Below are 191,388 nucleotides of genomic sequence, written 5' to 3' on the forward strand. Positions count from 1 at the left end.
GGAGCTCAGATCGACGTCCGTGATCGAGTTTTCCGACCAGAACCCGTAACTCCGTTCTCGGCAAAGCACTCCTCGTCCGCAACCGATCTCGGGATTCCCCCGGCACAGCGGGGGACGAGACGGGGCGAGCGCGCCGAAGCATAGACGCGATCTGCGCGACACCTTCGTGGCACGACTTCACTTGCCTCTCTCGTAAACCCGGCTACGTTGCTGATCGGAGCGGTAGGGACAAGCGTAGCGAATGAAGATCGGGTAGCGATGCGGTTGATGTGGAGAGGAGGCCGGGCGTCCTTGCCCGAGGTTTATCCAATTAGGAGCTTAAGCCGCCGCGCTCAAAGCCCGACAACGCCGCCGTCCTCGCGGGTGATGACGATGGTTGCCGAGCGGGGGCGTCGGCCGGTAGGATTCGGCGTTACGAAGGGATCGTTCGGATGCCGGTAGACGGCGCCGCTGTCCGGCCAGTTGCTGGTGAAGCTACCGACGCCGGAGCGGTCGCCCGGGTGCTGGAAGTTCACGAACAAGTTCTTGCCGTCGGGTGTCGACACCACGCCGGTCGTCTCCTGATTGAATGGCCCCGCCAGGAAGCGCTTGATCTCGCCGGTGATCGGGTTGGCGGCCAACATCTGGTTCTCGCCGAAGGGTCCGGTGCCTTGCTGTGATCCACTCATGTCGGTCTGGATCCACAGAATACCGTGCTGGTCGATCCAGACACCGTCCGGGCTGGCGAAGATATTGTCTTCGTCCAGCGCCTGGCCGCACTCCTCGGGCAGGACCTGACTGTTGTCTGCATCGCCCGCCAACACGAAGATGTCCCACTCGAACCGTGTTGCGGAGGCTCGGTACCCCTGCTCGCGCCAGCGGATGATGTGACCGGTCCGGTTGTCCGGACGCGGGTTGGCCGCGTCGGTGTTGTCGGCCGTCCGCGATGAGTTGTTGGTCAAAGTCATGTAGACCTCGCGCGTCCGCGGATGCGCGGCGCCCCATTCCGGGCGGTCCATCTTGGTCGCGCCGACGACATCGGCCGCCAAGCGAGTGTTGACCAGCACGTCGGCCTGATCCCGGAACTCCACGCCTGCCGCTGCAGCCGCCGCGAGAAAGTCCGGATCCTCGATGTCGAGCGCCAGCCAGTCGCCGCTGCCGTCTTCGTTGAACCGGGCGGCGTACAGGGTGCCCTCGTCAAGCACATCGCCTTTGAGGCCCTTCCTATAACGCGCCTTGGTGACGAACTTATAGATATACTCGTTCTGCGCGTCGTCACCCATGTAGAACGCCAAGGGTTGTAGGGGCAGCGGCGGGGCGAAGATGCAGCCTTCGTGACCCATGCGTCCCATCGCGGTTCGCTTCTTAGGGGTACTGGTCGGGTCGAACGGATCGATCTCCACCACCCAGCCCATCGTGTTGGGCTCGTTATGGTAGTCTTCGGTCGCGGCGCCCTTGATGGAGGCATCGAAGCGAACATACTCGTCGGCGCCGTTGTCGGCGGTCTCCCACCCGTAGCGGCTCGAAGTCGTGCGTACACCGTAACGGCTCTGCTCGCGCGGCACCTCGATCTCGATGTTGTTGGCTGCCAGCAGGTCGTCAAGCGTGCCGAGGAACGTACGATTCGCGTCGAATGTGTCGCCGGTCTGCGTGAAGACGTTGCTGGTGACCTTCTGGTCGACCGTCTCGTCGATGACGCCGATAATCTCATTCCTGCTGGAGTCGTAGCGGGCGTAATAGTCGCCCTGTGGGCCAGAGGTGCCCACGAAGCCGAGCGCATCGAACAAGGCATCGATCCGCGTCAACTGGACCTTGTTGACGAAATAGCCTGCCCAGTTCTCCTCGCAGGTCAGGTAGGTGCCCCACGGGGTGTAGCCGTTAGCACAGTTGTTGATGGTTCCCCGGGTCATGGTGCCCATTGGGCTGTACTTGGTCTTCACCAAGTCACTGCCGCGCACCGGGCCCTTGATCTCCATCGGTGTGCCGGCGGTAATGCGGCGGTTGTAGGTGCCGGGCACGATATCCCAGACGCCGTCGGTCTTCTTGATCTCCACGACGCTGACACCGTGGGCCGCGATCTCCTTGCGAACTTCGTCTTCGGGGCGAGGCCCATTCGGCGAGTTGGTCGGGCCGGCGACGTGCAGCACGCGCTGATCGACGTATTCGTGGTTCACGCACAGCAGCCCGTGTCCGTTCGGGTCATCGGCCATCGGAAAATAATGCATGCCGTCGTGGTGTGAGCCGACCTGAAGCTCTTGTTCCGCACCGCTGTTGCCGTTGACTCCATCGTATGCCGGGGTGCTGCCGTTGATCGGCGTTCCCCAAGGAACCAGGGCTTGAACCTTGTAGCCGTAAGGAACCGTTGCATTGTCGGAACGCGTCACCGGGATCGCATCGAAGCCGAGCTTCGGGTTCAGGCCAAACGGCGGCCTGTCTTTCGCGGCCGGAGTTGAACACTCCGGACCAGCCGCGTTCGCCATGGTTGCAGCGCCCGCTGCGCCGAATACACCGGCGATCGCTGCACTCAGACTGCCGGTAAGAACCTGCCTCCGAGAGAGCCGTTTGTCGAGAATCGTCGAAAAATGAGGGTTATTCGAATGATTGCTCATCGGCTCGTCGCCGGAGTCCACTTCATTCGTGGGGTCTATGCGATCGTTCATGTGCCGGTTATCCTGATGGTAGGGATTCTGGAAGCCCGAACTATAGGAGGTACGGATTAAGAAGCGATGACGTCTTTATGAATGATCGATGACGTTGATATCCGGTAAAAGCGGAGGGCTTATCCGAATTGACGTGCCGATTACGAAGAGTTATAGCATTGCTCTCAGTGCGTGATTAAGAGAAGATTTTAGTCACGTTGACGTTCAATGACTCGCGTCTCGCGGTCAGGCTTCGCTCGCTGAGTTCGGCTTCCCAACCCTTCAGGGCGCGTGACACCGGTTCCGGGTTGTCACGCAGGCTCCCTCCGCGCTCTGACCACGTGCAGGTTTGGCCGAGGTTACAAGCGAGGCCCGCGATCCCGCTCGCCGCTCTACCCGGAGCTGCGCGTGTCCATGGAGCGGTACCTGCGCGTATGAATGCCGCTGCGGCTGCAGGCGAGGAATAAGATCTTGCAATCGCGGAATACGGCGCTAGGGGGCCGAGAAGCCCATGTCCCCGACGTGGCGTCGGGGGCTGACTGAAGGAACGTCGATATCTATTGGTCCGATCTGCAATCGGTAGCCTGCCTCATCACCTGGCCTCGCGTGTCGAAATGAATGGTGACGACATCGTCGTAGACCCGACGCTCAGTGTCAGTGACATTGTAGTCCTCGTCCATCATCGGGAATACGTAGACAGGGGTCAGAGTCATTTCGGCGCCGCATCGCGTCCTCGTCAAATCCATCTGAAGGTGTCCGTAGTGCAGTCCTCCGTCGATCAATCGCGGGTTGCCGTTTGTATCCGGAGCCCAGGTTTCCGGCGCCTCCGCGCTGGCTGACCATTCCGAACGTGTATTGAACCGAATCGGCGCGTAGGAGCCATCCGGCTGCAGCGCAAGCTGCTCGCCGCGCAGTCCATCGGCGGCTACGCCGACATCATAGGACTGGAAGCCGACTCCGTCGCCATCCTCGTCGATATAGGAGCGCTCGAACATCTCGTCATGACCGCTGAGGACGGCAGCCACGCCGTAAGCCTCGAACATCGGCGTATAGGCACGCATCGCAACGCCGGATTGATTATCCGGGTACTCATGGTTCGGGGGCGTGCCATGCACCCCGTTCGAGTAGGCTGCGTGATGGAACTGAACCAGAATAATCCGGCCTTCCGCGCGAGCGCTGGCCAACTGCTCCTCGGCCCAGTTCCACTGAGCGGAGCCGGGATTGAAGCTTGGAAGATCAGGCACGCCGCCGAAGAGAAGATCGAAGGCAGCGGCATACTCGTCGGCCTTGAACTCGCCCTGGGTATCCGTGGAAAGGTTGGCCTGCGTTAGGCTGCTGTCGTCGCCGGAGAAGATCGGGTTCGACAACTCGCCGGTCTTCGTATCCTCGTCCGGTATGCCGTTGGTCGAGTCCAGGGTGATGACGGTCACCGGACCGAAATCGACTCGGTAGTAGGAGTCCTTGAAATGAGGGTTATCGGAATCGCCGAAGGTGTCGAAGTAGGCGTGATACTTGTTCCGTGAGGTGACGACTGGGCTGCGGTCGGTCGCAGAACCGTAGCCGCCGTTGAGGGCTGCATAAGTCTCCCAATTGCCGAGCGCCGGCAACACCGGGATGCGTCCGGCGAGGCTTCCATGCTCGCCGGCAAAGTAGCGAAACCACTCATCCCAAGCCGGTTGGTAACCGGCGCCCTGGACCAGGTCACCGGCGACCAACATCAGATCCGGTCGAGCCCCCTCGATGATGGACATGTTCGCCTTGAGCGCCGCATCCTGGGTCATCGGATAGCGGAGCGTGAACTCGCCATAGCGTGTGGTCGAGCCGTGTTGCGCAGCGTATAGTGACCCCTCGCCCGGTCGTTTGATCGACTCCTCGGTATAGCCTGTGATCGGATGCAGCTCCCACTCGCGTTTCTCGATGCGTCCTCTCGGTTCCGTTTCGGTATCGGAAAAGGCGATGATGCGTAGGTGCTTCCACTCATCCGCGCTCGGCGCCGCATTGAACTTACCGCGGAACACTTTGCCGTCTTGCTGGACGAAATAGCGATAGGTTCGGCCGGCATGCAGACCATCGATGGTCACCGAGTGCTTGTAATTGCTGTTCGACTTTAACCAGGATCCCTGTTCGAGGCCGGCGATCTCCTGGGTGAGCTCCAACTCGGTATACTCGAGTAGGTCAAGATACCGTGGGGACGACCGGTACAAGGCTTTGACGCCTGGCCCGATCATGACCAAGGCGCCCGCCGATGGGGTCTCGGAAATCCAGCTAATCGTCATCTGGTCGGACGCCGGTTTCTCGAGGAAGGGCAGGACCCTGAAGCCAGGGCTTGGATCCGGTGCGGAATCGACGGCGACGGCGGGAAAACCAATGGTCGCAAGGCATAGGACGACGGTGAGCGCCGAAGCTTTGGAGCGATCTTCGTAAGTCATGAGGGCAAAGTCCTGAAGAAGCGACGTGACCTAGTCTTTGTCGCGTCGGGTTGGTGGAAAGCTGGCGGGAGAGGTCCGAGCAAACTAGCAGGCCATTGCGACGTGTCCGTTAAGGTTTATGGAACAGGGTAAGTCGACGGCTCGGATTCACGGCTCTCCAGTTAGTTCGGACGCGACTTTGGGGTGCGCTCTCTGACGTCGCCAGCCCGGTAGCTCAGCTCATGTGCCCGCAGCCTCTCGTTCTCATTGTTGATCGGGGCGCCGCTTGGAATGTCTGTTCAGCGGTCTCGTCTTCTTACGGTCATCTTTTTCCGATAACGTAGGCGCGCTCGAAGCCGTCGCACACCGCGGCGGGGTTGACAGCGAATGGGGCAAGCGGCCGGCAGGCGACGCTTTACATTTAGACCGTGACGATTGGAGCACAGCCTGGTGGATACCTCGAGACGTCGTTTTCTAGCCACGACCATTGCAAGCGCAGCGGGCCTAGCTGCTCCCGGACCATTGCGAGCCGCGGTCACGGATAGCGACGATGTGCCGACCAATCCGACGCAGCAGTCACGCGATCACTTTCCGCAGTCGGTCGCCTCGGGCGATCCGCGCGCAACGAGTGTCGTCCTCTGGACGCGTGCCATCGATCCCGAAAGGGCCTCGCAGGATCTCGGTATTCGACTGCAGGTGTCCGCCGACCCTCGGTTCTCGGCTCCCTTATTAATCGATTTCCCGGTGACGGCGCTCGTCGAGCACGATCATTGCGTGCGGGTCAAGGTGACTGACCTCGAGCCGGCACAGCATTATTTCTTTCGTTTTCTGCTGCGGGAGCGTGCAGGTCACTGGCTGCAGAGCCCGGTTGGCCGGACCCGCACGGCGCCGTTACCGGAAACCGATATCCCAATCAAGGTCGCCTTCATCAACTGTCAGGATTATGTCGGCCGCTACTACAACACCCTGCTTCCTCTGCTGAGCGAAGCGCACGACGACATCGACGTGCTGATACACCTAGGCGATGCGATCTACGAGACGGCCGGTGGAGACTTCCGCAGCACCGACGGTCTTGATCCCTCGCGGACCTACGATCTGACCTCGCCCGGCTTCTGGCGCACGGGCGTTCGGCTTGAACAACAGCAGCAGGTGCCGCGCGAGGACGGCGACGGTTTCTACGCATCGAAGTCGGCCAACACGCTCGACGATTATCGCTATACCCACCAAGTGTATCGTTCCGACGAGATCTGGCAGGCGGTTTTGGAACGCTTTCCGATGATCGCGATCTGGGATGATCATGAGTACACGGACGATTGCTGGGGAGCCAACACCACTTACGACGACGGGGTGCTGTTGGAGAAGGGAGACCCCGAGCTGCCGGGGAACTCGGATGATTGGGGGCCGACGAACGACGGCGTGGCGACCGGCGAGGGCTCGGTGCGGATCCAGCGACGCCTCGACGCCGAGCGGGCCTGGTTCGAGTACATGCCGATCGACGATCGTCGCGGGAGCGGGCCTGCCGACAGTCCGATTCGCTTTGACCGCGATGGGCAGGGTCGGACGGTCGAGAACAATCTGTCCGACTTTGATTCCGAAGGGCGCGCAAGCGCGCGGGGTGGCGTCAAGATTTGGGGCAGCTTCCGGTTCGGACGTCACCTTGAGCTCTTCATGACCGATTATCGGACCTTCCGCCCGGACCATCCGATCGACGAAGCGGCGTGGCCCGGGGTCGGCCTCGTGCTGAGGGAGGAGCTGGCCGACGACGAGCTCTATGACGCGTACGAGCGGCTTGACGAGACCCGGGCAGACCTCGCCCTATCCGTCCCGGGCTTCACCTATCCAAGTCAGAAAGCGCGCCTGGTCAACCTCGCGTCGGAAGAGCAGGCACAGCCGGGATTGACGACAGCGATGCTGGCGCAACTTGCGCTGGATTACTCGGCGCGCTACTACGCCGAGATGGGCTATGCCGATGACGACGACGGAGCGGATATCAGTGTAGGCGCGATGAGGAAGGCGAAGCGTGCCCTGCTGGACGATGAGCATGGCGACCCCTTGTTGCCGCCGGACCACTTCCGCGTCGATGCCGACAGCGCCAATGCATTGATCAATAAGCTCAACAGCTCCCGTCCTCGGAATCGACGTTTCGCCCTGCTTCCGGTCGGCGCTCCGGCGAAGGACGGCTTGTCGTATCGCAGTCTCGGGAAGCTGGGACTTGGCGGTACCTTTGGCGGATTCCTCGGCGGACGCTATCTATGCGTGAAACCGGCGATCGATCTCTGGTCGGAGCACCTGCTGCGCATCGGGTCGAGGCGGGTCGATGTGCTCGGCGACGAGCAAGAAGCCTTTCTTCGGGAGGCGATTCCCGCCTCGAACGCGAGTTGGAAGGTGATTGGAAGCTCGGTGTCCTTCAGCTCGCTGGTGATTAACCTGGCGCGCGACTTCGCGACCATCGATCCACGAGACCCGACGATCAGGACCTTGATCACGCGCTTGGCGTCACTCGGCGAGGAGGCGGGTGATTTGGGCCGACAGGCCGCGGCCCTGCTTGCGTTCCCCGAGCGCGCCGGCAGCGAAACGCCCGCCTTGGTGGAGAAACTCATCGCCCTCCTGCTGCCGAATGAGTATTACCTCAATTGCGACCATTGGGACGGCTTCGCCGCAAAGAAGGTACAGCTGCTTCGCGAGCTTTTCATCCCCAACAACTGCATTCTGATCGCCGGCGACATTCACTCGAACTACGTCAGCGAATTCACTTCGGCGACCGATCCCGGCGCCAAGGCTATTTGCTTGACCGTAGCGGGGGTATCGTCCGAGACCTTTCAGTCTTTCGTCGCGTCGGCATTGGGTAATCTTCCTCCCATCATCGGCTTGCTCAACGCCAAGCTGAACCTGCTACTCGAGTCAGGCGTCAGTGGTTCCGAGCGCTCGCTCGAAGATCGATGCGTGACGGGTGTCGACTCATTCATGCTGCAGGGCGTCAGCGAGAAGATGCCTTTGGCGCGCGCCGATGAGCATGGCGTCGTCATCATGCGCATCGATCGCAAGGGTGTCGACGCGGCCTATTACAGCACGCCGCCGGATCGTCCTGAACTGCCCGATAATCCGAACAGCCAGGCCGATCCGAAGAAAAACAACGCAGTTGGTCTGGCTTATTACCATCCAGCTCAGGCCAGATCCTTCGTTCGCGCCGTGGAAGCGACCAGGCACCGGGTTGAGATACGCGCTACGGGGTCGGTGACCGTCGTCAAGGGTACGCCGGACTCAACGGCGCCATTAGCCGACATCGATACGAATTGCTGATCTGCGAGTCTGCCGAGGTTACGCAATCGTCGAGGCTTCGGTGCCGTGGCCGGGTCACGGCCACGGCACGAGTCGCCGGACGACCGGAATCCATGGCGCCTCGCGACGCACCGTGCGCCCGCACTGGGCCAAGTGTGTCTTCATGCTCTGCGCTGAAGCCGCGCGCTTGCGTGTGCGTTGCGGCGGCCGCCCCGGAAATATCTCATCTCGCCAGCCGCGCGCGGAGGTGCGCAGCATCCAGCGGGTCAGGCGCAGGTTCAGCCGACACAGGAGAATGGGAGCTTCGGGCTTGCGGGGCGGTACGCGAACGGGCGTTCGCCGCCGCGACGCAAGGCGGTCGCGCGAGCGCGCCAGATTGACGACCGTCGTGGTCCAATCTGCCAGAGCGCGTCGTACCCGAGACCACGCGCGCTGGAATGCACGCTCGATCGGAGGCGTGTGCGACGCCGTCACCGACGCGGCCGGATTCAAGAGGGCATGGACACGCTCTTGGATCGCCGGGGCGTCAAGTTTCTCTACCTCGTAATGAACGACCAGGCTCGCGCAGGCCGGATTCGCCCGGACCGTCAAGATACCGGCTTGTCCACGGAGCGCCAATTCGATGCGGTCCGCAACACCTCGATCCTGATGCAGGGCCGAAATGCGCAACCGCAAGCGCCCGCTCGTCTGATGGCATACCTTCATCACGGTTCCGTCCCGATCGACTCGGCTCTGATAAACACAGGCGCGATATTAAGAAGAATCATTCTTGATAACAAGTTTCCCGGTGATCGGGCCGTCAGCGACGCCGCCGGGTTGCTGGCCCCTTCGCATCGCCCGGAAACCTCCTTCCACCGCAGGCTGAGCAGCGATCCGGCCAGCCCGGCAAGTCCGAGCAGGAAGATGGTGCCCTCGACCCAGCCGATCGCGGCCAGACAGAGGTCCTGGGTGACCCCGCCCCAGATCCAGACCCACTTGCGGATGGCCTGCCGCCGGACAATCTCGCCGATCAGGATCCGCGGCAGTTTCAAGAATGCTCTCACGGAGACACGGAGGCACGGAGAGCGACGAGAAAGAGCTCCCGTGTTCTCCGTGTCTCCGTGAGAGATCTTTTAGGAACCGATCCGTCGCAAGCCGCCACCTCGGGCGCCATGGGCGCCTTGCGGAGGAGGGGCTCGGGAGCTACGCTCCCGGCCACCCGTCGCGAGCGGGTTCGGCTGTCCGCCGAGAACGCGGGATGCCGAGTGCGCGAGCCCCGGCGGCCCCCGGATTCCTTGCCACACGGGCCCTTCCAGACGAATCGCCCCACCGACCCGGAGAATCATACATGGACATCGAGGCACTGAACGCCGAGCACGGCATCGACGGCATCCTGCGTTTCACCGAAGGCCGCGGCGGCCTGACCATCATCGAGATCGCCAACGCGCAGGCGACGGCCCTGATCTCGCCCTACGCCGGACAGGTCTTGGCCTATCGACCGGCCGATGGGGCGGATGATCTGCTCTTCGTGAGCGAACGGGCCTATTTTGCCGAGGGCAAGGCGATCAAGGGGGGTATCCCGATCTGCTGGCCCTGGTTCGGCGCGGATCCCGAGGCGAAGGGGCGACCCGCTCACGGGTTCGTACGGGCCTGGCCCTGGCAGGTGCTCGCGACCGAATCGCTTGGCGATGGTGCCACGCGGGTGCAGCTCGGGATCGCCGACGACGCTGCCACCCGCGCCATCTGGCCCCAATACTTCAATCTCTTGATCGACATCCATGTTGGCGCGACCCTGTCGGTTGCCTTGAGCACGCTGAATGCCGGCGACCGGCCATTCCACATCACGCAGGGTTTCCACACCTATTTTAAGGTCGGCGATGCCACGCAAGTCGCGGTCGAGGGCTTAGACGGCTGTCGCTATATCGACAAGGCCGCCGACGGCGGCGATGTCGTGATCCGCCAGGATGGGCAGGTTAGGTTCGAGCGCGAGGTCAATCGTATCTATGAAGATGTACCCTCTGTGCTGACCATCGTCGACCCGACCTTGGATCGGCGCATCCGCATCGAATCCGAGCACAGCTGTACCGCCGTGGTCTGGAACCCCTGGGTCGAGACCGCGAAGGCGATGGGCGATCTCGACGATCAGGACTACCGGCGCTTCGTCTGCGTCGAGACGCTCAACACCGCCTCGGAGGTGATCGAGATCCCGCCCGGCGAGACCTATCGTCTCGCGGCGCGCTATGCCATCGAGCCGCTCTGATCGAGCCTCCATGGATCATTTTCGCAATCTCGACCCGGCGACCGAGGCACACTGGCAGACCTGGCTCGACTGGGCCGCAGAGCGGGGCCTCGACCTGCCGGATGATCCCGCGTTCGCCGAGGCGCGGGCGCGCGTCTGGGAGGCCAGCGACTATGTCGCCGTCTCGGTCGCCCGTCATCCGGAGGTACTGGCCGACCTGATCGCGAGCGGCGAGCTGGAGCAGGCCCATGATGCCGAAGCGCTGACGCGCGGCTTCGAGAGCGCGCTGGCGCCGGTCACGGACGAGCCCGGTTTGCATCAAGCCCTGCGTCGTTTTCGCCGGCGCGAGATGATCCGCATCATCTGGCGCGACATCGCCGGTTGGGCCGAGCTTTCGGAAACGCTTGAACATCTCACGGCGCTGGCCGACCTCTGCATCCAGGGCGCTCTGGATCGCATCCACGCCTGGACCTGCGCCGAGCTCGGCACGCCGCACGACGAGACGGATCGCCCGCTGCAAATGGCCGTGTTGGGCATGGGCAAGCTCGGTGCCCGCGAGCTCAACCTGAGCTCGGACATCGACCTCATCTTTGCCTTTGCCGCCAACGGAGAGACCGAGGGTGGTCCCCGCAAGCTCGCCAACGCGCAGTTCTTCACCAAACTGGGCCAACGCTTGGCGCAGGCGCTGGGCAGCCAGACGGTCGACGGCTTTGTCTTTCGCGTCGATACGCGCCTGCGACCCTTCGGCGAGTCCGGGCCGCTGGCCATGAGCTTCAACGCGCTGGAGGACTACTATCAGACGCAGGCGCGCGAGTGGGAACGCTACGCCATGATCAAGGCGCGCGTCGTGGCCGGCGACCCGGACGACGCGCGCGAGCTGATGGCGATGCTGCGTCCCTTTGTCTATCGGCGCTATCTCGATTTCGGTGCGATCGAGTCCTTGCGCGATCTGAAGCGGCTGATCGCCAAAGAGCTGTATCGCCGCGGCATGGACGCCAACATCAAGCTGGGTCCGGGCGGCATCCGCGAGGTCGAGTTCATCGGTCAGGCGTTCCAGCTCATCCGCGGCGGTCACGACGCAGATCTGCAGATCCGTCCGATTCGCGAGGTGCTGGCACTCTTGGCGCAGAAGCAGTTGATGCCCGAGTCTGCCGTGCAGGGGCTGGACGACGCCTACTGTTTTCTCCGTTTGGTCGAGAATCGCATCCAGGCGTATCGCGACAAACAGACCCATCTGCTGCCGGCCGACGAGCCGGGTCAAGCACGTCTGGCGCGTTCGATGGAGTTTGCCGATTGGCCGGCCTTCGAGACGGTCCTGGAAGCGCATCGCCGTCATGTCCAAGGCCAGTTCGACGAGGTGTTCGCCGCACCCGAGACGGAAGAGGTGCCGCACGAGCTGGATTCGGTCGCGCTCTGGCACGGCGAGGGCGATGCGGCCCATGAGGTCTCGGCGTTGAGCGAGGCGGGCTTTGCCGAGCCCGAGGCGATTCAGTCTCGGTTGATCCGGTTTCGCGATTCGATCGCGCGCAAAGGACTGAGTCGACGCGGTCACGAACGCATGGAACGGCTTATGCCGATGGTCTTGCGCGAGAGCGCCGCGAGCGCGCAGCCCGACATCGCCCTAGAGCGCGTGCTCAAGGTGCTCGAGGCCGTCGCGCGCAGGACGTCCTATCTGGCGATGCTGAGCGAGCACCCGGTGATCCTCGCGCAGCTCGCCCGTCTGGCGAGCATGAGCCCCTGGTTCACCGATCGGATCGCGCGTCATCCGTTGCTCTTGGACGAGATGATCGACACGCGTCGACTCTATGCCCCGTTGCGGCGGGCGGATCTGGAGGCCGAGCTCGATGCACTCCTGCTGCACGTCGACGCGGATGACTTGGAGCAGCAGATGGAGCGACTGCGCCAGTTCGCGCAGGGCAACATGCTGCGTGTTGCGGCGGCCGATCTGACCGAGGTCATCCCGCTCATGGTGGTGAGCGACTATCTGACGGAGATCGCCGAGGTGTCGATTCGTCGTGTGTGGCGGTTGGCGTTCGAGCATCTCGCGCAGCGCCACGGCCGCCCGACCGAGATCATCGGGGAGGAGACTGGTTTTCTCGTGCTGGGCTACGGCAAGCTCGGCGGGATCGAGCTGGGCTATGGGTCGGATCTGGATCTCGTCTTCATCCACGGTACCGAGTCGCAAAGCGCGATGACCGACGGGGCGAAGGAGATCAGCAACGAGCAGTTTTTTGCGCGTCTCGGCCAACGCATCATCCATGTGATGACCACCCAAACCCCCTCGGGGGTCCTCTACGAGATCGACATGCGTTTGCGACCGGACGGCAACCGCGGGTTGCTGGTGCGCTCGTTTGCGGCCTTCGACGCCTATCAGTCGAACGATGCCTGGACCTGGGAGCATCAGGCCCTGATCCGCGCCCGCCCGGTCGCCGGCGATCCGCAGTTGGCCTCCCGTTTCAGCGTGCTGCGGCGCGCGATCATCTGCCGCGAGCGTGAGCCCGAGCAGTTGCGCAAGGATGTGCGAGAGATGCGCGCGAAGATGCGCGCGAATCTCGACAAGAGCGGCGGCGGTCGGTTCGATCTCAAGCAAGGCCCAGGCGGTATTGCGGATATCGAGTTTATGGTTCAATACGCGGTCTTACGCTGGGCGTCGGAGTATCCGGCGCTGGCCGACTGGACGGACAACATCCGCTTGCTCGAAACACTCGGACGGCTCGATTTGCTGCCCGGGCGAGCGGCCGAAGACCTGACTGCCGCTTACAAGGCGCTGCGTGCGGCCTATCACCGCAGCGCCCTGCAGGAGCAGCCCAAGACGGTCGCGGACGCGGATCTGCTGCCCGAGCGCGAGCGCGTCCAGTCCTTGTGGCGCGCCTTGATGGACGAGCCTGCGTCCTGAGGGCAGTCTCTCGAATCGAAACGGGAGCTTGATCCCGATGCAACCGGAGTGAGTCGACGATGGCAACGATGGAAGACCGTGATGGCCTGATCTGGCACAACGGCGAGATGGTGCCCTGGCGGGAGGCCAAGACGCATGTCCTGACTCACACCTTCCATTACGGCATGGGTGTCTTCGAAGGCGTGCGCGCCTACCGCACCGAGCAGGGCCCGGCGATCTTTCGTCTGCGCGACCATACCGATCGCCTCTTCGATTCCGCGCATATCCTCGGCATGAAGGCGCCGTTCGACCGCGAGACCATCGACGAGGCCCAGCGGATCGCCGTGCGCGAAAACAATCTCGACTCGGCCTACATCCGTCCGATGTTCTTCTATGGGCCGGAGGGCATGGGTCTGCGTGCCGACAACCTCAAGGTGCATTGCATCGTCGCCGCCTGGGAGTGGGGCTCCTATCTCGGCGAAGAGAACATGACCAAAGGCATTCGGATTCGGGTCTCGTCCTATACGCGGCATCACGTCAACATCACCATGTGCCGCGCCAAGGCCAACGGCAATTACATGAATTCCATGATGGCCTTGCAGGAGGCCCTGCGTGACGGCTACGACGAGGCCCTCTTGCTGGACGCCTCCGGTTACGTGATGGAAGGCAGCGGCGAGAACGTCTTCATCGTGCGCAAGGGAGTTCTCTACACGCCGGATCTGACCTCCGCACTCGACGGCGTCACGCGGCGCACCGTCATGACGCTGGCGCGCGACCTCGGAATCGAGGTGGTGGAGAAACGGATCACGCGCGACGAGGTCTATATCGCCGACGAGGCCTTCTTCACCGGCACCGCCGCCGAAGTGACGCCGATCCGGGAGGTCGACGGCCGCGCCATCGGCAACGGCGGGCGCGGTCCTATCACCGAGCGGCTCCAGGGCCTCTACTTCGATCTGGTGCACGGGCGTCTTCCTGCCTATCCGGAATGGCTCACCCTCGTTTAAAGCGCGCCTGGGGTGGTGGTTCGGCCCGGCTCCATTCGGGTTGATGCCGGAGTATTTCGTCACAGTCGGAGCTGACGCGATTTAAAGTGAAAGAACGACAAGAGGGGACCTCATCCGGTCTTTGCGGCACGGACCCGCTCACGTTCGGTGATGTCCCGAAAAGAACGACCACGCTGGAGGGGCGGCTGTAGGGGCGGCTGTAGGGGCGACTTCAGTCGCCCTCTACAACATTTGCAACCATGCGCAGTCGGAATACCGAATTCCCGGAAATCGATTTATCCGATGGAGACTTTGCCGATGTCCAACGCCGCCGTCGAGACGCCAAGCGAGCATGCGCTGATCGAGGTCAGCCGCAAGGATCTGCCGCTGTCCTGTCCCCTGCCGAGTGCACCTGTGTGGAACATGCACCCACGGGTCTATCTGCCGATCGAAGACGAGCCCAACCAGGAGGCGACCTGTCCCTATTGCGGGACGCGCTATCGGCTTGTTTGAAACCGTGTTCATTGGGGTTCGGGGTTCGGGGTTCAGGATCCTGGTCTAGGGGGCGCGTTGCGCCATATCCGGATGCGGTTGACATGACTGAAGGTCACAGTATTTGCATCACCCGGCCGGATGACTGGCATCTGCATCTGCGTGATGGCGAGGTCTTGGCCGATGCGCTGACCCATACCGCGCGCTGCTTCGCTCGGGCGATCGTCATGCCGAATCTGCGGCCGCCGGTCGTGGATACGGCTCAGGCATTAGCTTACCGTGCGCGTATCCTGGATGTGCTGCCGCCCGGCAGCGATTTTCAGCCCTTGATGACGCTCTATCTCACGGACGCGACGAGTCCCGCCGAGATCGGCACGGCCAAGGCGAGCGGGCAGGTCTTGGGCTGCAAGCTCTATCCGGCCGGTGCGACCACCAACTCGGAGAACGGGGTCACGGACCTGCTCGGACGCTATCCGGTCTTCGAGGCGATGCAGCGCGCCGGTCTGCCGCTCCTGGTGCACGGAGAGGTCACGGACGATCAGGTCGACATTTTCGACCGCGAGCAGCGCTTCATCGAGGAGCGCCTGGAGCCGATCGTTCGCGCTTTCCCCGGGCTCAAGGTCGTCTTCGAGCATGTGACGACCGCCGAGGCGGTCGATTTCGTGCGCGACGGGCCGCCGAACCTTGCCGCGACCATCACGCCCCATCACCTGCTCTACAACCGTAACGCCATGCTGGCTGGCGGAATTCGACCGCATCTCTACTGCCTGCCGATCCTCAAGCGCGAGCGTCATCGTCTCGCGCTGGTCTCGGCCGCAACCGGCGGTCATTCGAGGTTCTTCCTCGGCACCGACAGCGCGCCGCATGCGCTTGAGGGCAAAGAGGCGGCCTGCGGCTGCGCCGGGGTCTTTAGTGCGCACGCCGCCATCGAGCTCTATGCCGAGGTGTTCGAGCAGGCGGGTGCCTTGAAGCGTCTGGAGGGATTCGCGAGTCACCAGGGCGCGGATTTCTACGGCTTGCCCCGCAACACGGCCACCATTCGTCTGCGCCGCGAGCCTTGGACCGTTCCGGCGTCCTATTCCTTCGGACCCAACCGGGTGGTGCCTCTCCGTGCGGGAGAAGCCGTCGCTTGGCGTCTGGTGGCGTGACGGCCGGGGCGACGGGCCTTGCCCATCAACCCTGCCACGTCGCAGATCGAAGAGTAGGGGCAGGCGCAGCGCCGGCTCGCGCTGGTCCACCCGACCGGCCGGCCTCATGAGCAGGGGCCGCCGACGGCTTCGGTGGGTTCCCAAGTCCGGAACGCGCAGCGTGCGGGTGAACAATCAAACGTCGGCGCAAGTTGTGCTTCCTAGCGTCAGCACGGTTTCCTGCTATCTTCAGTGATGATACGCCCGCAGGACCAGAGACCGATCGATAGGGCATACTGAACGGCCTTCGAGATGCAACCAACGATGCCTTCGTCTTGGGCAAAGAACAGATTCAACAACAGATCGCGACGATGGTCGTGGCACACTTGGGCTGAGACTTCCGGTTGATCGCGGAACGAGCTGGCCGACACCGATCGGCTCAATCTGCGGATATCGCTAAAAAGTAGTGGTCTGTCCCTGGTATTTGCCTGGTATTCGCTGGTATTTTTCTGTCCCTGGCATTTGTTCCTCGTCCCCTATTGCTCGTTTCGAATTGCCGGTCAGTGCGACCCGACTGTCGACTGAATTTACGTCGCTGGATATCGAGATCCTCTGCATCCCGTGGGGAAACTGCTAAACTCGTCGAGCGTACGGAACCGGTTACGACGCCCTCCGGTCGCCTCGGATAGGCCCCGAGACATGTCCAGTGTCGCGCAGGCTTCCAACGATTAAAGACTGCGTGCGTCGTTGATCAACCTTAAGCTTGTCGAGCTGAGGCAGACTCTCATGGGATCACATTCAGGGACTTTGGCGCCAACCCGAGACTCCAATCCACCGGTACATCCGAAAGCCCGCATCGGACGACTACTTCCGACCTTACTGGGCTTAGTTCTTCTCGGGCTGTCCCCCACTGCCCTACATGCTGCCGAGTCGGCAGCATGTCCGGACAACGACAACGACGGATATGCCGTGTGTTCGGATGAATGCGATCCTTCGGGCAAACCGTGCGGCGATTGCAACGACGGCAACGCCGGCATCAATCCCGGCGCACTCGAGCGCTGTAACGGCGTCGACGACAACTGCAACGGCCTGATCGACGGTGCTGATCCGACCTTTCCCGCATTCGATCCGGTCGAGGCCGACGGTATTCCTGTCGACGACGATGGTGACGGCGTCGCCGATGAAGGCTACGGATTCTGTGTCTTCCACGAAAGCCCCGGACTGGAAGGTGTCTGCAAGACCGGCGGAATCCTGGTCTGCAAAAACCCGGCTGGCCCGGTCACCTATGAAGCATCGCCGGGCGACAATCTTGACGCTCTGATCGGTCGCGGCGTCTTTACCTGCGAGAATACCCCCAGCGCCATCATTGAATATGCCGAGGAATCGCTCGCCGCAGGCAACTGTTTCGACGGGGTCGACAACGACTGCGACGGCAGGATCGACGTCCTCGATGAGCCCGCGTGTCAGGAGCCGGAGAAGTGCGACGGCTTGGACAACGACGGCGACGGCGTCATCGACAACGATTTTGACGTCGGCACGATCTGTACGGTCGGCGTCGGAATCTGTCAACGCAACGGGGTACAGTTCTGCAACGCGGCCGGGGAACGCACGGAATGCTCCGCCGAACCCGGTGCGCCGAAGCAGGAAGGTACGATCCATGGCCTGAGCTGCGCCAACGGTGTCGATGACGACTGCGACGGACTCGTCGATCTCGCCGATCCGGATTGTGCCGGTTTCGGTCAACCCGAGCTATGCGGAAACGGGATCGACGACGATGGCGACGGGGTCACGGATGAAGGCTTCCCGATCTTGGGACTCGAATGCGCCGCGGGGGTCGGGGCGTGTCGGCAGATCGGTGCCTTCCAATGCACCGCAGACCGCCTCGACACCGAATGCGGAGCCGTCGCGCTGGACCCGCCGGAGCCCGGCGTCGAGCTGAGCTGCAACGATTTCATCGACAACGACTGCGACGGCTTCACCGATGCCGAAGACGTCGACTGCGCGGGTGCCTTCGCCGATTTGGGCGTGACCTGTTCCCTCCCCTATCGGGTCGGCCGGCGCCCGGCCGATTGTCTTGCGACCCACTTCATCGAGCTCGATGGCGGTCAGGCGACCGAAATCCAGGCCGATCTCGTCTCCATCGACGCGAATGGCGAGCTGTTGGCCATCATCGAGGATGTTCGGGACGGCGATATCGCCTATCTCGGCAGCCGGATCGATCCGCGATTCTGGCGGGTCACGACCTCGCCGGCGGGCAACTACCACACGATGTTCCACAAGAACCCCGTATTGCGGGTGGTCGGCAAGAAAGGCGCCCTCCAGGACGTCGCCTACTGCGGAATCGTGCCCTTCATTCAAGTGACGAGTCCGCGTGATCAGACGCTTTCCCTGCCCGACGACGATCGCGTCGAGTTGAGCGCCTTTCTGCCGCTCGTGGACGCGGACACGCTCAAAATTGAGCTGAACGGCGTCGACATTCTTGCCGAGATCGGTGTCGACCCCGCCACACAGCTCCCGACACCCGGCGGCGTACTCTGCAACGCACCCGGGGAGTGCCGATTCCAGATGCAGGCCGGTTGCGGTATCGATAGCCCTGTGGATGTCGACGTCGAGTGGCTCGCCATCGAGGCGCTGGATCGGCAAGCTGCATCGGATACCAACACGGGAATCGCCGTCCCGCTCCAGACCAACACCCTTCAAGTGCGACTGAGCGGACTGCCGCCTGGCGGCCATCTCTTTAGAGTCTCCGGTCAACCATTACCGCGCACTCCGCTCAATCGGAGCTGCTACCGCGACGATCTGGCCGATATCGGAAAGGCATCCGCCTTCGCCATCACGGTCGATTCCCCCGCGGATCAAGAGATCGTGCTGACAGCGCCCGTCAAGGTCTCCGGGAGCGTCTGCGCGGGCAAGGAGATCAGCTCCCTTGCCGTCAACGGACTGTCATTGGATGTCGGGATTCCCGACCGCCAGATCTGCGCCGGGGACGACCAAACCACTCCTCGGGAATGTCTGGTCAAATTCGACGCGTCGCTTCCCGAACATTCCTTCGCGGATGCGACCGCGGGCACGGCGCCGCTCGGTAGCTTCCTGCGGGGATCCAACCGGGTGATCGTCGATGCCGCCACAAGCGACGGCTTGCGCACCTTCAACACCGATGTCGTCTTCGCCCTCGGTGCCGTCCAAAGGCCGCTCGATGCCGAGTTCTCGCAGATCCTTGCCGGTTCCGAGAGCACGCGCCAGTCGTTGTTGCGCCCCGACGAAGAGCTCGATTCAAGTGTGCTCGATCGCCTGCGCGACGAGATGCCGGCACGCATCCAACGCTTTATCGACGATGACCTGAGTCCGCAGCTGCGCGACCTCTTGTGGAACCTAGACGGCCGCCTCCGCGGGGAGATCGCCGAAGCCATGAGCGCCGCGTCGGTCGACGGCGCCTTCCTGATCGGCTTGGAAAAGGCGGCCGCTCAAAGCTTCTTCAACGCGACCTGTATAAAGGCCGTCGACACCTTCACGGACGATCTTAAAGCCAACCTAAGCGGCAAGACCTTCGGTACCTTCGATATCAAGCCGGACTGCTCATGCAATTTGACTAACATTCCACTGGTGCTCAGAGAGCTCGACTTTACGACCTGGGCGTCGGAGCACCCCAGCGGCGATCCTCCAACCTGCCAGGTCGATCTCGTCGAGGGCGCACTCGGACTCACGGTTCGCCTTCCGACGGTGCACCTCAGGGTCGGCGCCAGCGATTCTTGCACGATCCGAGATCCCATCTTCGACACGTGCATTGCACGCACCAAGGTCGATGTCGAAGCGGCGGTCGACATCGCGGACATCCGCTTCGACGTCACCATCTCGGAACAGCAGATCGAGACGAAAACGCCGGACAAGGACGCGTTCACCTTTTCCTTCGATATCCGTGATTCCGATGGCACACCGCTCTATGTGCAAGCCGGGACCTGCGCGAACCCCGGCGGATTGGAGTGCTTGAGAGACAGCGCCTGTTGGCCGTTGACGAGCGGCGGCGCCTCGGGCACATGCGCGAAAGGGCCGGCTGAAGGTGCCGCTTGTACGACGGATTTGAACTGCCCATTGGACCCATCGGGGCGGGGGAACAAATGTACCGGCGGCGAAAATCAAGGCAAGTCCTGCAAAACGAGCGCCGACTGCCCCGGTGGCGCCTGTTATGCCAAATGTGTCGGAACCTGCAACGACGTTGTCATTAACCGCGGGTTTGATCCCTTGACCCGAGGCTCGTTCCCCATCCAGTGTTGGGGTGGGGCACTCTGTTTTGTTTTTGATACGCTCGGCCGCGCCGTCGGCGGTGCCTTAGCGTTCGTGTTCACCGGATTTGACTTCGCTGTTGGTGAGTTCATCTTCCAGCAGTTCGGAGTGGGCGAATTCGAGTTCGAGCAGTCATTCTTGGATGACCTGCAACTCGGCGAGCCCGACGCAATGGGCCTCAACGATGCAGGCGTCAATCCTGATGCCTTTGCACAGGACTCAGAGAGCTCGCTCTTCACGCCAGGCCCGATCAAGGCCGACATCACCGAGGACGCACTGCTCATCTCGGTTGGCGCGGAATTCGAGAGCACCTGCGAAGAAGCCGCCGTCGACGCATCTCCGGGTGCCGCCCTGACGCCCGCACGGTTGCCGACTCAAGCCGAGGTCGCTGCAGTCGGTGCGGATATCAGCGTGCTGATCGCCGATGATGTCTTTAATCAGATCTTCGCCAGCATGACACAGTGCGGAGATCTTCAGTCATTCTGCACCAGCGCGGGCGAGGACCTGGACACGGTCGGCGATCTACTCCCCGAGGATTGCTCGACACTGCCCCTACCCGGCCTGCGCGGTCAGTGCAGTGCGATTCGTGGAGCCGATTGCACGACCCTGATCGGCTCCATCGAGCGCGGGGTCTGCCATGGGTTCAAAGGCGAGGATTGTTTGACCTTGCCTGTCAGCGACCTTAACCTCGTTGAACGTCAGCGGGTCAAGAGCAACTGCCAACAAACCGTCGCAAAAGACATCAGTCAGGACGACAGCATCCTGCTCTGCGGCCGAGTCGATATGCCTCCGGAAATCGGCATCAAAGACGAGGACGCCAACGACAAATTCGTCGGGGTCGATCTCGCGTTGAAGCAGGTCAACGTGGTTTTCGTGCTGGACCGCTCGCAGGACAACTACACGGATGATCTCGACGATTTGAAGGGCTGTTTCTCGGCTCAGGGGAACGCTGCACCTGATTGCCAACTCTTCGCAGCCTGCCTGGATCTTGCCTTCAGCACCGAGATGGGCATCGACAATAGTCTTTGTGCAGCGAACGAGCTTGGCTTCGTGCCGAAGGTCAAGGGCATCATTCCGTCCAACACCGGCTTCGGTGCCATGTGCAACGTTTCCGGGACCTCCGACGACCAAAACATCCTGGAACGCGCCTTCGAGAGCGTCGTTATCGAAAAAGTTGCTGAGAACGCCGAAAAGTTCACACCTCCGATGTGCATCGAAGGCATGAGTCTCGAAGGCGTAATAAACATCGACTTCGACGAGGCAAAGCTGTTCGGTATCACGACCGACGGTCTCACACCGGGTTATGCGGATTACCTAGGTATCACCGTGCGTCTGAAACCCGAACCTTAGCGCGAGACCCTTCAGGTCCCGGCATCGCCGGGACTTTTCACCGTGACTAGGTGCTGTATTCCCGGTTCACCCACGAGGAAGTCATCATCGTGCGCGTGGTGCACGGTGCACGCGATGTTCGGGCGCTAAGCTTCGGGGAAGGCACTCACCTCCGTGCTCAATTGTCCGAAGCCAGTTTCGTAAAATGTCTCCGATATCCGCCTGTAGACTTCTTGAGTGAGTATCCAAAATTTTTCGTCTAAGCGATAAGTAATGCATAAGCTATCGTGGTTCGTCCCCGATTCTTCCCGAAAACCGTGGTCTGTCCCTGGTATTCCTGCGGGCGTTCCCACCCGGGCTGAATCCATCCGACCTCGTCGATACCTGTCCTCCTTCGCTTGAGCACCCTCGCAACGACAAGGTCTTGCGCAGCTTGCGCTGCATCCCCCGGATGGTTGACCTGCGAGGATTCTCGTAATCCCGTAGTCATCGCATGGTCGTTTTACCCGAGGGCACCGACCGATCCGGAGCCATTCGGCTCCATCCCGACCGGTGCCGCCACCGGATGCACCGGATCCTCCGTCGTCGAGGGACATCCCGTTGAAAATACTTCCCAAGCACTCGCTCAAGGCGTGGGTCGAACGCCGGCGTGCCACCCACCGCGTCGTGGCGCCCCGAGAGACCTACGGTCAGTACATCTTCGAGGAGATCGAGAACGCGGACGATCTGGTTCTCGACTACCACAGCAGCGTCCTCCCGCCGAAAAAGTACCTCCTGCCGCCGCGCGAGGACCTCTTCGCCTTCAACGCGAAGACGATGGAGATGTCCCCGCTCATCGAAGAGATCCAGCCCACGGTGATCATGGCCCTGCACACCTGCGACCTGCACGCCATCACGCTGCTGGACAAGATCCAGGCCACCGGCCACACCGACCAGCATTATCAAGCACGTCGGCGCAAGACGACCCTGGTCAGCATCGAATGCCTGAAACCTTGCATGGACCACGCCTTCTGCAAGAGCATGGGCACGCTGGCCGTGCCGGAGGGCTTCGACGTTCACCTCACCGATCTGGGCGACCGGTATGCGGTCGAGATCGGCTCCGAGCAGGGCGAGCAGTTGATCGAGGGCTTGAGTCTGTTCTGGGAGCCCGTCGAGGCCGACTACGACCGCGCGAACCAGGTGATGGCCGGGAAGTGGCCGAACTTCGACTATCGCCTGGACTGCGACGTAACGGATCTTCCGGATCTGCTTGCGGCCAGTCAGGACAGTGCGCTTTGGGACGAGGTCGGCGACACCTGTCTCGCCTGCGGTCAATGTACGAAGGTCTGTCCGACCTGTTACTGCTTCGATGTGTTGGACGAGATCGATCTGAAGCTCGAGCACGGCAAACGCGTCCGTGTCTGGGATTCCTGCTTGATCGAGAAATTCGCCGTGGTCGCGGGTGGACACAACTTCCGCAGCTCCCAAGCGCGGCGGCTGCGCCATCGCTTCCTGCGCAAAGGCAAATATCAATACGAGTCCTACGGTCTGCTCGGATGCGTCGGCTGCGGACGCTGCGCACTCTCCTGTCCGGCCCACATTACGCCGATCGGCCTGCTCAACACCTTGGCCCAGCGGCGTCGGCCCGCCACCGAGGAGGCATCGTCGCGGTCATGACCACTCTCCTGCGCGAAACGCTCACCAATTCCTCCATCTACATGCCGACCCCGGCGCGCATCGTCGAGGTCGAGCAATTCACCGAGGTGGAGAAGTGGTTCCATCTCGAGCTGCCGAGCGGCTTCACCATCGACCACAAGCCGGGGCAGTTCGTCGAGGTCTCGATCCTGGGGATCGGCGAGGCGCCCATCAGCATCTGCTCCTCGCCCGCGCGCAGCAACGGCTCCTTCGAGCTGTGCGTGCGTCGGGTCGGGAAGCTGACCGATGCGCTGCATCGCCTGGACGTCGGCAGCATGATCGCGGTCCGCGGACCCTTCGGGCATGGCTTCCCGATCGACCGCTTCCACGGCAAGGACATCATCTTCATCGCCGGCGGGCTCGGGCTCGCGCCCCTGCGCTCGCTCATCACCGACGTGCTGGACGAGCGCGGCAAGTACGGGCGCGTCGCCCTGCTCTACGGGGCGCGCACGCCGAACGACTTTCTGTTTCCGGCCGACCTCGCGGCTTGGGCGAACCGCGAGGATGTCGAGTATCAAACCATGCAAATGGAAGGAGCGACGCCGGCATGAGCACTCTGAAGGTCGATGTGCATCATGTCACGCGCGTCGAAGGTCACGGCAACATCGTCGTGGATGTCGAGAACGGCGAGCTGACCCAATGCGATCTGCAGATCGTCAAAACGCCGCGCTTCTTCGAGGCGATGCTGCGCGGTCGCGCCTACGACGAGGCATCGCACATCACCTCGCGCATCTGCGGGATCTGCGCGGTCGGGCACGCGACCGCCTCCCTGCGCGCGACCGAGCAGGCACTCGGGGTCATCCCCAGCCTGCAGACCACCCTGCTGCGCAAGCTGAACTTTCACGGCGAGATCCTCGACAGCCACGTCCTGCATATCTACATGCTGGTGGCACCCGACTATCTCGGCCTCGGCAGCGTGATCCCGCTGGCCAAGAGCGCGCCGGATATCGTCCTGCGCGCATTGCGCATGAAGCAGCTTGCCGGGGATCTCTGCGCGACCCTCTGCGGGCGCCATACCCAACCCATCTCCATGACGGTCGGCGGCTTCACGCAGTTCCCCAAGCCCGCGGATCTACGCGCCCTGCGCGAGCGCTTGGTCGCCTCGCGTGCGGACTGCGACGCGACCATCCAGCTCCTGCATGGCCTGGAGTTCCCGGCATTCGAGCGCGACACCGAATACGTCGCCATGCATCGGGACGACGAGTACTGCTTCATCGACGGGTCCATCGCCAGCAGCGATGGCGGGATCCGGCCGCTCGCCGATTATCGCGAGGTGACCAACGAGTCCATCGTCGCGCATTCATCCGCCAAGCACACCCGCCATCGGCGCGAGTCCTACATGCTGAACCGCGTCTTGCCGAGGGTCCAGGGAATTCCCAGCCTCTCGACCTGCTCGTGACACCGCTCCTGCGGTGTCACGCAGCTCCCGGCGCTCCGCGCCAAGCGCCGGCTTGGTCGCAATGATGACCAAAACCCCTATGACCACGCTGGTCTTGGCGTTAGGCAATCCCTTGCGCGGAGACGACGGGGTCGGCGCGGCCGTCTTGAACGCCCTGCCCGCCTTGCCCCCGGGCGTGACGGGGCTGGATGGCGGCACACCCGGGCTGGGTTTGGTCCTGAGCCTGCAAGGGTACGATCGCGCCATCATCGTCGATGCGGCCGAGATGGGAGAGATGCCCGGAACTTGGCGATGCTTCACCCCGGACTGCCTGCGAACCCCGGACTTGGACCTGCGCGGAACCCTGCACGATGCCGGTCTGGCCGAGGCCCTGTTGCTGGGCGAGGTGCTCGGGATACTCCCGTCCGAGATCATCGTCTTCGGGATCCAGCCGGGCGAGGTCGGTTGGTCGCCCGGCTTGACACCCGCCGTTGCCGCGGCGATTCCCGGCCTCTGCGAGGCCATCATGAGCCTCTTGGGGATCGAGCCGCGTCGCGAATGATCGATACCGAGCGCAAACCCGGGACAGACCACGGTTTCCTGCTATCCCCAGTGATGATGCGCCCGCAGGACAACGACCGATCGATAGGACATGCCGAACGGCCTTCGAGGTGCGACCAACAATGCCTTCATCTTGGGCAATGAACAGTTTCAAAAACAGATCGCGACGATGGTCGGGCGCACTTGGGCCGAGACTTCCGGTGGATCGCGGAAAGATCTGGCCGACACGGATCCGCTCGATCCGCCGATAGAGTCAAAAACCGTGGTCTGTCCCTGGTATTGCCCCCACGCTCCGGGTTCGTGCGGATCGGGCAGGTCGGCACATCTCCGGCCTTCGACCGCTCGGGTGCGACCTGCGAGCTTGACCCGATACCGGGGCGCTAGCCCGATGGACAGCGAGATTTCAGAAGCAAGGTGGAGTGGGCTTGGCGGGGACAGTGTTATAGACCGGCAAGAATAGTGGAATATGCTAATATTATTTTATGTTCATGCCCATTGAGGAGGTTTCGGTGATGTCTATGCGATACGGCCTGTCTGTTTCCTTCGTCTGTCTGTTCCTACTGCTGGCCGGCTGCTCCATGGGCTCGATGTTCATACATGAGCAGCGCAGCCCGTACGACTTCGATACCACGGTGGCGAGCGTTGTGCAGAACGCGCAAGCGCGAGGTTGGATCGTTCCCCAAACATTCGACTTTCAGAAATCTCTGGTGGCCCATCATCAGCAGGACCCCGGACGGATGACGGTCATCAAGCTCTGCTCGCCCGAGCTGGCGTCACGGATGTTTGCCGATGACGACTCGAAGTTCGTATCGGTGATGGCGCCCTGCTCGATTTCGGTGTACGAGAAGTCCGATGGTCAGACCTATCTCGCGGCCATGGATATGGCCCTGATGTCGAAACTCATCGGCGGCAGCGTCGGGCCGGTGCTTGCGGACATCGCGGCTGAAGACGCTGCGATCATCGGTTTCGCCTCGGTCGATCGATGAGACGCTCCTGGATGCGCGGCCACCGGGGGATGTTCTCCGTACCGCGCATCGAAATCACGCTGGTGTCGAGTGCAAATGAAGGGTGTGGTTCGGGCCAGTCCGTCGCCTCGTCGTGGGTCGTTTGAGATGCTGCGGCATCTGCTGGAGCCGGTGCGGTTTCCGACTACGCTGTTTGCAAGGTCCGTCGACCACACCGGGCCGTGAGTCCTTATCGAGCCTGCTCCAGCGTGTCGGTCCAAGCGGCGGGTGTCGCCTCCATCTCCGCCATCCGCGCCGTCAGGATGTCGAGCAGCCGAGGATGGCCGCCGACCAGCGCGGACGGGTGGACGCGAAAGCCCGGATGGTCGCGTTCGACCGTCGCACAGATCTCGGCGATATCGCCGCCCGGGCCGGCATGTCGTCCGGGCGAGAGAAACAACATGGAGAGGATGACCGGGGTCGTGACGTCATCCGCCGCGAGCGTGCGCAGCCGATCCTCCAAAAGTTCTCCGTTGAAGTCGTATTCCGCGCCGGAGCGTCTTTCCATCACCGCCTCGCCGAGCTCGACCTGAGGACCGGAGTCGTCGGCGAGCCGTTGCGTCAACTGCCGCGCAAGCCAACGCCGCACCTCGGTGACTTCGGGTACGGGCGAGCCGTGGTCGACCAATAGGATTCGGCGCGGCGCGATGACCTGAGCCGAGGCGATCTCATGAATCCGCTCCAGAAGGATCTCGATCAGCGTGGGCTCGCCCTCCGGCAGTGGGCAGAGTGCTCGCGCAATCCGGACCTCGAACGAACCTAAATCCTCTTGTAGGGCTTCGAGGCGCTCCGGTACATAGTCGCTGATGGCCCGGCTCGGGCCGAAGAAGAGCGGGAGGATCAAAAAACGCCGGGTGTCCTCCTTCAGGCGACGACGCAGAAAAGACTCGAAGGTGTCGGCGGGCTGTCCGTGGAGTGCGCTCGGCGGGATTCGGTCCGAGTGCAGCAGGGAGACGGGGTGGACGGTCTCGCCGAGACGCTCGGCGAGACCGCTTGCGATCCGTCTCAGGCTCAGCGTGGCATCGGCCCTCTTGGAGCCGTTGTCGATCAGCAGAATGTCGCGCACGTTATCCTCGTGTCCGATGGGATCCAGGTCCCGGTAGGCCAGAGGTGGGGTGGGTAGCCCTTCGACGCAAATGCGCGGGTGCGCGCAGCATCGGCGCCGACGACCGCAGCCGTGCCGCCAAGGATGCCGAGATCTGCGCTGCGCCGTTACGGAGCGACGCGCGAGAATTGATAAGGGCCGAGCGAGCCCGAGCCCGGGGTTAGGCGATCTCGGCAAACTTCCATACCCGTAGGTTGTGCTGACGATAGGAAGCACAACTTGCGCCGACGGTTGGTTGTGCCTCGCACGGCTCGGCACAACCTACGCCCTTGGCATGAAGGTTTCCGGAAATCTCCTTAGAGAGCGCGCGTCGGTTCCTTATGAAGGCGATTCTGAATGGTCACGCGTGCGAGTGTCAGATCGGCAAGGTTTTTGGCCTGCATCTTCTTCATGAGGCTCGCGCGGTGAAACTCCGCGGTACGCACGCTGATGCCGAGTGCGTCGCCGATCATCCGATTCGTTTGTCCCGCGGTGAGTGCGTGAAATACCTGCTGCTCGCGGGGTGTCAAGGCGCGATAGCGCCGCAGCGTCGCATCCACGTCGGCGTCCGGTCCGAGCGCAGCGCCTGCGTTGTGCAGGGTGTTCTGTACCAGCTCCAGGAACGCCTGAGCGTTCAACGGCTTGGTGATGAAGTCCACGGCGCCGAGCTTCATGGCACGCACCGCCATCGGGATATCCCCGTAGCCGGTGATCACGATCGTCGGGATCTCGATCCCCGCATCGCGCAGCCGTTCCAGCAATGTCATTCCGCTGAAGCCGGGCATACGCACGTCTGCGAGCAGACAGGCGGGTGCGAAGCGTGCGGCGCGTCTCCCTTGACCCCTCCATCATGGAGCTCGGAATCGCCGTGCGGGCTCGGGTCGTCGATCGCCGGGTTCGCGGTGCTGCGAAGCGTCTCGCGCAAGCGCTCCATGATGGTCCCTGCAAGCCTGATCTGTTGGTCGACGCCGCTCAGCGCGTCGCGTAGGCGAGCCGTATCGGCGCCGGATGCTGCGGCGAGGGCTCGCGCCGCCAAGGCATAGCACCCGGCGGAGCTCAGCGGCTGGGCCAGGTCGTGGATGAGGGGCGCGGCCCGCGCCTCGATCGTAGCGGGATCCGGGTGCGGAGGATGCGCTTGCCGGTCGTGATTGCGCAGATCACGCAAAACCGCATCGAGTGCGTCGAAGGAGATCGGTTTGACCAAGTGCCGATCGAAGCCGGCATCGAGCGAGCGTTGCCGATCCGCCTGCTCGCCCAATCCCGTCATCGCGATCAACGCGATTTGGCGATACTCGGGGCGGGCACGGATCCGGCGGGCCAACTCCAGGCCGTTCATGCCGGGCATGCCGATGTCGAGGATCACTGCGTCCGGTGGGTGCTGCTCCAAGGCCGCCAAAGCCGAGGGTCCGTCGTAGCTGACCTGAATCTCAGCGCCTTTGAGCTCAAGCAGCATCGCCAGACTCTTCGCGGCGTCCCGGTTGTCGTCGACGACAAGGATGCGGGAGGTCTCTGCCGCAGCTGCAGCGGTGTTGGCGACGCGATGCTCGGCCGGCGGAGCCGCGCCTTCTCGAGCGCGCAAGGGCAGAAACACCATCAACTCGCTACCCCGACCCGGCCCGGCACTGAATGCCTCGACGTGACCGCCGTGCAGCTCGACGAGCTTCTGCACCAGCGACAGACCGATCCCCAGGCCGCTCGGGCCAATCGAGGGCGTCAGGTGGCCCCGGGCGAACATGTCGAAGACGCGGGGCAGAAGCTCGGCGGGGATGCCGACCCCGTTATCCTGTACCGAGATCAAGACACCGCCGTCGACCGCCCTCGCCTCGACGCGGATCTCCTGCCCGGCTTCCGAGTATTTCGCGGCGTTGTTCAGGAGGTTGCCGAAGATCTGCGACAGGCGGGTCGGATCGCCCTCCAGCCAGAGCGCCTCTGCCGGAAGGTTGATGACGAGACATTGGCCGGCCGCGTCGATCAGCGGCCTGACGGTCTCGACGGCGCTGTCGATCACGCTTGCCAGTGCGATCGGCTCCCTGCGCAGCTCGATCTTGCCGTGCGTGATGCGCGACACCTCCAGGAGGTCGTCGACCAGCCGCACCAGGTGGGCGAGCTGACGGTCCATCAGCTCCCGAGCTTCGAGGGCCGCCGGTGCGGCGACATCCTTCAAGCGCAGGATCTCGAGGGCGTTGCTGATGGGTGCAAGCGGGTTGCGCAGCTCATGGGCCAGCACGGCGAGAAAGGCGTCCTTGCGACGGTCGCTCTCGCGCAGTTCATGGGCGGCCTGTGCCGCCTGCTCGCGCGCGGTCAAGGCTTGTGCCATCAGGTCGAGTGCCTCGGCGCGCGACGCGCTGAGGGCCTGCTGCTGCTCCTCGAGCTGGGCGACGAGCGCCCGATCGGCCTCCAGGCGGCTGAGATCGGTGCCGACCAGGCAGATGATCGCACCCGCCGGGCGGTCAAGCCGGCTCGCCCAGAGATGCATGGGTACGGCCGCACCGTCCGCGGCAAGGAAGACCACGCGATCATCGGCGATGCCCTGCCTGGATGCCTCCAAGAGGTTTCGCAAGCGCTCGCTGTCGTGCGGGGCGGCAAGCTCCAGGATCGGGTGGCCCAAGAGCTGGCTGCGTCCCCGGTTCAGCAGGGCGCTCGCCCGGTCGTTGGCGTAGAGCAGGAGTCCATCCGGCGAGATCGCCAGGCCCGCCTCGTTCATGGTCTCGACCATGAGTCGGTGGAGGTTCTCGGTCTCCATGAGCGAGAACACGCGGTCGCCCTGACTGCCGCTGACGATGACGGCATCGACTTCGCCCTCGCGAATGGCACGCAAGGCGTCTTCCGCCTCTTCGAGGCGGGCTCGCAGCTCGAGGTTCTCCTCCGTGAGCCGGTCGATGACGACGTTCGGGGTCCGCTCGCAACCCTCGCTCCGATGGGGCGGCATTCGATCAGTCCAGGGGGCCGGGGTTTCAGCCAGCCTCGTCCTTGGGCCGCAGGTCAAGGCCCACCAGGACGCGATGCTCGTCGGCCATATCGCCGATCAGGCGGCGCAGCGGCAGCGGAAGCTTCTTGATGAGGGTCGGGGCGGCCACAATCTGCTCGCTCCTGGCCAAGGTCGGGTGCTCGTAGATATCGATCACCTCCAGATCGTAGCGGCCTTGCAGATGCCTCTCGCAGACATCTTTGACCGAGCGGATCGCCGCGACCGAACGTGGCGTCAGGCTCGCGACATAGAGGGTCAGGACGTGACCGCCGCCTGCCTTTGTCCGAGCTGCGGGGTCGACAGGGGTCAACTCCGGTTGGATGGAAACCGCGTCCGCTGAATCGAGCCCGCAGGCCGGGTGACGTGTGGCGGTCATGGCGATCCTCTGCTCAACGGGTTGAGGGGTCTTGTTCATCACTCCGGCCACTTCGGCAGTGATCCGGTCGCCGACCGCGAACGCTCGGGCATGTGGCCCGAGTCTCGCGTCCGATCGGGGGGGCCCAAGAGGCCTGAACGAAAGGATGACCAAGGCCGTACGCGCACCACAGGCCGGGATATCGATCAAGGCCGGCTCGCTCTCAACCAGGCGTGATGCCGAGATGGCATGGTTGAAGCCTTCATGCAGATCCACGGGTACGCGGCAAGTCGAGCGGGCGAACACAAAAAGTCGTCCCTGCGGTTCTGGGACCGACTTCACACTTCCGTGATCGGTCGGGGTTCGGGCCTACTTGTCGACCGGCCCTGCATTACACTTCCCGGTATGCGGCTGCGGCGAGGCGAGCGCGGACGGGTCTCTCCGGGGGTGCGCTGCACGGCCGTCCCGAGCCTTATTTCATCGCAGGGAGGATCGATTCGTTGGGACCGTCCGCGATCTCTGATCAACAGGGCGAAAAAGGCCGTAGCCGACGCTGGTTGCCCGCGTCGACCGTGGCTGGCGGCGTTGCGGTGGTCGTCTATCTCGCCATCCTGCTCGTCACCACCTGGGTTGCGCAGGACCGCCTGAGTCATTCCACCGCGGCTCGGCAAGCCCTGGATGCGCAGCTTCACGCCAACGCGTTGAGCTATTTCTACGCCGAGCGTCTCGGCGATCTGGCGAACCTGCGTCGTGATCAGGCGGTTGTGTCCTTCTTTGTGAATCGCGACCTCGGCATGTCGATGAAGTACGGCTTAGAAGCCAGTCTGGTCTCGATCCGAGGAGTCCTGATCGAGCGTGTCGGCGAGAAACGTGTTGATTCAGGGCCGTTCTTTGATCGAATTGCCCTGTTCGATGCCGACGGGACAATCCTGGTCGATACGGCTGCCGATCCGCCGGCGGCTGAACGTTGGACGCCTCTGGAGCCTGGTGTCCCGACCCATGTTCGGCTGGTCGTGGACGCGCCTCGGCACCCGGATGCCATCCTGGTGGAGGCGCCGATCGTGATGGCGGAACGCGGGCGCGGGACATTGGTCGCCTGGGTCAACGAGCGGACCGCCTTGGCCGCGCTCGTCGGGCTCGATCCCGGGGGCAGCGGATTCGCTCGTCACCGACTGCTGCGTTCGGCGCAAGAGCTTGCAGCCCTGGAAGGTGCGGTCGGAGCACCGGTCGAGGTGTCCGGAACACCCTTCTTCTTGGTCGACCGCGAGCGGGCATCACTTGACGAGCGCCTCCTGACATCACGTTGGTTCTTGTTCGCTCTCGTCCTGTTGGCCGTCGCACTCTTGGTCGGCGGTTGGATGCTCCTCGCGGCGCAGCGGCAGAACCTGGTGTTGCAGACGCGGATGGACGTCGCGCGCGTCCAGCGGCGCAAGCTCAGCGAGCACAACGAGCGCTTGCGCGAAGAGATCAAGAAGCGGAAGGACTACGAGCGTCGTTTAATCTACCAGGCCAGTTACGATGCCCTGACCGGTCTTCCGAATCGCGCCTTGGCCATGGATCGGCTCGAGCAGAGCCTGATGATTGCCGCACGCGAGGGGCATCGGGTGTTGGTCTTCTATCTGGATCTCGACCACTTCAAGCGGGTCAACGACAGTTTGGGTCACGCCGCCGGCGACAAGGTTCTGACGCAGGCGGCCGAACGGGTAGGCGCCCTCGTCTCGGCGGGTGATACCCTGGCGCGTCTGGCAGCCGACGAGTTCCTCGTCATCTATCCGGACCTTCGCGATCCCGTCGGTGCAGACGAGCGTGCGCAGGCGCTTCTCGGCCTTTTTGCTGCGCCCTTCTCGATCGAGGGTCGAGAGCTCTTCCTCACGGCGACCCTGGGTATCGCGATCAGTCCATCCGACGGGAACAACGCGGAGGATCTGCTCAAGAATGCGGACTTGGCGATGAAGGAGGCCAAGGACAGCGGGCGGGCCCGGTACAGTTTCTATGTCCAGGGGCTTGACGTCCAGATCCGCGAGCGGCTGTCGATGGCGAACCTCCTACGGCACGCCGCCGAGCGCGGGGAGCTCGCCCTCGTGTACCAGCCCTTGATCGATTTGCGTACCGGGCGCGTCGTTGCCGCGGAGGCGCTGCTACGCTGGAACAGCGATGAGCTCGGCGCCGTTGCCCCGGCTCTTCTCGTCCCGGTGGCCGAAGACGCGGGATTGATTCCCCAAATCGGCGGGTGGGTCCTCGAGCGTGCCTGCGCGGCCGCGGCGCGATGGCAGTCGATCGCGCCGTGCCGGGTTGCCGTGAACGTGTCGTCCTTGCAGCTCCAAGCGCCGGACGCCTTTTCGGCGCAAGTGGATCTGGCGCTGAGCCGCTCGGGTTTGCATGCGGGACTCCTGGAGCTGGAGATCACCGAAGGGGTGTTGCTGCGCGACCGCCCCACCATCGGTGCCTTACTGGCCGACCTGGATCGCCGCGGAATTCGCTTGTCGCTCGACGATTTCGGGACCGGCTACTCGGCCTTGAGCTATCTGCGGCGGTTTCCGTTCCATGTCCTCAAGATCGATCGGAGCTTCATCGCGGGCATACCCGACAACCAAGAGGATACGGAGCTGACACGTGCCATCATCGCGATGGCCCAAGCGCTTGACCTGAGTGTGCTTGCGGAGGGTGTGGAACAACCCGAGCAGCGCGATTTCCTCGTCGCGCAGGGCTGCGACCTCGCGCAGGGTTATCTGTTCAGCCGCCCGGTCGACGCCGATGCGCTCGGTGCAATGCTGGGTCGTTGACGGAGAGTTGATTCGGTCCTGAGCACCGGGGGCGGGCAGGTCCCCTCCGGCGCGTTAGTGGCCTCGTAGGAGGAATCGGTCGAAGAATGCGGTATCGATTGCGGCGGCGAGCTGTGCGAGCGGTATTGCGGGCGGGGGGAGGAGAGGATCCAGGGCGTTTCGAGTCTCGCAGGCCTGAACGGCATATCGGCGCACGCCCTTTTGCGCGAGCGCCGCGGCGAGCGTCTCGAGATCGCGTGCAGTCCAGTGCGGCATGACAGTGGTGCGGACCTCGAACGAAACACCGGACGCCTGGATCAGCGACAAGCTCTCCCAGGCCGCCTCGCCGGATCGCGCGCTGCCTGTAATGGCGGGATAGTCCTCGGGCAACGCCTTGATGTCCAGAGCCACCCAATCCAGCAAGGGTAAGAGCAGCGCCAAGCGTCTCGGCGCGGACCCCGCAGTGTGCAGACCGACCTTGAACCCGAGATCCCGAACCTCGGTCATGGCCGAGGCGAGCGCCGACTGGAGGGTCGGCTCCCCGCCGCTGAAGACAACCGCATCGAGCAGTCCGCGGCGACGCTCGAGGAATCTGCGGATCTCCGACCAGGCCATGACCGGCGTAGCGTTCGGGTCGATCAAGGGGCCGTTCTGGCAGTAGCGACAACGCCACGTGCAGCCTTGCAGGAAGATCACCGCGGCGAGCTCGCCCGGGTAGTCGATCGTCGTCAGCGGAACGAAGCCGCCGATCCGCAAGTACTCCACGTCCCCCGAGCTCGCCGGGTCCGCGGTGGTCTGACGATCGACGTCGTTTGGGCAGGGGGTTAGTCGAGACATGGGTGTGTTGGGTCGAACGGCTCGATTCGGCTTGAATGCCTAGGCGGCGGCACGGCGCTCTTGGCGGATCGCCGATCCGTTGGGCGTCTCGGTGAAGTAGCAGCGCTCGGCGTGCTCGGCGCGCTTGCCGGCATTGAAGGCCGAAACCGGGCGATGGTAGCCCATGACGCGGGTCCAGACCTCGCAACGGGTGCGTTCATCGGTCTTCAGCTCGATGGTTGGATTGGCCATGGTCTCGCTCCTGATGTCGTTTCGGATGACTGTGTGTTGGTCGTTGCTCTGGCGAGCGGTCGGGCGTTCGGTGTGTATGGATCGACCTAGGCCGCTGTCTCTGCGAATGCCGCGGTCTTGCGTGCGATCAGCTCGCGGTCGCAGACCGGACAGAATTCGTGCTCGCCCGCGATGTAGCCGTGTTTGGGGCAGATCGAGAACACCGGCGTCACCGTGATGTAGGGCTGACGGAAATTCTCCAGCGCTCGACGCACCAGCCGTTTGCAGGCGTCGGTCGTCGAGATCTGCTCGTTCATGTAGAGGTGCAGCACCGTCCCGCCCGTGTATTTGGTTTGCAGTGCCTCCTGCATGGCGAGCGCCTCGAAAGGGTCGTCCGTATAGCCCACCGGCAGTTGCGAGCTGTTGGTGTAATAGGGCGTTTCGGACGTGCCGGCTTGGAGGATGTCCGGAAAGCGCTTCTTGTCCTCGCGGGCGAAGCGGTAGGTCGTGCCTTCAGCCGGTGTGGCCTCCAGGTTGTACATGTTGCCGGTCGATTCCTGAAACTCGACCATCCGAGTGCGAACATGATCCAGGATCCGGCAGGCCATGGAGTGACCCCATGCCGTCGTGATGTCCTCGTCATCGTCGGTGAAGTTGCGGATCAGCTCGTTGATCCCGTTCACGCCGATGGTCGAGAAATGGTTGCGCAATGTGCCGAGATACCGCTTGGTGTAGGGGAAGAGTCCGGCATCCATGTGACGCTGGATGACCTTGCGTTTGATCTCGAGACTGTTGCGCGAGAGGTCCAGGAGCCTGTCGAGCCGGGCCAGCAGCCCGGCCTCGTCGCCCCGGTGGGTAAAGCCGAGCCGCGCACAGTTGATGGTCACGACGCCGAGCGAGCCGGTCTGCTCGGCCGAGCCGAAGAGCCCATTGCCGCGCTTCAGAAGCTCGCGCAGATCCAACTGGAGCCGGCAGCACATGGACCGCACCATGTTCGGTGTCAGCTCGGAGTTCAGGAAATTCTGGAAGTAGGGCAGGCCATACTTCGCCGTCATCTCGAACAGATGCTCCGCGTTCTCGCTGTCCCACGGGAAATCGGTGGTGATGTTGTAGGTCGGGATCGGGAAGGTGAAGATCCGCCCCTTGGCATCGCCCTCGGTCATCACCTCGATATAGGCCCGATTGATCAGGTCCATCTCGGCCTGGAGATCGCCGTAAGTGAAAGCCTGCTCCACACCGGCGATCACCGGCACCTGCTCGCGCAGATCCTCGGGGCAGACCCAGTCGAAGGTCAGATTGGTGAAAGGCGTGTTGCCGGTGACGAAGGTCTTGCCGCGACGGCGTGCGACAAAGGTGCCGTTCCGGGTGGTCGGGCACCAGACCAGGCCCTTGTAAGGCTTGCGCTCGATGAGCTGGATATAGGTGTCGCGGTTGCGGATGATGTTGAGGACATGCACGCCGGAGTCTTTGCGCGTATCGACCGTGCTGCCGTAGCCGGCCAATGCGCACAACTCCTGCAGGGCATCGAGATTCTCCCGGTCGTTGGTGTAGATCCGGACGCGTCCGCTCTCCTCGACGCTGCCGTCGCCCTTCACGTAGGTGTCCAGGAAGAGTCGGATCTGCCGGACCGACAGGGTGCGGATGAATCCGGGAACACACTTGCGCTCGAGATACCCGAGCACGAAGTCGCTCGCGTCCCGGTTCAGACGATAGCGGCAGACGGGGACATTGGCGTAGGTCCCGGTGTGCTCGTAGCGATGCCAGCTCAGATCGAGCTCATGCAACAGCCACTCGATCTCGGCGGCGTCTTCGGGATTTCCAGTCGACTGATAGAGGGCCACCCGGCGGCGACCGTCGCTGAAGTCGAAATTGCCCTCGGCGACCACCCAGGCCATCAGCATCACGAGCTTGTCGTCGACCTCAAGCGTCGACGTGGTCTCCCAGGCATTGGGAACGATCACCGGGGACTTCAGCTCCGCAACGGTTTCGATGTCTTCCAGCACCCAGCGGTCGTCGCTGTTGAAGACCTTGCGCAGGATCTTGTGCCGTGGCGTGACCCATTGCTCCTGCGTGCGGTTGCGCAGGACGTACATGTCGCCGTCGAAGTCGTAGGCGGTAATCGCCAGCGGCTCCAGGTATTCAAGCTGATTGGTGCGCCAGTCGATTGTGGCGATCTTCTCGCCCGGGGCAATTTGGTCGTGTCGCTTCCAGCCGTTCTCGGTCAGGCACTCGGTCTCTTCGTCGACACACTGACAACCCCAGCGCGACGGCACATTCAGGTTGTAGATCAGCTCCTGGATCGCCTGCTTGACGTGCGGGTAATCCAGCCCGTCGACGCGCACGAAGGGCGCCATGTAGGTGTCGAAGCTGGAAAACGCCTGTGCGCCGGCCCACTCGTTCTGCAGCGTGCCGAGAAAGTTGACGATCTGCCCGATCGCCGAGGACATGTGCTTGGGGGGCCCCGCCTCGACCTTGCCCGGAACCCCGTTCAGCCCCTCGTTGAGCAGGGTGCGCAGCGACCAGCCGGCGCAGTAGCCGGAGAGCATGTCCAGATCATGGATATGGATGTCGCCGTCGCGATGGGCCTGGCCGATCTCGGGCGGGTACACGTGGCTCAACCAGTAGTTGGCGATCATCTTGCCCGAGGTGTTGAGGATCAGGCCGCCGAGCGAGTAGCCCTGATTGGCATTGGCCGCGACGCGCCAATCCGAGCGGTCGAGATACTCGTTGATGGAGCCGCCGACATCGACCAGTGTGCGATGCTCGTCGCGCAGCTTCTTGTGCTGCTCGCGATAGACGATGTAGCTGCGGGCGGTTTCGAAATGGTTGGCGCTGATCAGCGTCTGCTCGACGACATCCTGGATGCCTTCGATGTCGGGCAGGCGGTCGGCCCCGTAGCGATGCGCCAGCACCTTGACCACCTGCGCGGTCAGCAGACTCGCCTCGGGCGCACCGAACTCGCCGCTCGCCTGCCCCGCACGTTGGATTGCCGACTCGATCTTGGCAGCATCGAAACGCACCTCGACACCGTCGCGCTTGCGCACCCGCAAGGGCAGGGTCGACAGGTTGCTGTGCTGGTGTCCCATGGAGGCGTCTCTTGTCCGTTGCCACTATATCTTGTGGTGTGGACTATAACGCCAACTAGATGCTGTGTTGGAGAGTTTGAGGGGAAGTTGACCGGCGTCAACCCGGATGCATTCTCCGATTGCGCTCCGGGTCCCTCGGGCGCGCGCGTGCAGAACGATCGGCGTGCTTGACACCCGGTCACCGAAGCCCGAGGATCCCGATCTGAACGGTCGGGTCGCTCGACGGCCGGGGGTTGTCGATTGTTTCTCCTCACCCCATCAACTAGCCTAATGCGCGATCGCGCCCCTCTTCGTTCTCATGCCCTCGATGCCCCGCAAGCTTTTCATACAGACCCACGGCTGCCAGATGAACGAGTACGACTCCGCCCGCATGGCGGACGTCCTGCACGCGTCTTCGGGTCTCGAGCTGACGGAGCGCGCGGAAGACGCCGATGTCCTGCTGCTCAACACCTGCTCGATCCGCGAGAAGGCGCAGGAGAAGGTCTTCTCGCAGCTCGGGCGTTGGCGGGCATTGAAGCTCCAGAACCCCGACCTGGTGATCGGTGTCGGCGGTTGCGTGGCGAGCCAGGAGGGCGAGGCCATCCGTGCGCGTGCGCCCTATGTCGATATCGTGTTCGGACCCCAGACGCTGCACCGGTTGCCCGAGATGCTCAAAAATCTCGGTGAGCGACACGCCCCCCAAGTGGATGTGTCCTTCCCCGAGATCGAGAAATTCGATTGCCTGCCGACACCCCGAGCCGAAGGACCGACCGCCTTCGTCTCCGTGATGGAGGGCTGCTCCAAATACTGTACCTACTGCGTCGTGCCCTACACGCGCGGCGAGGAGATCAGCCGGCCCTTCGACGACGTGATCGCGGAGGTTGCCGCCCTGGCCGAGCAGGGCGTGCGCGAGGTTACCCTGCTAGGGCAAAACGTCAATGCCTATCGCGGCGCTTTGACCGACGAGGCGGGCGAGGGTGACGTCGCGGATCTTGCACTGCTGATCCGTTATGTCGCCGCGATCGATGGGATCGACCGTATCCGCTTCACCACCAGCCACCCGGTGGAGTTTTCGGACAGCTTGATCGATGTCTATGCGGATGTGCCGGAGCTCGTCGGCTTTGTGCACCTGCCGGTGCAGTCAGGCTCGGATCGGATCCTCGCCGCCATGAAGCGCGGGCACACGGCGCTGGAGTATCGCTCCAAGATCCGCCGGCTCCGGCAGGCCCGACCGGGGATCGGCATCTCCACCGACGTCATCGTCGGCTTTCCCGGCGAGACCGAGAGCGACTTTGCGGCGACCATGGATCTGGTCGAGGAGATCGGTTTCGATCAGAGCTTCAGCTTCATCTACAGCCGACGCCCCGGTACGCCTGCGGCCGACTACCCGGACGAGGTGCCGCTTGCCGATAAAAAGGCTCGCCTGGAACGGCTTCAGGCGCGCATCAACGACAATGCCCGACATTACAGCCAGGCGATGGTCGGCACCCTTCAGCGCGTCTTGGTCGAGCGGCCGTCGCGCAAGGATCCGTTGCAGCTTGCCGGTCGGACCGAAAACAACCGCGTGGTCAACTTCACAGGTGCGCCTGCGCTGATCGGCGATTTCGTCGATATCGAGATCACCGAGGCGCTCCCCAACTCGCTGCGCGGTCGTCTTGTCACCACCGCAGCGGTTCGGACGGCGATGAGCGGAATCGACGCTTGACTAATACCACTGCCGTGTCCACCCAACCGCACACACTGGACTTGGAGCTCGAGCCTGCCGACAACGTGCGGCTCGCCAATCTCTGCGGCCAGCTCGATCAGCACCTGCGTCAGTTGGAGCGCCGACTCGGCATCGAGATCAGCAATCGCGGCGTCAACTTCCGTCTGATCGGCGATCCCGAAGGGGTGCGCCTCGGCGAGCAGCTGCTCCGGGATCTCTATGTCGAGACCGCCGCCGAGATCCTCACGCCCGAGACGATTCATCTCTGGCTCCAGGAATCCGGGGCCGACGCGCTCTTGGAGTCGGCCGAGGATCGTCTGCCGGATGTCGTCATCAAGACCAAGCGCGGTCTGATAAGGGCGCGCGGACCCAACCAGCAGAGCTATCTCCACGCGATTCTCAAGCACGACATCAACTTCGGTGTTGGCCCTGCCGGCACCGGCAAGACCTATCTTGCAGTGGCCTGCGCCGTCGAGGCGCTCGAATCCGACAGCGTGCGCCGGCTCTTGCTGGTGCGACCGGCGGTTGAGGCGGGCGAGCGCCTGGGATTCCTGCCCGGCGATCTGGCCCAAAAGATCGATCCCTATCTGCGTCCGCTCTACGATGCACTCTTCGAGATGCTCGGCTTCGAGAAGGTCACCAAGCTGCTTGAGCGCAACGTCATCGAGGTCGCCCCGCTGGCCTACATGCGCGGGCGTACGCTCAACGACTCCTTCATCATCCTCGACGAGGCCCAAAACACGACGCCCGAGCAGATGAAGATGTTTCTGACGCGCATCGGCTTCGGCTCCACCGCGGTGATCACGGGCGACGTGACCCAGGTCGATCTGCCGCGCGGGCAGCCCTCGGGTCTGCGTCAGGCGGTCGAGATCCTGAAGGACGTCGAGGGCATCAGCTTTACCTTTTTCAATGCACGCGACGTGGTGCGCCATGCACTGGTTCAGCGCATCGTCACTGCCTACGACGCCTTCGAGCAGCCGGTTCCCTTGAGGGGACGAGCGCCGAAGGCATGATCGGCGATCGGCCCGTAACGCTGGATCTGGATCTCCAAATCGCCTGCGAGGCGACGGATCTCCCGGCCCCGGCCGATTTCGAGCGCTGGGCGTCCGCCGCCTTGGCCGGTCGGCGACAGCGTGCGGTACTGACGATCCGTTTGGTGGGCGCCGAGGAGGGCGCGGCCCTGAACGCAACCTATCGCGGGCGTGAAGGGCCGACCAATGTCCTTTCCTTTCCGTTCGACCTGCCGCCCGAGCTGGGGACCGGCCTGGATCCGCAGGATCCGATCGTCGACCTGCTTGGCGATCTCGTGATTTGCGCCGATGTGGTGCAGCGCGAAGCGCACGAACAGTGCAAGACCGCGCCGGCCCACTGGGCCCACATGGTGGTGCATGGCGTCCTGCATCTGCTTGATTACGATCACCTTACAGAGAACGATGCCGAAGAGATGGAAACCTTGGAATCAGGTATCCTCGGCGCCTTGGGATTTCCTTCACCTTACGAGGATCAAACAGCACACGATGACCACGACGACCAGCGATCGATCTAGCGAGGGCTCGCGTTCACGCAACTGGTTCGAACGGATTGGCCAGATGCTCGGGGGCGAGCCACAAGACAGGGAGCAGCTCTTGGAGGTGCTCAAAGATGCGAAGGAGCGCGAGCTCCTCGATACCGACGCCTTAAGCATGATCGAAGGCGTGTTGCAGGTCTCCGATCTGCGCGTGCGCGACATCATGATTCCACGCGCCGAGATGGTCTCTCTCAAGCGCGACGACCCGCTGGAAAAGATCCTTGAGATCGCCGTCAAGTCGGCGCATTCCCGTTTCCCCGTTACGGGCGACGACAAAGGAGAGGTCGTCGGCATCCTCCTCGCCAAGGACCTGCTGTCCTTCTGCCGAGAACACGTCGGACGCGCCTTCAACATCCGCGATCTGTTGCGTTCCGCGGTCTTCGTGCCCGAGAGCAAGCGCCTCAATGTTCTGCTCAAGGAGTTTCGTTCCAGCCGCAATCACATGGCGATCGTGATCGACGAGTACGGCAGCGCCGGCGGACTCGTGACCATCGAGGACGTGCTTGAGCAAATCGTCGGGGAGATCGACGACGAGCACGACTACGACGAAGGCCCCGGGATCTTCCGACGCGGCAAAAACGAGTTCAGTGCCAAGGCGCGCACGACCATCGAAGACTTCAACGCGTATTTCGGCAGCGACTTCTCGGACGAGGAGTTCGACACCATCGGGGGTCTGGTTGTCAACGCACTGGGCCATCTGCCCAAGAAAGGCGAGTCGGTCGAGCTCGGCCGGTTCCGCTTCACCGTAATGCGTGCGGACAGCCGGCGTGTTCACCTTATGAGTATCGAGGCGTTGGATTTCGCCGAAGACGCGCCTGATGTCTCGGAGGACGCCGCGCGACTATCCTCAAGCTGACGGCTGACGGCTGACGGCTGACGGCTGACGGCTGACGGCTGACGGCAGGAGGCAGGAGGCAGGAGGCAGGAGGCACGAGTGGCCAGGCAGGAACCAATGATGCCGAATCCCCCACGTCTGCGCAGATTTGTGCTGTCGGTGCTCGCGCTGCTGTGGTCGGCTGCACCCTCCGCCGAGCGCCTGGATGCCGTTCTGACCGCCGAGCAACCTTGCCCTGCGACGGTCTCGACCAAGCGCCCCGACAACCTGGGTCCAATCCATCTCGTCCCCGGCCAAGACTATGTGGTCGTCGGGACCAATCGAGCGGATCCGAGCCACTATCGACTCAGGTTCGAGAACGCGAACCCGAAGGAGCGCTGGGTCGAGATCCGATGCGGTCGTCTTGCCGACACCCCTGCGACCACTGCGGGCGAGGGCGCGCGCCAGTCGTCCGCCCCGCCGCCCCCGGCGTCATCGCGTGCGGGCTCGATGGAGCTCCAGCTCGTGCTTGCTGCCAGTTGGCAGCCCGCCTTCTGCGAGTTGCGCGGGACGCGTCCGGAATGCCGGGACCAGACGCCTGAGCGTGCGGATGCGCGGCGCTTCTCGCTGCATGGTCTCTGGCCTCAGCCCATCGGCAACAGCTATTGCGGTGTCGGCGAGCGCGAGCGGACACTCTCGAAATCAGGTCGGTGGCGCCTTCTGCCTGCGCTCGATCTGGATGCGACGACCCGCGTGCGCCTGGACGCGGTGATGCCGGGAACCCGGTCCGATCTGCAACGGCACCAGTGGGTCAAGCACGGGACCTGTTACGGGACGGATGCGGACACCTATTTCAACCATTCCATGCTGCTGCTCGAGCAGCTCAACGCCTCCGGCGTCCGTGCGCTGTTCGAGGAGAACATCGGCAAGCGTCTGACTGCGACCGGGGTGCGCGCCGCGTTCGACGATGCCTTCGGCAAGGGGGCCGGCGAGCGTGTCCGCCTGAGCTGTTCCGAGGGGCTGATCGAGGAGCTGCGGATCGGTCTGAAGGGCGTCGTCGAGGATACCGCCGACCTAGGCGCGTTGATCCTCGCCGCGCCTAAGCGCAGCCCGGACTGCCGCGGCGGATGGGTCGATCAGGTCGGCATCCAGGGCGCGCGCTCACGCTGATCGCTGAGGCAGCCAAGTAACGTGCCAAGGATAAGGCAGACACCGAATCCTTGTCCTTGTCCTTGTCGTAATCGTAATCGTAATCGTAATCGAGAACGACAACGACAACCCTGGAAAATGGTATTATCTCGTTGAATTATCAGGCGATTTCCGCAAAATTCCATAACCGTAGGTTGTGCTGACGATAGGAAGCACAACTTGCGCTGACGGTTGGTTGTGCCTCGCACGGCTCGGCACAACCTACGCCCTGTCGATCGTCCATGGAGGCACCGACCGGCCGGTCGCCTCCATCGCGAGCACCTCGGCGAGTCGCGGGAGCAGGTGCGCGAGCCGCTCTTCCAGGCGCCACGGCGGGTTGAGGATCAGCATCCCGGAGCCGTGCATTCCAAAGTCGTCGACCTGTCGCCGCACCCTCAGCTCGCACAGAAGTGCGTCCGGGACGGATCGCCGGATGCGCCCGATCAGGTCAGCGGAACGATCGCGTTGCAGCCCCAGACGCGGGAACCAGAGTGCGAAGACCCCGGTCGGCCAGCGTGGATATGCGGCGACGAGTGCATCTGCGACACGCCCGTACTCGGAGATCTGCTCGTATGCCGGGTCGATCAGAACCAGCCCCCGGGCGGGCTTCGGCGGCAAGAGTGCGGTCAGTCCTTCGAGACCGTCGCGACGGTGGATGCCGATCCGCGGGTCGCCGCCGAGATGACGACGTAGCGTCTGCGACTCGGTCGGATGAAGCTCCATCAGGATCAGTCGATCCTCGGCGCGCAGGAGATGCGCGGCGAGGGCGGGTGAGCCCGGATAGACCGAGAATCCGCCGTCCGGATTTAGTGCGGAGAATGCTCCGAAATAGGCCGAAAGCTCCGGAAAGGCATCACGCCGGTCCCAGAGTGGCTCGATCCCGTGCCGATACTCCGCGGTCTTGAGTGCCTGCTCGGCCCCGAGGTCGTAACGACCGGCCCCGGCGTGCGATTCGACGTAGACCAGCGGTTTGGGCTTGGTCAGGAGTGCCTCGAGCACGAGGGCGAGAACCGCATGCTTGAAGACATCCGCGTGATTGCCGGCGTGGAAGCCGTGAAGGTAGCTTAACAGGCCGGCGCTCCTCTCGGATCTATCACCTTTGATGCGGCGATCGCAAACCAAAAAACGTGCCTTGTATACGCCGACGGGTTGCCTCGCGGCCGGAGGCCACCCGCGAGGCACCTGGTTGCAGCGCGATCAGACCCTGCGAGAGTCCATCATGCGCTCGATGATGGGTTGCAGGACGACCTCCATCGCCATCCCCATCTTGCCGCCCGGCACGACCATGGTGTTGCGCCGCGACATGAAGGAGTCGTGAATCATCGAGAGGATGTAGGGGAAATCGATCTGGAGCCGCTCGGGATCCTTGAAGCGGATGATCACGAAGCTCTCGTCCGGCGTCGGAATGTCGCGGGCGATGAAGGGATTGGAGGTATCGACCGTCGCCACACGCTGGAAGTTGATGTCGGTCAGCGAGAACTGCGGCGTGACATGGCGGATGTAGTCCGGCATGCGGCGCATGATGGTGTCGACGATCGCCTCGGCCGAATAGCCGCGCTCGGCGTTGTCGCGGAAGATCTTCTGGATCCACTCCAGGTTGATGATCGGAACCACGCCGACGCCGAGATCGACGTGTTGGGCGACATTGTCTTCCTCCGTCACGACCAATCCGTGGAGTCCTTCGTAGAAGAGCACGTCGGTGCCCTCGGGAAGATCCTCCCACGGCGTGAACTGGCCGGCTTTGAGCTGGGTCCCGATGCGGGCATTGTGGTGATCGGCCTCCGAGTCGCTATGGATGTAGTAGCGCTGTTTGCCGGTACCGCTCTCGCCGTAATTGCGAAAGAGCTCCTCGAGGAGGTCGAACCGATTGGCCTCGGGACCGAAATGGCTGAGGTTGCGGTGGGTCTCCGCGGCACGCGCCATCTCGGCCTTCATCTCGACGCGGTCGTAGCGGTGGAAGCTGTCGCCCTCGATCACGGCGGCCTTGATGCCGTCGCGATAAAAGATGTGCTCGAAGGCGCGCTTGACGGTGGTCGTGCCGGCACCCGAGGAACCGGTTACCGCAACGATCGGATGCTTCTTGGACATAGTCTTCTCCTCGTTCTCTTGGGCTGAGGGCCTCGTCGCGGCCTGCGTTGATCGGGCTGCAATCGGGCTTGCGATCGGTCCGGGGGTCGGATCGGGGATCGAACCCGGAATCGGGATGGATGCGCGCGGGCCGGTCAATCTCGTTTCGCGGCTCGGGACGGGGGACGTGCCGAAATGCGCGAAACGGTTCGCTAATATACCATGATCGATCCGCGCGGCAGCGATCGCGGAAACGCGCCTCGGGCGTTCAAGCTCGGGCGTTCAAACGCAGGCTCGGAGGGAAGGGAATGAATGGATTGATCAGGCGTTTCGGTGTGACGGATGCGTTGGCGGGGAACCCCGAGTTTCAATCGGCCTTGGTGCGGATTACCGCCTGTCTGCTGGGCGCGCTCTATATCGCCCTCGGCGCCTCGACGCAGTACTACCGGGTCGACGTTCCTTACTATCTCACGCTCTTTGCCATCTATCTGGCATCGAACGTCGGGTTTCTGATTAGCATCGCCCTGCGCCCGGAGTGGCCGGCGCGGGTCTACCTCGGGATCTGTCTGGACGTCGTCGCCATCAGCCTGGCGATCTTCATCACCCGCGAGGCGATCAGTCCCTTTTACCTGCTCTATATCCTGGTCTTCATCTCCGCCGGGACGCGATTCGGCAAGCCCCATCTCCTGGTGGCCTCGCTGGCTGCAGTCTTCGGCTACAACATCGTTCTGATCGCGCTCGACGAGTGGCGTCTTCACACCTTCGAGGCGACCTTTTTCCTTGCGCTCTTGGTGTTGTTGCCCTTGTATCAATACTCCTTGCTGCGCAAGCTCCAGGATGCACGCGCCGAGGCCGAAAGGGCCAATCAAGCGAGGGGCGATTTTCTGGCCTTCATGACGCACGAGCTGCGTACCCCCTTGACCGGAGTCGTCGGCATGACCGAGCTGTTGCGCGGGACACAACTAGATGACGAGCAGCGCGATTGTGTCCATGCCATTGCCAACTCGGCGGAGATCCTCGGCGCGCTGATCGGCGACATTCTCGACCTGTCGAAGATCGATGCACGTCGGATCGTCCTCGAGCGGATCCCCTTCGATCCGCGTAGTCTTGTGCGCGAGGTCTCGGAGGCAGTTGCGATGCGTGCGCATTCGGCCGGACTTGAGCTCATCGCCGACGTGGATCCCGACGTCCCGCTTCGGTTGATCGGCGATCCGCTGCGGTTGCGCCAGATCCTCTTCAACCTGATCGGGAATGCCGTGAAATTCACGCCGGCGGGGGAGGTCCGGGTGCGTCTGAGCGTCCGGCCGCCCGAGGCCGAGCAGAACCGCCGGCACCTGCTCTTCGAGGTCGTCGACACCGGAATCGGCATCCCGCCGGACAAGCTGCCGCGACTCTTCGAGCGTTTTCGTCAAGCCGACGAGTCGACCACGCGCCGCTTCGGCGGGACCGGCCTCGGGACGACCATTGCGCGCGAGCTAACCCTCTTGATGGGCGGGGCGATCGGTGTCGAGAGCGAGGAGGGACGGGGCAGTCGCTTCTGGATTCGTCTGCCCTTGATCGAGGATGTCGCGGCGGTGCCGAGCGCGCCGGGTGGACGGCTCCGTGGTGCGAGGATCCTGATTCTGGAGCCGAATGCGACCTGCCGCGCGTTTGCTTCTGCCGCCTTCGGCCGCGAGGGCGCGGTCTGCGAGACGACTGCCGAGCCTGCCGATGTCGGCTCGGTGCTGATCCGAGGTCAGCGTTTCGATCTCCTCGTCATCGCCGATCATCCGCAGGGACGGGATCTGAATACGGCCCGAGCGGAGGTCGAAACGGCCCTCGGCGAGGCGGTGCCTTGCCTCTATCTGGTTTACCCCGGTCGGCGTCCCGCGCTCGATGGGATCAGGGGTTCCTGTCTGGCGAAGCCCTATCTGTCGGAGGATCTCATCGCTGCGGCCGAGTCGCTCTTGGGGCGCGCCGCCATACCGGCCGATGGACCGCTGCAAGGCGGGCTGTCTACGCCGTCGCTCGGTTTGGAGCCGATCGCCGATGCGGCGCGGATGCGTGTCCTGGTCGCCGAGGACAACGAGATCGCGGCCAAGGTGATCACCCGCTTTCTGGGTAAGATGGGCTTCGAGCTTACCCGCGTCGCCGACGGGGAGGCGGCCTTGGCCGAAGCGCTGAGCGGCGCCTACGGGATCGCGATCGTCGATCTGCGGATGCCCAAGCTCGACGGGATCGGCTTCGCCCGACGCTACCGCGAGCAGGCGCCGGATCGACCGATCCCGATCGTTGCACTGACTGCGAACGCCTCCGAGGACGTCAAGCGAGACTGTTTATCGGCGGGGATGGATGACTTTCTTTCGAAACCGGTCAAGCCCCACGAGCTGCGGCGCGCGCTGGAAGCGGCGCTTCGCGAGCTTCCAGCCGCCGGTACAGTCGGTTGATCCGCTTGACGTCGCTGACGCCTGTCACCAATCCTGCGGCTGACGGCTGACGGCTGACGGCTGACGGCTGACGGCTGACGGCTGACGGCTGGCCGACCGCCTCCTCAACCCGCCACCGGCGCCGCCACGCCCCCTGAGGATTGCGGCGCTGGTGCGGCCTTGGCCGCCCGCACAGCCGCACGCCGCTTGACGCGCTTGTCGATCACGTTTTTGAGCGCGATCAAGAGGCCGAGGCCGATAAAGGCGCCGGGCGGGAGGATAGCAATCAGCGCGCCCTGGAACCCATCGCCCAGGCTGACGCTGAGGCCGGACGCGGCCTGTCCCAGCAGAAGATTGGCCTGGTAGAAGAGGGTGCCCTGACCAAGGAACTCGCGCACGCCTCCCAGCACGACCAGCACCAGCGTATAGCCGAGCCCCATCGCGATCGCATCGAGCAGTGCGCGGTCGACGCGATTCTTGGAGGCGAATGCCTCGGCCCGGCCGATGATGGCGCAGTTGGTCACGATCAGCGGAATGAAGAGCCCCAGGACTAGGTAGAGCTCGTAGAAATAGGCTTGGATACTCAACTCGACCGCCGTGACGAAGGCGGCAATCACCAGTACGAAGACGGGCAATCGGACCTCGGGACGTACCAGGTCGCGGATCAGCGAGACAGTCACGTTGGAAAGGATGAGTACGGCCGTCGTGGCCAGGCCCATGCCCAGACCATTCGTCGCGCTCGTGGTGGTCGCGAGCAAGGGACAGAGACCCAGCAGCGCGACGAGGGCTTGGTTGTTGTTCCAAAATCCGTCGCCGATGATGCTGCCGTAGGGTTGCGGTGCCGCCATCAGCCGGCCCCCTTCGCCGCTGTCGTAACGCCTTCGGAGGGCTCGAAGAGCGCGTCGCCCTGTTGTTGGACGTAGATGAGCGTGTTCTTCACTGCATGGACGATGGCGCGCGGCGTGATGGTCGCGCCGGTGAACTGATCGAACTCGCCGCCGTCGCGCTTCACCTCCCAGCGCTCGGGTGTCGGATTGGTGAGTGACTTGCCGTCGAAGCTCAACACCCAGTCGGACTTGCGTTCCTCGATCTTGTCGCCCAGGCCGGGCGTCTCGTGATGGTAGAGCACCCGCACGCCGCCGACGCTGCCGTCGCGCAGGACGGAGACCAAGAGTTGAATCGGACCGGCATAACCATCCGGGACGACCGGGTCGAGAATGACCGCGGTGGGTTCGCCGGCCTTGCGGACACGATAGACCCGCGTGTTCTCGGCGCCGAGGAGGTCGCGCGCACTGACCTGGATCAGATCGTCGAGCGGTTCGTTGTCGAACTGTCCGTCCGGGATGATGGACTCGAGCTTGCTCAGCATCGCGACCCGTTGGTTCTCGGCAATGCGCCCGTCCATCAGATGGTGGGTGACGGCGACGAGTGCGACGCCGGTGACGGAGAAGGCGCTCAACACGACGGCGGCGAGAATGATCGGTGCTTTCTTCATGGTTTGGCTCGGTTTCCGGTGTGCCCGAAGACCCTGGGCTGGGTGTAATGGTCAATCGTCGGGGCGGCGATGTTCATCAGCAAGACCGCGAAGGCGACGGCGTCCGGGTAGCCGCCCCAGGTGCGGATCACGAAGACCACCAGCCCGATCGAGGCCCCGAAGATGAGCTGGCCGGTCTTGGTCGTACAAGCGCTGACCGGATCGGTTGCGATGAAGAAGGCCCCCACGATGGCCGCCCCGCTGAACAGATGGAAGGCCGGGAAGGGGTGGGTCGTCGGGTCGAGCAGCCAGAAGGCGCCTGCCGCGACGGCCAGCGCCGCCAGCATCGAGACCGGGATGTGCCAGGTGATGATGCGCCGCCACAGGAGGTAGACCCCGCCGAGCAGGAATCCGTTCGCAACCCATTCCCAGCCGCGTCCGCCGAAGTCGCCCCACAGAGGACTGAGGCGGATCTCCGCGATGGGCACGCCTTGATCGAGCTTGCCGCGCATCGCGTCGAGCGGGGTCGCGGCGGAGATGGCGTCCCACTCGACACCGCTCGGCAAGGCGCCCGCGAAGATGAGTCGCAGCGATTCCGTGAAGGAGACCGCGTGCTCGGCCAGCATGTCGGGCGCCAGCCAGGTGGTCATGGCAACCGGGTACGACACGAGCAGAAAGACGTAGGCGGCCATCGCCGGGTTGAAGGGGTTGTAGCCGATGCCTCCGTACAACTGCTTGACCAGCACGATGGCGAAGAGCATGCCGAGCAGGGTCATCCACCAAGGCAGCGTCGGCGGGACCGAGATGGCGAAGAGCACGGCCGTGACGACGGCGCTGTAGTCGCCGATTGCCGGCCTGATCGGGCGTCGGCGCAAGCCCATGACCGCCGCCTCGGCGGCCACGGCGACGGCGATGGCGATCGCGATGTTGATGAGCACACCCCAGCCGAAAAACCAGATCATCGCCAGGACGCCGGGCACCAGCGCGATCAGGACCTCCTGCATGACTCGGTCGACCCGGTTCGGTCGAGACCCGTGGGGCGAGGAGACGAGCGTCGCGCTCATGCCTGCCCCTGCCGCGCTGTTCCGGCGTTGGCCGAGCTCACCGCCGAACCTGCGGGCAAGCCGGGCCGCTTGGTTTCGGGCGTGGTCTCGCGGCTGGTGTGCCGGCTTGTCTCAAGCGCCATCGGTCTCCTCCGCCTTGGTGGCCGCAGCCTTCTTGGCCGCCGCGCGTTGCTTGGCCGCCTCGATAGCGGCCTTCTTCGCGTCATGATCGGTTTGGCTCTTTCCGGGGCTCGCCTCGAGCGACTCCTTCTTCTGGCGAAGGCGGGCCTTGCGCTCGCGCTCTTGGCGCTCGAGCCGCGCCTGCTTGGCCTCATGGCGCATACGCGCCAGCTCGGCCTTGCGCTTCTCTTCCTCGCGCGCCCAGACCTCGTTTTTGGCGTACCTGTAGTACTGAACCAGCGGGATGTGGCTCGGACAGACCTGTGCGCAGCATCCGCATTCGATGCAGTCGAAGAGGTTGTAGTCCTGAACCCGGTCGAGATCCTTCGCGCGCGCATGCCAGTAAAGCTGTTGCGGCAGGAGCTTGGCCGGGCAGACCTCGGCACAGCGCCCGCAGCGGATACAGGCGAGTGCGTGCCCGGGGTCGGGTGCCTCCGCCTCTGTCAGGGCGAGCACGCAGTTGGCCGGCTTGGTGATCGGGATCTCGGCATGCGCGATCTCGAAGCCCATCATGGGCCCGCCGCAGACGACCTTCCTCGGGCGCTCGCGATAGCCGCCGCAGTGTGCGATCAGGTCCGAGACGGGCGTGCCGATGCGCACCTCGAGGTTGCGCGGCTCGGCAATCGCCCGTCCGGTGACGGTGACGATGCGCGAGATCAGCGGGCGACCCTCGAGAACGGCCTCGGCGACCGCGGCCGCAGAACCGACGTTCTGGCAGACGATGCCGATCCGGGCCGGAATGGCATGCGTCGGCACCTCTTCACCGGTGAGGATGCGGATGAGCTGCTTCTCCCCGCCGCTCGGGTAAAGGGTCGGGATCGAGCGGATCTCCGTATAGCCGCGCATGTCCGTCTCGGCGAGGCCGAAGCGCATGGCTTCGAACGCCTCGGGCTTGTTGGCCTCGATCCCGATCAGGATCCGCGGACGGCCGAGCAGGTGATGCATGATCCGCGCACCTGCCAGGATGTCGCCGGCGCGCTCGCGCATCAGCAGATCATCGCAGGTGATGTAGGGCTCGCATTCCGCGCCGTTGATGATCAGTGTGCGAATGCGCTGATCCGGGCCGGGGTTGAGCTTGACGCTGGTCGGAAACGAGGCGCCGCCGAGTCCGACCACGCCGGCCCAGCGGATGCGCTCGCGGATCTCGGCCACGTCCAACTGCGCGTAATGCGTCATCGGCTCCGGCAAATCGGCCCAAGTGTCCTCGCCGTCGGTCTCGATGACGGCGCAGAGCGCGGAGAGGCCCGACGGATGCGGCACCGGATGCGGCTCGATCGCGACCAGGGTTCCCGAGCTCGAGGCATGAATGCAGGCGCTGACATAGCCCTCGGCCTGTGCCAACAGCTGGCCCTTGAGGACGCGTTCGCCGACGTTGACGACCGGCCGCGCCGTCGCCCCGATGTGCTGCTGCAGCGGGATCACGAGTCGCTTGGGCAGCGGCATGGCATCTACCGCGCGGCCGTTCGAGAGCGCCTTCTCGTCGGGCACATGGATCCCGCCGTGGAACGTCCACAGCCGCTTGCGGCGCAGTCGTGAAAGGATGGCTGCCATAGCGGGGCTCCGGTCAGGCCGCCTCGGTCTCTCGCTTGGGCGATACCGTGCGGGGGGCGGGCTCGCTGGATGGGTAGGGCCAGCGCCAATGGGGGATATCAGTGGGGATCGGCACCATCCGGATGCACTCGACCGGGCAGGGCGGCAGACAGAGCTCGCAGCCCGTGCACTCAGCGGCGATGATGCCATGGAGCTGCTTGGCTGCGCCGACAATGGCGTCGACCGGGCAGGCTTGCAGGCAGAGGGTGCAGCCGATGCAGGTCTCGGCGTCGATCACGGCGATCGAAGGCCGTTTTTCCTCGACCTCAAGTGCCGCAGGCTCGCGCCCGAGTAGATCCGCCAAGGCGAGCAGGGTTGCTTCCCCGCCGGGGACGCACTTGTTGATCTCATCCTCGCCGCGGGCCAGGGCCTCGGCATAAGGACGGCATCCGGGGTGGCCGCATTGGCCGCACTGGGTTTGCGGAAGGAGCGCATCGATCTGATCGGCGATCGGGTTGCCTTCCACGCGAAAGCGGATGGCCGAATACCCGAGCAGGAGTCCGAGGACGGCGGACAGTGCGGTCATGGCGAGGATGGCGGTCAACATACCGATCGTCCGCTCAGCTCGACACGAGCCCGGCGAAGCCCATGAAGGCCAGGGACATCAGGCCCGCGGTGATTAAGGCGATGGCGCTGCCCTGGAAAGGTTCCGGGACATCGCCGACCGCAACGCGCTCGCGCACCGCGGCGAATAGCGTGAGCACGAGCGAGAAGCCGACTGCGGCACCGAAGCCGTAAAGCGTCGCCTCGACCAGGCTGCGCTCGGCCTGCAGGTTCAGCAAGGCGACACCGAGCACGGCGCAGTTGGTGGTGATGAGCGGCAAAAAGATCCCCAGCACCTGATAGAGCAGCGGGCTGGTCTTGCGCATGATCGTTTCGGTGAACTGCACCACGGCCGCGATGACCACGATGAAGGCGATGATGCGCAGATACTCGATGCCGAGCGGCACCAGCATGAGCTCGTTCACCAGCCAGGAGGTCACGGAGGAGAGCGTCATCACGAAGGTCGTCGCCAGACCCATGCCCGCGGCCGTCTCAAGCTTCTTCGAGACACCCATGAAGGGGCAGAGTCCGAGGAACTTCACCAGCACGAAGTTGTTGACCAACACGGTGCCGATCAGGATGAGCGCGTAATCAGTCATGCTCTCTTTGGCTTCGGGGCGTGCGACGGGCGCTTGCCGGGCTCTCAAGTCGCGAAACGGGTCGCGGAATGCTGCAAGCGCGAAATCGCCAAAGAATACGCCTCGGGGGCCGTTGGCTACAACACCGGAACTGAAGGGTTATGGGATGACGGCGCCAACCGCAACCGTAGGTTGTGCCGAGCCATGCGAGGCACAACGAGCCCTCGGCGCAAGTTGTGCCTCCTATCGTCAGCACAACCAACCGTCGGCGCAAGTTGTGCCTCCTATCGTTGGCACAACCGACGGGGAGCACCGAGCCGCCAGCGCCGATACCTGCTCTATTTCACACGCATCCCCGGCTCCGCTCCGTCGTCGGGGCTGAGGATGAAGATGTCTTTGCCGCCGGGACCGGCGGCCAGCACCATGCCCTCGGAGACGCCGAAGCGCATCTTGCGCGGGGCGAGGTTGGCGACCATGACCGTCAACCGGCCTTCCAGGTCGCTCGGGCCATAGGCCGAGCGGATCCCGGCGAAGACGGTGCGGGTCTCGCCGCCCAGGTCCAGTTCGAGCTTCAGGAGCTTGTCGGCGCCATCGACGAGAGCGGCCGAGCGGATGCGGGCGATGCGCAGATCGAGCTTGCCGAAGGTCTCGATGTCGATCGTCTCGGCGATGGGGTGTCCGCTCAGGTGCTTGCTCGATTCACCCGCGGCGGCAGGCGGGGGTGCCGTGGTGCTCAGGTCTTCCTTGGACGCCTCCAGCATGGCCTCGATATGGGCGGGCTCGACACGCGTCATCAGCGGCTTGAAGTGGGCGATTTCATGGTCGAGCAAGGGCTCGGCGATCGTGGCCCAGGTGAGCGGCTCGATCCGCATGAAGGCTTCCGAATCGGCGGCGGTGCCGGGCAGGATCGGGCGCAGATAGCCGATCAGGATCCGGAAGAGGTTGATCCCCATCGAGCAGACCGTCTGAAGGTCGGCCTCTCGAGCCGGGTCTTTGGCGATGACCCAAGGCGCCTGCTCGTCGATGTATTGGTTGGCGCGATCGGCCAGCGCCATGATCTCGCGCACGGCGCGGCTGAGCTCGCGTCGTTCGTAGGCGACAGCGATGGATTCTCCGGCCTGCACGAAGTCGGCATGGAGTTGCGGATTGGCCAGGCTCGCCGAGAGTCTGCCCGCGAAACGTTTCGCGATGAATCCGGCGCTGCGGCTGGCGATGTTCACGACCTTGCCGACCAGATCCGAGTTCACGCGTGCGGTGAAGTCCTGGAGATTCAGATCGATGTCATCGACGCCCGGCCCCAGCTTGGCCGCGAAGTAGTAGCGCAGATATTCGGGATTGAGATGATTCAGATAGGTGCGGGCCTTGATGAAGGTCCCGCGCGACTTGGACATCTTCTGTCCGTCGACCGTCAGGAATCCATGTGCGAAGACCGCGGACGGCGTGCGGAAGTCCGCGCCGTGCAACATCGCCGGCCAGAACAGGGCATGGAAATAGATGATGTCCTTGCCGATGAAGTGATACAGCTCGGCGGACGCGTCCCGGCCCCAGAACCGATCGAAATCCAATCCGGCGTCGCGCCCGCGGGGACTGTCGCAAAGACTCAGGAAGCTCGCCATGTAGCCGATCGGGGCATCGAGCCAGACGTAGAAGAACTTGCCCGGATGATCCGGGATCTCGAAGCCGAAGTAGGGCGCGTCGCGCGAGATGTCCCACTCCTGCAGGCCGGCATCGAACCACTCGTCGAGCTTGTTCGCGACCTGGGCCTGCAGACCGCCGCCGCGGGTCCAGTCGCGCAGCATCGGCTCGAAGTCGCCGAGGCGGAAGAAATAGTGGTCGGATTCGCGCTGCTCGGGCACGGCGCCCGAGACCGCCGAGCGCGGGTTCTTCAGCTCGTTCGGCGAGTAGCTCGCCCCGCAGACCTCGCAGTTGTCGCCGTACTGGTCGGGCGCGCCGCACTTGGGGCACTCACCCTTGATGAAGCGATCGGGCAAGAACATCTGCTCGACCGGGTCGTAGGCTTGGGTGATGGTGCGCTTGCTGATGTGGCCTTTGTCGCGGTTGCGTTCGTAGATGAGATTGGCGAAGTGGCGGTTTTCGTCGGAGTGCGTCGAGTGATAGTTGTCGAAGCCCACCCGGAAGGCCGCGAAATCCGCCGTGTGCTCTTCGGCGACCCGCGCGATCAGTGCCTCGGGCGTGATGCCTTCCTGGCGAGCGCGCAACATGATGGGCGTGCCGTGGGCGTCGTCCGCGCAAACGTACCAGCAGGCATGCCCGCGCATCTTCTGGAAACGCACCCAGATATCGGTCTGGATATATTCGACCAGATGGCCAATGTGGATCGGCCCGTTGGCATAGGGTAGTGCGCTGGTGACCAGAATCTCTCGGGGGCTGCCGCCCGGGATGTCGCGGGTTTGACTCATGGGGGGCTCAAGTGAATCGGCTTTAGGGTCTCGAACGATGTCCCAGTATCTCACGGCCCGTCCCGGTCCGGACAGCGCCGCCCCTGCCGGCGGGTTTCATGTCGAGACTTGATTTACGGCATCGCCACACCAAATTTTTTACGGAACTTTTCCGACCTCGGGCGCATCATGCCGGCCCACAGAAAAGCACTTCCTTTACGTGCCCCGGCAGCGCCGGGCGCAACCATCTAGCCTGGAGTACCTCATGTCCGAACCCACGAAAGAAGCCGTTGAAGTCGCCATCAAGGGCTACAAAGAACCCCATCTCGGGCGCGATCTGGTGGCGGCACATTCGATCAAGGGCATCGAGATCGAGGGCGGTCAGGTCCGCATCAAGGTTGTCTTGGGGTTCCCGGCCAAGACCATCTGCGCGGACATCGCCAAGGCGCTCGAAGAGGCCGTCCTTAAGGTTGATGGCGTCGAGATGGTGCAGGTCGACGTGACCTGGGAGATCAAGTCCCACTCGGTTCAAAAGTCGCTTAAACCGATCGACAACATCAAGAACATTATCGCGGTGGCCTCGGGTAAGGGCGGCGTCGGCAAGTCCACGACGGCGGTGAATCTTGCGCTGGCCCTGTCGGCCGAGGGCGCGAGTGTCGGCATCCTGGACGCCGATATCTACGGCCCGTCCCAGCCGCGCATGCTCGGGATCTCAGGCAAGCCCGATTCCAAGGACGGCACCAGCCTGGAGCCGATGAACGCCTACCACCTCCAAGCCATGTCCATCGGCTTCCTGATCGACGAAGAGACGCCGATGATCTGGCGCGGCCCGATGGTCACCCAGGCGCTCGAGCAGCTCCTGAACGACACCAACTGGTCCGATCTCGATTACCTGGTCATCGACCTGCCGCCGGGTACGGGCGACACGCAGCTGACTCTCGCGCAAAAGGTACCGGTCTCGGGCGCCATCATCGTCACCACGCCCCAGGACATCGCCCTGCTCGACGCGCGTAAGGGCCTCAAGATGTTCCAGAAGGTCGAGGTACCGGTGCTGGGTATCGTCGAGAACATGAGCACCCACATCTGCTCGGCCTGCGGTCATGAGGAGCACATTTTCGGCGAGGGCGGCGGGCAAAAGATGTCCGAGCAGTACGGGATCGATCTCCTCGGCTCGCTTCCGCTGAACGGCCACATCCGCGAGGAGACCGACAACGGCAAACCGACCGTGGTCGCCCAGCCGGACTCGCGCGTCGCCGAGATCTATCGCGAGATCGCCCGCAGGACCGCTGCGAAGCTGTCGCTGCAAGCCAAGGATTATGCTTCGAAATTTCCTCGGATCGTCATCCAGAATAACTAAACTGCGCCTTTTGGGGGTGTGCGAGGTTCGGGGGTGTCTCGGTCTCGCATGCTTTTTTAAGCGCTTGTGCCGGGCGAAGTTTCGGATTTTTCGCGCCTTGATTTCCGCGAGCTGTTCCGGTGCGGTTCACCTCAAACTTGAAAAGACGCGGAATACCCGGAGAAGCAGATGTCTCTTCTCCGTGCGCTCCGTGTCTCCGTGAGCGATACCGAACGCTGATGCGGCACCGAGGAGCAGGGTCGCTTCGGCTTGTTGCACTCGGCTGCGCGGTGTAGCCTTCCCGGCTGTCCGCGCAAACCGAGATTCCCAAGATGGCCATCAAGTCCGACCGTTGGATCCGCCGTATGGCCGAAGAAGGCGGCATGATCGATCCGTTCGAGCCTGTGCAGGTGCGCGAGGGCGAGCAGGGGCGGGTCATCTCTTACGGGACTTCGAGCTACGGCTACGACGTGCGCTGCGCGGACGAGTTCAAGATCTTCACCAACATCAACTCGGCCATCGTCGATCCCAAGAACTTCGACTCGAACGGCTTTGTCGATCTCAAGTCCGACGTCTGCATCATTCCGCCGAACTCGTTTGCATTGGCCCGGACCGTCGAATATCTCCGGATTCCCCGCAACGTCCTCACGATTTGCCTCGGAAAAAGCACATATGCGCGTTGCGGCATCATCGTCAACGTCACCCCGTTGGAGCCCGAGTGGGAGGGCCATGTGACCCTGGAGTTCTCCAACACCACGCCGTTGCCGGCGAAGATCTACGCGAACGAGGGCGTGGCTCAGATCCTCTTCTTCGAGTCGGACGAGGTCTGCGAGACCTCTTACAAGGACCGCGGCGGCAAGTATCAAGGCCAGCGCGGGGTGACCTTGCCGAAGTCTTGATGTCCGCTAAACCGCGTCCGGAGCGGAATACTGACTTTTGAGTGAGCTCGACGTTTGGTGCATCCACGACCCTTTAGCGGGGGCGCGGTTTAAAATAATCTGTTTTTCAATATCCTAAACCGCGCCGGCTCCAGCGGTCGTCAAGTCTGCCGGAGCCGATCCCATCCAACAACATTTCATACCGCGCCGGGCGCGGTTTAGCCGATGTCGTCGGTCTTCGGGGTTGGATCGACCCCCCGTTCCGCCGCACGATCATAGTCCCGCCGCTCGACGACCTTCCCGTAGAAATCCAGCATCCGCTCCGCGAGGACGGGCGCCGACCATGATCCGGCGTGTTCGACTGCCTCGACGGAGAGGCGCGCACGCAACGCGGGATCCGTGAGTAGCCGCACCGTCTTGTCGGCAAAGTCCCTCTCGTCGTCCTGCGCGATCAGCGATCCGCCGCCACCCGCCAGCACCTCCTTGGTCCCCATCACGGCGGTGGAGACCACCGGCACGCCCAGCGCCATCGCCTCCAGGAGCACGAGTCCTTGGGTCTCGGTCTTGGAGGCGAAGACGAAGGCGTTGCCCGCGCAGTAGCAGTCCTCGAGTGGGCCGTCGCGCTCCAGATATCCCGTGAACAAGGTGTTGTCGGTCAGCCCGAGATGGTTCACCAGGTTCTGAAGTCGGCGGTGTGCCGGACCCTCCCCGGCGATGACCAGGAGCACATCCGGGACCTGCGTCTTCACGCGCGCGAGCACCCGCAGGATGAAGTCGATGTTCTTCTCGAAGGCGAGGCGGCTGACGTTGATCAGAACGGGTCGCATGGGCGCGATGCCATGAGCCTTTCGGAAACGAGCGCCGTCGCCATGGCTGAACTGAACCAGCTCGATGCCCGTCGGGATGACCGTCGCGGGCGTCTTCACCCCGTAGCCTTTCAGGACCTCGAGCATGGCGTACGAGGGCACCGCCAGCGCATCGACATCGTTGCACTGGGCGGTGGAGAAGTCGCGAGCGAGCCACTGCATCCAGGCGGTCGGGACGAAGGGGACATAGTGATGGAGATACTGCTCGAAGAAGGTGTGGTAGCTCTCCACCACCGGCACATCCAGGCGCTTGGCGATCCCCAGGCCCAGATAGTGCGCGAAGAAGGGCGTCTGGATGTGCACCAGATCGTATCCGCGGCTCGCCAGCATGTGATCGTGTCGACGGATCTCGCGGGGACGCAGCATGCGATCTTCGGGGTCGATCACCAGATAGCGCGACGGGATGCGCAGGACCTCGAAGGGCTCGAGGGCGGACTCGCCCCCGGCCACCGAGTAGTCCGGCGCGATCAGGGTAACCTCGTGTCCTTGGGCGACGAACTCCCGCGCAAACGTCTGAATCGACGTCGATACGCCCGTGATGCGAGGGAAGTAGACGTCGGAGATCATCAGGATGCGCATGACGGTGGACTTGCGGGCTGTCGGCAAATCGGCGAATCATACCTGCAGTCGATCACTAAGCCCATCCAATGAAGGATTCATGACATGACTGATCTCTCGAGCCGGCGGTCGTCTCGCGGACCGATTTTTTCGATGCTCCTCGGCGCTGTACTGGCCGTCGGGACGCTCGGGAGCGCCTTTGCCGCGGGGGCGCCTGTGCTGTGGGGCGCGGGCGTCAAGCCCTGCTCCGATTTTCTGGCCACAGCACCGGCCGACCCGACCGCGCAGGCGATCGCCGGGGAGGGTTATCGGCGCTACCGGGAGTGGCTGTCGGGCCTCGTCACCGGGTTGAATCTGGCCACCGGGCGCGACGTGCTGAAGGGTGCCGAGCTCGATGCCGCCATGATCCGTATTCGGGCCAATTGCGAACGTTATCCGAACGACGACTTCTTCAATGCCTCCATGCGGTTAGTCCGGTCGCTGGACGAACCGAACAAGAATTGATCGCGCACGTTGTCATCGAAACGTCACATGGACTTCATACAATCGGCATCTTGCAAGGGCACAATTCGGGCTCGCCTATCAACGCCCTTTCGGAGGTCTCATCATGAACAAAACGATCCTCGCCGCAGCGGTCACGCTCGCCGCAGCCTCGCTTTCGACTCAGGCCATGGCCCGCGATTCCATCTGGATCGCCGGCTCCTCCACCGTCTTCCCCTTCTCCACCGCGGTCGCCGAGACCTTCGGGCGCGAGTCCTCCTTCCCCACGCCCAAGGTCGAGTCTCTGGGCACCGGCGGTGGCTTCAAGCTCTTCTGCTCCGGCGTCGGTGTCGACAAGTCCGACATCAGTAACGCCTCGCGTGCGATCAAGAAGTCCGAGTTCGATCAGTGTCAGGCCAACGGCGTGACCGAGATCACGGAGGTGAAGATCGGTTACGACGGCATCGCCATCGCGAATGCGAAGTCCGGTCCAAACCACAATATGACCCTCGGCGAGCTCTGGCTGGCTCTGGCCAAGGACGTCCCGAACGAGGATGGCAAGCTGGTCCCGAACCCCTACAAGAAGTGGAGCGACATCAACAAGGATCTGCCCGACGACGCGATCGAGGTCCTGGGTCCGCCGCCCACCTCCGGCACCCGCGACGCCTTCGTGGAGCTGGCGATGGAAGGCGGTTGCGACAGCTTCGATTCCGTGAAGGCGCTCAAGAAGACGGACAAGGACATGCACAAGGCGGTCTGTCACGGCATCCGTGAAGACGGCGCCTTCATCGAGGCCGGCGAGAACGACAACCTGATCGTCCAGAAGCTGATCGCCAACCCGAAAGCCGTCGGAATCTTTGGCTTCAGCTTCCTCGACCAGAACGCCGACACGCTGAAAGGGGCCAAGATCGGCGGCGTCGAGCCCACCTACGAGAACATCGGCGACGGTTCCTACCCGATCTCGCGCTCGATCTACTTCTACGTCAAGAACGCCCATGTCGGCACCATTCCGGGCATTCAGGAATACGTGGCCGAATTCACCAACGACAAGGCGTGGGGCCCCGACGGCTATCTGGCCGACAAGGGTCTGATTGCGCTGCCTGACGACATGCGCGCCAGCGTGGCCAAGCAGGCCAAGGCGCTCACGCCGATGGCCGCTCCGGCCAAGTAAGACCGGGAGGACCCGTTGCTCGGGTCCGAAGCTCCCGATCGGTCAGCGGCCCCCTGGGCCGCTGACCCGTTTTCCGTATTTGCGCAGTCCTGGTTATGCATACAACGACCCTTTTGATGATCGTGCTCGGCTTGATGTCGCTGGCCTATTATGTCGGGCGTAGGCGTGCCATCGTGACTGCCGGCGGCGCGGGTCGGATCAGCACACTCCATTCACTCCCGACCTACTACGGTCTCTATGCGGCACTTTGGGCCGGGATTCCGGCGATTCTGCTGATGGCGCTCTGGACGGCCTTCCAGGACGAGATCTTGGTCGCTTTGGTGAAGGCCGAGCTGCCCGGGTCGATGCTCGAGGGGCTGTCGCCCGGAGCCGTCGGGCTCTTGGTGAACGACATCAAGAACCTGGCCTCGGGTGCGATCGTTTCGCGTGTGGCGACTCCCGAGATGCAGGCCGCCGCAGATCGCTTCACACTCTTCAATCAGATCGCGGTCTGGGCGATGTGGCTCGGCGTGCTGGCGTTTGCCATCGGCGGCATGGCGTTCGCCTTGGCCAGGACCAAGCCGCAGATGCGAGCACGCAACCGCGTCGAATCCATCTTCATGGTCATCTTGGTGGTTTTTTCCTCGATCGCCATCTTGACCACCCTCGGGATCGTGCTCTCGGTCTTGTTCGAGTCCTTGCGGTTCTTCCAGGAGATCTCTCCGCTCGACTTCTTCTTCGGCACCCTCTGGAGCCCGCAGACGGCCCTGCGCGCCGATCAGGTCGGCGCCACGGGTGCCTTCGGGGCGGTGCCGCTCTTCACGGGGACCCTGATGGTGTCGGCCATCGCCATGCTGGTAGCGGTCCCGATCGGCCTGATGTCGGCGATCTATCTCTCGGAGTATGCGCCGCGGCAAGTGCGGTCTTGGGCCAAGCCGACACTCGAGGTCTTGGCCGGGGTGCCGACCGTGGTCTACGGCTTCTTCGCCGCCCTGACCGTTGCACCCTTCATTCGCGAGCTCGGCATGTCCATGGGTCTGAACGTCGCCTCCGAGAGCGCGTTGGCCGCGGGTCTGGTCATGGGGATCATGATCATCCCCTTCGTCTCATCCTTGTCCGAGGACGTGATCAATGCCGTTCCCCAGGCGATGCGCGACGGCTCCTATGCGCTCGGCGCGACCCAGTCGGAGACGATTCGCCGCGTGATCATCCCGGCCGCCTTGCCCGGGATCGTCGGCGGCGTCCTCTTGGCCGTCTCCCGTGCGATCGGCGAGACCATGATCGTGGTGATGGCGGCGGGGCTCGCCGCCAATCTGACCGCGAACCCGCTCGACAGCGTCACCACGGTGACCGTTCAGATCGTAACCCTGCTTACCGGGGACCAGGAGTTCGACAGCGCCAAGACCATGGCGGCCTTCGCCTTGGGTCTGACCCTCTTCGCGGTGACCTTGGCACTCAACGTGATCGCCCTGCACATCGTGCGCAAGTATCGAGAACAGTATGAGTAACAGCCACGCGGTCGGTGCGCCGCCGAAACGCATCATCGACGTCGTGAATGCGAGCCTGAAGCGGCGCTATGCCCAGGAGCGGCGATTCCGGCTGTTCGGTCTCGTCGCGGTGATCCTGGGGCTGAGCTTCGTGGGCTTGCTGTTCGCGGACATCATCGCGAAAGGACACACGGCCTTTGTCCAGACCTACATCCAGCTCCCGGTGACCTTCGACGCGGAGACCCTCGATCCCACGGGCACGCGCGACCCAGAGACCCTGGCAGGCGCCAATTACCAGTCCGTCATTCGGGATGCGCTGCGCAGCGAGTTCCCGGATGTGACCGATCGGCGCGCGACCCGAGCGCTTGGGCACATGATCAGCGTCGGGGCGCCCTCGCATCTACGAGACATGGTCTTGTCGAATCCGGATCTGGTCGGCACCACCCGAGAGGTCTGGCTGCTTGCCGATGACGACATCGACATGCTGATCAAGGGGCACATCGATCGTGACCTTCCCGAGAGCGAGCGCCGCGTGAAGGATCAGACGGTCGGATGGGTCGAGCAGCTCGAGGCTCAGGGACGCATCGAGAAACGCTTCAATACCATCTTCTTCACGACCGGGACCTCGCGCGAGCCCGAGCTGGCGGGCATCGCAGGGGCCCTGATGGGTTCCTTCTACACCCTGGTCTTGACCCTCCTCATCTCCTTCCCGATCGGTGTCGGGGCAGCCCTCTATCTTGAGGAGTTTGCGCCCAAGAATCGCTGGACCGATCTGATCGAGGTCAACATCAACAACCTGGCGGCGGTCCCCTCGATCGTCTTCGGGCTGCTCGGGCTCGCCGTCTTCATCGCCATCTTCGGCGTGCCGCGCTCGACACCCTTGGTCGCGGCGCTCGTACTGTCGCTGATGACCCTTCCGACCATCATCATCGCCAGCCGGGCGGCACTCAAGTCGGTTCCTCCCTCGATCCGGGAGGCGGCCTTGGGGGTCGGGGCCTCGCCGTTGCAGACGCAGATGCATCATGTGGTGCCGCTGGCGATGCCCGGCATGCTGACCGGCACCATCATCGGGATGGCTCAGGCGCTGGGCGAAACGGCGCCGCTGCTGATGATCGGCATGATTGCCTTCATCGTGGACATTCCGAGCGGATTCACCTCGCCGACCACGGTCCTGCCGGTTCAGATCTTCCTATGGGCGGACAGTCCGGAACGCGCCTTCGTCGAGCGCACCTCGGCGGCGATCATGGTGCTGCTTGCCTTCCTGATCCTGATGAACCTGGGCGCTGTCTTGCTGCGGCGCCGGTTCGAGCGGCGCTGGTGAGCGCGTTTCCGAACATTATTTGATCCCACCGTCCATGGGCGTTGGGGATACACTTGAGGTCAGTCATGAGCACCACGGTTGATGACACGGTTGATGAGATGGGTCGACGCACCGGCGCAATGAGCTCCGCGGAGTTGGCCGGGAATCGTGAGTCACGTGAGACGGTCGGCGATGTCACGGTTGCGAACCCGCGCATGGTTTGCCGCGACGTCGATGTCTGGTACGGCGACAAACAAGCCATCAAAGGCGTAAGCCTGGATATCGGCAAGAACGAGGTCGTTTCCATGATCGGTCCGTCGGGCTGCGGGAAATCGACCTTCCTGCGCTGCCTGAATCGGATGAACGACACCATTGACGGCTGTCGCGTCACCGGGTCCATCGAGCTCGATGGTCAGGACATCTACGACAAGGGGCTCGACCCGGTGCCGCTGCGCGCGCAGGTCGGGATGGTGTTCCAGAAGCCCAACCCCTTCCCCAAGTCGATCTACGAGAACGTCGCCTACGGGCCTCGGATCCACGGTCTCACCAATTCCAAAGCGGAGCTTGACGCATTGGTCGAGGAGAGCCTGCAAAAGGCCGGCCTCTGGAACGAGGTGAAAGACCGACTCGACGAGCCCGGCACGGGTTTGTCGGGAGGTCAGCAGCAACGTCTCTGCATTGCCAGAACCATCGCGGTCTCCCCCGAGGTGATCCTGATGGACGAGCCTTGCTCGGCGCTGGATCCGATTGCGACCGCCATCATCGAGGAGCTGATCGACGAGCTGCGGGCCAACTACAGCATCGCCATCGTCACCCACTCGATGCAGCAGGCCGCGCGCGTCTCGCAACGCACCGCTTATTTCCATCTCGGGGACCTGATCGAGGTCGGCGAGACGAATCAGGTCTTCACCAACCCCAAGCACAGGTTGACCGAGGACTATATTACCGGTCGGTTCGGCTGATGGTCGGGGACAACAAGGCCGCGCGTGCAGGCGACATCGCGGGCGGTCACACGGTCCGCCGTTACGACCAAGAGCTCGCGAAGTTGCGTGGGATCATCCTCGACATGGGGCAACGGGTGATCGAGCAGACCCAAGCCGCCGTCGCCGCTGTGCTCGACGGCGAGGAGACCCAGGCCTACCGTGTGCTCGATCGCGAGCCCCAGATCGACTACCTCTCGCTTGACGCGGACGAGGAGATCTTCCGGGTCATCGCCCGTCGTCAGCCAACCGCCGTGGATCTGCGCATCGTGCTCGCGCTCTCCCGGATCGCCGGCGACGTCGAGCGGGCCGGCGACAAGGCGGTGCGCATCGCCCGTCAATCCTTGGCCCTGCGCGAAAGCGGCATCGGCCAAGGCGGCATCTCGTCCGACGCGCTCAAGGACTTGCTCCGTAAGCTCGACGACCAGGCCTGTTGTATGTTCGAGCGCAGTATCCAGGCCGTCGCCGGCTTCGACGTGGAGCTTGCGCTCGGTGTCTTCGAAGACGAAGGGCGACTCTTCGACGCCTCCGACGCGGCACGCGACTTGCTGGGCCAAGAGGACCTTGCCGGATTTACACCGCGCCAGATCGTCTGTCTCTTGACCAGCACGCATGCCCTGGAGCGCATCGGCAACCACGCCTCCAACATCGCCGAGCAGGTCATCTACGTGGCCGTCGGCAAGGACATCCGCTACCGCAATCGGGAGATCCTGATCGAGACCCTGCGCCGCGACCCCAAATCCTCCGCTTGATCGATTCGCTCGCCCGCATCAGTTACCGGACGCAAGTGCCGGCGCTTTCCATATACTGAGACTGTTCGCCTGCGGCCGGTACGGCCGGCAGACTGTGCATCCGGCGCGGTAGCTGTCCAGTCGGGCGGTTGGCGCCTTCACGCGGGACGACACGCTATCCCGACGCGACGGACCCCCGTGCCGCTTTGATTCGGCGCTTTCCGCGCCGGATGTCTGATGATCGGGAGCGGGCTCGCCCGCTCCGATGTGGGTCCGCCCTCAGCGCCGAGTTGTGGCCACGAATCGTTCGAGATCGTCGGCCAGATCTGGGCTTGCCGAGTCTTGCAGTGCTGTCGCGAAGCCGATCATGGCGCCCTGCTCACGCCGATTCAGTACCAAATCGCCTCCGACGACGGCGGTTTCCAGGGCCGGGCGTAGGTCTTGAAGCAAAGCCAAGGCATCAGCGCGCAATCGCCGATCGCCCGCGAGGATCCGCGTCACCTCGGCGGCATGGCGATAATAGCGCTCGCGCATCCAGGCGCCGTCCGACAGTGTGGGCAGGACATGGTCGCGCACGCCGCGTAGGAGGCCCAGCCAAGTCGAGGCGCCCGAGTGATCGGCGACAAGCACCTCGGATGGACAGGGATCGGGGTCGCTGCCCGGATCCAGCCATTCCGCGACTTGGGAAAAGTAGTTGGCGAAGGCCCCATCGACCGTTGCGTTGCTCGCGGAATCACAGACATCGCCCAGGTTAGTTCCACATTTCCCGAAGAGTTGACCGACGACCTGTCCCTGCTGATTCATCACGGGCGAACCGCTACTTCCCCCCTCGGCTGCCCCGACTTGATCGCGGCTGTAGATGAAGGCGCCGCGCGGGAGTCCGCGGCAGGTGCCGGCGGTTGTGCTGACAGCATGGGTCGAGTATGCCTGAGGCGATCCCTTCGGATGACTCAGTCGATAGAGGGCCGACTCCGAGGTATTCGCAACGGGGCTGGTCGACCAGCCTAGGAAGGCCGCGCCCGCGAGGGGATCTTGATTCAAACGAAGCAGTGTGTGATCGTCTGTCGTCGAGGTGTGCAGGAGGGTTGCGCCAAGCGTCGTCGGGGTGTTGGGCCACACGCAGGCGCCGCCGCAGGCGGCGGTTTGGTAATTGAAACGGGTCTCGACGGTCGAGGCAACAGCCTGAGTGGAAATACAATGGTTCGCGGTCAGAAAATAGGGAATCTGGTTCGATGTATCCGTATCGTTTAAGAGCCCGCCCGTGCAGATATAGCCGCTTCCACCTTGGATGAAGAGCATGTTGGCGATGGCCTTACGCGCAACATCGATCATGGCCCAATCGCTCGTGTCGTAGCAGGAACCGTCTTGGACGCAGCTTGCGTTGATCGGGCAAAATGCCAGCGCTTGGGTATCGATCAGCAGGGCCTCCGCGATGCGAAACCGGATCGACCGGATGCCCGCATCCCGGGCTCGTGGGGCTTCAATCTGTAGAAAGATCGCGTCGCCGTCGATCGAGTGCGTCCAGAGCGACTCGGCCACGCCCTAGTAGGGTCCACGCACGTCGCCGTTCGCGTTGTAGAGTGTGAGGCTGACCCCCGCCGGAAGACGCAGATTCTCGAGATGCAGGCGCGCGCCGCCGGAATCGCCGGTATCGAGACGCATTGCCCACACCAGGCCGCCGGCTTCCGTGCGTCTGACAAATCCGCCCGAGAAAGGATTGACGTCGTCGGTCAGAGCCGCCGCGTGCAGGGCGCCGAAGCCAACCTCAAGGGCGACGGGTCGCACGACCCCTACCTGATATGGCTTGCCGGGGCCGCCCTCGGCATTGGACCTGACGATCTGCCGGCGGTCATCTGCCGTCAGTTCCAAAATCACGCCGGGCGTGTGCGGCAGGTCGCCGATGGATGCACGCAGGGCCTTGAAGCGAGCCGCTTGGTCCTGTCTCCAAGTATCCAGATCCTGGCCCCCCGACTTGAATTCCGGATCGACCGCGACGTCGGCCGCCGCCAACGAAGCGCCGACGAGTAAGCCCAAGGCCAGGAAACCAACCAGTAGGTTGAAACGAGAAATGCTCATGCGATTCGGGACCTCTCGGTGCGTTGGGATGAAGGACGACTCCGCGCGCGCAGTCGGTCCCTTTAGGCACTCGGCGGGTCGGCTCCCCTATCACTTCGGCAGCTTTTCAAGCTGCCGGGATAGCCTTCGCAGAGCTGTACCGTCTTGCTGCGGCGCGGACATCCATCCTGACTCCGGGGAACACTGCCGCCACGCAGGTGGAAGTTTATAACGCGTACACCGTGCTTTCGCAAACGCGTGCGCGCGGCGTATCTTCGTCCGCAACCTAAAGATCGGAGGGCGAGCGAAGCCGTGGTGCCGGAAGACTCGCCCGCTGCCCTTGAGCAAAGGAATCCGGGCTATGTTGCCAAGTGTTCATAGCGGGCGTCATCGTCGTCGAGGCGGAACGATAAGGTGACGACGGGGCAGCGGCGATGACGAAGTCTGGGCTCGCCCGGCCTTTATTGGTTCCCGCCGGCGCGGCAGTATTCCACGGTGAGGCCCGGCGACGACGCCTTCGGGTCGGTGTCCTCGCTACCGCAGCCCACGGCTGGCACCATCGACGCCGCCGGCGTGGATGACGAGTGCGTTCATCTCTCGTTCAGCTCACCTTCGCTAGGATTGTGTCCAGGATCGATCAAGGCGAAGGACGAGACAGCCGGTCCGAGTCCAACGATCCCCGGTGTGAGCAGGAAATCAGCGGTCGAGCCGAGCTCCTCGAACGCTCACAGGCAGTGCCGTCCCTGGTCCAAGGCGGGTCATCCTGACCCTAGAGAGAAAAACCATTAGCGAAATCGCTCTGTTCGCCAGCGTACGGAACTTGCGCAAACTTCCGCCTATTCTGGCATCTGGAAGCGATGAGTCAGGTCGGCACGACAGTCACGGACGTCAAGCAGACGTCACCTTCCCTGTACCCAGTGCAGAACGACTGAGGATACGCAAATGAGCAATCAACGACACATGATGAGACACCTTCCTTCTTGTTGCGGTACGGAGAGTCCCATGAGTAAATCCAGCAAGCTTACCCGCGCGATCGTCGGCGCCATCGCATTGGTCGCCCTGAGCACCAACGTCCAGGCGGATCGGGACGGCAGTGGAACCTGGTCGACCGATCGAGGCGCTTCCGGAACCTACTCGGGCCAGTCGGAGCGCTCCGGCAACAGCATCAGACGTAATCAATCCGTTACCACTGAGGGTGGCAGAACCTTCTCGCGCTCAAGTGAAACCGAGCTCGACCGCCAGACCGGCGAGGTGAAGAGCACGGTGACCGGCCCCGACGGACGGACGCGGACCTCGACCGGCACCATTGATCGAGAGGAAGGGACACTGAATCGAACCATCACGGGTCAAGGTGGCCGTTCAGTCAATGCTACGACATCCGTCGACCGGGATAACAAGTCGATCGGAACCACCTATAGTACCGAGAGCGGTAAATCGGTTTCGACAGACACAAGCCGCAACGAGGGTGGCGGTCGGTCCACCACGGTGACCGGTCCCGGTGGCAATCAGCGGACGATCCAGAGCACGGGAAGCTTCGATCAGGACGCTGGCACCGCGACCCGCACCATAACCGGTCCAGGCGGCCGCAGCGGCTCGGTGACGATCAACCCCGACAACTGATAAAGTGAAGGTGGTATTGGTGTCGATCAAAGACTTGGCTTAGGTTGACGTCAATCATCCCGGCCCCCGGAGCTCTCGTCGGGGGCCGGGTTTCTAGCGTTATAGCCGAGCGGGCGGACAGCACCGATGATCCGAAGGACGACCGGCTGCGTTCAAATGGAATCTCCTTGCGGCTATTGCAGGCGGCGAGCTGAGCCCCCGCTGTTTTCCCGGATATGCTCGGAGGAAAAACTCCATGCATGGCTTCTGCTACTTTCTGTTCATCCTGGGGCTGTCCATCCTTGGCCCCGATGTCGCTGCAAATGAGCCGAACCCTGTCGATATCGCGCGTGGATCCCGTCTGACTCAATCGGGCGATCGAATCGATTATCTGCTCGTCACTCCGAACGCGGACGGGCAACCGGTGAGTCTGCCCCTACCCGCGCTCGTCCTCACGCACGGCTTCGCGCGCGATTACGGGCGTCATCTCGACTCGGCGATCGCCTATGCCTCTGCGGGGATCATCATCTTGGTACCCAATCTCGTCGCGTCGGATGAGCGCCCCATCGTGGGACGCCGCGAGGTCGAGAACACGGCCGATCATGTACGCTGGCTTATCGCTCGGGCCGAGGATCCCGCCGATGCTTTGTACGGGATACTGGATCCGGACCGCATCGCGTTGGCCGGTCACAGCGCGGGAGGCGCCATCAGTTTCGAGGCAACCATCACGCTTCAGAGCTCAGGCATCTTCCCGGCCGCACTCGTCATGCTCGATGCGGTGCCCTATCCGCGCACACTTCGCGCGGCCGCACGCCTAAGGCCGCTGCCACTTTTGAGTCTGCGTTCGGAACCGAGCGGCTGCAACGCGAATGGATCGGTCGCGCAACTGGAATCCGTTCTCAACTTTTCGATCGAATCGGTCCTGATCAGCGCAGCGACCCATTGCGACCCGGAATCGCCGACTGACGTGGTTTGCGAGCTCGCCTGCGGGGGTGGCTCCGAGCCCGCCCGCGCCACCTATCGCGAGCAAACCGAAACCTTCCTCCGCGACAGCTTCGGGCTCAGTCCACGGGATGATTGAGGCGAAGATGGCCGGTCATGAGCTCGTCGAAACGTGCCTGAGCCTCGTCGTTCACGAGCGCCCCTCCGGGCGAGATCTGAATCAGATTTGCCGAGGGATTCAACGCGAGAAAGACCTCGCCTTCGCTTGGCGGGGTGAAGGCATTCTCGACGCCCCAGATCAGGAGGGCGGGAGCTTGCAGGTCGGCGAATTCATCGCGCACGTCGAGCCCGAGATTGCTTGTCAGGAAGGAGGCGGCGGCATAGATCGAATCCGGGTTTCGTGTGTATTGCAGGTAGTCGTCGATCGTCTCGGTATCGCAAAACGACGGATCAACATAGAGGGAGGTGCGGCAGAAGGACCGGATGGAAAGCCTGGAGCCTAAGGCTGCGTAGGCGGTTTGTCCTGCTTTCCCGGAGACGACACGCTCCCAGAGAGCTTCGGTGAACGGGCCCGGCTCGGTCGTGAAGCTCTCCGCTCCGACGGGTGCATTCAGCACCAGTGCCGTGACTTGCTCGGGGTAGTCGGCCGCCACGGCGATCGCGTAGGTCCCGCCCAGAGAATGTCCCACGAGTGCCGCGGGCTCGACTACGACCTCCGTCAGGAAGGCGCCGAGCATGTCGACATAGTTGGCGCCGGTGAAGCGGCGCTGGGGTCCGATCGACCGTCCCCAGCCGGTCAGGTCGATCGAATAGACGCGATAGCCTGATTGGACGAGCGCGTCGATCTGATAGCGTGTCTGTGCGGAGGAGGCGCCTGCGCCGATCCCGTGGATTTGGACCACGGGCGGACCGGCGCCATCGACGCGATAGGCGACCGCTTCGGTCTCGAAATCCCAGGACTTCCACTCGGCGTCTCCGGCTGGAAGGACGCCGGCCCAGGGCCCCAAAATTATTATCATCAGAAGTTTCTGAAGCGTTTTCATGTGCTTGACTCCATCGTTGGCAAGCTCTCTAAAACTCGGGCGTCGCCAACGCTGCCGGCGGGCGCTCGTGGATAAGGTCGAATCATAATGGAACCTTCTCGAGTCGAAAGATACAGTCGCCGAGATGGTCTTGAAACCTGCTACTTGACTTGTGGCGGGTCTTTCTAAAAATTGCGAAGCTGTTGCGAGCCGGTCTCAAGCGATCTTGGCCTATACTGCAGAATGTGCTGAACACGCTTGCACGATCTTGATTGCCGGTCCATGCTGAGCTTGGGAAACGTTTGTTCAGGGCGCCAGTCCTGATTTTCCCGAAACGGCAATAAACGGCAGGCCGTCTTTCGGCCGATTTTCGTGAATTGACGGGCGACTTCAGTGGTGTTGTTGGACCATCGGTGTCCGGAGCCGGGCTAACCGCCTCACCGAGTGGATCGAAGTGACAATCGCAGAGTCTCGCTAGATTGGTTGAATCGAATTATCTGCGTCCACTCGGCTAACCGTTTTTGCCCATCCGGCGTTTATTCGATTCTTCAGATCGAGGAAATATAACTATGATCACAATATCGAGTCTACGCGCGCGATCGGTTGCTCTCTGTAGCTCCTCGCCGCCCACTTCGCGCCACAGAGCTGAAGGTCGGTTCTTAGGTGCTCTGTTAATGACTGCAATTTGTCTAGGGCAGGCTCAGGCATCGACGAGTCCCGATGAGATTGAGTATCGGAACGCAGCGGGTCGATGGATCATTCAGGGCGGCGACTTGGGCGTTTTCGAGAGCAGCGATAACGGAACAAGCTGGTTCCGACCGGCTGGTGCCGGGCTTAATCTGGCAGTCGTGAAGGAATGCGACGAGGAGACGACTGCGGGTAGTGTGGTCGCCTGCTGGATGATGCCCGTCAATCTTAACACCATAGAGCCCGCTAACCTCGGCATATTGACGGATCTGTTGCCACGCGATACGGTTTTTGTGGATGCTTTTCCGGAGCCCGGCTTTGTGAGCGGCGAAGGCGATCGAGCGAGGTGGAGTGCGCTCTCGCTCGCTCCGGGTTTCAATTCGGACTGCTACTACGAATACCTCAACTGGAAGGTCGATCCCTTTGCCGGCCCGTTCAATCCGCAGACGAATCCAGTTTGTTCCGGAGACTTTCCTGGGTTCGAGCAAGCAACGATCTTTTATCTTAGTTATCGCGTCAATGTGCCTGTTCAGGCCGGCGCGAAACTGGTCAATACAGCGCGATTTAGCGCGGACGTTCCAGGTTTTTCGTTGGAGCAGGTCACCGCCGACTATGTCACCTCGGTTCGAGGCGGTGCTGTCGCACTGGGATTGACCATCAGCGACAGCCCGGATCCTGCGGTTCCCGGGGAACAGGTGCTTTTCGATGTTTCCTACGCCCATCTCAGCGAAAGCTCCGAGCCGCTTGCGAATGCCTGTATCTTGTCGCTGAACTATCCGGAGGGCTGGGGCGATCCGCAAATTTTTGACTTGGGCGATCTCGGACGGGGGCAAAATGGTCAAGTCCAGGGGGCTGCTACTGTGCCGCTCGCGGCTTTACCCGGTTTCCGTGGCACGACGATCGCGAGCCTAGAGTGCCTGCAGGGTGGAGTGAGTGCGTCTAATCAGACCCTTGTGAAGTCCGTCGACAACAACCCTCCGATTGCGGTTCCGGATAGGGTGACGCTCATGGTCGGAACGATAACCCCGATCGATGTGTTGGCGAACGATTCAGATGTTGATGAGGATTCGCTCGCTGTCGTCGCCATTACCCAGCCCCAAAAAGGCACGGTATCGCTTCAAGCCGGAGGTCTCGGCGTTTTCTATCAATCGAAAGCCGATGCGGAAGGGGTCGATAGCTTCACCTACAGTATCTCGGACGGGCGAGGTGGATTATCGACTGCGAACGTGTCGGTTACCGTCATCGGTTCAACGGGCGTTAAGCCACTTAGTTTAACTGCTCGACCGATTTCACGACTCGGAATCCGTAATCTGTTTGCCGTCAGCGACGCCGTGCCGGAACGCAAGGTCACTTTCTGGTGGAGTAGAGTGCCTCAGTACCCGCCTGCCATTACGAGTTGCGGGCAACTGGCCTCCTTAGTCAATCCGAATATCAAGAGAGCTGACGTGATAGCCTCGGATTCGGGTACCGCAGAGTCGGTAAAGTCGATCCTTAAGAAACCGATCTGGATACTCGCGACTCAGGAGCTAGATAACGGAACCTGTGGTATTTCCAACATGGTTCAATTGTTCTGAAACCTGCTCGCCTCGTGCTCTTAGGTGATTTCCGGGAAAGGATCTACCGGCGTGTAGGGGCGAATTAATTCGCCCCTACAGTCCCTACAGGTCTTACTGGCATGCGCAGACGGGATGCCAATTCTCGGAGATCGCCTCAAGAACATTAGATTCCGGGGGTTCTCCTCGGAATCGACTTAGGCGAATGCAGGCATGGATCGTAATTTCGGCCAGTGTGGCGCGCGGCGGGCAACATAGGGCGTTGAATGTTTGGGTTTCCCTGCTCTTTTGGTCATCCAGTTTTCGTGTCTGGGATCGGGTAATGAGTGGGCGTCGCCGCAAGGCCGGCGTCGCGTTACTCAGATGGGTCATGACCCGGCGCTTGATATCCAGCGCGCGCGCCCGATTGAGGAACTCGCATCAAGGCCGACTTCAAGTCGGTGAGCAAGGCGGAGATGTTCGGCACGAGTTTACCGATCTCCTTGAACGGTCTGCGGTCGGTGAGGGTTTTGTAGCGGCCGAACACCGATAGAAGGAAGGCCTGACGGTTTGCCGCAAGGTGCTTAAGGACTTCGTGCAGTGGTCCGGAAATGCACCCAGTGCACATCCCCGCTCAACTTGGCACTCAGCAAGCAATACGTGCTTGCCCACCCCCACTCAACGAGATGATCGGATCGATGACGTAGATCCAGTCCGCACGCTGCGTGGGTGGACGCTGGAACAGCGCCAAGCCCGAGCGGTAGAGCCAGTTGCTCAGCTGATTACTGACCACCATGACCGGATGATCGCCAGTTGCGCCGGCTCGGGTTGGGTGGCCTTGCGCACATGCAGGGCACGCCCGTCGGGACGGCGGAAGGTGGCGGTGACCCGGCATTGGCCGGCGAGGATCGCGCGCAGGCTGGACCACCGGTCGGTGATGCCGTGCGCCTGCAGGCGCCGCCGGATGATCTGGACGAACTGATAGGCCAGCACGGTGATGAACAGGTGTCCCTCGGCCCGCTCCGCGGTCTGGTGATAGACCGGGCGCAGACCCAACTCCGATTTTAAGGAGCGGAACACCGCTTCCAGGTCGGTGAGCATGACGTACGTGCGCCACAGCTGCTCCGACTCCCAGGTCAGCTCGTTGGTGCGCAGGCAATAGACCCCGGGGTGCGTGACCAAGGTGCCGTCGACCGGTCGGCGCTCTCAGCGGATGGCTTGGGCGTTGACCCCGCCGGCATCCGGCTCGACGGTGATGCTGTAGTGCTGCCCGACGCCGTGACTCGTCTCCTTCAACCGCCCGATGCGCTGGGCCTCGCGCTCCACCGCGGGCGAGAGCACCCCCTCCAGCAGCACGCCCTGCCCGCCGAGCAACTCCTCCAAGCGTACGCACAGCGTCGGCCACTCGGCCGGCGGCACCGCGAAATGGCGCCCGAGGTTCAGGAGGGTGATCTGCCGGACCTTGCCGCCGACCCGCGCGGAGCGCACCAGGCGGTGGGTGCGGTAGTGCTCGCCGGTGGTGCTGTTGTGGGTGCGCGTGCGACGGATGTACATGCCCGTACGCTAGCTCATGCGCTGCCCGGCGCCTAGGGATAGGCCAAAATAATATGGCACTACGCGCTAGGTTTTGAGAGGCGTGTAATTATGAATCAATGGCATGATATTGACGGCAGGGGCGAATTCCCCCCGCCACGTTAAAGATGGGCTAAGGCGCCCAAGGTGCGGCAGCCGCGATAGTGCCGGCAGGATTGAGATCTCTCAGGTTGCGAATTCCGGGTTTCGCCCCGGCTAGTCTCGAAGTTCTGCATAGCCGCGTTGAACAGGGAGAGACCTTGGTCACGTCCCGGCGATTCCGGGACGTGACGGGTCTTGAGCTAAGGTCCGGGTTTCAGACCCACGGTGACACCTAGGTAATCCGCATAACCTGGTGTGAGACCGTCGGTCGTGATACCGAATAGCTTTGCCTCGTCGAAGTCAATGTCTACGACGCCTTCGAGACTCATGCCTTCGATGCACATCGGAGGTGTGAACTTCTCGGCGTTCTCAGCAACTTTTTCGATAACGACGCTCTCGAAGGCGCGTTCCAGGATGTTTTGGTCGTCGGAAGTCCCGGAAACGTTGCACATGGCACCAAAGCTGGTGTTGGATGGAATGACGCCCTTGAACTTTGGCACGAAGCCGAGCTCGTTCGCCTCACAAACACTATTGTCGATGCCCATCTCCGTGCTGAAGGCGAGATCAAGGCAGGCTGCGAAGAGTTGACAATCAGGTGCAGCGTTCCCCTGAGCCGAGAAACAGCCCTTCAAATCGTCGAGATCATCCGTGTAGTTGTCCTGCGAGCGGTCCAGCACGAAAACCACGTTGACCTGCTTCAACGCGAGATCGACCCCGACGAATTTGTCGTTGGCGTCCTCGTCTTTGACTCCGATTTCCGGAGGCATATCGACTCGGCCGCAGAGCAGGATGCTGTCGTCCTGACTGATGTCTTTTGCGACGGTTTGTTGGCAGTTGCTCTTGACCCGCTGACGTTCAACGAGGTTTAGGTCGCTGACAGGTAGCGTCAGACAATCCTCGCCTTTGAACCCATGACAGACTCCGCGCTCGATCGAGCCGTTCAGGGTCGTGCAATCGGTTCCCCGGATCGCGTTGCACTGACCGCGTGAGGCGGGTAGGGGCAGTGTCGAGCAATCCTCGGGGAGTAGATCGCCGACCGTGTCCAGGTCCTCGCCCGCGCTGGTGCAGAATGACTGAAGATCTCCGCACTGTGTCATGCTTGCGAAGATCTGATTAAAGACATCATCGGCGATCAGCACGCTGATGTCCGCACCGACTGCAGCGACCTCCGCGGGAGTCGGCAAACGTGCGGGCGTCAGGGCAGCGCCCGGAGATGCGTCGACGGCGGCTTCATCGCAGGTGCTCTCGAATTCCGCGCCAATCGAGACGAGCAGTCCGTCCGCGGTGATGTCGGTCTTGATCGGGCCTGGCTTGAAGAGTGAGCTCTTTGAGTCCTGTGCAAAGGCATCAGGATTGACACCGGCATCGTTGAGGCCCATTGCGTCGGGCTCGCCGAGTTGCAAATCACTCAAGAATGACTGCTCGAACTCGAATCCGCCGACCCCGAACTGCTCAAAAATGAAGCCTTTAACATCAAAGTCACCTCCGGTGAACACGAACGCAAAGGCACCGCCGATGGCGCGGGCGACGGTATCGAAAACAAAACAGATCGATGCGCCCCAACACTCAAGGCCGAAATCTTGTTTTGTGAGCGGATCGAAACCGGAGTCTTTGTCGTTCTTCACGACGCCGTTGCAGGTTCCGACACATTTGGCATAACAGGCGCCACCGGGGCAGTCGGTGCTCGTCTCGCAGGACTTGCCTTGATTCTCGCCGCCGGTACATTTATTCCCCGACCCCGATGGGTCGGATGGGCAGCTCAAATCCGTCATACAAGCGGCACCTTCAGCCGGTCCTTTAGCGCATGTGCCCGCGCCGCCGCTCGTCAACGGCCAACAGGCGTTGTCGTTCAAGCACTCCAATCCGCTGGGGTTCGCGCAGGCCCCGGCTTGCGCATAGAGCGGTGTGCCGTCGGGATCACGGACGTCGTAGGAAAAGGTGAACGCGTCCTTGTCCGGTGTTTTCGTCTCGATCTGCTGCTCCGAGATGGTGACGTCGAATCGGATGTCCGCGATGTCGATCGCCGCTTCGACGTCGACCTTGGTGCGTGCAATGCACTCGCCGAAGAGTCCTCGGGTCGTGCAAGACCGCTCGGCGCCGACCCTGAGGTTCACCGTCGGAAGGCGAACAGTCAGTTGGAGCGCGCCGTCGATGAAATCGACCTGGCAGGTTGGTGGATCGCCGCTGGGGTGCTGCGACGCCCAGGTCGTAAAGTCGAGTTCTCTGAGCACCAGTGGAATGTTAGTCAAGTCGCATGAGCAGTCCGGCTCAAAATCGAAAGTACCGAAGGTCTTGCCGCTCAGGTTGCCTGAAAGGTCGGCCATGAAGGTGTCGATGGCCTCCGTACAGGTCGCGTTGAAGAAGCTTTGTACGGCCGCCTCTTCCAAACCGATCAGGAAGGCGCCGTCGACCGACGCAGCGGTCATGGCTTCGGCGATCTCCCCGCGGAGGCGGCCGTCCAGGTTCCACAAGAGGTCGCGCAGCTGCGGGCTCAGGTCATCGTCGATAAAGCGTTGGATGCGTGCCGGCATGTCGTCGCGCAAGCGATCGAGCACACTTGAATCGAGCTCGTCGTCGGGGCGCAACAACGACTGGCGCGTGCTCTCGGAACCGGCAAGGATCTGCGAGAACTCGGCATCGAGCGGCCTTTGGACGGCACCGAGGGCGAAGACGACATCGGTGTTGAAGGTGCGCAAGCCGTCGCTTGTGGCGGCATCGACGATCACCCGGTTGGATCCCCGCAGGAAGCTACCGAGCGGCGCCGTGCCGGCGGTCGCATCCGCGAAGGAATGTTCGGGAAGCGACGCGTCGAACTTGACCAGACATTCTCGAGGGGTGGTTTGGTCGTCCCCGGCGCAGATCTGGCGGTCGGGAATCCCGACATCCAATGACAGTCCGTTGACGGCAAGGGAGCTGATCTCCTTGCCCGCGCAGACGCTCCCGGAGACCTTGACGGGCGCTGTCAGCACGATCTCTTGATCCGCGGGGGAATCGACCGTGATGGCGAAGGCGGATGCCTTTCCGATATCGGCCAGATCGTCGCGGTAGCAGCTCCGATTGAGCGGAGTGCGCGGTAATGGTTGACCGGAGACTCTAAAGAGATGGCCGCCAGGCGGCAGTCCGCTCAGTCGCAATTGAAGGGTGTTGGTCTGGAGCGGGACGGCGATTCCCGTGTTGGTATCCGATGCAGCTTGCCGATCCAGCGCCTCGATGGCGAGCCACTCGACGTCGACATCCACAGGGCTATCGATACCGCAACCGGCCTGGATCTGGAAGCGGCACTCCCCGGGTGTGATGCAGATCGAGCCGCCGGGCGTCGGGAGCTGTGTGGCGGGGTCGACACCGATCTCGGCAAGAATGTCGACACCGTTCAGCTCGATTTTGAGCGTGTCGACGTCCACGAGCGGTAGAAAGGCGCTCAACTCGACACTATCGTCGTCGGGCAGGGAAAGCGTCTGATCACGCGGACTCGAGACTTGAATGAAGGGCACGATTCCGCAGTAGGCGACGTCCTGGAGGGCGCCTTTCTTGCCGACTACCCGCAGGACGGGGTTTTTGTGGAACATCGTGTGGTAGTTGCCCGCCGGCGAGGTCGTGACCCGCCAGAATCGCGGATCGATCCGGCTGCCGAGATAGGCGATATCGCCATCCCGAACATCCTCGATGATGGCCAACAGATCGCCATTCGCGTCGATGGAGACGAGATCGGCCTGGATTTCGGTCGCCTGACCGCCGTCGAACTCGATGAAGTGGGTCGCGAGACAATCGGCCGGGCGCCGGCCGACCCGATAGGGGAGGGAACAGGTCACGCCCAAATCGGCGAAGGCACCCGCGCAGTCGACGTCTTCGGCATCGGTGAAGCCGTCGCAGTCGTTGTCGATGAAATCGTTGCAGCTCAGCTCGACGCCGGGCTCCGGCGGGTCCAGCGCGACGGCTCCGCATTCGGTGTCGAGGCGGTCTGCGGTGCATTGGAAGGCACCGATCTGCCGACACGCCCCGACCCCCGCGGCGCATTCGAGTCCCAAGATCGGGAAGCCTTCATCCGTGACCCCGTCGCCATCGTCGTCGATCCCGTTTCCGCATAGCTCGGGTTGACCGAAACCGGCACAATCCGGATCGGCGAGATCGACGAGTCCGTCGCAGTCGTCATCGACACCGTTGGCGCAGCTCAGGCCATGGATCGTACCTTCCTGCTTCGGCGCACCGGGTTCGGCGGAGCATTCCGTGCCGTTCCCCGCCGCGTTGCAGAATCGAATCCCGTTGCGTTGACAGATTCCGACGCCGACCGTACAGATCGAGCTGACGCCAAAACCGTTGTCGATGACGCCGTCGCCGTCGTTGTCCAAGCCGTCGCACTTCTCCGGCTCCTGACACGCGGGCTCATCGAGGACGTCGATCTTGTCGTCGCAGTCGTTGTCGACCCCATCGAAACAGTGGCCTGCGGCGAGCGATTCCTCGGCATATTCAATGATGGCGCTGGGCGTATTCTCGCAGGTAAAGACGCCGCGACCGAGCAGGCCGTAAGGATCGTCGCCCGCAGTTGCTTCATAGGTGACCGAGCCGGGCGGTACTTTGCAGACCAGGATTCCGCCGGTCTTGCAGACACCTTCCGGTCCGGGGCTTTCGTGGAAGACACAGAATCCGTAGCCTTCATCGGCGACGCCGTCACCATCGTCGTCGACGGGAATACCGTCGGCCTCGACCGGATCGAATGCGGGAAAGGTCGGATCAGCACCGTCGATCTTGCCGTCGCAGTTGTCGTCGACGCCGTTACAGCGCTCGAGTGCGCCGGGATTGATGCCGGCGTTGCCGTCGTTGCAATCGCCGCACAGTTTGCCCGTAGAATCGCATCCACCTGAACACACGGCGTATCCGTCGTTGTCGTTATCCGGGCATGCTGCCGAGAGGGCAGTAGGGGACAACCCGACAAGCGCTAGGCCCAGTAAGGTCGGAAGTAGTCGTCCGAAGCGGGCTTTCGGATGTGCCGGTGGCTTGGAGTCTAGGGTGGGCGCCAAAATCTCTGAATGCGATCCCATAAGGGTATGCCTCCGCTCGAAAAGCAAAGGTTGAGGAACGACGGATGCAATCGTCGAAGGTTGTATAAGTCTGCACGACGTGGACGTGCTTCAGGGCGAAGTCAACAGCTCCCTGAACGGATCCTCGGCTAAAACCAGTCTAGCAGTTTTCACGCGGGATACAGGAAATTCGATGAACAACGACGCATTTCAAATTGAAAGGTGGGTCGGGCTGTCCGGCAACGCGAAATGTTTCGCGAAGACTCCGGACGTTTCTCATGGAGCGCGAAAGTGCTACGTGGCGGCCGGCGAGGGGTTGTCTTTTACAGGGTGGCGGCCGACAATCCCGGCGTGTCGCGCGTAGCGCGCCCAGACCATAATGAACCCAGCAACCGGAGACGTCGCATGGCGAACGAGGGCTACCACGAGCCGACCGAAGAACTGTCCGACGAAACCCGAGACATGCACCGGGCCATCATCTCGTTGATGGAGGAGCTCGAAGCGGTCGACTGGTACAACCAGCGGGTCGACGTCTGCAAGGACGAAGATCTGAAGGCGATCTTGGCGCACAATCGCGACGAGGAAAAGGAGCATGCGGCGATGGTGCTGGAATGGATCCGCCGCAAGGATCCGTCCTTCGACAAGGAGTTGAAGGACTATCTCTTCACCGAAAAAGAGATTGCCCATCACTAACCTAAACCGCGTCCGAGGGTCCTTGCGGGGCAGCGTGTTTCTTGCGTTCGAGGCTACCACGAACCTTGGCGCTGACGCGGTTTAGGTGGGAATGAAGGGCATTTTTAAGATGGATGTTCTCAATCTCTTGAACCGCGCCCGCTCAAACTTTTGGGGATTCATGTGAAGAGCGACAGATCCTCGAACTGTCCATATCCTGCCCGGGGCGGTTCAACATGAGTCGCGCCAAGCTCGATGCAGAGTCGATCGTGATGGCGCTCGCGGAGCTCAATGTCTCTGCTGCGTCACCCTGGAGTTTGGCCGACAGTAAGCTGCATAAGGAATTCCGTTTCAAGGACTTCGTTGATGCCTTCGGCTTTATGAGTCGGGTCGCGCTGGTGGCCGAGTCGATGGATCATCACCCCGAGTGGAGCAACGTTTTCAATCGTGTCGTGGTCGCTCTCTCGACCCACGACGCAGGCGGGATCACGGAACTGGATTTCGCGCTGGCGAGCCGAATCGAAGGCTTGAGCGGTTAGGCGCCCCGCGGACCCGTGCCCATACTGAGCCTCGCTTGGAAGAGCCTCCTCAATCGCCGCGGTACGGCATTGCTCACGGTCATCTCGATCGGTTTGAGCGTCGCGCTGCTTGTTGGCGTGGAGCGTCTGCGCACCGAGACCCGTGCGAGCTTCGCCAACACCATCTCGGACACCGACCTGATCGTCGGGGCGCGGACCGGACCGGTTCAGCTGCTGCTGTACGCTGTCTTTCGAATCGGTCACGCCACCAACAACATCTCCTGGGATTCCTACTTGGACATCGCGGCTCACCCCCGTGTCGCCTGGTCCATCCCGATCTCTCTGGGTGACTCGCACCGCGGATACCCGGTCCTCGGCACCAACTCGGCCTACTTCGAGCACTATCGCTACGGTCGCGGTCGCGCGCTCCTCCTGGCAGAGGGTACGCCCTTCTCCGACCTCTACGACGCGGTGCTCGGGGCGGATGTGGCGAAGGGGCTGGGTTACGGCTTGGGCGATTCCATCGTGATTGCACACGGCGCGTCGGATGTCGCCTTCGCGCGTCACGACGCCCATCCATTTCGGGTCTCCGGCATCCTCGAGCCGACGGGCACCCCGGTCGATCGCACGGTTCACGTGAGCCTCGAGGGTATCGAGGCGATCCATGTCGGCTGGGAGGGCGGGGCGCCCTTGCCGGGCCGGGTCGTCGATGCCGATGCCGCGCGTGCCATGGACCTTGCACCCAAAGCCATCACTGCGGCCTTGGTGGGCCTGACCTCGCGGATCTCGACCTTCCAGGTGCAACGCTTCGTCAACGACTACCGACAGGAACCCCTAATGGCCATCCTGCCAGGCGTAGCGCTTGCCGAGCTGTGGGGTCTGATTGCGGTCGGCGAGCAGGCCCTGCTGTTGGTCTCCGGATTCGTGGTCGTCGTGGGTCTTTTCGGTCTTTTGACGGCGTTGCTGACGAGTCTCGGCGAGCGCAGGCGCGAGATGGCGATCCTGCGCTCGGTCGGCGCCCGTCCGGCCCATGTCTTTGCGCTGATCCTGGGCGAGGCGCTCGCACTGATCCTGCTCGGCATCCTGGTCGGCCTGGGTCTTCTTTACGGGGCGCTGCTGGTGGCCCAGCCGCTAATCCTTTCGGCGATGGGGATCTTCGTCGCTGTCGGAATCCTGTCGGCTCATGAGATGATGTTGCTGGCGCTGGTCCTGGCAGCCGGCTTCCTGGTCGGCCTGATCCCCGCTTATCGTGCGTATCGGCTGTCTTTGGCTGATGGGCTGTCGATTCGGGTGTGAGTGATTAAACCGCGCCCGATGCGGTATGCGTCGTTTCTTGGATTGGCTTGGCCGCGCCGGCTCCGACAACTGTCGGAGCCGGCGCGGTTTAAGGTATTAAAACCTATTAAATTTTAAACCGCGTCTCCACAAAGGTCGGAAAAGTCCTTGAGCCCGACACAACATGAAAATGACGCATTTCACTCTGGACGCGGTTTAACTCATCACCCGACAGGCGGTCGTTGGGGCGACCTCAGGCGGTTTCCGTAGAAGTAGGTGCCGTAGGTTGAGCTGACGATAGGACGCACGACTTCCGTCAGCGGTTGGTCGTGCAGGTCGAAGGCTCTGTTTATTGTCGAGTTCGTGTTCGTGTTCGTCCGGAATCCGATTACGACAACGAAAAATTCTGCGACGGTTTGTTCAAGACTTGCGGTTTAAGGGGCGAATCTTTGAGAATCAAGACGATGAGAATGCTTGCACGGCTGTTCCCGGTGATTCTCGCCCTGTGGCTTGTGGGTTGCGGCGAGGAACCGTCCGAACCCGACTCAGCGATTTCAGGCGCGATGCAGGCCGAGGAGATCGATTGGGATCGCTTGATCCCGGTCGAGTGGCAGCCCGAGACCCTGCTCGAAGACTTCGACCTCGACGCGCTCGATGAGATGGACGACGACGATCCGCGTGCGAAGGAGCTGATGGACAAGCTCATGGCGCTCTGGGCCGATGCCCCGGTCGTGGAAGAGCTGGACGGGCTCCGGGTCCGACTGCCCGGCTTCGTCGTGCCCTTGGAGCTGGATGCGCGCAAGATGACCGAGTTCCTCTTGGTGCCTTATTACGGCGCCTGCATCCATGTTCCGCCGCCGCCCGCGAATCAGACGATTCATGTCGTTGCGCCCGAGGGCCGCGAGTATGTCGGCGAGCTGTTCGATACCGTCTGGGTCACGGGGACGCTTCGGGTGATCCGCACCAGCAGCGACCTTGCCGAAGCAGGCTATCGGATCGACGTGACCGAGATCGAGCCCTACGACGGCGAGGTGGAGCCCCTTTAAACCGCGCCTCCGCACGACATGCACGGTTATGCCTTGAAGCGGTCTCGCAGGAATCAACGGCCCATGCAGCCGGCGCGGTTTAAGGCGAATTCCGGAAACCTTCAGGCCGAGGGCGTAGGTTGTGCCGAGCCGTGCGAGGCACAGCCAACCGTAGGCGCAAGTTGTGCTTCCTATCGTCAGCACAACCTACGGGTAGGGAAGTTTGCAGAAATCGCCTAAGTCTTTTTTCTCTGAACCGCGTCGACTCCAACGTTGTTGGTGTCCTTGAAAGGGCGAGTGGACTCGAGCATCACCGTGCACCGCGGACGCGGTTCAGCTTGGATTCGGCCGAGTGACCCCACATCCACCAAAGCGTCGGTCAGGTGCGGCGATCGAACGCACCCTTCACCGACAGGTGCTCCGGGCTCGGTGCACTGAGCCGCACCGGAGACGACCTTGGATACCGACATCCTGACCCGTATCGAGATCAGCAAGGAGTATCTGAATTTCAGCGCCGGCCATTTCACCATCTTCTCCGCGACCGAGCGGGAGAACCTCCATGGCCACAACTTTCGGATTCGCTGCAATGTCACGGCGCCGGTCGGCGCGGACGGTATGGCGTTCGATTACGTCATGCTCAAGCGGGTGCTCAAGTCGCTTTGCGACGAGTTCGACGAGCGCCTGCTGCTGCCCGAGCGATCGCCGCATCTGAGGATCGAGTATGGCGGCGGGATGGTGATCGCTTGTTTCGGCGAGGAGCGTCTGACCTTCCTGGAGCGCGACGTGCTGGTCCTGCCCATTCGAAACGTGACCATCGAAGAGCTGGCCGAGCTGCTGCTTGGGCGGCTGCGCGCGCGATCCGAGCTGGTCGGTCGGGATCTGTACGCCATCGAGCTGGGTGTCTCGTCGGGCGACGGACAATGGGCCTTTTCGTCTTGGAGGACACCGTGAATCTACTTGTTGTCACAGGTGCGAGTACGGGGATCGGTCGCGCCATCGCGACCCGCTTTCTGTTGGAGGGCAGCGTTGTCGTCAATCTCTCTCGCCGTCCCTGCACGGAGCGAGGCGTGGAGAATCTGGCGTGCGATCTTGCGCAGCCCGACGCGATCGATCGGATCGCCGCTCCCCTCGGGACCTGGTTGGTCGATGCCGAGCGCATCTGTCTGGTCCACAACGCCTCGGTCATGCGTCGCGACAGTATCGACGCCTTGCCGAGCGAGGACCTGCGTGCCGTGCTCGAGCTTAATCTGGTGGCCGCCAACGGTCTTAACCAGTTGGTTCTGCCACACATGAGCGCCGGCTCCAGCATCATCTATATCGGCTCGACCCTGGCGGAGAAGGCGGTGCCCGGCGTGGCAAGCTACGTGATCGCCAAGCATGCCCTGGCCGGGATGATGCGTTCGACCTGCCAAGATCTTGCCGGGCGCGGGATCCACACCTGCATGATCTGCCCCGGTTTCACGGATACCGAGCAGATCCGAACCATGATCGGCGGCGATCCGGACACGCTTGCCGCCCTAGCGGGGATGTCGGCGTTCGATCGGCTGATCGAGCCGGAAGAGATCGCCGAGACCGTGGCCTTTGCGGCCCATGCCCCGGTGCTGAACGGGGCGCTCATCCATGCCAACCTCGGGCAACGCGAGCGATGACCGACGCGGCGCAGCGCATCGTCTGTATCAGCGGCGGGACATCCGGGATCGGGGCGGGGCTTGTCGCCGCCTTCATCGAGGCCGGCGATCGCGTCGTGACCTTCGGGCGGGATCCGGATAAGGTCGCCGCGCTCGCGCAGCAGTGGGGTCATGCCGTTGGCTGCGGGAGCTTGCGTCTGCTGGTGGGCGACGTGACGCACGCAGACTTCCGCGATCGCCTCGTCGCAGAGATTCGGGACGCGGACGGCCGTCTGGATGTCTTGGTGAACAATGCCGGCGTGATCTTGAGCCAAGGCGATCTCGAGGAGACGGTCGAGGCCTGGCGGGCGACCCTGGAGGTCAACCTGATCGCGCCCTTTGCACTGACCCAGGTCTTTCTCGGTCTGCTCGAGCAAAGCGCCGCCCCGGTCGTCATCAACATGTCGTCGGCTTGTGCACAGCACCCCTTCGAGACCTGCACATCGACAAGCTATTCCGCCAGCAAGGCGGGTCTGGAGATGTTGACGAAGCGACTGGCGATGGCGCTGGGGGCACGCGGCATTCGGGTGAACGCTGTGGCCCCCGGCGTGGTGGAATCCCCGATGTGGGGCGGGGCGACCGATCTGATCGCCTCGACCGTGAAGCGCCGTCACCGCTTACGCCAAGATGCCGTCGAGCCGAGCGACGTGGCGCGTGCCGTCGTCTTTCTCGCGTCTGAGGACGCGCGCCGGATTACCGGCGCGTGCCTCAACGTCGATGCAGGTTATGCACTCGGTTGAACCGAAAAAGGCAGTCATCAAGCCAAGACGGCAAGCGCAGGTTTCAGCCGAGCTCGTCGGTCGGGATCTGCTGCATGAGCCCGAAGCTCTTCACGAAGGGGTTAGCCATGCGCGGATCCTTCAGCATCGCCTTGTAGTCACCCTCTTTGAACTTGAGCTTGCCCGTCATGAAGGCGGCTCCCATGCCGGTCATGCCGATGCCTTTCTCGACCCACTTGAGCCAGTCCTTGAGGTCTGCACGCATGTCCCAGTTGGCGGGCGGGTCGTTCTCCGACCAAGCGCCGGCCCGGACGCAGACGCCCTTTTCGACGACAAAGACGCCGCGCGGGTTCTCTTCGTCCTTGAATCCACAATAGATCACCGAGTTGAAGTCGATCTCGGCGAGCTTGTCCGTGACCTCCGGCTCACCGTTCCATCCGTCCTTGAGATGATTCATCCATTCCGCTGAAAAGAGTGCGGCCATTGTTGTTGTCCTCCGGGTTGGCAGTGCTGAAAAATCGCGCGCGTTGCCGCGGCGGTCGGTGTGTCTGGTTGCGGGACCGGCAGAAACGCGGCCCGGCTGCACCCGTGATTTTACCAGGATGAGGAAAAAAGGATATGGGCCGGGGCCGTGAGCTTGGCACCGAACAGTCTCCGAAATCGCTCGCGGAGCCACGGAGAGACCGAGCGCACGCTGGAAAGATTTCGGACCCTCCGCGCCCTCCGCGTCTCCGTGAGAGGCCTTTCGAGCTGGAACCAGGGTGCCGGCATCAACTGATTCGTTGGCAAGGGCCGCGAGCGGTTCAGCCGAATCCGAGTCGGATCCCCGCGGGGGCCAAGCGTTCCGCCTCCTCTTCCAGCTCCAAGCGTGTCAAGGGGTGGTCCGCGAGCCAGTCGCCGGGGAAGCCGAGGACGATGCTGTCCCCGTCCGCCGTCAGGATCGGATTCGGTTTGCTCTCCGAGGAGCGTCCGCGGTGCAGGAGCACGGCCAGCCGCAGGACGACGCAGAGCCGGCGCGCCGTCTCCCGCATCCCCTGCGGTAGGGACGCCAGATCCTGCACGGGAAACTTGCGCCGATGGCCGAGCACCAGCACGGCGAGCAGCATCTGCTCGGGCCGGGTGAATCCGGCGAGATCCGCGTTTCGTAACAGATAGGCGCCATGCTTCTGATACTGGCTATGGGCGACCATGACGCCGATCTCGTGCAGCCGTGCCGCCCAAGCCAACATCAGCCCTTGGTTGGGATCTTGCAGGCTCCAGGCTGCCGCGAGGCGGCGCAAGAGAACCAAGGCCGTCGCGCGAACCCGTTGTGCGTGGTCTTGGTCGATCTGGAAGTGTCGGCAAAGCGTGTCGACGGTCCGCTCGCGAACATCCTCATGCTTGCCGCGGCCCATCATCTCGTAGATCACGCCTTCGCGCAGGGCGTACTCCGAGACATGGATCTGCTGGATCCCGAGTGTTTCGAAGACCGATCGCAGGACCGCTACGCCGCCTGCAAACACGGGCTTGCGCTCCTCCGCCAGGCCTTTCAGGGTCACCGCCGAGATACGGCCGGTTTCGACGAGGGCGTCACGAAGACGCAGCAGGGATGCCGCGGAGATTCCGTCCTCGCACCAACCTTCGGCCGCCACGACCGACGCGATCGATCTGATGGTCCCCGAGCTGCCGACCGCCGTCTGCCAGCCGGCCCGGCGAAACAGCTCGCGCACGGGCCGTACCTCGAGCGCCCCCGTGAGCTCGGCCTTCTCCATGGCTCGGGCGGTGATGCGCCCGTCGGCGAAATGACGGCGCGACATGCTCACGCAGCCCATGTACAGGCTCTCGCGCAAGCGTGCTGAAAAACCGAGTCCGACGATGATCTCCGTGCTTCCGCCGCCGATGTCGACGACTAAGCGGCGCTCGGTCCCTGCGGCCAGATCATGTGCAACGCCGAGGTAGATCAGGCGGGCCTCTTCGCGGCCCGCGATGACCTCGATCGGGTGGCCGAGCTTGGCTTCGGCAAGGGGAAGGAAATCGCTGTCGGGTGCAAGCTGACGCAGTGTGTTGGTTCCGACCGCCCGCACGCTGCCGGGAGGGAATCCACGGAGCCTCTGGCCGAATCGCTCCAGACACGCCAATGCTCGCTCGGCGACCTGCGGGTCGAGCCGCCTGTCCTCGCCCAAGCCCTCGCCGAGCCGGACCATCTCCTTGATGCGATCGGTGACCTGCATGTGGCCGTTGCCGATGCGGGCCACGATCATGTGAAAGCTGTTGGATCCGAGATCGACGGCTGCGACGACCTCTGGCAGCATGGTCTCGACGGGGTCCTGAACGGGCTCTTCAATCATGGCAGGGTCCAACGCTGAACGGCGCGTTAATGGTACCAGAAGCCGGCTCGATCGCGGGTGTCGGCTGTCGATGCTGCTCGCGATAATGGCTCCATGAGGGTCGGCAATCGAGTTGTACACGAATGGCTTATAATGTGTGTCGCAACCGATGCCGGTGCGAACGTACGGAGCGACAGGATGAACGAGACGCCACTTCAAGTCCTCAACCGCGTCTTTGGCTACGACAGTTTTCGCGGCGCCCAGGCCGAGATCATCGACCGGGTGATCGGCGGCGGAGACGCCCTGGTCCTGATGCCGACGGGCGGCGGCAAGTCGCTCTGTTATCAGATCCCGGCGCTCCTGCGGCCGGGGGTCGGCGTGGTGGTCTCGCCGCTGATCGCCTTGATGCAGGATCAGGTCGATGCACTGCAACAACTCGGCGTGCGGGCCGCCTTCCTGAACTCATCGCTGACACCGCAGGCGGCCCGCGCGGTCGAGGAGAAGATGATCTCCGGTGATCTGGATCTGGTCTATGTCGCTCCGGAGCGCCTGCTGACAGATCGCTTCCTCGCGCTGCTGGATCGCGTCCCGGTTGCCCTGTTCGCGATCGACGAGGCCCACTGCGTCTCCCAATGGGGGCACGATTTTCGCCCCGAATACATCCAGCTCCACCAGCTGCACGAGCGCTGGCCGCACGTTCCCCGCGTGGCCCTCACGGCGACCGCCGATGCGCCGACCCGTGCCGAGATCCTGACCCGCCTGGGTCTGGAGCAGGCCGGGCAATTCGTTTCCAGCTTCGACCGACCGAATATCCGCTATCGCATCGTCGAGAAGGCCAACCCGCGTCAGCAGCTCATCGCCTTCCTGCGCAATGAGCATCCCGGCGATGCCGGCATCGTCTACTGTCTGTCGCGCCGCAAGGTCGAGGAGACGGCGGCCTATCTCGCGACCCAGGGCATGATCGCGCTGCCCTATCACGCCGGGCTTTCGGCCGAGACCCGCCGCACGCACCAAGCGCGGTTCCTGCGCGAGGAGGGTGTGGTCATCGTCGCGACCATCGCCTTCGGGATGGGGATCGACAAGCCGGATGTTCGCTTCGTCGCACACCTGGATCTGCCCAAAAGTCTGGAGGCCTATTACCAGGAGACCGGGCGCGGCGGTCGGGACGGTGAGGCGGCGGACGCCTGGATGACCTACGGGCTGGGCGACGTGGTGATGCTGCGTCGCATGATCGAGGACTCCGAGGCCGAGGAGCGCTTCAAGCGCGTGGAGATGCAGAAGCTCGACAGCATGCTCGGCTTCTGCGAGACCACCGAATGTCGGCGCCAGGTTCTGCTCAACTATTTCGGTGAGCCTCAACCCAAGCCCTGCGGCAACTGCGATACCTGCCTGGAGCCGGTCGCCACCTGGGACGGGACGCAGGCGGCGCAGAAGGCGCTCTCCTGCATTTATCGCACGGGCCAACGCTTCGGCAGCAGCTATCTGGTGGATGTCCTGCTCGGCAAGAACAACGAGCGCATCCGCCGCTTCGGGCATGACCGGGTGACAACCTTCGGTATCGGACAGGAGTTGTCCGCAGATCAATGGAGGTCGGTCTATCGCCAGCTCGTCGCGGCCGGGTTCATCAGGGTCGACTTCGAAGGGCACGGCGCACTGTGCCTGACCGAGCAGAGCCGCCCCTTGTTGCGGGGCGAACGTACGCTGCACCTGCGTCGGGACCCGGACCGCAAACGCACGAGCTCCGCCGCGCGCCGCCCCGCCATGGCACCGCCGACCGACCCGGAGGCGCTTGCGCTCTGGGAGGCCTTGCGCGACTACCGGCGTCAGCTCGCCTCGGAGCAGGATGTGCCGGCTTACCACATCTTCAACGATGTCACGCTCAACGAGATGTTGACCTATCGTCCGCGTGATCGCGACGAGCTGTCTCGTATCAATGGTGTCGGTCAGGTGAAGCTCGAGCGCTTCGGCTCGGGCTTCCTGCGGCTGCTCGCCCTGCATGAAGCGGAGCACGGCCGACCGGACCGGGTGCCGCGCTTGCCGGAGGCCAGAGCGGCTGCGAGCGAGGCCCGCGCCGGCGTGATCGAGCTGAACGACTCGGCTCGCGAGACGCTGACACTGCTGCGCACGGGACTCTCCGTGGAGGCGATCGCCGATCGCCGCGCGCTGAAGCCCAGCACCATCTATACGCATCTGTCGCGCTGTATCGAGGCCGGCGAGCTCTCGGTCGGGGAGGTCGTCGACCTCGATCGGGATAGCCTCCGGGCCATCGAATTCGCCATCGAGCAACTGCCCGAGAATGCGCTTATGAGCTTGAAACCGATCTATGAAGCCTTCGAAGGCCGCTACAGTTATGGCCTCTTGACCTGTGTGCGGGCAGGAATGGGGATCTCGGCCGGGGAATGATTCACATCTGGCTCGGTCTATAATCGACCCTGTGCGCGATCCACTGGAGCCCGCCATGAGCTTGACCCAGCAAGACATCGATTTCATCAAGACCAACATGGCCGTTTGGCTCGCCGAGCAGAGCCTCGGCAAGCCGCCGGCCGTCTACGAGATCGAGCTGCGCGAGCGCATGGTGCGCGTCGAAGAAGAGCTCAAACATCAGCGTGAGCTGATGCGGCAGGGCTTCGAGCAGATGGACAAGCGCTTCGAGCAGGTCGAGAGACGCTTCGAGCAGATCGACAAGCGTTTCGAGCAGGTTGAAAAACGCTTCGAGCAGATCGACAAGCGCTTCGAGCAGGTCGACAAGCGCTTCGACGAGATGATCCGTCGCCACGATCGCCACTTCTTGTGGCTGATCGGTTTCATCACTACGGTCGGCGGCCTGGTCATTGCGGCTGGCAAGTTATGGTAGCGCGCCTTCCGCCGAACGCTCTTACCGTGTCCGATATTGACGGCGGCCAGCACGGAGCTTGATCAGCGTACTCTTATTTTTATTTTAAACCGCGCCGACTCCAACGCTAATCAAGTCTGCCGCGGCCGATCCCATCCAAAAACATCGCATACCGTGCCGGGCGCGGTTTAATCCGCCTCGTACGCCAAATTCGGCGCCAGCCAGCGCTCGATCTCGGGCAGCGGCATCCCCTTGCGCTCGGCGTAGTCCGCAACCTGATCGCGGGCCAGCTTGCCGACGGAAAAGTACCGGCTGTCGGGGTGCGAGAAATAGAGACCGCTGACCGCTGCCGTCGGCACCATGGCCTTGGATTCGGTCAGCCAGATGCCGGTGTTGCGTTCTGCATCCAGGGCCTGCCAGAGCAGATCCTTTTCGGTGTGGTCGGGGGCGGCCGGATAACCCATGGCAGGGCGAATGCCCTGGTAACGCTCCTCGATTAGGTCTTCGTTGCTCAGGCCCTCGTCGCTGGCATAACGCCAGTGGCGGGTGCGTACCCGCGCGTGCAGCATCTCGGCCAGTGCCTCGGCGAGACGGTCGGCGATCGCCTTGAGCATGATGGCGGAGTAGTCGTCGTGGTCGGCCTCGAAGGCGGCGACCCGTTCATCAATCCCGATTCCGGTGGTGCAGGCGAAGCCGCCGACATAGTCGGGGATGCCGGTCTCCGCCGGAGCGATGTAGTCGGCCAGACACTCGTTGTACTTACCCGGCGGCTGTTTGCCCTGCTTGCGCAGACAGTGGAAGGTCAGCAGAGTCTCGCCACGGTCCTCGTCGGCGTAGACCGCGATATCGTCCCCGACGGCGTTGGCGGGGAAGAGGCCGATGACCGCAGCAGCCCCGAGCCACTTCTCGGTGATGATCGTGTGCAGCATCGCCTTGGCGTCGTCGAATAGCTTGCGGGCCTCGACGCCCTTCTCGGCATCGTCGAGGATCTGCGGGAAGCGCCCGCGCAGCTCCCAGGCGTGGAAGAAGAAGGTCCAATCGATGTAGGCTGCGATCTCCTCGAGCGGGATGTCGCGGAAGGTCTGCACTCCGGGTTCGGCGGGGACCGGCGGTTGATAGTGCTCCCAATCGATCGGTGTGCGGTTGGCTTGGGCCTTGGTCAGAGGCACCAGATCGCGGGCCTCGTCGCGAGAGGCGCGACGCTCGCGGATCTGCACGTATTCGGCCCGCACACCGGCGACATACTTCTCCTTCATCTCCTTCGACAGCAGACTTCCCGCCACGCCGACCGCGCGCGAGGCGTCCTTTACATGGATGACCGGATGCGCGTACTGGGGCTCGATCTTGACCGCGGTGTGCAGCTTCGAGGTCGTCGCACCGCCGATCAGCAGCGGGATGGTAAAGCCCTGGCGCTGCATCTCCTTGGCGACGTGGACCATCTCGTCCAGCGAGGGGGTAATCAGGCCGGATAGTCCGATGATGTCGGCGTTCACCTCGCGCGCTTTCGCGAGGATCCGGTCAGCCGGGACCATGACGCCCATGTCGATGACTTCGTAGCTGTTGCACTGAAGTACCACCCCGACGATGTTCTTGCCGATGTCGTGCACGTCGCCCTTGACTGTGGCCATGAGGATGCGGCCCTGGGTGTCGCCCTCGCACTTCTCGGCCTCCAGAAAAGGCTCCAGATAGGCGACGGACTTCTTCATGACGCGCGCGGATTTGACCACCTGCGGCAGGAACATCTTGCCCTCGCCGAAGAGGTCGCCGACCACGTTCATGCCGTCCATCAGTGGGCCTTCGATGACGTTGATTGGCGCGCCGAGCTTCTGGCGTGCCTCCTCGGTGTCCTCGACGATGAAATCGGTGATGCCCTTGATGAGCGCATGCTCGATGCGCTTCTCGACCGTCGTGTCGCGCCAGGAGAGATCCTGCTTGTTCTCGATACCCGAGCCGTCGCCCTTGTATTTAGGCGCGAGATCGAGCAGCCGCTCGGTGGCATCCGGGCGACGGTTGAGGATGACGTCTTCGACCGCCTCGCGCAGCTCCGCCGGAAGATCGTCGTAGATGGCGAGCTGGCCGGCGTTGACGATGCCCATGTCCATGCCGGCGCGGATGGCGTGATAGAGGAAGACCGAGTGGATCGCCTCGCGCACCGGGTCGTTGCCGCGGAAGGAGAAGCTGACGTTGGAGACGCCGCCCGAGACCTTGGCGTAGGGCAGCTCGCGCTTGATGCGACGGGTCGCCTCGATGAAGTCGACCGCGTAGTTGTTGTGCTCTTCGATGCCGGTGGCGACGGCGAAGATGTTGGGGTCGAAGATGATGTCCTCGGGCGCGAAGCCGATCTCCTCGACCAGGATGCGATAGGCGCGGGCGCAGATCTCGAACTTGCGGTCCTGTGTATCGGCCTGACCGACCTCGTCGAAGGCCATCACCACGGCCGCCGCGCCGTAGCGCTTGACCTTTTTGGCCTGCTCGCGGAAGGCGGCCTCGCCTTCCTTCATGCTGATCGAGTTGACGATGCACTTGCCCTGGACACACTTGAGCCCGGCCTCGATTACCGACCATTTCGACGAGTCGATCATGATGGGCACGCGCGCGATGTCCGGCTCCGCGGCGATCAAATTCAGGAAGCGCACCATGGCCGCCTGCGAGTCCAGCATCGCCTCGTCCATGTTGATGTCGATGATTTGGGCACCGTTCTCCACCTGCTGACGCGCGACATCGAGTGCCGCGTCGAAGTTGCCGTCGAGGATGAGTCGCTTGAACTTGGCGGAGCCGGTGACGTTGGTGCGTTCGCCGATGTTGATGAAACTGGCTTGTGGGGTCATGGAATCGGTTCGCTGTGGCGGAGATCGCGTTGCGGCGGTTGCCCGACGGACAATTACGGTCGATCAGGCGGGATTCTACGACGAACCCATGCCGTCACGCTCCGCTCGCGGGAGCGCGGCCGGTCGACGCCGCGCCGACGGAAGGATTGGTGTCTCCAGGCGGCCGCCTAGGGTGAGCCGTCCGCCGAGAGGTCGCGTCCAACCCAGTCGGGCCATGCGTCGATACCATTGGCGACCCACATGTGCCGCCGATCGGAGATGCGATCTGTCTATTCTGTCCAGACTATAGGGTTGGGGATGAGACGGGGCAAGGCCGTCAGGCCTGAGGTCTCGTTGATTCATCGGCGACATCCAAAAAAATTCAAGCAGCTTCCAACCACGGTGACGTCACGCAGGTTGTTCAGCCCGGAAAAGATGCTCACCTTGCTGAGCCTCCTGACCCCGGTGAGGACGGCGAAGCGGATGTGGGCTTCCGCCCCCTTGATCATCGAATAGAGGTCACGCAGTCCGTCGCGCAACGGATCTCGCGGAAAGTATGAATCCCGATCGGCAGTTTGCAGCGGTGCATGGGGGCAGGTCTCGTCCCGATCAAAGAAGCTTCACCAGCGCCGCGATCAGGGCAGCCTGTGCGAGCAACAGGCCGGCAAGCCATTTGATCAGATCGGCCTTCGCGGCTACGAGTCGCGCGTCCAGAAAGTCCCTGGAAACCAATTCCTCGCTGGTCGCCTCACGAAAGGCATCAGCGACGGCCTCGGCTTGGGCCGCCGAAAAGCCGGCAGCTTCCAGTTTCTTGGCGAGCTTCAGCGTGTCGAACGTGATGGCGGTCATGGGCAGCGGGCCCTTTGAGCTTGAAATCGTCCTCACAGAATCCAAACCTAGGGATCGACGTGGGTATCGTCAAGCGCCCGGCCAAGGGGGCCAGGGGACTGGGGCTATAAGTAGGCCGGGCACACCCCGCGGCCGGCGGGGCGGCGTTTGTGATCTCTGTTACCGCCTGGTTTCCTGGCAGGTCCACATGTTCCGGCCCGTAATCCGAGTTGCGCTCTGGAGGATCAAGGAAGGGTACGAAATAAATCCGTCCCCTTTTTGGCTTTTTGGCTTCCGCTGGTCGCATTGCCGGCCGGGCTAGTCTCTGCGACGCGCCGTCGTCCGCGCCTTGATCTTGTCCGCCAGCTGGCCGATCAGGACCCCGCCGGCGCCGATCAACATCCACAGCGGGAGCCCGATCCCGCCTCCCAGGGTCACGATACCGGCGCCCCCGTTCTCGGCCGCGACAAACGTTGCAATGACGGACCCCACGCCCAGTCGCACCGTCCAGGAACGCGCGTCCCAGAGAATGTGCTTCACGGCCAATGAGAGCATCTTGAGGAGCGGCCATGCGGCCTTTTGATCGCGGGTGAGTGCGAGTATGGCCGCCGCCTTCTTAAGGCCGCGCAGGGTCCCGTAACGAATCTCACCCAGACCACGCGACCAACCCAGAAGCCGTTGTTGCTCGGCCGGGGGAAGACGCAGTACGGCTTGTACGATGGCGGGTTGAGCCGCGGTTTCTTGCACGTCGGACACTGATCTCTCCTGCTCAAGGCGCTGAATCCGACCAGACCGATGAGGTGCCGCGGTCACGGTCTTGGGGCTGCGCGGATTCTAGTCCGATTGCGCTCGCCGTTCACGCCGCACCAGGGTCGAGCGTTTGCTCGAGGATACGCCCCAGCTCGGGCAGGCAGGACCCGCAATTGGTACCGGCTTGCAGGCAGGCGCCGATGGCATCGGCGGACCGCAGGCCTTCGCCGCGGATCGCCTGCTCGATACGTGTGCGGCCAACGTTGAAGCAGGCGCAGACGGTCTCACCAGCGTCGACTTGGCCGCGTGGAGGTCGGCCGGCGAGCAGGCCGGTGCGGGCCTGGGTGTCGAGCTGCGCCGCGCCGAAGAGCTCGCCGAGCCAGCGGCTGCTCGGCAGGTTCGGGGTCGGGGCGATAAAGAGACAGGCGGCGAGGCGTCCGTCGAGGATGCGGGCGCCGCGGTAGCGGCCATGCGAGACGTCGGCAAAATCGAGCCATTCCCCGTCGGCTCCGAAGACATGTCGCGCCCAGGCGGCCCAATCCGTGACAGGCTCGCGGCCGGCGATCTCGGTGCGCCAGAAGGATTGGTCCCGGATGGTGACGCAGTAGTCAAGCTGCGAGCCGGCGGTATCTTGCGCCTCGCCCTCCGGGATGGGAAGCCGCTCGCGACTCAGTGCAATGCCGTACCAGGCCGCTCGAAAGAGGCGCACCTGCACCGGCGTGTGCTTGAACTCGGGCTGGCCGGAGACAGGATCGGTGACCGGATTGACCAGTGCATCGGCGCGCGCCTGGCGGGCCAGCATGTCGCTCCAGTGCATGGGGACAAAGACCGAGCCGGGGCGCTGATCGGCATCCACCTCGATGCGCGCCAGCATCCGACCCCATCGGCTGGTCAGCTCGGCGATGCCGCCTCTATTGAGTCCGTGCGCGGCGGCGTCGACCGGATGGATCTGCACGAAGGGCTCGGCGATGTGGCTACTCAGGCGTGGCACCAGGCCGGTGCGGGTCATGGTGTGCCACTGGTCGCGGATGCGGCCGGTGTTGAGCACGAGCGGATAGTCTTCGTCCGTTGCGGTCGCTGGCGGACGCGGTGCGATGGCGATGAAGCGAGCCTTGCCGGTCGGGGTGTAGAAGCGGCCGTTGGCGAACAGACGTGCGGCTTCGCGTCCTGCCGGGAGCGGCCACTGGACCGGGGCGAGTCGGTCGTAGTTGGTCGCCGAGAGATCCGCGAGGGCGCCGATGTCGAAATCGCGTCGTCCGTCGTTTTCGAAGGCGGAGAGGGCGGCGTGCTCGCGAAACACCTCGGCCGCCGAGCGATACGGGAAGGCATCGGAGAACCCCATGCGGCGCGCCACCTCGGCGAGGATCCACCAGTCCGGGCGTGCCTCGCCGGGCGGATCGAGAAAGGCGCGCTGACGCGAGATGCACCGCTCCGAGTTGGTCACGGTCCCTTCCTTCTCGCCCCAGCCCGCGGCGGGCAGGAGCACGTCGGCACACCGGGCGGTGTCGGTGTCGGCGAAGAGGTCCGAGCAGATGACGAGCTCGCAGGCCCGCAGCGCGGCACGCACCCGATCGGCGTCGGGCATGCTCACGGCCGGATTGGTCGCCATCACCCAGATCGCCTTGATTTTCCCTTCACCCACCGCGCGCAGCATCTCGACCGCCTTCAGACCCGGCGCGCGGGCGATGCGGTCGGCGTGCCAAAAGCGCCCGACACGATCGATGTCCTCGGGTGCGAAGTCCATGTGCGCGGCGAGCTGATTGGCCAAGCCGCCGACCTCGCGTCCGCCCATGGCGTTGGGTTGTCCGGTGATGGAAAACGGCCCCATGCCGGGTCGACCGATGCGTCCGGTCGCCAGATGGCAGTTGATGATGGCGTTGACCTTGTCGGTGCCGAACGACCATTGATTGACGCCCTGGCTGTAGAGCGTCACCACCCGTTCGGTGCGGGCAAAGCGCCGGTAGAAATCGGCGAGGTCGGATTCGGGGACACCGCAGGCCGCGGCGACGCGCGGCACGGAGCCGGCCGACCCGCGTGCCGCCGTGAAGGCGGCCGCGAAGCCCTCGGTGTGCGACTCCAAAAAGGTCCAGTCAAGCGCGTCCTCGCGTCTAAGCCAGTTGAGTAGACCGCTGAAGAGGAGGGTATCCGTCCCCGGCGCGATCGGCAGGTGCAGGTCGGCGATCTCGCAGGTCGCCGTGCGCCGCGGGTCGATCACGACGATCTGCCGGTCCGGATGGGCCTGCTTGGCCTGTTTGATCCGTTGGTACACGACCGGGTGACACCAAGCGGTGTTGGAGCCGACCAGGACGATCAGCTCGGCGGATTCCAGATCGGCATAATCGCAGGGCACGGTGTCTGCCCCGAGAGCACGCTTGTAGCCGGCGACGCTCGATGCCATGCAGAGCCGCGAGTTGGTATCGATGTTCGCGCCGCCGATGAAGCCCTTCATCAGCTTGTTGGCGACATAGTAGTCCTCGGTCAGGAGTTGACCCGAGACATAGAAGGCGACCGCTCCCGGTCCGTGGGCGGCGACGATCTCCCCGAACCGACTGGCGACCTGATCGAGCGCCACATCCCAGCTCACCCGCTCGCCCGAAACCATCGGATGGAGCAGTCGCCCCGCTGTCCCGAGCGTCTCGCCCAAGGCAGCGCCCTTCGAGCAGAGACGACCCAGGTTCGCCGGGTGATCCGGATCACCGCGAACAGAGACCGTTCCGTCGTCCTGCGGCGTGACAAGCACCCCGCAGCCCACGCCGCAATAGGGACAGGTTGTTTTGGTCGGTTCGGTCATCGTCCTGTCTCCGCGATCGTCGCGGCTCCGCGAGCGCTTCGATAGGGCGAATTCCGGTAACCCTGTTGCCAAGCTGCGCACCGGAGCACTCCACACCAAGGGGGCCGTAGGTTGTGCCGAGCCATGCGAGGCACAACCAACCGTCTGTGGAAGTTGTGCGTCCTATCGTCAGCACAACCTACGCGCCGTAATGCCGGTGCGGGTTGGGCACCCTGCGCTTTGTTCACCATACGGGCGATCGCGTTCACGCAATGGGTTCCGCGCAGACGAAGATCCGCCCTGCCTCGATTCGTGTCGCATAGGCGGGCGCACAGCCCTCGTCCGGCCCCTTCGCTTCTCCGCTCGCCAGGTCGAGACACCAGTTGTGCAGGGGGCAGACGATGTTTCGCCCGTAAAGGATCCCCTCCGATAAGGGCCCCCCGCGATGCGGACAACGATTGAGCAAGGCGAACACCTCGTCCGCCGCGGTCCTGAACACGGCAATATCACCCCCTTCGCGCTTGAGCACCCGCGCACCCTGGCGAGGGATCTCATCGAGCGTGCCTACTTCGAGCCAAGTCATGTCGTCGACGACTGCGGTCATTGTGTTGCCTCATGTTTTTGCGGTGTTTGGGAGGAGCGTCGTGCCTCCAGCTCTCAGCTCTCAACTCTCAACTCTCAACCTTCAGCCGCCTTCCCTCACTCCTCACTCCTCACTTCTCACCCACTCACCTGCTTCAACGCCTTAAACTCATGCGCTTCCGCGCCGGCCGCGCGTTCCTTCCAGGGATCGACCTGGGCCTGCTTTTGGGACTCCAGGAAGCGTTTGTAGAAGGCGCGGCGACCGATCTCGTCCTCGACGATGCGCTTCTTGATGTAGGCCAAGCCAACCCGCTCGACCCAGGGTGCGGTGCGCTCCAGATAGCGTGCCTCTTCGCGATAGACCTGCATGAAGGCGCCGCAATACTCCTTGACCTGCTCGGGTGCGGTGACCCGGCAGAGGACATCGGTCGCGCGGACCTTCACCCCGCCGTTGCCGCCGATGTGCAGTTCCCAGCCGGATTCGATGGCGACGACGCCGAAGTCCTTGATGGTCGCCTCCGCACAGTTGCGCGGGCAGCCCGAGACGGCGAGCTTGAACTTGTGCGGGGTCCAGGAGCCCCAGGTCAGCTCCTCGAGCTCGATGCCCATCTTGGTCGAGTCCTGCACGCCGAAGCGGCACCATTGGGACCCCACACAGGTTTTGACCGTGCGCATCGATTTGCCGTAGGCGTGGCCCGAGACGAAACCGGCGTCGGTCAGATCCTTCCAGATGTGCGGCAACTGTTCTTTGGTCAGACCCAGCAGATCGATCCGTTGGCCGCCCGTGATCTTGACCGAGCGCACGGCATACTTTTCGGCCGCCTCGGCGATGGCGCGCAGCTGGGCGGGCGAGGTCTCGCCGCCGAAGATGCGCGGGATGACCGAATAGGTCCCGTCCTTCTGGATGTTGGCGTGGACACGCTCGTTGACGAAGCGCGACTGGCTGTCGTCGATCGCCTCGGCCGGCCAGGTGGAGATGAGGTAGTAATTGAGCGCGGGTCGGCAGACGTGACAGCCGTCGGGCCGGCGCCAGTCCAGCTTCTCGAAGCAGTCGCTCAGGCTCGTGAGGTGTTGCTCGCGGATGGCCGCGCGGACCTGATCGTGGCTGTAGTCGGTGCATGTGCAGACGGGTTTGGCCTCGGGGGTGGCGTAGTCGCTCCCGAGCGTGCTCGCCAGGATCTGCTCCACCAGGCCGGTGCAGGACCCGCATGAGGCCGCCGCCTTGGTGTGCAGCTTGACGTCTTCGAGCGTGAAGAGACCCTTGCTCGTGATCGCCTTGACGATCTCGCCCTTGCACACGCCGTTGCAGTCGCAGACCTGCATCGCGTCGGTCATGAGGGCTGCCTGGGTTTGACCGCCGTGGCCGGAGTCCCCGAGATGGGCCTGCCCGAACAGCAGATCCTCGCGCATTGCGGAGATGTCGGTCCCTTCGCGCATCAACTGGAAGAACCAGGCCCCGTCGATCGTGTCCCCGTAGAGCACGGCGCCGGCGAGTCGGTTCTCTCGGATCACCAGCTTCTTGTAGATGCCCGCGCCCGGATCCTGGAAGAGGATCTCTTCGCAGCCGTCCCCGCCCTGATACTGACCGGCGGAGAAGAGATCGATGCCGGTCACCTTGAGCTTGGTCGAGGTGACGGAGCCCTGGTAGCGACCATAACCGAGCTTGGCGAGATGATTGGCGCAGACCTTGGCCTGCTCGAAGAGCGGCGCGACCAGCCCGTAGCACTGACCGCGGTGCTGCACGCACTCGCCGATCGCGTAGATGCGGGCGTCGTAGGTCAGCATGGTGTCGTCGACCACGATCCCGCGCTCGCAATGGATCCCGGCGCTTTGGGCAAGCGCCATGTTCGGACGGATGCCGACCGCCATCACCACCAGATCGGTCGCGATCTCGCTGCCGTCGGCGAAGCGGACCGACTCGACCCGGTCGCGCCCTTGGATCGCCGCGGTCTGGGCCTCCATCACAAAGGTCAGGCCGCGCTTCTCCAACGACGCTTTGAGGAGCGCCGCGGCGGGTTTGTCGAGCTGTCGCTCCATCAGGGTGTCGAGCAGGTGGACGACGGTCACGTCCATGCCCTGCTGCTGTAGACCGTAGGCGGCCTCCAGCCCGAGCAGTCCGCCGCCGATGACGATGGCGCGCTTGAAGCCCCGTGCGGTCTCGATCATCGCCTCGACATCCGCGATGTCGCGGTAGCCGAGCACGCCGGGCAGATCCGCCCCCGGTACCGGGATGATGAAGGGGTTGGATCCGGTGGCCAGGACCAGCCGGTCGTACGTCACCTCCAGACCGAAGCGGCTGCGCACCAGTCGCTTGCGTCGGTCGATGTGCTCGACCGGATCGCCGGTGTGCAGCCTAATCCCATGCTCCGCGTACCAGTCGCGGCTGTTTAAGATGATCTCGTCGATCGTCTTCTCCCCGGAGAGCACAGGCGAGAGGAGGATGCGGTTGTAGTTCGGATGCGGCTCGGCGCCGAAGACCGTGATCTCGTAGAGGTCCGGCTCGAGCTTCAGCAGCTCCTCGATGGTGCGCATCCCGGCCATGCCGTTGCCCACCAAGACCAAGCGTTCTTTGTTCATCTTGTTTGGTTCTCTGCGTTCGGAATGCGTGTGTTGGGTGCGTAGCCGTCGGTCTCAGACCGTCGCCGTCTTGGCTCGCCCGCCGTTGGCCGCCGCCAGCGCCTCCAGCGAGCAGGACCGCCGCTGGACATCGAAACCGGCGATGTACCCGACCGGATCGGCGGGATCGAAGGTCGATCCGTCGAAGAAGCGATCCGGCCCCATCGCCAGCGGGATGGTGGCCTCTTCGAGCATCCAGCCGCGGGCATGCAGGCCCTCGCGCTTGTGATCGAGCGCGGGCGAGGCGAGACCTAGGGCATCGGCCGCCTCCCGATAGATGTCCGGCCGATAGACCTCGGCGGCGATGGCGGCCAGATCGATCGGCTTCTCGATCTGGCCCCAACGCACCATCTGGGTCAGAAACCAGAGCGCGTGGGAGCGCCAGGGATAGGTCGCCGCGAAGCGGAAGAAGACGTTGAAATCGGGCATCGCGACCGGCGGCTCGTCGAGCGCATAGCGGAAGGTGCCGGTCATGGACTGACGCACGATCTCGACCGGGGCATTGATGTAGCGGCTCGGCGCGATCAGCTCGGCGACGCTCGGGCGATTCTCGGGCGCGTCGGTCCAGCGCGCCGCGTCCAACAGCGCCATGAGGAGGGCGCGGTGTGTATTGGGATACTGCTCGGCCCACTCCAAATTGACCCCGAAGACCTTCTCGGGGTTGTTGTTCCAGAGCTCGTAGTTGGTGATGAGGACACGCCCCAGACCCTCGGCGACGGCGACCGAATTCCAAGGCTCGCCGACACAGAAGCCGTCGATGTTGCCGGCGCGCAGTTGGGTCACCATCTGCGGCGGCGGGACCACCAGCAGCCGCACGTCGGTATCCGGATCGATCCCCGCGGCGCCCATCCAATAGCGCAGCTCGTAGGCGTGGGTCGAGACCGGGAAGACCACCGCGAAGGTCAGCGGCTTGCCGCCTTGCGCGCGCCGCTCCTCGATCACCTGTCTCAAGGCCACCGCGGAGTAGGGCCGATGGTTCATGGCGCCCGGATCCAGCTCGCGCATCCGCTCGTAGAGTGCCTGCGAGACCGTGATGGCGTTGCCGTTCAGATCCAGGCTCAGCGCCGTCACGGTCGGCTTCTCGACCGGCCCGATGCCGAGCGTGCTCGCGATCGGCATGGGCGCGAGCATGTGTGCGCCATCCAGGATGCCGATGCTGACCTTGTCGCGAACGTTGGCCCAGGAGGTCTCCTTGGAGAGCTCCACGTCCAGGCCGTACTTCTCGAAGAAGGCGCGCTCTTTGGCGATGACCAGCGGCGCACAGTCCGTCAGCGGGATAAAGCCGAGTGTGAGGCGCGTCTTTTCCAGTCCGTCGTGTCCGCCGGCGTGGGCACTGCGTCGGAGCCAGTTGGGGATGATGCTCATGTGGTCGCTCCGGTTCGGGGTTCGGGGTTCAGCCGAGGCTGCCGAATGGATTGAGCCTTATGAACCTAAAAAGAGCAGTTAAAACGCAAAGGCGCAAAGGCGCAAAGGCGCAAAGAACGCAAAGGCGTTCAGTGCCTTGCTTCAATGACGCCATTCACCAAAAGGTGAATGTCGTTCGCATTGGAGTTTCTTGTTCTCCTTTGCGTCCTCTGCGCCTTTGCGTTTCCAAATGCCGGGTTTAGGTTGAAGGTCCCGATCGGCGGCTAGCCTGCAAGGCTTCGTTACCCAGTCGGAACGAAGGCGCTGACGGCTGAAAGCTGATGGCTGACAGCTCATGGCTGAAAACTCTCAACTGAAACCATGTCGTCTACCCCCTAACCATTCGCCGCAAGACGCAGCGTTGGGCGTTCGCGTATCGGCTGGGCGGCCTGCGCGACGGCGGGCGGGTGGGGTTCGTGGAGGAATTTCACGACCTCGGCGCGGTAGTGGTGATAGGTCGGATCCTCGGCGAGCGCGAGTCGATCGCGAGGGCGCAGCAGGTCGACATCCAGGATCCGCCCGACGGTCGCGGAGGGTCCGTTGGTCATCATCACGATCCGGTCGGAAAGCAGCACGGCCTCGTCGACGTCGTGCGTGATCAGGATGACGGTGTTGTTGAGCCGGGACTGGATCTCCAGCAGCGAGTCCTGCATGTGTGTGCGGGTGAGCGAATCGAGCGCGCCAAAGGGTTCGTCCATCAGGAGGACCTTGGGCTCCATGGCCAGGGCGCGGGCGATCCCGACGCGTTGTTTCATCCCGCCCGAGATCTCTGAAGGGCGGCGCTCCAACGCGTGGCCCATATGCACCAGATCCAGGTTGTGCAGGGTCCACTCATGCCGCTCCTTGCGAGTCTTGCGGCGGCCGAAGACCTGGTCGACCGCCAGCCGGACGTTGTCGTAGACGCTCAGCCAAGGCAGCAGAGAGTGCTGCTGAAAGACCACTGCGCGGTCCGGTCCCGGCGATTTGACCTCGCGCTCTTCAAGCAGCACGCCGCCAGTGCTCGCTTCGAGCAGCCCGGCGACGATGTTCAGCACGGTCGATTTGCCACAGCCCGAATGGCCGATGAGCGAGACGACCTCGCCCTGGGCGATGTCGAGCTTGATGTCCTTCAGGACCTCGAGCGGCCCCTTCGGTGTCGGGAAGGTGATCCCGACCCGATCGATGCTCAGATAGGCAGACATGTTTTGGATCCTCGTGCGACGGTCAGGGGGTCGGAGCACTCGACAGGGCGCGTCATCTCAGCACCGCCGTCTTGTCCCAGGAGACGCTGCGCTGGAGCATGAGCATGGCGCGGTCGAGCGCGAAGCCGATGAAGCCGATCACGAACACGGCGACCATGATCCGCGCCAGCGAGTTGGAGCTGCCGTTCTGGAACTCGTCCCAGACGAATTTCCCGAGACCGGGGTTCTGGGCCAGCATCTCCGCGGCGATCAGCACCATCCAGCCAATCCCGAGACTCAGCCGCAGACCCGTGAAGATCATCGGCAAGGCCGAAGGCAGGATGATTTTGACCGTCTGCTTGAACCAGGACAGGCGCAGGACGCGGCTGACGTTCATCAGGTCACGATCGACCGTTGCGACCCCGACGGTCGTGTTGATCACCGTGGGCCAGAGACAGCAGAGGGTGACCGTCATCGCCGAGATGATGAATGACTTGGCCAGGAGCGGATCCTCGCTCACATAGACCGCACTGACGATGATGGTCACCAGCGGCAGCCAGGCGAGCGGCGAAACCGGTTTGAAGATCTGGATCAAAGGGTTCATTGCCGCATAGACGGCCGCGCTCATCCCGCACAGGATGCCGAGCGGGATGGCAATCAAGGACGCAAGCAGGAAGCCGACCATGACCGTCACCAGGCTGGTCCAGATCTGGCTGACGAAGGTTGGCGCACCCGTGTAGCCACGGGCGCGGATCTTGGCGATCTCCTCGGCAGAGGCGCCGCTTGCCACGGCACGCTCGACGCGCTGCTCGATGCGTTCGTTGAAGGCGGCCTCGCGGGCGCGCTCCTCGCGGTGCTCCCCCCAGAGCGCCACGGATTGGAACCAGACCTGGGTCGGTCCGGGCAACTGTCCGAGCGAGGTCTGGATCTGGGAGGCCGCCGCACCCCAAAGCATCAGAAAGAGGCCGATCCCGACCAAGGGCAGCAACAGGTGTCGAATCAAGCCGCCGGCGGCGCGCTCGGCGCCGTCTCCGGCGAGCCAATCCATGGTTTGCGCCAACCAGGGCAGGTCGTAGGTCTTTGCGGTGACGTCGATGTTCGACATGGGTTTCTCCGGAGTCGATGGGTTCGCGTCCGGCTCGGGGCTCCCCGACGCCGGACGCTTCAGGCCGTGCTTTACAACTGCGTGTCGCCCTTCAGACCGATCGAGAACTGCTCCAGATAGGCGTTTGGCCGGCTGCCGTCGTAGTCGATGCCGTCGATGAATCCGGTTTGCGTCGGTTTAAATCCGGTCTCCGCGTCGAAGTCCGGGAAGTCGGACGCCTCCATCAGGCCGTCGGCGATCAGCGACTCGGCCGCCCGGCGGTAGAGATCGGGCCGATAGACCTGCTTGGCCGTCGCCATGTACCAGTCGTCGGACTTGGGCTCGGCAATCTGGCCCCAACGGCGCATCTGGGTGAGATACCAAACGGCATCCGAGTAATAGGGGTAACTCGCGTTGTGGCGGAAGAAGACGTTGAAGTCCGGAACCTCGCGGCTGTCGCCTTTCTCGTACTCGAAGGTGCCGGTCATGGACGCGGCGATGACCGCCTCGTCCGCGCCGACATAGTTCGGCCGCGACAGAATCTTGACCGCCTCGGCCCGGTTGGCGTTGTCGTTCTCGTCGAGCCATTTGGCTGCCCGCAGCATTGCTTTGACGATCCGCACGGAGGTATTGGGATTGGCCTCGACGAACCCGGCGGTCATGCCGAAGACCTTCTCCGGGTTGTACGGCCAGATCTCGTGGTCCGTGATCACGGGGACGCCGATGCCCATAAAGACCGCCTGCTGGTTCCAAGGCTCGCCGACGCAGTAGCCGTCGATCGTTCCGGACTCCATGGTGGCGGGCATCTGCGGGGGCGGAGTGACCGAAAGCAGAACATCCGCATCGATCTGCCCGTCGGTGTTGTTCTTATGGGGTGCGTAGTAGCCGGGGTGCAGTCCGCCGGCGGCGAGCCAGTAGCGCAGCTCGTAGTTGTGCGTCGAGACCGGGAAAACCATGCCCATCTTGAAGGGCTTGCCCGCGGCCTTGAAGCTCTCCACGACGGGCTTGAGCGCATCGGCCTTGATCGGATGCTCGGGACGGCCGTCGGCCATCTTCGGGACGTGCGGCTTCATCTGCTCCCACACCGCGTTCGAGACGGTGACGGCGTTCCCGTTCAGGTCCATGCTGAGCGGGGTGACGATCGCCGCTTCGGTCCCGAAGCCGATGGTTGCGGCCAAGGGCTGGCCGGCAAGCATGTGGGCGCCGTCGAGCTGGCCGTCGATGACGCGATCGAGCAGTACCTTCCAATTGGCCTGAGCCTCCAAGGTGACAAAGAGATCTTCGTCCTCGAAGAAGCCTTTCTCGTAGGCGATGGCGAGCGGTGCCATATCGGTGAGCTTGATGAAGCCGAGCTTGAGGTCCTCCTTCTCGGGCGGGCCGAGCGGCTCGGCGGATGCGCCGGCCGCCAGGCTCAGCACGAGCGCAGCGATGCCGGCTGCGGCAAGGCGTGTCGGCAGGGCGCCGCAGGTCGGTCGGTCGAGTCTGTCTTGATCGCGCATGTTGACCTCTGTCGATAGCAGTACATGAAACGGAAACCTGAAAACGAAAACCCACAACGAAAAAAGGCGTCCACCAGGCAACGCTGCGCGTTGCACGATGGACGCCTTTGTCCGTTGACATGGCCGCCATGACCATGCCGAAACTGCTCTTTGATTCGACGATCGGGCGGATTCGACGACCGGTCGTTGCGACCACACATGGGTCGACCTGGTCTGATTATTAGAGGCGCCGCTCTTGCCTACAGGCTCGGAGGGGCGTCGTCCAATTGGATCACAATCATTGGGGCCACGATCTTCCGATCAGCCCGCCGTTGGGTGATCGACGAGGGCTAGTAAGCATAATCGATGCCATAAAGCCAGAGAGCGGTCGCACTCATCAAGCCGCAAGAGCTACATCATTGATTAATCTGTGGAGTTTTGCCGATATTCGAGAACACTGTCGTCGGCGCAGGCGATCCGGCGCACTCGCGTGGCCGTTCCGCCCCGCTCTTCCTTGGTGCGCATCGACCTGCCACGCACCAAGACGAACGGCTCAAAGGGCGTCTCTTAGGAACGATTCAAGATCAACATGGACAGGTCAATTGAACAAAGCGCAGCGTGACCAACCTCTTTCTGTGATGCCGGCGCGGGTCGGGCACACTGCGCTTTGTCCAACCTACGACCTATGCATTGCGTATAGATTCCTTATTTAATCAATGACCTAAACCGAGTAATGCCGACGTATCAAGTACCCGCATCGCCGCAACCAAACCCCGAAGCAACCCGACACGTGCTGAACGCGGTTTAAGGCGCAAAGAGCTCGGACGCCGAAATCACACTCTCGGCAATCTCAGCCAGTTTCTTGTTCTTACGCATCGCCAGCCGCCGCATCGCCTGGAAAGCCGCGTCCTCGGACAGTCCCTGCTGTGCCATGATGATCCCTTTGGCGCGCTCGATGAGCTTGCGCTCGGCCAGCTTGCTGCGAGTCTCCAGAAGCTCCTTCTCCAACGCCTGAAACTGGCTGAACCGCGCCATTGCCGCCTCGACGATCGGCCGAACACGCCGCCGCTCGATCCCGTCGACGACATAGGCGCTTACACCGGCCTCGATCGCCCGACGGATGCTCTCGTTGGCGTCGTCCTGCGTGAACATCACCATGGGGCGTGGCTGATGCGCCTGAACGGTGCGCAGGTTCTCCAGGGTATCCCGGCTCGGCGAGTCGATATCGATCAGCACCACGTCAGGTGCATAACGCGCCACGGCGCTCAAAAGTCCCTCGTCCGGATCCACACAGGCCACCACGTCGAACCCCTCCGCGCTCAAGGCCGGCCCGAGCACCTCGCGTCGGTCCGGACGCGCGTCCACAAGCATGATTCGGATGGACATCGGGGACTGCTCCGAGAGAAAACCAACAATCGGCTCAGCAGATCACCTACGCAAACAGCGCGCCAGAGTCGCCCCGGCTGTGCATGCCGGTGTGGATCGTCGAGCCCGAGGAGGATGTGCCGAGACGTCCTTCGCTTGAGATGCTTCGACGGCTTTTTGGAAGATTCAGGTTATTCGCTTGCGACTCTGGAGAAGGATCAAACACCATCAAGCCAGTGGGATGTTCCGCAGATCAAGGCGAATCTGCTGGTCGAAAACGACTTTGACGCGCCTTGACCGAACCCAGGCGTGCTTCGCCGATGGCGCACATCCCGATCCGACGCGCTAAACTGATGGGGCTTCATCCGCATCCGCAGCTGCTGTGCTCGCGGACGATGACTGCACACTGTCCTTCGTGTCGGAGAGAAACGGGAGATTGGTCGATGAATCAGATGGATCGGGCGGCATTGGTGCGCAGCTCGGTGCTCGGCACCGAGCTCGACGAGAAGGAAGCGTCGATTCTGGCGGAGTGCATGGGTCTCGTCAGGCTGACCAACGGCGAGTTGCTGGTTTCCGAGGACGAGCAGCGGCGCACCCTGTTTCTGCTGGCGGAGGGGCGTCTGTGCGTCTGCAAGACGGTCGGTGGGGTCGAGGAGTCTCTCTATCGGATGCGTCCGGGCGAGTGCGCCGGGACCCGTGCCTTCGTCGACGGCTCCGCGCGCAAGGCGGCCTTGCGCTCGGAGGATGACAGCAGCGTGCTGACACTGGAGCCCGATGATTTCGAGGCACTGGTCGAGCCCCATCCGCGCCTGGTCTACAAGGTTATGCGTGCGATCTTCCGTGTCACCCACACGAACCTAATGCGTGTCAACCGCGAGCGCACCGAGCTCGCGAACTACATGCACAAGACGGGCGGGCGCTATTGATTCGGGGATTGCGGCAACCATCCGGTCTTGGGTTGATGCCGAGTGACATGACGGCGTCGAGAGTGCGCCGAAGGGTGCAGTGCTCGATGTGCTTGATCCCCTTGCGCGCGGACTCCTTCCACTCAATCCGGTCGGAGGCCATCGCGTTCTAGCTCATCCATGACTGCCTCGCGGGAAAGGGTTGGCTCACCGGGGCGCTCGGCGACGATGGCCAAGTCCGCGAGATCCTCGATCAGCGACCCGTATTTTTCGATCGGCAACACGACGACCTTGTGATGTCCGTTGGCGTCCGTGATGGACTCGGGATGAAAGGCGTGCTTGGCGGTCACGAGAGGCTCCGGGAAACCGTAGGAGGTGGCAAACATAGCCCATGGCAGGTACCGAGACAACGAGGCGTGTTATGGGTTGGTCCCGGGGAGCACAAGGGTGTTGAGTCGGCCGGCACTCCAAGGCTCAACATTCCTAGCGGATCCACAAGGTCTTGGTGTTGACGAACTCATGGATGCCGAGCGCGCCGAGCTCGCGTCCGTAGCCCGACTCCTTGATCCCGCCGAAGGGCAGGCGCGGGTCGCTCTTGACCAGACCGTTGACGAAGGCGCATCCGCAGGCCATCCGGCGTGCAAAACACTCGCCGCGCGCGCTGTCGCGTGTCCAGACGCTGCCGCCGAGCCCGAACCGGGTGTCGTTGGCGATCTCAAGCGCCTCGCCCTCGTCGGCCGTGCGCAGGACGGCCGCGACGGGACCGAACAGCTCGTCGTCGTAGGCCGGCATGCCGGGTCCGACGGCATCGAGCAAGGTCGCCGCGTAGAACCAGCCGGGGCGGTCCAATGGCTGTCCGCCGAGGATTAGGCGTGCCCCGGCGTCGAGGCTCGCCACCACTTGCTCATGGAGTGTGTCGCGAAGATCCGCACGTGCGAGCGGTGCCAAGGTCGTCTTCGGGTCCAGGGGATCACCCGGAACCAGCGCCTCGATTGCGGTGCGCAGCTGCGCGACGAACGTCTCCGCGATCGCGTCGACGACGATGAAGCGCTTGGCCGCGATACAGCTCTGGCCGGCGTTCATGAAACGCGAGCGCACGGCGGTCGCGACAGCCTCGTCGAGGTCGGCGTCTTCCAGCACCACGAAGGCGTCGGAGCCGCCGAGCTCGAGTACCGTCCGCTTGAGGTTCTCGCCGGCGATGGACGCGACCCGTCGGCCCGCCGCGTCGCTGCCCGTGAGGCTCACGCCGCGCACGCGCGGGTCGGCGACGACACCTTCCGCGCGGCGGGCATTGATCAGCAGCGTGCGGAAGACCCCGTCCGGGGCGCCCGCGTCCTCGAACAGCCGATCGATCTCCAAGGCGCAGCGCGGGACGTTCGAGGCATGCTTGAGCAGAACCGGATTAACCGCCGCGATTGCGGGTGCGGCGCAGCGAAACACCTGCCAGAACGGGAAGTTCCAGGGCATCACGGCGAGCACGGGTCCCAGCGGCTGATGGACGACCATGCTGCACGAGGCATCGGAGGCGATCGGCTCGTCGGCGAGCAGTCGTTCGGCGTTCTCGGCGTAGTAGTCGCAAACCAGCGCGCACTTGCCGATCTCGGCCTCGGCCTCGCCGATCAGCTTGCCCATCTCCAAGGTCATCCATCGGGCCAAATCACGCGTTCGGGTGCGGAGGAGCTCGGCGACCTCATGCAGCAGACGCGCGCGCTCGGCGACGGGCCGGTCGCCCCAGGCGGATGCGGCCCGTGCCGCCGCGTCGAGCGCGGCCTCCAGCGCGGTCTCGTCGATCGTCTCGATCTGCTCCAGGGACGCGCCGGTGTACGGGTTGATCGATTGTAACGGCATCGGGGTGTCTCCTCCGTTTCGGTCGGCCGGGTCCGAGAATGGACCCTTTCCGGTTTGAACCGCAACGACGCAGAGTGTGCACGGGCGCGTTGCAGCCGGCCGACGTGTCCGTCGGCAGCCGGATCGTCCTCGGCAAGGTGCCTCGGCGATGGCGGTCGGCGCGGGTGTGGGGCTCTATGCGCGGATCGAGCGGCTCGGGTGACCGCGATGCAGCGGCGTTCGGCGACATCCGCGAGCGCTTCGATTCTCCTGTACGATAGTCTCCTTCCGATAGCAAACCGACCGTCCGGCATTACCGTTGCCTACGCCTTCGGGTATGCATTTGTGTGCGGCAAACCCGGATCGAACCGAGTGAATGACTCATGTCGATGGTCCTGATCGTCTTCTTCGTGGTCTATCTGGGGATGATGCTCGGTCACCTGCCGTGGCTGAAGGTCGACCGTGCGTCCATCGCCTTGGGCGGCGCCATCGCCCTGCTCGCCACTGCCGAGCTGACCCAGAGCCAAGCCCTCGCGAGCATCGATTTCAGCACACTCGGTATGCTCTTCGGCCTCATGCTGATCTCGATCCAGCTCGAGCTGTCCGGGTTCTATGGGTCGCTGTCCGCAGCGGTGACTCGAATCCAGGCCAGTCCGCCCGTCTTGCTTGCGTCGCTGACGGCAGTGGTCGGGGTGATGTCGGCATTCCTCACCAACGACGTGGTGGCCGTCGCCATGACCCCGGTCGTGTTGTCGATCAGTCTGCAGCGGCGTATGAACCCGGTCCCCTTCCTGTTGGCCATCGCCTTTGCCGCCAATGCCGGGTCGGTGGCCACGCTCATCGGCAGCCCCCAGAACATGCTCATCGGCGAACGGCTCCACCTGTCCTTTGCCGGCTTTATGGGGTATGCGGCGATACCCGCTGTCCTCTCTCTGGTCGTTGTTTGGCTTGTTCTGGTCGTGGCCTACCGCGGACGCTGGCAGCTCGATCGACTGGATGCGGCGCAACGCGTCGACACTGCCGAGTCAACCGGCGAAACGCCTCGATTCGACGGCTGGGAGACCCTGAAGGGGCTGTTGGTCCTGGGCTTTATCCTCTACGCCTTCATCTTTACGGATTGGAATCGCGGGCTGGTGGCAGCCAGCGCGGGCGCCTTCATGCTGTTCAACGCCCGCTTCGTCTCGCGCACGATGCTGCACCGTGTCGATTGGGATCTGCTGATCCTGTTCATCGGCCTGTTCGTCGTCAACGGCGCCATCCAGGACAGCGGGTTGCCGCAACAATTGGTCGGCGATCTGAAGGCGGCAGGGTTCGATCTGCAGCACAGCGGCGTGCTTTATGCGTTGACCGCAGTGCTGAGCGACATCGTCTCGAACGTGCCGACGGTCATGCTGCTCCTGCCCTATGCCGGCGATCCGCAGGCCGGACCCTTGATCGCCTTGGCCAGCGGGCTCTCCAGCAACCTCATCATCATCGGCAGCCTGGCCAACATCATCGTGGTCGATGCGGCAAACGCGAAAGGGTTCAACATCTCGTTCTGGGAGTTTGCCAAGGCGGGCATCCCGATCGCGCTGACCACGTTGCTCATCGCCTGGGTCTGGGTGCGCTATCTGATGGATCTCGTGACGACGTAGATCGGCGTCTCGAGAGCCGGACGTGAGCGCCCGCCGGGCCGAGCGCCTTCGGCGCGCGCCTCGCGTGCAGGCTGGCTTGACACCGGTCTTCGTTGCATCCCTGCGGCTCGTCGACGAGACCAAGACGCCGCCGCCGAGCCCCGCTACCCCTTGCCGCCCGCATTCTCCTTGCTCTGCGCCGCGTGGTATTCGCGCCGGATCCGGTCGAGATCGACCGTGGGCTTGGGGTATTCGAGGTGCAACGCGTCCAGGGTGTCGGCGATGATGCCGGCGACGGCCAGGTTGCGGAACCACTTGTGGTCGCAGGGGATGGTGAACCAGGGTGCGTGCGGTGTCGAGGTGCGCTCCAGGGCCTCGTTGAAGGCGGCCAGATAGTCGTCGAAGAATTCGCGCTCCCGGTAATCGGAATCGCTGATCTTCCACTGACGGTCGGGATCCTCCAGCCGCTCCGCGAAGCGCTTGAGCTGCTCCTCTTTGGAGACGACCAGGCAAAACTTGAGGATGGTCGTGCCGTTCTCGATGTGAAGCAGGCGCTCCCACTCGTTGATCAGGTCGTAACGCCGCTCCCAGACCTTGCGCGGTACCAGGTTATGCACCCGGGTGACCAGCACGTCCTCGTAGTGCGAGCGGTTGAAGACCGCCACCTCGCCCTTGGCCGGTGCATGCGGGTGAATGCGCCACAGGAAGTCGTGCGCTGCCTCCACGGCCGTGGGCGCCTTGAATCCCTGGACCCTGCAGCCCTGAGGATCCATGCCGGAGATCACGTGCCAGCACACGCCGTCCTTGCCTGCGGCATCCAGGCCCTGGAGCACGATGAGAAGTGAATGCGCGTTGTCCCCGTACATCTTGCGCTGCAATGCACCGATCCTGGCCTTAACCGATTCCAACGCACGTGCGCGATCGGTGTGCGCGATCTCCTGCCCCGGTTCGCCTGTGTAGGCCGGATCGAATTGCTCGAGATGCACCTTTGCACCCGGTTCGACGATCAGCGTCTTGATGTCGTTCACGCTTGTACCCCTGTGATTGGCTGGCTCAGCCTCAGTCCTGCGGCCTCGCGCTGGTCCTGGATGCGGTAGTAGATCAGCTTCACGACGTCGGTCACGACCATCCAGATCAGGACGTAGACCCAGACGATGCCGATCAGACTCCAAGGCAGTTGCGGTACCAGGATCCCGTAGGCGCACATCAAGGCCGCGACCGCCTGGGTTGCGACGATCGCCACGAAGAGCGGTGCACTCGGGTAGGGCGGCACGAAGATCGAGCGCCGGGTCCGCACGACGAAGAGCAGCAAGTGACCGCCGGCCGCGAGCTGCAGGAACAACATGGTCTGCAGGTGCTGATGATCGAGTGCGAAGCGGGCCATCAAGGCCGGATCGCTCATCCACTCCATGCCCGCCAGGACCAGGCCGAAGCTCTGCGCGATGGCGAGCAGGCCCATCAGCGAGGAGAACACCAGGATGCGCTGCATGTGCCAACGCACCGGCCGCGGCGAGGTCTCGACCTTGTCGTAGGCGATGGTCATGATCGGGATGTCGTCCAGCAGGGCCAGAACGACGATCATGATGGCGGTCAGCGGCTGAAAGCCGAAGAAGACATAGGCCATGACGACGACGAACATGATGTCGAGCGTCATGGCGATCCGGTAGTAGACGTAGCTGCGGATGCGCTCGAAGATCTTGCGCGCCTCGATGATGGCATTGACGATGGTCGACAGACCCGGTGCCGTCAGTACGAGCGCGGCCGCACTGCGGGCCGCATCGGTGGCACCGCTCACGGCCACGCCGCAGTCGGCCTCCTTGAGGGCCGGAGCATCGTTGACCCCGTCGCCGGTCATCGCGACCAGATGCCCCAGCTCCTGGAGACTCTTGACGATCTCGTACTTGTGCTGCGGGAAGACCCGCCCGAAGCCGTCGGCGCGCTCCACCGCTCGGGCAGCGGACATGGGGATCCGATCGGGGTCCGTGCCCTCCTTGAACACGTCGCTCGCCACCAGCAGGTGCCCGCCCATGCCGAGCTGCTTGGCGATCTCGCTGCCGATGGCGACATCGTCTCCTGTCACCATCTTCACGGCGAGTCCGAGCTTCTCGGTCTCGGCGATCGTCGACTTCGCATCCGGCCGCGGCGGGTCCATCAGCGACAGTAGGCCCACCAAGACCCAGGTCGTGCCGTCGTCTCCGGACTGGGCGACACCGAGCGCCCGGTAGCCGCGGCCCGCCAGCGCGTTGACCTCCCCGTCGTACTTCCCGCGGGTCACCGGATCGAGCTTGCAGAGCTCGGCGATGGCCTGCGGGGCGCCCTTGGCATACTGAAAGGTGCGGCCTTGCGCGTCGGTGACGGTGGCGACCGTCTTCTTGTTAACCGGATCGAAGGGGACGAATTTGGTCCGGGTGACGGTATCCAGCGACTTGGGGTCGGCCAGCGCCTGCAAAACCGCCTGGTCGATCGCATCCTCGCTGCCTGTCTGGCTCGCAAGCGCGGCGGCGAAGACCACATCCTGCGCCTGGGCGCTCCCATAGGGGATCGGGGTATCCAGCTTGAGCTGGTTCAGCGTCAGGGTGCCGGTCTTGTCGCTGCACAGGACGTCGACGCCCGCCAATTCCTCGATCGCCGAGAGCCGCGAGACGATCGCCTTCTCCTTCGATAACGCCAAGGCACCCAGGGCCATGGTCACGGACATCACCGCAGGCATGGCCACCGGCACCGAGGCGATCAGGAGCACCAAGACGAACTGGGCGATTGCGCCGATCGTGTCCCAACCCCAGACGTCTGCGACCACGACGTCCCGGTACACCTGGAAGCCGACCAGCACGACGGCCAAGGCGGCGGCCAGCAGGATCAGGAAGTCGCCGATCTGGAGCACCGCCTGCTCGGAATGGGATTTGGAGCCGGCTGACGCGACCAGCTTGGCCGTGCGCCCGAAGAAGGTCTGGTTGCCGGTGGCCGTCACGGCGGCCGTCATCGTGCCCTGTTTGGCGATGCTTCCCGAATAGGCGCTGTCGCCCACACGCTTGGAGACCGGCAAGGACTCGCCCGTGAGGGCGGACTGATCCACGCTCAGATATTCGCCCTCGATCAGCAGACAGTCGGCCGGCACGATCTCGCCGGCGGCAACCATGACGACATCACCGGGCACCAGATCGGCCGCATCCACCGAGAGCCATTGACCGCCGCGCAGCGCCCGAGCCTTGAGTGCCAACCCCTTTTTCAGAGCGGCTAAGGCGTTGGCCGCCTTGTTGTCCTGCCAGAAGCCGACCGCGGCGTTGTACAGCAAGAGCCCGGTCACGACGGCGAAGTCCGGCCAGTCCCGGCGCACGAGCGAGATCAACGCGGCCGCCTCGATCATCCAGGGGATTGGTCCCCAGAAGTATCCGAGCAGCTTGCTCCAGCGGTTCTCCTCCCGGGCGATGATGGCGTTCGGCCCGACCTTCTCCAGCCGGCCTTTGGCCTCGTCGGGACTCAAACCTTTCGGCGAGGTCGCCAATTTGCCGAGCTCGGCTGCGATGGCGGCCGGGCCCAGGGTGGTCGGGGCCGCCGTGCCGGCCGGCGCGCCGCTTGTCGCCGTGAGGGTTGATGCGGGGTTGTCGGGTGTATCGAGCGCAGCAGGTGGTTCAACGGCAGGGAGTGTGGTCATGATGTCTCCGAAAAGCTGCGGGTCGGGACCGCGTTCCTTGTCCGGCTGCCGCCTTTGGCCAAGGCGGCCCCGACGGTCCGCATTGCCAAGCCCCTCGGCAGTTTTCGTTATCCAGGTCCGGGACCATCTGCGTCTGATGATAGACCCTGTGACGGATCTTGATAGCCTCGGGGATCGATCGTCCTAAACCGCACCCGGTGCGGTATGCCTCATTCGTTGGAGTGGATCGGCCGCGCCGGCTCCGATGACTGTCGGAGCTGGCGCGGTTTAGGAGCCGGCACGATCGCCCGTTGCCGGAGGTGCGGAGCTGATCTCGACCGCGACGACGATCGCTTCACAGACTGTCGTCCAGGAAAGGGTTCTGCGTCGATGTGGGTCGTTGGCGTCCACTCGGGGGCGTCTTGTTCGCAGGCCCGGCCGTGTCATGACTGAACGGCGCCCTGTCGTGTGTCGCGGCGGTCGAAGAGGGTTCGGTACCGGGGTGATCCTCGGCATCGGTCTGCGCCGCGTCGAGATCCCGTAGCCGCGTCTTGCCGGGTCTGTAGGCGGCAAAACGGGCAGGTGCATCGAGGATATCGAAATGCCTTCGCCCGTTCTGCAGCTCCATAGTGCCGGTGAGATTGTGCCATCGCAGGAGCAACATGCCCTCGCGGGCGGTCGGGGCGGAACGCCCCTTGGCGTGGATGCCGAGCTCGGGCGCGCCGAGCATGGCGTCTTCGATGACCGCGGTGTCGGCGTCTACGGCCAGCCGCACATGACCGGCCAGATTCTCCAGCGTGAGGAGGTTATCGATCCAGTCGTGTTTACCGCGCACGCCGTCGAGCAGCTCGACGAAGGGCCGGGTGTCCTTGACGGTGACATAGGCTTGCATGTCCAGATGCATCGGCTTGTGCCAGCGGACCTGCGTCTCGTCGAGCTGGAGCCGGGCATTCCAATCATTCGGTGCCGAGGCCGAGTCGCCCGCTCCTGCCACCCGAAAACCCTCGAGCAAGACCGACGAGCCGGTGATGTCGAAGCGCAGATCCTTCGCGGAGCCATCGCGGACCAGGAGCTCGAGCTTCAGATCTCCGGACAACTCCTGCCGGTCCAATTTCACGCGAATGTCCTCTCCCGCCAGAAGCAGCTGTCCCACGGCGCGATCCGGCTTCAGGCTCAGATCGCCCACCAGGGTCGCTTCGCCCGAGACCAGCGACAGGGGTGTGTTCGGAGGGAGATAGGCGTTGTAGCTGCTCATGTTCCGAACGCGCGCTGAATGCAGCTTCAGGTTGATGTCCGCCGAGGCACCGCCATGCGCATTGGCGTCGGTCATCAGGATCTCGGCGTCCAGGCGCACCTCGCCGATGCTTGGCTCGGGCTCGTCGCGCCGGTGCAAGCGCGCATCGTCCAGCGCAACGTTCAGGCGAAACCGAGATCGCTCGCCACCCTGCTCCATGCGCAGGTGGGCCGTCCCCATGCCATCCACCCGATGTTCCAGGATGCCGAGTGAGAGCGGCTCGCGGGGCATCGCCAGGGTCGTGCCCTTGTCGGCCCGGCCGTTGGTTAGGACGATCTCGGTGTCGAGCTCGCCGGCGCCGGCCAGGCTCAGGCCCAGCGGGCGCTCCAGCAGCTCGGCGATCCAATCCAGCCGAGAGACGCTCAAGACCGCAGAGACGCGACCGTCGGCCCCGGCCAGCACGGCCCCGAAGCCCTCGTCCTGCAGCGTTTCAGCGATTGCCGGGATGGGGCCGGCATCGGCATGACCGGCGGACACGGGCAGGCCCAAGGCGCTCTCCGAGATTTTGAGATGCGCCCGCCAAGGCTCGGAGGAGGTGTGCCGCTCCGACGCCTGTCGCTTTTTTGCGTCGCCGTGTGTGACGGCAAGCCGTGCATCCTCGATGCGCAGCTCGGTGCCGTCCAGGCGGAGGTTGGCTGTCGAGCTGTCATCGATCCGCGCCCGCAGGCGGAGCAGCAGGTCGGCGGTGGCGTGATAGTCGCGATAGCGCAGATCCGCGTCGTCGGAGGCAAGGTCCAGCTTAAGCGCCAGGCGGTCCGCCGAGACCTCCAAAGCGCCGGCCACGGTGCCGGTGCCGCCCAGCAAGTCCAGATCCCACTTCTCCGGGAACAGGCGGCTGTAGACGGCGAGATCCGGCACCTGCATGGAGGGAATATCCAACTTGAATCCTAACTCGACTTCGGAGGCCAGCTCCTCGACCTGCTCCGCGGTGGATGTGGTGGTCGGATCGACCTCGGCGGCATGGAGCTGTGCGGTAAGTCCGCGACCCGTGAACAGCACCTGCGGACGCTTCGATCCGGCGGAATCGTCCGGCTCCAGCTCGGCCCGGACCTGCTCGAAGCGCACCAGCAGGTCGGCCTGCGCCTCGTCTTGCGGATCCACCTTCAGCTCGATCGTGCCGTCGCCGCTGAAGTCGTAGCGTCCGAGATCCATCGCCAGCTCATGCGCCTCGACCACCAGATCGGTCCCGCCCAACATCTCGCCGGCCGACAGTGCGAGCCGGCCGCGCAGGCGCCCGCGGCCGCTCAACCTGATCTCGTCGAAAACCGGCATCAGCAGGGCCAGGAAATCCAGGCTTTGCACCGGTAGATCGATGCGGGCATCCAGCTCCGGCACGCGCATCATTTCGAGCCCCTTCGTCTCGGATACGATGAACGGCGGGATGTCGATCGTTCCCGCGATGGCCGCGGCGTCGGTCACCGCCTGACTCGGTCCGACCGTCAATGATGTCAGTGCAAGGTCAAGCGCACCGCCCGCCAAGGCCAGCCGACCGGTGGCGGTCTCCATGCGAAAGCTGCCGCGGACCGCGCCGGGTGTGCTGCCGCGGACATGGGACACCCAGAAGCTGTGCTCGCCCCGGACCTGGATGTCGTCGATCTGGAGCACCAGTGTTCCGCTCGTGTCTTCCGGCGCCGCCTCCGAGGCTGCATCGGGATCGCGGTCTCGAATTACGGGAAAGAATTCGGCGATGGCGTCTCGGGAGCCGTCGGCGGGAGGGCGCGGCCGCAGGCGCAGGTCGATGTCCTCCAGATTCAGGTCGTGTATCCGGATCTCTCCCTTCAGCAGCGGCAGCAGCGACACCGACGCCGCCGCGCGCCGCGCATCGACCTGCCATTGCTCGGTGGGCGTTTGACCATCGGCGACGACGCCGTCCAGCTCGATGCGCAGCGGATAGAGGCTCCACGCGCGCTGCCAGGTGATCCTGAAGTGCTCCGGCTGAAGCGCGTCGAGAAAGGCGCGCGTCGCCGGCAGGGTCAGCATGATGTTGATGCAAACCAGGTAGAGTGCCGCCAAGATCAGCAGCGAGCCGATCGATCGGGATAGGAGCTTCTTCATCACCACCTCAGGATCGTCCATTTGACGCCGATCGCAATACCTTGACCAGGGAGCGTGTCGACTCGAAGCAGACCGTCGCAAACCTTGATGTCGATACCCTACACCCGATACCGATCCGGAGGAGACCCCGTCCATGTGCGGACGCTACGCCCAATACAGTTCGGCCGATGCCATCGCCGACCTTTTCGGCGCCGCCATCGAGATCGAAGGTCTCGCCCCGCGCTACAACGCGGCCCCGATGCAATGGCTGCCGGTGATCCTGGCGCCCGATGTCGTGGACGTCTGGCTCGATCGCACGAGCGATCCGGCTCGGCTCTCGGAGCTTTTGATGCCCTTTCCGGAGGAACGGCTTGCGATGCACCCGGTCTCGCGAGCGGTCGGCAATGTCCGCAACGAGGGGCAGGAACTGATTGCGGAAGTGAGTGACCCGTCCCCGGCGCATCGCGAGGGCGATGATCCGTCGGGGCGGGCACGGGTATGAACGACGGGGTTCGACGGACCCTGACCGTCCTCGTCGCGGTCGGGATCATGATCGGGTTTATGGTGCTGTCTTGGTCTTGGATGGCGCCGGCGATTGCGGTGGACGGGGAGACACGGTTTTTTCTCTGGGAGGAGGGCTCGGGGACCGCTCTGCAAGTCAAGCTGGCCTTTTTCGGGGCAATTCTTGTCGCCGCGCCGATCTATCTGCTGCTCTTACGACTGCCCTGGCTGAGGACGCCATCGGTCTCGGACGCGGCATCGCCGGCGCTCAGGATCCCCCCATTCTTGTGGCTCGGCATCGGCCTGGTGATGACGGTGGCCGTGATCCAGCTACCCTTGCCGGGCTTGCCTGATCCCGGCGGCGGGCGCACCGATGCCCCACCGCTCGATTGGGTTCGGCTGTTTCTGCTGACGGTGCTGTTGCCGACCTGGGTAGCCGTTGTTCTCTTTGCCGTGGCGGTCGGGCCGAGAGCCGCTCCCGCTGCGACGGGGGTACGATTGCCATGCCGACACCCGCTCTAGTCGTGTACTTGTGCCTGACGTTGGGGTTCTTCCATTTCTTCTGGGGCGGCACATTGCGCATCGCCCCGATTGTCCATCGCGATGAGGTCACGGTGCTGACCATCGAAACGATCGGCAAGCCTTATAAGGCTGGCATCGTCCACTGGATGTTCGCCGAGGTCAGCCCCTGGCAGGGTGTCGACGCGACGCAGCGCCTACAGATCCTCGATCGTGATTGGATGGATCGGCTCGAGATCGGCCAGACTATCGAGCTGGGTTGGGCGAGCGTCTGGAAGGTGCGTGTTATCAAGACCATCGAGGCCGTGGATCGCTACCTGGGCGCGCCGGCGATGCAGGTTGCCCATCGCAGCCATGTCGTCAAGATGCTGGATGCCGATGCACTGGCGGCCCTGGTGGCGGAGGAGGATCCGGCGCTGATCGTTCCCGATGCAGATCGACGGTGACTACCGCGAATCCTGGCAGCCGCACCCGATGTCGGCATGTGCGCTGGCCCGTGCGCAGGAGATCGCTGGCGCGGTGACCGATGCGCTGGGCGGCACGGGTATCTTCGGCGTGGAGCTGTTCGTGCGCGACGATCAAGTCTGGTTCAGCGAGGTCTCGCCGCGTCCGCACGACACCGGGTTGGTGACGCTGATCTCGCAGGATCTCTCGGAGCTCACGCGGCATGTGCGGGCCATCCTGGGTCTGCCGGTGCCGCACATCAGACAGCTCGGCCCTTCGGCATCGGTGGCGCTGTTGGCGGAGGGTCGCTCGCGGGGATCTGAGCTTCGGCGGTCTTGATCGCGCACTCGCGGAGCCGGATACGTCCTTGCGCCTGTTCGGGAAACCGGAGGTCGACGGCAAGCGCCGCGTGGGTGTCGCGCTGGCGCGCGGGGAGACGCTGGACGAGGCTCGGGAGAAGGCCAGGCGTGTTGTGGAGGCGGTCGAGATCGAGCTGGCTTGAGAAGGTCGGGTGTAGGGTGCCGGAACGCCATCCTCGGTCGCGGTGACGACCGAGGATGGCGTTCCGGCAGACCGGCGCTTATCCCTGGTTGTGATAACCCAGGATGCGCTCGACCTCGTTCTTCGAGCCGAGGATGACCGGCACCCGTTGGTGCAGCGCCTCGGGTTGCAGATCCATGATGCGTCCGGTACCCGTGATGGAGCCGCCGCCGGCCTGCTCGATAATGAAGGACATGGGGTTGGCCTCGTAGAGCAGACGCAACTTGCCGCCGAGCCCCTTGGACTTCATCTTGCTGTCCATCGGGTACAGGAAGACGCCGCCGCGGGTAAGGATGCGATGCACCTCGGCGACCATGGAGGCGATCCAGCGCATGTTGAAGTCTTCGCCGCGCGGGCCTTCCTTGCCGTCCAGACATTCCTGAACATAACGCTGCACCGGGGGCTCCCAGAACCGCATGTTCGAGGCGTTGATGGCGAACTCGCGCGTGTCGGCCGGGATCGTCATATTCGGATGGGTGAGGATGAACTCGCCGATGTTCTGATCCAGGGTAAAGCCGTTTACGCCCTTGCCGGTGGTCAGCACCATCATGGTCGACGGGCCGTAAAGCGCATAGCCGGCGGCGACCTGCTGGGTGCCGGCCTGGAGGAAATCGCGCTCGCTCGGCACGGCGTCGCCGCCCTGAATGCGCAGGATCGAGAAGATGGTGCCGACCGAGACGTTGACGTCGATGTTGGAGGAGCCGTCGAGCGGGTCGAAGGTCAACAGGTACTTGCCGCGCGGATACTTCGCCGGAATCGGGTAGATCTCATCCATCTCTTCGGACGCCATCGCGGCCAGATGGCCGGCCCATTCATTGGACTTGATGAAGACCTCGTTGGTGAGGATGTCGAGCTTCTTCTGGGTCTCGCCCTGGATGTTCTCGCTCTCGGCGCTCCCGAGCACGCCGACCAGCGCACCATGGTTCACCATGTTGCTGATAACCTTGCAGGCCGTGACGATATCGTTGAGCAGGGACGTGAAATCGCCCGTGGCGCCGGCGACGTGGCGCTGCTCCTCGATGATGAACTGGGTGATGGTCGTGCCGTTGTGCATGGATGTCCTCTTGAGTTTCGGGCTCGTCGAGCGCTTTTAATCGATCGGCAGTATAGGGTTTTCCGTGCTTGCCATAAACCCGATGGCATGTTGTGGCGGCACGCTCATGTGTTCCCCTGCCTTGCGGTGTGAAACAGCGGTTCTGATCGGGCCTGTTCTGCAAACGCCGCGGGGGCGGGGGCGTCATGGGCCCAACCCGCTGCCGCTCGCCGATGGCCATCGCAGGGGCGCTACAACCAAAGCGAACCTGGTCGCGCTTGAGATCCCGGGCAGGGGTTGCGGAAAGATGGGTGCCGAACCTCAGCGATCAGGCTGTTGCTTCCGAAGTTGCGCAAGGGCTTCTTCGGCCTCTTTGCGCGCCTGGACCTCTTGATCCAGGCGCTGTTCGAGCGCCACGCGTTCCTGCGTCTCGGCATCAGCACGTCGGGCCTCGGCCTCGGCACGTCGAGCTTCCGTGTCGGCACGTCGAGCTTCCGTGTCGGCACGTTGAGCTTCCGCCTCGGCGCGTTCCTCGGCTTCGCGCCAGTCGGGCAGCACGAATGCGGCGTAAACCGGGTCGCGACGCATCGCATCCAGCGAGGGCTGCGCGATCAGATCATCCAGCCTGAACTGGAGACCGGGCAGGACGCGGGAGTGGATCACGCCCTCCTCGGGTGCAATGGGGACGTAGACACCCGCTGTGGTCAGCGTGTAGAAGGCCTGACGCTCGGGTTCGCGGTGCAAAATGATGTATTCCTTGACACCGCCTGAAGCATATTCAGTTTTCTTGGTGACGGTGTCGCGCACGATACCTGCGGGCTTCCTCTCGGACAGGGCCTCCACACAGAGATCGAAGACACCGTGATAGGAGGCGTCGAAATACAACAGCGGCTGTGGGTTGTCGTTGCACACGACGCCGAAGTCCGGCTTGCGGATCACCGTCCCGGTCGGCAGCGGTAATCTGAAGCCCATCTCCAGCGCGACCATCTTGGCGATCGGCCGGGCGCTCAGGAAGTGTTGCAGGAGCAGGGTGAACCAGGCATAGACCAGATAGGTGCCGTAATCGGACACGGGTTTCTCCTCCAGGCGACCGTTGTTCCACTCGTAGTGGATGTCCGATTCGAAGTAGTAGTCGCGCCAGTACTCCTCCTCCGTGACGAAGCGACCCGCCTGCGAGACGGGTTGAGCGCAGTCTGTTTCAGGTGTCGGTGGGTCCTGCTCGGCTCGAGCGGCTGCGCGCGTTGACATGATGACATCGACCTCCGTTAAACCGCGTCCAGAGTGAAATGCGCCATGTTCATGTTGTGACGGGCTCAAGGATTCTTCCGACCTTTATGGAGACGTGATTTCAAGCGATCTCCTTCGCGTGTCCAACAGGTTAGCACTTTTCGAGACAGGTGCGTGTGCATCGACATCAACCCGGCCGGCCAGGTTGCAGGATCCGAATGTCCGGGGGATGATCAGGGTTCATTGCACCCGGTGCCGTAGCCGCCCCATCTACCCAGTCCATCCAGCGTGAGTGAAATCGATAGCGTGCCGGGAACCGCTGCTGTGACTGCCACTGGATTGGGGCGGGGACTGGCCCGGAGCGCTGCACACTCCTCATCCCGGAACCACCCCGTCATGATGTCGATCTGTCGTGGCCTGGCGTTGTTGAGCCTGCTGCTCCTCTCCCTCTCCGCTGCCGGCGCGGACAAGGTGAGGCTTCAGCTGAAATGGCAGCACCAGTTCCAGTTCGCCGGCTATTACGCGGCACAAGAACAGGGCTATTACCGTAACGCGGGGCTGGAGGTCGAAATTCTTGCCGCCAGACCGGGAGAAGACCCGGTGCGGCAGGTGATCGAGGGCAAGGCCGATGTCGGCGTCGGCTCTACCGAATTGCTCCTGCTGCGGGAACAGGGGGTACCGCTCGTGGTCCTGGCGGTCATCTTCCAGCATTCCCCTCTTGCGCTCATGGCCCTGAAACATGAGGGTATTCAGACCATTCATGACCTGGCTGGCAAAAAACTCATGATCGAGCCGGGGTCGGCCGAGCTCCACGCCTACCTGCGCAGAGAGGGGATCTCCGCCGACAACTTCACGCTGTTGCCCCACACCTTCGACGTCCAGGGACTGCTCTCGGGAGCGGTGGATGCCATGTCCGTCTACGTCACCGATGAACCCTTTGCGCTGAAACAGGCGGGACGGGAGTACCTGCTCTATTCCCCTCGAGCGGTCGGGATCGATTTCTACGGCGATAACCTCTTTACCACCGAGGATCTGCTCCGGAGGCAGCCCGAATTGGTCAAGAAGTTCCGGGAGGCGAGCCTCAAGGGGTGGGACTACGCCATGCAGCACAAGGAGGAGGTGGCACGGCTTATCTATGACCGTTACAGCCAGCGGCATAGTCTGGAGCACCTCCGGTTCGAGGCCCGGCAGATGGAGTCGCTGCTCCAGACGGCGCTGATCGAGGTCGGCCACATGAATCCGGGCCGGTGGCGCAATATCGCGGAAGTTTACGCCGAAATGGGCATGCTGCGGCGGGACTTCGACCTGAAGGGTTTCCTCTACGATCCCAAGCCGAGGGACCTGACCTGGCTCTATGATGTTGTTGCCGGCGTCGCCCTCCTGCTGCTGATTGCCGTTCTGGCGGCGGTCCGTTTTGCCCGGCTCTCCGGGGCCTTGCGCAAGAGCAATGTCGAGCGGGAGAAGATCGCGGCGGCGCTCCGGGAGAAGGAAGAAAAATATCGCATCCTCTTCATGGATTCGCCGGATGCCTATCTGATCATCATTGACGGTGTGTTTGTCGATTGCAACCGGGCCGCCGAAGCGATGCTGGGGGCCGGACGGGCCGAGATTGTCGGTCTCGCACCCGACGGACTCTCTCCCGAATTTCAGCCCGACGGCAAAAAATCTCTGGTTGCGGTTCGGGAAAAGATCGCTCTGGCCTTTCAGTGCGGCAGTCTCACCTTTGAGTGGGTTCACCGCCGTCGGGACGGCACGGATTTCCAGGTCGAGGTCTCCATTGCGACCATCTGCCTGGACGGAAAAGACGCGCTCTTTACTACCTGGCGTGACATCAGCGACCGCAAGCGGGCGGAAGAAGCGTTGCAGGAGAGCGAGCAACTGCTTAAAAACGTCATCAACAATAACCAGGACGGCATGCTCGTGCTGGATCGGGGGCAGCGCGTGGCGCTGAGTAACCCGGCGGCCGCGATGTTACTCGGTACGACCGCCGATGAGTTGCTTGCGTACGAGTTCGGTTCTGTGTTGGCCGATGTCCCGCGGGAGATCGAGGTGTTCAACGCGGCAAAGAGGACGATACTGGAAATACAAACCACAGACCTGGCATGGAAAGGAGAACCTGCCCAATTGGTGACCTTGCATGACATTACCGAGCGCAAGCGGGTGGAAGAGGAGGTCTTGCGCAGCAACACCCGGCTACAACGCTTGGCGGACATTCTTCAGCATCCTTCCGAAACGATTCAGGAATTTCTTGATTACGCGCTGGAGCAGGCGCTCCAACTCACCGAAAGCAAGCTCGGCTTCATTTACCATTATCATGAAGATAGCCGGGAGTTTGTCCTCAACACCTGGTCTCGGGAGGTCATGCCGGAATGCGCCGTGGTCAATCCTCAAACCTGTTACGCGCTGGACCAGACCGGGATCTGGGGCGAAGCCGTACGCCAACGCCGTCCGATTGTGGTCAACGACTTTCGAGCCGCTCATCCATTGAAAAAGGGGTATCCGCCCGGCCACGTCCACCTGTCGAGGTTTTTGACGGTCCCCGTCTTCAGGGATGGCCACATTGTCGGCGTGGTGGGGGTGGCCAACAAGGAAACGGAGTACGCCGAAACCGACATTTTCCAGATCTCCTTGTTGATGGATGCCGTCTGGAGCGTTACCGAACGCAGGCAGGCGGAAGCGGCACTGCAAGCCAGCGAGGCGAAGTTTTCCCAGGCATTCATCTCTTCGACCTATGCCATTATCATTACCCGCGCCGCGGATGGCACCATCATCGAAGTGAACCCGGCCTTCGAGACCATGGTCGGCTACAGTCGGGCCGAAGCGTTGGGAAAATCCACCCTCGACCTGGCGCTCTGGGCGGATAGCCGGGACCGACAGCACTTCCTGTCACTGTTGATCGAGCATGGGCACGCCGAACAGCAGGAATACCGTTTCCGGAAGAAAGGCGGCGCCATCCTGATTGGGCTTCTTTCCGCCCGCCTCTTTACGCTGAACAATGAGCGGGTGTTACTGGGAAACATTGCCGACATCACCGAACGCAAGCAGATGGAGGAAGAACTGGCCCGGTCCAAGGACGCCGCCGAGGCGGCCAACCGGGCCAAGAGTGAATTCCTGGCCAACATGAGCCACGAGATCCGCACCCCCATGAATGCGGTCATCGGCCTGACGCACCTGGCCCTCCAGACCGAGCTAACGCCGAAACAACAGGATTATCTCCACAAGATCGACAGTTCGGGCCAGGCCCTGCTGGGATTGATCAACGACATCCTCGACCTGTCCAAGATCGAGGCGGACCGGCTGGAGTTGGAACAGACCCCCTTCAGCCTTGAACAGGTCCTGGACCGCATCGCCACCATGACTAGCCTGAAGGCCGAGGAGAAGGGGCTGACCTTCGGCTTCCACCTGGCCCCGACCACGCCGCACCGCCTGGTCGGTGATCCGCTCCGGCTGGGGCAGATTCTGCTCAATCTGGTTAACAACGCGGTCAAGTTCACGGAACAGGGGGAAGTGGTTGTTGCCGTGTCACCCGAGGCTCGGGCGGGCGCCCGGATCCGGCTGCGCTTCGCGGTGCGGGACACCGGCATCGGCATCCTGCCCGCCCAGCAGGCCCGGCTGTTCGAGGCGTTTTCCCAGGCCGACGGCTCCACCACCCGTCGCTACGGGGGGACCGGCCTGGGGCTGGCCATCAGCAAGAAGTTGGCGGACCTCATGGGCGGTGACATCAGTGTGGAGAGTGCTTCCGGCGTCGGGAGCACATTTACCTGTGTTCTGCCCTTCGCCATCGATACGAATGCTGCCGACGCGGAGCAGGAGCTCAAGCCGACCGCCGGCGTTGTTGACGTCGCCGCCGAACCGCGGCCCGACCTGTCCGGCGCGCGGGTGCTGCTGGTGGAAGACAACGACATCAACCAACAGGTGGCGCGGGAGATGTTGGAGCGTTTCGGCCTGGTCGTGGAGATCGCCGGCAATGGGCGAAAAGCCGTGGAGCGGCTGCGCGCCCATCCCGCCCGCTATGCCCTGGTCCTCATGGATCTACAGATGCCGGAGATGGACGGCTTCGAGGCTACCCGACTCATCCGCGAGGAGTTGGGGCTGACCGACCTGCCGATCATCGCCATGACCGCCCACGCCCTGGAAGACGAGCGCCGCCACTGTCTGGCCAGCGGGATGAACGCCCACCTGGCCAAGCCCATCGATCCGCCGACCCTGCTGGCGGCGCTCTCCCGCTGGCTTCCCCCCGGCGGCCATGAGGGCGTGCCCCTGCAGGAAACCGCCTTGGACCCGGAGTGGCCTGTCGTGCTCCCCGGCGTTGATCTGCCGTCCCTTCTGAGCCGGCTTTCGGGCAACCGCGAACTCCTTCTGAAACTGCTGCGGAACTTCGGGCAGGAGTGGTCGGGAGTGCATGAATCCATCCAGGTCGCTCTGTCGGCGGGCGATCGAGAGCACGCGCGCCAAAGGGTCCACACGCTGCGCGGCGTGGCGGGTAACCTGTCGATGAACAAGGTCGCCGCCGCCGCCGAAGCACTTGAACAGGCGCTGAAACGCGAGGAGAGCCAGGAGATCGAACCCTGCCTGGAGACTCTGACGACGGCCCTCATGCCGGTGTTGGCCGGATTGGAACGGTTGCCTACCGCCTCGCCGCTCCCGGATGACGTCGGCCCCCTGGACCTTGCGCTCTTGGAACGTCAATTCTCCGAGTTGGCCGAATTGCTGCGCCGGCAGGACATGAAGGCCGAAGCATGCTTCGCCGAGGTCCGGGCGTGCCTGGGAGCGGGAGAGTGGGCGGAGGCGATGGCGCGCCTGGAGCAGCAGCTTGACCGGCTGGATTTTGCCGCGGCCGGGACAACTCTGGCGGAGGTGGCAGAGCGCCTGGGAATGGCGGGATTGGACCGATGAAGCGACAGCGGGGCGTATTATCGTTGGGCCGGCTGGCCGTGCGTGAGCAATCATCGCAGGCCCGGTGCAGGCGAGATCCGAACGCGAAGCAGGTAAACGCATGCGAATCTTGATCGTCGATGATGTCCCGGACAACATCCGGATTTTGAGCCGGATGCTGGCCGATGAGGGGCACGACATCTCGGCCTCGACCAATGGCCAGGAGGCCCTGATGATCACCGAATCGGTCCTCCCCGACCTCATTCTGCTCGACGTCATGATGCCCGGCATGGACGGCTACGCGATCTGCGCGGCGCTGAAAGCCAACCCACGGCTGAAGTCGATCCCGGTGATCTTCGTGACCGCACTGTCCGATACCGAGGATGAGACCCGCGGTTTAAGTCTCGGCGCCGTGGATTACATTGCCAAGCCATTCAAGGAGGTCATCGTCAAGCTGCGGGTGCGCACGCATCTGGAGCTGAAGCAGCAACGCGACCTGCTCGGGCGTCTCTCCGCGATCGACGGCCTGACCGGTATTCCCAACCGCCGCGCGTTCGACGAGCGGTTAGATGCTGAATGGCGCCGTGCGATCCGTGTGGGTGGTGCCTTGGCCTTGACCATGATCGACATCGACTATTTCAAGGCATTCAACGATAGCCATGGTCACCTCGAAGGCGATGAGTGTCTGCGGCGCGTCGCCAAGACCCTGGAAGCGGCGGCCCGGCGGGGCGAGGATTTTGTCGGTCGCTATGGCGGCGAGGAATTCGTGTTCTTGAGCAGCAGCGGCGATCAGGCCGGCATGGCCGGCTTGGTCGAAACGCTTCGCGTGAGCATCGAGGCGCTGCGGATTCCTCACGGTGCATCGGAGGTGGCGTCCTGGGTCACCGTGAGCAGCGGCGTCGCGCTCTGCCGTCCGACCCCGGAGATGCAGGCAACCGATCTCTTGGCATCCGCCGACGCGGAGCTGTACAAGGCCAAGCATCGCGGTCGAAATTGCGTCAGTGTGACCACTGTGACTGGCGTTTCAGGGTCTGTCGAGAACTGCACGGGCGAGCGAGTTTAGTGGCTAGTGGCTAGTGGAGCCGTGGAGAAATTCCGAGACCGTCCGAGATCGTTGTCGTAATCGTGGTCGTATCGATGGTCGACAACGACAACGACAACGACAACGACAACGATTTCGACAACGAACGGTCTCGACAGATCTGCCGTGCTGCACTGGAAACGCATGCGCGAACAGGTGCCGGGCGACCGGCGAGCCGAAAACCTGGCGCGCTTCGTGAAAAAACTGGCGCGTTGTGAGTGTGGCGATCTGGTTTAAGGCGAATACCGGGAACCCTTATACCAACGGCGTAGGTTGTGCCGAGCCGTGCGAGGCACAACCAACCGTCGGCGCAGGTTGTGCTTCCTATCGTCAGCACAACCTACGGGTCAGGAAGTTCGCGGAAATCGCTTAACAGGGTTTTTCGCTGCCCTCCGTTCGTCCATTACTGCGCGGGTTGGCCGACCCGGGGTCTGGTTAGGATCTGGCCGTCAGTGGTCGGGCCGTTCCGCACGAAGGCGCGCGAGCGCCTCTTCGGCCTCCCGGCGCGCATGAATCTCTTGCGCCAGACGCTGCTCGATCACCAAGCGGGCCTGCGTCTCGGCTTCGGCACGCTGAGCCTCCGCCTCGGCGTGTCGGGCCTCCGCCTCGGCGCGTTCCTCGGCTTCGCGCCAGCCCGGCAGCACGAATGCGGCATAGACCGGGTCGCGACGCATCGCCTCGGGCGAGGGCTGCGCGATCAGATCGTCCAGTCGGAACTGAAGGCCGGGCAGGACGCGGGAGCGGATCACGCCGTCCTCGGGCACAATGGGGACGTAGAGACCCGCTGTGGTGAGCGTATAGAAGGCCTGACGCTCGGGTTCGCGGTGCAGAATGATGTATTCCCTGACGCCGCCTGCGGCATACTCGGCCTTCTTGGTCACCGCGTCGCGCACGATACCCGCGGGCTTTCGCTCGGACAGCGCCTCCACACAGAGATCGAAGACGCCGTGATAGGAGGCGTCGAAATACAACAGCGGCTGTGGGTTGTCGTTGCACACGACGCCGAAGTCCGGCTTGCGGATCACCGTCCCGGTCGGCAGCGGTAATCTGAAGCCCATCTCCAGCGCGACCATCTTGGCGATCGGCCGTGCGCTCAGGAAGTGTTGCAGGAGCAAGGTGAACCAGGCATAGACCAGATAGGTGCTGTAATCGGACACGGGTTTCTCCTCCAAGCGACCGTTGTTCCACTCGTAGTGGATGTCCGATTCGAAGTAGTAGTCGCGCCAGTACTCCTCCTCCGTGACCAGGCGACCCGCCTGCGAGACGGGTTGAGCGCGGTCTGTTTCGGGTGTCGGTGTGTTCTGCTCGGTTCGAGCGGCTACGCGCGTTGACATGATGACATCGACCTCCGCTAAACCGCGTCCAGAGTGAAGCGCGTCATTTTCGTGTTGTGTCGGGCTCAAGGATTTTTCCGACCTTTGTGGTGACGCGGTTTGAAATGTAATATTTTTTGAATCCTTTGAATCGATCCCCTTCGCGTATCCAACAGGTTAGCAGTTTTCGATGCCGGCGGGAGCCCGTCGTTGCCAACTTAACCGGCGAGGTTGCGGGATCCGGATGTCCGGGGGATGATCAGGGTTCATTGCACCCGGTGCCGTAGCCGCCCCATCTACTAAAACCATCCAGCGTGAGCGAAATCGATAGCGTGCCTCTTTCGGATCCACTGACCCGCGCTGCCCGTGAAGAGACGCTCATTCAGACCGCGCCGTGCGAGGCTCAGCCTGTCACGCGTCTGAAGGCCCATTTGCTCAAGGGCTATCGGGGGCGGATTGCCGGTGAGTCGACGCAGGCTGCACGGGTAGCGCGCTGGCTCGATCTCCCGGACGATCTCGCACCCTCGTTGGCCGATGCGCTGAGGGCCGGAGGTCGGGCGCGACTCTACAGCCATCAACGCGAAGCCTGGGATCTCGCCCGCGCCAAGCGGCATTTCGTGGTCGCCACGCCGACCGCTTCGGGCAAGACGCTCTGCTACAACCTGCCGGTGCTCGATGCGGTTCTCGCGCAAGGCTGCAAGGCGCTCTATCTCTTCCCGACCAAGGCACTTGCTCAGGACCAGGCCGCCGAGCTGATGGAGTTGAGCCGTGCCATCCAGGCGGCCGGCGGGCCGGGCGTGAAGGCATTCACCTTCGACGGCGACACGCCCGGCGATGCCCGCAAGGCGGTGCGTACGCGCGGCGACATCGTGCTCAGCAATCCGGACATGCTGCATCAGGCGATCCTGCCGCATCACACCAAATGGGCGCAGTTCTTCGAGGGCTTGGCCTTCATCGTGGTCGACGAGCTGCACACCTATCGGGGTGTCTTCGGCTCGCATGTCGCCAATGTCTTCCGGCGATTGCGGCGGGTCTGTCGGTTCTATGGCGTGGAGCCGACCTTCATCTTCGCGTCCGCCACCATCGCCAATCCGGCCGAGCTGGCCGAGCGTCTCTGCGGTGCGTCGGTCGCGGCCATCACCGAGTCCGGCGCGCCGCAGGGCGAGCGTCATCTGCTGCTGTGGAATCCGCCGGTTATCAACCCGGATCTCGGCATCCGCGCCTCGGCCCGCTCCCAGACCACGCGGATCGCGCGCACTGCGGCCAAGCTGGGGCTCAAGAGCATCGTCTTCGCCCGCTCGCGCCTCATGGTCGAGGTCATCACCAAATATCTGAAGGATGTCTTCGATCGCGATCCGCGCAAGCCGCCACGGGTACTCGCCTATCGGGGCGGTTATCTGCCGAGCGAGCGGCGACGGGCCGAGCAGACCATGCGCGCCGGCGCCGTCGATCTGGTGGTCAGTACCTCGGCGTTGGAGCTCGGGGTCGACATCGGCGCCTTGGATGTCGCCATCCTGAACGGCTATCCGGGGACGGTCGCCGCGACCTGGCAGCGGCTCGGGCGGGCAGGGCGGCGGCTCAAGCCCAGCCTGGGCGTGATGGTCGCGACCAGCGACGCTCTCGATCAGTACATGATGCGCCATCCCGAGTTCTTCTTCGGCGCATCCCCGGAGCACGCGCGCATCCATCCGGATCAGCTTTTGATTCTCATGGATCACGTGCGCTGCGCCGCCTTCGAGCTGCCGTTTCGCGACGGCGAGTCCTTCGGCGCGGAGGATCTCGGCGAGATGCTGAGCTATCTGCGCGACGAGGGTCTGCTCCAGCATCAGGGCGACCGCTGGTTCTGGGTCGCCGACAGCTATCCCGCCAATGCGGTCTCGCTGCGCTCGGTGGCCGAGGGTAACTTCGTCGTCATCGACACCACCGGCGGCGCTCAGACGGTCATTGCCGAGGTCGACTACAGCAGCGCCCCCGGCACGCTCTACGAAGGGGCCATCTACATGATCCAGTCCCAGCCCTATCAGGTGGAGCGTCTGGATTGGACCGGCCGCAAGGCGTTCGTGACCCGCACCCGCGCCGACTATTACACCGACGCGATCGACTACACCCGGCTGAAGATCCTCGCCCGGTTCGACGGCTGCGCCCAAGGCCAGGGCGCGACGGCGCAAGGCGAGGTCCATCTGGTCCGACGCTATCCCGGCTACAAGAAGATCCGCTACTACAGCCACGACAACATCGGCTACGGCATCATCGACCTGCCGGATCAGGAGATGCACACCACGGCGGTCTGGTGGCAGGTGGAGCCCGCTGCTCTGGAGGCCGCGCTGCCGGATCGACAGCAATCGATCGACGGATTCCTCGGCGCCGCCTACGCCCTGCACCATGTCGCCGCCCTGCGCGCCATGGCCGAGATCCATGATCTGGGCCGCTCGGTCGGAGACGGGCAGGGGACTTGGTTTGCCATCGTGGGTGCCGAGGGTCGCGGTCAGATGCGCGGACCGGACAATGCGCCCCTGGATCCCATGTCCGGTCAGCGCTTCGAGCCGACGCTCTTTCTCTACGACAACTATCCGGGCGGCGTCGGACTCTCCGCGCCGCTCTACGATGATACCCCGCTGCTGGTGGGCGATGCACGGGATCTGGTCGCCGCTTGCGCCTGCACCGCTGGCTGTCCCGCCTGCGTCGGGCCGGTCTTGCGCGGCGACGAGGATCTTGCAGTCACGCCGCGTCAGGCGGCCTTAAAGGTGCTGGATCTTTTGGCCTGAGTCGGGCATGAGCGCATCTGTAGGTTGAGTTAGGCGCGCCGACGAGGCGATCGATGGTCCGTGCCGAGGCCGATGCGCGCCGTAACCCGACGTCTGCGGCCCGTTGCGAGGCCGAATGTCGGGTTACGCTGCGCTAACCCGACCTACGCGGTTGAAGGTTTAGGGCGATTTCCGTGAATAGTCATCTCGACTCCGCATGCCCGGAAGACCTGTTGGAACTTTAGGGGCGAATGAATTCGCCCCTACACGCCGGTCGATCCTTTCCCGGAAATCACCTACACCGCGTCGGCTTGAGGTTGCCGGGTTGATGCGACGCGGAGCCAACAACAATGCGATGCAATGACGGACGCGGTTCAATGCACATGACGTTTCGAGACCGTCTTCAGAGATTACGGGGACAGGCGCCGAGTCTCCGCGAAGAGGGCAATGGCGCGTCCGCGTCGGTCGACCGCCCTTCGCTTGCCGAAAGGCTTCGGCGGATGTCGGTTCATAAGGCGCGTGCCGGGAGTGCACAAGGGCCGCAAACCCATGTCCTGGCCGAAGCGGTCGGAGCGGTCGAGATCGCGCACGGCGTTATCTGCCTCGAGCGGAGGTTTGTCGGACACCGCCGACACGGTCAAGTGTCGATGGGGCCGTGCGGCGGCGCCTGCATTGACGCATGGATCGATCGGGGCTGGGTGACAGCGGCCTCGCATCTCGCCCCTCGTTCCGCGTCCGACCCGGTAGATCACTCCCCGACCACGACCGACCTCGTTTGCCTGGACACCGAAACCAGCGGCCTGGCCGGTGGCACGGGGACCTGGGCCTTCATGACCGGACTGCTGCGCGGACAGGATGATGGCTGGACGCTGCGTCAATATCTGCTGACCCGGCTCGACTCGGAGCCCGCCTATCTGGATGCGGTCTCCGCCGAGTTGGCGAGCGCCGGCCTGCTCGTCAGCTACAACGGCCTGTCTTTCGACATCCCGCTGCTCACCACACGCTTTCGCCTGTCCGGCCAAACGGATCCGCTCCCGGCGCTGCCGCATCTGGACCTTCTAAAGCCGGTCCGCCGCGCTTACGGTCGCGTCTGGCCCGATTGCCGACTCGCCAGCGTCGAGCAGCGTCTGTTGGGTTTCAAGCGCAAGGACGATCTACCGGGTTCCGAGGCGCCTGCAGCCTGGCTGGCCTGGTTGCGTACAGGCGAGGTGACCCGATTGGCCGGCGTGCTGCGTCACAACCGCTGGGACCTACTCTCCCTTGCGGCCTTGATCCCGCGGATCGGCGAGGTCTTCAGCAATCCGGGTGCCTACGATGCCGACGTGCGTGCCGTGGCCGCCTACCATCATGCGCAAGGTCGATCCGATCAGGCATTCGACCTGCTCAGCTCCGAGCGGCGCCACTTGGACACGGCCGGGCTCCTGGACCTGGCCCGCCTGCATCGTCGACGCGGCGACTGGGAGCCGGCCCGCGCGATCTGGGAGCCACTCGCGGCGCTAGGCGATGCCGATGCGCGCACGGAGCTGGCCAAATATCACGAGCACCGCACGCGCGATCTGCGCCGCGCCGTCGCGTTCGCCCGCGAGCTTCCGCCGGGCCCGCTGAAAGAGCGGCGCTGCGCACGACTGAACGCTAAGCTCGACGCAGGCGACGGCGGGTCTTCCGCGTTGCTGGACGCCCTGGCGGCAACCCTCGACGGGTCCGCTCATTAGAGAAGGGCTCGTAGGTTCGCAACGGCCCCATCGCGTCGCTCATGATGCCCATGCCGAAGAACACCATGCTGATGGCGGCCGTGACGAAGGCGCCGGTGATGGCGTCTATGAAGCGGTTGGCGATCAACTTGGCCAGGATGTCCTTCATCCGCTCTCCGGCGACCGCTTTGAGCGCCTCGGCCCTCTGGTCGATGCCGCAGAGGAAGAGGGCGAGACCGCCGAAGAGACTCATCGCCATCGGCCACCAGTGGATCGCCGGCGCGATCGCCGAGGTGACCTCGGCGGTCATCGCGGTGCCTTGTCGAGAGCGTCCTTCGGCGTAGGTCGGATCGGCTCAATGGGGCTCGTGAGCTGTCGACTCGGGCTGATTCCGGCACCCGCGGTTCGCACGAGCCGGTTGTAGACCTCCAGCAGGGGCTCGGCCGGATAAAGAAGCGGCAGCAAACGCTTGTGCGCACGGGTGAGGGTGCCGACCCAGTGCGGATCGGGACTGAAAACACACCGAAGCTGAACGTCCCAGAATTTTTCGTTGTCGTTGTCGTTGTCGTGTTCGTACGGAATCCGATTACGACAACGACAACGACTAGAGCTTTCGACGGCTTTGCTTGGTTCCGGCTCTGCCGGGTTAGGGTAAGCTGGCGTCCGATCGGTTGAGACACGGGGGATCGACCGGCCGTGTCAGTCCTATGCCTTCAGCATCGAGCGGCGGCTCGGCGCTATCCGCGCGGCTCAGTCCGAGTTTCTCACGACCCGAAATCCCGATGCGGTGGCCGAGTTGACCCGCGAAGCGGGTGCCTTGGAGGCCGAGGCCGCCGGACTCGCGCGTCTCGACGAGACCTCGCAGCAGGCAGCGACCGAGGTTCGAACGCTGGTCGCCGATGATCTGTCGAGCTTCGAGGCGGTCGTCGCGGCATGGCGGAGCAATGGGCTCGAACCGCCGAGCGTGTGATGCAGGCCCCGATCGCCGATCCGCAGCGAGATGCGTTGACCGAGCGCCTCGCGGCCTACGGGCGCGATTTTCATGCACTGGTCGAGCAGGACCGCCGGATCGAGGGGCTCGCGGACGCCATGGACGTTGCCGTCGGACGGATCACGCCGCTGGTCGAGGCCAACCTTATCGAAGCCCGTCGGCTGATGACGTCGACGCCCGACTTGCGTGCATCCTAGCCGTTCGCGACGGGATTGAGCGCAACAGCGCAATGATCCAGGGACTCGTCGCGCATCTTCCGCAATCCGGAGCAAGCCTCTCCTCGGCCGATGTGAAGAGGCTCAAGGAAGGCCGCGGCGGGCGTGTCGGCGCTGTCGCAGATCCTCCAAGCGGAGTCGTGGGATCCGACGAATCGGCACGAAGGCACCGCGACCGACCCGGCGCCCTGAGATTCGGGCGCGTCGTTCTAGGGAAGAGCTTCGATCGCACGCATCTTTTCATCGTAACGAGCTCGAAACTCCACGGGGAGCTCCGAGTCTTTCACCCCGGCACACCCGCCGTTCTCGTTGAGTATCTCCAGGAACTCGCGCTGAAGACGTTCCTGAACTTTGCGATAATTGCGCTCGGGAAAGACGTCGTCCTGGACCCGGAGCACGGTCATGCGCATGCGGCTGGCGAGCAGCTTGTTGAGGTTCTCGGTGCGACGGTTCGAGCCGTCGCTGCGGCAGCGGGCGTGATACAGATCCAACGCGTAGGCGGCCTCGACCGCTTCGATCAAAAGTGCTTCGGTTGCCTCGTCAAGAGGTGATGCGGCCGCACTTTGGATGACGAGGCCCGCGATGAGGAGCACTACAGCTGTCCGGCGGCGAAGCGGGCTTCTCCGGTTGCTCGGTCGATGCGAACGGTCTTCTGATCGGGCCCGGCGGCTGCTGCTCTGTACCTGTGGTTGAGAGTACACGGCGCGCATCAGCTCCGTCCGTAGACCGGCACCGCGGCGCCGGTCACGCAGCGTGCGGCATCCGAGGCCAGAAAGAGGATGACATCGGCGAGTGCATCCAGAGGAACCCAAGTGTCGTGGTCCGCATCCGGCATGGCGGCGCGATTTTGCGGGGTGTCGAGGGTCCCGGGCAGAACACAGTTGACGGTGATCCCGTGCTGCTTCAGCTCCTCGGCGAGGCTCTCGGTCAGGGTAATGACGGCGGCCTTGGAGACGCAGTAGGGGCCCATGTGTCCAACCCCCCGAGTGGCCGCTCGGGCGGAAATGTTGACGATGCGCCCGCCGCTCCCGTCCGGGATCCGGGGAATCGCCGCCCGGCAGCAGTTGAAGACGCTACGCAGGTTCAGATCCATCAAGGAATCCCACTGTGCATCGGTCGTCTCTTCAATGGCCGGACCCATCGCAAAACCGCCGGCGATATTCGCGAGGACATGAACGGCGCCGAAGCGGTCTGTCACGTCGGCGATCATGGCTGCCACCGCGGGGGGATCCAACAAGTCTGTTGCAAAGATGGCCGACTCGCATCCCTCGGGCAGGGCCATCTGCGCCGACCGCAAGGCATCGGGATCCAGGTCGATCAGGGCCAGTCGGGCGCCTCGGCGGGCGAAGGCAAGTGCCGTGGCACGGCCAAGGTTTCCCGCTGCGCCGGTGACGACAACGGTTTTCCCGGAGAATTCCTGCACGCTCGTGACTCCTGGATGCTGTGCCGACTGTTCAGGGCGCCCGTCGGCTCGACGCTCCTAACCGAGAAGTGGGGTCTCGGGCCGGATGCCCAACCCGGACGCGTTCCGTCGGTCGCCGATCCGCTCGGCTTCCTCATGCGGGCCGGGCGGGTTGCCTGTATCATTCTCGGCGTGATCAGTTTACCCGAACCAGCATATCAGAGCGCTTGCCGTTGCGTCCTCGCCGGCGGCCTGCCCGTTCCTTTGCGTTGGCGGTGGCGCCCGTGATCGAGCTGCTGTTCCTGCTTCTGCCCGTCGCTGCAGCCTCCGGGTGGTGGGTCGCGCGCCGCGGTACGGCGGTTCGACGCAGCCGCGCATCGCCACCTCACCCCGCATTCCTGCGGGGTCTGAATTATCTCGTCGAAGAGCAGCCGGATAAGGCCATCGACATGTTCCTGGAGCTTGTCGAGGTCGACGGAGAGACCGTCGAGACCCATCTCGCGCTCGGCAGTCTGTTTCGACGGCGCGGCGAGGTCGACCGGGCGATTCGCATTCACCAAAACCTGATCGCACGGAAGAATCTGGCCGCGGAGCAGCGCGGTGATGCCCTCTTCGAGCTGGGCCAGGACTACATGCGTGCAGGCTTGTTGGATCGGGCCGAATGCCTGTTTCAGGAGCTGGTCGGTCTCGGGTTGCACCGCCGGCGTGCGCTTCAGAGTCTGCGCGAGCTCTACGAGCAGGAGCGCGATTGGGCACGCTGCCTGGAAGTCGCCGAGCAGCTCGAGCCGGCGAGTGATCCTTCGATCAAGGTGGCGATCGGCCACTACCATTGCGAGCTCGCCGAGGATGCTCGGCGCTGCGGCGACGCCGGGCTTGCGATGACCCAGCTGAGTCTGGCTCGGGAGGCCGATCCGGAGTGCGTCCGCGCCACCATGCTCGAGGGTCGGGCTGCGCTGGAAGACGGTGATCCGCAGCGTGCGCTGGCGCTCTTTACGCATGTGGCGGAGCAGCGCGCATCGTATGTTCCGGAGATTCTGCCCGAGCTGATCGACGCCTTGCGGCACCTCGGACGTGACGATGTGTCCGCGGTTCTGGAGGATTTGGCGCAGCGGCATTCAAGTCCGGCATTGACGCTCGGTCTCAGCGATGTCGTCGCCCAGAGCCGCGGAAAGGAGGCAGCGATGGATCTGCTGACGCGTTATCTGACCCGGCATGCGGATTTGGCCGCACTCGAGCGTCTCTTCGAGCTGCAGGTCGAGGGGCCGTCGCAGGTGCAGGGTTTTGCGGTCGAACGTCTGCGAGTCGTCTTGGAGGTGACGCGGCATTTGCTCGCGCGGCAGGCGGTTTATCGCTGCGAGCACTGCGGTTTCGAGGCGCGCTCGCTGCATTGGCAGTGTCCCAGCTGCCGCTCCTGGGGAAGTGTCGTTCCCGTTCAGCCCGAGCCGATTATCGGCGAGGAGGTTCTGCATGAGCGACGTCTTGCCTGACCCTGCGAGGGGTGCGCACGGGGTCGCCGCTGCCCCGGCTCGCACGCTCGGCGCAGCGGGGATCGGCCGAGGCTCGTCGGACCCTGCGCGGCCGTGCGGTCCGGGAGACCGGGCGCAGAACCCTGATGAAGCCTACGAGGACCGGACGTGACGCAATCCAAACGCATTATCGTCGCGCTCGATTTCGCGACCGAGGCTGAAGCGCTTGCTCTGGTCGAGCGGCTCGATCCGACACGCTGCCGGTTGAAGGTCGGCAAGGAGCTGTTCACGCGATGCGGGCCGATGTTTGTCGAGGTATTGCAATCTCGCGGGTTCGAGGTCTTTCTCGATCTGAAATTTCACGACATCCCCAACACGGTCGCGGGTGCTTGCGCTGCCGCGGCGAATCTCGGGGTTTGGATGGTGAACCTGCATATCTCGGGCGGGGCCCGGATGATCGAGGCTGCGCGCACGCGACTCGATGCCATGTCGAGACGGCCGTTGCTGATCGGCGTGACCCTGCTCACCAGTCTGAGCCGGGAGGATCTGAGCGCTGTCGGCTGTCCCGGCGAGCCGAACGAGCGGGTGCTTGCGCTTGCAGCCCTCGGGCATGCCGCGGGTCTCGACGGCGTGGTCTGCTCGCCCTTGGAGGCAGCTGCGGTACGCGCGGCGCTGGGTCCTGATTTTCGGCTGGTCACACCGGGCGTCAGGCCCGCCGGTGCGTCGCTCGGCGATCAGGTGCGTGTCATGACACCGCGTGATGCCCTCTTAGCCGGTGCGGACGACCTGGTCATCGGGCGCCCGATCACCGCGGCGGAGGATCCCGTGGCTGCGCTGCGGGCCATCGAGGATTCGCTCATGGCCTGACGTGCTCCCGAGCCCTGCATGACCTGTCTCAACCGCGCATCTCGGCGCTTGTCCGAGCTGCTCGCTCACATTGAACGATCTTGAAGGAGAAGACGCGATGGCGAAGATTCGAAAGGCAGTGTTCCCGGTCGCCGGACTTGGGACTCGGTTCCTCCCCGCCACCAAGGCGAGCCCAAAGGAGATGATGTCGATCGTCGACAAGCCGCTGATCCAGTATGCAGCGGAGGAGGCGGAGGACGCCGGTGCCACTCAACTGGTTTTCATCACCGGGCGCAACAAGCGCTCGATCGAAGATCATTTCGACAAGGCCTACGAGCTCGAGTCTGAGCTCAAGAGCGCCGGCAAGCTGGAGCTCCTGCACATCGTTCAGAACGTGATGCCGACGAGCGTGACCTGCATCTATGTGCGCCAAGCCGAGGCGCTCGGTCTCGGGCATGCCGTACTCTGTGCCAAGTCCGTCGTCGGCGACGAGCCCTTTGCCGTCTTGCTGGCCGACGACCTGATCCACTCGCAAGGCAAGGGCGTGGTCGAGCAGATGGCCGACGTCTACGAGCAGTTCGGTTGCAGCGTGCTGAGTGTCCAGGAGGTCCCGCACGAGGAGACCAACAAGTACGGCATTGTGAAGGTCGAGCCCGGTCCGGAGGGAGAGCTGCGGGTCGTGGCGATCGTGGAGAAGCCGGCGCCGGCCGATGCGCCCTCGAACCTCGCGGTCGTCGGGCGATATCTGTTGACGCCCAAGATCTTCGAGAAGCTCGAGCAGACCCGGGAAGGTGCGGGCGGGGAGATCCAGTTGACCGACGCCATCGCAGCGCTCCTCGAGGACGAGCCGGTGATCGCCTACCCCTTCCAGGGCAAGCGCTACGATTGCGGCAGCAAGCTCGGCTATCTCCAGGCGAATGTGGAGTTCGGCTTGGCGCACCCGGAGGTCGGGGAGCGCTTCTCGGCCTATTTGCGGGCCTTCGGGCAACAATAACGGCGCGACGGGGCCGGCAGCCGTGCGGTTGGCTCCGGCTCTGCCGGGCGAGGGCCCCGGCCGTCTAGGCGATTCCGGAAAATCCCTACCCGTAGGTTGTGCTGACGATAGGAAGCACAACTCGCGTCAACGGTTGGTTGTGCCTCGCACGGCTCGGCACAACCTACGGCCCGGTCCAAGACATTTCGTTGTCGTTGTCGTAATCGAGTCTTCGCACGACAACGACAATGAGCAAAGTCCTCGACCGCGCTCCTGGTTCCGGGTCTGCGAGGTGAGGGGAACGCCCGTTTAACGCTGCACACCCTCGGTGCGCTCAGACCTGGCGCAGACGCGGAGTCAGGGCGACCGTCTCCCGAGCGTTGCCGATCCAAACCTCGCCACCGTCGATGGTGCATTGCAGATCCATCGAGCGCTCGGCCAAGCGGCTCAGGGCCTGACTCTCGCTGCTGCTCAGATCGAGCACTCGGAGGTTGCGAAGGCGCCCGAGACCTGCGCTGTTATGCTCCCACCAAAGATCCGCCGCGCGCCCGGCGTAGGTGATCACCACCACCTCGCGCGCGCGACCACTCGCCTTGCGCAGGCGCCGCTCATCGGGTTGGCCCACCTCGATCCAGCGCTCGATCTCGCCGCTCAGGCTGCGTTGCCACAGGTCCGGCTCGTCGTCTGCGCTCAGCCCCTTGGTGAAGGCAAGCTGCGGGTCCGCATAGAGTGAGAAGGCGAGCAGCCTCACCATCATCCGCTCATCGGTCTCGGAGGGGTGCCGGGCCAGGGTCAGTGTGTGGCTCTCGTAGTAGTGACGGTCCATGTCGCTGATCTGGACCTGCGCTTTGAAGACGGTTGCTTTGAGGGCCATCGGAGGGTCTCAGGGTCAAGGCGCGCGCGCAGGGCTCGCGCGCCAGCGGCGATGCGGCACTCGGGTATGCAACCGAGGTCTTGGGCGGGATGCGCGCGATTCGCCACTCGGGGATGGCCCACGTCCAAAAGGCATCGACGCGGAGATCCGCGGGCGGCGGGGCTTGTCCCAACAAGGCCCAGGCCGCACGCAAGGCGGGCAGGGGATCGCGCGCGTCGACCGGTGCTGCAGCCATTGACTTGCTGAGCTTTCGGCCCTCCGTGTCCAAGACCAAGGGGACATGCGCGTAGCCGGGTTGGTCGAATCCCAATGCGCGTTGCAGCAGGATCTGGCGGGGCGTCGAGAGCAGCAGGTCCGCGCCGCGCACCACCTGAGTGACCCCTTGAAGGGCATCATCGACGACGACGGCGAGCTGGTAAGCGTGGATGCCGTCGGCGCGCCGCAGCACGAAGTCGCCAACCGCTTCATCGACCATCTGCTCCTGTGGTCCCTGGATTCGGTCTTCGAAGGCGAGCGCGCCGGGCGGGGTGCGAAAGCGCTCGGTGCGTGCACGCCGCCCGAGCGCAAGACCGGCGCGGCAGGTGCCGGGGTAGATGGGTCCCTCGGGCCCCGAGCGGCCGGCTCGGGCAACCTCGGTGCGGCTGCATCCGCACGGATAGGTCAGGCCCAGAGCCGCGAGTGCGTCGAGTGCATCTCGGTAGGCGTCGGTTCGGCGGCTTTGATGTACCACCGATTCATCCCACTCGAAACCGAACGCGATTAGGGTGCGGAGGATCGCGTCGGCCGCCCCGGGAACCTCGCGCGTGCGGTCGATGTCTTCCATCCGGACCAGCCAAACGCCTCCGTTGGCGCGGGCGTCCGCGTAACTGGCCACGGCGGCAAGCAGTGAGCCGAGATGGAGCGGACCGGTCGGGGACGGAGCGAAGCGGCCGCGATAAGGGCCCCGTCCGGGGTCGCCGGTTGGACCGGGACCGGCGGGGCCGCGCATCGGACTCACGACCGAGAGCCGGACCCGGCCGGGTCTAGGATCATCCGCGCTGCCGTTCGCGGATCTCGTCGAGTGTCTTGCAGTCGATGCAGAGCGTGGCGGTCGGCCGAGCCTCGAGACGGCGGATGCCGATCTCGACCCCGCACGCCTCGCAGAAGCCGTATTCGTGGTCGTCGATTCGACCGAGCGCCTCGTCGATCTTCTTGATCAGCTTGCGCTCGCGATCGCGGGTGCGCAGCTCCAGGCTGAACTCGGACTCCTGGGTGGCGCGATCGTTGGGGTCTGGGAAGTTGGTCGCCTCGTCCTGCATATGGTGTACGGTGCGATCGACCTCTTCCATGAGCGATTGCTTCCAGGCCAAGAGGATATCGCGAAAATGCGCCTCTTGCTCGGGACTCATGTAGTCCTCGTCCGCGCCTTGACGGTAGGGCTCGAACTCGGCTGTGCTGGCTTGAATGGCGTTCGCTTCGGCCATGAATGTACTCCCGAAGGCTCTTGTCGTGGATGGCAGACGCCCGATACGGCTGACCGGACCTGCCGCGAAAAACACGCTTAAGTACCAGAACATCGGCCGTCGGGCAACCCGATTGCCGGTGATGGCCCCGTCTTTGTGGGTCGATCTGGGTTACCACGTCGGAATGCTACCGGGCGGCGGTGGCGGCGGGGGTGGTGGAAGAAGCCCGCCGTCGGCGATCCACACGGCGGCGAAGGCAACGGCCAAGGCTGCGAGGAAGGCGAGCCAGCCGCCGCCGGTCGCCGGTTTCGCCGCCGTGCCCGAGACCTGCTTGCGTCCGTGGATCATGGGACGGATTAGATCGTCCCTGCGCAGCAGCGTGTAAAAGAGAACCGCGCAGAGGTGCAGTGCGACGAGTCCGCCGATCAACCAGATGTTCTGGCGATGCAATCCGGTCAACCAGTTGCTGGTCGCTTTGGAAACCAGGTCGTAGAGCGGACCCCTAAAGGCGATATCGTCGTTGCTCATGAGGCCGCTGATCGACTGAAACAGCAGCAGGCCGATCAAGGCAAGTACGGAGAGGGCCGCCAAGGGGCTATGTCCGAGCCCGTGCCACCGACCGCGCAAGTAGTCGATCACCGCTCCGGGTCCATGCACGAAGTGTCCGAATCGCGCGTAGGTGGATCCGACAAGGCCCCACGCGAGGCGGAAGACGAGCAGGCCAAGGATCACAAGCCCGATGCGGCCGTGCCAAACCATCAGATTTCCACCCTGCAGACCGGTCACGAACGCCGCCGCGACGAGCAACGCAAGGAGCCAATGAAAGAGGCGGGTCGGTAGGTCCCAGATCAGGATCGCTCGCTCGTTCAACGCAGGGTCTCCTTTTCTCTCGGAATCGATTCGGTTTCGGCCCGGTATCTTGAGGCTCGCGATGGTTCGGAGCAACTCGATCGGCGCCGACGCCCGAGTCCGATCGCCGAGCATGACGCGACCTGGGGTCGTGGCAAGAACAAATCATTGCTTGACGCGGAGTCTGCTTTCGATTAAAGAGCGGCGAATAATCCCCTACGATCGTGTGACCCGAGGTAGCGCAGATGATGGACAACGAGAGCAGTTACGGCGAGGAGGCCAACGAGCGTGTGCCGTCGATGACTGGCCCGGATTCACGCGCCCCTGCGGCGAATCTGGCGGTGCGTCGTCGGATCGAGCATATGCGTGAAATCAAACGGCTTCGCGAGCTTCTCGACGACCCCGAATTCGACGAGCTGGGTTGATGTTGATGGCCCGTTCGTGGTGCGGGCCTATCCTTTCAACGAGCCGTCGAGCGCGGCTCTTCCGCCGACCCGATTCGTTCCGGAAGGCGCTCGGATCCTTTGGAACGGATCAAGAATAAGGAAGACGACTCGGCTAGAGTATGCCTTTGGCACGCTTCTCGTTGTCGTTGTCGATTACGACAACGATTCGGTCCTTAAGGCGAATTCCGGAAACCGTCATGCCAAGGGGGTCGGTTGTGCCGAGCCGTGCGAGGCACAACCTCCCGTAGGCGCAAGTTGTGCTTCCTATCGTCAGCACAACCTACGGGTATGGAAATTTGCAGAAATCGCCTAAGTTATTTCTGACACGTGACTCACCCGGCTTGCGAGACCGACTCCGCAGGCCGAAACGCGTCGCGAGCGGCGGGATCCAAACGAATATCCAGGGGCGCACGCAGCGACAGATGGACATCGCGTTGGGGGAACGCCATACCGATCCCCTCCTCCTTGAAGCGATCGTAGATGGCTTGATGCAGCTCGGTGGCGACGCCGATCCGACCGTCGAGCAGGTTGAGATAACACCGCAGGACAATGGTCAGGGCGTTGTCGCCGAACCCCTCGAAGCTGATCAAGGGGGCAGGATCATCGAGGACCCGCTCATGCTGCTCGGCAACTTGAGCGAGAATGCTCAGTGCCTTGCGTGTGTCGCTTCCGTATTCGATGCCGATCGGGATGGTGATGCGATTTTGCTGATCGGTCAGACTCCAGTTCAACAGCCGTCCGGTGATGAACTCCTTGTTCGGCACCAGGAGCTCCTGCCTGTCCCAGTTCCGGATGGTCGTTGCGCGGATCTGGATGTTGGTGACCACACCGGTCGTATCGCCGATGGTGACGATGTCGCCGACCCGCACCGGACGCTCGAACAGGATGATGATGCCGCTGATGAAATTCGCCACGATCTCCTGAAGGCCGAAGCCGATGCCGACGCCAAGTGCCGCCACAAGCCATTGCACCTGCCCCCAGTTCAGCCCGAGCGTGCTGAAGGCGACCAGGAAGGCGGCGACCGTGATGGCGTAGCTCACCAGGGTCTTGATCGCATAACGCCCGCCTGCAGAGATGGATTCGGTCTGCAGCAGCAGGATCTCCAACAGGGCCGGGAGGTTTTTGGCGGCAGCGGTCGCAACGAAGAGGATCACCAGCACGAGGCTTAGGTTGGCCGCCGTCACCGGCACTGGCTGGGCGACGCCGTCGACCATCCCCTCGTAATACCACAGCGGGATGCGCTCCAGCATGGACAGGGCCGGCAAGACATCCGACCAGGTCAACCACACCCCCAGCACTGCAGTGAAGAACACCGAGGCATTGATCAGGCGGCGGGTCTGCTCGTCGAGCGCGGCGAGATTCGGCTCGGGCTCCTCGACCTGCAGCTCCGAGGGAGCTTGGGAAGGCTCTTTGCGTTCGGCCTCGTTTTGCGCACGGCGTGCACTCGCACGCTCCACTGCCGCCGTCAGCGCCAAACGCCGCCGCGTGACGATCAGCCATCGCACGATCACTTGATGCAGCACGATCAAGGCAAGCGCAAGCCAGGTCTGCTGTACCAGCGACGCGAACAGGACTCCGGCGGTGTAGACGTAGCCCAGCAGGGCAAGTACCGCCAGCCCCAGGGGCGCGCCGACGATGACCGAGAACCAGATGTGACGTAAGCGGTTGAACCATCCCTTCGGGTTTGCTGCAAGAGCCTCTTTCAGGACACCTGTGGTGGGGCTCAAGAGGCGCGCGAAGAAGACGGAGAACCCCACCATGGTCGCGATCGTCGCCAGGCGTCCCAGACTCCCGCTGAAGGCCGGGTCGCTGTCGTTGTAGAGCACCATGGCCGTCAAGGCGACCGGGACGATGTAGATGCTGAACCAATCAAACTCGCTTCTGAGCCGCTGGAGGGTCTCTTGGCTCCAGCGAAAATGTCGGTCGGCGACCCCCCCGGTGATGCAGAGGGTTCGGAACGCGCGCAGATAATAGAGTCCGACGGAGGCGCCGATCAGGGCCGATCCCAGCGCGCGCGTGAAGTCGGTGGCCTCGATGGAGGTCGACAGCTGCAGTCCGATCAGCCACAAGAGGAGCGGGATGGGTATTGCCGCCACGAGGCTCAGGCCGATGGCCTTGCCGGTGTGGCTCAGGCGATCGGTGCGAATCTTGCGAAGCGGCTCGGCCGTGGCTCGGATCGCGCGTCGCAGCGCCGAGAGCTTCCAGAAGATGCCGACGATGACGAGCGATAGGGCCCAGAGCAACGGCGAGTGCGCACCCGCGTGCGTCAGTACGCGTGTGACCTCGATCCAATGCTCCCGTGCGACGAGCCATCCGATGGCCGATGGCAATGTGACGAGGGTTTCGATGCCGACCGGAAGGGTGCTGCGTACCCACAGCAAGCGCTCGGCGAGATAGCCGTCGTAGCCCTTGGCCGTCCGAATGAGCTGGTCGGCGGCATAGTTGAGCTCGCCGAGCTGGCCGATGTAGTCGTCCTCGACGCTCAGTGCCTGTGTGATCAAACGGCGTCTTTGCTCGAGCGTCGCCTTGAGTTGCTCGCGGACTTCCTGGGCTTGAGCGGTCGGATCACGTGTGGTGAGCTCGTCGAGATAGGCAGCGAGATCGCGCAGCTGACGTTGCTCTTCGCGATAGAGGATCTGTCTCAGCGTGGCCTCGGCGATCGCGTCTTCGCGCTCCTCGATCGCCCCGCGCAGCCGGCGCAGGTCGGGGATCTCCTCGCGCCGCTCGACCAAGACCTGACCGAGCGCCTTGCTGAGCCCGGCGGCCTCGATGCGTTGCTGTGCCGCCTTGAAATCCTGCTCCACCCGTTTGCGCTCGGACTCGAGGTCCGCGATTTCGAGGTCGAGATCCTCGAGATCACGCGCCAGATCGCCCATGGATGTGGTGATCTTGGCGTTCTCCCGGGTCGCCTCCTGCACCAGGGCATGTTTGTCGGCGGCCTCGATCCGCGCGCGTTCGGATTCACGCTGCGCTGCTTCCGCCTCGTCTCGACGCCGCTGGTTCTGCAGCTCCTCGAGGTGGCGCTGCCGGGCTCGGAGGTTCTCCCAATCCAGGGTAGCCTCCTCGCGTTGTGCGCGTTGCAGTGCTTCGCGCGCCGACAGACTCAGCAGCTCTTGTTCCAGCATCCGACCCTCGGCCCAGAGCGCTGCCCGACGGGTCTCGAGCGCCCAGCGTCGAGCTTCGCTCGCTGCGACCTCCGCGTCGGCGCTGTTGGGTTGGCTCAGATCGGATTCAAGCTCGTCGAGCGCGGTCTTGACCTCGGATAAGCGTGCGCGAATCGCGGCGGGACGGCCCGTGCTCCGTTCGATGGCCTTGTCGAGCTCGCCGATGCGCGTTTCCTCCACGGCGGTGTCGGCGAGGACGATGCTCAGGCGCTGCGCGATCTCCTCGGTCGGCAGATCCTTCGGGATCTCGACGACCTCCTCCGTCCCCGGCTCGCGTTTCTCGATGCGTTGCCGGATTGCCGCGGTTTCGGCGGGCGCCGTCGTCAGCGCTTGGGCAAGCTCTTTGGCCTGTAGGTCGAAGGTCCGAGTCGCCTCGAGGCTCGCCAATGTCCGCCGATACTGCTCGGTCAAGGCCGCCTTGCCGGTCTCGTCGAGCGCCGTATCGGCTGCCACCTCGGCGATCTTGGCCTCGACCTGGTCGACCGACGGAAGACCGTCGCTGCTGCTCGCCGGCGCAGCCGGGGTCGAGCCGGTAGGCGTCGGCTCGGTCGCGAGTGCGTTGCTCACGAGGGCCATCGAGAAGACAAGGATGAACGGAACCAACCCAACGGGCTTCCAAAACCTCGGTTGCCTCGAATGGCCGGATGTTCCTGCTCGTGTGGTCATCATCGGGATCGACATCATCATGATCGGGTCGCAAAAAACGGCTCGGCCACCGCCTGATCAGGCGAAGGCTCTGGAGCTAAAGTCGGAAACAGTTGGTTATCTTCAGAATCTTGAATCGCGTTGACTCAAGTACATCAGGACGCGCTCGACGCCGAGCCGATACCGAACCCGCGCATGTCGCACGAGACGCGATTCAAAGGACCTTGATGTAGACCTGCGAGTTGCGCTGGAAGTTGTACAGGGCTTGTCGCTCCATCGGCAAGGCGCCAAGCGACGCCGGCTCGAATCCGCGCTCTCGAAACCAATGCGCGGTCTGGGTGGTGAGGACGAACAGGCGCTCGATGCCTGCGGCGCGGGCGATGTCCTCCATGCGGGCGAGCAGTCGATCGCCGCGTCCGCTCGCCCGATAATCCTGGTGCACGGCGACGCAGGCCAACTCTGCCATGCCCGCGCTCGGGTAAGGGTAAAGCGCCGCGCAAGCCGTGATCAAGCCGTCGCGCTCGGTCAGGACGAACCGGCCGATCTCGGTCTCCAGGCGCTCGCGCGAACGCCGCACCAGTACGCCACGATCCTCGAGCGGGCGGAGCAGCTCGAGGATGCCCGTCACGTCGTCGATCCGTGCCGGGCGCAGCTCCTCGTAGGGCTCGGCGGAGATCAGGGTGCCGCTGCCGTCGGGTGTGAGGAGCTCGCGCAGCAGCGCGCCACCGCGCCGGCGCTGCACCAAGTGCACGCGTCGGATCCCGTTGCGGCAGGCCTCGGCACCGGCGCGCAGGCACTGGGCGACATCCTCCGGGATCCCGCTCGAGGCGGCGAGTAGGGCGTCGATATCGCGGGCCAGGAGGTTGGGTCCCAGCAGATCCTGGGGCCGGTCTTGGGTCTTGGTGTCCGGGGACGCATCCCCGATGGGATCCTTGGCGACGGGGTCCTCGGTGAGAAAGATCAGCTTGTCGGCACCGAGTGCGACCGCTGCGCCGCGCGCCACGTCGGCCGCGCTGAGATTGAAGACCTCGCCGGTCGGCGAGTACCCCAGCGGCGGCATCAAGGCGACCGCGCCCTGATCAAGGACCGCCCGCAGCGTCTGACGGTCGATCCGCCGCACCGAACCGGTGTGGGCGTAGTCGATCCCGTCGATCACGCCCAAGGGGCGCGCCGTGACGAAGTTGCCTGAGACCACCGGGATGCGCACGCCGGCCATCGGCGAGTTGGCGAGCCCGAGCGAGAGCAGTGCCTCGATCTCGACTCGGACCACCCCGGCAGCCTCCTTGACACAGGCCAGCGCGATCCGATCGGTGATGCGCAGGCCGTTCACATAGCGCATCTGCGCACCGCGACCGGCAAGCCGGGCCTCGATCTGCGGGCGCGCGCCGTGCACCAGGACGAGGCGAATGCCGAGCCCGTGCAGCAGGGCGATATCGTGGACCAGGTCCGGGAAGCGCGGATCCGCGACCGCCTCGCCGCCGAAGACAATCACGAAGGTGCGTCCGCGGTGCGCATGGATGTAGGGTGTAGCCTGGCGTACCCAGTCGACGAAGGGATCGCGGGATGACGCGGGGTCGTTCGGGTCGGGGTTCGATGGTGTCATTCTCGGTCCGGTCGCATCATGCGATCGGCTATTCGATGCCGAGCTTGGCGAGACGATAACGCAGCGATCTGAGGGTCATCCCCAGCTTCCTTGCCGCGGCGGTACGGTTCCAACGCGTCTCGTCGAGTGCATCGAGGATCGCCTTTTTCTCGATCTCGCCGAGATAGTCCTCCAGCGGAACACTATCGTCGATCTGTGCATGGGCGGGTGGCGTCGGGCCGTCGGCCTGCGGCAGATAGAGATCGCCGACCTCGATAACCGATCCCTCGCAGAGGGCGGTCGCGCGCTCGAGGATGTTTTCGAGCTCGCGCACGTTGCCCGGAAAGCCGTAGTCCATCAATGCCGCGAGGGCGTCCGCCGAGAGGGTCATGGCGGGCTGGCCCTTATGATGCCGGGCAATTCGCAGCAGCATCCGTTCCGCCAGGGCGGGGATGTCGCGGGGGCGCTCGCGCAGCGCCGGCATCCGCAGCTCGATGACGTTGATGCGATAGTAGAGGTCCTGTCTAAAGTGCCCCTTGTCGACCTCCAGGTTGAGATCGCGATGACTGGCGCTGATGATCCGCGCATCCACGGCGACCTCCTGTTGGGCACCGACCGGACGCACGCTCTTCTCTTGGACGGCCCGCAAGAGCTTGACCTGCGCCGGCAGCGGTAGATCGGCGACCTCGTCGAGAAACAGGGTGCCGCCGGAAGCGGCTTGGAAGAGCCCCTCCTTGTCGCTGACGGCACCGGTGAAGCTGCCCTTCTTGTGACCGAACAGCTCGCTTTCGACCAGGTCCTGCGGTATAGCCCCGCAGTTGACGGCGACGAAGGGCCCGGCGGCACGCGGGCCTTGGCCGTGGATGAGTCGGGCAGCGAGCTCCTTGCCCGTGCCGCTTTCGCCGGTGATGAAGACCGGCGCCTGGTTGCGCGCGAGCTTGCCGATCATCTGGCGGATTTGCTCCATCACGCGAGAGTCCCCGATCAGGCTTGCCCGGGCGGCGTTGCGGCTGTCTTCCCCGGCGGCCGCGGTCTCGCGCAGGCGCAGGGCCGAGCCGACGAGCTGGCGCAGGAGCTGAAGATCCACAGGTTTAGGGACAAAGTCGAAGGCCCCGGCCTTCATGGCGGCGACGGCCGATTCCATGTTGCCGTGGGCGGTGATCATGGCGACCGGGAGGTCGGGATAGTGCTCGGCGATATGACGGATCAGGTCGATGCCGTTGCCGTCCGGGAGGCTCATGTCGGTTAGGCAGAGGTCGAAGCGGTTGCGTTCGAGCTGATGCTTGGCATCGATGACCGTCATGGCGGTCAGTGCCCGAATGTCCATACGGCCGAGGGTGATCTTTAAGAGGTCGAGGATATCGGATTCGTCGTCGACGACCAGTGCTTGAGCCTTCGTCATTAGGCCAGCTCCCTCGGTGTGGACAAGGTGATTGGATTCGGAGCCTGCTGCCCGGACGCGCTCCGTACGCCTTCAGGACATCGTTGTCTTTTTTCTACTGCCCTGCGTCTGCCCTCCAAGCATAACGCGTGGTCGGGCCCGACAGAAGCCGTGTGACCCCTCGACGCGGTCGCGGGTGACCGTCACCGGGCGAAATGGAGCCTGAATCGGCTGCCGTGCGGCTCGGCGGGCTCGTAGGTCAGATGGATACCGTTGGTCTGTGCCAATTCTCGGGCGATATAGAGACCGAGGCCCGTGCCGCTCGTCTTCGTGGTGAAGAATGGATTGAAGATGTCGCGCGCGGTCTTGGCGTCGATTCCGGGCCCCTCGTCGGCAATCTCGATCAGGGTCCGGCCCGCAGTCTCGTCGCTCGGCAGGAGGCGGATCTTGATCCGCGGCAGCTCATTCTCGTATCCGCCGTGAATCAGTGCGTTTTCGCACAGGTTGGAGACGATCTGGTGCAGATGGCGCGGATCCACCTCGACCGGATCGGGCGAAAAGGCGATCTCGAGGGTGAGACGTTCCGGCGCGAGTCGGTGGGTCTCGCGAAACTCCTCTGCAAATTCCGCGATCCAGCGTGCCGCATCGAGCGACACCGGATCCATCCGATCGCGGCGCGAGAGCTGGAGCACGCTGCGCACCGTCTCGTCGATGCGCGCACTGTTGCGTCGAATGATCTCGAGCAGGTGCTGGTCGTCTTCCGGCAGGTCTTTGCCGTCGGCGAAGAGTTGGCTGGCGTGAGTGATGGCGCTCAACGGGTTGCGGATGTTGTGGGCGATACTGGCGGTGAGGGTGCCGAGTGCGGCCAGCTTGATCTGTTGGGCCTCGCGGGTGAGCTCCTGGTTGTCGCGCAGATAGATCAAGGCGCCGGAGGCCCGATAATCGCCGAGCAGCTTGAGGGTGGCACGCAGCTCGCGCTCGCCGACCCGGATGACGGTGCCCTCGGATGCCGGGTTCTGGACCTGAGTCTCGAGCCACTCGACGACCTCCGGGGCGAAATCGCCGAGGGAGCTGCCGGGATGAATCGCATCGACGTCGAGGAGCTCCAGCGCGGCCTTGTTCTTCAGGCGAAGGTGACGCTCGCCGTCGACCGCGAGGATGCCGGTCTCGAGATTGGCGATGATGAAGGCATTGAGCTTGGTCAGATTGGCGATATCGACCGTGCGTCGCGCCGCCATGTCCTCGGCCTCGCGTACCCTGCGATAGAGCACATGAGCGAGCAGCGCTACGGCGAAGAAGATACCGCCGAGGAGGCCGGCCTGGGTATAACTCGAGGTCGCGACGCTCCCGGAAAGGTCCGAATAGATCTGCTCGGTGAGCACGGCAAGGGCGGCGAAGGACGCAAAGAGAAGCGCAAGGCGCCCTTCCATCAGAAGCGCTCCGGCCGCGACGGTCACGCCGATCAGGATCCCGATACCGCTTGCGGCGCCGCCCGCGGCATGCATCAAGAAGGTGAAGGCGACGATGTCGATATAGATGGCGAGGTGGACCTGGCTCCCGCGGCCCGGCCAACGCGAATAAAGGATCAGGCCGCTCAGCAGCACCAGGATGGCGTAGAAGATGAGGACGTTCCAGGCCAACGCGGCGTTGGCGGGCGTGATGAGCGGGTCCATCGCCGAGGGCGAGAAGAGCAGGATGAGTCCGATTAGCACCACGAGCCGAAACAGAAACAGCCAGCGCAACGCAAGCCAGGTCGGATGGGGATGGCCGGGTTGCCCGGGGTGTTTCGTGCTCTCGGGGCGCGTTGCCGGGCTCGGGTGGCGCGTCGTGGGTTCTGGGTGATGCGTCATTGCTGGTCTCGTGCTCGAACACGCCTTCGGGCGGCGCAGTGCGTGCGGAGGATGAATGCGCCTTTGCCAATCTGCCGCGGATTAGACCAGAATGGCGGTGGCGCGGCCATGTGGTCGCGGCGCTTCGGGATTCGGCACACCGCGACGGCGAGCACACCATGAATCTACACGAATACCAGGCGAAACGGCTGTTCAACGAGTACCGGATCCGCATCCCGGACGGCGTGACGGCGAGCACGGTCGAGGAGGCCGCGGCGGCCTGCGGCGTGCTCGGCGGGGAGCGCTGGGTCGTGAAGGCACAGGTCCATGCGGGCGGGCGCGGCAAGGCCGGGGGCGTGGTCATGGCCGAGAGTCCGTCCGCGGTCGAGAGTGCCGCACGGCGTCTGCTCGGGACGCGTCTGGTCACGGGTCAGAGCGCGCCGGACGGCTTGCCGGTCGACAGGCTCCTGATCGAGCGTCCGATGGCGATCGCTCGCGAGCTCTATCTCGGGCTGCTCTTGGAGCGCGAGACCGAGCGAGTCCTCTTCGTCGCCTCGGAGGCGGGCGGGATGGACATCGAGCGCGTCGCGGCCGAGACGCCGGAGCGTTTGCTGCGGGTGCGGGTCCATCCGGCGGTCGGCCTGCAACCCTATCAGGTGCGCCGCTTGGGTTTCGGGCTCGGCCTGGAGCCCGCCCAGATCAAGTCGCTCGGGCTGCTGATGGAGGGGCTGTATCGACTCTTCGTCGAGAAGGACGCGAGTCTGGTCGAGGTCAATCCGCTGGTGGTCGACGATCGCGGCGAGCTGATCGCGTTGGACGCCAAGATCAACCTGGACGACAACGCACTCTATCGCCACCCGGACCTGGAGGCGCTGCGCGACCCGGGCCAAGAGGACCCGCGCGAGCTGGCCGCGAAGCGCCATGAGCTGAGCTATATCAGCCTCAGCGGCAACATCGGCTGCATGGTCAACGGGGCCGGGCTCGCCATGGCGACCATGGACCTGGTGCAGCTGCACGGCGGCGCACCGGCAAACTTTCTCGATGTCGGCGGCGGCGCCACCGCAGCGCGCGTCGCCGAGGCCTTCAAGTTGATCCTCTCCGACACCAACGTCCGGGCGGTGCTGGTGAACATCTTCGGCGGCATCGTGCGGTGCGACCTGATCGCCGAGGGCATCATCGAGGCGGTGCGGGAGGTTCAGGTCTCGGTCCCGGTCGTGGTGCGCCTGGAAGGCACCAATGCCGCACAGGGTCTGGAGATGCTGGCACGCAGCGGGTTGGCAGTCGAGACGATGGCGGGTCTCGGTGAGGCGGCCCGGCGGGTCGTGGATGCGGCCGCCGGTCGCGCTGCCTTTGCCGGAGGGGTTTGAGATGAGCGTTTTGGTCGACAGCAACACACGGGTGATCTGTCAGGGCTTCACGGGCAAGCAGGGCACTTTCCACAGCGAGCAGGCGATCGCCTACGGTACCGACTTGGTCGGCGGGGTGACGCCCGGCAAGGGCGGGCAGCGCCATCTCGATCGGCCGGTCTTCGATACCGTGCATCAGGCGGTCCGCGACACGGGCGCGGATGCGACCATGATCTACGTGCCGGCGGCCTATGCCGCGGATGCGATCCTGGAGGCGGCGGACGCCGGGATTCACGTCATCGTCTGTATCACCGAGGGGATCCCGGTCCTGGACATGGTGCGGGTGAAGGCCGCGCTCACGGGCAGCCCGGCGGTCCTGATCGGCCCCAATTGTCCCGGCATCATCACGCCGGGTGCCTGCAAGATCGGCATCATGCCGGGGAACATCCACGCACCCGGCCGGGTCGGCATCGTGTCGCGCTCGGGCACCCTGACCTACGAGGCGGTCTGGCAGACGACCCAAGCGGGTCTGGGTCAGAGCACCTGCATCGGGATCGGCGGGGACCCGATCCAGGGTCTCGATTTCGTCGCCTGTCTGGATCTCTTCGAGCAGGACCCGCAGACCGAGGCGATCATCATGGTCGGCGAGATCGGCGGCAGCGGCGAGGAGGAGGCCGCGGAGGTCATCCGCGAGCGGATCGCCAAGCCGCTGGTCGCCTACATTGCCGGGGTGACGGCGCCCGCCGGTAAGCGCATGGGGCATGCGGGTGCGATCGTCACCGGCGGTCGCGGGACGGCCGAAGGCAAGTACGCGGCCCTCGAGCAGGCGGGTGCCGTGACCGTGCGCTCGCCTGCGGAGATGGGGACTCGACTGGCGGAGCTTCTCGGCGGCTGACGAGGGGGCGATGGCCGCCTGCCGCCAGCTATCAGCCGTCAGCTGTCAGCCCATATACACATTTCGCCGAAGCTGACAGTTCTGATAGCTGATAGCTGATAGCTGAAAGCCAGTGTCCTGCCGCTGGCGGCCACACCAAGCTTCTCATCTCTTTAAGAGGACCCCGCCGTGGGATGTCGTATCCGGGTCGCGCAGTTGAATCTCGTCGTCGGGGATGTCGTGGGCAATGCCGATCGGGTGATTGCCGAGGCGGCCTCCGCGCGCGCGGACGGGGTCGATCTCTTGGTCTTTCCCGAGCTGACCCTCACGGGTTATCCGCCGGAGGATCTCTTGCTGCGCCCCGAGCTGCTGCAGCGTGTCGAGTCGGCCCTGGAGCGGATCCGTGCCGAGTGTCGAGGGATCACGCTGGTCCTGGGTTATCCGCTGCGGGCCGTCGGCGGTCTGTTCAATGTGGCCGGCGTGTTGCGCGACGGTGCGGTGATCGGCGAGTACGCGAAGCAGCATTTACCCAACTACAGCGTCTTCGACGAGAAGCGTTATTTCCAGGCCGGCGCGAGCCCCTTGGTGCTCGATCACCTGGGTTTGAAGATCGGTTTGAGCGTTTGCGAGGATATCTGGCAGGAAGATCCGACTCGGCAGGCGGTCGAGGCCGGGGCGCAGATCCTGGTCAACATCAATGCCTCTCCCTTTCATGTCGGCAAGCGTGCCGAGCGCGAGGCGCTGGTCGCGCGTCGGGCGAGCGAGCACGGTATCCCGATCGTCTATGCAAACCTCGTCGGGGGGCAGGACGAGCTGGTTTTCGACGGTGCCTCCTTTGTCGCGGATGGTGCGGGTCGGATCCTGCATCGCGCGGCGGTCTTCGAGGAGGATCTGCTCACGTTCGACCTCGATGAAGAGGGGCGCCCGGTCGGCTCGTCGCCCGAGCGCAGCACGCAGTCGTTCGACGACGATGCGATGGAGGAGGCGAGTGTCTACGGCGCCCTGGTGTTGGGTGTGCGAGACTATGTCCGCAAGAACGGTTTCAGCGGGGCGATACTCGGTCTCTCGGGCGGTGTCGACTCCGCACTGACGCTCGCCATCGCCGTGGATGCGCTGGGCGCCGACGCGGTCGAGGGCGTCTTGATGCCGTCGCGCTATACCTCGCAGATGAGCAACGCGGATGCCTTCGAGGAGGCCGAGGCGCTCGGCGTGAAGGCCCAGCTGATCTCGATCGAGCCGGCCTTCCGGTCGTTCCTGTCGATGCTCGAGCCGGCCTTCGAGGGTCTGGCCGCGGACGTTACCGAGGAGAACATTCAGGCGCGCTGCCGCGGTATCATCCTGATGGCGATCAGCAACAAGACCGGACGCATCCTGCTGACCACCGGAAACAAGAGCGAGATGGCGGTGGGCTATGCCACACTCTACGGCGACATGGCCGGCGGATTCGCGCCCATCAAGGACGTGCCCAAGCTCTTGGTGTACCGGCTGGCGCGCTATCGCAACCGTTGCTCCCCGGTGATTCCCGAGCGTGTGCTCACGCGTGCGCCATCCGCGGAGCTGCGGCCCGATCAGACCGATCAGGATAGCCTTCCTCCCTACGAGGTTTTGGATCCGATCCTGCGGCTTTATATCGAAGAAGACGAAGGAGTCGATGCGATCGTGGCGCGCGGTTATTCGGGCGAGATCGTGCGTCGGATCACCCGGTTGGTCGATCGCAACGAATACAAGCGCCGCCAAGCTCCGCCCGGAGTGCGAATCTCCACCCGGGCGTTCGGTCGCGATCGCCGTTATCCGATCACGAGCGGATTTTGAGCCGCGATTCGGGGAGGTGGTTTTGTGTTCGGGTTCAGGGCGCGTCACCCGGACGGTGGTCGTCGTGGCCGCAAGGGTTCAACCCGTTCGCTGTTCAACGGCATGCGTGGAACTTATACTCAACGGCTTCGGTAGCCGGATCCCACAATGGAGAGCGTCATGAAGAAGGTTGAAGCCATCATCAAGCCATTTAAGCTGGACGACGTCCGCGAGGCGCTCTCCGCCGCGGGCATCACCGGCATGACCGCGATCGAGGTCAAGGGTTTCGGACGCCAGAAGGGGCACACCGAGCTGTATCGGGGCGCCGAGTACGTCGTGGATTTCCTGCCTAAGGTGAAGATCGAGCTGGTGCTCACCGACGATCTGGTGGAGACCTGCATCAGCGCCATCACGACCGCCGCTCGGACCGGTAAGATCGGCGACGGCAAGATCTTCGTCTCTGAGGTGACGCATGTGGTGCGTATCCGCACAGGGGAAGAAAACGAGGCCGCTGTCTAGGCCCTGATGTCTCGGTCGGGATGACAGTCCGGCCGTCGCCGATCGTGCTCCCGTAAAGCCGGTCTCCACCTTAGCCGGTCCGAGGAAAGGCAATCCAAAACGAAACGATCCGGCGCGACCTCCCGTCGCGCGCCGGATCGTCCCGCCAGGCGTCAATTCTCGTCTAGGCTGAGGTAATCCCAGAGCTTGCGCGCGAGACTGACCTCGCCGGGTTCCGGCTCGTCGGAGATAAACCGACCGGCCTCTCGATTCAAGTCGAGAACCCGCTTCGCGTCGGCCGCCAGCTCGCGTTTCCCGAGTGCCGTGTAGGCATCGATCAACACCTCGAGGGCGCTCTCCACCGCACTGGTTCGCTGAAACCGTTCGATCACGTAGTTCGCACGGTTCGCCGCGGCGAGGTAGGCGCCGCGCCGCATGTAGTAGCGCGCGACATTGACCTCGTGCTTCGCGAGATTGTTGCGCAGATAGAGCATGCGCTGGCGCGCATCCTCGGCGTAGCGGCTGTCGGGAAAGCGTTCGACCAAGACCGAGAAGTCCGTGAAGGCATCAAGGGCAGAGCCGGGATCACGTTGGGACGCATCCGTCGGGATATACCGATCCAAAAAACCCACGCTGCGGTTGTAGTTGACCAGACCCTTCAGATAGTAGGCGTAGTCTACGTACGGGTTTTGGGGGTAGAGCTTGATGAAGCGGTCCGCAGCGGCAATCGCGGCCTCGGGCTCGTCGGCGCGATAGTGCGTATAGGCGATGTCGAGCTGAGACTGCATCGCATAACGCCCGAATGGGTAACGCGCCTCCAGCTTCTCGTAATACTCGATCGCCCGGGCATAGTTGCTCGAATCCAGCTCGGAGGATGCCTCGGCGTAGAGTTTCGCTGCGCTCCAGTTTTCGGTGAGATCGATCTCTTTGCCGAAGACACCGCACCCGGCGAGCGCGATGGCGAGCACGAGGGCCGGCAGTCGTGTTAACGTTCTTCGCATGAATCCGAGATACCTGTTGATTTCCGCCCGTAGTATACCCGAATGCAACCGTTCTCGCGCGCGAGGATACACCTGTAGCGGATTGGCGAATCGGTCATGACGCACGCCACGTCCGACGTTCCGCCGCTCGCCGCACCGGGCCTGACGTACATGCGACGCAAGATTCGGGTCGAGCCGCAGCTCGCGGCCCGTCGGCTCGATCAGGTGTTGGCGGCATTGATCCCCGAGCTCTCGCGCAGCCGGCTGCAGTTGTGGATCGAGTCCGGACAGGTCCGGGTCGACGGGGTGGCGCGACGCCCGCGCGACAAGGTTTGGGGCGGCGAGCTCATCGAGCTGGACGCGCCGATCGAGCCGATCGGCGATTGTCTCGCCCAGGCGATTCCGCTCAATTCGGTCTTCGAGGACGAGCAGATCCTCGTGCTCGACAAACCGGCCGGTCTGGTGGTGCATCCGGCGGCGGGTCATCGCGACGGGACCTTGCAGAACGCGCTGCTGAACCATGATCCGGGGTTGGCGCGCGTGCCGCGAGCCGGCATCGTGCACCGCTTGGACAAGGACACGACCGGGCTCCTCGTGGTGGCCAAGACGCTCGAGGCGCACCGTTCTTTGGTCGAGCAGCTGCAGGCTCGGCAGGTTCACCGCGAGTATCGCGCCCTGGTCATCGGCGAGGTGGTCGCCGGCGGCCGGATCGAGGCGCCGGTCGGACGTCATCCGACACAGCGTACCCGCATGGCCGTGGTCGCCAACGGGCGGCCTGCGATCACCCGGTTTCGGGTCTTGGAACGTTTTTCCGGTCACAGCCTGCTCGCCGTCGAGCTCGAGACCGGCCGGACACACCAGATTCGCGTGCATATGGCCTACACCCAGCACCCGCTGGTCGGCGATCGCGCTTACGGCGGTCGGCCGCGACCGCCCAAGGGGGCATCCGCCGGTCTTATCGAGGCGCTCCAGGGCTTCCCGCGTCAAGCGCTCCACGCCTTGCGTCTGGGCTTGGAGCATCCGACGCTCGGGACGGCGATGAGCTGGGAGAGTCCGTTGCCGGCCGATATCGCGGGATTGCTGGAGCTGTTTCGGGGCGAGACAGCCGCGTGAACCCGAGTCCGTCCGAGCTGCACGAGCCCGAGGGTGCCATGCCGGAGATGATCGAGCCCGATTGGCCGGCGCCGGCCCGCGTGAAGGCCTATTCGACCACCCGCGCCGGCGGTGTCGGCACCGGCGTCTATGCGAGCCTCAACCTGGGTGATCATGTCGGCGACGCGCCGGAGCGGGTCGCCCGGAATCGCGCCATCCTGCGCGAGCACCTGCAGCTCCCGAGCGAACCGCTTTGGCTCCGACAGGTGCATGGCTGCGCGCTCGCGGGCGAGGATGCGGCGATCCCGGGCGATGCGCGGACGCCCGGCGGCTGCGAGGCCGACGGAGCCGTGACGAGCGAGCCCGGTGTGGTCTGTGTCGTCATGACCGCCGACTGTCTGCCGGTGCTCATGTGCGACGATCGGGGAACCCGCGTGGCGGCGGTGCATGCCGGCTGGCGCGGTCTGGCCTCGGGCATCCTGGAGCGGGCGATCGCGGCCATGGGAGGGGCGTCCGGGCGGAATGTTTCCGAGCGTATCCTGGTCTGGCTCGGTCCGGCGATCGGTCCGGACGCCTTCGAGGTCGGCCCCGAGGTTCGCGCGCGATTCCTCGAGGCGGATCCGGCGTCGATCGATGCATTCCGTGCGTCGCGCGACGGGCGTTTCCTGGCCGACCTCGCCGCCCTGGCGCGCCGTCGGCTTGCTCGGATCGGGGTGACAGGGGTCTATGGAGGCGGTTACTGTACCCATTCGGATCCACGACGTTTTTTTTCGTATCGGCGCGACGGCGTTACCGGGCGGATGGCGAGCCTGATTTGGCTCGACGGCGACGGCGCTGCTGCGGGAGACACACATCATGCCTGATTGGAACATGCTGACCTTGGTCGGAGCCGACCGCCCCGGAATCGTCTCGCGCGTGACGCGAGCGCTCTACAGCTGCGGATGCAACCTCGGCGAGGCATCCATGATCCGTCTCGGCGGCAACTTCACCATCATGCTGATGGTCAGCGGCGAGCGTCCCTGCGAGGAATTGGTGGCGGCCGTGCGCCCGGTGGCCGAGGAGCTGGGGCTGCGCGTCCACCTGGATCCGGTGCCGGGCGGTCTGCACCGGCACCTGGTCCCGAATCTCCAGGTCAGGGTCTTCGGGGCCGATCGTGCCGGCATCGTTGCCGATGTGACGGAGATCCTTGCCGAGTACGGGTTCAACATCCTGGAGCTGGAGTCCGATGTCGCCGGCGATGCGCAACACCCGGTCTACATCATGAATATCCAGGGTTACTGCGAGCGAACCATCGAAGAGATTCAAGCCGCGCTGTCGGCACTGAGCACCCGAGGCGTCTCCGTCGATGTCGCCCCCGTCGATGTTCTGATCGGCTGAGCCATGGCGATTCTCGAGATTCTCAAACTACCGGACCCGCGTCTGAAGCAGGTCTCCGAAACGGTCGAGCGTTTCGACGACGACCTGCGCGGTTTCGTTGCGGACCTCGAAGAAACCCGTCTGGCCGGTCCGGCTGCTGTGGGTATTGCCGCGCCTCAAGTCGGGCGCTGTCAGCGCATCGTCGTCGTCGATGTTTCGGGTCGTCCTAAGACCCCCAATCACGGCCATCTGATCTTGGTGAACCCCGAGATCGTCCATTGGGAAGGCTACGCGATCGGTCGCGAAGGTTGCCTCTCGGTTCCGGACTACACCGGTAATGTCATCCGTGCCACCGGCATCCGCTTGAAGGCGCAGGATCTCGACGGCCGGGAGCACGAATTCGCGATGGAGGGATACGAGGCGCGCGCGGTCCAGCATGAGATGGACCACCTCGACGGTCTGCTGTTCGTCGATCGGGTTGTGAGTCGCCGCACCGATCTTTACCGGCGCAAGGTCTACCAGACCTAAGCCGCGCCCGGTGCGGTATGCGTCATGTGTTGGAGTGGCTTGACGGCGCCAGCTCCGACGACCGTCGGAGCTGGCGCGGTTTAATTGCGGATGACGCTGTGCCCATGAAGAGCAGTCGCGGCGGCCCCATCTATGCCGAGCGTCCGTGGGTTTCTCGGAAAGCAAGGCGTGCAATGCGGCGAAAAACCCACGTGCGCTCGGTATGTTTACTGCGGGCAATGCTCCGCTCGGCGTTGGATCGAGGTCTTTGCGGTTTGGGCCAGAGAAACCCCGTCCAACCAACGTTGTCTCTCTGCACAGAGATTGATTACGAGAACCGCCTATGAGATCGCGCATGTCCCGCCTTGCCTTCGCCGTCGCTGCCTTCCTGGCGGCGACGCTTGTCCTTGCAGCCCCTCGTCAGATTCCCCTGTCGGAGCTGTTTCCGAGCCCTGCCCAGACCAAATCGGCGGTCGTGATCAACAAGGTCCTGGAGCGCTTTCACTACAGAAAGGTCGAGCTCGACCACGACTTTGCGCAAGAGGTCCTCGACAGCTATCTGAAGGCACTGGATCCGAGCAGATCCTTCTTTCTGGCCCGCGATGTCGAGCGCTTCAAAGGCGGCGCCAAGCGTTTGGATGAAGGGCTGCGTCGCGGCGAGCTCGACCTCGCCTTCGACGTCTTTCGGGTCTATCGGATGCGGGTCGATGAGAGGGTCATCTATGCCGAGAGTCTTCTGAAGGGTCCCTTCGATTTCGATCGCGACGAAACCTATCGACTCGACTCCCCGGAGGCGCCGTGGGCCAAGGACAGCGCCGAGCTGGACGAGATCTGGCGGCGGCGCGTGAAAAACGACTTCCTGACCCTGCGCTTGGCCGACAAGTCGGACGAGGAGATTCGCGACCGGCTGAGCGAGCGATATCAAGGATTGGTTCGCCGTACCCATCAGTTCGACGGCAACGACGTCTTTCAGACGTTCATGAACGCCTACACCCAGACACTCGAGCCGCATACGAGCTACATGTCGCCCAGCACCTCCGAGAACTTCGACATCAGCATGAAGCTCTCGCTCGAAGGGATCGGCGCGGTGCTGCGTGCAGACAACGAGTATACGGTCATCCAGAGCACGGTTCCGGGCGGTCCGGCGCGGGAGTCCGGTCAGGTCCAGACGGGCGATCGGATCGTCGGGGTCGCGCAAGGCATCGACGGCGCGATCGAGGATGTTGTTGGTTGGCGGCTCCAAGACGTCGTCGACAAGATTCGCGGACCCAAAGGCTCGGTCGTGAGACTGCAGCTGCTGCCGAAATCCGCCGTGACCAACGGCGGTGTGCGCGAGGTCGCGATCGTGCGCAACGAGATCAAGCTCGAGGATCAGGCCGCGAAAGCGATTGTCCTGGAAGACCTCGGCAACGCGCCGGGCATGCGGATCGGCGTTATCGAGATCCCGGCCTTCTACCGGGACTTCCAAGCCGAAGGCTCGGGTGATCGCAATTTCCGCAGCACGACCCGAGACGTGCGCCAGCTCATCGACGACTTGGTTTTGAAGGGTGTCGACGGCATCGTGATCGACCTGCGCGGCAACGGCGGTGGCTCGTTGGCCGAGGCGACCTCGCTCACCGGTCTCTTTATCGATACCGGCCCGGTCGTCCAGGTCAAGGATGCCTTCGGCAAGATCGAGGTCGAGTCCGATCCGGAGCCCGGTCTAGCCTACCGTGGGCCCTTGGCCGTGCTGGTCGACCGCGACAGCGCCTCCGCCTCCGAGATCTTTGCAGGTGCTATCCAAGACTACGGGCGCGGTCTGGTGATCGGCGAGCCGACCTTCGGCAAGGGCACCGTGCAGACACTGATCGATCTGAATCGATACGTCCCGGGTGAGCAGAACAACCTCGGGCGCCTGCGCCTGACCATGGCCGAGTTCTTCCGCATCAGCGGCGGGAGTACGCAACTGCGGGGTGTCGAGCCGGATATCCGGTTCCCCACCGCAGAGCTCATGGCCGAGCACGGCGAGCGATCCCTCGACAATGCCCTACCTTGGACGCGCATTCGACCGGCCGATTACAAAAAGGTGGGTTCCGTCAGCGTCGATCTCCTCGCGCTGCAGTCCGCCGAGCGCGTGTCGAAGGATCCGGGTTTTACGATGTTGGTCGAGCGCAGCAAGCTGATGCGCGATGTCGAGGCCGAAACCCACGTCTCGCTCCAGGAGAAGGCGCGTCGCGAGGACGACGAGCAGCGCGGGAGTGTCTTCAAGGAGCAGCAGAACGCGTACTTGCGTGCTCGCGGGATTGCGCCGGTCGACGAGGACGACGAGAAGGTCGACGAGGATCTGCTCGACGCCCAACGCGAGGCCATCGCGCGCATCCAGGTGGAAGAGGCGGCCCGTATCCTCGCCGATGCCGTGTTGCTCGATCGCACCGACCGGCCGCGTGCCGTGATGCGTGACTGAATCGCGTCCCCCGATGACATGCGCCGTTTTTGCGTTGAATCGGCATCGCATGGGGTCACGGGCGTTGCCGCCGACGCGATTCAGGATTTCTGATCTTGAGTCTTTTCGCCCGGACGGGTCGCGGGAGCTCTGCCGCATCCTGTCGCTGTGGCGTAGCCGGTTGTCGGCCATCGCCCGGGTTGGGCGCAGAACACTGCCGATCTTAAACCGCGCCGACTTCAGCGGTCGCCAGGTCTGCCGGGGCAGATTCCATCCAAGAATATCGCATGCCGCGCTGAGCGCGGTTTAAGGGTCAGTCATTGAATCAGTCTCGCAAGGATCTTGAAGCGCGGATCGAGCGTCTGCGCTCGAGCGGTGCGTCCGCGCCGCTTCGCGGCAATCGCATCGGCCTGGAGAAGGAGGGATTGCGCGCATCTGCGGTCGGCCGTCTTGCCATGTCGCCGCATCCGCGATCACTCGGCTCCGCGTTGACGCATCCCCACATCACGACCGATTTCTCCGAGGCACTGCTCGAGCTCATCACGCCCCCGGCCTCCAGCGTCGTCGAGGTCCTGGGATTCCTCACCGACCTCCATGCCTATGTCTATCGCCATCTCGGCGACGAGTTGATCTGGGCGACCAGTATGCCTTGCGTGCTCGAGAGCGGTGCAGGTATCCCGCTGGCGCGATACGGGACGTCGAATGCAGCGACGATGAAGACGGTCTATCGGCGCGGGCTGGGCAACCGATACGGTCGCACCATGCAGGTGATCGCGGGTCTGCATTTCAACTTCTCGTTTGCAGACGAATTTTTGGATCTGTACCAGGCAACCGCGGGCGTGGGGGGCGATGGCGTCGCCTTTCGCTCCGAGGCGCAGATGGGGATGGTCCGCAACCTGCAGCGTGTCGGCTGGATCGTGCCCTACCTTTTCGGGGCGTCCCCCGCGGTTTGTGCCAGCTTCGTTCATGGCCGCGAGACCGATCTGGAGATCTTCGACCCCCATACGCTCTATTACCCCTATGCGACCTCGCTGCGCATGGGCGACATCGGGTATCAAAACCAACAGGAACAAGGCACCGGGATGAAGGCGAGCTACGACAGCCTGGATTCCTATGTGCGCAGCCTGACCTGGGCGATCGAGACCCCCTGTCCACATTACGAGAAGATCGGCGTGAAGGTCGGCGAGCGTTACGAGCAGCTCAATGCCAACGTACTGCAGATCGAGAACGAGTACTACAGCACGGTGCGTCCCAAGCAGATCACCGAGTGGATGGAGCGCCCCACGCTTGCGCTGCGCCGCCGAGGCGTACGCTATGTCGAGCTGCGATCGCCCGACATCAATATCTTCGAGCCGGCGGGAATCACGGCCGAGCAGATCCGCGTGCTCGAAACCCTAATGCTCTATTGCTTGGTTTTGGACAGCCCGCGCATCGGCACGCGTGAGCGGAGCGAGATCGACGAGAATCAGGTCCTCACCGCCCATCGTGGACGCGAGCCGGGACTTGCGCTCTCGCGTCAACGCGTCTCAGTGCCCTTGCCTGTCTGGGCGAACGAGATCCTGGACGATATGATCGCCGTCGCGGAGCTCCTCGACGGGGCTTCGGATGGTCCACATGTGCAGAGTGTCGAGCGGCAACGCGAGAAGATTGCGGATCCTCATGCGACCCCGTCGGCGCGTATCCTCGAGACGATGCGCGAGCGCCGGGAAGGCTTCTTCGCCTTCGCTCGGCGCCTTACGGAGGATCATCGGGAAACTTTCCGACAGCACCGGCTTGATCCCGAGCGCGAAGCGCTGCTCGAGCGGCTCGCGCGCGAGTCAATCGCACAACAGGAGCTTATCGAGGCCGCCGACGCTTGCGGGTTCGATGAATTTCTCGCGGATTATTTCAACCAGGGTCGAGCCACCGATATTGGCCTGGATCCGGCCGCTGGTCGTGCCGAGCTTCAGGCACGGGTTTAACATCGACCGGGCCCGAGGACGTTCCAGTCATCCCGCGAGCACGTCCAGCGAAACGACAAAGACCCCGTTGCCGGGGTCTTTGCATCATGCGCGAGGCGTGTCCTTGAGGTGATCGCCTCTGCGTATCAGGGCTTTACTGTGCAGTCGCGGCGGGTGCCGGCGCAGCGGCCTGTTGCTCGGGGGTCTGAGCCTTGGGCGCACAGTCCTGGCTGGGCATCCGGCCCGGGAGCATGTGCGGTGCATAACCGGCCATGTGGGTGCGCTCCATGGCACGCGGATGTTGCGCGCGACGCTGCTCGCTCTCCGCCTTGAAGGCGGCGCGACGCTCCTGAATCTCCTGCTGAACCTTGGCGCGATGGGCATCCATCTCATCCATGCGCGTCTTCACGAATTCCGGAATCGCGGGCATGGCCGGCATCTGACCGAATTCGGGCATGGCGGGCATCTCCGGCATGGCCGGGATCTGACCGAATTCGGGCATAGCGGGCATCTCCGGCATGGCCGGGATCTGACCGAATTCGGGCATAGCGGGCATCTCCGGCATGGCCGGGATCTGACCGAATTCGGGCATGGCGGGCATCTCCGGCATTCCGGGGTACTGAGCGAATTGCGGTACCGGCGGCAGCTCCGGGAAGCCGGAGTCGATGCCGGAGGGCATCCGACCGAGCTCGGCTGCACGCTGCTCCATCATCTGCCGATGCGCCGCCATCGCCTGCTCGATGGCCTTGTTCTGTTGCTCGGCCATCGCCTCGTAATGCGCGGAGATGGACTGCATCTGCTGCTCGGCCATCTCGGGAGTCATGACGGGCGCGACAGGAGCGTTGTACCAGGCGCCGGCGGAGGACGCGGCGGCGGCGAGGGCGATGAGCGAGGCTGCTTGAACGCGTTTGGACATGGAACACACCTTTAGAGATTGTAGAAATGAAGGGTCTTGGTCTGCTTACGAGTCATCCCCGCCGATCGGGGAGCGTTTGCGCTCGACGCATCGGTCGAGCGTGACTCGCGGGTCTTCATTCAGGACGGACGTGGCAACGGGTCGGGAGCGCCGTCCATGGCGTCATGGCTTCAGGGCGCCCGTGCCATGAAGCGGGTGTCGGCAGCAAGCTGATTATTGTCGTTGCCCTTCGACCGCCGTCCTGATAACGGCATTAGTATATAATGATTCTCTAACATATCAACCCGAAGTTGCGTCGTCGATCAAATACACGCCTCATCGCGATTCGAGGTGAATTCCGGAAACCCTTGTGCCAAGCCGCACAACGGAGGTCGGGCACGCTGCGAGGACCGTAGGTTGTGCCGAGCCGTGCGAGGCACAACCAACCGTCGGCGGAAGTTGTGCTTCCTATCGTCAGCACAACCTACGGGGCTGAATTCTCCGGAACGCGCCGAAATTTATGATTATTATGTTTTTCTGAACCGCGTCTGCGGAGAGGGTTGTTGGTCGAGGGGAGGGTGAGCCCGCTCGACACCTCGGCATGTCGAACCGGATGCGGTTCAGTTAGAAGAGCCGATTCAAGCCGTTGAGCGCCGCGACCCGATAGGCTTCCGCCATCGTCGGATAGTTGAAGGTGGTCTCGGTGAAGTACCGGATGCTGTTCGCCTCGCCGGGCTGGGACATGATCGCCTGGCCGATATGAACGATCTCGGCAGCCTGCTCGCCGAAGCAGTGAATCCCCAAGATCTCCAAGGTCTCTCGGTGGAAGAGGAGCTTGAGCATGCCGACCGTATGTCCGGTGATCTGGGCACGGGCGATGCTCTTAAAATCGGCCTGGGCCACCTCGTAGGGGATCTGCAGTGCGGTGAGCTCGCGCTCGGTCCGGCCCACGGAGCTGATCTCCGGAACCGTATAGATCCCGGTCGGGAATTCCTCGATCAGCGACCAGTCGCAGGCGCCGTCGGCGATGTGTGCGCCGACGAATCGCCCTTGATCGTAGCTGGCACTGGCCAGTGCGGGCTGCCCGACGACGTCGCCGACGGCGTAGATGTGCTGCAAGGCGGTCTGGTAGCTCTTGTTGACCTCGATCTGACCACGTTGATTAGTCGTCAGCCCGATGATCTCGAGTCCCAGGTCGTGGGTGTTGCCGGTTCGCCCGTTGGCCCAGAGCAGGATGTCCGTCTTGAACTTCTTGCCTGACTTGCAGTGCAGCACCACCCCGTCGTCGCCGGCCTCGACACGCTCATAGGTCTCGTTGTGTCGGATCACCACACCCTGCTGGCGCAGGTGATAGCCGAGTGCGTCCGTGATCTCGTCGTCGAGAAAGGACAGGAGCCGGTCGCGTGTATCGACCAGGTTCACCTTGACGTCGAGCGCGCCCATGATCGAGGCGTACTCGCAGCCGATGACCCCTGCACCATAGATGGTCATGGATCGCGGGGTGTGCTTCAGTCCGAGCACCGAGTCGCTGTCGCGGATACGCGGGTGGGTGAAATCCACATCCGGCGGATGGTAGGGGCTCGAGCCCGTGGCGATAACGATGTGCTGTGCGCGCAGCTCTTCGTTGACGCCACCCGGGCGTTGGACCTCGATCCGATCCTCGCCCAGGAAGCGCGCGCGCCCGAAGACGACCTCGACCCGATTGCGCTGGTAATAGCGATACCGGGTGCGGACCTGATCGTTGATCACACCGTCGGCGGCACGCAGAAGGTCGGGAAACTCCACTTCGATCTGATGCTGGGTGTGCTGGAATAGTGGGTTGCGTCGATAGTCCGCAAGCATCTGGATCGAGTGGCGCAGCGCCTTGCTGGGGATGGTGCCCCAATGGGTGCAGCCTCCGCCGACCGCATTGTGTGCCTCGACGACGGCGATCCGCTGCCCGGCCTTCGCGAGCTTCATCGCAGCGCCTTCCCCGGCAGGTCCGGTTCCGATGACGATGCTGTCGAATTCTCGTGTGGTCATCGCGAGGGACTCCGGTTGGGGTTCAGAAGGTCATCAAGTGACGTTACGCATAGAACGGGCCATCTCGGCGCGGCCGCGGCCGCGGCCGCGCCTTGCTCTGTCGGCGAAAGGCATTTGTGTTCGTCGCCGCAGTTATCGATCCTGGCCGAGACGGTTTCCCAGTGCACCGGACAGGACGAGTCCGGCAAGGACGAAGGCGAGGAAGAGATAGAAGCCGGGCTCCAAGGAGGTGCCGTTGGTGGTCAAGACGGCGACCGCATCGCTCGCGCCCCGAAGGCCGCCGAGCTGGTTTGCGACCAATGCATCGAAGCCGATGTAGGCCATGAAGATGGCGACGACCATGACGTCGGCCATCGACCACTTGCCTGACTTGAGTGCGAAGAAGCGGACGATCGACGATCCGCGTGACCCGCTCCAATCGTAGTAAAAAGCATAGGTCGCCAAGAGCTTCAGCGCGGGAAAGACCACGCTGAAGAGGGTCAGGAGCACGGCGACCAGGAGCATATCGGCCTGACCGGATTCGAACAGGATTCGCATCACGTCCACAATGCTCTTGGTCTGGAAATAGAGCACCTGATCCGTAAAGACGACCGGCTCGCCGAGGAGCTGAAAGGTCAGCTCCGTGATGCGGGCATCGACCTCGATCATGGGCGTGGCGAGTCCGCCGAGGAGCAAGAGGAAGGTCGCGCCGACGAGCGCAAAGAGCAGGACGGGGGCGAGCCGATCAGTCGTCCTGCCCGACGCTTGCCCCCGCGATGCACCGCCGACCAGCGCGACCATGAACACCGAGGCCACCAGCCCGATCACGGCCCCGAGCTGTTGTTGGATCTGCGGCTGGACCGCGCCGATCTCGGTCTCGATCATGTGCGAGCAGGCATCGACGACTTCCACACAGCCATTACGCACCAGGACAGCATCCAACGCCCAGCGATCGGTCCCGGCACCGCTCGAGGCCACGGCATCGTTCAGTAGCACCCGCAACCGCGCCTTGATCTGCTCCTTCACACCGGGCACGGAGAGTTGCTCGACGAAGGCATCGGCGTACTCGGGCACGCGGTCGCGCAGACGGGCCACATCCAGCAGCAGATCCTGCAAACCCTGCTGCAGTGCGCCTTGGAGCTGGTCCAGCCAGCTTCCGCCGGGGTCCGGACGCCGCTGCGCGAGATTGCGCTCGATCTCGCGGATCAGGGTGTCCAGCAACTGGGTCACGGCCTCCGTTACCTGCTCCCGACTGGCCTCGGTGAGATCCAGCTCGTCGACGCGCTTCTCCAGGATCTCCCCGATCCGCGCGACCCAGACGTCGGCATCCAGCAGCCCGTAGCGGACATGGTGGATCTCGGCGAGATCCGTCTTCAGGACCTTCACGCGGTTCAGATCGCCGATCAGGCCGACCATCAACCAGCCGGCCCCGATCAGCAAGGCGACGGCGAGGATCTGTCGAATGAGTCGTCCGGTCTGCATCAGCCCACCGCTGCCAGACGCGGGAGTTGCGTCTCGGTCTGCGCCGTCGGTAGCGGCGAGCGCTCGTAGACGACGCTCACCGCGTCGCTCCCGAGGAGCTGTCGCAGACGTTTCAGCAGGGCATCGGCCGGCTCCACACGCCAAGTATCGCCGAGCACCAGCTCGCCCGCTGCGCCGGGGCGACGATAGCGCAGACGTACCGGAAGGTCCCCGTCGCGAAAGGCCGCGAGTGCGGCGCGCAAGGCATCGAGTCGGACAAGGCCATCGGCATGGGCAGCGGGGTCCGAGAGATCCAGGATCAGCCGCAGATGATCGGCCATGCTCGCCCGCGCCTGCTCGAAGGTCCGCACGTCGTCGGCACGCAAGGACCAACTGTCTCGAAACTCGTCGAAATTGAGCGCCCCGGTGACCTGCAGGATCTGATCCGGCGCCAGCAGATGCCGCAACTGCTCGTAGAGCTCGGAGAAGACCGTGATCTCGATGCGCCCCGTGCGATCGTCGAGCACCACCGAGCCCATGCGCCCGCGCGGTGTCTTGCCGTGACGCACCGAGACCACGAGACCGGCGACACGGCGCTTTTCGCGATCGCGTCGGTCGCGCCGACCCAGCTCGCGATCCGTCTCCAAGAGCTTGGCGATCCGGCTCACCGCCATCGCCTGGAGCTCAGACTCGTACCGATCGATCGGATGTCCGGTCAGGTAGAGCCCGAGGGTCTCCTTCTCACCCGCCAGACGCTGCTCGTCTTCCCAGTCGACACGGACCTCGGTCGCGAGTTGGGGATCGGGCTCGGGCGAGGCGACCGGTTCCAGTGCGCCGAAGAGATCGGTCTGACCCGCCGCTCGGGTCGCATGGTGCTGCTCGGCCAGCTTGAGCGCCAAGGGCAGCTCCGCCATCAGGGTCGCGCGGTTCGGCCCCAGCTCGTCGAGTGCGCCGGCACGCACCAATGCCTCCAAGACGCGTCGGTTGACCTTGTGCAGATCGATCCGCCGACAGAAATCCCAGAGATCGCGGAAGGGACCATCGGCCGTACGCGCCACGATGATCGCCTCGATCGCACCCTCGCCGACACCCTTGATGGCGCCCATGCCGTACACGACGGTGCGTGGATCGGCGACCGTGAAGCGGTAGGCGGAGCGATTGACCGCCGGCGGCTCGACCCGCAGGCGCAGGGCCCGACACTCCTCGATCAGGGTCACCACCTTGTCGGTGTTGTCCATGTCCGCACTCAGCACCGCCGCCATGAAGGCCGCCGTGTAGTGCGTCTTCAGCCAGAGGGTCTGATAGCTGACTAGGGCGTAGGCGGCCGAATGGGAGTTATGAACGATGATGTCGTTGGCGACAAAATTGTGGGTATCCGCAACCTCAAGATCGTAGGTCATGGCCGCGCCATCCGGCTCGACCGAGACAACACGCTCCCAGTAGATCTCGGGTGGCAGAGTGTCGACGGATTCCAGATCGCCCGGGATTTCAGCGAGCGACCTGCACAGCGCTTCCAATTGTTTCCCTTTCCCAACCAAGTGCGGACCGATCGACTCGACAAATGCGGTAATGCTCCTTCGCCCAACCAGGTGCAAGGTATAGCCGATTCGCCCGTCCTTATACGGAAAGTGCTTCTCCGTCAGTCGGCTGACAATACCTAAACGCAACAAGAGATGCTGGGTCTCACTGATCAGACGCAGGGATGCGCTGGCCAGATAGGGGATCTTATTGGTTGCGTTTTCGCCGGCGACATATCCGTCTCCCGACCAGATGCGCCCGAGAATCACCGCCAAGCATGGATTGTCGAGACGAAAGACAGATGGCGGAAAGTGTTTTTCCGGCGCCTTTTGGCCGATCATGTCCAGCCGCTCCAGCCACAATCGAGCACCGGAGCGTGGCGTGAAGCTGTGCCCGTTTCCGCAGCTGATCCTGGTATCACGACCGGTCCCGACGTCAACGCACCAGGTCTCGGCACGTTCCGGCCTCAGCCGCACCGTCGGCACGGTATCGGGAAAGCGGCTTGCGGCGGACACGAAATCATCCCTGGCATCGACATCCTTGTTGTAAAAATAGAAGCCACTGGGATGACAGGTATTCCCTTCCGAGAGAACCCATCCCAAGGTCACCAACTCATGCTCGGGCCACTGCTCAGTGCCCTCGATCGGCAATCGCGCGGGCGCTGCGATGCGCTCGCCGACACGCAATTCATCAAGCCGCTTCCAGCCCGTTGCCGTCAGCAAAGGGTGATTGCCGGTCGCACGCAGTGTCTTGCCGAGCGAGGTGGTCAGTCTCAAGACCGGCCGGATACCGTTCTCCATCACCCGAACAACGGGGCTCTCGCCCATCCGGTGATCCGACAACAGACTCGCGACCCTGTCGATCCCCGATCGATAGATATCCTTGACGCAGCGCCGCTCACCGCTTGATGGATCGGTCACCAGCGTATCCCCAACGACACACTTATTGAAGCCGTAACCGGCAAACTTATCCATTAAGTCAAAGATGTAAGTCGCAACGTTGCCGTCGACCCCACGCGCCACGGCCCCTTCCTCGAAGATGGCGCGCTGCTTGTCCATCTCCGACTGCTTCTTTTTGCCCATGGCCCGGCGCAGCAGGTCGGCGCCGCCGAGCGAATAGCCGGCGAGCACCTGGGCGATCTGCATCACCTGCTCTTGATAGAGGATGATGCCGTAGGTCGGCTTGAGGATAGGCTCCAGATCCGGGTGCGGATAGGCAACCTCGGCGCGGCCGTGTTTGCGGTTGATGAAGTCGTCGACCATGCCCGACTGCAGCGGGCCGGGGCGAAAGAGTGCGACCAGCGCGGTGATGTCGCCGAAGCTGTCGGGCTGGAGCTTCTTGATCAGCTCCTTCATGCCGCGCGACTCCAACTGGAAGACCGCCGTGGTCTCGCAGCGTTTCAGGAGCGCGAAGGCCTCGGTATCCTGCGGCTCGATCCGCTCGATATCGATCGGCGCCTCGCCGGCCTCGCGACGCAGGGCGTTCACCGTCTTGAGCGCCCAATCGATGATGGTGAGCGTGCGCAGACCCAGGAAGTCGAACTTCACCAGTCCGACCTGCTCCACGTCGTCCTTGTCGAACTGGGTGACCAGGTTCTCCCCGCCCTGCTCGCAGTAGAGCGGGGCGAAGTCGGTCAGCTTGGTCGGCGCGATCACCACGCCGCCGGCATGCTTGCCGGCATTGCGGGTCAGGCCCTCGAGCTTGCGGGCCATGTCGATGAGCGCCCGGATTTCTTCGTCGTCCTCGTAGGCGGCCTTCAGATCGTCGCTCTCGGCGAGCGCCTTCTCCAAGGTCATTCCCAGCTCGAAGGGCACCATCTTGGCGACCCGGTCGACGAACCCGTAAGGATGCCCCATGACGCGCCCGACATCGCGCACCACCGCCTTGGCCGCCATAGTGCCGAAGGTGATGATCTGAGAGACCGCCTCGCGGCCGTACTTCCCGGCGACATAGTCGATGACCCGGTCGCGGCCTTCCATGCAGAAGTCGACGTCGAAGTCGGGCATGGAGACGCGTTCGGGATTCAGGAAGCGCTCGAACAGCAGATCATGCTCGATCGGGTCCAGATCGGTGATCTTGAGCGCGTAGGCAACCAGCGAGCCCGCGCCGGAGCCGCGACCCGGACCGACCGGGATGCCTTGCGCCTTGGCCCACTGGATGAAGTCCGCGACGATGAGGAAGTAGCCGGTGAAGCCCATCTGGGTGATGACGGACAGCTCGAGATCGAGCCGCTCGGCGTAGAGCCGGCGCTGCTCGGCGAGGTCGGGCGCCTCCGGATCGAGGATGCGCTGCAGGCGCTCCTCAAGCCCGACCTGCGAGGCCTCGGCGAAATAGCTGTCCATCGTCATCCCCGCCGGCACCGGGAAATCCGGCAGGAAGTTCTGGCCGAGGGTCAGCTCCAGGTTGCAGCGCTTGGCGATCTCGACCGAGTTCTCCAACGCCTCGGGCAGATCGGCGAAGAGCTCGGCCATCTCCGCGGGGCTGCGCAGCGACTGCTCGGCGCTGAAGCGTCGCGGACGACGCGGGTCGTCCAGCGTGCGCCCTTCGTGGATACAGACCCGCACCTCGTGCGCCTCGAAGTCCTCGGGATGGAGGAAACGCACATCGTTGGTCGCCACCACCGGCACACCCGAACGGATGGCCAGATCAACGCTGGCCTCCACCAGCGCCTCCTCCTGCTCGCGCCCGGTGCGGATCAGCTCCAGGTAAAAGCGGTCGCCGAAGACGGCGAGCCACTCCGCAAGCCGCCGCTCGGCGGCCTCGCGATGCCCGTTCAGGAGCAGTTGAGCGACGTCGCCGTGCGGCCCGCCCGAAAGCGCGATCAGGCCCTCGGCGGCGGACGCGATCCAGTCGCGCTCCAGGTGCGGCACTCCGAGGTGCTGCCCCTCGACATAGGCCCGCGAGATGAGCCGCGTGAGATTGCGGTAGCCGATCGCATCCTGGACGAGCAGCACCAGACGGTGCGGTTTATTGGCGTCCTCCGGGTTGCGCACCAGGAGGTCGGCACCCGCGATCGGCTTGAGCCCGGCCGCGACCGCGGCCTTGTAGAAGCGCACCAGGGCGAAAAAGTTGCACTGATCCGTGATGGCGACCGCCGGCATCCCGAGCGCGGCGACACGCTTGACCAACGGCTTGATCCGCACCAGTCCGTCGACCAGGGAATACTCGGAGTGCAGATGCAGATGGACGAAGCTGGGATCCACGGGTGTCCTGATTCGGGGTTCGACGATGGCGGCGGGCGCCTAGTCTACCCGCCCGCCCGTGTCGCGCCGATTCGGAAAAACAGATCGGATCGGGGATCCGGGTCGGGATCCTCGACAGGGGCGAGCGTCGCCGCGGACTGCCGTGCCCGGCCCGGTCGGGAGCGATCGCCACGCCGCGCTTGACGCCGGTTTGATTTTGTGGACTTTTCCGGAAGGCGCGGCCCAGGACATGGGAAAACGTCTGCCGATCACCCGTCGGCTTGTAACTGCTCAAGCAGACTCCGCACGGCTGCCGGATGCGCCGAACCTTTGCCGCGTGTTGGAATCAGCGGCGTGGGGCACCGACAGGTCGGCCCCTCGATCGGATACTCGGTATCGGAATCTATCCGGCGGGTTCACGTTTTGAGCCATCTCCTGCGATACTCTCTCCAGGCAGCCGAGTGTCGGGACAAGCAAGCCGACAGCCGGCTATCCAAAGAACGGTCGGCCGACCGAGGATGCCGAAGAGGGAGCAGATGAATGGATGATGATTCCCGCAACAACCGCCCGATCGCCCATGCCGCAAGAGACGCGGCCGGACAGTGGCGCCGCCCGCACCATCTGGAGGATCACCTCGCCGGAGTGGCGGCGGTCGCGAGCTGCCATGCCCGGGCCTTCGGTGCCGAAGACTGGGCGCGCCTCGCCGGCCTCTGGCACGACTTGGGCAAGTACCGACCGGCATTTCAAGCCTATATCCGCAATGCCAGCGGGTTCGAGGCGGAGAATGCGCATGTCGAAGGCCTCGGCATGCGGGTCGACCATTCCACGGCCGGTGCCGTTCATGCCTTTTCGGAGCTCGGCGAGTGCGGTGGGAGACTGCTGGCCTACCTCATTGCTGGCCACCATGCCGGCCTGCCCGACTGGAACGGCAGCAGCGCCAGTCTGTTTCAACGGTTGGAGGCGGCGCGACAGCAAGGGCATCTCACGGAAGCTCTAGGCCAGCAACCATCTGCGGCCATCCTGCGTGGTCAAATCCCGGCCAGCCGTCCAAGAGGCAGCGCAAAAGACCTGCATCTCTGGCTGCGTCTGCTGTTCTCTTGCCTGGTGGACGCGGATTTTCTTGATACCGAAGGCTATATGAACCCGGAGCAGGCGCTCCAGCGTGCCTGCCATCCGCCGGTTTCTGATCTGCTAGGACGTTTTACCGACCACATCGACCGGCTCTCCGCCGGAGCCGGATCCAGCCTAGTCAATCGGCTGCGCGCAGCGGTGCTCAAACAATGCACCGAGCGCGCGGGCGAGGATCGGGGTAATGGGCTGTATTCACTCACCGTTCCGACCGGTGGCGGCAAGACCCTCTCGTCACTCGCGTTCGCACTGCATCATGCGAACCGGCACGGAAAGCGTCGCGTCATCTACGCGATTCCCTATCTCTCGATCATCGAGCAGACGGCGGACGTGTTCCGCGGCATTTTTGGCGAGGATCTTGTCGAGCATCACAGCAACCTGGATCCTGACAGGGAAACACTCCGCAGTCGTTTGGCGGCAGAGAATTGGGATGCACCTCTGATCGTCACCACCAACGTACAGTTGTTCGAGTCGCTGTTTGCGGCGCGGACCTCGCGCTGTCGCAAGCTGCACAATCTAGTCGATTCGGTCGTGATTCTGGACGAGGCGCAGCTTCTGCCGACGGAGTTTCTGGGGCCCTGTCTCGCTGCTATCCGCACCCTCAGCGCCTACTATGGCGTGACCTTCGTCCTCTGTACCGCAACGCAGCCCGCTTTTGCGCCGCGCGACATCAACGGCAAACCCTTCGCGGGCCTCCCCGATATGCGTGAGCTAATGCAGGGCGGCCAGCATGTCCAGTCTCCTCATGATCTCTTTTCGCAGCTTGAGCGGGTCGAAGTGCGTTGGCCGGATATGCGGCAAGTCACTCAATGGGACGAACTGGCGACCCGCATTCGCGCGTACGATCAAGCCCTCGTCATCGTCAACCGCAAGCGCGATGCCCGCAATTTAGCGCAGCAACTGCCTGACGCGCTTTATCTCTCCACTGACCTGTGCGGCGCCCATCGGGCCGAGCGCATCGCAGAGATCCGCGACCGTCTGGCAGCAAATCGCGAACGGACCCAGGTCGGATTTTCCCCTCTCCCGCTACATGTCGTCAGCACGCAATTGATCGAGGCGGGCGTGGATGTGGATTTTCCGGTCGTCTTCCGGGCGCTCGCCGGGCTGGATTCCATTGCTCAGGCCGCCGGGCGTTGTAACCGCGAGGGGTGTCTCAAGCAGGGAGATCATCCAGCAAAAGGCCTGGTCCAGGTTTTCGTGGCCCCCGAGCCGGCGCCAAGGGGACTCCTGCTGAAAGGAGAGCAGGCGACCCGCGAATTGCTTGCCGGAGATGCAAGTCCAACGCTGACTCCGGACCTGTTCGAGCGCTATTTCAGGCTCTGGTTCGCTGCGCTCAACACATTCGATAAAGGGTGTATTCTCGACCTGCTTCAGATCGGAGGAGGATTGGAAATCAGTTTTCGCGAGGCAGCCGAGCAGTTTCGGCTGATCGCGGACGAGGGATCACCGGTCATCGTGCGCTGGGGCGAGGCCGAAAAATGGCTAGGTCGGCTTCGGACCGATGGTCCCGACCGCTGGATCATGCGCAAGTTGCAACGCTACTGCGTCAACGTGCGCCGCGACTGCCTGGAGCGACTGATCGCTCAGGGTGATGTGGCTGAAATTCTGCCTGGTCTCTACGTCCAAGAACACGATCTGCTGTATGATCCGCAGCTCGGTTTTCTGGGCTGCGCCGATGAGGTGACGCCCGCCGCCGGAAACTTCGTCGTTTGATGGGAGGATAAGGATGCCGAAGCCACTCTGCTTAAAAGTCTGGGGCGAATTTGCTTGTTTCACCCGTCCGGAAATGAAGGTCGAGCGCGTCTCGTATGACGTCATCACGCCATCGGCCGCTCGCGCCATCTTCGAGGCCATTCTGTGGAAGCCCGAGATCCGCTGGCGCGTCACCAGAATCGAGGTGATCAATCCCATCAAATGGATCTCGGTGCGCCGCAATGAGGTGGGTAAGGTCGCATCAGCCGATGGCCCGGACAAGCGGGAGGGCTCTGGTCTCTACATCGAGGAGCACCGTGTGCAACGCGCCGGCCTCTTCCTGCGCGACGTGGCCTATCGGCTCCATGCCGAATTCGAGGTTATCGCCTCATCCAAGCATGCCCGACTTTATCCCGGCTTGCATCAGGACAAGCCGGCCGAACCGGAAGAGAATCAGCCTGAAAACCCCGCCAAGTACCTGTCCATGTTTCAGCGCCGCGCCCGAAAAGGTCAGTGCGCCTGGCAACCTTACCTCGGCTGTCGCGAGTTCTCTGCTCATTTTGAGTTGATCGAGGATATCGACCTCGCGCAGCAGGAAGAGCCGCCCATCCCGGATAGCCCAGATCTTGGCTGGATGCTCTATGACATCGATTACGCCGATGGCATGAGATCCGGTTTTTTTCGGGCGGAGATGAAGCATGGCGTCATCGATCTGGACCCGGTCGAGGTGCGGAGATGATTCTTCAAGCGCTTCACGACTATTACGAACGTCAACGCGGCATCCTTCCGGGGCTGGGCATCGAAAGCAAAGAACTGCCTTTTCTGCTGGTTCTGCATCCAGATGGGCGGTTCGTCCAGATTCAAGATACGCGGGAGCAGGAAGGTAAAAAACTTCGCGGAACGCCTTTTCTCGTGCCACAGGGCGTCAAGAAATCCGTCAATGTCGCCGCGAATCTACTCTGGGGAAATGTGGAATATGTTTTGGGCGTCCCTGATCCCAAAAAGTTGACCGAGCAACGCCAGAAAGGCAAAGAGTCACACTATCGCAAGCGACTCAAGCAGATGCACGCCGAGTTCCAGGCGAAGATCGACGAACTGCCGCCGGAGATACTGTCCAGCGGCGGTTTATCAGCCGTGCGGACGTTCCTCTCCCGTGGCGACTATGCGGACGTTCTGGCTGATCCGTTATGGCCCCAGCTCATTGCGGATAGCGCCAATGTCAGCTTCAAGATCGCCGGAGATGAAACCCTTGTCTGTAGTGACCCGCTTGTCCTAGCCAAAGCAGACTCCGTTGAAGCGGAGACAAAGGACACACGGGTTTGCCTCATCACGGGCCGCTCCGATGCAATCGAGCGGCTCCATTCGCCGATCAAAGGGGTGTGGGGCGCTCATTCCAGAGGAGCGGACATTGTTTCCTTCAATTTGCCGTCTTGTTGCTCCTTCGGGCGCGAACAAGGCGCCAACGCGCCCATCGGAAAAGGGGCCGCCTTTGGCTACACCACAGCGATCAATCACCTCTTGGGTTCCAGACAACGCTTGCAGGTCGGCGACGCTTCGACCGTATTCTGGGCAGAGCGTGCCAATCCCATGGAATCGCTGCTCGCCCAACTCTTCGGAGAACCCCAGGAAGACAATCCAGACGAGGGCACGAATGCGGTCAGGGCACTATTTGAAGCTCCCAAGACCGGTGCAGCAGCTATCGATGACGACGGTACCCGTTTTTTCGTGCTCGGCCTTGGACCTAATGCCGCACGGATCGCGGTCCGCTTCTGGCATGTCGCCACCGTAGGTGAACTGGCCGAGAACATTCGGCGGCACTTCCGCGACCTGGAGATCATCCGCCCAAAATACTCAGAGACTCCCTTCCTGTCACTGAAGTCGCTCCTGTCCTCCCTATCGCCATCCACGTCGAAGCGTCCCGACGGCGATATCGAAAAACTGCCGCCGAATCTGGCCGGCGACATCATGAAGGCGATCCTGGCCGGCGCGCCGTATCCGCGCACCCTGCTGCAAGCGGCACTGCGTCGTATCCGAGCCGAGCAGGCCAAAAAAGACGGAAAGACAGGCCGGCACCGCGACCATATCCCCCATGCCCGCGCCGCGCTCGTCAAGGCCTGGCTCAACCGGCATACCCGCCACGCAAACTCCAGTCACGAAAGGGAGATCGAGATGGCCCTAGACGAACAGAACACCAATATCGGCTACCGGCTCGGACGACTGTTTGCCGTCCTGGAGCGCGTCCAGCAGGACGCCGCCGGCGGCCCCGGTAAGGTCAACACCACGATCCGCGACAGCTATTTCGGGTCGGCATCAAGCACTCCATCCGCCGTGTTTCCCACCCTGATGCGGCGCAACCAACATCATATGACCAAACTGCGGAAGGAGAAGCCTGGGTTGTATGTGAATCGGGACAAGTTGATCCAAGCTATCTACAGCGATGGCATCGACGGCGATCTGGGATTCCATACAACGCTCTCGCTGGAGAACCAAGGCCGGTTTGTGATTGGCTATTACCATCAGCGTCAAGACCTCTTTAAGACAGCCAGCTAAGGAAGCGACCCATGAGCATCACAAACCGTTACGAGTTCGTCCTGCTGTTCGATGTCAAGGACGGCAACCCCAATGGCGACCCGGACGCTGGCAACCTGCCGCGCCTGGATACCGAAACCGGGCAAGGATTGGTCACTGACGTATCCATCAAACGCAAGATCCGCAATTACGTCGGCATCATCAAGGGTCGTGAAGATGGTTCCTTCGAGCCGGGCTACGACATCTATATCAAAGAAAAGGCGGTTCTGGGTCGAGCCCATTTCAGTGCCTTCGAGAAATGCGGCATCAATCTGGGTCAGGACGCCACAGAGGTGATTCCAGAGGCTCTGGTCGAGGAATTCGAAGCCTTGGATCTTCCCGATGGCATGGAGCGCGAAACCGATGAAGACGGCCGCACGATTCTTAGATTGTCCGCCGTGCTGGATAAGGAAGAAGCCAAAGCATGGATCAAGGAGACCAGCGCCCCCAAGCCAATCAAGGACTTCATCGGCAAGGCCATCAAGAATGTCAAGGCGCGTAAGCCCAAGCAGGACGAGACGGAACGCGGTCGCGTGCAAATGTGCGCCGATTTTTACGACATCCGCACCTTTGGCGCCGTCCTGTCATTGAAGACCGCTCCGAATTGCGGTCAAGTCCGGGGCCCTGTTCAACTCACGTTCGCCCGTTCACTGGACCCGATCGTCACTCTGGAGCACTCCATCACCCGCTGCGCCGTGGCAACGGAGGCCGAGTCGACCAAGCAGAGCGGCGACAACCGCACAATGGGTCGAAAGTTCACCGTCCCCTACGGCCTTTATCGCGCCCACGGCTTTATCTCGGCGCACTTCGCCGCACAGACAAAATTCGGTGAAGACGATCTAAAGCTGCTGTGGGACGCCCTTACCACGTTGTTCGACCATGACCATTCCGCCGCGCGCGGGGAGATGGCCACGCGCGGACTCTATGTCTTCAAGCATGACAGCCATCTCGGAAACGCCGCGGCCCACAAGCTGTTCGACTTGATTCAGGTGGCGCGCCAGGATCCGTTCACGCCGGCCCGGGGCTTCGCCGATTATGCGGTTACCGCGCCGCCTGTCGGACGCTTGGAAGCCTATCCCGGCGTCGAGTTGCTCAGCCTTTGCGATTGAGGAGACTCCCGATGTGGTCACAAACCCTGACGCCCAAAGGGCGGAGCCTCGTCGTCGAGGTTCCCGAAGAGTTGGCGAATCAGCCGATTCAAGTCGTGCTGATCCCGACCCAAATCTCGGCGGACCGCGAGACGCGGCGACGTCAACTCCACGCCTTCTTCGCTCAGTACCAAGCAGATGCTGGCCTGCTGAAATACGACCGAGCAGAACTCTATGAGCGATAGAGCCTTCCTGGACACCAATGTCATCGCGTACACGCTTGCCAATGATGCGCGTAAGAAAGCGATCGCCGAGGGTCTGTTGCTTAATCACCCCGTGATCAGCGTGCAGGTCGTCAATGAGTTGGTTTCCGTCGCAATGCGTAAGCTTGCTTATCCCAGGGACGCGGCCATTTCGGCAGCGCGCGTCGTGATGGACCAATGCGAGGTCATGTCCTTGGAGCCGCAAGATGTCGTAAGGGCTTTCGCGGTCGGCGATCGCTACGGATTCAGCCATTGGGACGCCTTGATCGTCGCGGTCGCGTCCCGCCTTGGCTGCGACACCTTGTACTCAGAGGACATGCAGGATGGTCAGGTCCTCGCCGCGGGACTCAGAGTAGTCAACCCGTTCAAGCCGATGGCAAGCCCGCCGCCGTGACCGAGCCGGACCTCATCCCGCTCTCCGCCCTTCAGCACTGGGTCTACTGCCCGAGGCAATGCGCCCTGATCCACCAAGAGCAGGCGTTCGCCGATAATGTCCATACCGCGCGCGGGCAGGCTGTTCACCATCTGGTGGATCAGCCGGGCTATGAGCTGAAGGCGGGTGTCAAGGTCGAGCGCGCCCTCCCGCTCTGGTCCGAGCGCCTTGGCCTGATCGGCAAGGCCGATCTTGTGGAGATTCACCCGGACGGCACGCCCTACCCGGTCGAGTTCAAGCACGGGCGCAAGCGTGCCGCGGTCCATGACAACGTTCAATTGGCAGCACAAGCCCTCTGTCTGGAAGAGATGTTCAACCGCCCCGTGCTTCGGGGGGCCATCTATCACGCCACCAGCCACCGTCGCCGAGAGGTCGCGATCACCGAGGCGCTGCGCCGACTCGTCGCGGAAACCGCAGATGCCATCCGCGCCATGTTGGCATCCGAGAGACTCCCCGTGCCGGTGAACGACGGGCGTTGCCGCGAATGCTCGCTTAAGGATCTGTGCCAGCCGGAGGCGACCGCTGCCCGAGACCGGCAGGCATCCTTGACGGCGCAACTCTTCAGCACGGACGACGAGGCGACCTGATGCACACCGTACAAAACACCCTCTATGTGATGACGCCGAACGCCTATGCGCACCTGGACAATGCTACCGTCCGCATCGAGGTCGAGCGAGAGACCAAGCTGCGCGTCCCGCTCCATCACATCGGCGCGCTGGTCTGCTTCGGCAACGTTCTGGTCTCGCCGGCTCTCATGCATTTGTTGGCTGATGAAGGGAAGTCTCTGGTTATGCTCGACAATTCCGGGCGTTTCAAGGCCCGCCTAGAGGGGCCGGTGTCCGGAAACATTTTGCTGCGCCAAGCCCAACATCGAGCTGCGCTCGACCCCGAGTTTGCCTTGACCACCGCCCGCGCCATGATCGCAGGCAAGCTGCGCAATAGCCGCTCGGTCCTGCTGCGCGGCGCGCGCGAAGCCGCCGATGCCGGCGAGGCCGAAACCCTCACGCGGGCAGCCGAAGCCATCGCGGCGTCGCTTCGCGCCGTTCCGGGTGCGTCGGACCTGGATACCTTGCGCGGAATCGAAGGCGAGGCCGCTCGTGGCTACTTCGCTGCACTCAATCTCATCATCAAACCTCAGGCGCGACAGAGCTTCGCCTTGGATGGCCGCACCAGACGCCCACCGCGGGACCGCTTCAATGCCTTGATCTCCTTTCTCTATTCGATGCTGATGAACGACTGCAGATCCGCCGCCGAGTCGGTTGGACTCGATCCCCAGCTCGGTTTCCTGCATGCTGTGCGTCCCGGCCGCGCCGCGCTGGCCCTGGATCTCCAGGAGGAATTCCGATCCATCTTTGCGGATCGGCTTGCGCTCACTCTGATCAACCGCGGTCAAATCAACGCAAAGGATTTCGACGAACGCGAGGGCGGCGCGGTCATGCTCAATGACCAAGGGCGCCGACAGGTCGTCACCGCATGGCAGGAACGCAAGCAGGAGGAGATCACCCATCCCTTGTCGGAGTCCAAGATGCCGCTCGCGCTCTTGCCCTTTGTGCAGGCCCGCATCCTTGCGCGTACGCTTCGAGGCGACATGCAAGGCTATCTCCCCTATCTCGCGAAGTGACGGAGTCTCCAACTGATGCTCATCATCGCGACCTACGATGTCTCTACGGAGACCCCCGAAGGCCGACGCCGGCTGCGCAGGGTTGCCAAAGTCTGCGAACGTGTCGGTCAGCGCGTCCAGAAATCCGTTTTCGAATGCCAGGTCAACCAGATGCAGTACGAAGCACTGGAGCGGACTCTGCTCGCCGAGATCAATCTGCAAGAAGACAACCTGCGTTTCTACCGACTCACCGAACCCCAAGACATACACGTAAAGCAGTACGGGGTATTCCGCTCCGTCGATTTCGAAGGTCCTCTCCTCGTATGACGCGCGAACCCAAAGCAACGAAGAAAACCCCGAGGGTTCGCGCAACAGCTAACCGATTGTTTTCAAAAGATTCCGTAGATTCTCTCCGAGGGTGCTTCCTCCGGGCACTTGCCCCGTCGGCCACGATCGCGCAAGCTCGTCGTACTCCGTCGCAGAATCAACCGATTGCATGCGCGGGGGGATCGCCCGGCCAATTGGCCGGGCGCGGATTGAAACAGCGGTAGACGGCGGAGTCGACGACGGCAATCGGGGGATCGCCCGGCCAATTGGCCGGGCGCGGATTGAAACGAGCGCGATGCGTAGGCGGTCGACGGGCTCCTCCGGGATCGCCCGGCCAATTGGCCGGGCGCGGATTGAAACGAGCTGATTCGCACCCGCGCAATCGAGGCTATCATGGGATCGCCCGGCCAATTGGCCGGGCGCGGATTGAAACAGTTGCGCATCTGGGCGCTTGAGGATGAGGCTGCGGGGATCGCCCGGCCAATTGGCCGGGCGCGGATTGAAACATCACGCCGTCGAGATCGGTTTGCGAAATCCCGAGGGGATCGCCCGGCCAATTGGCCGGGCGCGGATTGAAACCCGCTAGATCCTCGAATGAAGCTCCAGAGGTATTGCGGGATCGCCCGGCCAATTGGCCGGGCGCGGATTGAAACTCCAACGACGCCGCCTCCGCCGCCAGCTCCATAGCGGGATCGCCCGGCCAATTGGCCGGGCGCGGATTGAAACACAATCATGGTCGACGCGCGCAATTACGCGGAGCCGGGATCGCCCGGCCAATTGGCCGGGCGCGGATTGAAACCCGAGCCCGCCGAGCAGCCGAGGCCGTGCTCGCCGGGATCGCCCGGCCAATTGGCCGGGCGCGGATTGAAACCAAAGCGGCGAAATCAGCGCGACCGCGTTCAATTCCGGATCGCCCGGCCAATTGGCCGGGCGCGGATTGAAACCACCTATGCCTGTCGGGATGAGTTCCTACGCGAAAGGGATCGCCCGGCCAATTGGCCGGGCGCGGATTGAAACGCGACATCCGGCACGGCAGTTGCTGGGCTTGCGGGGGGATCGCCCGGCCAATTGGCCGGGCGCGGATTGAAACATACGCGATTTTCTGCGCTTCGAGCACGCCCGGATGGGATCGCCCGGCCAATTGGCCGGGCGCGGATTGAAACTCCGTGGTCCGGGCGATCCGGCTATGAGCCTGACGGATCGCCCGGCCAATTGGCCGGGCGCGGATTGAAACCGCTCGCCTGCTGCGGCTCGATCCAAAGCTCACGGGGGGATCGCCCGGCCAATTGGCCGGGCGCGGATTGAAACATGCGATCTAGCCTAGCAACAGATTGTTGTGTTTGGGATCGCCCGGCCAATTGGCCGGGCGCGGATTGAAACAGGACGTGGAGCGGACCGGAGTGCAATGGGCTGGTGGGATCGCCCGGCCAATTGGCCGGGCGCGGATTGAAACACTGGCTGCAATGACCCGCTTCCTCGAATCCGCCCGCGGGATCGCCCGGCCAATTGGCCGGGCGCGGATTGAAACATCTCTTCGCCGCCGGCGTGGACGGCTTCTGCGCCGGGATCGCCCGGCCAATTGGCCGGGCGCGGATTGAAACGCAAAACAGAACTTGCCACCCATCACCGAGGCGATCGGGATCGCCCGGCCAATTGGCCGGGCGCGGATTGAAACGACAAGTGAACGAGGACACGCCGAAAGACCAGATGGGATCGCCCGGCCAATTGGCCGGGCGCGGATTGAAACTGAGAATCTGTAGGTTTGGAATCGACATCAATTGGGGGATCGCCCGGCCAATTGGCCGGGCGCGGATTGAAACAAAGTGGGAGATGCCCGCGACCCACGAAGCGCTGCGGGATCGCCCGGCCAATTGGCCGGGCGCGGATTGAAACGCCGTCGGGGCTTTCGCAACCGCAGAAATGGAGAGGGGATCGCCCGGCCAATTGGCCGGGCGCGGATTGAAACTTGTCAACAATGGCATGGGATGGGGGCAGCCGAGAGGGATCGCCCGGCCAATTGGCCGGGCGCGGATTGAAACAATCTGTGTCGGAACCGATGGCGTAGTCGTCGCAAGGGATCGCCCGGCCAATTGGCCGGGCGCGGATTGAAACTATCAGTCATCCCGCCCGCTTGCGCGCAAGGCATACGGGATCGCCCGGCCAATTGGCCGGGCGCGGATTGAAACGCCGAATCGTCCCAGAATTCACGGCTCCACTCGGTGGGATCGCCCGGCCAATTGGCCGGGCGCGGATTGAAACTCGAATGCACCGAAAGTGAAGGATTTCGTCCCGCGGGATCGCCCGGCCAATTGGCCGGGCGCGGATTGAAACGAGGATTTCTCCGACTACGTCGACGGCATTGCCGAGGGATCGCCCGGCCAATTGGCCGGGCGCGGATTGAAACCTGCAGCGCGCCGTGGGCGTCGATGACGACGGGCGAGGATCGCCCGGCCAATTGGCCGGGCGCGGATTGAAACGAGGAGGATTGCTTAGATGGCGACCGAATACAGTGGATCGCCCGGCCAATTGGCCGGGCGCGGATTGAAACGAGGTTGGCAAATACATCGCCGAAGTCACCGGCCGGATCGCCCGGCCAATTGGCCGGGCGCGGATTGAAACAAGAAATGGGCGTATGAATTTCGCCGCGCGATTCAGGATCGCCCGGCCAATTGGCCGGGCGCGGATTGAAACTCCTGGACGCGCGGCTGCCGTCCGAGCTTGATCTGGGATCGCCCGGCCAATTGGCCGGGCGCGGATTGAAACGTCGAAGAATGCGCCAGGCGGCGTGCAGTTGATCGGGGATCGCCCGGCCAATTGGCCGGGCGCGGATTGAAACAGCTGCGCATCTGGGCGCTTGAGGATGAGGCTGCGGGATCGCCCGGCCAATTGGCCGGGCGCGGATTGAAACTACTGGGAGTCGATCGGCCGGAGCGCGGTCCTCTGGATCGCCCGGCCAATTGGCCGGGCGCGGATTGAAACAGCCCGAGCAGCCATTCTTCGAGCGCCTCATCCAGCGGATCGCCCGGCCAATTGGCCGGGCGCGGATTGAAACCCGATGACGAGGCGACGCGGTCGCGGTGGCTTGAGGATCGCCCGGCCAATTGGCCGGGCGCGGATTGAAACTTGTAGCCGGATGCGGGCATGGGGTTACGATGCAGGGATCGCCCGGCCAATTGGCCGGGCGCGGATTGAAACTGGATGCTGCGCAGGCCCTTGCCCTCGTGCTCGCGAGGATCGCCCGGCCAATTGGCCGGGCGCGGATTGAAACGCGCTGTTTGCGCCATTGGATGGACTCGCGCAGCAGGATCGCCCGGCCAATTGGCCGGGCGCGGATTGAAACTTCTATAAGTGGGGGACCGGAGCCAACGGACTGACGGATCGCCCGGCCAATTGGCCGGGCGCGGATTGAAACGCTTCGATCTTGAGCCGCATCGACGACCTGAAGGATGGATCGCCCGGCCAATTGGCCGGGCGCGGATTGAAACGTACCGATGGCATGACGAAGATGGATGTGGTCGGGGATCGCCCGGCCAATTGGCCGGGCGCGGATTGAAACCAGATCGATCAGGAAGGCACCGAGCTGATGACGGGGATCGCCCGGCCAATTGGCCGGGCGCGGATTGAAACTTCTGCAACTCCAGATTCATCTGGGCCGCGTTGGCGGATCGCCCGGCCAATTGGCCGGGCGCGGATTGAAACAAGTCCTTCGGTCTGCAGCGCCGAGACGCCGAATGGATCGCCCGGCCAATTGGCCGGGCGCGGATTGAAACACGGCATAGCTGCGGGTGCCGGTTTTCCAAAGGAGGATCGCCCGGCCAATTGGCCGGGCGCGGATTGAAACATCGTCATGGTGACGGCGGTGGCCTCGGTGATGGTGGATCGCCCGGCCAATTGGCCGGGCGCGGATTGAAACGCTTTGATCCATCGTCGGGGAGATGCCGCCGGCGTGGATCGCCCGGCCAATTGGCCGGGCGCGGATTGAAACTCACGACTCATGTTTACCAATGGGCGTTGCTCACCGGATCGCCCGGCCAATTGGCCGGGCGCGGATTGAAACGAGTCGCGCGCGGTCTTTGGCGTGTCCCGTCTCGGGATCGCACGGCCAATTGGCCGGGCGCGGATTGAAACCGGCGAAGCGCCTACTGCGCGGACGCGATGCGATGGATCGCCCGGCCAATTGGCCGGGCGCGGATTGAAACGGCATGGTCTGCATGACCTCGACGCAATCACCGTTAGGATCGCCCGGCCAATTGGCCGGGCGCGGATTGAAACCTATTGGCCCGTTGAGGGGCCGTGGTTGGCCGGGCGCGGGTAGATATTCATAAAGATGCCATCATGACCGATTGGAAAGATCGAATCATCTGCGATCCCGAAATCCTGTTTGGGAAACCCCACATTCGAGGCACCCGCATCGGCGTGGAGTTTGTGCTGGACCGGCTCGCCGACGGATGGAGCCAGGCAGAGATACTGGACAGCTATCCACATGTCTCCGCGGACGATTTACAGGCAGTCTTTGCCTTCGCACGCGACTGCATAAAGAAAGAAAACCTCATCAAGCAAGCACCCGCCGAGTCCGACCGAACGTCGCCGTAAGCCCGTTGTTGCAAGCCAAAAAGAGCGATCACAGGCTGACCGTTCCGGAGTTCGGCTCGGGGACACCAGAGACGACGCCGCTTCAAGAATCCGGGCACCCGCGACCGGGCACTCGGCGAGATCGATCACTGGCTGGCGACCGCCGGGTGGGATCTGTGGTCGGACTACGAGACCTCGGTCCCGCGGACCGCGCAGGCGCTCGGCGACTGGTGGGCCAGCCGATCGCCGGGACGAGCGGTGCTCATCCTCGATGCACTCTCCCTGCGCGAGGCGCCCTGGATCCTCCACCAGGCCGAGTTGCGGGGTTACGGCATCCAGCAGGCGCGCCCAACCGGCGCCGAGCTGCCGCCGAGCACCACCCCGTTCGCCAAGGCCCTCGGCTTTGCACAACGTTCAGCGCTCGGCAACAACGGCGCGGGCACTGCGCACAAGCTCCCCGGCGCGCGCACCGAATCCGTCGACATCGCCTGGGCCGACTGCGCCAAGCTGATCGGCGCCGAGCCGGATTGGATCTTCTGGCACCGATGGCCCGATCACCGGCTCCACGACCACGACGAGCCCGGCCAGGGACTCGCCACGCTCACGCAGGAGGTCGAAACCCAACTCACCGGCGATGCCTTCTGGTCGCTGGTCGAACGGCTCGCCACCGGGCGTCGGCTCGTGCTGACCGCCGATCACGGCTATGCCGCCAGAGGTCAGTTCCCCGACAGCGGCAAGGACGAGGCCGAGTCTCTCAAGGGGCGCTTCAAGAGCGGTCGCGCGGTCGAATCCGCCGAGGAGCCCGGCAACTGGTCACCACCGCTCGATCTGGGCATCGACAGCGCCCACGGCGGTCACCTCTACGTCAACGGCCGGCGCAAATGGAAGAGCCAGGATGGTTATCCGACACTCACGCACGGCGGATTGAGTATCCTGGAGGTGGCGGTGCCCTTCATCGAGCTGAGGCGAAATCCCGGATGATCCGGACAACGTGGCCGAAACGCCGGAGCACGGCAACGATCCTGACGTGAGGACTAGACGATGCAACTGACCTTGACGCTTCCGGATGAGCTGGCGGCGAATTTTCAGAGTGAAGACGACCTCAGACGAACCCTGTATGAGGATTTCATCATCGAACAACGTCAGGCTGGCGCGATCAGTTTGAGCAAAGCGGCCGAGTTGCTCGATGTGAGCTACCGGGAGTTCTTCGCCCTGTTGGGGCGAAAAGGGCTTTCATTCCTCAATGCCTCGACCGAGGAGACGGAGGCTAGCTATCGAGCCTTTGCCGACGTGATGCGCCAGCGATGATTGTTGTGACCAACGCGAGTCCGCTGATCGCGCTCGATCAGGCACGCGTCTTGCCTTGGACGCTAAGATTGGCCAAGGATGACTTCGGAGGTACCCAATGCAGGTCAATATGTTGGAAGCCAAGAGCCAACTCTCCAGCCTGATTGTCGCGGCTGAACGCGGTGAGGAGGTACTGATCGCCCGTAACGGCGTACCGGTTGCGCGGATCGTTCCCTATTCGCGCTCCCGAGTGAAACCGCCCGGCGCATGGAAGGGACAGGTGCCCTATTCGACCGATTGGCGATCGCCCGAGACCGATCAGGCGGTCGAGCGACTCTTCGCGGGCGAAAACGATGCGCCTGCTGCTTGATACCTGCGTCCTGTACGACTGGATGATGGATGCCTTGGCCGATCCCGAGACGGTCGCGCCGAGCCAGCGGGCAGGGGCCTATGTCAGTAGGTTGGGCAAAGCGCAGCGCGCCCAACCCGCGCCGGCATCACAGGGAGCTGTTGGGCACGCTGCGCTTTGCCCAACCTACGACAGATGGTGTTCACGCATCGGTACAGGTTGTTTCTGAACCGTCATTCGGCATCCGCGGCACCGGCAATCCGCAGCGCGCCGACACCAACCCCATCAGTGAAGTGAATCGGAAGACCTGAAGATGGCCAAAGACCAACCCTGGAAAGCCAAAGGGATGAAGAAGGACGAATGGCTGGCCGATGAGGTCGCCAAGGCGGTCGGCGCGGGCAAGCCCTGGGCCTGCGAGACGGTGGAATTCTCCGACCCCGACCGCCCGCCGACCTGCATCGAGGTGGACTTTCCCATCATCCCGATCAACGAGATCGCAGCCATCGAGGGCAACGCAGGCAAGCCCATCTATCAGATGTCCAAATGGTGGGCGCGTCGGCGCAGCAGTGTCTTCCGCGCCATGCTGTTGGCCAGTGCCATCAAGGCCCCGGACGACCCCGCGGAGGCCGCCAAGCTGGTCTGGGACGTCTACTACGGCAACCACCAGAAGAAAGGCGCCTTCAAGCATCTCAAGGTGGCCGACATCTTCATGGGCGGCGGCACCACCATCGTCGAGGGCTCCCGTCTCGAGGACCAAGACACGCCGATGACGGTGTTGGAGGCCCTGCTCGGCATCAACCAACTGCTCGACGAGGAGGCCGGCGGCATCAAGGAGGCCCCGCCCCACAACGCCGAGCCCTTCACCCGGATGCTGCTGCGCCTCTTCGACGGCAAAGGCGAGCTTGCGCGCGACCAGATGCAGAAGTTCCTGCGCGGCACCGGCAGCGCGCCGTCCGATTTTGCCGACCGCGGCTGGGTCTTCGAGGAGAAGAAGGTCTTTCATCTGACCCCGCCGCTGGATCTGGCCCGCGCCTGGATCGGCAAGCACCGCAAAGGGATGCAGAGCGACTACGACCAGGCACTCTTCCTGGTCGGCGCCTGCTTCGAGGGCAGCGGCATCAACGTCAACGAGACGCTCGGCAACCCGAATTTCCGCCCGCACCCGGCACTCGGCGCGCTGCTGACCTGGCTCAAGACCCACGGGGCCGATACCCCGACCCGCAACGCCGCCGCGGTCGCCGCGAGTCTCTATCAAACCTGGGCGTCTAAGAACCAGAGCACGGTCAAACAGCTCGAATTGTTCGACGACCTGGGGGAGGCCGCGTGATGGTGCGCTCGTGTCGGGCGGTTGTTGGGCACGCTGCGCTTTGCCCAACCTACTTTGCTTCACATGAATTCGGTGTGATCTTGTGCAACATCGACGGTGAGTCATGAACACCTTGAGACTGGATCTACCGCTGGCTGGGTTGCCCTCGCCGGCGGAATTGACGGACAGCTTTGCCGATGAGTGCGTATTCCACGCCCATTCGGCCACCCATTCCACGGGCATTCGGCCACTGATTCCACGCTGATTCGGCCACCCGTTCCACGGCGATCCGGCCACTGATTCCACGGCCATTCGGCCACCCC

At 63.5% G+C, this 191,388-nt stretch carries 149 protein-coding genes, 2 pseudogenes and 1 CRISPR repeat array (1 of these 152 cut by a window edge); of the genes and pseudogenes, 85 read left to right on the forward strand and 66 right to left on the reverse strand.

Features of this window, described 5'->3' with window-relative positions; genetic code table 11:
• Window positions 1-49: the 3' portion of a peptidylprolyl isomerase gene (locus AADX97_RS01925; RefSeq protein WP_374231883.1), read on the forward strand. It extends 992 nt beyond the left edge of the window; 49 of the gene's 1,041 nt are visible here — the last part of the coding sequence; the start codon falls outside the window, past its left edge; the stop codon is at window positions 47-49.
• 283 nt (window positions 50-332) lie between these two features.
• Here the strand turns inward: AADX97_RS01925 and AADX97_RS01930 are convergent, their stop codons facing one another.
• Together AADX97_RS01930 and AADX97_RS01935 are read right to left on the reverse strand one after the other, a co-directional pair.
• Window positions 333-2,639, reverse strand: a complete 2,307-nt coding sequence (locus tag AADX97_RS01930; RefSeq protein ID WP_374231884.1) for a PhoX family phosphatase — start codon at window positions 2,637-2,639, stop codon at window positions 333-335.
• 536 nt (window positions 2,640-3,175) lie between these two features.
• Window positions 3,176-5,047, reverse strand: a complete 1,872-nt coding sequence (locus AADX97_RS01935; RefSeq protein WP_374231885.1) for a metallophosphoesterase — start codon at window positions 5,045-5,047, stop codon at window positions 3,176-3,178.
• A gap of 531 nt (window positions 5,048-5,578) precedes the next feature.
• Between AADX97_RS01935 and AADX97_RS01940 the strand changes: the two genes are divergently transcribed.
• Window positions 5,579-8,326 carry an alkaline phosphatase gene (locus tag AADX97_RS01940; protein WP_374231887.1) on the forward strand — a complete coding sequence of 916 codons (2,748 nt, stop codon included), beginning with the start codon at window positions 5,579-5,581 and terminating at the stop codon, window positions 8,324-8,326.
• Between the two features lie 54 nt (window positions 8,327-8,380).
• Here the strand turns inward: AADX97_RS01940 and AADX97_RS01945 are convergent, their stop codons facing one another.
• Both AADX97_RS01945 and AADX97_RS01950 read right to left on the reverse strand, forming a co-directional pair.
• Complete coding sequence (locus AADX97_RS01945; protein ID WP_374231888.1) at window positions 8,381-9,010, reverse strand: HMA2 domain-containing protein; 630 nt, start codon at window positions 9,008-9,010, stop codon at window positions 8,381-8,383.
• Complete coding sequence (locus tag AADX97_RS01950; RefSeq protein ID WP_374231889.1) at window positions 9,010-9,336, reverse strand: hypothetical protein; 327 nt, start codon at window positions 9,334-9,336, stop codon at window positions 9,010-9,012. Before AADX97_RS01950 ends, AADX97_RS01945 begins: the two co-directional genes overlap by 1 nt.
• A 296-nt stretch (window positions 9,337-9,632) precedes the next feature.
• On the opposite strand from AADX97_RS01950, the gene AADX97_RS01955 reads away from it, so the two are divergent.
• The 11 genes from AADX97_RS01955 (at window position 9,633) to AADX97_RS02005 (ending at window position 26,209) form a co-directional block, all read left to right on the forward strand.
• A complete protein-coding gene (locus AADX97_RS01955; RefSeq protein WP_374231890.1) occupies window positions 9,633-10,544 on the forward strand; it encodes a D-hexose-6-phosphate mutarotase in 912 nt (303 codons plus the stop codon).
• Between the two features lie 10 nt (window positions 10,545-10,554).
• On the forward strand, window positions 10,555-13,419 hold the full coding sequence (gene glnE, locus AADX97_RS01960) for a bifunctional [glutamate--ammonia ligase]-adenylyl-L-tyrosine phosphorylase/[glutamate--ammonia-ligase] adenylyltransferase (protein ID WP_374231891.1): 2,865 nt from the start codon (window positions 10,555-10,557) through the stop codon (window positions 13,417-13,419).
• A gap of 59 nt (window positions 13,420-13,478) precedes the next feature.
• Entirely contained in the window at window positions 13,479-14,402 is a 924-nt protein-coding gene (locus AADX97_RS01965; protein ID WP_374231892.1) for a branched-chain amino acid transaminase, read from the forward strand.
• A 297-nt stretch (window positions 14,403-14,699) separates the two neighbouring features.
• Window positions 14,700-14,894 (forward strand): zinc-finger domain-containing protein, encoded by a 195-nt coding sequence (locus AADX97_RS01970; protein ID WP_374231893.1) that lies wholly within the window; start codon window positions 14,700-14,702, stop codon window positions 14,892-14,894.
• An 83-nt stretch (window positions 14,895-14,977) separates the two neighbouring features.
• Entirely contained in the window at window positions 14,978-16,021 is a 1,044-nt protein-coding gene (pyrC, locus tag AADX97_RS01975) for a dihydroorotase (protein ID WP_374231894.1), read from the forward strand.
• 948 nt (window positions 16,022-16,969) lie between these two features.
• Window positions 16,970-21,631, forward strand: coding sequence for a MopE-related protein (locus tag AADX97_RS01980; protein WP_374231896.1), 4,662 nt, complete (start codon window positions 16,970-16,972; stop codon window positions 21,629-21,631).
• Between the two features lie 579 nt (window positions 21,632-22,210).
• Window positions 22,211-23,266 (forward strand): 4Fe-4S dicluster domain-containing protein, encoded by a 1,056-nt coding sequence (locus AADX97_RS01985; protein ID WP_374231897.1) that lies wholly within the window; start codon window positions 22,211-22,213, stop codon window positions 23,264-23,266.
• Window positions 23,263-23,835, forward strand: coding sequence for an FAD-binding oxidoreductase (locus AADX97_RS01990; protein ID WP_374231898.1), 573 nt, complete (start codon window positions 23,263-23,265; stop codon window positions 23,833-23,835). Before AADX97_RS01985 ends, AADX97_RS01990 begins: the two co-directional genes overlap by 4 nt.
• Window positions 23,832-24,683 (forward strand): nickel-dependent hydrogenase large subunit, encoded by an 852-nt coding sequence (locus tag AADX97_RS01995; RefSeq protein WP_374231899.1) that lies wholly within the window; start codon window positions 23,832-23,834, stop codon window positions 24,681-24,683. Before AADX97_RS01990 ends, AADX97_RS01995 begins: the two co-directional genes overlap by 4 nt.
• Window positions 24,684-24,747: 64 nt before the next feature.
• Entirely contained in the window at window positions 24,748-25,224 is a 477-nt protein-coding gene (locus AADX97_RS02000) for a hydrogenase maturation protease (RefSeq protein WP_374238739.1), read from the forward strand.
• Between the two features lie 517 nt (window positions 25,225-25,741).
• Window positions 25,742-26,209, forward strand: a complete 468-nt coding sequence (locus tag AADX97_RS02005) for a DUF302 domain-containing protein (RefSeq protein WP_374231901.1) — start codon at window positions 25,742-25,744, stop codon at window positions 26,207-26,209.
• Between the two features lie 208 nt (window positions 26,210-26,417).
• Here the strand turns inward: AADX97_RS02005 and AADX97_RS02010 are convergent, their stop codons facing one another.
• The 4 genes from AADX97_RS02010 to AADX97_RS02025 all read right to left on the reverse strand — a co-directional run bounded on the left by AADX97_RS02010 (window position 26,418) and on the right by AADX97_RS02025 (window position 30,655).
• On the reverse strand, window positions 26,418-27,293 hold the full coding sequence (locus tag AADX97_RS02010; RefSeq protein WP_374231902.1) for a sirohydrochlorin chelatase: 876 nt from the start codon (window positions 27,291-27,293) through the stop codon (window positions 26,418-26,420).
• 335 nt (window positions 27,294-27,628) lie between these two features.
• A complete protein-coding gene (locus tag AADX97_RS02015; RefSeq protein WP_374231903.1) occupies window positions 27,629-28,078 on the reverse strand; it encodes a response regulator transcription factor in 450 nt (149 codons plus the stop codon).
• Window positions 28,075-30,240 carry an ATP-binding protein gene (locus AADX97_RS02020; RefSeq protein ID WP_374231904.1) on the reverse strand — a complete coding sequence of 722 codons (2,166 nt, stop codon included), beginning with the start codon at window positions 30,238-30,240 and terminating at the stop codon, window positions 28,075-28,077. The genes AADX97_RS02015 and AADX97_RS02020 overlap by 4 nt, the downstream gene beginning before the upstream one ends.
• 25 nt (window positions 30,241-30,265) lie before the next feature.
• Complete coding sequence (locus AADX97_RS02025) at window positions 30,266-30,655, reverse strand: circadian clock KaiB family protein (RefSeq protein WP_374231905.1); 390 nt, start codon at window positions 30,653-30,655, stop codon at window positions 30,266-30,268.
• 536 nt (window positions 30,656-31,191) lie between these two features.
• On the opposite strand from AADX97_RS02025, the gene AADX97_RS02030 reads away from it, so the two are divergent.
• On the forward strand, window positions 31,192-33,417 hold the full coding sequence (locus tag AADX97_RS02030) for a putative bifunctional diguanylate cyclase/phosphodiesterase (protein WP_374231906.1): 2,226 nt from the start codon (window positions 31,192-31,194) through the stop codon (window positions 33,415-33,417).
• 54 nt (window positions 33,418-33,471) lie between these two features.
• On the opposite strand, the gene AADX97_RS02035 is transcribed toward AADX97_RS02030, so the two are convergent.
• The 3 genes from AADX97_RS02035 to AADX97_RS02045 form a co-directional block, all read right to left on the reverse strand.
• Window positions 33,472-34,233 carry an anaerobic ribonucleoside-triphosphate reductase activating protein gene (locus AADX97_RS02035; RefSeq protein ID WP_374231908.1) on the reverse strand — a complete coding sequence of 254 codons (762 nt, stop codon included), beginning with the start codon at window positions 34,231-34,233 and terminating at the stop codon, window positions 33,472-33,474.
• Between the two features lie 39 nt (window positions 34,234-34,272).
• Window positions 34,273-34,464: an anaerobic ribonucleoside-triphosphate reductase gene (gene nrdD, locus AADX97_RS02040; protein ID WP_374231909.1), complete on the reverse strand. Its 192-nt coding sequence runs from the start codon at window positions 34,462-34,464 to the stop codon at window positions 34,273-34,275.
• A gap of 86 nt (window positions 34,465-34,550) precedes the next feature.
• Window positions 34,551-37,529: a ribonucleoside triphosphate reductase gene (locus tag AADX97_RS02045; RefSeq protein ID WP_374231910.1), complete on the reverse strand. Its 2,979-nt coding sequence runs from the start codon at window positions 37,527-37,529 to the stop codon at window positions 34,551-34,553.
• Between the two features lie 307 nt (window positions 37,530-37,836).
• On the opposite strand from AADX97_RS02045, the gene miaB reads away from it, so the two are divergent.
• The 5 genes from miaB (at window position 37,837) to AADX97_RS02070 (ending at window position 42,764) form a co-directional block, all read left to right on the forward strand.
• Window positions 37,837-39,213 carry a tRNA (N6-isopentenyl adenosine(37)-C2)-methylthiotransferase MiaB gene (miaB, locus tag AADX97_RS02050; RefSeq protein ID WP_374231911.1) on the forward strand — a complete coding sequence of 459 codons (1,377 nt, stop codon included), beginning with the start codon at window positions 37,837-37,839 and terminating at the stop codon, window positions 39,211-39,213.
• Window positions 39,214-39,227: 14 nt separating this feature from the next.
• The gene (locus tag AADX97_RS02055; protein ID WP_374232038.1) at window positions 39,228-40,226 is read left to right on the forward strand and encodes a PhoH family protein; all 999 of its coding nucleotides are present in this window, start codon (window positions 39,228-39,230) and stop codon (window positions 40,224-40,226) included.
• Entirely contained in the window at window positions 40,223-40,759 is a 537-nt protein-coding gene (ybeY, locus tag AADX97_RS02060) for an rRNA maturation RNase YbeY (protein WP_374231912.1), read from the forward strand. The genes AADX97_RS02055 and ybeY overlap by 4 nt, the downstream gene beginning before the upstream one ends.
• Complete coding sequence (locus AADX97_RS02065) at window positions 40,731-41,636, forward strand: HlyC/CorC family transporter (protein ID WP_374231914.1); 906 nt, start codon at window positions 40,731-40,733, stop codon at window positions 41,634-41,636. The genes ybeY and AADX97_RS02065 overlap by 29 nt, the downstream gene beginning before the upstream one ends.
• A gap of 99 nt (window positions 41,637-41,735) precedes the next feature.
• Entirely contained in the window at window positions 41,736-42,764 is a 1,029-nt protein-coding gene (locus AADX97_RS02070; protein ID WP_374238741.1) for a ribonuclease T(2), read from the forward strand.
• A 240-nt stretch (window positions 42,765-43,004) separates the two neighbouring features.
• On the opposite strand, the gene AADX97_RS02075 is transcribed toward AADX97_RS02070, so the two are convergent.
• A complete protein-coding gene (locus AADX97_RS02075) occupies window positions 43,005-43,781 on the reverse strand; it encodes a 23S rRNA (adenine(2030)-N(6))-methyltransferase RlmJ (protein ID WP_374231917.1) in 777 nt (258 codons plus the stop codon).
• A 198-nt stretch (window positions 43,782-43,979) separates the two neighbouring features.
• Complete coding sequence (locus tag AADX97_RS02080) at window positions 43,980-44,870, reverse strand: phosphoribulokinase (protein WP_374231919.1); 891 nt, start codon at window positions 44,868-44,870, stop codon at window positions 43,980-43,982.
• A gap of 287 nt (window positions 44,871-45,157) precedes the next feature.
• Between AADX97_RS02080 and AADX97_RS02085 the strand changes: the two genes are divergently transcribed.
• Window positions 45,158-47,275 carry an ATP-binding protein gene (locus AADX97_RS02085; protein WP_374231920.1) on the forward strand — a complete coding sequence of 706 codons (2,118 nt, stop codon included), beginning with the start codon at window positions 45,158-45,160 and terminating at the stop codon, window positions 47,273-47,275.
• A 104-nt stretch (window positions 47,276-47,379) separates the two neighbouring features.
• Here the strand turns inward: AADX97_RS02085 and AADX97_RS02090 are convergent, their stop codons facing one another.
• From AADX97_RS02090 to metG, 8 genes are all read right to left on the reverse strand, one after another.
• Window positions 47,380-48,102 (reverse strand): electron transport complex subunit E, encoded by a 723-nt coding sequence (locus tag AADX97_RS02090; protein ID WP_374231921.1) that lies wholly within the window; start codon window positions 48,100-48,102, stop codon window positions 47,380-47,382.
• Window positions 48,102-48,749, reverse strand: a complete 648-nt coding sequence (gene rsxG, locus AADX97_RS02095; protein WP_374231922.1) for an electron transport complex subunit RsxG — start codon at window positions 48,747-48,749, stop codon at window positions 48,102-48,104. The genes AADX97_RS02090 and rsxG overlap by 1 nt, the downstream gene beginning before the upstream one ends.
• The gene (gene rsxD / locus AADX97_RS02100; RefSeq protein WP_374231923.1) at window positions 48,746-49,792 is read right to left on the reverse strand and encodes an electron transport complex subunit RsxD; all 1,047 of its coding nucleotides are present in this window, start codon (window positions 49,790-49,792) and stop codon (window positions 48,746-48,748) included. Before rsxD ends, rsxG begins: the two co-directional genes overlap by 4 nt.
• Window positions 49,789-49,914: a hypothetical protein gene (locus AADX97_RS02105; protein WP_374231924.1), complete on the reverse strand. Its 126-nt coding sequence runs from the start codon at window positions 49,912-49,914 to the stop codon at window positions 49,789-49,791. Before AADX97_RS02105 ends, rsxD begins: the two co-directional genes overlap by 4 nt.
• On the reverse strand, window positions 49,904-51,502 hold the full coding sequence (gene rsxC, locus AADX97_RS02110) for an electron transport complex subunit RsxC (RefSeq protein ID WP_374231925.1): 1,599 nt from the start codon (window positions 51,500-51,502) through the stop codon (window positions 49,904-49,906). The genes AADX97_RS02105 and rsxC overlap by 11 nt, the downstream gene beginning before the upstream one ends.
• Window positions 51,503-51,515: 13 nt before the next feature.
• Entirely contained in the window at window positions 51,516-52,088 is a 573-nt protein-coding gene (rsxB, locus tag AADX97_RS02115; RefSeq protein ID WP_374231926.1) for an electron transport complex subunit RsxB, read from the reverse strand.
• A gap of 13 nt (window positions 52,089-52,101) precedes the next feature.
• On the reverse strand, window positions 52,102-52,683 hold the full coding sequence (rsxA, locus tag AADX97_RS02120) for an electron transport complex subunit RsxA (RefSeq protein ID WP_374231927.1): 582 nt from the start codon (window positions 52,681-52,683) through the stop codon (window positions 52,102-52,104).
• A gap of 317 nt (window positions 52,684-53,000) precedes the next feature.
• Window positions 53,001-55,082 carry a methionine--tRNA ligase gene (gene metG / locus AADX97_RS02125; protein ID WP_374231928.1) on the reverse strand — a complete coding sequence of 694 codons (2,082 nt, stop codon included), beginning with the start codon at window positions 55,080-55,082 and terminating at the stop codon, window positions 53,001-53,003.
• A 244-nt stretch (window positions 55,083-55,326) separates the two neighbouring features.
• Here metG and apbC point away from each other — a divergent pair, with 244 nt between their 5' ends.
• Both apbC and dcd read left to right on the forward strand, forming a co-directional pair.
• The gene (apbC, locus tag AADX97_RS02130; protein WP_374231929.1) at window positions 55,327-56,418 is read left to right on the forward strand and encodes an iron-sulfur cluster carrier protein ApbC; all 1,092 of its coding nucleotides are present in this window, start codon (window positions 55,327-55,329) and stop codon (window positions 56,416-56,418) included.
• A gap of 311 nt (window positions 56,419-56,729) precedes the next feature.
• A complete protein-coding gene (gene dcd, locus AADX97_RS02135) occupies window positions 56,730-57,296 on the forward strand; it encodes a dCTP deaminase (protein WP_007191816.1) in 567 nt (188 codons plus the stop codon).
• Window positions 57,297-57,493: 197 nt separating this feature from the next.
• Here the strand turns inward: dcd and AADX97_RS02140 are convergent, their stop codons facing one another.
• The gene (locus AADX97_RS02140) at window positions 57,494-58,720 is read right to left on the reverse strand and encodes a glycosyltransferase (protein WP_374232039.1); all 1,227 of its coding nucleotides are present in this window, start codon (window positions 58,718-58,720) and stop codon (window positions 57,494-57,496) included.
• A gap of 84 nt (window positions 58,721-58,804) precedes the next feature.
• On the opposite strand from AADX97_RS02140, the gene AADX97_RS02145 reads away from it, so the two are divergent.
• From AADX97_RS02145 to phoU, 6 genes are all read left to right on the forward strand, one after another.
• Window positions 58,805-59,203 (forward strand): hypothetical protein, encoded by a 399-nt coding sequence (locus AADX97_RS02145; RefSeq protein ID WP_374231930.1) that lies wholly within the window; start codon window positions 58,805-58,807, stop codon window positions 59,201-59,203.
• A gap of 103 nt (window positions 59,204-59,306) precedes the next feature.
• Entirely contained in the window at window positions 59,307-60,350 is a 1,044-nt protein-coding gene (locus tag AADX97_RS02150) for a PstS family phosphate ABC transporter substrate-binding protein (protein ID WP_374231931.1), read from the forward strand.
• Between the two features lie 95 nt (window positions 60,351-60,445).
• Window positions 60,446-61,837 carry a phosphate ABC transporter permease subunit PstC gene (pstC, locus tag AADX97_RS02155; protein ID WP_374231932.1) on the forward strand — a complete coding sequence of 464 codons (1,392 nt, stop codon included), beginning with the start codon at window positions 60,446-60,448 and terminating at the stop codon, window positions 61,835-61,837.
• On the forward strand, window positions 61,830-63,137 hold the full coding sequence (pstA, locus tag AADX97_RS02160; protein WP_374231933.1) for a phosphate ABC transporter permease PstA: 1,308 nt from the start codon (window positions 61,830-61,832) through the stop codon (window positions 63,135-63,137). Before pstC ends, pstA begins: the two co-directional genes overlap by 8 nt.
• Before the next feature lie 65 nt (window positions 63,138-63,202).
• Entirely contained in the window at window positions 63,203-64,078 is an 876-nt protein-coding gene (gene pstB / locus AADX97_RS02165; RefSeq protein ID WP_374231934.1) for a phosphate ABC transporter ATP-binding protein PstB, read from the forward strand.
• A complete protein-coding gene (gene phoU, locus AADX97_RS02170; protein WP_374231935.1) occupies window positions 64,078-64,848 on the forward strand; it encodes a phosphate signaling complex protein PhoU in 771 nt (256 codons plus the stop codon). The genes pstB and phoU overlap by 1 nt, the downstream gene beginning before the upstream one ends.
• Window positions 64,849-65,106: 258 nt before the next feature.
• On the opposite strand, the gene AADX97_RS02175 is transcribed toward phoU, so the two are convergent.
• Complete coding sequence (locus AADX97_RS02175; RefSeq protein WP_374231936.1) at window positions 65,107-66,366, reverse strand: serine protease; 1,260 nt, start codon at window positions 66,364-66,366, stop codon at window positions 65,107-65,109.
• Window positions 66,367-66,369: 3 nt separating this feature from the next.
• Window positions 66,370-66,903, reverse strand: a complete 534-nt coding sequence (locus AADX97_RS02180) for a hypothetical protein (RefSeq protein WP_374231937.1) — start codon at window positions 66,901-66,903, stop codon at window positions 66,370-66,372.
• A 981-nt stretch (window positions 66,904-67,884) separates the two neighbouring features.
• Here AADX97_RS02180 and AADX97_RS02185 point away from each other — a divergent pair.
• Window positions 67,885-68,502, forward strand: a complete 618-nt coding sequence (locus AADX97_RS02185; RefSeq protein WP_374238554.1) for a hypothetical protein — start codon at window positions 67,885-67,887, stop codon at window positions 68,500-68,502.
• A 235-nt stretch (window positions 68,503-68,737) separates the two neighbouring features.
• Entirely contained in the window at window positions 68,738-69,562 is an 825-nt protein-coding gene (locus AADX97_RS02190; protein WP_374231939.1) for an alpha/beta hydrolase family protein, read from the forward strand.
• On the opposite strand, the gene AADX97_RS02195 is transcribed toward AADX97_RS02190, so the two are convergent.
• Window positions 69,543-70,466 carry an alpha/beta fold hydrolase gene (locus AADX97_RS02195; RefSeq protein ID WP_374231940.1) on the reverse strand — a complete coding sequence of 308 codons (924 nt, stop codon included), beginning with the start codon at window positions 70,464-70,466 and terminating at the stop codon, window positions 69,543-69,545. The two genes, AADX97_RS02190 and AADX97_RS02195, sit on opposite strands and share 20 nt — an antisense overlap.
• A gap of 653 nt (window positions 70,467-71,119) precedes the next feature.
• Between AADX97_RS02195 and AADX97_RS02200 the strand changes: the two genes are divergently transcribed.
• Window positions 71,120-72,706, forward strand: a complete 1,587-nt coding sequence (locus AADX97_RS02200) for a cadherin-like domain-containing protein (RefSeq protein WP_374231941.1) — start codon at window positions 71,120-71,122, stop codon at window positions 72,704-72,706.
• Between the two features lie 732 nt (window positions 72,707-73,438).
• Here the strand turns inward: AADX97_RS02200 and AADX97_RS02205 are convergent.
• The 3 genes from AADX97_RS02205 to AADX97_RS02215 form a co-directional block, all read right to left on the reverse strand.
• Window positions 73,439-73,846 carry a hypothetical protein gene (locus tag AADX97_RS02205; protein WP_374231942.1) on the reverse strand — a complete coding sequence of 136 codons (408 nt, stop codon included), beginning with the start codon at window positions 73,844-73,846 and terminating at the stop codon, window positions 73,439-73,441.
• Between the two features lie 24 nt (window positions 73,847-73,870).
• Entirely contained in the window at window positions 73,871-74,218 is a 348-nt protein-coding gene (locus AADX97_RS02210; protein WP_374231943.1) for a hypothetical protein, read from the reverse strand.
• A gap of 320 nt (window positions 74,219-74,538) precedes the next feature.
• Window positions 74,539-79,203 carry a MopE-related protein gene (locus AADX97_RS02215; protein WP_374231944.1) on the reverse strand — a complete coding sequence of 1,555 codons (4,665 nt, stop codon included), beginning with the start codon at window positions 79,201-79,203 and terminating at the stop codon, window positions 74,539-74,541.
• A 555-nt stretch (window positions 79,204-79,758) separates the two neighbouring features.
• On the opposite strand from AADX97_RS02215, the gene AADX97_RS02220 reads away from it, so the two are divergent.
• From AADX97_RS02220 to AADX97_RS02250, 7 genes are all read left to right on the forward strand, one after another.
• Window positions 79,759-80,046, forward strand: coding sequence for an encapsulin-associated ferritin-like protein (locus AADX97_RS02220; protein WP_374231945.1), 288 nt, complete (start codon window positions 79,759-79,761; stop codon window positions 80,044-80,046).
• A 215-nt stretch (window positions 80,047-80,261) separates the two neighbouring features.
• Window positions 80,262-80,564: a 4a-hydroxytetrahydrobiopterin dehydratase gene (locus tag AADX97_RS02225; protein WP_374231946.1), complete on the forward strand. Its 303-nt coding sequence runs from the start codon at window positions 80,262-80,264 to the stop codon at window positions 80,562-80,564.
• 15 nt (window positions 80,565-80,579) lie between these two features.
• Entirely contained in the window at window positions 80,580-81,839 is a 1,260-nt protein-coding gene (locus AADX97_RS02230) for an ABC transporter permease (RefSeq protein WP_374231947.1), read from the forward strand.
• A 449-nt stretch (window positions 81,840-82,288) separates the two neighbouring features.
• The gene (locus AADX97_RS02235) at window positions 82,289-82,864 is read left to right on the forward strand and encodes a DUF3299 domain-containing protein (RefSeq protein WP_374238710.1); all 576 of its coding nucleotides are present in this window, start codon (window positions 82,289-82,291) and stop codon (window positions 82,862-82,864) included.
• Window positions 82,865-83,299: 435 nt separating this feature from the next.
• Window positions 83,300-83,794: a 6-pyruvoyl tetrahydropterin synthase family protein gene (locus AADX97_RS02240; protein WP_374231949.1), complete on the forward strand. Its 495-nt coding sequence runs from the start codon at window positions 83,300-83,302 to the stop codon at window positions 83,792-83,794.
• A complete protein-coding gene (locus tag AADX97_RS02245; protein WP_374231950.1) occupies window positions 83,791-84,492 on the forward strand; it encodes an SDR family NAD(P)-dependent oxidoreductase in 702 nt (233 codons plus the stop codon). Before AADX97_RS02240 ends, AADX97_RS02245 begins: the two co-directional genes overlap by 4 nt.
• Window positions 84,489-85,250, forward strand: a complete 762-nt coding sequence (locus AADX97_RS02250; RefSeq protein ID WP_374231951.1) for an SDR family NAD(P)-dependent oxidoreductase — start codon at window positions 84,489-84,491, stop codon at window positions 85,248-85,250. The genes AADX97_RS02245 and AADX97_RS02250 overlap by 4 nt, the downstream gene beginning before the upstream one ends.
• Before the next feature lie 43 nt (window positions 85,251-85,293).
• On the opposite strand, the gene AADX97_RS02255 is transcribed toward AADX97_RS02250, so the two are convergent.
• Complete coding sequence (locus tag AADX97_RS02255) at window positions 85,294-85,713, reverse strand: SCP-2 sterol transfer family protein (RefSeq protein ID WP_374231952.1); 420 nt, start codon at window positions 85,711-85,713, stop codon at window positions 85,294-85,296.
• A gap of 319 nt (window positions 85,714-86,032) precedes the next feature.
• Complete coding sequence (locus AADX97_RS02260; protein WP_374231953.1) at window positions 86,033-87,556, reverse strand: exopolyphosphatase; 1,524 nt, start codon at window positions 87,554-87,556, stop codon at window positions 86,033-86,035.
• Between the two features lie 177 nt (window positions 87,557-87,733).
• On the opposite strand from AADX97_RS02260, the gene recQ reads away from it, so the two are divergent.
• Window positions 87,734-89,938, forward strand: coding sequence for a DNA helicase RecQ (gene recQ / locus AADX97_RS02265; protein ID WP_374231954.1), 2,205 nt, complete (start codon window positions 87,734-87,736; stop codon window positions 89,936-89,938).
• A gap of 55 nt (window positions 89,939-89,993) precedes the next feature.
• A complete protein-coding gene (locus tag AADX97_RS02270; RefSeq protein WP_374231955.1) occupies window positions 89,994-90,389 on the forward strand; it encodes a hypothetical protein in 396 nt (131 codons plus the stop codon).
• A gap of 167 nt (window positions 90,390-90,556) precedes the next feature.
• Here AADX97_RS02270 and metH read toward each other — a convergent pair.
• The 12 genes and pseudogenes from metH to AADX97_RS02330 all read right to left on the reverse strand — a co-directional run.
• A pseudogene (gene metH, locus AADX97_RS02275) lies at window positions 90,557-93,247 on the reverse strand (methionine synthase); the annotation flags it as partial.
• A gap of 287 nt (window positions 93,248-93,534) precedes the next feature.
• Window positions 93,535-93,714: pseudogene (locus tag AADX97_RS02280) on the reverse strand (AAA family ATPase); the annotation flags it as partial.
• Between the two features lie 70 nt (window positions 93,715-93,784).
• Window positions 93,785-94,024, reverse strand: coding sequence for a DUF1640 domain-containing protein (locus AADX97_RS02285; RefSeq protein WP_374231956.1), 240 nt, complete (start codon window positions 94,022-94,024; stop codon window positions 93,785-93,787).
• A gap of 297 nt (window positions 94,025-94,321) precedes the next feature.
• A complete protein-coding gene (locus AADX97_RS02290; RefSeq protein WP_374231957.1) occupies window positions 94,322-94,759 on the reverse strand; it encodes a hypothetical protein in 438 nt (145 codons plus the stop codon).
• Window positions 94,760-94,859: 100 nt separating this feature from the next.
• The gene (locus tag AADX97_RS02295) at window positions 94,860-97,544 is read right to left on the reverse strand and encodes a molybdopterin-dependent oxidoreductase (protein WP_374231958.1); all 2,685 of its coding nucleotides are present in this window, start codon (window positions 97,542-97,544) and stop codon (window positions 94,860-94,862) included.
• Between the two features lie 244 nt (window positions 97,545-97,788).
• Entirely contained in the window at window positions 97,789-98,106 is a 318-nt protein-coding gene (nirD, locus tag AADX97_RS02300) for a nitrite reductase small subunit NirD (RefSeq protein ID WP_374232040.1), read from the reverse strand.
• Window positions 98,107-98,243: 137 nt separating this feature from the next.
• Window positions 98,244-100,682, reverse strand: coding sequence for a nitrite reductase large subunit NirB (nirB, locus tag AADX97_RS02305; protein ID WP_374231959.1), 2,439 nt, complete (start codon window positions 100,680-100,682; stop codon window positions 98,244-98,246).
• Between the two features lie 54 nt (window positions 100,683-100,736).
• Window positions 100,737-102,086 carry a CmpA/NrtA family ABC transporter substrate-binding protein gene (locus tag AADX97_RS02310; protein WP_374231960.1) on the reverse strand — a complete coding sequence of 450 codons (1,350 nt, stop codon included), beginning with the start codon at window positions 102,084-102,086 and terminating at the stop codon, window positions 100,737-100,739.
• A gap of 374 nt (window positions 102,087-102,460) precedes the next feature.
• Window positions 102,461-103,306, reverse strand: a complete 846-nt coding sequence (locus AADX97_RS02315; RefSeq protein WP_374231961.1) for an ABC transporter ATP-binding protein — start codon at window positions 103,304-103,306, stop codon at window positions 102,461-102,463.
• A 52-nt stretch (window positions 103,307-103,358) separates the two neighbouring features.
• Entirely contained in the window at window positions 103,359-104,390 is a 1,032-nt protein-coding gene (locus tag AADX97_RS02320; RefSeq protein ID WP_374231962.1) for an ABC transporter permease, read from the reverse strand.
• Window positions 104,391-104,461: 71 nt separating this feature from the next.
• A complete protein-coding gene (locus AADX97_RS02325) occupies window positions 104,462-105,868 on the reverse strand; it encodes a CmpA/NrtA family ABC transporter substrate-binding protein (protein WP_374231963.1) in 1,407 nt (468 codons plus the stop codon).
• Window positions 105,869-106,651: 783 nt separating this feature from the next.
• A complete protein-coding gene (locus AADX97_RS02330) occupies window positions 106,652-107,233 on the reverse strand; it encodes an ANTAR domain-containing response regulator (RefSeq protein WP_374231964.1) in 582 nt (193 codons plus the stop codon).
• A 422-nt stretch (window positions 107,234-107,655) separates the two neighbouring features.
• On the opposite strand from AADX97_RS02330, the gene AADX97_RS02335 reads away from it, so the two are divergent.
• Window positions 107,656-108,138, forward strand: a complete 483-nt coding sequence (locus tag AADX97_RS02335) for a Crp/Fnr family transcriptional regulator (protein ID WP_374231966.1) — start codon at window positions 107,656-107,658, stop codon at window positions 108,136-108,138.
• A 122-nt stretch (window positions 108,139-108,260) separates the two neighbouring features.
• On the opposite strand, the gene AADX97_RS02340 is transcribed toward AADX97_RS02335, so the two are convergent.
• Window positions 108,261-108,467, reverse strand: coding sequence for a hypothetical protein (locus AADX97_RS02340; protein ID WP_374231967.1), 207 nt, complete (start codon window positions 108,465-108,467; stop codon window positions 108,261-108,263).
• A 133-nt stretch (window positions 108,468-108,600) separates the two neighbouring features.
• A complete protein-coding gene (locus AADX97_RS02345) occupies window positions 108,601-109,965 on the reverse strand; it encodes an NAD-dependent succinate-semialdehyde dehydrogenase (protein ID WP_374231968.1) in 1,365 nt (454 codons plus the stop codon).
• A 362-nt stretch (window positions 109,966-110,327) separates the two neighbouring features.
• On the opposite strand from AADX97_RS02345, the gene AADX97_RS02350 reads away from it, so the two are divergent.
• Window positions 110,328-111,578: an SLC13 family permease gene (locus AADX97_RS02350; RefSeq protein ID WP_374231969.1), complete on the forward strand. Its 1,251-nt coding sequence runs from the start codon at window positions 110,328-110,330 to the stop codon at window positions 111,576-111,578.
• A gap of 143 nt (window positions 111,579-111,721) precedes the next feature.
• Here the strand turns inward: AADX97_RS02350 and AADX97_RS02355 are convergent, their stop codons facing one another.
• The 3 genes from AADX97_RS02355 to AADX97_RS02365 all read right to left on the reverse strand — a co-directional run bounded on the left by AADX97_RS02355 (window position 111,722) and on the right by AADX97_RS02365 (window position 118,558).
• Window positions 111,722-112,585 (reverse strand): PPK2 family polyphosphate kinase, encoded by an 864-nt coding sequence (locus AADX97_RS02355; RefSeq protein WP_374231970.1) that lies wholly within the window; start codon window positions 112,583-112,585, stop codon window positions 111,722-111,724.
• Window positions 112,582-115,209 carry a plasma-membrane proton-efflux P-type ATPase gene (locus AADX97_RS02360; RefSeq protein WP_374231971.1) on the reverse strand — a complete coding sequence of 876 codons (2,628 nt, stop codon included), beginning with the start codon at window positions 115,207-115,209 and terminating at the stop codon, window positions 112,582-112,584. The genes AADX97_RS02355 and AADX97_RS02360 overlap by 4 nt, the downstream gene beginning before the upstream one ends.
• Window positions 115,210-115,543: 334 nt before the next feature.
• Window positions 115,544-118,558 (reverse strand): hypothetical protein, encoded by a 3,015-nt coding sequence (locus AADX97_RS02365; RefSeq protein ID WP_374231972.1) that lies wholly within the window; start codon window positions 118,556-118,558, stop codon window positions 115,544-115,546.
• A 112-nt stretch (window positions 118,559-118,670) separates the two neighbouring features.
• Here AADX97_RS02365 and AADX97_RS02370 point away from each other — a divergent pair, with 112 nt between their 5' ends.
• From AADX97_RS02370 to AADX97_RS02390, 5 genes are read left to right on the forward strand one after another with little or no spacing between them, the layout of a single operon-like run.
• Window positions 118,671-119,018: an SOS response-associated peptidase family protein gene (locus tag AADX97_RS02370; RefSeq protein ID WP_374231973.1), complete on the forward strand. Its 348-nt coding sequence runs from the start codon at window positions 118,671-118,673 to the stop codon at window positions 119,016-119,018.
• Window positions 119,015-119,539, forward strand: a complete 525-nt coding sequence (locus tag AADX97_RS02375; protein WP_374231974.1) for a hypothetical protein — start codon at window positions 119,015-119,017, stop codon at window positions 119,537-119,539. The genes AADX97_RS02370 and AADX97_RS02375 overlap by 4 nt, the downstream gene beginning before the upstream one ends.
• Window positions 119,521-119,982, forward strand: coding sequence for a hypothetical protein (locus AADX97_RS02380; RefSeq protein ID WP_374231975.1), 462 nt, complete (start codon window positions 119,521-119,523; stop codon window positions 119,980-119,982). Before AADX97_RS02375 ends, AADX97_RS02380 begins: the two co-directional genes overlap by 19 nt.
• Window positions 119,966-120,319, forward strand: coding sequence for an ATP-grasp domain-containing protein (locus tag AADX97_RS02385; protein ID WP_374231976.1), 354 nt, complete (start codon window positions 119,966-119,968; stop codon window positions 120,317-120,319). Before AADX97_RS02380 ends, AADX97_RS02385 begins: the two co-directional genes overlap by 17 nt.
• A gap of 28 nt (window positions 120,320-120,347) precedes the next feature.
• Entirely contained in the window at window positions 120,348-120,482 is a 135-nt protein-coding gene (locus tag AADX97_RS02390) for a hypothetical protein (protein WP_374231977.1), read from the forward strand.
• A gap of 78 nt (window positions 120,483-120,560) precedes the next feature.
• On the opposite strand, the gene AADX97_RS02395 is transcribed toward AADX97_RS02390, so the two are convergent.
• Window positions 120,561-121,574: a class 1 fructose-bisphosphatase gene (locus tag AADX97_RS02395; RefSeq protein WP_374231978.1), complete on the reverse strand. Its 1,014-nt coding sequence runs from the start codon at window positions 121,572-121,574 to the stop codon at window positions 120,561-120,563.
• Window positions 121,575-121,874: 300 nt separating this feature from the next.
• Window positions 121,875-122,801 carry a Uma2 family endonuclease gene (locus tag AADX97_RS02400; RefSeq protein WP_374231979.1) on the reverse strand — a complete coding sequence of 309 codons (927 nt, stop codon included), beginning with the start codon at window positions 122,799-122,801 and terminating at the stop codon, window positions 121,875-121,877.
• 375 nt (window positions 122,802-123,176) lie between these two features.
• Between AADX97_RS02400 and AADX97_RS02405 the strand changes: the two genes are divergently transcribed.
• The 3 genes from AADX97_RS02405 (at window position 123,177) to AADX97_RS02415 (ending at window position 128,954) form a co-directional block, all read left to right on the forward strand.
• The gene (locus tag AADX97_RS02405; protein ID WP_374231980.1) at window positions 123,177-127,676 is read left to right on the forward strand and encodes an ABC transporter substrate-binding protein; all 4,500 of its coding nucleotides are present in this window, start codon (window positions 123,177-123,179) and stop codon (window positions 127,674-127,676) included.
• Window positions 127,677-127,776: 100 nt separating this feature from the next.
• The gene (locus AADX97_RS02410) at window positions 127,777-128,718 is read left to right on the forward strand and encodes a diguanylate cyclase domain-containing protein (RefSeq protein ID WP_374231981.1); all 942 of its coding nucleotides are present in this window, start codon (window positions 127,777-127,779) and stop codon (window positions 128,716-128,718) included.
• A 74-nt stretch (window positions 128,719-128,792) separates the two neighbouring features.
• The gene (locus AADX97_RS02415) at window positions 128,793-128,954 is read left to right on the forward strand and encodes a hypothetical protein (protein ID WP_374231983.1); all 162 of its coding nucleotides are present in this window, start codon (window positions 128,793-128,795) and stop codon (window positions 128,952-128,954) included.
• 231 nt (window positions 128,955-129,185) lie between these two features.
• On the opposite strand, the gene AADX97_RS02420 is transcribed toward AADX97_RS02415, so the two are convergent.
• Entirely contained in the window at window positions 129,186-130,070 is an 885-nt protein-coding gene (locus AADX97_RS02420; protein WP_374231984.1) for a Uma2 family endonuclease, read from the reverse strand.
• A 359-nt stretch (window positions 130,071-130,429) separates the two neighbouring features.
• Between AADX97_RS02420 and AADX97_RS02425 the strand changes: the two genes are divergently transcribed.
• On the forward strand, window positions 130,430-132,814 hold the full coding sequence (locus AADX97_RS02425) for a DEAD/DEAH box helicase (protein ID WP_374232041.1): 2,385 nt from the start codon (window positions 130,430-130,432) through the stop codon (window positions 132,812-132,814).
• 479 nt (window positions 132,815-133,293) lie between these two features.
• Window positions 133,294-134,505 carry a ribonuclease H-like domain-containing protein gene (locus AADX97_RS02430; protein ID WP_374231985.1) on the forward strand — a complete coding sequence of 404 codons (1,212 nt, stop codon included), beginning with the start codon at window positions 133,294-133,296 and terminating at the stop codon, window positions 134,503-134,505.
• Here the strand turns inward: AADX97_RS02430 and AADX97_RS02435 are convergent.
• Entirely contained in the window at window positions 134,426-134,794 is a 369-nt protein-coding gene (locus tag AADX97_RS02435; RefSeq protein ID WP_374231986.1) for a hypothetical protein, read from the reverse strand. The genes AADX97_RS02430 and AADX97_RS02435 overlap by 80 nt on opposite strands.
• Window positions 134,795-135,271: 477 nt before the next feature.
• On the opposite strand from AADX97_RS02435, the gene AADX97_RS02440 reads away from it, so the two are divergent.
• Together AADX97_RS02440 and AADX97_RS02445 are read left to right on the forward strand one after the other, a co-directional pair.
• Window positions 135,272-135,454 carry a hypothetical protein gene (locus AADX97_RS02440; protein WP_374231987.1) on the forward strand — a complete coding sequence of 61 codons (183 nt, stop codon included), beginning with the start codon at window positions 135,272-135,274 and terminating at the stop codon, window positions 135,452-135,454.
• Window positions 135,454-135,672, forward strand: coding sequence for a hypothetical protein (locus AADX97_RS02445; RefSeq protein ID WP_374231988.1), 219 nt, complete (start codon window positions 135,454-135,456; stop codon window positions 135,670-135,672). The genes AADX97_RS02440 and AADX97_RS02445 overlap by 1 nt, the downstream gene beginning before the upstream one ends.
• 227 nt (window positions 135,673-135,899) lie before the next feature.
• On the opposite strand, the gene AADX97_RS02450 is transcribed toward AADX97_RS02445, so the two are convergent.
• The gene (locus AADX97_RS02450; protein WP_374231989.1) at window positions 135,900-136,283 is read right to left on the reverse strand and encodes a hypothetical protein; all 384 of its coding nucleotides are present in this window, start codon (window positions 136,281-136,283) and stop codon (window positions 135,900-135,902) included.
• Window positions 136,284-136,399: 116 nt separating this feature from the next.
• Complete coding sequence (locus AADX97_RS02455) at window positions 136,400-137,113, reverse strand: SDR family oxidoreductase (RefSeq protein ID WP_374231990.1); 714 nt, start codon at window positions 137,111-137,113, stop codon at window positions 136,400-136,402.
• 263 nt (window positions 137,114-137,376) lie between these two features.
• Between AADX97_RS02455 and lapB the strand changes: the two genes are divergently transcribed.
• From lapB to galU, 3 genes are all read left to right on the forward strand, one after another.
• The gene (lapB, locus tag AADX97_RS02460) at window positions 137,377-138,579 is read left to right on the forward strand and encodes a lipopolysaccharide assembly protein LapB (protein WP_374231991.1); all 1,203 of its coding nucleotides are present in this window, start codon (window positions 137,377-137,379) and stop codon (window positions 138,577-138,579) included.
• Between the two features lie 147 nt (window positions 138,580-138,726).
• Window positions 138,727-139,425 carry an orotidine-5'-phosphate decarboxylase gene (gene pyrF / locus AADX97_RS02465; RefSeq protein ID WP_374231993.1) on the forward strand — a complete coding sequence of 233 codons (699 nt, stop codon included), beginning with the start codon at window positions 138,727-138,729 and terminating at the stop codon, window positions 139,423-139,425.
• Between the two features lie 97 nt (window positions 139,426-139,522).
• Window positions 139,523-140,398, forward strand: a complete 876-nt coding sequence (galU, locus tag AADX97_RS02470; RefSeq protein ID WP_374231994.1) for a UTP--glucose-1-phosphate uridylyltransferase GalU — start codon at window positions 139,523-139,525, stop codon at window positions 140,396-140,398.
• Between the two features lie 313 nt (window positions 140,399-140,711).
• Here galU and AADX97_RS02475 read toward each other — a convergent pair whose 3' ends face one another.
• The 4 genes from AADX97_RS02475 to AADX97_RS02490 all read right to left on the reverse strand — a co-directional run bounded on the left by AADX97_RS02475 (window position 140,712) and on the right by AADX97_RS02490 (window position 143,563).
• Window positions 140,712-141,251 (reverse strand): YaeQ family protein, encoded by a 540-nt coding sequence (locus tag AADX97_RS02475; RefSeq protein WP_374231995.1) that lies wholly within the window; start codon window positions 141,249-141,251, stop codon window positions 140,712-140,714.
• Window positions 141,139-142,239, reverse strand: coding sequence for a tRNA glutamyl-Q(34) synthetase GluQRS (gluQRS, locus tag AADX97_RS02480; protein WP_374231996.1), 1,101 nt, complete (start codon window positions 142,237-142,239; stop codon window positions 141,139-141,141). Before gluQRS ends, AADX97_RS02475 begins: the two co-directional genes overlap by 113 nt.
• Before the next feature lie 40 nt (window positions 142,240-142,279).
• A complete protein-coding gene (gene dksA, locus AADX97_RS02485; RefSeq protein ID WP_374231997.1) occupies window positions 142,280-142,714 on the reverse strand; it encodes an RNA polymerase-binding protein DksA in 435 nt (144 codons plus the stop codon).
• Between the two features lie 150 nt (window positions 142,715-142,864).
• Window positions 142,865-143,563 (reverse strand): cytochrome b/b6 domain-containing protein, encoded by a 699-nt coding sequence (locus AADX97_RS02490; RefSeq protein ID WP_374231998.1) that lies wholly within the window; start codon window positions 143,561-143,563, stop codon window positions 142,865-142,867.
• A 224-nt stretch (window positions 143,564-143,787) separates the two neighbouring features.
• Between AADX97_RS02490 and AADX97_RS02495 the strand changes: the two genes are divergently transcribed.
• On the forward strand, window positions 143,788-143,967 hold the full coding sequence (locus AADX97_RS02495; RefSeq protein WP_007192069.1) for a PA3496 family putative envelope integrity protein: 180 nt from the start codon (window positions 143,788-143,790) through the stop codon (window positions 143,965-143,967).
• Between the two features lie 353 nt (window positions 143,968-144,320).
• Here AADX97_RS02495 and AADX97_RS02500 read toward each other — a convergent pair whose 3' ends face one another.
• Complete coding sequence (locus tag AADX97_RS02500; protein ID WP_374232042.1) at window positions 144,321-147,728, reverse strand: mechanosensitive ion channel domain-containing protein; 3,408 nt, start codon at window positions 147,726-147,728, stop codon at window positions 144,321-144,323.
• Window positions 147,729-147,741: 13 nt separating this feature from the next.
• Between AADX97_RS02500 and AADX97_RS02505 the strand changes: the two genes are divergently transcribed.
• On the forward strand, window positions 147,742-147,942 hold the full coding sequence (locus AADX97_RS02505) for a hypothetical protein (RefSeq protein WP_374231999.1): 201 nt from the start codon (window positions 147,742-147,744) through the stop codon (window positions 147,940-147,942).
• A 69-nt stretch (window positions 147,943-148,011) separates the two neighbouring features.
• Here AADX97_RS02505 and argA read toward each other — a convergent pair whose 3' ends face one another.
• The 3 genes from argA to AADX97_RS02520 form a co-directional block, all read right to left on the reverse strand.
• The gene (gene argA, locus AADX97_RS02510) at window positions 148,012-149,400 is read right to left on the reverse strand and encodes an amino-acid N-acetyltransferase (RefSeq protein ID WP_374232000.1); all 1,389 of its coding nucleotides are present in this window, start codon (window positions 149,398-149,400) and stop codon (window positions 148,012-148,014) included.
• 28 nt (window positions 149,401-149,428) lie between these two features.
• Window positions 149,429-150,781: a sigma-54-dependent transcriptional regulator gene (locus tag AADX97_RS02515; protein WP_374232001.1), complete on the reverse strand. Its 1,353-nt coding sequence runs from the start codon at window positions 150,779-150,781 to the stop codon at window positions 149,429-149,431.
• A gap of 182 nt (window positions 150,782-150,963) precedes the next feature.
• Window positions 150,964-152,610 carry a PAS domain-containing sensor histidine kinase gene (locus tag AADX97_RS02520; RefSeq protein ID WP_374232003.1) on the reverse strand — a complete coding sequence of 549 codons (1,647 nt, stop codon included), beginning with the start codon at window positions 152,608-152,610 and terminating at the stop codon, window positions 150,964-150,966.
• 158 nt (window positions 152,611-152,768) lie between these two features.
• Between AADX97_RS02520 and sucC the strand changes: the two genes are divergently transcribed.
• From sucC to AADX97_RS02540, 4 genes are all read left to right on the forward strand, one after another.
• On the forward strand, window positions 152,769-153,956 hold the full coding sequence (gene sucC, locus AADX97_RS02525; protein ID WP_374232004.1) for an ADP-forming succinate--CoA ligase subunit beta: 1,188 nt from the start codon (window positions 152,769-152,771) through the stop codon (window positions 153,954-153,956).
• 1 nt (window position 153,957) lies between these two features.
• Window positions 153,958-154,830, forward strand: coding sequence for a succinate--CoA ligase subunit alpha (gene sucD, locus AADX97_RS02530; protein ID WP_374232005.1), 873 nt, complete (start codon window positions 153,958-153,960; stop codon window positions 154,828-154,830).
• 168 nt (window positions 154,831-154,998) lie between these two features.
• Window positions 154,999-156,621 carry an NAD+ synthase gene (locus AADX97_RS02535; protein ID WP_374232006.1) on the forward strand — a complete coding sequence of 541 codons (1,623 nt, stop codon included), beginning with the start codon at window positions 154,999-155,001 and terminating at the stop codon, window positions 156,619-156,621.
• A 159-nt stretch (window positions 156,622-156,780) separates the two neighbouring features.
• Complete coding sequence (locus tag AADX97_RS02540; RefSeq protein WP_374232007.1) at window positions 156,781-157,119, forward strand: P-II family nitrogen regulator; 339 nt, start codon at window positions 156,781-156,783, stop codon at window positions 157,117-157,119.
• A gap of 152 nt (window positions 157,120-157,271) precedes the next feature.
• On the opposite strand, the gene AADX97_RS02545 is transcribed toward AADX97_RS02540, so the two are convergent.
• Window positions 157,272-158,099, reverse strand: a complete 828-nt coding sequence (locus AADX97_RS02545; protein WP_374232008.1) for an outer membrane protein assembly factor BamD — start codon at window positions 158,097-158,099, stop codon at window positions 157,272-157,274.
• 150 nt (window positions 158,100-158,249) lie between these two features.
• Between AADX97_RS02545 and rluD the strand changes: the two genes are divergently transcribed.
• The 6 genes from rluD (at window position 158,250) to gshA (ending at window position 165,416) form a co-directional block, all read left to right on the forward strand.
• Window positions 158,250-159,191, forward strand: a complete 942-nt coding sequence (gene rluD, locus AADX97_RS02550; protein WP_374232043.1) for a 23S rRNA pseudouridine(1911/1915/1917) synthase RluD — start codon at window positions 158,250-158,252, stop codon at window positions 159,189-159,191.
• Between the two features lie 38 nt (window positions 159,192-159,229).
• The gene (gene pgeF, locus AADX97_RS02555) at window positions 159,230-160,033 is read left to right on the forward strand and encodes a peptidoglycan editing factor PgeF (protein WP_374232044.1); all 804 of its coding nucleotides are present in this window, start codon (window positions 159,230-159,232) and stop codon (window positions 160,031-160,033) included.
• Window positions 160,026-160,547 (forward strand): glycine cleavage system protein R, encoded by a 522-nt coding sequence (locus AADX97_RS02560; RefSeq protein WP_374232009.1) that lies wholly within the window; start codon window positions 160,026-160,028, stop codon window positions 160,545-160,547. The genes pgeF and AADX97_RS02560 overlap by 8 nt, the downstream gene beginning before the upstream one ends.
• Window positions 160,548-160,550: 3 nt before the next feature.
• Window positions 160,551-161,054, forward strand: coding sequence for a peptide deformylase (def, locus tag AADX97_RS02565; protein ID WP_374232010.1), 504 nt, complete (start codon window positions 160,551-160,553; stop codon window positions 161,052-161,054).
• 322 nt (window positions 161,055-161,376) lie between these two features.
• Window positions 161,377-163,476: a carboxy terminal-processing peptidase gene (locus AADX97_RS02570; RefSeq protein ID WP_374232011.1), complete on the forward strand. Its 2,100-nt coding sequence runs from the start codon at window positions 161,377-161,379 to the stop codon at window positions 163,474-163,476.
• 299 nt (window positions 163,477-163,775) lie between these two features.
• Complete coding sequence (gene gshA, locus AADX97_RS02575; protein ID WP_374232012.1) at window positions 163,776-165,416, forward strand: glutamate--cysteine ligase; 1,641 nt, start codon at window positions 163,776-163,778, stop codon at window positions 165,414-165,416.
• Between the two features lie 133 nt (window positions 165,417-165,549).
• Here gshA and AADX97_RS02580 read toward each other — a convergent pair whose 3' ends face one another.
• The 4 genes from AADX97_RS02580 to dnaE all read right to left on the reverse strand — a co-directional run bounded on the left by AADX97_RS02580 (window position 165,550) and on the right by dnaE (window position 174,473).
• Window positions 165,550-166,311 (reverse strand): hypothetical protein, encoded by a 762-nt coding sequence (locus AADX97_RS02580; RefSeq protein ID WP_374232013.1) that lies wholly within the window; start codon window positions 166,309-166,311, stop codon window positions 165,550-165,552.
• 603 nt (window positions 166,312-166,914) lie between these two features.
• Window positions 166,915-168,312, reverse strand: coding sequence for a Si-specific NAD(P)(+) transhydrogenase (sthA, locus tag AADX97_RS02585; protein WP_374232014.1), 1,398 nt, complete (start codon window positions 168,310-168,312; stop codon window positions 166,915-166,917).
• A 132-nt stretch (window positions 168,313-168,444) separates the two neighbouring features.
• Window positions 168,445-169,773, reverse strand: coding sequence for a paraquat-inducible protein A (locus tag AADX97_RS02590; protein WP_374232015.1), 1,329 nt, complete (start codon window positions 169,771-169,773; stop codon window positions 168,445-168,447).
• Window positions 169,773-174,473: a DNA polymerase III subunit alpha gene (gene dnaE, locus AADX97_RS02595; protein WP_374232016.1), complete on the reverse strand. Its 4,701-nt coding sequence runs from the start codon at window positions 174,471-174,473 to the stop codon at window positions 169,773-169,775. Before dnaE ends, AADX97_RS02590 begins: the two co-directional genes overlap by 1 nt.
• Before the next feature lie 519 nt (window positions 174,474-174,992).
• On the opposite strand from dnaE, the gene AADX97_RS02600 reads away from it, so the two are divergent.
• From AADX97_RS02600 to AADX97_RS02675, 16 genes are all read left to right on the forward strand, one after another.
• Window positions 174,993-177,293 carry a CRISPR-associated endonuclease Cas3'' gene (locus AADX97_RS02600; RefSeq protein ID WP_374232017.1) on the forward strand — a complete coding sequence of 767 codons (2,301 nt, stop codon included), beginning with the start codon at window positions 174,993-174,995 and terminating at the stop codon, window positions 177,291-177,293.
• A gap of 13 nt (window positions 177,294-177,306) precedes the next feature.
• Window positions 177,307-178,011 (forward strand): type I-C CRISPR-associated protein Cas5c, encoded by a 705-nt coding sequence (gene cas5c / locus AADX97_RS02605; RefSeq protein WP_374232018.1) that lies wholly within the window; start codon window positions 177,307-177,309, stop codon window positions 178,009-178,011.
• Window positions 178,008-179,822, forward strand: coding sequence for a type I-C CRISPR-associated protein Cas8c/Csd1 (gene cas8c / locus AADX97_RS02610; protein ID WP_374232019.1), 1,815 nt, complete (start codon window positions 178,008-178,010; stop codon window positions 179,820-179,822). Before cas5c ends, cas8c begins: the two co-directional genes overlap by 4 nt.
• 11 nt (window positions 179,823-179,833) lie before the next feature.
• Window positions 179,834-180,949 (forward strand): type I-C CRISPR-associated protein Cas7/Csd2, encoded by a 1,116-nt coding sequence (cas7c, locus tag AADX97_RS02615; RefSeq protein ID WP_374232020.1) that lies wholly within the window; start codon window positions 179,834-179,836, stop codon window positions 180,947-180,949.
• Window positions 180,950-180,960: 11 nt separating this feature from the next.
• Entirely contained in the window at window positions 180,961-181,173 is a 213-nt protein-coding gene (locus tag AADX97_RS02620; protein WP_374232021.1) for a hypothetical protein, read from the forward strand.
• Complete coding sequence (locus tag AADX97_RS02625) at window positions 181,163-181,585, forward strand: PIN domain-containing protein (RefSeq protein WP_374232022.1); 423 nt, start codon at window positions 181,163-181,165, stop codon at window positions 181,583-181,585. Before AADX97_RS02620 ends, AADX97_RS02625 begins: the two co-directional genes overlap by 11 nt.
• Window positions 181,582-182,211 carry a CRISPR-associated protein Cas4 gene (gene cas4, locus AADX97_RS02630; RefSeq protein ID WP_374232023.1) on the forward strand — a complete coding sequence of 210 codons (630 nt, stop codon included), beginning with the start codon at window positions 181,582-181,584 and terminating at the stop codon, window positions 182,209-182,211. The genes AADX97_RS02625 and cas4 overlap by 4 nt, the downstream gene beginning before the upstream one ends.
• Window positions 182,211-183,245, forward strand: coding sequence for a type I-C CRISPR-associated endonuclease Cas1c (cas1c, locus tag AADX97_RS02635; RefSeq protein WP_374232024.1), 1,035 nt, complete (start codon window positions 182,211-182,213; stop codon window positions 183,243-183,245). Before cas4 ends, cas1c begins: the two co-directional genes overlap by 1 nt.
• 15 nt (window positions 183,246-183,260) lie before the next feature.
• Window positions 183,261-183,551 (forward strand): CRISPR-associated endonuclease Cas2, encoded by a 291-nt coding sequence (gene cas2, locus AADX97_RS02640; RefSeq protein ID WP_374232025.1) that lies wholly within the window; start codon window positions 183,261-183,263, stop codon window positions 183,549-183,551.
• 179 nt (window positions 183,552-183,730) lie between these two features.
• A CRISPR array of direct repeats spans window positions 183,731-187,823; the repeat unit is 37 nt; unit sequence GGATCGCCCGGCCAATTGGCCGGGCGCGGATTGAAAC.
• A 63-nt stretch (window positions 187,824-187,886) separates the two neighbouring features.
• Complete coding sequence (locus tag AADX97_RS02645) at window positions 187,887-188,144, forward strand: DUF433 domain-containing protein (RefSeq protein WP_374232026.1); 258 nt, start codon at window positions 187,887-187,889, stop codon at window positions 188,142-188,144.
• A gap of 237 nt (window positions 188,145-188,381) precedes the next feature.
• Window positions 188,382-189,104 (forward strand): hypothetical protein, encoded by a 723-nt coding sequence (locus AADX97_RS02650; RefSeq protein ID WP_374232027.1) that lies wholly within the window; start codon window positions 188,382-188,384, stop codon window positions 189,102-189,104.
• A gap of 60 nt (window positions 189,105-189,164) precedes the next feature.
• Window positions 189,165-189,431: a UPF0175 family protein gene (locus AADX97_RS02655; protein WP_374232028.1), complete on the forward strand. Its 267-nt coding sequence runs from the start codon at window positions 189,165-189,167 to the stop codon at window positions 189,429-189,431.
• 97 nt (window positions 189,432-189,528) lie between these two features.
• On the forward strand, window positions 189,529-189,780 hold the full coding sequence (locus AADX97_RS02660) for a type II toxin-antitoxin system Phd/YefM family antitoxin (RefSeq protein WP_374232029.1): 252 nt from the start codon (window positions 189,529-189,531) through the stop codon (window positions 189,778-189,780).
• A gap of 140 nt (window positions 189,781-189,920) precedes the next feature.
• Window positions 189,921-190,070: a hypothetical protein gene (locus tag AADX97_RS02665; RefSeq protein WP_374232030.1), complete on the forward strand. Its 150-nt coding sequence runs from the start codon at window positions 189,921-189,923 to the stop codon at window positions 190,068-190,070.
• A 2-nt stretch (window positions 190,071-190,072) separates the two neighbouring features.
• Window positions 190,073-191,086 carry a DUF1156 domain-containing protein gene (locus AADX97_RS02670; RefSeq protein WP_374232031.1) on the forward strand — a complete coding sequence of 338 codons (1,014 nt, stop codon included), beginning with the start codon at window positions 190,073-190,075 and terminating at the stop codon, window positions 191,084-191,086.
• Between the two features lie 103 nt (window positions 191,087-191,189).
• A complete protein-coding gene (locus tag AADX97_RS02675; protein WP_374232032.1) occupies window positions 191,190-191,330 on the forward strand; it encodes a hypothetical protein in 141 nt (46 codons plus the stop codon).
• Window positions 191,331-191,388: the final 58 nt, after the last annotated feature.

Source organism: Thiocapsa sp. C2-2m (genome assembly GCF_041903745.1).
GTDB lineage: Bacteria > Pseudomonadota > Gammaproteobacteria > Chromatiales > Chromatiaceae > Thiocapsa > Thiocapsa roseilacustris.

Coding starts and splice junctions, on each gene's coding strand:
- AADX97_RS01930 (WP_374231884.1), bottom strand. CDS start 2,639: ATGAACGATCGCATAGACCCCACGAATGAAGTGGACTCCGGCGACGAG.
- AADX97_RS01935 (WP_374231885.1), bottom strand. CDS start 5,047: ATGACTTACGAAGATCGCTCCAAAGCTTCGGCGCTCACCGTCGTCCTA.
- AADX97_RS01945 (WP_374231888.1), bottom strand. CDS start 9,010: ATGAAGGTATGCCATCAGACGAGCGGGCGCTTGCGGTTGCGCATTTCG.
- AADX97_RS01955 (WP_374231890.1), top strand. CDS start 9,633: ATGGACATCGAGGCACTGAACGCCGAGCACGGCATCGACGGCATCCTG.
- glnE (WP_374231891.1), top strand. CDS start 10,555: ATGGATCATTTTCGCAATCTCGACCCGGCGACCGAGGCACACTGGCAG.
- AADX97_RS01965 (WP_374231892.1), top strand. CDS start 13,479: ATGGCAACGATGGAAGACCGTGATGGCCTGATCTGGCACAACGGCGAG.
- AADX97_RS01970 (WP_374231893.1), top strand. CDS start 14,700: ATGTCCAACGCCGCCGTCGAGACGCCAAGCGAGCATGCGCTGATCGAG.
- pyrC (WP_374231894.1), top strand. CDS start 14,978: ATGACTGAAGGTCACAGTATTTGCATCACCCGGCCGGATGACTGGCAT.
- AADX97_RS01990 (WP_374231898.1), top strand. CDS start 23,263: ATGACCACTCTCCTGCGCGAAACGCTCACCAATTCCTCCATCTACATG.
- AADX97_RS01995 (WP_374231899.1), top strand. CDS start 23,832: ATGAGCACTCTGAAGGTCGATGTGCATCATGTCACGCGCGTCGAAGGT.
- AADX97_RS02000 (WP_374238739.1), top strand. CDS start 24,748: ATGACCAAAACCCCTATGACCACGCTGGTCTTGGCGTTAGGCAATCCC.
- AADX97_RS02005 (WP_374231901.1), top strand. CDS start 25,742: ATGCGATACGGCCTGTCTGTTTCCTTCGTCTGTCTGTTCCTACTGCTG.
- AADX97_RS02015 (WP_374231903.1), bottom strand. CDS start 28,078: ATGACATTGCTGGAACGGCTGCGCGATGCGGGGATCGAGATCCCGACG.
- AADX97_RS02020 (WP_374231904.1), bottom strand. CDS start 30,240: ATGCCGCCCCATCGGAGCGAGGGTTGCGAGCGGACCCCGAACGTCGTC.
- AADX97_RS02025 (WP_374231905.1), bottom strand. CDS start 30,655: ATGACCGCCACACGTCACCCGGCCTGCGGGCTCGATTCAGCGGACGCG.
- AADX97_RS02035 (WP_374231908.1), bottom strand. CDS start 34,233: ATGTCTCGACTAACCCCCTGCCCAAACGACGTCGATCGTCAGACCACC.
- nrdD (WP_374231909.1), bottom strand. CDS start 34,464: ATGGCCAATCCAACCATCGAGCTGAAGACCGATGAACGCACCCGTTGC.
- AADX97_RS02045 (WP_374231910.1), bottom strand. CDS start 37,529: ATGGGACACCAGCACAGCAACCTGTCGACCCTGCCCTTGCGGGTGCGC.
- miaB (WP_374231911.1), top strand. CDS start 37,837: ATGCCCCGCAAGCTTTTCATACAGACCCACGGCTGCCAGATGAACGAG.
- ybeY (WP_374231912.1), top strand. CDS start 40,223: ATGATCGGCGATCGGCCCGTAACGCTGGATCTGGATCTCCAAATCGCC.
- AADX97_RS02065 (WP_374231914.1), top strand. CDS start 40,731: ATGACCACGACGACCAGCGATCGATCTAGCGAGGGCTCGCGTTCACGC.
- AADX97_RS02070 (WP_374238741.1), top strand. CDS start 41,736: ATGCCGAATCCCCCACGTCTGCGCAGATTTGTGCTGTCGGTGCTCGCG.
- AADX97_RS02080 (WP_374231919.1), bottom strand. CDS start 44,870: ATGTCCAAGAAGCATCCGATCGTTGCGGTAACCGGTTCCTCGGGTGCC.
- AADX97_RS02085 (WP_374231920.1), top strand. CDS start 45,158: ATGAATGGATTGATCAGGCGTTTCGGTGTGACGGATGCGTTGGCGGGG.
- AADX97_RS02090 (WP_374231921.1), bottom strand. CDS start 48,102: ATGGCGGCACCGCAACCCTACGGCAGCATCATCGGCGACGGATTTTGG.
- rsxG (WP_374231922.1), bottom strand. CDS start 48,749: ATGAAGAAAGCACCGATCATTCTCGCCGCCGTCGTGTTGAGCGCCTTC.
- rsxD (WP_374231923.1), bottom strand. CDS start 49,792: ATGAGCGCGACGCTCGTCTCCTCGCCCCACGGGTCTCGACCGAACCGG.
- AADX97_RS02105 (WP_374231924.1), bottom strand. CDS start 49,914: ATGGCGCTTGAGACAAGCCGGCACACCAGCCGCGAGACCACGCCCGAA.
- rsxC (WP_374231925.1), bottom strand. CDS start 51,502: ATGGCAGCCATCCTTTCACGACTGCGCCGCAAGCGGCTGTGGACGTTC.
- rsxB (WP_374231926.1), bottom strand. CDS start 52,088: ATGTTGACCGCCATCCTCGCCATGACCGCACTGTCCGCCGTCCTCGGA.
- rsxA (WP_374231927.1), bottom strand. CDS start 52,683: ATGACTGATTACGCGCTCATCCTGATCGGCACCGTGTTGGTCAACAAC.
- metG (WP_374231928.1), bottom strand. CDS start 55,082: ATGAGTCAAACCCGCGACATCCCGGGCGGCAGCCCCCGAGAGATTCTG.
- apbC (WP_374231929.1), top strand. CDS start 55,327: ATGTCCGAACCCACGAAAGAAGCCGTTGAAGTCGCCATCAAGGGCTAC.
- dcd (WP_007191816.1), top strand. CDS start 56,730: ATGGCCATCAAGTCCGACCGTTGGATCCGCCGTATGGCCGAAGAAGGC.
- AADX97_RS02140 (WP_374232039.1), bottom strand. CDS start 58,720: ATGCGCATCCTGATGATCTCCGACGTCTACTTCCCTCGCATCACGGGC.
- AADX97_RS02145 (WP_374231930.1), top strand. CDS start 58,805: ATGACTGATCTCTCGAGCCGGCGGTCGTCTCGCGGACCGATTTTTTCG.
- AADX97_RS02150 (WP_374231931.1), top strand. CDS start 59,307: ATGAACAAAACGATCCTCGCCGCAGCGGTCACGCTCGCCGCAGCCTCG.
- pstC (WP_374231932.1), top strand. CDS start 60,446: ATGCATACAACGACCCTTTTGATGATCGTGCTCGGCTTGATGTCGCTG.
- pstA (WP_374231933.1), top strand. CDS start 61,830: ATGAGTAACAGCCACGCGGTCGGTGCGCCGCCGAAACGCATCATCGAC.
- pstB (WP_374231934.1), top strand. CDS start 63,203: ATGAGCACCACGGTTGATGACACGGTTGATGAGATGGGTCGACGCACC.
- phoU (WP_374231935.1), top strand. CDS start 64,078: ATGGTCGGGGACAACAAGGCCGCGCGTGCAGGCGACATCGCGGGCGGT.
- AADX97_RS02180 (WP_374231937.1), bottom strand. CDS start 66,903: ATGAGCATTTCTCGTTTCAACCTACTGGTTGGTTTCCTGGCCTTGGGC.
- AADX97_RS02185 (WP_374238554.1), top strand. CDS start 67,885: ATGAGTAAATCCAGCAAGCTTACCCGCGCGATCGTCGGCGCCATCGCA.
- AADX97_RS02190 (WP_374231939.1), top strand. CDS start 68,738: ATGCATGGCTTCTGCTACTTTCTGTTCATCCTGGGGCTGTCCATCCTT.
- AADX97_RS02195 (WP_374231940.1), bottom strand. CDS start 70,466: ATGAAAACGCTTCAGAAACTTCTGATGATAATAATTTTGGGGCCCTGG.
- AADX97_RS02200 (WP_374231941.1), top strand. CDS start 71,120: ATGACTGCAATTTGTCTAGGGCAGGCTCAGGCATCGACGAGTCCCGAT.
- AADX97_RS02210 (WP_374231943.1), bottom strand. CDS start 74,218: ATGTACATCCGTCGCACGCGCACCCACAACAGCACCACCGGCGAGCAC.
- AADX97_RS02220 (WP_374231945.1), top strand. CDS start 79,759: ATGGCGAACGAGGGCTACCACGAGCCGACCGAAGAACTGTCCGACGAA.
- AADX97_RS02225 (WP_374231946.1), top strand. CDS start 80,262: ATGAGTCGCGCCAAGCTCGATGCAGAGTCGATCGTGATGGCGCTCGCG.
- AADX97_RS02235 (WP_374238710.1), top strand. CDS start 82,289: ATGCTTGCACGGCTGTTCCCGGTGATTCTCGCCCTGTGGCTTGTGGGT.
- AADX97_RS02250 (WP_374231951.1), top strand. CDS start 84,489: ATGACCGACGCGGCGCAGCGCATCGTCTGTATCAGCGGCGGGACATCC.
- AADX97_RS02255 (WP_374231952.1), bottom strand. CDS start 85,713: ATGGCCGCACTCTTTTCAGCGGAATGGATGAATCATCTCAAGGACGGA.
- AADX97_RS02260 (WP_374231953.1), bottom strand. CDS start 87,556: ATGATTGAAGAGCCCGTTCAGGACCCCGTCGAGACCATGCTGCCAGAG.
- recQ (WP_374231954.1), top strand. CDS start 87,734: ATGAACGAGACGCCACTTCAAGTCCTCAACCGCGTCTTTGGCTACGAC.
- AADX97_RS02270 (WP_374231955.1), top strand. CDS start 89,994: ATGAGCTTGACCCAGCAAGACATCGATTTCATCAAGACCAACATGGCC.
- AADX97_RS02285 (WP_374231956.1), bottom strand. CDS start 94,024: ATGACCGCCATCACGTTCGACACGCTGAAGCTCGCCAAGAAACTGGAA.
- AADX97_RS02295 (WP_374231958.1), bottom strand. CDS start 97,544: ATGACCGAACCGACCAAAACAACCTGTCCCTATTGCGGCGTGGGCTGC.
- nirD (WP_374232040.1), bottom strand. CDS start 98,106: ATGACTTGGCTCGAAGTAGGCACGCTCGATGAGATCCCTCGCCAGGGT.
- nirB (WP_374231959.1), bottom strand. CDS start 100,682: ATGAACAAAGAACGCTTGGTCTTGGTGGGCAACGGCATGGCCGGGATG.
- AADX97_RS02310 (WP_374231960.1), bottom strand. CDS start 102,086: ATGAGCATCATCCCCAACTGGCTCCGACGCAGTGCCCACGCCGGCGGA.
- AADX97_RS02315 (WP_374231961.1), bottom strand. CDS start 103,306: ATGTCTGCCTATCTGAGCATCGATCGGGTCGGGATCACCTTCCCGACA.
- AADX97_RS02320 (WP_374231962.1), bottom strand. CDS start 104,390: ATGTCGAACATCGACGTCACCGCAAAGACCTACGACCTGCCCTGGTTG.
- AADX97_RS02325 (WP_374231963.1), bottom strand. CDS start 105,868: ATGCGCGATCAAGACAGACTCGACCGACCGACCTGCGGCGCCCTGCCG.
- AADX97_RS02330 (WP_374231964.1), bottom strand. CDS start 107,233: ATGTCCATCCGAATCATGCTTGTGGACGCGCGTCCGGACCGACGCGAG.
- AADX97_RS02335 (WP_374231966.1), top strand. CDS start 107,656: ATGAATCAGATGGATCGGGCGGCATTGGTGCGCAGCTCGGTGCTCGGC.
- AADX97_RS02345 (WP_374231968.1), bottom strand. CDS start 109,965: ATGCCGTTACAATCGATCAACCCGTACACCGGCGCGTCCCTGGAGCAG.
- AADX97_RS02350 (WP_374231969.1), top strand. CDS start 110,328: ATGTCGATGGTCCTGATCGTCTTCTTCGTGGTCTATCTGGGGATGATG.
- AADX97_RS02360 (WP_374231971.1), bottom strand. CDS start 115,209: ATGACCACACTCCCTGCCGTTGAACCACCTGCTGCGCTCGATACACCC.
- AADX97_RS02365 (WP_374231972.1), bottom strand. CDS start 118,558: ATGGACGATCCTGAGGTGGTGATGAAGAAGCTCCTATCCCGATCGATC.
- AADX97_RS02370 (WP_374231973.1), top strand. CDS start 118,671: ATGTGCGGACGCTACGCCCAATACAGTTCGGCCGATGCCATCGCCGAC.
- AADX97_RS02375 (WP_374231974.1), top strand. CDS start 119,015: ATGAACGACGGGGTTCGACGGACCCTGACCGTCCTCGTCGCGGTCGGG.
- AADX97_RS02380 (WP_374231975.1), top strand. CDS start 119,521: ATGCCGACACCCGCTCTAGTCGTGTACTTGTGCCTGACGTTGGGGTTC.
- AADX97_RS02385 (WP_374231976.1), top strand. CDS start 119,966: ATGCAGATCGACGGTGACTACCGCGAATCCTGGCAGCCGCACCCGATG.
- AADX97_RS02395 (WP_374231978.1), bottom strand. CDS start 121,574: ATGCACAACGGCACGACCATCACCCAGTTCATCATCGAGGAGCAGCGC.
- AADX97_RS02400 (WP_374231979.1), bottom strand. CDS start 122,801: ATGTCAACGCGCGCAGCCGCTCGAGCCGAGCAGGACCCACCGACACCT.
- AADX97_RS02405 (WP_374231980.1), top strand. CDS start 123,177: ATGATGTCGATCTGTCGTGGCCTGGCGTTGTTGAGCCTGCTGCTCCTC.
- AADX97_RS02410 (WP_374231981.1), top strand. CDS start 127,777: ATGCGAATCTTGATCGTCGATGATGTCCCGGACAACATCCGGATTTTG.
- AADX97_RS02415 (WP_374231983.1), top strand. CDS start 128,793: ATGGTCGACAACGACAACGACAACGACAACGACAACGATTTCGACAAC.
- AADX97_RS02420 (WP_374231984.1), bottom strand. CDS start 130,070: ATGTCAACGCGCGTAGCCGCTCGAACCGAGCAGAACACACCGACACCC.
- AADX97_RS02430 (WP_374231985.1), top strand. CDS start 133,294: ATGTCGGTTCATAAGGCGCGTGCCGGGAGTGCACAAGGGCCGCAAACC.
- AADX97_RS02435 (WP_374231986.1), bottom strand. CDS start 134,794: ATGACCGCCGAGGTCACCTCGGCGATCGCGCCGGCGATCCACTGGTGG.
- AADX97_RS02445 (WP_374231988.1), top strand. CDS start 135,454: ATGCAGGCCCCGATCGCCGATCCGCAGCGAGATGCGTTGACCGAGCGC.
- galU (WP_374231994.1), top strand. CDS start 139,523: ATGGCGAAGATTCGAAAGGCAGTGTTCCCGGTCGCCGGACTTGGGACT.
- AADX97_RS02475 (WP_374231995.1), bottom strand. CDS start 141,251: ATGGCCCTCAAAGCAACCGTCTTCAAAGCGCAGGTCCAGATCAGCGAC.
- gluQRS (WP_374231996.1), bottom strand. CDS start 142,239: ATGCGCGGCCCCGCCGGTCCCGGTCCAACCGGCGACCCCGGACGGGGC.
- dksA (WP_374231997.1), bottom strand. CDS start 142,714: ATGGCCGAAGCGAACGCCATTCAAGCCAGCACAGCCGAGTTCGAGCCC.
- AADX97_RS02495 (WP_007192069.1), top strand. CDS start 143,788: ATGATGGACAACGAGAGCAGTTACGGCGAGGAGGCCAACGAGCGTGTG.
- AADX97_RS02500 (WP_374232042.1), bottom strand. CDS start 147,728: ATGGCCCTCGTGAGCAACGCACTCGCGACCGAGCCGACGCCTACCGGC.
- AADX97_RS02505 (WP_374231999.1), top strand. CDS start 147,742: ATGAACGGAACCAACCCAACGGGCTTCCAAAACCTCGGTTGCCTCGAA.
- argA (WP_374232000.1), bottom strand. CDS start 149,400: ATGACACCATCGAACCCCGACCCGAACGACCCCGCGTCATCCCGCGAT.
- AADX97_RS02515 (WP_374232001.1), bottom strand. CDS start 150,781: ATGACGAAGGCTCAAGCACTGGTCGTCGACGACGAATCCGATATCCTC.
- AADX97_RS02520 (WP_374232003.1), bottom strand. CDS start 152,610: ATGACGCATCACCCAGAACCCACGACGCGCCACCCGAGCCCGGCAACG.
- sucC (WP_374232004.1), top strand. CDS start 152,769: ATGAATCTACACGAATACCAGGCGAAACGGCTGTTCAACGAGTACCGG.
- sucD (WP_374232005.1), top strand. CDS start 153,958: ATGAGCGTTTTGGTCGACAGCAACACACGGGTGATCTGTCAGGGCTTC.
- AADX97_RS02540 (WP_374232007.1), top strand. CDS start 156,781: ATGAAGAAGGTTGAAGCCATCATCAAGCCATTTAAGCTGGACGACGTC.
- AADX97_RS02545 (WP_374232008.1), bottom strand. CDS start 158,099: ATGCGAAGAACGTTAACACGACTGCCGGCCCTCGTGCTCGCCATCGCG.
- rluD (WP_374232043.1), top strand. CDS start 158,250: ATGCGACGCAAGATTCGGGTCGAGCCGCAGCTCGCGGCCCGTCGGCTC.
- pgeF (WP_374232044.1), top strand. CDS start 159,230: ATGCCGGAGATGATCGAGCCCGATTGGCCGGCGCCGGCCCGCGTGAAG.
- AADX97_RS02560 (WP_374232009.1), top strand. CDS start 160,026: ATGCCTGATTGGAACATGCTGACCTTGGTCGGAGCCGACCGCCCCGGA.
- def (WP_374232010.1), top strand. CDS start 160,551: ATGGCGATTCTCGAGATTCTCAAACTACCGGACCCGCGTCTGAAGCAG.
- AADX97_RS02570 (WP_374232011.1), top strand. CDS start 161,377: ATGAGATCGCGCATGTCCCGCCTTGCCTTCGCCGTCGCTGCCTTCCTG.
- AADX97_RS02580 (WP_374232013.1), bottom strand. CDS start 166,311: ATGTCCAAACGCGTTCAAGCAGCCTCGCTCATCGCCCTCGCCGCCGCC.
- sthA (WP_374232014.1), bottom strand. CDS start 168,312: ATGACCACACGAGAATTCGACAGCATCGTCATCGGAACCGGACCTGCC.
- AADX97_RS02590 (WP_374232015.1), bottom strand. CDS start 169,773: ATGCAGACCGGACGACTCATTCGACAGATCCTCGCCGTCGCCTTGCTG.
- AADX97_RS02600 (WP_374232017.1), top strand. CDS start 174,993: ATGGATGATGATTCCCGCAACAACCGCCCGATCGCCCATGCCGCAAGA.
- cas5c (WP_374232018.1), top strand. CDS start 177,307: ATGCCGAAGCCACTCTGCTTAAAAGTCTGGGGCGAATTTGCTTGTTTC.
- cas8c (WP_374232019.1), top strand. CDS start 178,008: ATGATTCTTCAAGCGCTTCACGACTATTACGAACGTCAACGCGGCATC.
- cas7c (WP_374232020.1), top strand. CDS start 179,834: ATGAGCATCACAAACCGTTACGAGTTCGTCCTGCTGTTCGATGTCAAG.
- AADX97_RS02620 (WP_374232021.1), top strand. CDS start 180,961: ATGTGGTCACAAACCCTGACGCCCAAAGGGCGGAGCCTCGTCGTCGAG.
- AADX97_RS02625 (WP_374232022.1), top strand. CDS start 181,163: ATGAGCGATAGAGCCTTCCTGGACACCAATGTCATCGCGTACACGCTT.
- cas1c (WP_374232024.1), top strand. CDS start 182,211: ATGCACACCGTACAAAACACCCTCTATGTGATGACGCCGAACGCCTAT.
- cas2 (WP_374232025.1), top strand. CDS start 183,261: ATGCTCATCATCGCGACCTACGATGTCTCTACGGAGACCCCCGAAGGC.
- AADX97_RS02645 (WP_374232026.1), top strand. CDS start 187,887: ATGACCGATTGGAAAGATCGAATCATCTGCGATCCCGAAATCCTGTTT.
- AADX97_RS02655 (WP_374232028.1), top strand. CDS start 189,165: ATGCAACTGACCTTGACGCTTCCGGATGAGCTGGCGGCGAATTTTCAG.
- AADX97_RS02660 (WP_374232029.1), top strand. CDS start 189,529: ATGCAGGTCAATATGTTGGAAGCCAAGAGCCAACTCTCCAGCCTGATT.
- AADX97_RS02670 (WP_374232031.1), top strand. CDS start 190,073: ATGGCCAAAGACCAACCCTGGAAAGCCAAAGGGATGAAGAAGGACGAA.
- AADX97_RS02675 (WP_374232032.1), top strand. CDS start 191,190: ATGAACACCTTGAGACTGGATCTACCGCTGGCTGGGTTGCCCTCGCCG.